Origin of the sequence: Halobacteriovorax sp. RT-2-6 (assembly GCF_047085025.1) — a bacterium.
Lineage (GTDB): Bacteria > Bdellovibrionota > Bacteriovoracia > Bacteriovoracales > Bacteriovoracaceae > Halobacteriovorax_A.
The window spans coordinates 170062-400747 of the sequence record NZ_JBKIYH010000002.1 but is presented as its reverse complement, the minus strand read 5'-3'; the positions used below and the strand labels follow the sequence as shown (position 1 = coordinate 400747).

Genomic DNA, 230686 nt, shown 5'->3' with positions numbered 1-230686 from the left:
TGGCAAGCCTTCTCTTACTTATTGATTCGAAATAAGTTTTTACGTTCTTCTCATTTTGTACAAAGCTTTTTGCTGAAGAAGATATTGAAGAGCAACCAAGGCCAATAATTATTGGTGAACTTTTATGAGTATGACCCATAAAGTTTCTTCTTAGTTTTCCTTCCTGCTTTGCTTGATAAAGCTGTGAATTTGATTTTGCAAAGTGATCTAGCCCAATCTCTTTGTAAGAATGATTTTCAAGTAGACCTTTGCCATGTTCATAAAGAGCTCGCTTAAGTGCTCCTTCTGGAAGAGCCTCCTCTGGGATTAACTTTTGATTTTTAATCTTAGATGGAAGGTGGGCATAGCTATAGAATGCAATTTGTAACGGCTTAAGTGAAATGACCTTCTCGATTGTTGCTTCAACTGTATCGAGTGTCTGATAAGGAAGGCCGTAGATTAAATCAAAGTTTATGTCATCAATTCCAATTTCACGACAATAGTCCACAAGCTCTTTTACTTTTTCAAAAGGTTGGATACGCCCAATTGCCTCTTGAACAACTGGATCAAAATCTTGTATTCCCATTGATAATCGACTAAATCCAAGCTTCTTATAAAGGTCTAGTTGCGATTTTGAACAAGTACGTGGGTCTATCTCAATTGAGCCTTTAAACTCTTTAGCATCAATCGACTCCTTTAATTTATCTAATAAAGTAGAAAATGCTTCTTCATTTAAGAAATTAGGTGTTCCGCCACCAAGGTGAATTGACGAGATATTAATATCACCCATTTGTTCGAGATAGAGTTCCCATTCTCTTAAGAGAAAATCAACATATTCAATACCGCGATTTTTATTCTTAGAAATAACTCGATGGCAACCGCAGTAGTAACAAAGTTTTTCACAAAATGGGACATGGATATAGAGTTCTACTCCTTGAGACTTATCGTAACCTTCTTTGATGTGTTCAAACCACATCTCCTGAGATGGTGCTCCCGTCCAATAGGGCACGGCTGGAAAGCTTGTATAGCGTGGAACTGGTACATTATATTTTTGAACAAGACTGTCTTTAATCATATTTTTTACTCCTAAGGGCAATATTAGAAGAATATGAGCAAAAAAAAGATGACGTAGCTTAGGTTTTTGCTTGTAGTGCAAGTTGAATCTGTTTTCAATTCTTTCAAGCTTCAAAGATTATGGCCTTGTTTAGTTGTTAAACAAAAATAAGGAATTCTTTAAGGCAACTGCTTCCCAAAAGACTTTAAGATAGCAAGATAACGAGAACATTGGAGTATATATGAGTATTTACAGTACCAACACCCACGGTGAGAGAAATGATGGAAGAATGAAGATTTCTTCTAAAGGTAAACAGAATTTGGAAGCGACAGCTCCTCCTGAATTTAAAGGACCAGAAGGAGAGTGGTCTCCTGAAGATTTATTTTCAGCAAGTATTTCAAGTTGCTACCTCTTAAGCTTTAAGGCCCTGGCCCAGGCGCGAAAAATGGATTGGGATAGCCTCGATGTAAAAGCAGATGCCAAGCTCGAAAGAAAAGATGGGAAGCTTACATTCACAACAGTTGAAATTCAACCACACCTTGTTGTTCGCGGTAAGGAAAATGTAGATGATTACTTAAAGTTATTGGAAGAAACTCAGCACAAATGCTTGGTAACTAATTCAATGAATTGTAAATTTACTTTAAATCCAAAAATCAAAGTAGCTTAACCTCGCAGTATCGATAAGTGGGGAATATTCCCCACTTATAGGATGTCTAAATCTTGAACGGCCATGTAAATAAAGCCATTTAGCCTAAGTAGGTTATTGAAATATGGTTAAATGCAAAAAAATTAACAAGGCCAAAATATGAATAAATTATTTAATAAGTTCCTAGCAGTCACCTTGCTGGCAAGCGGAGTGTTTGCCTCCAATCTCGAATTAACTCTTTCAAATGAAATTAAAGTTTTAAATGCGGAATATGGAAATGTTAAAAACTATCCAATCGTTATTTTTGATAAGAGTGAAGTCGTACCAATTCTTAAGGGTCATTCTGAGGAGCAACAAATTAAGCTTCTTAGCGAATATATGATTCAAAAGTTTGGTATTGAACTGGAAAGAAATGAGGCCATCAATCTCATCCCATATTTTGGCGTATTAAATGGCTCTGCTTCAGCTCTACCTTTTATGAAAGGAGGATGGAGTAGGGAATTTAAATTTTGTGCAGTTCTTCCAAATGGAATAATTAATGATTTGCCAAGTGAAGTGAGAAGATCTCTTGGGCATGATGACAGAGTTGATGTTTATAAAGACTTTGACTTCTCAAAAATTGAGCGACTATTCTCCCTTGAAGAACTATATTATTTTTCTCTCTATCATGAGCTTTCACATTGCTTAGATGATATTTATCTTCCAATAAATTATCAATCGCCTCCAAGTGGACATGGTGTCCATGAGTCTGAGTCCTTTGCTGAGGTTAATGCATTATTTCTTTTGGCCCAAAAGAAAGGATTAAAGCGAATTGGAATGAATAGAGCACTTTTGAGAAAAACATATAGTCAGTATATGGGGCCTTACTTGGCAAGTGATAAGGTGAGTCCTTTTGCTGGTGAAATAGTAAAACAGGGAGGTGGAGTTTATCTGCTTTCACCTGCGTTAATAGCTGCGCAAAGAGAGATTGAAAATTATAATAAAAATGTTTTGAAATATGATCTTAATGAGACTCTGAAGTTATCGGCAACGATTGTAGGACATCACTCAATTAATTCACGTAGCTTTCGTGCTCTCGTAAAGTACTTTGAGGATGGAAAAGAAGACACATTTAAATATTATAAAGGTCTTGCAGATCGTGATCCTGACTTATTCTTAGCTACTTATTATGATTTAATCTATCTCACATCAATTCTTGAAAACTAATACAAATAATTAAGATAAGTACAGCTTTATGATAAAGCTGTACTTTTGAATTTAATAAATGAAATGGGTAGCTATTTTGTTGTTTGGTATCGCTCTTTAATTTCTTCAATTAAGGCGGTATTACTTTGCATCGGTGAAATTTTGTAGGCGGACTTACGAATTCGCTCATCCATTTGTGACTCAATAGATTCTAGAACTATTTCTAGCAAATCTTTCTTTAGTTGTTCTTCATTTTCTTTCTTGAAAATATTTGGAAGTATTTTTTCACCAATATACTGGCGAACTAGTGCTAATTCACCGTGTTCTTCGTATAGTCCGCGGTTATCATACTTTGTATTTTGGTCTTCAAAAGATCTCAGTTTCGTTAGCTGGTAGGCATCGTCTGTCATTTCATCATAATAAAGCGCATTGAAAATTGCATTGCGATTATTTGTTACAAGCACGGCCACTAAATCAGCAAATAACTCATTATAAGAAGAAGAAAGGTGGTATTTTTCAAGTTCACTATGATTTTTAATTCTCTCTTCAATGACTTCAATTTGCTTTGTATAGTATTGGACAACATTTCGAGGATTCCCCTCAGCATATGCCTTATGGCGATTCACTTTGAAGCGAGATAGTCTTTCTGCTAGTGCCTTTAGTTTAGGATAAAACTTTTTTCCAATTCTTTCGCCAAAGATTGCGTGAGAATACTCGTGATATAAAATTGCATCAGTACCAATACTATAAGAATTAAAGACTTGTCCCCATTGGTTAGTAAAGGTTAGATGAAGTGGGATACGAATTGTTTCTCCTATATCAAATGAGGCTCCATTATCGCGGGAGAGAAGTTCTATATTTACGACAGGAGAGTCTTCTCTAAGTTTTGCGACTTTAGCTATAGCATTATTGGCCCACTCTACATCTGAACAGTTGATGGAGTCCGATTTTTTCACCTTAAATGCAGAAGATATATAAGTGAAGTCACTTTCGCATTTCAACTCTTCTTGTATTTGGTGAAAGTCTAGTAGCTTTGACTTAATATCAATTGCAAAGACATTAAGGGTTAATAGAGGTGCAATGATTATAGGTGTAATTTTCTTCATATTTATGAATAACACGCTAAATTCAGCTTCTTATCCCAATTGAAAGATTTCCCTGGCCGACTAAATGTCGAACAAAATAATCATTTGTTTAATGTAGTCTAAGTGTCTGTTTTTATGAGAATAACAAGCCTGTAAATTTTTACAGTACAATCTTTTTTCTCGAATCTCTTGTATAAATGTAGTAAAGACTAATTGTTTATGTATTGAAATTTAAAGGATTAACTATTGGAAACCCTAATCAATTCCTTTGGGGAATTTAAGTCTCGTGTTGAAGAGAGAAATTATCTTCAAACGTCTTGGCCCAAGGATAGAACATACACGTTATTGTCGTATTTAGTTTGCTGTATTCTGCTGTTATTTGCAGGAATTCTTGCGGACTATCAACGTATCTATACTTTTGGATCAGCAAATATTCTCACATTCTTTAGGGCCTTACTTGTTGTATACGGATTAGGGTTCTTCATCGCTTTTAGAAAGAGTGATTATAATGACAAAATTGAAGTACACTTATTCTTTATAAAATTAGCTTCTGTAGTGATTGTCGCTTTAATGACTTTTATGATTATGGGGACAAGTACCACACTTCTTGCTGGTATTATGATTATGACAACCTCTTTCTATGTTATGCTACCGGGAAGATTAAATGGTATTATTATTAATTGTGTAATTCTCTTTGCTTTATTTGTCATCGTACCTATTTTAAATGAATCAGTTGATTTAAATAAACATTTCTACAAAATCTTTATTCTTCTTTCTCTTAATATCGTTCTCTTCGCATTTCGCTCTATGTTTAATAGAGCTTGGAGATTATTTTATATTTCGAATCGTCGTCTTGAAGAACTTAATAAAACAAAAGATGATGTAATCTCAACAATTGCTCATGATTTGAAAAGTCCATTACAAGTTATTCTTTCTTCAGCATCTCTTGTTTCTAAAAGAAATGAAGAGTTATCTGTTGAGAGAATTAAGCTCTATCAAGATCGTATTATTAAGTCGGCCAAAAAGACAGACGCGCTACTTAAAGATTTACTGGCATGGGCACTCACAAGTAATGAGAGTCTGGGATATAGTCCGAAAGAGTTAAATATAAAAGATACAATTACAAGTGCTGTCGAATTTGCTTATGAATTGGCCCAGACCAAGGATCTTGTAATCGAGGTTGATTTAGAAGATTATATCTTTGATCACGATAGTAATATGATTGAAACTTGTGTGCGCAATATTATCTCAAATGCAATTAAGTTCTCTCCTGAGGGAAAGAGGATTGTTGTTAAGGGTGCAGTTAAAGATGGTTATGCTATCGAGATTTGTGACGAAGGAGAAGGGGTTCCTGATATTGTTATTGATGGAATTCAAAGTGGCCAAACATTTCATGTAAAGACTGGAACAAAAGGTGAGAAAGGTACAGGCGTAGGTTTAAAACTTGTTCATTCTTTTCTTAAAAAGCATGGCGCAGCTCTCTTTATCGAAAATATGCCAAATAGTGGCTCACGCGTGACTTTAAAATTTCCAATGATATAATAAGTACTTTATTATTTAGTTGAATTTTAAGGTGTGGCATGAGTTTTTGGCAAAAAATATCTCCAGAAAAGGCCATTAAATTATTAAATTATTGGCCTCCTTACCTTGGTGCAGGAATTAAAGTTCTATCAATCAACGATGAACGCACGAAGATCAGTGTTCAAATGAAACAAACATTTCTTAATACTAATTATGTTGGAGTTCACTTCGGCGGAAGCTTATACTCTATGTGTGATCCATTCTATATGCTCTTACTAAGTTTTCACCTTGGTAAAGATCATATTATTTGGGATAAAGCTGCTGAAATCGAATTCTTAAGTCCAGGCAAAGATATCGTCAAGGCCGAGTTCGAGATAAAGATGGAAGAAGTGAACAGGATTAAGCAAGAGGCAAGCGAAGCCAGAAAGATTCTTCCTGTTTTTGAAACTTTTATTTACGACAAAGATAATAAGAAAGTGGCCAGAGTAAAGAAAACACTCTACGTACGACGAAAGAGAAATGATTGAAAATAGTTGTTCATTATGAAAATAGCAATTGCCGGGGCCAATGGATTTATTGGTAGGAATCTCATTCAAAAGATTAAGGATAAGCATCTCGTAAGGGCCTTAGGCCGTAGTGAAGTTTATTCTGATGATAAAGTTGAATTCTCTAAGACGGATCTATTCTCTTATCATAGTACAAAAGAAGCTTTAAAAGATATCGATATCGCCATTTATCTCGTTCATTCAATGCTGCCTTCTTCAAGGTTATTTCAAGGAAGCTTTCGAGATACAGATCTGCTCTTGGCAGATAATTTTGCAAAGGCATGCCTACATAATAATGTGAAACATATTATCTATCTCGGTGGTTTAGTACCTACGGGTGAGAGTAGTGAACATCTTAAAAGTCGTCTTGAAGTTGAAGAAGTTTTCAAGTCGACAGGAATTCCCTATACGCTCTTACGAGCAGGTATGATCGTTGGCGATGGTGGCTCATCATTTGAAATTCTAAAAAATCTTGTGATTAATTTACCTGCTATGATTTTACCAAAGTGGACTAAGAGTCGCACCCAAGTGGTATTTATCGATGACTTATTAAGAGTTATCACTCAGCTTATTGGCGATGACAGATTTTATAATCGTATTATAAATATTGTTAATGGTGAAGATGTAACCTATGAACAATTAATTCGAAAAACTTCAAAGCGTTTCAGAAAATTCTGTCCAATGATTCCTGTACCGATTAATTACTTAAAATTATCTAAGTGGTGGGTTAGTGTTTTTGGTGAATCAGAAATTGAATTAGTTTCTCCATTGGTTGATAGTTTAAAATGTCATCTACCTAAAGTTGAAATTGACAGTGACATCGATAATTTAATAAAGATTCGAACATATGATCAAATGCTTGATCTAGTAAGAATTGAAAAGACAAAGAGAAAACCTCGTGTAGCACGACGTAAAGAAGAGAGGACTGTTCGTTCAATTCAACGTCTTGATAATCCTAGTCACCTTGAAATGAAAGAGTTAGCAAGTACCTATATAAAGTGGCTTCCGCGTTTTATTAGATTCATTATCTATGTTCACGAAGATAGGGGAAATATTACTTTTAATATTATTTGCATTAGGGCCCCATTGTTAACACTTAAATACATTGAGAATAAATCTAATTTAAGAAGGGCCAAGTTTCATATTATTGGGGGATTGTTAAGTGCATCTACTAATACAGGATGGCTTGAATTTAGAAGTGTGGCCAATGGTAAGTTTACGCTTGTCTCAATCAATGATTTCCGACCGTCTCTTCCTTGGTATATTTATTGTTACACACAAGCTCCTATTCATCTTATTGTTATGAAGTCCTTTAGTTCTCATTTGAAGCATTTAAAAATATCTTAAGTTTATCCGACTCCTTTACAGTGATAAAATTGGCTCATCTATAAGAGAAGATACACACGAAACTTAAAGGAGATTACCATGATTAGACGTTCGATTGTCCCACGAAAAAACTCAGTATTTAATTCTGATTTCTTCGGTAGTGCTAATTTTGACAATGAGTTTAGAGATATCATCTCTGGCCTTGAAGATATTTGGCAAGGTCGAGGAAATGGAAATTCTAATGCCTTTGGAGAGATGAAGGAAACTGAAAGTGCTTACTTACTCAGCATTGATATGCCTGGGGTAAAAAAAGAAGACCTGAATATTCAAGTCGATGATGGCCTAGTTACTATTGAAGCCGAACGTAAGACACTATTCGAAGATGGTGGTGGAGAGACTCGTCGTATTTCGCGCAGTTTAACTGTTCCTCATTTCATTAATCGAAGTGAAGTTCAGGCGCAACTTCAAGACGGAATTCTTTATCTCGCTCTACCAAAAAGTGCTGAGAAAAAGGCGCATAAAATTGAAGTTTCCGATGCGACAGAAAATTTTGTTAAGCTATTTGCTGATGAAAAAGAGAAATCATCTCATTAAAAAAAACTGAAAGTGCTAGGCATTGTTGCCTGGCACTTCTTTATCTAGTAAGTAGACAAAAATAGGGTGTTTAGATGTTATATGTACTTCACCGTAGGCTTTATTCGAAAGAGTAAGGCAACTAAGAGTTTTTACTCCTTTATCGCCATTGAGGGGATAATCACAAGCACCACTTATTGTTATTTCTTGTTCTTCAAGACTAAGAATTGAAAAAATACCTTCATGTGTAAAAGAGAAGTTACCGCTTGAGTTTGCGATAATTTTCTTTTCAAAATGACACCTTGTTTGGTGTTTTCTTTCTTTTAGAAAGTGGTGGATCGAGCCTAAAGTCACCATTTGATGATCTAGTCTTCCTCCTAAAAATCCAAAGAGCTTTATTTCGGTAATATTATCAGGGATAAGAGTTAATGCGTAAGTTAGATCTGAAAAGTCTTTGTTTTCATCCAACGTTATATCAAGATTATCGCTAGTTGTATTTGAATCATTATCACCAACTGAAAGGTAAGGATGATCGTCACTTGGCCTATGATTTAGGCCACCATCAACGTAAATGATTGGAGAATTAATAATATAGGGCAATGTTAGGGCCATTGGTCCAATAATTACTAATTTATTCGTTTTTGCTAATTCTTCATTAAACTCTGTAAGATTCATGATCACTTGTTCTTGATTATTTTTCTATAGAGATTATAACCTATCAATGATTAAAATATCCTCTAAAAAGAATGCCGATAATTCACTACGTCCACTGAGGTTTGATTTACTATAGATATTAGTGCAGTGTTGCTTAATTGTTTTCTCTGATGTGGATCTAATATCAGCAATCTCTTTTATTGTTAGGCCTTTTAACAATAAAAGTGAGATGTCTTTCTCTGATTTTGTTAATGCCCATTCATTTAATTGATCATTAATTTTTTCAGAGAGACCGCGTGAAAGATCTTGAGTTTTTCGTTTATAACTTTCTAGGTCAGATTTTAACTTTGTAACGTCTGAATTAATTCTTAAGTTTTCTTTTTTTGTAAATAGCCACTTGAACCATAGAACACCAGTTCCGATGAGACCTATGAACATTATGATGCCTTCTTCGATAACGTGCTCATATGTCGAGCCATCACTGATGTCCTCATAAATATCAAAAATAAGAAAAAGAGAGATAAAGAGGAAGAGTAATCCAGTAATTAGGCGTTCACGTTTATTAAGCATAGTTCTAGGACCTTAGTCGTATAAATATTGTATCTATCTGATAATACACATTTTATTTGGAATTAGGACTTTCGTCCAGTTACAAAATTTAAGGTTTTGAACGATTCTTTCTCTACGAAAGGAGGAACAAATGACTCGTATTGTTCACATGGAAACTTATAAACCAGATTACACTTACAAAACAGAAGAGATCATTGAAGCTGCCCAACGCCTGTGGCTGAAGAATGTTGATGAAATGACAAAACGTAAGGCCCTGAAAATATTTAAGGGCTCCAAAATAGATCAGCGTAGTGCGGTTGTCGATCTTGAGACTGTATTTTCAGACATAAGTTTTGAAGAGAAGAATAATATCTATAAAGCCAAAATGGTTGAGTACGGTAAGAGGTTATTGAAACGAACTTTTGAAAGATCTAATATTGATCCAAGTGAAGTTGACTATATCATCACAACTAGTTGCACAGGCTTCATGATTCCTTCAGTTGATGCTTATCTCGTCAATGAATTTGGTTTACGAAAAGATGTCGTTCGTTTGCCAGTAACAGAGATGGGATGCGCAGGAGGAACGTCGGCATTAATTTATGCAGATGAATTCTTAAAGGCCAATCCAGATAAAACAGCACTTGTTTTAACAATGGAAATACCAAGTATCACTTTCCAACTTAATGATCTTGATGCTGCCAATCTTGTTTCAACAGCAATTTTCTCTGACGGTTTTGCTTGTGCTGTTTTAAAAGGTGGCGAAGGTAAAGGTGCTCATATTATCGATACAGATATGTATAACTTTTCTCATGGTGAATACCTGATGGGATTTGAGCTAATTAACTCAGGACTTAAAATTGTTTTAGATAAAGATGTACCAAGTGCAATTGAAGGAAATTTTGAAAATATTTTCTTACCGTTTTTAGAGCGCAATGGCCTAAAGATTGAAGATATAGATAATTATATGTTTCACCCAGGAGGTAAGAAGATCATTCAAATGGTTGAAGACTATATTGGTGATTATGACAAAGATATTTCAGAGTCTAAGTGGGTTCTTGAGAATTGTGGGAATATGTCATCTGCGACAATTCTTCATATCTTTGACAAGGTTACAAGAGAAAGAGTTATTGAAAGTGGGCAGCGTGGTTATATGCTAGCATTCGGCCCTGGCTTTATGGCCCAAAGTATTCTTTTAGAGTGGAGGTCATAATAAAAGCGATCTTTAGGTCTCTATTTATTATCCTATTTCTAGGGGTCTTCGTTGGAATGTTGTTTTATACAAAGGATTTAAAACAAAAGAATCCGGAATCAATCTTCTTAACAGATAAGGGGATAGAACAGTTTAAGGCATTTCAGCAAGATTACCCAGAAGTAGATTCACTAGTCGTTTATACAAATGAAGTGGCGAGTCTTGAAGCGTATTCAAGTCTCGAAAACTTCGGTAAAGAGCTTGAGAAGATATGTCGTGATGAATGCTACTTTGTTTATCCTCATAATCTTGTTAAAGATCGCCATGAATTAGAAATTGAATTACAAAAGGGGACACTTGCAAAAGCAGAACTCATTTCAGCAAATCGCATGGGGCTGCTTATTTTTAATAATGGTGAAAAAAACCAACTAAAAGAAGTTATCAAAAGAGTGGAAGATGAAAATCGTTTCTTCTGTGCTGGCCATGAGTATACAAATTATCATCTAGATAAATCTTCAGCTCTTGTTCAAGAAAGACTTTTTCCGATTTTATTTATATTTTCATTCTTGCTTTTATTTGTATTTATTAAAAACTTCCTCACGACAATTGTACTTTTTATCCCATGTCTCTTTAGTGCACTTTTTGGCCTTAGTGCTATTAAGTATTTTTTTGGCACTATGAATATGGTGACATCAATTGTACCGCTGATGACATTTGTGATTATCCTTTCTCTTGGACAACACATTTATTTCTCTGCCAGAAAGGAAGGTTCTTTATCTAAGGCCCTAAAGCATAAAATTCGCCCAATAGCACTTATGCTTATTACAACTTTCATAGGCTTTCTTTCATTATATGTGAGTGAGATTTATGTTATCCGCATCTTTGGACTACTAAGTAGCATCATGATTTTATTGAGCTCTTTGCTTTCAATTATTTGGTTACTTAGTGTTGAAGGCTTATTAAAGCTCAATGAAGCTAAGGGAGTCATTCTAAAAAAATATCCACGAAAAAGTTTTTCGGCCCTCTCTTTCATGATCATTAGTTTTTTTTCAATTCTCTTAGGAGTTTGGGGTGGTAAAAATGTTGCAATCGTAACTGATGCAACTAAGTATTTCCCAAGGGAGACTAATATTGCAAAGAGTTTTAATGACATCGCTGTTTTAGCAGGAGGTGTACCTCTTTTAGAGATTGGTATGGGAGATCTATCATATGAGGAGTTAATAAAGCTTACACAAGTTGAAGATGAGTTAGGGGCAGTTCATGGTGTAAGAGTATTATCTCGAAACCTTGTTGTTAGAAAAATAAATGAAGCGTATAGTGGAAGTTATTCTCTACCGGATAATCAATTCGCCTATGCTGCGCTATGTTCAAAAGCTGCTGAAGGTATCAGGGAAGCTTACCCAATAGACTCACAATATAAAATTACATTACTTGGAACTCCTTTAAATGTTGATCAATATGAAATTTTATTAAATAAAGTAAAGGGGATTATAGGCGATAGAAGCTTTCGCCTCGATGGCCTATACTATAATTTAATGATTTCTCAAAAAGCAATGGTTCATACTCTTTCAAAGAGCTTTTTGTTAAGTTTGGTTATCATGGCCCTCATTGCTGTTATTTTTTTAAAACAGATAAAGCTTTTTGCCATTTTTATTCTAGTCAATACAATGCCACTTGGTTTGTCGCTAGGTTTTTTGAATATCATGGGGATGTCGTTAAATATTGCAACTGTTATGACTTATAGTGTGGGGCTCGGGATTGTCGTAGACAGTACTTTTCATCTACTACATTTCTTTGACCAAAAACAAGGTGACTTTAGCATTTATGTTGAAACAATCGTTAAGCCTATTCTAACGAGTTCGCTTACTCTTATTATCGCATTCTTATTATTTGGAATTTATGACTTTCTTCCTATTAGAGAGTTTGGGGTGAATTTATCTTTCATCTTGTTTTGTGGAATGATTTTCGATCTCTTTGTTCTGCCAACACTTTACTTAGGTAATGCGTCTCTAAGAGAGATTGTTGAGGAGTGGAAATGAATATTTATGATGTACTTATCATTGGTGGTGGTCCCGCAGGGGCATTACTTGGACACTTAATGGCTCAAAAGAATTCAAAAGTACTGATTCTTGAAAGAAATAAAGAGGTTGGCCGTAAAGTGTGTGGAGAATATCTTTGTCCTCAAGGAGTAAAGCTTCTTGATGAACTTAATTTACAATCAGTTTATGATGGCTTCTTACCTCTTAATGGGATGATGATACATACGCCAAAAGGCCGTCGTGTTAATAGCACATTCCCTACAAGTGAGGGAGGAAGGAGAAATTTTGGTGTCAGTGTTAATCGAAAAATTCTTGATCAGAGACTGGCCAAGCTAGCAAGTGAAAGTGGTGCAGACTTACGATTTGGTCAAAGTGTTGTGAGTTTTGAGTATTTAGGAACATATTGGAGAGTCGAAACAGCTGATAAAGAAGTTTATTATTCTCGTCTTCTTGTCGGTGCAGATGGACGAAACTCAATCGTTGCACGTCAATTGAAGCTTCAGTTACCCAATTCTAAAAAACGTATTGCTCTTCATGCTTGGCTCAATACTGACAAAGTTCCTATTCGAAAAGGACAGATGTTTATTTTTGAAAGAGGAAGCTATATTGGTGTCGATCCTATCTCGAATACTGAACTAAACCTCTCTCTTGTTTGTGGTGCCGATGAGATTAAACAATATGGAAGTGCTCGCAATACCTTCAAGTATTATCTTGAAAGAATTCAAGATGAGTTAGGGGTTACATTAGAAGAAGGTAGTAAGATACATACAAGTTTTCCAATTGAGCATAATGTAAAAGATGTCATTGGAAATAATGTTGCCCTAATTGGAGATGCCGCGGGTTTTATTGATCCAATAACAGGAGAAGGTATCTTTAATGCTTTATTAACAGCGAAGATGTTATTTGAAAGTATTAATATTTCAAAAATCTGTTTTGATTATAACTCTTCCTTACAAGTTTATAGGCACAAAAAAGAAAAATACTTTCGTGAGAAATCATTTCTTAATACTGGTTTCCAGTGGTTGATTCGCCGTTCATGGCTAATTGAAATTGTTGCTAAATTTTTAAATCACAGTAAAGAAAGAAGAGATACCTTTATTGGAATCATTGGAAATATTCACACTCCATTAAAAGGTCTTTTAAAGATTATTATTTCATGAGGTTAATATGAAACTGTATAAAGTTATTTTTATTTTTATTCTTCTACAAGTAAGTACAATTGCAGCATCAAAGCTATCACTAAAATATGATAACTTTGAGCAAGCCGCTAATGCTCAGAATCGTATTATATTTAACATGTCTTCGACAAAAGCAGGCCTTATTACTACAGATTTTCAAGGTGTCGTTAAAGGTGCAAAGATAACATATACGAAAGACGGCATGGGGAGTTACAAAGATATTTCGATTCAAATTGATGCCAAGAAATTAGATACAGATAATGAGTCTCGTAACGAAAAAATGTATGAGAAGTGTCTTGAGGTAGAAAAAAACCCACATATTAATGTTCATATCCCTGGGCCAATTAGACTGGGTGAGTTAAATAAGGGAACTATTGAGGTTCGAAATAAGAAACATTCTATCGATATTTTCATCGAAAGATTGGCCAGCGCAGACGGTCAAATGTCTTTGGTTGGCAAGGCCGTTCTATCACTGAAAAAGCTCGAAATCCCGGATCCATCGATATGGATCGCAACTGTGCATGATGATATTGAGGTTAATTTTTACTTAATTCTATAGTGTGATTTCAGCGCTTTATGAAGATTTATTGCTAAATCGATAAATTTTATCAATACATTTTAGCGATAAAATGTTAATTATAAAGTTGTGAACTGGGCCAGGGCATTAATTTTAACATTCACGTTTTTCCTATCAATCTTTCCAAGCTTAGCGATGGATAAGTACGAGATACTTATACTGCACTCTTACTCTCGAGATAGTATTTGGACAGATCTTATTGATCAGTCGATTAAGAAAAACCTTCATAGTGAAAGCAATCACTTAGATGTTTATACCGAGTATATGGACTCTAAGCGATTCTACGGGCGAGACTATGGTGAGAGGCTCTATAATCTATTCTCAATAAAGTACTCTGATCGAAATATTAAATTAATTATTACTTCAGATGACAATGCGTTTGCCTTTGCCATGAAGTATCGAGACAAACTTTTTCAAAATAGTCAGATTATTTTTACCGGTGTTAACGGCTACAGTGATGAATTTAAACAGAAATATCGACTCGAAAAAAATTACACCGGACTCGTTGAGAGTTTCAAAATTGATAAAATGCTCGAGCTTTCTCAAAGCCTGCATCCAAAAGCTAAAAAATTCTATGTAATTAATACGATTCATACACCATCAGGTAAGTATTTAAAGAAAGAATTTCAAAAATCAATTTCCAAGTTAGGACTCGCAGATAAAGTTGAATACCTAGAGGATATATCAGCAGATAGCCTTTATAAGAAAGTTGAAAATTTAGAAAAAGGATCGTTTGCTCTTTATGGCGGTTTTTCTCGTGATCGTGATGGAAATTTTTTAGACTTTGAAAAAAACCTTCGTGAGTTAGCAAGGCGCTCAAACGTGCCAATTTATGGTTTCTTGAAATACTATTTGCCTTACGGCCTGACTGGTGGATATTTTACAAGTGGTGAGCTCTACGGGAAGAAAGCAGCTTTAATTGCTAATCAGATTATTGCTGGTGAAGACATTAATTCGATTGCTATAGTTGAGGATGTCGAGGCACCAGCTATTTTTGATTACGCTAAAATTGTTAAATTTGGTCTTGATTTCCATAAGCTACCAGTTAATTCACAAATTATAAATCGTAATAATAAATTGCTGCGCTTCTATGAAGAGTATACTTTCGAGTTTTGGTTTATTCTTTTTTCTTTTGCGTGTTTATTTATTAGTTTAGTTGTTCTTGCTTATCATTTTGAGCAACAAAAGAAGCATAAGAAAGAAGTTCTTCGAATCAATGAACAATTAGAGGATAGAGTTGAAAAAAGAACAAGACAGTTAATTGAGCAGCAGTCGAAACTTATCAATTCTGCAAAGCTTGCTTCGATTGGAGAGATGGCAAGTGGGATCGCTCATGAAATTAATAACCCACTAACAATCATTGATTTAAGTGCTTATCGAATTATTCAATTGTCAGATAATGAAGTTGTCTTAAAGTCGGCAGAAAAAATCAAACTAACTGTTGATCGTATTTCAAAAATTATTAAAGGACTCAAGCAACTGGCCAAAGAGGATGCTAGTCTAACTAGTGAACTCGTGAATATTAAGGTTGCTATTGAAGATGTCATTTCAATTTGTCAGGCAAGATTTAGAGAGAACGAAATTCACTTTAAGATTGATGTCGACGAGAACCTAAAGGTTCATGGGGCACCAGTACAGATTTCACAAGTGGTTTTGAACCTTCTCAATAATTCTTTTGATGAATTAGTTCAGGGAGATAGTGAGCGCTGGATCAAGCTCGAAGGAAAAAAAGAAAAGGATATCGTTGAAATTTCAGTGACAGATTCTGGAAAAGGCATTTCTGAAGAGATATTTGAAAGAATCATGGAGCCATTCTTTACTACTAAGGTTGATCAAAGAGGTACTGGACTAGGTCTAAGTATTTGTAAGAATATAATTGAGCATCATAAAGGCCGTATCTTCGTGGATAGGTCGAGCCCTAACACCCGTTTCGTTATTCAGCTACCAACTGCCTAAATAACTGATTACAATACGAAGATTAAGTGATATTTATTTAGAATGATTTTACTTAAGGCTGTCTATCGACTAATTTTCATTTTATTTATTCTTATTTCTTCACTTACTAGTGCGGCAGGTTCTTATGATATTCTTATGCTCCACTCATATGAAAAAGGGAATATTTGGACGGAAGAAATTGATAGCTCCTTTCGTTTTCACTTACAGAGTCGTCATAAATATTCAATGAATTTTTATACAGAGTATATGGATTCTAAAAGATTTTTTGGACGCGATTATGATGAAGCCTTAGCAGAACTCTACGCGACAAAATTTAGCTCTCATAAAATTGATTTAATTGTAACAACTGATGATTATGCCTTTGATTTTGCAATCAAGTATCGAAGAGAGATTTTCAATGATGCTCCCATAATTTTTAGTGGTGTAAATGGCTATGATAAGTTTAAGCGTGATATCTACCGAACTGAAAAGAACTTTACTGGAGTTGTTGAAACATTTGATGTGATACCTACAGTTAAGGGTGCTCTGAAAATTAATCCAACTGCCACTAAGATATATGTGATAAATACGCAGTTTTCTCCCTCTGGTCGTTATCTTAAAAAACAATTTGAAAGCTCGTTTGAAAAAATGCAGCTAAAGCAAAAAGTTATCTATATTGAAAATTACAATATGGAAGAAATCTATGAAATGGCCAAGCATTTTGAAGATGATTCAATTGTTCTCTTTGGGGTTTATGCTAGAGATCGTGATGGAAAGTACTTTAAATTCGATGAAAATATTAGGACTCTTAGCAAGTACTCTAAGCAACCAATCTATGGTTTTCTAAAGTTCCTACTTAATAAAGGGATAGTTGGGGGAAATCTCTCTGATGGTAGGGCCTATGGCCGAGAAATCGCTCGTATGGCCGATGAGTACATCTATGGAGAAAAGAAAATTTCAGAAATTCCTATCATAACTCATTCTATTAATGATCTTGTTTTTGATCTGGATCAATTAAAGAGATATAAGATTAATATCAATAAATTGCCGGAAAACTCTAAGATCATTAGTTACTCGTCTAGCTTTTTCCAATTCTATCACGAGTATAAATCAGAGCTTCTCGTTGTTTTTGCTTGTTTTGTTTGTCTTTGTATTTTCTTTTTTATTTTACTTTATTTCTTCGAAAAACAGCGCAGTTATAAGGATTCGCTTATTAAAGTGAATGAGAAACTGGAAAGAAATGTCCATGACCGAACTGTACAGCTTGTTCAGCAGCAATCTCAAATTATTAACTCGGCAAGACTGGCATCGATTGGTGAGATGGCAAGTGGTATTGCTCATGAAATTAATAATCCTCTCACGATTATTGATTTAAGTGCTAATCGAATTTATCAAAGAACCGGTCTCGAAAGTATCAAGAAAAATGCTGGGCGTATTTCAAGCACGGCATTTAGGATTTCAAAGATCATCAAAGGCCTAAAGCATCTCGCAAAAGATGGAGACAAGTCACGATTTGAAGACTTCCACCTTATTGAAGCAGTTGAGGATGTAACATCACTTTGTTATGAGAAATTTAAAGAAAATGATATTGAATTCAACATTAATGTAGATGAATCGATTATTATCAATGGCTCTGTCGTGCAGGTCGCACAGGTACTTCTAAATCTCATTAATAATTCATTTGATGAACTTATTAAAGTAAATGGTGAAAGACGAATTAATCTTAAGGCAGTACCAATTAGAAATTATGATAAGGACTATGTTGAAGTTTCGATTACAGATACAGGTCGAGGTATCCCTGATGATATAAAAGCTAAAATAATGGAGCCTTTCTTTACAACAAAGAAGAAGAATAGGGGAACGGGATTAGGTCTTAGTATTTCAAAAAGTAATATCGAAAAACATGGAGGGGAGTTTTACCTTGATGAAGACTCTTTTTTAACTCGTTTTGTGTTCACTCTTCCACTTAAAAGAGCGTAGTGGCACATTAGTGCCACCGATTATTAGTTAGCTCGTCTATCAAAAATTAGTCTAACACGCTCTCCGTCGCAGACTTCAGTTTTTTCATCAAGAATATCTACGGCTATATAGCGAATACCTCTTTTTGATGCTTCATAAGCTGATGATTGAAGCTTGCTCTTTAGTAGCTCTTCATTTGCGACACATTCACTTGCATCCCCATCTGTCATTGATTTTGTATAATCAAGCTCTAATGTTCTTGTCTCTCTAGCACGATTAAAGAAGAGGCCGAAGTTACAAGTCTGACCTGATGTCGTTACCCAAGATGACTCAATTGAGAAAACATTTAGGTCACTATCTGCCGTTAAAAGATCAAAGTTAATTCCTGTATCTGAAAAAAGTTTTGGAGTCGTTGTATATTCAACTTTATAACGACTAATGAATTTTCCACAATCATAACCAGTACCTTTTACAAGGTAAGTAGTGCCTGTTGGTAGTGGCCATATTTGAGCAATGGCCGGACTCGATAGAAGTGTTACTAATAGAATTAGTTTCTTCATTACAAACTCCTAAGAAATTTAATGAGATCGTTACGATCTTTCTTTGTTAACTTTATAAAATTATTCTTTGCTTGCTTGGCCTCTCCACCATGCCAGAGTATGGCCTCTTGTAAATTACGTGCTCGTCCATCATGAAGATAGCGAGTATGACCATTGACTGTTTTTACAAGGCCAAGTCCCCAGAGTGGCGGAGTACGCCATTCTCTTGTCGTGGCCTTAGCTTCAAATTGATATGAACGAGTATCATCGGCCAATTCATCACCCATGTCGTGTAGTAGCATATCTGTATATGGGTAGATTTTTTGATTATTTAATACTTCAAATTTCGAATTTGTACCTGTTGTAAACTCAGGTCTGTGGCATGCTTGACAATTTATTTGATGAAAAACTTTTTTACCATTTAATACACTCGGACTATTGAAATCTCTTCTTACTGGGACAGAAATTAATTGCGTATAAAGTGTAACTTTATCTAAAAGTTCATTAGAGATATCTTGCTGTGTTTGTTTCTCTAGGCAGTCAATTTGGACAAGACTACACTCCTCAGTTGGAAAGAGGGAACTTGTTATACCGAGATCACCATTGAAAGCTGCAGCATTTTGTTCTAGCAGGTTTGGACGTGAAGCTTTCCAGCCAAAGCGTCCAAGAGTTTGTCTTTGTTCAACTATTGAAAAGACATAATTTGCACGGCCTGAAATACCGTCATTATCTAAGTCCTCGGGATCAGCTCCTGCAAGGATATCTTCTTCATTTATATTCTCAAGAAGTCCAAGTCCAATCATTTGTGGAGCGACTCTCGGTGAGACAATTGTGTTGTTGCCTAATTTTCCATAAGCTAGTTTTCTAAAGATGTAATTTGGTTTTTTAAGTTCATAGGCTTGGCCATCAGCAAATTTGCCCTTTATGGTTTCAAACTTAGCGAAGACTTCACCTTCGCCTTTAACACCTTCAATACTGTGAGGTTGAAATTGATCTCCATATTTTGAATGTGGAGTGGTTTCTCCATTAGCACCAATTTTTTTTAAGCGAAAGAGAAGAGAGATATCAGTTTTTCCGTCAACATCTGGAAGGCCTCGTCCACGTCCATCAAGTAGGTGGCATGCTGTACAAGATGTTGCATTAAAAATTGGACCAAGGCCATCTCTTAATGGAGTAGATGAAGGTGAGGTAACCCAAGCTCCTTTAAAAAAGCTATTACCTACTTGAAACTGACGCCTTAACATTCCACGTGTCCCACTCATAGGGTGTGAGAAAGCATTAACTGAGAGGTCCAGTGTAGTCCCGGCACCGGCCGGGAACTTATCACTGGAGTAAGTATTGAGACTAAATACGCACAAAAATGTAAGAAGGAGAGCTCTTACCATTGTACTGGCGTCTCAAGTTCTTCAGAAATTTCTACAAGCTCAATTGCAAGTTGTTCCATCTCTTCGATAGAAGCTAGGATTTCTGGTCTTGCATTCTCGTCAAGGATTGCTTGATCAAATGGTACAGGAAGACCAGCTAGCATTTTATTGATCTTTGCAACTCTGTTATCAATTGTAGTTGCAAGAACAGTGTTGTCTGTTAGTGCTAGGATTCCTGTTGCTTTAAGTACATTTGCAATACCCCAGAAATTCCACTGGATATCCATATGAGTCATATCTGAGAAACATGAGTGCTCATCTTCTTGGCCTTGAGTTTCCCAAGCTACGAACATTCTTTCACCTGAAAGCTCATCACCAGACATGAAGATCATTCCTGAAAGAATATTATTAAGAGATTCTTTTTGATCTTTTGCTACAAATTCAGCTCTATAGTTAGCTTTATTTGGTGCCCAAGCATCAACAAGTGTTTGAAGGTGATCTATTAAAAGATCTGTTGCTGTTGAAAGGTATACAGCTCGTCTTTGTGCGTTCTTTCCAAGACCGATTACATAGTCTGTATGAGGTCTGTCACCAGCACCATCAATAGATAGATCTTGTCCCCATAATAGGAATTCGATTGCGTGGTAACCAGTTGAGATATTCTTTTCACCGTTAAGCTCGTTAAGTGATGAAAGAAGTTCTTTATTAATTACTGGGTAATCAGCAATATTATTTACGATACCTGCATTAGGAGCACCTTCAACATAGTCGATATATGCTTCATCAAGTGGCCATGCATTTAGTAATCCTTCTGGTCCTTCATCGCTATCGATAGGGCCATTGTAGAATCTAAAAACTTCTGATTGGCCATATGGAGCTCTTGCTTGTCTCCAAGACTCTCTCGCCATCTCTAGAGTCATTACCCCAGGGTTAGAGATGAAGAATTCGACGTCTTCCTGAAGTACAATCGCCTTATCAAGAGACTCTGAGTAAGTTTTATAAACAAGATTTGAATAGCCTTCAATTACTGACTGCGCAGTTGTTGCAGCAGTGGCATTCATACCTAAGCCTAATGAAATCAATAAGATAGATCTTTTTAACATATTATATCCTTTGTTAGTAAGATTGGTTGCTTGTTTGAACTATGGTTTGATACATCAAACTAAAGTTAATATCAACGATTAAGTTCATTTTTTATAGGAATAGACTTTATTTACTTAGGGTGATTTAATTTTTCCTATGTATTTCACTAGATTTCTCATACTTATACTTATTTCATTTAATGTATTCTCCTTACCAATTGGTCATGAAGCAGGATTTCTTGGAAATACAACTGCACGTCCTGGTGACATAGGCGCGGCCTTGGTATTTCCATCGGCCACGGCCTACCTCAAACACGATGAGATTAAAATTTATTTTGGCCTCATGTACGCTAGACAAGATATTGATGTAGAGGGAACAGCTGGTAGCGATTTTGAGAGTCAGTTCATTCCTTATTTCACAGGTTTTGCAGGGGACTTCTTTGGCATAACATTCACGAATTTTGTTACCTATAGTGGAACAAATAATGGAACGATCAATTTTAGTACGAATGAATTTAAAGGAAGTGCAGATATTCAGGCCGAAGAAACGGTGCTTGGAATTAGCGCAGCAAAGAAGCTAAATGATAAATTCGCCGTCGGTTTTTCTGGTAGTCTTGATATTCAGTCTTCAAAAACATTTGCTACTTTCTATGGGAATATTGCTGGTAGGGAATATCTTGAAACAGTAAATGATCGAACAAAGTATATTATTATTAACACTCTTTTAAGTGCATCTTATATCGAAAGGAAGCACTTTTTGAGTGCTTCGGTTCTCTTTCCTGGGATCAAATATTCTTCATCAAGTACTCAGGAGAGCTTTTCTCGTGTTGATGCAGATCCGGCCGTATTTAATAGAGTTGTAAGTAAACCGAGTTATAAGAGTAATACGGGATTAAATATTGGCTACAGTTACTTATCATCAGATAGTTGGTCGCCTTCATTTGAAATATTCTATGATATTTCTAAAGATATTATTTCTTTTGATCCGAACCAAGAGCAAAATCGAAATAACTTTTCAGATGATATATGGCTTAAATTTGGATTGAGTACTCCTGAATATACGATGTCTAAATTTTACAAAGGAACAACTTACTCATTTTTATTTGGCCTTCAATACCGTGAGATAGAGAATCGTGTTACGGAAGACTTACCGAGCAGTATCTCTCGAACGTATGAAGCTTCGCTTGGATTTAAGCTTTCCAATCGAAAAGCTAGCCCAATTTTTGGCCTTTACTACCAGAAACAAGACAGTACTTCTGATAATAGTGTGGTAGGGCTCATGTACTCTTCTAATTACAATATTTTTGACTAATTTATGTAGACTTGGATCTATATTGTGGTGTAATAAGTCTCGTTCTATTTAGGCTTTCTCTGGAGAATTATTATGAGCACAATGGCCCAATTTTTTAGCAACAACTATCGTCACTTTAATGCCGCTTCACTTGTTGATGCATCAAAGGCATATGTTGATCATTTAAAGAGTGGGAAGAAGATGATGATCACTCTTGCTGGTGCCATGAGTACGGCCGAACTTGGGGTTTCTCTTGCTGAAATGATCCGCCAAGATAAAGTCCAAATTATCTCTTGTACTGGTGCAAACCTTGAAGAAGATATCATGAACTTAATCGCATATAACCACTACAAGCGTATTCCAAACTACAGAGACCTAAGTCCTGAAGAGGAAGAAGAGCTACTTGCTCAAGGTTTCAACCGCGTAACAGATACATGTATTCCAGAAGAGACTGCATTTAGAAAGTTACAAAAATATCTTTTTGAAGAGTGGTCAAACGCTGCTAAAGCAGGGGAGAGACTTTTTCCTCACGAGTTCCTATATCGAATTCTTCGTCGTGAAGACTTTGCGAAAGAGTTTGAAACAGATGTTGCAAATTCTTGGGTTATGGCCGCTTGTGAAAAGAACCTTCCAATTATCGTTCCAGGTTGGGAAGATTCAACGACAGCAAATATTTTTGCTTCATACTGCTTAACAGGAGAGCTTGAGCCTTCTCTTGTTAAGAATGGTATCGAATATATGATGTTCCTTGCTAAGTGGTATCCTGAAAACTGTGGAGATGGTGGTATTGGTTTCTTCCAAATTGGTGGCGGGATCGCGGGAGACTTCCCAATTTGTGTTGTTCCAATGCTTAACCAAGATATGGAAGATGATGTTCCTCTATGGTCATACTTCTGCCAGATCTCTGATTCGACTACAAGTTATGGTTCGTACTCAGGTGCTGTTCCAAATGAAAAAATCACTTGGGGGAAACTATCTTCAAAGACTCCAAGGTTCATTATCGAATCTGATGCGACAATCGTTGCACCACTTGTTTTCCATTACGTATTGGAAAACTAAGATCATTGCTCTAAGATAGATGGGCATGAGAATACAATTTTTATACAAATTTGGGGCATTCTTTTTAGGATGCCTTTTTTGTTTCCTCTTACATTCACAACTAGGCTGGTCTCCAGTCTTGGCCTCCGCTTCTGTAGGTTTGATTGCAGGTCTTATTCCAATGAGAATGACATTGCAAGCAGCGGTCTATAGTGGAAGCTTTGCAGGAATGTGCTCAAGTGAGTTAGTGACTAATTACTGGGAAATTCTTGGGATCTCTCTCATTGGTGCAATTTTATATTTTTATACTTTAAGAATCTTTCAAGGTTTTGGTGGAAAGCTTGGAACAATTGCCTTTGTTAGCGTTGCTTTATTCTTCTTTATCAAGGGGAGTATTATATGATAACCGCAATTGGAGTTTCTCTTATTGGAGCGCTTTCGACTTTTCATCTGTCTCGTCTAAAGACGTTTGGGGCCATTAGAGCTTCCGCTCTTTTAACAATAATTGCCTATGCAATTTTATATCTTACAGTTCCTAACTACGAAATGATGGCCGTGATATTCTTTGGTTCTACTTTTGTTGGAATGAGCTGTCCCACAAAAATGCATAATTATACTATTGTCATTGGTTCAGTTTTCTTTGCTCTTTTTTTTCAATACCTTGTTCCGCACCTTAAGGGTTACGGTGGAGCACTTGGAATAAGCGCATTCTTGAGCGTTTTAGTCATCCAATTGGTTTTGTATTTTGGACGTAAACTTGCCAGATTAAGTTAAGATTGCCATCATTTTTATATGAGACAACTTATTCTAATTATAGCAGCAACAATATCTACACTTTCTTATGCACTGGAGACAGTCCAAGTTACTGGCAGTATCGAAATCGATGCACCTATTGAAGAGGTGTTTGAATTTGTAGCGGATCCAATGAATGATCATCATTGGCGAAGTGAAGTTAATGATATGGCCACAAACTCAAGAACATTTGAAGTTGGTAGCACATTTAGAGAAGATGCTTGGATCGGAATTCGTAAAAACTTTATAACAACAACAGAGCTAATTAAATTGAATGCTCCTTATCAGGCATTATTTGAAACTGTTAGATCAAATCCATACTTTTTAAGAAGCAACCGCATGTTTAATGAAAGTGAAAACGGAACTCTTTTTACTTATGTGGTGGACTTTGACCGTCGTATGATTAAAGAGACCTTTGGCTTTAATGCAAAGCCAGAGGTCGTCGTTAAATTATATGGTGTTCTGATGAAGAAATATTTGAAGAAATTAAAAAAGAGACTAGAGTAGTGTTTCTCTAACTATCATAAAGATCCCCATTACAATTAAGAAGTAGCCAAAAATCTTTTTTAATTTATCTTGTGGAAGTTTATGAGTCAGTGCTGATCCAAGTTGTGATCCAACAATGGCAAGAGCTGTAAAGATTGCAATAAATTGGTAATCTAACTCAAGATTAGGAGAGTTGATAATATTTCCTACAAATCCAATGAGAGAGTTAATTGCAATAATTAGAAGAGAAGTTCCAATGGCCTTCTTCATTGGTACGTTAAAAAAGTTTACAAGTGCTGGAACAATTAAGAACCCACCTCCAACTCCAATGAGACCAGTGACAATACCGACAACACTCGCTGCCCCAAAAATTGTTAGATTTGATGATGATTTAACCTTGATATTCTTGCCATTTTTAAGCATTGAAACTGAGGCCAGTAGCATAATTCCTGCAAAGATATAAAGTTGAACTTGTCCACTAATGAAAGAAGCGAGATAGGTACCAAGATAAGTGGAAAGCATTGTCATAGCACCAAATTGAAAGGCAAGTTTAACCATAACATTACCATTCTTATGATGTCTTAGTGTCCCCATAAAGCCTGTTAGACCTACAATTGCTAAACTCATTGTAATGGCGATTTTAGGGTCAATTTTTACAATATAAACCAGGATTGGAACCACTAGAATTGAGCCCCCGCCGCCTAAAAGACCAAGAGTTGTTCCTGCAATAAGTGCTAATAGATATGCCATGTTAATTTCCTCCTGAAATCAGTATAGGGGATTAATTTTTCTTAAACCTTGATGGGGGTCAATGTATTTTCCCATAAATTTATTTACTCTATGATAGGAGGAAATTATGGATAATTTAAATATAAAAACATTCTTTGATGAGCAAACTTACACACTAACTTATGTTGTTTATGATGAAGTGACGAAGGATGCTGTGATTATCGATCCAGTTCTTGATTATGATCAGGCATCATCAACTATCACAACAGAGTCAGTTGAAAAGGTTGCTATCTTTGTTAAAGAAGCGGGACTTAAGCCTCACTATATTCTAGAAACTCACGCTCACGCGGATCACCTTACAGGAGCATTAAAGCTCAAGGATTTCTTTCCTGGTGTGAAAGTGGCAATAAACGAGAATATCAAGATTGTTCAAGAAGTATTTGGTGAACGATTTAATATTCTAAAAGAGATTAAACTTGAGGACTTCGATGCTTTCTTAAATGAAGAAGCGCCACTTGTTGCTGGAACTATTGAGATCAAAACGATTTTCACTCCTGGACATACTCCGGCATGTTCTTCATTTGTAATTGGAAATAATGTTTTTACGGGAGATGCTCTTTTTATGCCAGATTATGGTACAGGAAGATGTGACTTTCCTGGTGGGGACGCAAATGCTCTTTATGATTCAATTACAAATAAACTTTACACGCTACCAGACGAGACTAATGTCTATACAGGACACGACTATCAGCCAGGTGGAAGGGAGTTAAGGTATAAGAGCACAATCGGTGAGAATAAGAAAACGAATGTGCATCTTAAGGCCGAAACTAGTCGCGAAGAGTTTGTAAAATTTCGCACAAGTCGCGATAAGACGCTTGCTGCTCCAAAACTTCTGCTACCGAGTATACAAGTAAATATTCGTGGCGGGCATATGCCTGCACCTCAGGATAATGGTGTAAGATACCTTCAAATGCCACTAACATTTAAAGATTAAGGTTCATATGAGGGCACTATAAGTGCTCTCTTTTTTTTTCTTCTGCTAAAATCTCATCTTTTGCCTGACTCTGTAGATCTTCTACTTCATCAAATTCATCCATGATTTCAATCCCAAAGAAGGTCTCAACAATATCTTCAAGTGTGATTACCCCAAGTATTGTGCCGTAATCATCACTAACCATGGCGATATGTTCTTTTTCTCGAATGAAGCGTTTGAAGAGGTTTCGAAGAGGAGTCTGGCGATTAATAATAGCAATGGGCCTGATGATATCTAATTCATAAAGCTTTTTAGCGCTATTGTCTTCGATAATTGATTTGGCAATATCCTCTTTATGGATGTAGCCACTGATGTCGTTAACATTCTCACCATAACATGGGATACGTGTAACAGGTGCCTTTAGATCGTAAACAGATGAGATAGTGTCTTCAATATTAACCATGAAGACCTTGCGTGCGGGAGTCATAACTTCTTCAATCACTTTTCGTGAAGCGAGTAGGGACTCTTTTAAAAATTCACCTTCATCTTTGGCAAGGGCCTTCGTTTGCACACCTAGCTCAATCATTGATTCGACTTCTTCACGACTCATTTTATGCTCAGGATCAGTTTTTAACATCCTCATTAATGTCATTGAAATAAATAGAATCGGCTTAAGGATAAAGATTAGTGGCGGTAGAATCTTTAATAAAAATGGAGTTAAACTTTTCCAATAATGGTGTCCGAGAGACTTTGGAATAATTTCTGAAAGATAGAGAATGGCCAAAGTTAAGACAATAGAAACAGCGGAAAGATAATACTCTAGGTTTGCACCACTTATTCCCATATCTTTAAATATTTGAATCGACTCTGAACCTACACCTGCTGCACCAAGAGTATGGGCAAAAGTATTAAGTGTGAGGATTGCGGAGATGGCCTCATCTTTATTTGAGGCATACTTCTTTAATGCTGAGGCATAGCTACGGTTCTGACGCTGAGACGCTAAGATGAAACTAGGGGTAATTGATAGCAGAACTGCTTCCATGATCGAGCATACAAAGGAGACGCCAATCGAGATGACTATATAAACAATTAGCATTTTTATACTTTAAATTGGCTTTAATTTTGTGTCAAATTAAGTAACGGCCAAAAATGATGCATAATATATATTAATTTTTAGTACCTTATCGTTTTTCTCGGTTTTGGGCACTTGTTCATAATGATAGCTAAGGGGCCAAGTTTAAGTTAAAATAGTGAGGATTAATACAAAATTGAGGTTTATATGAAAGTAACTGAATTTATGACTAAAGATGTAACAACTTGTCGCGATACTCAAACTGTTGCAGATGCAGCAAAAGCAATGCTTGATCTAGGTGTGAGTGTTATGCCAATCTTAGATAGCGCTGACAAATTAGTTGGTATTGTAACTCAATCGGACTTCATCGGTAGAGAAGTAGAAATCCCACATGCTCTTGCTTCTATTAAGAGACTATTTGGAATGGACTATAATCTTGGTGACGTTGAAGATATTTATAAGAAAGCTAAGAATAAGCCTCTTTCAGAGATTATGACAAAGAATGTAACGACTGTTACTTCTGACTACTCTCTAACAGCTGTAGTAGAGCTTATGATGAAAAAACAACTTAAGAGAATTCCTGTTTGTGATGGGGATAAGCTAGTTGGTATTATTACTAGAAAAGATATTTTAAAAGCTTTCGAAAGCGTAAAATAATAAAAAAGGCCTCGTGTGAGGCCTTTCTATTTTATTGCATCTCTGCTGTCATTTCACATTCAACTGAATCTACATAGTACCAGTTAGCTTCTTTTGTATTGTGGTCATAACCATCAAATAGCCAAGACTCAACTGTAATTTCGTAGTGATCAAACATATTTTGATCGTATCTTTGCTTTCCTGTGAAAGTTGATACGAACTTGTAATCTACGATCCCTTGATCAACAACAACTTTTTCTTTCTTTGTTGCTACAAGAGTAAGGTCTTTCATTACGTTACACTCGTTGATGATTGCATCAACGATTTTGTCGTTGTGACGAGCTTCAAAAGTTGAGTTGATAATTGAAGCTGATGCCGAAAGTGTCATTAGTGCTACTAAAATAAATTTCATTTTTTTCTCCGTTGTTTATACGTGTATTAATAATTAAAGATTACAATTTCCTTTCACATCAGATAGTAATTGAATGGAAAGCTTCTCTTCGTAACGGCGCCAGTTACTATAATCAGCATCTTCAATTTCGATCTTGATGTCATTAAGGTTATTTCCAATATTATCTAAGTGTGTAAGCTCAATTTTGTAGTAGTAATCAGTAATACCCTGATCAACTTTATCTTTTGTAATTGCAATGTTTTTAATATTAAAGCGCTCTTGTGCTATTCCTAGAGAGCACTTCGTCAGTTCTTTTGAAAGATAATTTCTAATTTCTTTTTGAATCTCAAACTGTCCTGTTAGGATTACTTTTCCACGCTCAACACCGTTTCCAGCATAAGTTGTAAGGCAAATTAGTAGCAGAGCAATTAGCTTTCTCATTAATTATTATCTCCAAATTTTATTAATGAATGAGTTCTATAATTCCGATAATCCATTGAAAAGTATTCTATTAGGCGATAATCGCCTGTCAGGAGATTTATGGTTCACTTTGGTCAAGATTTGGTTAAGATTAGAAAGGCATACGGGCATAAGAGTGCGAAATCATTCTATGAAATGTTGGCGAAGAAGGGATTGGAGTGCAATTATCAATATTTCGTTAAGATTGAAAAGGGGAGTGCATTTCCTTCGTCTGTTATCGTTAATCAAATTGCAAAGTGTTTAAAAACAAAAGATGCAAATGCACTTATTCTGAGCTTTTGTCGTAATCAATTTTCTTCTTTTGATTATTTATTCAAGGAGAGTAATCAGGAAGAGGAGAAGCTGGAAGAAGTTATCTCAAAGGCCAATCAGGGGCAACGCTACCTTTCTGTTATGCAAATAAATGCTCTAGCACAAACAAAGTCTCATTACTTCCTATTTCTCATTTTAACTCTTTCAAGAAGTGCTCTCGATATTAGGGAGCTTAAAACATACTCCATTAAAAAGAGTGTTGTTAATGATCTTATCAAGGCCGAAATTGCCTTTGAACAAGATGGCCTAATCTATGCTAGATCAACTGAATTTCGCTTTCCAAAAGAAGAAAGTGAGACAATTAGCAAGGCATATGGGAAGTTTGATGATTGGGATATGGAGTTTGGTAAAAACTTTAAGTTTCAAAATCTAGTGAATAAAATGATGATTCGTAGAATATCACCAAGATATCTTTCTCTTATTAAGAATCAAATTGATTCGATATCAGATATTGTGCGTTTATCAGATGAATCAGATAATCGTTATAATAACGAGGTTCTCCACTTACATATCTCTCTTAATAGAGGGCAGTTACCTGGTTAGTTTAGGAAGTACTCTGCGATACCATGTAAACCATTTTGGTGGAATGGGAAAACGATACGATTTGGTTTTCCATTTGCCGCAGGCTTGTAGAGGATACGATAACCGTGACAAGCGGCCGTTCCTGGAATCGGAAGAACTGTTCGTAAATCACTAACAGTATCCCACTTAATTAGTTCGTAGTCTTCTGTACAGCCATAAATGATGCTTCCTACTTTTACAATAGAACTGAAACTTGTCGCACCGTAGTTAAACGATGAGAAAGAAGTATAGTTATTTGATAAATGTCTAAATGTTTTAGCACCACTTCTATCGTATTCCATTTCAAAAAGTATTTTTCCAGCACTACTATCCCAAGTCGATGCATTCCAGTGTTGTCTAACATTTTTTAAAACACAATTTTCCCCTGGCCCTACTGGACAAGAACCTGCTCCAGCATGGACGCCTCCACCTGTTCCTGCAATAAATTGAGACATTCCATCCGTTGTTGTATAGCGGAAGATCGAGTTATTATTTGCAGTTCCCGACCAAGAGTAGTGTCCAGTTAAAATACCGCCATTGTAGAAACCATTAACAGAAGGGGTATAGTTACCCATATCAATTGTTAAGCCATCTACTGTGGCCGTTGTGGTCCAACTTCCTCCACCGTTTAGACCCATAAAGTGTGACCACTGATTTGTAGCTCTTGAAAGGAGGCAGACATTATCCCAACGACAAGGGAAGTAGATGTCACCATTGGCCGGATTTGTTGCCATAGAGAAGTTTTGCGACCATCCTCCTGTATCAAGCATTTGTGTTCGTGGGTCAGCACTAATACTAAAAGAGCCGCGAGCAAGAACTCCATTTCCGGCCACTCGAATAACTTGGTTGATTGATTCGTTTGGTTGAACTTCTCGAATGATTCTTTCTTGTGAGTCAACAAGAATGATATTATCTCCAACACCATGGTCAATAAATTGAATATTTCCAAAGCGAGCATCCTGACCGAGTCCATTGTCTCCAAATGACTGTGTTTGTCCATAGAGTGTTTGGACCTTTCCTTGAGCATCAATTACTCTGATCGTATTGGCATCGACAAAGAAGAAGACTCCATCTTTGTTAACGAAGAAGTCTTGTAATCTAATTGGACAACTCGTTGCAAGTGTTCCATCTGGGCAAGTACCATGAATACCATTTCCTAGTTTTGTCGCTTCATAAGAGTTTGTTGTAGGGTTATAACGATTAACTCGTGTAGGGTAACCGATGTGATAACTCCATCCCCATGTACTTCCATCATTCGTAGATCTTCCATACGCATCTACACAAGTTGTATCGTGGCTTGGAATCGCTACACCAGTTGCAACAAATGTAGAAGGGTCAATCTCTTCTCGCATATAGTATGAACAACCATTTAGACCACGGTAGTATTTTGCAAAAAGTGAAGTAACTTCACTCGTATTAACGTCAAAGCCAATTTGATAAGCAGAGATGATTTCTGTATCCATTTCGGCCGTGGCAGAAGTGTTTCCACTAATTGCACTTGTTGGAGGAGAGCTTCCACCAGTACCTGAAATTCGTCTAGATTCTAAACGTGGTGAAGAAAGAGAGCCTTTGTAAATTCTAATTAAGTTATTGTTGCTTACACGATTTGTTTGATCGTTAAACCAAATATCACCATTAGGTAGTGGCTGGAACATTGAATATGAATTACCACGGTTTAAATTGAAATCTCTTGGGTCTAGAATAATATCACTACGATTTGTACCAATCGTTCCATCAGCTTTCATTCCAATAATTGTTTCAATAGTCATGGGAACGACTGTTGTATCGACACGACGAATTGAATTCTCGTCCCAAATCAGGAGGCGATCTTGAAAATCCATTGTGATTTTTTGTACATCTTTTACAGATGCTTGATCAACAGTTACACCGTCACCAACCTCATCTCCAATTGGGATTAGTTGCTCAAGAACGTTTGTGAAAGGATTGATATAAAGAATACCTCGAACCTTATCGTTAAAGAATATCTTCCCATCACTTGTAACTGCAAGGGAGTATGGTGCTTGTGTTGATTTTGGAAAAAGTTGGGCAGACTTGGCCGATGAGCCAGTTCCTGGGTCAACATTTCCTGCAAGAATTTTAAACTTCGTCGAGTTAAGTGCAACAGATGTTGCTGAGGTATCTTGATTTGCACTATCTGCAGCGGTAACACTTAGCCTAAAATACTGTCCATCAGCAAGAGGGAAAGTCCACTGGTAGCATGCTGTTGCATTGTCATCAAGTGGATTTGTTGCAGAGTTAACTTGCGGGCAATTATTTGCACTATTATTTAGATTTTGTGCCGAGACAATAGGGTGAAACTCGATGTCATCAGTTGTATAATATAATTTTGTTGTTCCATCTGGAATCGTTTTATTATCGACTGTTCTCCATGAGATATATACTGTATCACCATTATTAAATGTTAGATCAATATCTTCTACTGGACTACTTGGTGAATCAGAATTAGTAACAAAGAATTCCGAGATAACAGGAGCCTGATCTGGAGTATAGTTCATTGTTACAAAGTCTTTACCAAGAGTTGCATCAGGGTTAGATGAAATATTTCCAGCTAGATCTTTTACCCAAACAGATACTTTAAAGTTTGATGGAGCAAAACCTAGAAGGAAGCTATAGTCGCGAACAGGCATAAACGTATTTAGAGTAAGCCCTGGTGAAGGAGCATCCATAGCTTTCCAGCACTCGTCATTAGCGCTTGGCAGAGTTGTATCATTTCCTTTAAGGCAGAAATGAGTAATGACTGTATCGAGGTCTTCTGCATCGAATTCAACGCTTACATACTTAACTGCCGTAGGAGTCGGCGTCGTCGATCCATTAATTTTGAAAGTTGCTGTGTGAATGAATGGGGCACCTAAGTCCTCAACGATCCTAAATGAGTTAGAGATCGCTTCGCCTGTCATGCCATTATCATCCGTAAGAGTTACCTTAAAGCGAACATCATTATATAGTGTTCCTGAAGGGACAGTGTAATTATAGCTAAATGGTGTATCAGAGTGAGGGCCATCAGTCGCTACAGAAGTAAGCCCAAGTTGTGTCCATGTAGAACCACCATTATATGAGACTGAAAAAGTATGATTCTTTGTTGCACTGACAGTGGCCTCTGTTGTTTTCCATTTTATTGCGTAGTTTATTCCCCAAGGAAGTGTCGGAACATTATCAAAAGATAGTGATGGAGCAAGGGAGTCATAAATAAAGTCGATACTGTCGTAAGCTGAAATATTACCCACAGGATCTTTCCCGTAGATACGCAGAGTTCGGTATCCTTGAGTATTTAATACACTTGGGTCATAAGAAATAGCGCCAATGGCCGTCGAACAATTTTGCCAAGCTGAATCAGAAGCTAGTGGTGTTGTCGTTGATTCACTAATTAAAACTTGAGATATATCATCACAGCTCGCTGCAGTCAGAGTCATCGGGTTCGAACTTGTTGACGTACCGGCAGTAAAGTTTACTGGTGTAAGAGATGGTACTGTCGAAGTCTCATCATTAACAGTAATAGTTAGAGTTGTTTCTGTCGTTGACTCTAGTTGACCATCATATACAACGTACTTAATTGTAACTGTTGTATTTGTGTTTACAGGTGCAATATAGTCACATACTAGATCACTTCCATAGCTTATCTGGTCAATACAGTTCGAAAGTGTCCCAACGGCAGGAGCTTGAGTGATCTTATATTGTAGTGAGCCAGTTGCTGTCTCAACATCACTTCCTGGGTCTAAGTTTATTGTGTATAAAGTATTATCTCTAAAAATTAATGAATTATCTGCCGCTGCAACTGGTGCATCATTTAAGGCGTTAACAGTAATGTTAACAGTGGCCGTTGTTGAGTTATATTCTCCATCACTAACTTGGTAAGTAAAATCATCTGAACCATTAAAATTAGAAGAAGGAGTATAAGTACAAGATCGACTAGTACCTTCATCACAAGTTAAGAAACCATTACCGGTAGAAAGAGTGATCGTATAGTTTAGAATATCACCATCAATGTCTGCACCAGCATTAAGATCAAATGTAATAGGCGTATCTTCATCTGTCGTTATTGACTGTGTCGCTGCTAGAGTTGGGGCGTCGTTAACAGGAGTAATATTAATTGTTACTGTTGTGACAGTTGCTGAATCGGCTACTCCATCATTTGCACGGTATGTAAAAGTATCCACGCCGTTATAGTTTAAATTTGGAGAATAGTCACAGTTAAGGTCTCCATCTGCTGCCATACAATTTGTAAGTAGACCATTCGATGGGGGAGTCACAATCGTATATGTTAGAGTGTCTGGATCAACGTCTGTAGCAGCTGCTACACTAAAGTTTATCGGTGTGTCTTCTGGCGTTGTTATGCTGAAGTCAGCGGCCATGTCCGGAAGGTCATTAATAGCATTTATCGTAATCGTAACAGTTGCTGTCGATGAGTTAATTGTGCCATCATTTACATAATAAGTGAATGTGTCGACTCCGTTATAGTTTAAACTTGGAGTGTAGGTACAACTTCTATTTGTACCCCCTGTACATGAAAGAATTCCATTACTTGTCGTTGAGGAAACATGATAAGTTAGCGTATCACCATCTATATCGGAACCAATGTTTAAATCAAATGTAACAGGTATATCTTCATCTGTTGCAACAGCTTGTGTTGTCGGAATAGTTGGAGTGTCATTAATTGAGTTTACAGTAATCGTAACAGTTGTGACTCCTGAGGAATCAGCAGTTCCATCATTTGATTTATAAGTAAAACTATCTGTTCCGAAATAATTAGCACTCGGCGTATAGTCACAGTTTAGGTCATTGTTACTTGCTAGACAATTTGTTAGTGCTCCATTAGTAGGAGGTGTAACAATCGTATAAGTAATAGGATCACCATCTGTATCAGATGATGGATTAACATCAAAGTTTACCGGAGTGTCTTCGTCTGTCGTAATAGAAAGATTGCTTGCGGTAGTTGGGATAACGTTTTCTGAAGTATAGTTTAAATTTACTGACGTAATGTCAGTATCGCACGTCCAAGTCAATGTCGCAGATTTTGTACCTTTAGTTGTTGGTATTGCTTGTACTTGATATGAACAGCTCTGATTGACACTTAAGTTGTTTGACCCACAGTTGTCATTTATAATTTGGAATTCACTCGCATTTGTCCCTGAAAGCTGTGGGACAGTACAATTCTTTGTAACTCCCGTTCCTGAGTTGGTAATTGTAAATGTTTGGGCCATTGAGATTGAATTATTTGGTACTCCGTTAAAATTGTGACTTGAAGGAGTTGTTGAAAGGAGTGCTTTTTGTAATTCAAAAGTATTCGATTCAATTGTCGAAGTATTTCCTAGAGCATCAGATAAGCTAATTCTAATTTTAGCATTCGTTTGTGCTCGATCGGGTAGTGTAAAACCATGATTAAAGGAATTATTTATTAGCACTCCATCTGCAGAAGGTGTACTCGACGAAATTGTTGTCCAACTTGTTCCATTTGAGTCAAGAAACTCAACTGTATGAGGAAGAATGGCAAGGCCATGTTGCTCTGAAATATTCCAAACGAGATTAAAGTAAGTATCTGCCCTAAGGGCCGCAATACTAGGAATTGTGATTTCTGGAGGTGTCTGATCAATGACAAAATCTATTTCTTTTGGTGAGCTTATTTTTGAATTATGATCAATTGCCCATAAGTAGAGTTTTCTCGACCCATCTCCAGTAGTAATTATTTTTATGATATTTTGAAAATTCTCATCCGTACAATCTATATTAAACTCAGGAGCTGTTGGTGCAGATGAGCTCTCTGTTATTGCAAGTTTTGAAAAGGTTTCACAATTTGTCATTAGACCTGGAGATATCTCAGTTCCTGTTAAAACCTCAAGGTTTATTGCTAGATTATTCGTCGGATTATTTTGAGAGGCTGCAAGTTGTATTGACGGTGCTGTAACAGGGGAGGTATCAGTAAAGGTCGTTCCAATTGTTGCATCTGGGTATTTCCATGAAAATTCATGATATGGTATGTCTGCATTTCCTCGAATTACATTTCCAGATCCATCGCTTTTACCTATAAAGAGAGAAATAATAAATTCATCACTATGGTTTGCTGATGGTGTGTAAGACCAGCTTGCAGACTTTGACATCAATACTGGTGCCGATGGTGTTTTCAAATCTTCTAAATACCACTCATATGCTATTTCATAATTCACAGACCAATGGTCATATGCTTGGATTGTAAAGAGGTAGCTTTTCTTCTCCTCAAGTGACTGAGGAACTGTTATTTCTTTAATATCAGGTAGAGAGTTCTCAAGAATTGTATGGGCATCACTAAATGAATTATCAAATGTATCACTTATCGTTGTGTTGCTTTGTAGTTTTGAATATGTCTCACTAAGATTATCATCTGCATTTATTTGTTGCTCTAATTCACTAATCATTAAAGAAACTGTATGATTGTTAATCGTATTTACTTCATCTTTTAATTTCGTTTTAACGACCTGTGAAATAATAGTCGAAGCTTGGGTAATATTTTGAGGATCAGTGAAACTCGTTACAATTCTTTCAAAAACATAATTACAGCCAGAAGTTCTAAGAAAGTATTTTGTTGGGGCCAGCATATCAAGGCTTAGATCAAATGGATCAAATTCAAATAGTGTCTCTTCTTCTACTGCATTTCCTGAAAGAGGATTGTCTGCAAGAGGCGTCATTGTTGCTAAGTCAAAGAGTTCAACTTTTGCATCACTACAGTTTATATCAATTGGCGCCGCATATGCCTTCGAAATAAGAGAGATTGATGTGGTCTTAAAGTACTCTTTAAGAGGTGGGATTGTTCCATATATATTAGGTCTTTTTGGAATATAAGAACTGCCACTTCCTTTTTTACTTTCTGTCGTTTCTTCTTGTTGAGCTACTTGCTCTTCTTGTACTTTTAGTCCACCAGTTGAGACTATATCTTCATTTTTATCTTGCTGCTCATTTCTATTCTCTTTAGATGGTGACTCGCTAAAGTATTCCATTGATTGTTGATAGTAATCAGGTGAGGTGATTAGAGGAGTTGCATTTGCTACCTTAGAAAAGTTTCTGGCCACCTGTGCAGAAACTTTTGAGACTCGAGCATCTTGTTCGTAGTTGTCATATGAATTTGAATTATTTGGTGTTGTTGCCTCTGAAGCAATTCCTCTTCTATATCGACTTTTGAAACTTTCAGATTTTGACTTTTTTGACTTATTTGTAATGCCATTTTTTTTATAGTTTTTTAACAAGTGTTTATTTTGAATTTTATTACTAGAATATTCTTTCTTTTGATTTTCTGAAAAAATAAAAACATAACACACTATAATTGCGAGTGATAATATAAGTAGCTTTGGATTGAATATCAGCTGGCCTATTTTTTTCATATCGCTGTCTAAATTCCCCCAGATAATTTTATTTACTTAAGTGTCACTAAAATTTATCGGAATTTTTAACTTTTTATTAAGTTATCATGACTTCAATAGTCTATTTACTATCTGTATAAGTACTTAAAAATTGGTTGAAGATGCTTTTAGTAGAAATATGTAAGTGATAAAAATAGTTTGCGATGGCCACTAAATAGAAATTAATGGCCAATAGAGCAATTTATAGAAAATTTTCTAGGAATGTATCTTTTGCTTTTAAAAAGTGAGGATATTTCTCATCTTTAGCAATTGCTTTCTTTAAATATTTAAGAGTGCACTCATTTGTACTACACTTAAGTTTTGACTCTTTGATTAATGAGTTTAGGTAATCTTCGACAGGACGAATGTGACATTTACTTTCTTGTAAATACTCCTGGCCAAGAAAAATGTAATCACGAATAAATGCGTACTTCTTAGGAGAAACTTTTTTTAAGTGTGATGGATTTAAACGGTAAGCAGCGATACTTTCGGCTGCATCTTCACTTGGATTTGTTTGACCGTATAAAGAAACCATTTCGTTACGATTGTATCTCCATCCCATTGGATGGTCGATCCAACCTGACATATCCCACCAAAATGAGGAATAGTTTAGGTTGTAAAAATAAGCGAGGTTATGGCCAAGCTCATGAAAAAGGCTGTAAGCCTTTCCATCTTCATCAAGTTCTCTATCCCATGGAGCATAAAGTTCAATAGAAGCATTTGCAAAGATCATCCCATGAGTACCGTATCCTATATCTTCTTTTATATGACGAACTAATCGTTTGCTGCTCCATAATTTGGGAAGGTGAAGAGGCAGTAGGTTAACACCTTTAATAATGGCATCCATTTGTTCTAGATCAAGAAGTGCTGCATCTTTATTTGCGTAAGGAGAAGTGTTGAGTCCATATTTAAAAAGTAGAAAGATGGACTTTTCAATAAGTTCATCACTTTCAAATAGCTCTTTAAGTTTACAGCTTTTAGATTGGCACTTACTTGCTGCTAATATCTTGTCTTTAAAATCTTCTTTAGATCTTAATCCATCGTAAACATAGTTTTTAACTAGGAGAGAGTATGCCTCATCTAGTTTAGTTGTTAAGTATGGTTTTGCAAATTGAGAGATCTGCCAATTCGTTGGAATCTTTGTACTACATTTTGCACTATTTACTGTATCAAAGCTTGCGGCATATTCGCTTAAAGCTAGTGTTTGGATTGATAGGGCAATGAATAATAAATACTTAACTAGGGAATTTTGCATAGGTCTTTATGACAAAAATACCCATTCATCTCAATTGAAATAGAAGAAATCGCAAAAATTATACGCTCTAACGTCTTGTAAAGATGAAACCTAGAGCAATAAATGGAAGAATCATACAATAATAAGAGTTTGTAACGACTTCCCATGGAGATATCTTAAAAGTAACTCCAAGTAGTAGTGCCTGGGCGCCATAAGGAAGTAGCCCTTGAACCACACAGCTAAAAATATCAATTAAAGATGCGCTTCTTTTTGGGGAAATATCACCTTGTATAGCAAGCCTTCTTGCAATAGGTCCAACGATGATAATCGATACAGTGTTATTAGCAACACATATATTTGTAAGTGCAGATAAAAGCCCAATTCCAATTTGGTCTGCCGCTTTTTTATTTATATGGGCAAGTTTAGAAATTAGTTTTTGAATCTTTCCAGAAATGTAGTCAAGGCCGCCCTCTGATCTAATAAACTCACTTAGACCGCCAATTAGAAGAGAGAGAAGAAAGATCTCTTGCATACTACTGAAGCCTCGATATGTAAGTCCGATAATAGTTGAAAAATCAAAACCATTGAAAAGAGCAACGATTCCAGCAAGAATAATCCCGCCCGATAAAACGACAAATACATTTACTCCTAAGATGGCCAGGAGAAGGATGAATATATATGGAATTCCCAAATAGAGATTTGTTGGTTTATCAATCGTGACATTTGGTGCAGAGATTAGAAAGAAGTAGAGAATGATAGCTATAAGTGCCGCAAAAGAAGCAATCTTAAAGTTCTCTTGAAACTTATCTCGCATATTACAACCTTGGGTTCTTGTGGCCGCAATCGTTGTGTCTGAAATAACTGAAAGGTTATCCCCAAACATTGCACCAGACATTACTGCACCTGCTAGGATACCAAGGTTGATATCTGTTTTGGTCGCCATTGAAAGAGCTATTGGACCAATTGCACCGATTGTACCCATTGATGTACCCATGGCAGTTGAAACTAGCGCTGAAATAACGAAAACACCTGGAAGAATGAGAGTGGTAGGAATTATTGATAGGCCTAAGTTAACAATTGCATCAACTCCACCTGTCTCCGTCGCAATTGTAGAAAATGCTCCTGCAAGAAGGTAAATTAGGCACATTGTAATAATATCCGGATGCCCAATTCCTTTTACAAACTTTGAAACATTATTATTAAGCGTATCCTTAGTAATAAAAAATGCAAGAAAGATTGCTGGGAGAATGGCAATTGGTGCAGGTACTTGATAAAAAGCATGTTTAACACCTTTCATTTGAAAGTAAATACCAGTTCCTAAGTAAATAACAACAAAAAGTAGAAGTGGAAGTAGAGATATTTTTTGCTTAATATGTGACATAGAAGTACCTTCAATACAGTTTTTTTTATGTATTATACTCCATTATCATAAGCCAATAAATTGCGTCTAGAGAAATGACTTTATAATATCCTTACGTGTAACAATTCCCACAAGTTTATTATCTTTTATAACTGGAACACGTTTAATATGTTTCTCTATCATGAACTGTACATAGCCTTCTAGGTCAGTATCTTCTGTTAGTGACTTAACGTTTCTACTCATGACATCGCCAACTCTTATTTCTTTTATTTGCTCGTACGATTTTTCAAGCTGAGTAAAATTTAAATTCTGACCAAAGGCCTGTTTGAGTTTGGCCATAGCATGAGGGACTTCAACTTCTTTTCCAACAAAGTCTGATTCAGTGATAATTCCAACGACATTTCCATCGTCATTGAGAACGGGTAATGCACTTATTTTTTTATCGCACATTAGCTTTGCCGCATCCCTGATTGATTTATTCTCTGTGATAGTAATTGGTGTTTTTGTCATGATGTTTTTAATGTCCATATTTTCCTCGTTTTTGTAACAAGGGTTATAACGGACGTTTAGAGAGATGTGTTGAGTTATCATTTTGTTAAAGTAAATCAAAGAAATTTAACTTTAAAATAATTAACTAATTTGTCGATAGGTAGGTATTGGTTTTTATACGTTATTTTGTGTTGGATCCGTTACGGGCCCAATTAAAGGGGAGTTTGTTATCAATAAAGAATCGAAATCGACTAATGAAGTCGAATCAACTATCAACAAGAATGTTTTCTTTTCTTCTGCCTTCTTTATTCTCTTAATCACTGCAATCGGCTCAATTTGGCCTGGTCACTTAAGTCAGTTTTTTAAAGGAATTCAAGCTTGGCTAATTGCTAAGACAAGTTGGGTTTATGTTTTATCAATGGGAATCATTTTATTTACTTCACTTTGGCTTATGGTCAGCCGCCTTGGTGACATTAAGTTAGGACCTGATCATTCTGAGCCTGGTTATACAAACCTTTCTTGGTTTGCCATGCTCTTTTCTGCAGGAATGGGAATTGGATTGCTCTTTTTTGGAGTGGCCGAACCTATTATGCACTTCTCTTCACCTCCTGTAGGGGAAGCTCAAACAATTGAGAGTGCACGTGAAGCAATGAAGATTACCTTCTTTCACTGGGGCCTTCATGCTTGGGGTGTTTATGCTCTTTTAGCAGTTTGTCTTGCTTACTTTTGTTATCGAAAGAATCTCCCTCTTCTTCCTCGCTCTGCTTTTTATCCAATACTAGGCGACAAAGTACATGGTGTTGCAGGTGATGTCGTGGATACATTTGCCGTTATTGGAACGATGTTTGGTGTTGCGACTTCCTTGGGTTTTGGTGTTGCTCAAGTCAATGCAGGTCTTCACTATTTAATTGGCATTCCTCAATCGGAAACAATCCAAGTCATTCTCATCGCGATTATTACAGGGATGGCGACAATTTCAGTTGTTCTTGGATTAGACGGAGGAATTAAGAAATTATCTAATATCAATCTTGTTGTCGCAGTCATCTTACTTGTTGCGGTCATGGCATTAGGTGATACAGTACACTTATTTCAGCAGTATGTTCAAAATACAGGATCATATCTTTCAGATATTATCTATAAAACTTTTAATCTTTATGCTTATGAAAAGAAAGAAAAGTGGATTGGTGGTTGGACACTTCTATATTGGGGATGGTGGATTTCATGGTCACCATTTGTAGGAATGTTTATTGCACGTATCTCAAGAGGACGCACGATTCGAGAATTTATGATTGGAGTTCTCTTTGTACCGGCCGGTTTTACATTTCTTTGGATGACGGTTTTTGGAAACTCTGCAATTAGTATTGCCTTAAAAGATACGAGTGGAAAATTTGTCGAAGCGGTTAATGGTAATGTTCCAGTCGCACTATTTCGCTTCTTTGAATATTTTCCTTTTTCTGCGGCACTCTCTGTCTTAGGAGTTCTTCTCGTTGTGACTTTCTTTGTGAGCTCTTCTGACTCTGGTTCTTTAGTTATTGATACACTTGCTTCTGGTGGTCAAGAAGAGCCACCGGTTTGGCAAAGAATTTTTTGGGCGGTTACAGAAGGTGTTGTTGCAGCAATTCTTCTTCACTCTGGTGGTTTGGATGCGCTACAGACGATGACTATTGCTTCCGCCTTTCCGATGATCATTCTCTTAATGATAGCAATTTATTGTTTGGTGAAATCGTTACGTGCTGATTTACTCTTGATGAAACAAGTTCAAAATCACACCACGACTATTCAATATGAGCAGTCCAATACAACATGGCAGGAAAGACTCGATTCTCTACTTAGCCATCCAAAGTTTAAAGAAGCTGATAAGTTTTTAAATGAAGTAGTTGAACCTGGCTTAGTTGAGCTTCAGGAAGAATTTAAAAAGAGAGGACTTGATGCTAGATTAAATACTAACAAAAAGGATTCTATCTCTTTAGTTATTCACAATGAAGAAGTGGAAGACTTTAAGTATGAGGTATTTCTTCGCTCATTTGAAGTTCCTGAGTATGCACCCGATGAAGAGCATGAAAAGTACTATCGTGCTGAGGTCTTTCTACTAAGTGGTGGGCAGGAATATGATGTTTTTGGTTACACGAAGAATCAAATTGTTGCCGATGCGGTAACTCAATACGAGAAGCATTTTCACTTTCTTCACCTTTCAAACTCAGAGCTCGTTTAATGAAGATAGGTCATGCTGACTCTAAAATTTGGCAAATAATATTAGCTATTTACTAATTTATACGCCTTTTCCTACTAAATTATTGTTCTTTTTAAAGATGTATTAAAATTAACCGATAAGAAAAGTAGGGGAAGGTGTAACTTTGAGTTCAGAATTTCGTTCGCTATTAAGAAATATTTTTGGTGCAGGTGTAATCGCTGCAGTTGTTTCTTATTTTAGCTTCCTGGCCCCCGAATCAGGAACTTCTCCTGAAGATAAAATGCTATCTAAGTCTAGTGATGCTCAGGAGAATATAGCAGAGTTTGAAAGAGACGAAGCTGGCCGCTCTAAGCGTCGACCTTCTTCTTACGAAGAAGAGATCAGTCGCCAATTTCCAACAAGAAAAAGAAAGGAAGAATCATCACGAGTTTCAGTAGGTGGCAAGGTTGTAAGAGATCCTGCTTACGAGGCCCAGCAACTTGAAGGCTCTGGCCACGAAGAAAATTATGGTGGCCCAAGTGGGAGTGGAAGTATTTCTGCAGGAGGAGGCTCAGCTTATATTGGTTCTTCTGATAGTGGTGGAGATGCTGGAAGCCTAGTAGGAGAGGGTTCTTCTTCAAATAATTTCTCATCAGATAGTGGTAGTAGCGCAAGTGATGGCCCTAGTACTTCAAGCTCAATTGCCTCAATCACTAATAATGATTTAGGTGTTAAGACAGGCGCTTCAAGCTCAACGAATGATGATAATGATAACACTAGTAGCTCATCTTCTTCTAGTTCAAGTGGAAGTAGTAGTTCAAATGATCCAGTTATCACTCCTGTAACTTGTTCTGTGGATCGTGCAGAAGGTATGTATTCAACAACAATCAATGTCACTATTACTTGTAGTGAGTTTTCTAAAATTTCATATTGTTTACAAACTGGTGGGGGATTTTGTGACCCTGTCTCATCTCCAACAATTTACTCTGGGCCGATTGCTGTTGGTTCAGTAGATGGAGAATATGGCCTATCGTTCTTTGCAGAGTCGATGAGCACGACAAGCTCAACAGAGGTGGCCGAGTTTACATATACTATTGATTCAACTCCGCCAGACTTATTGGTAACTTTCCCAAAAGTTTATGCTCAAACAACTGCTAATGCCCTCCCTAATTATACTCAGTCGGGTGATTTTGGTAAGGCCAATTACTACTATCATCAAATCAATTTTAAAGGGACAAACCCAGGAGCAGGGGGACTAAATTGGACCTGTGATCAAATTTATCATGACTACGGTACTTCTGGCTTTTCATCAATCGCGACAAATGTCGATGTCTCATCTCTTAATCCTGCTACTGAGCAGATTGATCAATTGATCGGCATTGGTGATTTTGCTACTGGTGATAATTATATTGCAACAGTTTTGGAAGATCGAAATTTAGGGATTATCTCATGTCAGGTGCAAAATGTTGTGATTCGTGATTTCAATATTGCTGCATTCACGGCAACTGGAGCAACTCCTGTTATTTCTGGTATTCGCACAACTTATGGAAGCTTTGTCGGTTATGGCCATTTCCAAGCTACTCCAAATACTTCTAATTCAGGTCAGTTAAGTAATGACCAAGGAATCACCTCAAATAAACAAGGTCTCTATACTGTAACTCATCAGTAGATTAATTAATAAGTTACTCATTTTATTGGCGGCTTTCTTAAGGCTGTGAAGATTCTTCCTCTCTAAGTCATTAAATTTCTTTCATTTAATCAATTGATCTAAAATGTCGATATGCCACTGTATTAACAGAGGAAGTTAGTTGTACGTTAGTAGAAATTTAACATTCTTTTTATTTCTTTTCTTAAGTCTATTCTTAAGTCATAGCGTAATTGCATCCACAACTAAGCTCGGCTACTCAGGCCGACTAGTTCTAGCAAACGGAACACCAGTAACAGGAACTCCTAATTTAAAATTTGATCTCTATTACTCTGGCTCTACTGGAGTAAGTAGGGGAACTGAGACAATCAACGCCGTTGCTCTTTCCAATGGTATTTACACTGTCGAGTTAGACTTTGCTGGCATTGCTGGGGTGATTGATGGTATCCCTTCAGGAGAATCTTTAGTCATACAAGTAACAGACATAACTGATGTTGGTAATCCTGTTGTTTATGATTTTCAAAATGTACTAGCAACTCCAATTTCGGTATATGCTAATCATGCTGCTCTTTCGAATAATTTAGTTATCGCAGCTACTTGCTCTCCTGGTCAGGTGGTTTCAGTAAACGCATCAAATGAACTTGAGTGCGTGGACCAAACGGCCGCTGTCGCTGTTGATTCAACGCTTGTTAACAATGCGGGAGTGATAGGATTACCAAGCCTTGTGACTGATAATACAACTTACTATTCTGTTGTTGTGGATGCGCAGGGACGTGTGAAGAGTGGTAATACAACACCGCCTTCAACAACGGCAAATGATATTCAGGACAATTTAATTGTTGATGCTGATATCAATACAAACGCTGGAATTTCTTGGACAAAGATCGATAAGACTGGAGCAACTCCTGGTGATGTAGGCTTAACTATTAATAGTGCAGGACCTCTAGGGACAACTACTGCTGTTGCAACAGAGAATGTTGTTAAGAGTTATGTTGATGCAACGGCCACAGCTATTGCAGATGCGAAAGTTATTAATGATATGAGTGGTGTGCAGACAACAATTGCACCTTCAGTTGATTCAGTAAAAAATTATGTAACGGCCCAAACTAGTGCTATTACATCATCTCAATGGACGGATTCAGGACTCGATATTTACTTTAATACTGGACATGTTGGTATTGGAACAAATTCTCCAACAGGACCGCTGCATGTTGTTGGAACAGCAAATGATGTTAATACAATGCGCTTTGGTGCCACCGACGCAGATGTGGCCGCTATTACAGATTATGCTAATATGGCAGGTCTTCTCATAGCCTCTGAGGGAATTTCAAATAGCTATCACAGCTTTAGAATTGTAAGTGATATTGATGGAGCAGATATTGAAAGTCTTGCAGTAACAAATGCTGGGCGAGTTGGTGTCGGTGTTCTTAATCCAACAGAGAAGTTAGAAGTTGCAGGTAATGTGAAGGGGACAGGGCTTTGTATTGGAGCTGACTGTCGAACTTCTTGGCCAACAGGAAATGCTGGAACTGTGACGTCAGTAACTGGAGGAGCTGGTCTTACTGGTGGAACAATCACTTCTTCTGGAACTCTTGCGGTTGATGTTGGGACAACGAATGGCAAGATTGCTCAGGTTGGAGTAGGTGATAAGTTAGCTGATTCAATTATCAATTATAACCCGGCCCTTGATGTTGCCTTAAATGGTTTTTCAACTGGAGCCGCTTCTACCGTTCTTGCAACTGATACAATTCTGCAGGCTTTTGGAAAAGTCCAGGCCCAACTAAATGCTCACGCAACATCAATTACTGCAAACTCTACATTAGTTGTAAATTCAACAGCTGGTAGTGAAACTGATAAAGCGCCTTCTGTTAATTCTATTAAAACCTATGTTGACGCTCGTGCAACTCAGTGGGGAACAAATGGCAGTAAAATATATTATAACGGTGGTTCAGTCGGTATTGGAACTAACGATCCATCGACAACTTTAGAAGTTACAAGTGGAGGTTTTCCACGTTTTACTATTTCATCAGAAGATGCAGAAAGAGATGATAATGTTGCAATTAATCTCATGACACTTGGAACAACTCCAAATACATTGGGAAATAAGAATTGGCATATCTTTGCTGGTGGAGACGGTAGAGTTGATAACCAACAAAACTCAATCTTCTATAATTTCTATGACTCGGATGGAAGCTCGACAACTGGGCTAGTTTTAAAACCAAACGGTTTTATTGGTGTTCAAAATGGAAATCCTTCAACTAATATTGATTCTATAGGGCCAATTCGCGCAAATTCTTTAAATGGTCAAACTTGTGACAGCACAAATGTTGGGATGATCTGGTATGACAGTAGTGTCGACAATTATAAGATCTGTGCTAACAATAGTGGAACACCTGTCGCTAAGAACTTAAATGAAGCTGGTTCTCATGAATTCGAAGCTTATGGAGTCTCTAGTTTGAGCATTCCTTATGCTTCTGCGACTACTGTAAAGTATACGACTGAACTTTACGATGCAAGTAATAGTTATGATCCATCAACAGGTCTATTTACAGCGCCTGAAGCTGGGATCTATGCATTTTCAGCTAATGTCTACCCAACTGGTGGTGCAGCAGGAAGTAGTAATGAATATGTTGGTATTTATGTAAATGGTTCTCCTGTTCACTTTGACCAAAGACATGGTAGTGCGGATTCTGGACGTCAATCTACATCACGTATCATAAAACTTAATGCTGGTGATGTCGTTGATATCAGGGCCTATCATACAGTTAGTACAACGCAGACTCTAACAAGTTCAAGTCGACAAGACTGGAATTTTTCAGGGGTAAAGATTAGTGGTGGAACTTCTGGTGCAGGGGGAGGAAGTGATAATTTAGGTAATCACATTCTGACACAAAACTTACTTCTTGGTTCTAATTACCTCTCAGGTGATGGAGATGCAGAAGGGATTACAATTGATGCCTCTGGTAATGTTACAGTTTCAAGCGATATTTGTATTGATGGAGGTAATTGTCTCTCAACAGCAGGAACTGGAGCTGGTACAGTAACATCAGTTGCCGCCGGAGCTGGTCTTACTGGTGGAACAATAACAACATCTGGAACATTGGCCGTGGATGTGGGAACAAGTGCAAGTCAAATTCCACAACTTGATGGAAGTGGGCGACTTCCAACTTCTGTCGAAACTGATCCTAGTGTTTCGGCTTTTGCTAAAACAACTCTTCCAACATGTGGAGTAGGAGAAGTTTTAAAATCTGATGGAACAAGCCTATCATGTGTTACTGATATTGATACAGATACTGATACGAATACAACTTATACTGCAGGCGCAGGTCTTGATTTAACGGGAACAACATTTTCTATTCCTGCTGAAGCCATCACTGATACGCAACTTGCTGGTCTTGCTTCAAGTTGTGCAAATGGAGAAGTATTAAGAACTAATGGTCTTGGGAGCTTCTACTGTTTTGACCCTCTTGATCTTGGAGATAACTTCTTTACTTCGTTTGGTATTGGGACAACTCCTGATGCATCAGCTGCACTTGATGTATCTTCTACTACAAAAGGTTTCTTACCACCACGTATGACATCTGTTCAAAGAAATGCCATTGCATCACCGGCCGAAGGTCTTGTCGTTTACGATACTGATATTCAAAGCCTTTATATTTATCAAGGCTCAACTTGGAATAGTCTTGGAGTGAATTTAAGTGGTGCTGGAGATGCAGAAAGCTTTGTTCATGTATCTTTCTCTGGTGGTACACATAGTGGTAGTGGAGTTTTAAACTATACGACTAAACATGTTGATATAAATGGTGAATTCGATTTAACAACAGACCGCTTTGTTCCTAAGCAGGCGGGGAATTATCTTGTTGTCATTCAAAGTATTGCAAATGGAATGACGACTGGTGGACATCACTACGCTTTAGCTACGAAGAATGGCTCTAATATCATTGCATCTTGGACGAGATCTACAAATTCTGGAAATGCCGATAAGACAGCTTCTGGAATTGTTTCAATGAATGGATCAACTGACTATATTGAAGGACGATTCAGTTTAAGTGATGGTTCTGTTACAGATGGATCACTAAGAGTTATAAAACTTGGTGGCTCTGATAATATGGGAAGCCATGTAGCTTCTAAAAATATTGATCTGACAACTTATAAATTAGTTGGAAGTGGCGGGGGAACAGGTCTTGCTATTGCAAACGATGGAGCGATCACTGTTGATAACGATATCTGTATTGACGGAGGGAAATGTCTATCGAGTGTATTTGCAAATGAAAATGAAATCACAACTTCAAATGGTGCAAACGAGCTTGTTCGTCTTGATGGCACAGGACGAATACCTGCAATGGATGGTTCACAGCTTACAGGCATGACGACTACGCAAGTAAGTGAAGGTACTAATTTATTTTTCACTGACTCTCGTGCTCAAACTGCGGCCGTTGTTAACTCAACTGCAGGTAGTGAAACAACTCAAGCCGCTTCAGTAAGTGCCATGAAGAATTATGTTGATGCGAGAGCTACTCAATGGTCGACTTCGGGAAGTGATATTTATTATAACACTGGGCGAGTAGGTATCGGGACGAATACTCCTCAAGGTCAAATTCATACATTCGGAACAGAGCCTATCTTCTTTGACCGCGTTTCAGGTAATCCTTCTCACTTACTCCTACGTGGAGCTAAGGGGACTATTGGTGCAGAGACAGCTCCATTAGAGAATCATGAAGTGGGACGAATATCTTTTACTGGATTTGATGGCACAAATTGGGCGACAACTGCGCTGGCCGGAATTTCAGGGCGAGCATCAGAGGACTGGAGCCCGACGACTAGAGGAACTGATCTCGATTTTAAAACTGTAACGAACGGTTCTCTATCAGAGCAAACAAGAATGATCATCGCAAATGATGGTAAGGTTGGTATCGGTTCATCTGAGCCTATTTCAAAACTTACGGTACGTGGAGCTGATGATGTCACTAATGGGCCAACACTAACTCTTGCTGGAGATGTAAGTAATCAATTTGAAGGCGGTCGTATTCGTTTTGCTGAGCCTAATAATACATTCCAAGGTGGATATATTCACTATGATGGAACGGGGCCAGACTATCTTCATATTGGTGTTCATGATACGGCCGACCTATTAACATCAAGTGATGTAAATGCTATCAGCATTAGTCGCCAAACGGCGAATGTTGGGATTGGGACAAGTACTCCATCATCGCGCCTACACGTTTATGAAAATGGTAAACACTATCATGTTAATCGTAAGATTGATGGTTACTCACAAACTGAAAACTCGACTGGTGTAAATTATATTCTTCTTCACCGTGCCTATGATGGAGCTCTCTTAGACGAGCACTATGTAAATGGTGAAATTAATTTAAGGCGAGGTGGAACGGCTGCATGGAATCGAAAAGTTTCAGCACAAGTTAATACGGCCTGTGCTTATGATAGCTGTCGAGGAAATATTATCAACTATGGTGAATACACTTATCTTGCTTATGTTACTTATAGTGGCGTGAAGTATGTTGCTCTTGCTATTCCAGATAACTCGACGATGTATAACGCAACTTTTACTGGTTATGCATATAATGCTACAGGAGTAGAGCAATTAAGACTTGTCTATGATACAGATGTCACAAACGTTACAACATTTTCACAAAACGCTATACATACTAATGCAATAAATGTTGCTGCCGGAAATATATCAACGGCTTCTGATTATGCTCTTGGATATAATCTAACTTCAACAACTGATAAGTATGCGATCTATCCACATCTCTTGGGACAAAAATCAAAAACTGGACTAGGGCCATCTCTTCCATATGATAATGCCATGAGTATTGAGTCTGATGCTCAGATAACTTTTGTTGAAACAGACTCAGACAAAGTTTCTGGATTTATGGATTTAAATACCAATACATTTGTGTGGGATGGAAATGTTGGGATTGGAACTATCGCACCAACTCATGCTCTTGAGGTCGCAGGAACATTTTCAGCGATGTCGACAACTGGAACTAAATTGTACTCAACTCGAGCTGACTCAGACTTTGATATAGCTCAAGGAAGTACATCGACTAAAAGGGCCTTTACAATACATGCAGGAGAAAATGGAACTGAAGTATTTGGCGCATATGCGAAAAGTGGAGCGAGTTACGTACCAGGAATTCATCTTAAAAATGTGTCGGGGAATGTTGGTATTGGTACAACCACACCATCTTATAAATTGCATGTTGCTGGGACAGTTGCAGGTAATGCAGCCTATGTGAATACATCTGATAAGCGCTATAAGAAGAATATCTCAGTCATTGAAGATCCAATTGAGAAAATATTGGCACTTGATGGTGTATACTTTGATTGGCGTAATGACGAATTTCCAGATATGAATTTTGTTGAAGTTAGAGATGTTGGTGTTATCGCTCAAAATGTAGAAGAAATATTTCCTGAAGCAGTAGTGGAAGATGAAGCTGGATATAAGTCTGTTGCTTACTCAAAATTAGTCGCACCTTTGATTGAAGCAACCAAAGCACAACAGATTTTAATTGAGAAAAATAGTCGAGAAATCGCAAACCTTAAAGAAGAGAATACTGAGTTTAAGGCCGAAAATAAGATGCTTAAAGACTATCTATGTTCAAAAGATCCTGAAGCTCCTTTCTGTGGACAATAATTCTTATTCTTTTGGCCCAAAATCAAGGCGAATTTAGGCTACTTAGAATCATCACCGGCAGATAAGTCCTCTAAATGACATTTAATTATTGATCTTAACGAAACCGATCTATACTGACGATAAGCCACTGTATTAACAGGGGAACTTGGTTGCACGTTAGTCGAAAATTAACATTTATTTTAGCAATTTGTTTAGGGGTATTCTTAAACCTAAGTGCTATTGCATCGACGACTAAGCTTGGTTACTCTGGCCGCCTTGTTTTAACAAATGGCACACCGGTTACAGGAACTCCTGATCTTAAATTTGATCTCTATTACTCTGGCTCTCCTGGTAGTAATAGGGGAACTCAGACAATCAATGCAGTTGCTCTTTCAAATGGTATTTATACTGTTGAGTTAGACTTCGCAGGTATTGCTACTGTGATCGATGGTATTCCAACAAATGAAACTTTAGTGATTCAGGTAACAGACATAACGGATACGATGAATCCAGTTGTCTATGATTCTCAAAATATCTTAGCGACACCAATTGCGGTCTATGCCAATCATGCTGCTCTTGCCGAAACTATTGCAAATGATGCTATCACACCTGATAGTGTTGATTTCAAAAGTACTTGTTCAGACGGACAAGTTGTCTCAATTAATAATTTAAATGAATTTGTGTGTGTGGATCAAACTGCAACAGTAAGTGTTGATTCAACTCTTGTGAATAATGCGGGAGTGATCGGTCTTCCAACTGTTGTGACAGGGGATACATATTATTCTGTAACTGTTGACGACTATGGACGAGTAACAGGAGGAACAACGACTCCTCCTTCAACAACGGCAAGTGATATTCAAGATAACCTAATTGTGGATGCTGATATCAATACGAATGCAGCGATTTCTTGGTCAAAGATTAACAAGACTGGCGCAACTCCAGGTGATGTTGGTTTGACTGTTAATAGTGCAGGCCCTCTTGGAACGACTTCTGCTGTTGCGACAGAGAATGTTGTTAAGACTTATGTTGATACAACGGCCGGGGCAATTGCAGATGCAAAAGTAACTGATGATATGAGTGGGGTGCAAACGACAATTGCTCCTTCTGTAAATGCTGTTAAAACTTATGTGACTTCACAGACTGGAGGGATCACTTCTTCGCAATGGACAGATTCGGGATTGGATATTTATTTTAACACTGGCTATGTTGGTGTTGGAACAAATACTCCGATGGGGCCACTACACGTCGTTGGGACGGCCAATGACTTAAATATCATGCGCTTTGGTGCAACTGATGCTGATATCTCAAGTCTTACAAATCTTTCTAATATGTCGGGTCTTCTTATTGCAAACGAAGGCGTCAATAATGCTTATCATTCACTAAGAATTGTAAGTGATGTGGATGCAACTCAAATTGAAAGTTTAGCAGTTACAAATGCAGGGCGAGTAGGTATTGGTGTTTTAGTGCCAACACAAAAATTAGATGTTGCAGGAAATATAAAAGCAACAGGAGTTTGTATTGGGGCCGACTGTCGCACAGCTTGGCCAACAGGAAATGCAGGAACTGTAACTTCTGTAACTGGTGGCACGGGACTTACAGGTGGAACGATCACTTCTTCAGGAACTCTTGCAGTTGATGTGGGAACAACAAATGGCAAGATTGCTCAAGTTGGAGCAGGGGATAAGCTAGCGGATTCAATTATTAATTATAATCCTGCACTTGATGTTGCCTTGACTGGATATGTAACAGGAGCTGCTTCAAGTATTGTAGCTACAGATACAATCTTACAGGCATTTGCTAAAGTACAGGGACAACTTGATGCCCATGCATCTTCCATAGCCTCAAATTCAACACTCGTTATTAACTCGACAGCGGGAAGTGAGACTGGGCAAGCTGCTTCTGTGGCCGCCATGAAAAATTATGTCACAACTGAGATTGCAGGTGTTAATCAATCTCAATGGACTAATTCGGCAAGTGATATCTACTTTGATAGCGGACGAGTTGGTATTGGAACGAACTCGCCATTAACAGCACTTGAAGTTGATGGACAAATTACAGGTGGTTTTGGTGCAAGAACAACTTCTGGAGTTCTTGATTGGAATGATATTAGTAACGCAAGGCCTGGAAGTGGTAACACTCTTTTAATGGGGGATGCAGCAAATGGGCCAGGACCTTCATATTATTTCCATACATTCTCATACGAATATATTACAAAAAATGGTAGTGGTAATCTGACTCAATATGCGATTCCTTACAATGGTACAGATATGTACTTACGTTATCGCTATAATGGTACTTGGTCTGGATGGAGTAAAGTTCTAACGACAAATTCTAATGGGCGTGTTGGTATTGGGACAATCAATCCATCTGAGATGCTTGAAGTTATTGGTAGAGTAAAAGGGACAGAACTTTGTATCGGTGGTGATTGTCGAACATCGTGGCCTACTGGAAGTGGCGGAACTGTAACTTCTGTTGTTGGTGGAACAGGTCTAACTGGTGGAACCATTACTTCAACTGGAACTCTTGCGGTTGATGTGGGGACAACAAACGGCAAGATTGCTCAAGTTGGAGCAGGAGATAAGCTTGCTGATTCAATCATTAATTATAACCCTGCTCTTGATGTTGCACTTACTGGATATGCAATAGGAGTCGCTTCAAGTGTTGTGGCAACAGATACAATCTTAGAAGCATTTGGAAAAGTTCAAGGGCAATTAAGTGCTCATGCTACTTCCATTGCAGCAAACTCTAATCTTGTGATTAACTCAATGGCCGGAACAGAAACTGGTCAAGCACCTTCTGTTAGTTCGATTAAAACTTATGTTGATGATCGCGCAACTCAGTGGGCGACTAGTGGAAGTGATATTTCATACACTGGTGGTAATGTAGGTATTGGGACGGCAAGTCCTACAAGAAAACTTCATGTTGTTGCTGATGATGCAGTCGACGGAAATGATTTTATCGCTTTATTTCAAGAGCCTGGGATTACTCCTGAAGCTTCTGCAACAGTTGGTATTGCGGCCGATCGAATGGTTATGGTTCAAGGAAGTGGTGGAGCATTCTATGGTGGTCGAGATGTAGCAAATGATATTGAATTTGCAATGGGAACAAGTATCGCAGGAGAAGCCTTCTCTGGTGCCATGACTAATCATAAGTACGGACTAAGAACAAATAATATTACGAGAATGACAATTGATGAAACAGGAAATGTAGGAATTGGTATAACGGCACCAACTGCAAAATTATCAGTTAATGGTGATGCTGAGTTTTCTGGTTTTTATACAAGTGAGCAGGTCACTTACGCTAATTACGATTATACTAATCTTTCTTACTTCTTACTTGCTAAGTCATCTAGTGAAGACAAGGTCTATGGACGCATCTACGGACATCGTGGAAGTGCCACGGCTATCCCTCGTCCTTACTTTGTTGATGTTGTGATTGATACATCATCTGTTTATACAGATGTAGGAGAGATCACAAACGCTTATCGCGTTGATGCAAAAATTGCTCTAGCTGAAATTACTTATAAAGGTGAGACATGGTGGGCACTACGCTACGATGCGGATAGTACATTTCATGCTAATAATATTGGTTTTCAAGGCTTTCGATCACAAGCAGATGCTGATGCCTTTAAGTTTATCAATGAAGACGATGTTGACTTAACAGCCGTTTTAAATGTTAAAGAGTACTCTCGAATTCGTGGAAGTCTTTATTATACAAAAGCAGGTAATCTCGGTCTTGGAACAACGACTCCAAGTGAAAAACTGGAAGTTAGCGGTAATGTAAAAGCAACAGCTTTTATAGGGGATGGTTCAAGTCTAACTGGGGTTAACTCGTCATCATCTTCTAATATTGCAGATAATACAATCTCTGCTGATACTGATGTCAATGGAACAGGAGTGATCAATTTTCAAACTGGTGGCACAACTAAGATGACAGTTGATAACTCAGGTAATGTAGGTATCGGAACAGCTACTCCGAGTGAAAAACTTCATGTCAATGGTAAGAGTATCTTAGGTCCTGCAAACACTGGTGGTACAGCAACTCCTTCTGTACAAGTTGGGGCACCTCGTACAAATAGTGGAACACAGAATCTTATGCACCTAGGTGCATTTGAAGCCGATTCATTCTATAAACTTGAATCAACCTCAACTCCTGTTCACTCTCTACAAATGCGTTATGGAACTAATGATGATACTGTTGATAACCATATTATGACATTTGAAAGAAGTGGGAAAGTAGGGATTGGAACTTCATCACCAATAACTGCCCTTGATGTCGTGGGAACAATTAAGGGAACTAGTGTTCAATCAATTGATCCAATGTTTCTTGTTGCTGCAAGTGAGTGGAGTGATACTGCTTACGATTTTTCCGCTGGTGCAACGGCCACAGGAATCAATATTACATTTGACTTTGACAGTACTGGTTCAGATCCATTTCAATTTGGTTTAGATAGTAATAACTATTACCGTGTTTCACATGAAGGTGATAATGAGCAGACGATTAGAAAGACAATTGCTGGTGTTTCAACTGTCCTTGGAAATGTTAGTCACACTTATGTCTCTGGACAGAAGGGCTTAAAAGGCCATGTGAATATTACTAATAATATCATCACTTGGAAAATTACTAAGCCTAATGGCGCTTTCACTAAGGCCAGTGGTGCAGTTGATACAGGAGGCCTTCCACTTTCTAATTTTAAAATTAGAGCAAATTCAAACCTTAGAAATGTGCAAATTTTTACGGGGCAAAAAGAAGATCTCGCGGGTAGTAAGAGTCTTGTTGTGGATCATGCATCAGGAAAGATTGGAATGGGAACGACTGCTCCTTCTGCACGTCTTTCAATTCAGCAAAGTGGAGTCGCTGATAATTATGAAGGTATTCGACTAATTGCTGATAAGAATAGTGATGGGACAAATGATGAATATCTTGATGTTTATATCGATTCTGCCGGAAAGAAGATTATCCAAACTCAATCTTCAGGGGCAGCAGTTCACGACCTTCTTTTAAATCCTGTAATTGGTAATGTTGGGATTGGAAAAACGATACCACGTACAACTCTAGATGTTGGAACTAACGGTAATGTTGCACTTTTTGGAGATGGTAGCTTAAATGATAAATTTATTTCTGTAAGAGATAATAATCAAGGTTTATATATGGGACTTGATGTAAGTCTTAATGGTGGAAATGGTGCAGGACTTATTCAATCAGGTCAAAGTAAAGGACTGGGACTTAAGGCCAATACTGCAACTTTTGGCGATGCTGATCCAGATTTTTATATAAGTGAATCTGCAAACGTTGGAGTCGGAACAGTGACACCAAGTTCAAAATTTGAAGTAAGACGAGTTTCTGATAATGGAAGTTCAATGGCGCTTTTTGAAGATGCTACTGCTGCCAATAATACATCAGATGTTAGAATTTTTGCCTATAGGCCAGGACTTGTTCTTGAAGATAATTCGGTTAATGCAGATGACTTTAGGCTTGGACTTGATGAAGGGAAGCTATATTTCACTTTTGATACAGATGATGATGGTTCAAAAGATGCGACTTCTCAGTTTGATGATATCTATGCAATGACTCTAAGCTCGTCAAGAAAGCTAGGAGTGGGAACGACAAACCCTGCGGCCACGATGCATGCTCACGCAGGAGACAATACTGCTTCATATCCAACTAGTATTGCCCAAGGTAATATTGTTGCGAAATTTTCTAATAGTAATAACGCCGTTGAGATCGGGACTAATGGCGATTTAAACGGAAGAAGGGCGTGGATCCTCGCTAGACATACTACAACGGACACGTATGGCGGCTACTTTTCAACACTTCATCTTCAACCAGATGTTGGTGATAGCACTCACTATCGTGGGGTTGCAATTGGTACGTCTGCAAGTGTTCAATTGGCCGAAGCCGGAGAAAGACTTGTTGTTAACGGAACGGCCGCAAAACCAGGTGGTGGTTCTTGGGCCACATACTCTGATGCACGCTTAAAAGATATCACTGGTGAGTTTAGCTACGGCCTAGATGCTATTATGGGTATTGATACAATAAAGTATCGTTACAAAGAAGATAACGCTCTTGGTATTCTCAATGAAAGAGAACACTCTGGTTTCATTGCACAAGAGATTCAAAAAGTGATTCCTGAAGCAGTTAGAACGACAACTGATGATTATCTAACAGTTGATAACGATCCAATCTTCTTGGCCCTTATTAATGCGACAAAAGAGCAGCAAAGTCAGATTGAAGAAAATAAGCGTATGCTAAATCTTATGCAAGAAGGGATTTCTCGTCGAGTAGCATCGTTAGAAGAGCAAGTTGAAACTCTAAAAGAAGAGAATGAGATTCTCAAGGCCTACCTCTGTCAGAAAGATCCTGACATGCCTCTTTGCCCGAAAAACTAGTCAAAAATTATTGTTAACATGTTAACGTTAGTATTGAGATTTCAGTAGCTTAGAATCTTATCTTATTGATTTTCAAAAGAAGGTTACAATATACATTATTGATCATCTTGCTAACTTGAATGTTGTACGTTGGCCAGGAGGAAGCATGATCTTGATTAAATTCGGTATTCTCTATTTTGCACTGGCATATTCGTCAATTAGTTTCGCACAGGACTCGCAATTGGATAATTTACTTCGCTGTGGTGAAGTTGCACAAGTTCGCTGTCTTGAAGTTCAGGAGTTTGGACAAGAATTTGTCGGCCCCATACAAGAGGAAACAGTGATAGAGGTAAAGTCGAATGAAGTAGCAGGACCTAGTATTAGAGAGCTTATTTGTTGTGAAGATGATGACAAGCTTAGAAAATCAATCATTGGACATATTTTTAATCAAATGAAACCAGATGAGATGATCGTAGCATTATTGGCCCATAAAACCGTTGAAGAATTACGAGGCCCTTCAAGTGTTGATATGGTTTACAATGATGATCGTTTTGTTGGGCCCAAATTACCGAGTCAGAAATAACTATTTAGATATAAATTAATTCAGTCACTTAGGGCCCTTTTCTTAGGGCCTTTGTCATTTCTATGTCAATTAACCAATCTTTAATTGCTTTATTTTTAGGAGAGGCGTAATATTTTAATATACCCTATAGGGGTATATGGTTTTAGTTATTCTTAGAGAGGAGAGATGAAGTGAAAACAGTTAAATTTGTTGTCAGTGGAATTAAGTGTGGGGGATGTGTAGGTAAGGTTGAAAAGCAACTAAAGGAGCTTACAGGAGTGACAAATATAAATGTTGATATCGAAAACCAGGAAGTTCTTGTTAGTGGAGAGCAAGGTTTTTCAAATATGCAAATCAAGTCAATGCTTGGGGAAATTGGATTTCCTGTATCAAGCATGAAAAAACTTGAGGCTTAGGAGATTGGGTGGAAACACAAAATAGTGTAAACTTAAAAATTTCAGGTATGAGCTGTGCAAGTTGTGCAGCTTCTATTGAAAGTGAAGTTTCAAAAATTGATGGAGTTAAACTTTCAAGTGTAAATTATGCAATTGAAAGTGGTCACTTTGAATTTGAAGATAAGGCCGTCTTAGATAATATTGAAAAGAAAATTGTTGAACTTGGTTACATAATTCAAGATGAAAATGAAGATGAGACTATTAATGAAAGTATACCTGTAAAATCAATTGAAAAAGATAACTTTCATAAATTTATTATCGGAATCAGTCTTGCTGTTGCAGTCTTCATGTTCGAAATGGGACCGCTAAAAGGTTGGCCTACGAAAAAAGCTAACTGGTATGTTCAGCTAATTCTAACGACACCTATTTGGGCATGGATTGGTTTAAAATTCCAGCGCTCTTTATTACAATTTCTAAAAAGTGGCCGCTCTAATATGAATACTCTTATTGGACTGGGTACAACTGCTGCATTTCTTTACAGTGTCTTTGTTACCTTATTTACAGATCTAAGTCTTGAGCTAGGACTAACGACAAGAGTTTATTTTGAAGCGGTGGGCTTTATTATTTCATTCGTTTTTCTTGGCCAGTATTTTGAAGAAAGGGCAAAGAAGAAAACGAAAGAAGCCTTAAATGACCTTTTTAAATTATCTGCTAAGAAAGCGACTGTTCTAAGAGGTGAGTCCTTTGTAGAGGTTGCAATTAGTGAAGTTCAAGTCAGTGATACTCTAAGAGTTCGCCCAGGTGAGAAATTTGCGGTTGATGGGAAAATCATAAAAGGCTCTAGTGCAATTGATGAATCAATGATTTCAGGTGAACCTTTACCTGTTAAGAAAGGAGAAGGGGAGCAGGTTTTTGCAGGAACAATCAATGGTGACCACGTTATTGATTATAAAGCGACAAAAGTTGGAAGCGATACTTTCCTTTCTCAAATCATAAAGTTCGTTGAAGAGGCGCAGTCTTCTAAACCAAATATTCAAAAATATGCAGATAAGATTAGTGGGGTCTTCACTCCTGTCGTTATTGTTATTGCAATTGTTACCTTCCTTGCTTGGTACTTCTATGGAGGAGAGCCAAGATGGGGGAATTCAATCTCTAACTTTATTGCGGTACTTGTTATTGCTTGTCCTTGTGCACTTGGATTGGCTACACCAACTGCTGTCGTTGTCTCAACTGGTAGAGCTTCTTTAAAAGGCCTGCTTATTGGAGGCGGTGAAGTTATTGAAAAGGCCGTCGAAATTGATACTGTAATTTTTGATAAAACAGGAACAATTACTTTTGGGCGCCCAAGTGTCGTAGATGCTATTTTCAAAGATGGAAGTGATGAGATGACAACTCTTAAACACTTGGCTTCTATTGAGCAATTTTCTGAGCACCCACTTGCTAAAGCTGTTCTAAATTTCGCAAAAGAAAAAGGTATCGAATTAAGTGAGCCTGATAGCTTTGAGGTAATTAAAGGTAAGGGAATTATCGCTGAAATTGATGACATTGAATATCATATTGGAAATGAATCATTATTAGATGACTTACGTGTTAAAAGAGATATTGATTTAGAATCTAAAAAAATTGGAAGCTTCATTTTTGTTGCTAGAAACAAAGAACATGTGGCAACTCTAATTGTTGGTGATGAAATCAAGCCAAGTGCTAAAGAAGCGATTGAGCATTTCAAATCGCTTGGTATTGAAACTTGGATGATAACTGGTGATAATGAGATTGTTGCTAAGAGTGTTAGTGAAGAAGTAGGAATTGATCACTTTATCGCTAGAGCACTTCCTCTTGGTAAAGCGACTCAGATTGAGCGTTTACAGAAGGAAGGACGAAAAGTTGCTATGATTGGTGATGGGATTAATGATGCTCCAGCACTAGCAAAGGCCGACCTTTCAATGGCGATGGGAACTGGAACTGATGTCGCAATTAGTGCATCTGATGTAACTATTGTGAAAGGTGATATTGTTAAGGCCGTAGAATTCATTGAACTTGCTAAAGGAACGATGAAGATCATCAAGCAAAATCTCTTCTTATCAATGATTTATAATACTCTACTAATTCCAATTGCCGCTGGTGTGCTTGTTATCTTCGGTGGCCCGACAATGCCTCCAGTACTTGCAAGTGTTGCAATGGGACTAAGTAGTATTTCTGTTGTTTCAAATAGTTTAAGAATAAGGAAATTAATATGAGTAAGCACCCAGACCACAAATCAACATTAACTAGAGTTAATCGTATTGAAGGTCAAGTTCGTGGAATTAAGAACATGATTGAAGATGGTAAATATTGTGTTGATATTCTTACTCAGATTAAATCCATAAGAAGTGCTCTAAAGGGGTTAGAACATGTGATTCTAGAATCGCATTTAAATAGTTGTGTTATGAAGGCCATCAAATCAGGTTCTGAAAAGGATTCTGAAGAAAAAATCAGTGAGATCATGGAACTTCTAAAAAAATCAGCAAAGTCATAGGTTTTATTATGTTTAAGTCTGCTTTAATCATTTGTATTTCTACTAGCACCATGGCCTTCAGCTTTAAGCAAGCCGTTGGAGAACTAGCTAATCACAACAGTGTTGAGGCCATTAAGGGAAGTGCTAAATCTCTTGTTGAGTCTTCAAAACAAAAAAGTTCTTGGGGGGACCCAATGTTTAAGGTTGCTGCCAAGAACTTTCCGGTGGAGACTCTCGATTACAACCAAACTCCAATGACTGGCCTAGAGCTAGGTATTTCTCAGAAGATTGCTCTTTCCAACAAGTACGGCAAAACATCTGAAAGTATGAATGCTCAAGCAAGGGCCATGAATTTTTCTGCACTTGATTATGAGCAAGCTCTAGTGAAAGCGTTGTGGGGAAATGTTATTGGGAATCGAAAAATTGAAAGCGAGTTATATATTTTAAAAGAAAACCTAGCTTGGATTAATAATATTTTAAAGGTTAGTAAGAAGCTCTATTCAAATGGCCGCATTACTCAGCAGGCACTACTTGATATTCAGATTAGAAAATCAGAAATTGAAAGTGAGCTAAGTAATAAGACTTTCGAGTTAAGGCAGAACAAGGCCCAACTCAAATACTTGCTTGGAGATCGTGCTACTAGCTTTGATTACAAAAGTGTTCCTTGGAATTTATTAGATAAGTCTATGAAAGAGGATATAAAAGATAATCGTCTTAAGGCCCTCGAAGAAGGAAAGATCGCAGGAGAGTTTGCTGTTGAACAAGCTAATCTAGCTTATATTCCAGATATTACAGTCTCTTTAGGTTATACATTTCGTTCAGATGAAATTGATAAGAATGGTGACTTCGTTGGAGCACAAATAACATTTCCTATTCCGGTTTCAGATGACAAAAGTGGTGGAAAAGGTGCAGCTGTCGCAAATCGCTATGCTGCAATCAAGAAATTGGAAGATTATAAGCTTAAGAAGAATCGTGATTTAAATATTATTAAAGATGATATTGAGAAACTAAAAGCGGAGTTACAAATTATTACTAAGAAGTCTGTAAACTTCGCTAAAAACTCTCGATCAATCACTTCAAAATCTTACGGTCGTGGCAATAGCTCATATGTAGAGCTTTTGCAGAGTGAATTGCGATTGCAAACAATTTTATTAAAAAAAGTGATGTTAGAAGCACAACTTGCAACTTCTAAAGTTGATTATAAATATACTCTTGGAGAGTCTCTCTATGAATAAATTACTTACAATTATTACATTTACAACACTTCTTGGATTTGTTGCTTGCTCGCCGAAAGAGGAAACTAGTACACAAAGTGAATCTAAGGTTAAAACTTATTATACATGCTCAATGCACCCACAGATTAAGGAAGACAAGCCTGGAAAGTGTCCCATCTGTCATATGAACTTAACTAAAGTTGAAGTTGAAGATGATCATGACCATTCTGCCATGATACAAAATGAACCACAAAAGGAGATGTGGCGTTGTAAGGATTTTCCTGATGTAACAAGTGAAAAAGAAGATATCTGTCCTATGGATGGATCTCCAATGATAAAAGTAAATACACAAAAAGAGAGTGCCTCTAAAGTTGTGGCAAGTGTGAAACTTAGAAAGTCTCAACTTAAGCATTTTGCACCTTCTTACTTTCCTGTAACGACAATGAAGATGACTAAGAAAATTAGACTTCTAGGTCAAGTACTCCAATCAGAAGAAAAAGAAAGTAATATACCGGCAAGAATCGATGGCCGTGTTGAGAAAGTTTATGTGAAATCAACAGGAAGCTTTGTTAAGACAGGCGATCCAGTGGTTGATATCTACAGTCCAAAATTAATTTCTGCTGGAGAAGAGTATATTCTTGCTCGTAGGACGTACTTAACAAATAAAGGACGTGAGTTTCGTGACCTTTATATACAAAGTCAGGAAAGACTTGAGTTATGGGGAATTAAAAAAGAACAATATGAAGCATGGGCAAAGTCTGGCGCTGTTCCAAATAAAATTACAATCTATTCTCCTGCTACAGGAGTTGTACGAAAAAGAAATGCCACTGTTGGTACATATTTTAAAGAAGGGCAAAACTTCTTTGAACTTTCAAACCTAAGTGATGTATGGGTCGAACTCGATGTCTATGAACAGGATTCAGCGCTAGTACAATTAGGCCAAACTGTTGAATTAGAATTCATTGCAATACCTGGAAAGACGACAAAGGGTGAAGTGGATTTTATTAGCCCTGTACTCGATCTGCAGTCTCGAACATTAAAGGTTCGCGCTACGATTCAAAATGAGGAAGGGAAGCTAAAACCTGGTATGGTTGCAAATGCTCAAATTACTTTCGAATTAGAGGGAATGCCTCTCGTAATCCCACGATCTGCTGTTATTGATACTGGAAAGAGAAAAGTTGCATGGGTAAAGGTTAGTGATAAAGAGTTTAAGTCTGTCGTTATTAAAACGGGGCATGAGTCAGAAGGCTATGTTGAGGTTAAAGAGGGACTTAAAGATGGGGATCAAGTTGTTATCGAAGGAAACTTTCTTCTTGATGCTCAAGCACAACTTTTTGGTGGATATGAGGATATGAGTACATCTGATCCTCATCAAGGGCATACTAATGATTAAGAATATTATTGAATTATCCATTCGAAATCGTGTCACTGTAGTACTAATCTTTATCTTAGTTGCACTACTTTCTGTCTTTAGCTTATCGACAGCACGAATTGATGCAATTCCAGATATTGGAGAAAATCAGCAAATTGTTTTCACAAATTGGGCAGGAAGATCACCTAAGGATATTGAAGAACAAATTACTTATCCTTTAAGTGTTCTTCTTCAGGGAATTCCTGGAGTTAAAAATATTCGCGGAACTTCTGCATTCGGTTTCTCTACGATTTATGTCATTTTTAATGATGATGTTGATTTTTACTGGTCGAGATCTCGTGTTTTAGAAAAGCTTACAAGTGCAAAGAATGAACTACCTGAAGGCGTAAATCCTGCAATGGGACCGGATGCAACAGGTCTTGGGCAAGTTTATATGTATACACTCGAGAACGCTTCAGATAATGAAAAGCCGTTGTCATTAGAAGAGTTGAGAACATTACAAGACTTCTACGTTCGTTATCTTCTTCAAAGTGTGGAGGGAGTAAGTGAAGTCGCAAGTATTGGTGGATTTGTTAAAGAGTATCAAATCGATGTTGATCCTAATAAACTTATTGCCTATGACATTCATCTGACATCTATTATTCAAGCTATTCAAGATAGTAATATTGATGTTGGAGCAGAAGTTATTGAAGATGGTGATCGTGAATTTATTGTTCGTGGTAAAGGATTCTTCAAGTCACTTACAGATATTGAAAATGTTGTCGTTGCTGTAAAGAATAAGTCTCCTATTCGAATTAAAGACATGGCAAGTGTTGGTACAGGTCCTGCTTTTCGTCGTGGAGCACTTGATAAAGACGGAACAGAAGCTGTTGGTGGTATCGTTACAATGCGATTTGGAGAAAATCCAAAAGAAGTCATTGATAATGTAAAAGAGAAAATTGAAATTGTTAAGGCCGGACTTCCAAAAGGCGTTATTTTTAGTCCTTTCTACGACCGAACAGAGGTAATTGAAAGAACAATTGGAACAGTTTATTCTGCCTTAGCGCAAGAGATTGTGATAACTGTTATTGTTATTTTACTATTCTTACTTCACTTTAAATCTTCAATCTTAGTATCGCTAACTCTACCATTTGGTGTTGGTATAAGTTTCATTCTCATGAAATTTATTGGTATTGACTCTAATGTTATGAGTTTATCTGGGCTTGTTATTGCTATTGGTTCAATGGTGGATATGGGTATTATCATGACTGAAAATATCTATTCAAGCCTTGCAAGTGAAGATCGAGATCTTTCTAAGTCTGAGCGTGTTGAAATTGTAGTTAAGGCAGCCCGTGAGGTTGGTCCAGCTATTTTAACAGCTGTTGCCACAACAATTGTAACTTTCTTACCTGTATTTGGATTAGAAGGAAGTGAAGGGAAACTCTTTGGTCCACTTGCTTGGGCAAAGACACTGGCAATGTTTGGCTCTGTTGTGGTTGCTATTATTCTTGTTCCGGCCCTAAGTGTTTTCTTCTTAAAAGGAAAGCTTAAGCCGATAGAGAAAAACCCTGTCAGCTTAAAAATTATTAATACTTATCAGCCAGTGCTTAGTTGGCTTCTGGATAATCGAAAGTTCTTTGCAATTTTCCCAACTCTAATTTTTATCCTCGGAGGGATTGCATATTCTCAACTTGGTAAAGAGTTTATGCCTTCACTTAATGAGGGGGAAATTCTTTATATGCCTGTAACTACTGCTGATGTTGGGATGACAAAGGCACGAGAGCTTTTGGCCTATACAGACAAGGAGCTAGTTAAGCATCCTCTTGTTGCGAGTGCGATAGGAAAACTAGGGCGTGCTGAAACGGCACTCGATCCTGCTCCGGTTGCAATGTTTGAAACAGTTGTAAAACTTATCCCTCAAGATCAGTGGCCAAGTGGAACTTCGATTTACGATATTATGGCTGAGCTTGATCAACAACTACAAGTTCCTGGCCTTGTAAACGCGTGGCTATTTCCAATTGAGAATAGAATCGCCATGATTTCTACAGGAATTAAAACGCAAATTGGTGTGAAAATCTTTGGGGATAACCTCGAAAAGCTTGAAAAGATTGGACAAGAAATTGGCCATGTTCTTGAGGGCATCAAAGGTGCAAGTGGGGTCTATGCACAACAGATCACAGGTAAACCTTATATTGAATTTGATATTGATCGTGTGGCCGCAAGTCGCTATGGGATTAATACTGGAACGATAAATAAAATTCTTCAAACTGCAGTCGGCGGTATGACGATCGGGCAATTTTATGATGGCAGACAAAGATTTCCAATTCGCGTACGTTATAAGAAAGAGCTAAGAGATCGTATTGACGAGTTAAAGAAGGTACTTGTACCTAGTCCACTTGGTCAGCATATTCCATTAGAACAGCTTGCTAAGATTGAAGTTGTAACTGGTCCTGCTATGATTCAATCTGAAGATGGAATGCTGCGCTCACTTGTACTTTTAAATGTTCAAGATCGTGATCTAATTGGTTTTGTGGAAGAAGCTAAGAAGGCAGTAGAAGAAAAGGTAGAACTCCCTAAAGGATATTCTTTAGTTTGGGCCGGGCAATATGAAAATCAGGTACGATCTAATAATCGACTGATGCTTCTTGTTCCTCTAGCGCTTGTTATAAATTTAATCATTATTTATTTTGGGATTAAAAATCTACGTAATGCTGCAATTGTTTTTAGTGCCGTTCCAATCGCATTTGCAGGTGGTCTAATTCTGCTTTGGATTGGAGGCTTTAATACATCTGTTGCCGTTTGGGTTGGTTTTATTGCCTTATTTGGTATTGCTGTCGATGATGGTGTCGTTATGATGACCTATCTGCAAGAAGAGTTTAAAACAATTAAACCAAGAAATTGGAGTGAGCTTAAGGAAGTAATCGTCAATGCAGGTTCTAGACGTATTAGACCTCTTGTTATGACAACGACAACGACTGTCGTGGCCTTAGTTCCTATTATGTGGTCGACAAGTACAGGAAGCGAAGTTATGAAGCCGATGGCCATTCCTACGCTTGGAGGGATGCTTGTTGAGTTAATTACATTATTTGTTGTTCCTATTACATATTCATATTTTGAACAAAAGAACCTTAAAGGAGAAACACATGAATAAATTTATTATTGTAAGTATGATTGCTTTTAATTTATTTGCTGCTGGCCGTATTGAGATGGCACCAAACACAAAAAAAGAAGTTGTTAAAGTTCTCGAATTAAATGAAACACTTCATGCAAGCTTCTTTGAATACGATGGGGCAAAAGTTGAGGAAGCTGCAAAGAAGCTTTCAACAGCAATTGATAAGATTAGTGATGAGAAAATTAAGAAGCTTCTAACTTTTTCAAAAACAAAGCTTTCTGAAATTCAAGCTTCAAAAACAACTGCTGAAAACAATCAAAGTTACCACTTAGTTTCAATGGCACTAATTCATATCATTAATACATATGATGTAGGTGAGAAGTATAATGCTTACTCATGTCCTATGGTTAAGAAGAAGTGGGTACAAAATTCTTCTAAACAGGATAAAGTTCACAATCCATATGCATCAAATATGCCACACTGTGGACAAAAAGATACTAAGTTCTAATTACTTCAAATAATCTGTGATGGCCGCTCCAAAGATGCTTGGGAATGCAATAATTACTGTGCGTTTAAAAGCTAGAATTGGATCGGTCATTACGGGAAATTTATCAATCAAAAATAGAATGAATACAACACTGGAAGTTGTGATTAAGTAAATCGCAAAAATTCTCTTAATAAACTCTGCGACATTTCCCTTAAGCTTAAATCGGTAGAAGTTAAAGTAGACAAAGCAAGTAACAATAACAATTGAAGATGCTAGTAGATAATAGATATTATCAAACTTCAAACTTACACTAAGATTCCATACTTCTTCAGTAAAACACAATGGTGAGGCCACTAGAAACGCCCCTACAAAAATTTGTGAGACATCACGTAGTCTTAATTCAACCATTAGTGGATTGATAACATGACCAATTGGCTTACCGGTATCATCTAAGAATGTAACAACTTCTTTGAGGTAGCCATTGATTCGTTTGATTTCAGTATGTGTATTCTTTAAACCTTTAAAAACATCCATACTAAAATTATAGAGAGATTTTGGAATTTAAGCAAAAAAAAAGGCCCGGATAACCGGGCCTGTATATTAACTTTAATTTAGAATAAGTTAATTGTTGCTGAGAAACCGAAGTTTGTTTTGTCTTTGTCGAAGTCATCAGCAAGGAATTGGATATTTGGGTAAAGGTAAATATCACGAGTAACAGAGATACCTACACCAACTGATTGGTATTCGTAAGCTCTAAGAAGTTTTGCATCTTTTCCTCTTGATTTTTGATAGTTAAAGTAACCAAATACTGTTCTGAATGAGAAAGTATCATTGAATACGTATTCAAGTTGAGGGTAAAGACCAATTGCCATTTCTGTCTGGTAGTCTTTTAAGAATGGTTGTCCTGTTTTTGCTTGAAAGTCAGCTCTGTACTTAGAGTCAGCTAGACCACCAGAGAAGTAAAAGCTTGCTGAAACACTTGCACCAAGAGTCCAACCTGAGTCACCAAATTTTTTCATCATATACTGAGAAACACCTAGGATTTGATCTAGATTTTGATTCTTGTATGAATCTTTTGTACCAAAAGTTAAATCTGCTGATGTAATTGTTTGGATACCTGCGATTGTGTAAACACGAGAGTAACCAATGTATGGGTTAGAAATGTCACCTTTAGCGTGGTGAAATGGTGTTAGAACTGAGTAACCAGCACCAACTGTAATAGAATCATTCTTAGAAAGTCTATAACGACCAGAGATTGATCCACTCATCGATGTTTCAGTTTCGTTTTCTGGGTCAGCATAAATATTTGGTCTTTCTTTACCAAATGGGTCATCAAGAGATCCACCATTGTAACCAAGTGAGAGACTCATGCTCAGTGGAGATTTCGATCCAGATTCAGCTCTCATACGAGCATTTGTAATCTCTTCATCGATATCCTTTTTATCAGTAGTTGTTTTCTTTTCTTCTGCTTGCGCGTTTGAAAGTCCCAGCCCTAGCATAAAGATTGCAAGTGCAATGTTCTTTTTCATAATCACTCCATGTGTATGTTTTTATAGACTAATATTGTCTAAAGACTGATGTAAAAGATCAATGAAATTCTTAATAAAATCTTAATATACAACAAGAAAGATTTTTGCGTATGGCACCAATATAGCTTAATTCAATAAATAATAGGCAAATAACGATTAAGGGGCTTAATTAAACTTATCCCATCTTCACTTTATAGACGAGATGGCTTCTCCGTAGAATTATCTATCAGGAGAAGTTATGACTAAAATTTTTGATTGGGCACGAAGTGGTGATGTAGGTGAGTTAAGTATTTACATACTTACAAATGAAGAATGTAACTTAGAGGTCAAAAATGAAAAAGGTTATACGCCACTCTTAGAGGCCACTCATCGTGGTCACTTTGACTTTTGTCATACACTACTTAGTGCTGGTGCAAATCCAATAGCTAAAGATGGCCTTGGCAATACTGCATTGATGCTAGCTTGCTTAAAAGGTGATTTAAAAATCGTAAAATTACTTATTCAATATGGAGCAAAGCTTTGCGAAATAAATGATTCAGGAATGAGTGCATATGATTGGGCAATGGCATTTAATCGAAAAAAAATAGTCTCATTTATTAGTGAAACACACCATTTTCAAAATGATCGAATAAAGAGTTATTATGGCCTCGTTAAAAATGGACTTAAGTCCATTGCATGGTTTAATAGGTAATCTCTATGGCGTCATAAAGACTCAGTATTTTATTTTAATCCTATTTCTTGCGAAGATTAATTAACGGATAATTAATCATCAAAGGAGATGGATATGAAAGTTCATACATTATTTACGACACTAATTATTGGTGCAAGTATGGTGAGCCTTTCGGCAACAGCTGAATCCCTTTGTGAACATAAATACGATTCACAAGAGGTGAGCTCTCATCGTAACCTAGAGAATGAAGTTGTTCATTCTTCTAATTCATTTAAATCAAAGTTTAAAAAGTCTGGCGAAACTCGCGTCCTTAGTAAGATCGAAGGGCGTGATCCAATTCGCTAAATCTAACAAAAAGGCCCTGTTGATGTCTCCAAATAGGGCCTCTTTTACCAAATTTCAAGTACTTACTTCAAAAAGTGTCTTTATTAGCAATCATTTGTTTAAATGTGTAGATTATTGTTTGACACCTCAAACTCGTTCAGATATTTATTCTTCATAAACTTAAAGGAGAATAAACATGATGAAAAAATCACTTATAGCTTTATTATCACTACTATCAGTTTCAGCTATCGCAAACACTGACCTTGTTCTTGAAGGTGAGAGATGGCTTGCACAGCATAAAGGTTATGTATGTGCAGCATTTACTGACTACACAAATGCACCGGCTTCTCACAACAACATGAATGTTAAATTTGAAAAGCTTTCAACTGATTACACACTAGATAATATTCTAATCAAGGCAACTTTTGAGAATGTAGATGGTATTGAGTGTTCATACTCTTCAATCCTATTTGCAGACAACGCAGCTTCTACAATTGACCTAGTCGATTCAAGAGCTTTCTCTAAGGTTGATGCTTCAGCAGATTGTTCAGAAGGTAAGGTAGTTCTTGATGCTCAGCTTGCAAACAATGATTACCTATACTGGGGACACCCTCACCACGCAACAATTATGGTTCCTGCAACTGGTGCAGCTGAAGTTTGCGGCGAAGGTGCAACACATATTGGTATCGATTTTATGGTTTATAAAAGACTATAAAAAATCCTTGATATTAAGCAGGGCCTTTCTTTCGTAAGAAAGTATAAGGTTCCTGCTTTTTTAATTTTTATGAGCTCATTAGTAAGAAAATTTTTAAAAATTCATCGTATTCTAGGCTTAGTCCTAGCGATTAACTTTCTCCTGTTAGGCTTAACAGGAGTTGTTCTCGTTTGGCGTCACGAATTATCTCCTGTTCATTCGGTAGAACAGCAGAGCGCTTTTGTTTCAGATCAATCCTCTCTTTCAAAAATTGAAAATTACATACATGAAAATGAAATTTACAAAGATAAAAAAGTACTTTCAATTTTTAAAGGTGATGATGGTGATATTCAAGCACGAATAACAGAGCCAGGTGTTGAAAAGTTTAAAGGTGCAACAAGATTAAAATTTGATCTTGCTGGTAATGTGCTGACATCAAATCAAGTCAAGCCTACGGTCTTTATTGATTTCGTCTTAAAGCTACATCGTGAGTTACTCTTAGGTGGAAAAGGTAAAATTTTAATAGGGCTTATGGGAGTGTTCTTTCTCGTTGCTCTTCTAAGTGGTGCTTTTATTGCAAATAAGTTCTACCGTAACGTAAGAACAATGAACTCTCGAATTATGCTTGGGCGTCTTCATAAAATAATCGGCGTTAAAACACTTGCATGGCTTTTTATTGTTACTTTTACTGGAGCGATCTTAGCATTCAATAGTACATTAATTGGTCTCTTTTTAAGAGGAAATGTAAAGGCCCAGCAAGAGAATGCAATTGTCATCGAAAATGCAAAGTATGTATCGGTCACAACAATTTTAAAAGAACTAGAATCAAAACTTGCTCATTTAGAATATGACTTTATTTCTTTTCCTGATAATGAATTCTCAGTACCAAATCAATTTGTTGTATTGATGGAAAATGAAAGTCATCATCACGAGATCGCTTATATTGATGGAATAACAGGAAAGTTAAACCGCACAGTAACGTTACCATGGTACTTAGAACTTCTCATTCTTTCAGAACCTCTGCACTTTGGCGATTATGGTGGAGTCATTCTTAAGATTATTTGGAGTCTTTTCGGTCTTATTTCTTCTTTTATTCCAATTAGTGGAATCTATATTTTCTTATTTAGAAAAAAATACTTAGTAGCAAGGAGTGAGCAGTATAATGGTAATTTAATAAGTGATGTAAATATTTCGTTTACTGAGATTCTACTTCCTAGCTTATTTGTTTTTGTCATTTTCTTTGTTACTTCTGATTTTAAATGGATTTTAAGTGCACTATTTTTAGTCTACTTAGTTTTCTCTTGGCGTGATTTGATAGTTTTTATTTCTTCTCTAAGAAAAAAGAAGAGAATTCAGAAGGAGAGTATCTCTTGAGTTCTCAACTTCAAATAAGTGACAATTTTACTAAGGCCATCTCATGCCTTTGTTTTGTTTTTGGTGCGGCCCAAACTATACTTCTTGGTCTTATACCGAAAATTGCTATGGTAACGAATCTTGATATTACATCAATCATAATTATCTATGGGTTTTCGATCTTCTTCTTTCTTTTTATGACAAAGGAGTGGGCCGCACTTTTTTCTAAACTTAAGGCCAAGACTATCTATCGAATTGCTCAGTTTGGATTGCTCATGTCGAATCTGGCCCTTTTAGCAACATTTACTTCTGGTAATGTTAGGCTGTCTCTCATTTTCTTTGTTATATCTCGAATTATTTATGCATTGAGTGCAAGCTCTATTATTCCTTTTTCTCAAATTGTTAAGATTGGCCGATACAAAGATACTCATAGTGGTATTCTTGAAACAACTATTTTTCTAAATGCTGGAAGGCTTGTTGGATTGGTACTAGGTGGACTTCTCGCATTTAATCTCAATTTGAGCTTAGTGGTTTTGATCGTTATGCTTCTTTTAACAATTCCATTTGATTTTAAGAGCGGAATCAACGAAATTCAAACTATCGCTGGAAAGAAAGATTCTGATACTAAGCAATTGATAATGCCACTTCTTTTTATTCCATTGATTTATACATTTATGACTTCATTTTTTCACACTAGTATCACGAGTGTGGTTGGAGACATATTAATTGGTCAAATTAAGCAATCAGCTACTATCTATTGGCTACTAACTCTTGCATCTCTTGTCATAATTCTTACACAGTTAATTTTAAAGAAGTTAAAACTTATTAACTCTAAAATATTCTCTACTTTGGCAATTGTTTCTCTTTTATTTAGTTTCTACTCATTCTCTAGAGTAGATAGCTTAGAAACACTTTACGGATTCATCCTTCTATTCTCATTTGGAGCTGCAATTATTCCAATTTTATATATGGGACATATTTATAACTTGAACCCTAGTTCTCCAAAGCAGATTGTTGCCAGTGAGATCAGTTTTTATCAAACCCTAGGCAACGCTCTTGGAGCGATAATGTCAGGTGTAATTATTAAGTACAACTTTACAAATTATATTCTTTTTCTATTTGTGGCCTTAGTAGTAGGGGCGATCTCAATAAGTTTCAAATACAGTACTTCAGATACGAGCGAAGAACTAAGCGGAGCGACTAATGGTTAATATAAATTATAGGCAGCTTGCTGATAAATATAGTATTCGTGCATTAGTTAACTCAATGATAAGAGATTATTCAGAAGATAATCTTGTTAAAGTTGATGTTGAAAATAGTGATGTATTGATTGGTGATCTTGTTTTTGAACTTGAGTCATATTCTCCTCTCGGTGGGCATCGTTATACTGGTGATATTTACTTCAATAAAACAAAGCTTACTTTTGATGAGATGCTTGTTCACTTAGTGCCTAATTTTTCTAATGTTGATTCTACTTTTATCGAAAATATAATTAACTCTCGCGATAATATCGAGTTGATTCTTAAATATAATCCACAAGTGAATATTGATAGCTACCTTACTAGTGAACAAAAGATGCTTCTTGGACATCCATTTCACCCTTATCCTAAATGTAAAAAGGGAATGAGTGAAGAGGATCTCAAACTTTATTCACCTGAATTCTCTAATGGATTTAAGTTGATCTGGATAAAGTGTAGAGAAGAATCAATCCATACTAATGCAGAATTATTTGCAGTTTCTACTGCTATGAATAAGCTTGCTCAATTCGATTTAGAAGAGATCGATGACTCTTTCGTCTATATTCCAATGCATCCTTGGCAGTGGCGTCGTTTAAAAGAGAAAGAATTAGTTAATGGCATAGTGGAAGTTGCAAGTGGTGTTAATGATTGGTATGCACTTTCTTCCCTTAGATCTCTATATTCATATGGAGCACCTTTCTTAGTTAAGTATTCAATGGATGTAAAGCTAACAAACTCGATAAGGCATCTTCAACCAGAAGAAGCTATTCGTGGAATGCAGATGGAAACTGTATTCAAAAATGAAGGGGTCGCAAACTTTAGTGATAAATTTCATATTCTTTATGAACCATTCTATGTTGCTCTTAAGGGACAAGATGGTAATGCTATTATTGAATCGACAATTCAGTTACGTGAAAATTTTGAGACAGATAATTGTTTTCTACTAGGTAGCCTTGCTGAAGAGAATCCTTATACAGGAAAGTCACATCTTTTAAGCTTAGTAGAGGGAAATGCAAAGAAGGCTTGCGGGAATATCTTTTTAGCAAGAAAGTACTGGTTTGAAGCCTTTCTTGAAAATGTCATAGGGGAGTTTATTACTCTTTCTGAAGAGCACGGAATTCTTCTAGGTGCTCATATGCAAAATATAATCCTAAAAATGAAAGATGGGTTACCTGTTGGGACAATATACCGTGATTGTCAGGGGACTGGATTTACAACAAAGAGTGTGGAAAAATTTGGTTCTAAGTATGAATTTATTAGTGGCACAAAGGGAAATATTCTTTCACCTGATGATGTTAACAAAGTATATACATACTACTTAATTATCAACTCAGTATTTAATACCATTATCTCGCTTGCAAATGGTGATGCTAAGGCCGAGCTATTTCATTTAGGACAATTTAGAAATTTTATTTTTAAAGCGCATCATAAATCAACATTTCTAAATTATTTGATTAACAGTGACTTTCTCTATCAAAAAGGAAATTTCAGATGTTGTGTAAGCAATATTAACGAAAATACAATTGAAAACCCTTGGGATATATATAATAAAATACCTAATCCTATTAGTACTCTTCTAAGAAAACCTCGTGTCTATGAAGGCGAGCTTTATCGTGCAAAATCTAAGCATAATCACGAGATAACTCTTCGTGCATTTGATTTGAATGAAGATCTTGAAAAGTTTCATGAATGGCATAATAAGAAGTATGTTTATGAATTTTGGGAAATGAATAAGTCGATAGAGGAACTAAGAGCTTATGTACAGGGCCTGAAGGATTCTCCATACCAACTTCCAATGATTGTGGATATCGATGGGGAACAAGCTGGATACTTCGAAGTTTATTGGGGCTTTGATGATAGGATTGCTCCTTATTGTGATGCTTCACTATATGATAGAGGAATCCACATTTTAATTGGAGAAGAGAAGTTCTTAGGTACTCGTGCCGTTTTTGATTCAATTTTTCATTTAACTAAATTCTTATTTGAAGATGATGAAAGAACTCAAAAGGTGTGGGGGGAGCCCCGTGTTGATAATAAGAAGGTCTTAACTTTAGCAAGGCTTCTTCCGGGATGGGAACATAGAGGAGTTTTTGATTTTCCACATAAAACATCAAATCTCTTAGAAGCTGATCGTACAAGGTTTTTGCGCGAGGTTCAATCATGATCAATACTCAGCTATTCTATGAATTACATAAAAACCTAATCATTAAGGCCATTGAAGAACTTCAGTTTGAAGAACTATTTAATGTTGAGTTTATTGAAGATCGTTTTAATTTTAGGATAAATGATAGCATCTATTATAGCTTTCATGGCCGTATTGGTGCATGGGGAAACCTTCAAATTGATAAAGGTACTTTTCACAAAGTAAGTGGTGAAAAGGTTATCGTGGAATTTACTCTGGCAGATTTCTTCTACGAGACTCAATACCTTACAAAGATGAGTGATGAAACATTGGCACAATTTATCGAAGAAGGTAATCAGACTATTTATGGAGATATCCTTCATTATCACTCTCTAGAGAATCTTTCTCTTAATGAGATTGCACAGTTTAATTTTAATAAAATTGATCAAATTCTTTCAGGGCACCCAAAAATTATTATGAATAAGGGACGCCTCGGATGGGGAAGTGATGAACTCTTAAAGTATGCACCAGAAACACGAAACAGCTACAAGCTACATTGGTGTGCAATAAAAAAGGAGTATCTTGAATTAGGCCTTGATCAAGAACAATTAAAACTAAATGATCTTTATAAAGACTCCCTGTCGATTAGCGAAGTTGAATTTGCTAAAGGGCTAGTTCATGAAACTGGCGCAAATAGTGATGATTTTGTTTTCATCCCTGTACATCCTTGGCAGTGGAGTAAATATATAAGTGTTCAATTTGCACACTTAATTTATCAAAATGCCCTTATACCACTTGGAATCATGGGAAGAGAATATACTCCACAGGTTTCTATTAGAACCTTATCTTCTAATTCTCGTGAGAGTAAATTTGACTTAAAAGTCGCAATTTCAATTTTAAATACATCTAGTGTAAGAGGAATTCCTCAAAAATATGTCTCAAAAGGACATCTTTTATCACAGAAGGTTGAGAGCATCATTAAGTCAGATAGCTTTCTTGTTGATAAGGTCGATATATTAAAAGAAGTTGCAGCAATGAGCTGTCCGCTACCTGAGTTTAACCGTATCGACGGTGGCTCATATCGCTATAAGGAATTACTTGGGTGTGTATGGCGAGAAAGTGTAGAGAATAAGATTGCTGATGATGAGCTCGCAATTCCTACAGCGGCACTATTATTCACTAAAGATGACCAATCTCTTGTTAGTGAATATATTAAATTATCGGGCCTAGGTACTAAAGAATGGTTAAAAGAATACTTTGAAGTTGTTGTCATTCCTCTTTATCACTTACAAGTAGAACATGGATTGGGCCTTGTTGCTCACGGACAAAATACGATACTGACTCTTAAAGGTGCAAGACCTAATAAACTTATTATCAAAGACTTTCATGGTGACTTTAGAATGGCATCTGATTCAAAGCATAGCGAAGCTGATTTTGGTGTTGAGCTTGATAAGTTACCACCAGAGTATTTGATTCACGATCTTATCACAGGACACTTTATCACAGTCTTACGCTACTTCTCGAGAGTTGTTGAAGAATGTCTAGGTTTTAAAGAAAAGGACTTTTATCACTTACTTGGTGAAGTTATAGCAAACTATCAAGTCGATTGTTCTCCTGTTGGTAAGGTTAATTTATTAAGAAATGAATTTGAAAAGGTATTGGTTAATACTGTTCGCTTTGTAGCTGGTTACAGCGAAACAGGGGAAAGGCTTAAACCAATGCTTGGAAGTAATATTAAAAATCCTCTTGTTAAAAATAGTTAGGGTTGAGTTGAGGTAGTTAAATGCAGAATATATATGACATTGTTGGAATCGGTTTAGGACCGTTTAATTTGAGTTTAGCAGCTCTTTTAAATCCTTTAAGTGAAATTAATAGTAAATTCTTAGATAACAAACCAGAATTTAGTTGGCATCCTGAGTTGATGTTTGGTGATGCGATGATGCAAACTTCTTTCTTAAAGGATCTTGTCACTCCTGTTGATCCTAAAAGTATCTTTAGTTTTCTAAATTACTTAGTTGAAAATGGACAATTTTATCACTTCTTAAATACGGATCGTAAGGCGATTAACCGCTATGAGTTTCAAGACTATTGCAAGTGGGTTTCAAAACAACTTTGTGATGATATTGATTTTGACTCTAAGGTAATTGATATAAAGCACGATGGTGAAAAATTTGAGGTGATTAAGGAAGGTGGGAGTTACTTTACAAAAAATATTTGTGTCGCTTCTGGCCCAACTAAAAATATACCAGAATGTGCAAGGCCATTCCTGTCTGAGACTCTTTTTCACGCTAAGTCTAAGCAAATGAAGAAACTTGATCTTAAAGGTAAGAAAGTTGTTGTTATCGGTGGGGGACAGACGGGAGTCGAAACATTTAGAAATGCTCTTAATGGAATGTGGGGAAAAGTAGAAAAGGTTACCTTGTTAAGCGGAAGACATAATTTACAACCACTTGATGAAGCTCCATTTACAAATGAAATATTTACACCTGAATTTGTACTTAATTTTCACTCTCTATCTCAAGAGCAAAAAGATTCATATACTCAAAGCCAGTTATTAGCTAGTGATGGTAACACTCCTCAATACTTACAAGAAATGTATAATGAACTATATCTTGACCGATTCTATTTAAAGAAACTTCCTGATTATACAATTTCTCCAATGCGCTGGCTTAAGGCGATTGAGAAGCAAGGAGAATCATATAAATTAGTTGTTGATAATTTACTTAATCAAAACGAAGAATTTATCGATGCCGATATTGTTATCTTGGCGACAGGTTTTAAAAGTGTTCTACCTAGTTTTCTGGATGGAATTGCAGATAAGATTACAAAGGATTCTAAGGGGCGCATAATTGTAGGACAGGATTATAGCATCCAGACTACGATTGAAAACGGGAAGATCTATTCAATGAATTTTAGTCGCCATGGCCATGGTGTAGCAGATCCACAAACAAGTTTAATGTCTTGGCGCTCGGCCATGATTGCTAATGACCTCGTTGGCGAAACTAAATACAAAACTACAAATAATAGCGAAAGCTTTTTAAGCTTTTTTAACTAACGGAGAGACAATGAAGCTAGTAACGTTACTATTTTTCTCAATACTTTCAATTACTATATCTGCTGCCCCGGCAAATGAGTCAAAGGCAGAAGTAAAAAAAGCCGAATCTTTTAATACAAAGGAAGAGGTAATCGAAAACCCAACTTTAAAGACTTTGTCGGGCTCTCTTAAGCGTTGGTCATTTTACTCAACTTTTGCTTACAAAGGTGGTGCAATTAATGACTTAACAAGTGCAGAAAGACCTAATATTAAGAATGCAGAAGGTAATCCTTCTTTGACAAATATATCTGGTGTCTTTGGTGCTAAATATCGCCTCACGAAATCAGATAATATTTCTCTTCAAGCTGGAATGTATATGGCAACTCCATTTCATTCAAACCACACGGCATCGACAGCTTCTATTCAAAAAGAATTTGATGACAACTCACAAGAGCTTGATATTGATAATCCTGTTCTTTCATACTTTAAAACATACACAATTGGTGAATTACAAAATGTTTCATTTCTAAAGTATCAGTATGTAACTCGTGGAACAGAAAAAGATTATGGTTATCATTCTGCTGCCGCTTTTTCACAAGCAATGGCGTACCGTATTTCTAAATTCGCTTATATTGCGGCAACTGCCACTTTGACTCAGTACTTCTTTGATAAGTCGACGACAAAGTATATGGGTTTTGATATCTCGCTTCTTCCATATCAAAGAGAAAGAGAGTATCAGGTAAGTTTATCAACTGAAATGTACTTGAAGCGCAATATTTCTTTAAGACTTATTTCAGATATCTTCTCTCGCTATACACTAAGACGTGAGAGTAAACTTGAAAAGCGCGTTCTTCAACAAACTATTGCAGCTACATACTTCTTTAATCGCGATATCTCAATTGCACCTAATATTCGCTTCATTGCAGAAGATATTCGTGCCGATCGCACAAATGTTGGACTAACACTTAATGTGAATTTATAAAAAAAGGGGGATTGAATCCCCCTTGGTTTTTTTTATTTCTCTGAAATTTCAAAATCATCGTGGCCAGGAATTTCTTCCGGTAATGCTTCTTTTAGGTCTACTCCAAGGTGCACAATACGTTGTCCTGCCTCGCAGTTAGGTCTAACATTCTTTCCAATAACAACTCCAGAACGGTCAGCACAAATGACTTCTTTAACTTGTCCAAAGACATCGTAAACTTTTGCGATGACTTCGCCTTTTTGCACTCGATGAGTAAGTTTTGGAAGGACATCAACAATTCCACCTTTTGTTGAATAAATCCAGTAAGAATGGTCACAAATTGTTGCATCAGTAATCATATCTTTCACATCGCCTTCAATCATAGAGAAGTAGCGAAGTGTGTTCTTAATTCCATCGAGAGTCTCATCAATTAGAGCATGTTGGAAAGCATTTGGATTACCGATTTCAACAGTAATAGCATGAATACCTTGTTCATTTGCCCATGCTCTTAGTGTTCCTTCTTCATCATATTTTTGAACAATAATTTGTGGGTTTTGCAAGAAGGCCAGGGTTCTTGTTTCTTCTTTTTCAAGATCGGCCCTTAAGTAAAGACTGTTCACACGGCCATGACTTGCTGTATGAAGATCGAGTAGGTAGTCAAACTTCGAAACAATTTTTTGAGTGAAGTAGTAAGCATATACATTACTAGGGTTCCCAGTAAGTTTACCTGGCATAATACGATTTAAGTCAACATTATCAATAAAGCGACGCTGATTTGTAAGGTAACCAGGTACGTTACTAATAGGAACCATGATGAGAGTTCCTTTCAAGTTCTTCGGATCAATCTCTTCAATAACTTTAAAAATTGTTGAGATACCATTTAGTTCATTTCCGTGAACAGCTGCTGTAATCCCAACAACTGGCCCATCCTCAATTCCTTTCATAATAATGATCGGCACGCGCCAAGGTACTCCTAGTGCGTTATCTGAAAGGTGTATTTGTAAACGGTGTACTTCACCTTTTGCAAAAGAGTTTAAATCAATTTCTTCAGTGGTCTTAATGACTTGTATTCCACCCATTGTACTTCCTATGCTATGAGATCATGATCTCGTTAAAGAGAGAGTTATCATTATCTAAACTTCTAAAAAGTTTTGTTCTGAAAGTCCCTTTCTTACTTATAAGTTGTTCTGCCATCTTATCAATGGCCACAATTGTTAGAATTGTTTGTATGTAGGCCTCAATTAGATCGTCAGTACCAATTCCTAGTGAATTAAAATCTTTTTGATCCATTAGCATTAGTCTTGATGTGTCAGAGTCCCATAGGTTTTCACCTTTCTTTACTGATAAGTTTGTTCCTAGAACTTCCCAACTATTTTTTGGGTATGTTGCTTCAAGAGGTTTACTCGCTCGACGAGCATAAACTGCACATGGCATAAAGCCTTTAGGTGAAGAGTAGACCATAAGTCTTAGATCGGCGATATAAATATTTCCTTTCTTATTTGGAACCGTCCCAATATGGAAGAATTTCCCATACTCACTTGTTGAACTCCACTCATAGTGACCAATTAAACTTTGAACGATAAATTGGTCATATGGATAATCCATTTGCATGAAGGCATCTAGCTCATCTTGGTTTGTGATTGTAAATACACCTTGGCCAGCATTTGAATAAGGAATTTTAATAACTGCTTTTCCACCAAACTTTTGAACCCATAAAGGAATTTCTAATTTATTAACATCCTTAATTGTTTCAGGCATATTGATTTTTAAACCTGATTCTGCAATTTGTGAGTTATAGAGTTCGTAGGCTTTATTTGCGAGAAGCTTATTGCGTCCACCTGAAAGACAAACAAGAGTCGAGTTAAAGATGAAGGTCTTCGTTGTCGTTGGAATTCTATTCCATGGCTTTTGAGTTACATATCTAAAAGCCGCACGAATAGGAATTCTTTCTCCTGTTTCAAGAGTGATGTGAAGAACTCCGTTTTCAAAATCGGCCATTTGTTCTTCACCATTGAAGTGAGGAACGAGATAAACTTCTTCTCCTGTCAGGTCTGCAATAGTTGAAGCATATCCCGATGTTTCCATGTAGTTCTTATCATAGATAACAGCCAGTGCTCCGGGTGGGAGTTTCTTCTTTCTTTTCTTTAGTGCTGGTATGAATGAGTTTTCGATTAGAAATTTATAACCTCTGTGCTCATCTGCATCTGTTCTTGGTGGCATCGACTTCTGTCCTGAAGGGCAAGAGTTTGTTTCAAGAACTACCATGCGGCGATTACCTGCTTGCGTTGTTACATAAAATAAGTCAGAGCCACCCCAGAAGAAGTGCTTACTTTCATAAGATAGAATATCTCTCAACGTGTCAGTACAAATTTGTGGATTTAAATGACTATATCTTTTGATAATTCTTTCGTGATCTAAATTAAAAAAGTGACTCACTAGAGGGTGTAGTTGTGAGTTCAAGGCCTTCGGATAAAAGTGATTCTCTTGTTCAAAATTATCAGGCTTAATAACTTCAATTCTTCTTTTCAAGTTCTCTCCAAATTGTATTTTCTAAAGCATAAGTTAATGGAAATATTATAATCTCAATCCCTAATTCTGTAGGGAATATTTTGTAATTTTTATTAAATTTTTAAGAGCTCTAAACAATATACTAGTATATGTTGACTACTCTAGTCAGAGACTTGCTCGTTCGGTTATCCCTAATCTTGAAATGTCTCACTTTTGGTTTATTGGAATTTATGTCATGTTGTTTTTAAACAAGATAAGGGGAAGGAATGAGACTTCGTAAAGAACTACAGGGTGTGAAGCGCCTTGTTGTAAAAGTTGGAAGTAACGTTATTACAAAAGACAGCGGAAAATTAGATACAAGGAAGGTTAGAAAAATAGTAGAGGATATATGTGAGCTAATTGATGAAGGGATCGAAATCGTCCTAGTAAGTTCTGGTGCAGTTAGTGTGGGGAAGTCTTTTCTTAAGGAGCACTTACCAAGAAGAGGTCAAATTGATCTTCAGCACTCTGCAAGTGCCGTGGGGCAACCAAAGCTTATCAATACATACTCAAGACTATTTGAAGAGAATCAAAAAATATGTTCACAAATTCTTCTAACCCATGATGACTTTAGAAATAGAAAGCGCAACCTACATGCAAAGCAAAGTATAAATGTACTTTTGAAAAATAATATTACGCCTATTCTTAACGAAAATGACACGATCTCTTTTACCGAAATTGCCTTAGGAGACAATGATCACCTTGCTGCGCAAACTGCTCAGATGATTAATGCCGATGCATTGCTTATGATCACTTCAACAAATGGCCTATATGATAAAGATCCTGCTTTTAGTGATGCAAAGAGAATCGCTATTGTTCCATTTGGAAGTGATGTTCTTGAGGACGTGGATTATCAAGGAAAGACTGCTGTAGGAAAAGGTGGAATGGAATCAAAAGTTCACGCCATCACAAAAATTACTCCTATAGGTATAAAGGCGATTATTAGTTCAATGGAAAATGAGCGCCTAATTTTAGATCCACTCACTAAAGACATAGGAACCTACTTTGCACCTAAAAATGCCTATGACCCAGAAGAGCGCAAAGCATGGCTGCTCTCAATGAAAAAACCAAATTGTTATATTGAAGTTGATCGAGGTGCATTCGAAGCTCTTAATGAAAATAAGTCACTCTTACCAAAAGGGATTATTGATGTTTTTGGCCAATTTTATAAAGGGGACTGTGTTGATATTCTTTGTGATGGAGAAGTTTTTGCTTCCGGGGTTTGTGAGTATGGCCACTGTGAAGTTGAACAAATTATGGGACGCCATAGTGATGAAATCGAAGAAGTTATTGGTTTTCGAACATCAATCGAGGTTGTCCATACAATAAACTTAATTTTAGAAAAGGAAATAATTGATGAAAAAATTAGCTAGTACAGTAAAGAAGGCTTCAAGAGAATTGCTACAATTGAGTAGTGAAACAAAAGAAATGATTTTTGATGATCTTATTAGGGCCCTTGATAAAAATCGTGAGTTAATTCTACAAAAGAATCAACTTGATTTAGATGCTGCTTTTAAAAATGATCTTTCTAAAGCAATGGTTGATCGCCTAAAGCTCTCTAATGAAAGAATTGATGACATTATCTCTGGAGTTAAAACGATTAAGGAACAACCTGAAATCGTTGGTACTTTTTATAACGAATTTACTAATGATCTCGGTTTAAAGATAAAGCGTCAGAGGGTTCCACTAGGGGTGATCCTAATGATTTTTGAAAGTCGACCAAATGTTGTTGTTGATTGCGCTGCCTTGGCGCTTAAATCTTCAAATGCCATCATCTTAAAAGGTGGAAAAGAGGCCAAGCATTCAAATGAGGTTCTAGGACAGATCATTCAGGAGGCGATATCGAAATATGTTGATAAGAGTGTCGTTGAAGTTTTAGCATCAGATAATCGCGAAGTTTTAAATGATTTACTAAGTCTTAAAGAAGAGATTGATGTTGTTATACCACGTGGTGGACATGGCCTAATTAATCATGTTTTTGAAAATGCCAAAATGCCAGTCATTGCTCATTATCAGGGCCTTTGTCATATGTATATTGATAGCGAAGCTGATATTGAGAAGGCCGTGACATTAGTAGAGAATGCAAAAACACAAAGAACCGGTGTATGTAATGCAATTGAAACACTACTAATTCATAAAGACATTCTTCCTAAAGTAAATGAAAAAATTGCGAAAAGACTTTTGGCAAAAGGATGTGAATTAAGAGTTGATGAAGAATTTGCAAAACAGACAAAAGGTTCATTCATTAAAGCAACTTCTGAAGACTGGGCGACAGAATATTTAGATAATATTTTATCAATCAAAACAGTTTCTTCTCTTGATGATGCTATTGAGCATATTGGAGAGTATGGAAGTAATCACTCAGAATGTATTATTTCAACTAATGAAGACAATTGTCTTAAGTTCTTAAAAAGCGTTGATGCAAGTTGTGTCATGGTTAATGCCTCAACTCGTTTTAACGACGGTGCTCAACTAGGCCTTGGTGCTGAACTTGGAATCTCAACAACGAAACTACATGCTTATGGGCCAATGGGTGTCGAACAAATGACGACTTCTCGCTATGTTGTCGTCGGTGATGGACAGGTCAGATCATAATTTAATAGAGCAAGGAGAGTAGTGATGAAGAAAATTGCAGTAATCGGTTGCGGAAATATGGCCAGCGCAGTTGTTCGTGCAATGTATAGAGGCCAAAAAGTAAAAAATGAATTTCTCACTTATACGCCAAGTCACACTCGAGCAGTTGAACTAGCTAAAGAAGTAGAGGGAAAGGCAATTGTTGATTTAAAAGAAGCTTGTGATGCTGACTATTTCTTGATTGGCTGTAAACCTCAACAATTTGAAGATTTAGCAAAGTCTCTAAAGAGCATGGATCTTTCAAAGAAAGTTATCATTTCTATCATGGCCGGAATCGATCAAGAAAAGATTTGTAGGCTCTTAAATACGACAAAGGTAATCAGATTGATGCCAAGTTTACCTATGGAATACTCTGAAGGAATCTGTCTTCTTAGCTCTTCGAAAAATGTGGCAGTAGATGAACTCGATTTTATTAAAATGCTTCTCTCTGATAGCTCTTTAATTTTAAAAATGAGTACCGAGGAACTCTTTGATCAGGTAACCATTGTTTCGGCATCTGGCCCGGCCTTTGTTTATTATTTTATGAATACTCTAGAAGACTCTTTGAAGGATTGGGGATTAGGATCAGTTGAATCCAGAGCAATCGTTAGCCAATTATTTCGAGGAAGTGCAAAGAGTGCATTGATTAATTGCGAGAGTGAACTAGATGATTTAATCGGGAAAGTAACGTCTAAAAGGGGCGTTACGATAGAGGCGATTAAAAGTTTTAAGGATAATGGTGTCGATGCATTTGTGAGGATGGGAATTGATAAAGCGATCCTTCGCTCGGCCCAACTACGTGAGTCTTAGGGATAACCTAATTAGTAAATTAATCAATTCTTAATGAATCTAGACAATGTTAAGGTAATTAAATGAACAATAAGAAATCTGAAAAATTAGTACAATTAGTAAGTTATAGTATCGTTGATAAGAAACAGTCCCGCAAAACTAAAGTACAAAAGAAGACTTCTATTTGTGAAGAGGGGCATGGTAAGGCGCTAAGAGAGACATCTTTCCTTCGTCGAAGCCTAATTGAAGATGAAGAGAATTGCCTCTCGATACTCTAATGAATAAGTTTTTAATTTAGTATTTTATTAATAAGCAAGAGCTCATCTTGTTCGCTAGCGCTTTGTATTCTTTAAGTGAACGGATAGCTGTGCCAAAAAAAGGATTGTTAAATGATTGTTTACAGTTTCCTCTTTTTTTTACTCCTCTTTGTTTTGATTGGAGTTTCTTCAAGTTTAAAAAGTAAGAAAAATAATTCTGACTATTTATTAGCAGGACATTCCACACCACCATGGCTTGCAGCTTTATCTGCTGTGGCAACAAATAATAGTGGATATATGTTTATTGGCCTTATTGGCTATACCTATACGAGTGGACTTCAATCTTCTTGGGTAATGATTGGTTGGATTGTTGGTGATATGGTCATGAGTTTCTTTGTTCACAAGAAGCTAAGAGATGTTACTGAAAAAGAAAACCTATTAAGCTTTGGGGGTGTTCTTTCTCGTTGGCAACGTGGAACAAGTTTTAAGAAACTTAGATTGTTAGTCGGTATCATTACTATCTTATTTTTAGGTGTTTATGCTGCTGCTCAATTCAAGGCAGGGTCTAAGGCCTTACACGTTCTCTTTGGATGGGATTATAGTACTGGTGCTATTATTGGTGCAGTCATTGTTTTTGCTTACTGTCTATCAGGTGGGATTCGCGCATCAATTTGGACAGATGCAGCTCAATCATTTGTCATGATTATTGCAATGGGGCTACTTTTCTTTGTTGGAATCAATGAAGTTGGTGGATTTAATTCATATGTGACAAAACTAGATGCTGTATCTCCTGGGTTTTTAAGTTTCACTCCAACTGGACTTAATGTACCAGGTGGAACGGGAATCGGTTTATTTATATTAGGTTGGGTATTTGCTGGTTTTGGTGTTATTGGACAACCACATATCATGATTAGATTTATGACAATTGATGATACTAAGAATATGGCAAAGACTAAATTGTATTACTATGCATGGTTTATTGCTTTTACAATTTTAACAATTGGTGTTGGTCTAACTGCAAGACTTCTCTTACCAAGCTCAGCAAATTTTGATGCTGAACTCGCACTACCTTTAATGAGTCAAAAACTTCTACCTGAGTTACTGATTGGTGTTGTCCTTGCAGGTATTTTTGCTGCCACAATGTCGACGGCCGACTCTCAGGTACTTAGTTGTTCTGCAGCTTTTACGAGAGATATTTTACCTAAAAAATCAGATAATATTTATCTAACAAAGCTAGCAACAGCAGGTACGACAATTATTGCTCTTTGTGTTGCCCTTTTTGGAAGCAAGAATGTGTTTGAGTTGGTTCTTCTTTCTTGGTCAATACTAGCTGCTTGCTTTGGCCCACTCCTTTTTATCTATGCAATTGGTAAGAAGGTATCTGAAATAACTGCTATTTCTATGGTTATTGTTGGTGGAGTCGTGACAATCGTTTGGATGAATCTTGGTTACGGTGCGACTATCTATGAAGTTGCCCCAGGTATCATGGCAGGACTAATCACATACTTTGTTCTTTCAAACACACCATTAAATGAAATCGTTTCTAGTAATAAGGTTGTTGATAATCGAATGAAAAATTCAAAGCTTGTAAATGAAGCCAATAGCTAACTCCTTGGTCGATTATTTATACCCAATTACGGTTACCCTCCTATTTTTAGGAGGGTACTTTCTTTCTCTTTTTAATATTAAAAGAGTGCAAAAAAGAAAGCTCAAAAATATTCGTAAAAGAGATATTTCTGATGCAGTTGAAACAGATTCACCTGTTGACGATCAAGAAAAAGAATTAAAGTCTCATGGTGCTGAGGGCATAGAAGGTCGCTTCTCATTTATGATGAAAGCACTGCCAGTTTTATTTTTTATTTTATGGTCTCTATTTGTTTCAATTCCGTACTTAGGTGAAATTCCAACAGTCTACGTTTCAATTATCGCTGCCATTGTATCTGTGATTGCTGGTTTTTCTTTAAGGCCTTTTCTAGAAAATCTCTTTGCAGGTGTCATTATCTCTTTTTTTAAATCAATCAAGATAGGAGATACCGTTACGATCGATGGACATTATGGGCTAATTGAAGAGATTGGATTGACTTATTCAGTAATAAAAAAATGGAATTGGATTAGATTAGTAATTCCGAATTCAAAGTTACTCCAGAAAGAAATCCAGAATTTTACAATGAATGATCATTATGTTTGGACACACGTTGAATTTTTCGTTGCGCCAAATGTCGATTTGAAGTTGGTAAAGGAAATAGCTCACAAGGTTGCAAAAAGATCGGAATATTTCAGCGATGTTGAAGAGCCAACGATGTGGGTCATGAAATTAGATAAGGATGCTATTGAGTGTTGGTTAGCTGCTTGGGCCGATAATCCAAGTGATGCTTGGGAGTTAAGAAATGATATGCGCACACAGCTCTATATTGAGCTTCAAAGTGCAGGGATTGAGTTTCATAAACTCAATATTAAGAGTTAATAATTTAGAGGTTGATATGATTTTAAATATAATAAGTAACTTAATTGAACAGGTTTTAAAGATGATCATTTTCATTTTAGACCAATTTTTCCCCCTTTCTTCCGACTCCTAGGTACTTAGCGCGACTAGGTAGTTCGGTTTTTGCTAATTGATGATCGTCTTGTTAAGGTAAGGAGCAAAGCTAAATGAATCGAGGAATAAACTTGGAAAAACTAAAAGATATTAATTGGAATCATCTCTATTGTTTTTATGAAGTCGCCAAAGTTCAATCTTTAAAAAAAGGTGCCGAAATCATAGGTACTTCATCACCAACACTTAGTGAACAATTAAAGCGTCTTGAAAATAAATTCAATATGAAGCTATTTAATCGCAGCTCAAAGGGGCTATCTCTAACACCTGAAGGCCTACAATTATTCGAAAGAACAAAAGGCATTTTTGAAGAGGGGAGTAAGTTACTTGAACACTTCTCAGAAGATGTTGTTGGTGGTTATCCTGTTTCAATTGGTATTGAAGAGACTATTTCATATGATCTTGCTACTGAGTTTGCATCTCAATACTGGGATCTTTATACGAAATATGGAACAGTTAATACAATACGCCAGGCCGACCATGAAGTTCTTGTGGATAATATTTTACGAGGAAATATCGATTGGGGAATCTCTCTTCGAAAACCTAAGAGAAAAAGTCTAAATGTTGCTGAAATAGGTTCATTCGAAATTGTCTTCTGTTGCTCAACAGAACTTTATGACAAGTTTAAGGATGAAAAGGATCTACTTGTAAATATTCCATTTGCAGAGAGTAATTGGGATAAGAATCTAAATCGTGTTATTTACCAACACTTAAGAAAGAATGGTGTCATACCTAAAGAGAAGGTCTATAGCGATCATATCGACTTTGTTCATAAGTTGTGCTTGAGAGGACGTTGTGTGATGTTCTTGCCTAAGAATCCGCTTGAAGAATACCTCGGACTCAAAACATTTAATCTTGGAGAGCCTCTTAAAATGTCTCTCTATGCTATTTGGAAGAAATCAGATGAAGGCCTTATTTCTATTCGTAAGCTACAAGAACTCTTTCAGTCAAAATTATCGAATGTTCCTGAGCGTTATGAAGATGTGGATTTACAGATTGAAGTGTCTGATGTTTCAGATGATTTATTGAATTAGGATAAAACTAATTTGTGTTTGATCATATTTTATTTCGTGAAAATTCCCTTAGAATTTTTATATGAAAAAAAATACTCTTTTAAATTCAATTAAGTTCTTCTCTATTTTTACACTCTTATTCACTTTGTTCTCATGTGTTTCTTCAGAGAAGGAGAATATTACACCTGCTGTTGCTGGAAGCAATACGATCTCTTATCAAGATGAAGATACAATTAAGCATGAGATGGAGCTCTATCAAAATGAACGTGTCCAAAAATGGATAAATTATTTTGCAGTAAAAGATCGTGCTCGTTTTGAACAATTTATTAAAAAGGGAATGTATTACAAAGAAGTTATTCAAACAGTACTTGAAGAAGAAGAGCTTCCATATCAATTATATTACCTACCTCTAATTGAAAGTGGCTATAACAAAACTGCACTGTCTCATGCTGGGGCCGTTGGGCCATGGCAATTTATTAAGGCCACGGGAAAGAGATATGGACTAGCTGTTAACCGCGTTGTTGATGAAAGAAGAGACCCTGTTCATAGTACAGAGGCCGCAACGAAGTATCTAAAAGATCTATATACCGTTTTTAATTCTTGGGAGCTTGCAATTGCAGCTTATAATTGTGGGGAGCTTCGAGTTTTACGTGCCATTATGAAGGGGAGAACACGTAATTTTTGGGAACTTGCAGATCGAAAACTACTTCCAAGAGAAACGAGAAATTATGTCCCTAAGTTTTTGGCAGCAGCCTACGTTGGTGAAAATCTTGCTCAATTTGGCTTTGACGAAGAGACGATTGCACAATCTCCGACTTACCCTGATTTAAAATTAGTGGAGGTTCCTGGGGGCGTGCACATTAAAGATGTTGCAAAACATTTTAATATTGATCGCAGTGAAATTGAAAAAATTAATCCCGCCCTTAAACATAAGCGTACACCTAATTGGATTAAGCAATATGCGATTTGGATGCCTCGTAAGGATTATGAGAATATAGAAGAAATTCAACAGAAATTGGCAAGTAACCGTCAATGGGGAAAACTTAATTCCTTTCCAACTCACTATCGAGTTAAAAGAGGGGACTCATTAACAAAGATCTCTCGTCGTTACAAAATTTCACTTAACAGGCTTAAGCGAATTAATAATTTAAGAAGCAGCCGAATTTATCCAGGTCAAAAACTTGCCCTAAGAGCAAATGAGTATAAGAGTGTTGTTGGGAAGAGATTCTACTTTGTGAAAAAGAATGATTATCTAGGAAAGATTGCAAGTCGCTCGGGCCTAAGCGTATCTTACTTAAGACGCTTAAATGGAATTCATGGCAATAGTATCTACGTAGGGCAAAAGTTAGATATCACTAGAGGTGTAAGAGTATTTCGCTATCGTGTTAAAAAGGGGGATAACTTAACACGTATTGCCAAACTCTATAATACGACTACATACGAAATAAGAAAGAGAAACTCTCTTCGATCGAGTAATCTCTTTATTGGACAGATGTTAAGTATCTAAATAGATTGTCTTGTTAAAAAAAAACGAGACAATTTAAATTTAGTATTGCTAGTATTGAGCTAATGCAGAAATTTTTTAGATTCATATTTGCGGCAACCTTTCTTGTAAGCTTTCTTACTGCAAGCATCCATTTCCATGAAAATGAGCATGAGACTAGTAAGTTAGATCAAGCTTGCCATTTCTGTATTAAAGTTTCTCAATTCAAAGATGATGCTAGTAATTCTGATTTCTCTGAAGAACTTGAAGCAAGTTTTCTTTTTCTCGTTACAGATCGTTATCAGACCCTAGTCGGTCACACATTACAATCTCTATTTATTCAAACAGCTCCTCGTGGGCCACCAACTCATTGTTAATTTAATTACATTCACTTTTTATTTTTTAAATTTAATTAATTAATTTTCAATGAGGTTTATTTTGAAAAACTTATTTTATATTTCTATTTTATTACTAGGCTCAAACACTTTTGCGCAATCTCTTTCTGACAATTCAAGAGGCAATGGGTTTAATCCTGCCATCGGTTTAAATGCTTTAACTATCTATAAAAACTCGTCTCGTGATAATGATCACGATGGATTTTCTCTACAAGAAGCAGAGCTTCAGTTTAGTGCAGATGTTGATGCATACTTTAGAGCTGAGGCGACTTTTGCTGTTCACAAGGAACATCATGAAGAGGGTGGCGAGGAAGAGCATGGTTATGCATTTGAGCCTGAAGAAGTATTTGCTGAAACAATTTCAATTCCTGATTTTACAGTAAAGTTAGGGAAGTTCTATGCCCAATTTGGTAAGTACAATATGGTACATACTCACGCTCAGCCATTCATTTACCGTGGTCTTGTTCAAGAGTATATGTTTGGAGAAGAAGGACTAAATGAAGTTGGTGTAAGTGTATCATATCTAGCGCCACTGCCATGGTATAGTGATTTAACTGTTCAGTTTCTTCAGCCAACAAATGAAGAATTATTTGTTGAAGATCCACACTCGATCACTACAGTCGCTAACCTAAAAAACCTTTGGGATTTATCTGAGTCACTAACTCTAGAGTGGGGTCTTTCAGGACTTTATTTTGAAGAACAAGCTGAGAAATCAACTGTCCTAGGAACAGACTTAACATTAAAATGGCGTCCAGTTAAAAAAGGTAAGTATTCGTCATTTGTTTGGTCAACTGAGTTTATCCACAAAGATGTTCAGGGAACAAACGAAGTTAAAAATGGTGGTTATTCGACATTCTTACGTTATCAATTTGCACCACGCTGGTTTGCTCAAGCACAATATGAATTCCTAGGTGTTGCTAAGGATGAGTCAATTGCAGATCAAAATGCATATACTGCACTTTTAGCATTTGTTCCTACTGAATTCTCAGCTGTAAGAATGCAATACGATGAAATTCATGATGGTGAAGATCGTCCTGAAAAAAGAGTAAGTCTTCAGTTAAGCTTTAGTATCGGTGCCCACCCGGCACACCAGTACTAGGTCGCTAAAATGAAGTCAATTCTTATAGGGTTGTTACTTGTTCTAGGTATGAGCTCTTACGCTCAATTGAGAATTGTAACAACGACGACAAATTTAGCAGATATTGCAAAAAAAATTGGTGGAGAGAGTGTGAGTGTACACTCTCTTGCTAAAGGTACTCAAGATCCTCACTTCCTAGAAGCAAAACCTAGCTATACTTTTAAAGTTGCTAAGGCCGATCTGTTAATTAGTATCGGTGCGGGCCTTGAAGTCGGTTGGCTCCCGCTTGTTGTTAGAGGAAGTCGCAATCCAAAAGTTCGTATCGGACAAGAAGGAAGACTTGAAGCATACGCTCTTGTGAAACTAACAGATGAGGTTAAGGGGAAGCTAACGCGTGCTCATGGTGATGTTCATCCGGAAGGAAATCCTCACTTTATGCTTTCACCGAGTAAGGCCCTTGAAGTTGCGAAGGGAGTTCGTGATCGATTCATTAAGTTAGATGAAAGTAATAGGCAGGCTTACGAAAATAATTACATAGCATATGAAAAACGCACTAAAGAATTGATAAAAGATCTTAGCGCCAAGATTAAGAAAGGAACTAAGATTATAACGTTTCACCGTACGCTAACTTATTTTTTAGATGAATTTGGGATTCAAGTTCAAAATGTTCTTGAACCTAAGCCAGGAATTCCTCCAACTGCTTCACACATTATCAGTGTTATTGAACAGATGAAAAAAGAAGGAATTCGTCATATCTTAGTTGAAAATTACTTCGATGATAGTGTCGCTAAAAGAATTAGTAAGAGTATCAAAAATGTAAAAATCAATAATGTCGCAGTTGCTGTTGACGGTAGCTCACAAGTGAAAGATATTTTCTCTCTTTATGAGAGCCTCGCTCTAGCACTGGAGGATTAATGGAAGTTATTTCTTTTTTAGCTGCACCATTTGTCATGTGTTTAATTCTTGTAGGGATACACTGCTATCTAGGATTACATGTCTTAAGAAGAGGAGTTATCTTCGTTGATCTCTCCTTAGCACAAGTGGCAAGCCTAGGCTCAACAGTAGCTTTACTCCTTCATCTCGATCACCATAGTGGCCTTAATTACTTTGTTTCTTTAGGTTTCACTTTTGTAGCCGCAGCTTACTTTGCTTGGGCCAAGAAGTTTGAAAAGTATATCTCGCAAGAAGTGTTAATCGCTCTTGTTTATGCTTTCGCTTCTTCCGCTGTTATTCTCGTTGTTAACATGATGGCCCATGGTGCAGAACATATTAAAGAAATACTCATTGGTAAGATCCTCTGGGTAACTTGGGCAGATGTTATAAAGACAGGTGCTATTTATAGTATTGTTGCTACAATTCACTATATTTTTAGAAAACAAATTCTTAGGTCAACTTTAGATAAAGATAATAGTTCTGCATTTTGGGATTTTATTTTCTTTTCGTTGTTTGGTGTTGTAATTACCTCATCTGTTGGAATAGCTGGTATTCTACTTGTTTTCTCATTTCTTGTTGTCCCTGCATTGATCAGTACATTACTCTCTCAACGTATTCGATCACAGTTGTTTATCGGTTGGGGGATTGGCTTAATTTTGAGCTTACTTGGAATGGCCCTCAGTTACTTCTTTGATCTTCCTGCTGGAGCAATTATCGTGGTGGTCTTTACTATTGTTCCAATAGTGTTCCTACCATTTTTGATAAAATTTAAAATGAGTCGCACTTAATTAGTGCGACTTTTTTATTTTCTCTCATTTATTTCCATTAAAAACGACTATCACGATTGTTTATGCAATATGTCCAAGTAATCTTTTGATTTGAAAAACTTAACCTATTTTAAATTCTCAAATCTCAATGTTTTGGCGATAACTTTTCTATTGTTAATTTAGTTCCCGGCAACTGATTGTCGGTCTTGGAAAAAATAGGGAAGAATATGAATACAGAGCAAACAGGTAAAGTTAAGTTTTTTAATGAAACAAAGGGTTTTGGGTTTATTAAACCAGATAGTGGGGAAGGGGACTTATTTGTTCATATCTCTGCTGTAGAAACTGGCAATAAGTTAAACAATAATGATAAAGTTACTTATATGCTTGGGGAAGGTAAACGTGGACCTTGTGCAACTCAAGTTAAAAAAGTTTAATTTTTGAAGAGGGACATTTATTGTCCCTCTACTGCCTTACATGACCAATCAAATGAATGAATATCATATTCTGGAATACGGACAAAGGCCCAAATATTTCCATCGATACCACCTACGACATGATCAAGTCTTATTCTGAAACTTCCAGTTGTGAAAGACTCAACTTTGGCATCATATTTTGGAATATAGTTAACTTTTTTACGGTATGAGAATTCCTTGTTTTGATTAGTATCTTCAACATAAACTTCAATTTCATGAAAGATTGGCCCTCTTCCGTATTGTGATTCATATATCATCGCATCAGTAACTTTTGATTGCTCATCATAATTCACACAATGATAGAGAGGTTGAGATTTTGATCCAAATTTTGCCAATGTCACACTAGAAATTAGTATTAAGAAAATTAGCTTAAGACTATTCATAACAACTCCTTTTGTTATCTTTCTATTTTACTGCAAAGCTAAATTTAAGGGAATTTAACTTAGCTTAAATTAAACACAAGCCGAAATGAGCTGATAGAAGGAGTCTGTATGGAATTTTTAGAAATGGTACTGTTAATAATTGCCGGTTTTCTAGTATGGAAGAAGCCTCAAAATCAAAGGCAAGCAGAAAAGTTTCTTTATAGTGCTACATTCTTAATGTTCTTAATTTGGTTTGTTGCAACAAAATCGATGATTCTTCCGCCTGGTAACTACTAGAGGTGTCCATGACAAATAAATCAGAACGTTTCTATAATATCGTGGCCCTGGCATCAATGGCCCTGATTATTCTACCTGTTGGAATCGCATGTCTCATTCTAGGGTTTGGTTTAGGTGATAATCCTTGTATTCTCTGCTGGCAGGAAAGAGCAATCCTTATTTTTGTTACATTAACAACTCTCTTTATTATGCGCTATGGCCTTAGACCAAAGTATCTCGGTTTATTAATTCTGTATTGTACGATTGGAATCTTCATGACCTTAAGGCATACAGGAGGTCATTTCTTAAGAGATCTTGGTCAGGGATTTTCTTTAGAAATATTTGGACTCCACACATATACGTGGGGTGTTGTTATATGCTGGTCAATTTTATTAATTCTCTCAATTATACTTATATTCTTTGGTAATAATTTAGTTGATAATGAAGACGGAGAAGTTCGCTATCTTAGTAAGTTTCAATCATTGGCATTTATCTCTTATTTCATTATTTTATTTTTTAATTCGGTACAAGCATTTACCCAAGTTGGTCCTCCACCATTTATTGGACATAGTGATCCCGTGAGATTTTCTTGGGTTCCTAAAAACTGGAATTGGTCGACTAAGAATTGGAGTGGCCTATTAAAACCATTTAGCTTAAGGGGAAACTACTCAATTGATAAACCTTACTTTAAGCATGATGAAAGACGAAAGATTGCAATGTTTCAAAGTGGTGATGAATTAATGAAGGTTAAGGAGGTTAGTCTTCCTAGTGAGATTAGGGGTGGGATTAGAGATATCGATTATAATAGTGAGTCAAAGCTTTTTGCCATCGTTACAGATCAATATTTTATTTATATCTTAGATGATAATTTAAAAAGTATTCTCTACTACGTACGAATAGATCCTCTTTATAGTATCGATATAAAAACTCTTGTTGGTATAAGCTTCATTGGCCCACGTCGTCTTATGGTTACAGGATATAATAAGTCATATGTCGTCATCCGTATTGATGAGGGAGCGAAAATTGTTGACCACTATGCAGGTTTTTTAGAGGGAACAAATGGAATTTCTGAGAAATATCGAGGACGTCTTTCAAGTGTTCGCTCGAAATACTCTTATATTCGCTGTTTAGCATATGATAAGAAAACTCAAGAACTCGTTATTGTTTCAATACCCAATGAAAAGAATAATAAAGTTATTGCAACTAGATTTTCTAGTGCAGATTTTCTTTTGAATAGTGAAAAAGAAATCTTCATTGATGATAATGATCTAGGCCCAGTTATCTCAAGCCTTAAGGTTATTGACTCAATTTTATATGGCCTAGATCCAAATAGTAGTGAAATACTTATTCTCGATAATGAGCTAGATGCATTCTCTGGCTCTATAAAATTACCTAAAGGTAATTATCATGGCCTTGCTGTTTTTGAGGGCAAACAATTTGTTCTCATTGAGCAAAAGCGTGCAACATTTTATACAAAGTAAGCTTTATTCTAGCGCTGCTAAAATATCATCATTCTTTGTACGATCTTTATATTCTTTGTGTATATCTTGATAAGTGATTTTACCATTTCTTATGACAAAAACTGCAGGGTGAGCAACCATGTGATGTGTCTGCCCTGAGTCTCCTTCAATATCAATCTTATAAGACTGCTTATATTTTTGAACAAGTTTGTCGTCGAGTTTGTTAACAATATTAAAGGCCAAGAGAAGACTAGCTTTAGGATCTGAGACAATGTCAAAAGTGTATTGATATTTCTTTTTCATTTTATGAGCAATCATCTTCTTATCCACACTAATGGCCACTAGCTTAGAGCTTTTATCAAGTTTTGGCATAACTTCTGTTTGAATACTTTGAAGTTGTTTCATGCAATATGGACACCAAGAACCGCGATAAAAAACAAGTACCGTTTTCTTGTCGCTATCATCTAGAATTATTTCCGTACCTTCAATATTTTTAATCTCTATATTAGGGGACTTGGTTCCGACACCTAGGCCAAGTTCTTGGGAAAAAGTAAGAATTGAAAATAAGCTGATTAATAAAACTTTCATAATTGACCCCTTTTGATTCTTTAGCATGGACTATATGTGTTAATTCTTATAATGTGACTTGGTGAAGCAGTCATTTTATCAACTTACATTCAATGAGTTACAGCAGTTACTAGAGCAAAATGGGCTCAATGTATCGGCCGCTAATCTACTTTATAATTGGTATTATAAAAGAAAAAATCATTACAGCAATTCAATCACTGATATTGCTAAGAGTACGTTGTCTTTTATTGATGCTAATTTTAACTTTATTTTACCTCGTCCTGTAAAAGTTCAGCAGGCAGACGATAAAACGGTAAAATTTCTTTTTGAATTATCAGATGGTTCTAAAGTAGAAAGTGTTTTAATTCCTTTTAATAAGAAGTATTCAATTTGCCTCTCTTCTCAAGTTGGTTGTGCCATGAAGTGTTCTTTTTGTTTCACTGGTACGCAAGGGCTAAAAAGAAATCTTTCAGCTAGTGAGATTATTGGTCAATTTCTAGCTGCCTGGCATTGGCTAAGAGATCATCGCCCAGGTGAAGAGAGAATTCTTAATATCGTTTTTATGGGACAAGGCGAGCCATTACATAATTTTGATGAAGTAAAGAAGGCCTGTGATATTTTTACTTCTCAATATGGAACTTCGATTGGCCATCAAAAGATAACGATCTCGACAAGTGGCTATATCCCAGGACTAAAAAGATGGAAAGATGAGATACCTGGAGTTAATTTAGCACTTTCCCTACATTCACCATTTGATGAAATACGTGACGAGCTAATTCCAATTAATAGAAAGTATCCTCTTAAAGAAGTACTTGATTACATTGATGGTATACCTCTTCGTTATAAGCAATTTGTTACATATGAGTATTTGATAATTAAAGATTTAAACGATGGAAATGAAGATGCGAAGGCCTTAGGTGAGCTTCTTAGAGATCGACGTGCTTTAATAAATCTCATTCCTTTCAATGAATTCCCTGGCACAAAATATAAGAGGCCAGAGCTTCAAAGTGTTCAGGATTTCAAATTAATCCTGGAAGAATTCAAAATCCCGACGATGGTTCGTACCACTAAAGGTGATGATGTCCTTGCGGCCTGTGGCCAGCTAAATACTAAATGATCTAAAGTTAGAACAAGCTGATCTGGTAAATGATCTTTTAATCGATCCATTTGTTCGTTATTCTATACCCGTTAATAATCAAACAAAGGTTTAGTAATGGGACGTTTAGTCGATGGAAAATGGGTCAAGTCTTCGGTCATCACAAGTGACGAAAGTGGGGCATATGATCGCGTACCACGCTCGTTTAGAGACACAATAAGTAGCAATCACTCAAAGTATCAACCTGAAAGTGGGCGCTATCACTTATATGTTAGCTATGCTTGTCCTTGGGCCCATCGTACTCTTATCTATCGCAAGTTAAAATCACTTGAGTCTCATATTAGTGTAAGTGTCGTTTCTCCTGATATGTTAGAGATGGGATGGACTTTTGATAAGTCAATCGCTGGTGCAACAGGGGATGATCTATACGGCTTAAACTATCTTCAAGAAATTTACTTAAAAGCGGATCCTAAGGTAAGCACAACTGTGACAGTACCAATTCTATGGGACAAGAAAACACAAACGATTGTTAATAATGAGTCATCAGAAATTATTAGAATTTTTAATTCTGAGTTTAATGAACTTACTGGTAATCATGAAGATTTTTATCCTGAAGATTTAGCAGATAAAATTGATGAGTTAAATGAATTTATATATAGCAATATCAACAATGGTGTCTACCGTAGTGGCTTTGCAAAAACTCAAGAAGCTTATGAATCAGCTGTGACGAAGTTATTTACATCTCTTGATCGAGTCGAAGAAATACTTGAAGGCCAAAAATACTTACTAGGTGACAGGTTAACAGAAGCTGACCTTAGGTTAGTGCCAACTCTTTTGCGCTTTGATTGTGTTTACGTAACTCATTTCAAGTGCAACCTAAAGAGAATCAAAGATTATAAGAATCTTTCTCGCTATGTGAGAGACCTTTATTCAATCGAAGGTATTAAAGAGACTACTAATATTGAACATATCAAAAGACACTACTTCTATAGCCACGATGATTTAAATCCATATCGTATTGTCGCTTTAGGGCCAAGTGAAATTTTTTAAGGATAAGTAAATGAAACAAAAAGCTATTAAATATATTTTAAATCCTCCGCAAAAACATTGGGTAGGAAATGGATTTCATGTTCACACAATGTTCCACCCAGGTTTTGATATTTACTATTACACAACTCCATTTTTAATGATGGACTTTGCTGCTCCTAAAAAGTTTTCACCAACGCAAACAAAAAGAGGAGTGGGTGAGCACCCGCACCGCGGTTTTGAAACTGTAACTTTTGCCTTTGAAGGTGAAATTGAACATCGCGACTCTGCTGGTGGCGGCGGTATCATTGGCAGTGGAGATGTCCAGTGGATGACTGCTGCAAGTGGTGTTGTACATGAAGAATTTCATTCACAAAAATTTGCAAGGGAAGGTGGATTATTTGAGATGGTTCAAATGTGGGTAAATCTTCCTAAGAAAGATAAGATGACAGCTCCACGCTATCAGGGGGTAAAGGGGGAGAAGTTCCCTGTAATCAATCCTAGTGAAGGTGTTGAGTTAAAATTAGTTTCAGGAAAATATGCGGATAAAGTAGGGCCTTGTCAGACCTTTACACCAATAAATCTTATTCAAACGAAAATGCAAAAAGATTCTAACTTCCTACTTTCATTAGATGATAAAACAAACTTACTTGTTCTTATTCGAAAAGGAAGTGTTGCAATAAATGGTAATCAAGTTAACGAACACCAATTAGTGATCTTTGAAAGAGATGGCCAAGAGGTTGAGTTATCAAGTAATGTAGGCGCAGAGCTATTGATCTTAAATGGTGAGCCTATTGATGAGCCTGTCTTTTCACATGGCCCTTTTGTCATGAATACAAGAGAAGAGATCATTCAAGCTTTTGAAGATTATCAATCAGGAAAAATGGGACATTTAAGCTAGTGGATTTATCAGTAGAAGAAGTTGGAAAAAAAATTGGTCGTCGTGAATTTATAACTCTGATGGCAGCACTTATGTCATTTGCAGCATTATCAATTGATGCGATGTTGCCGGCGCTTAATCTTATTGGTCAGAGTTTAGGAGTTCAAAACCCTAATGATAACCAGATGATTATTTCCTTCATTTTCTTGGGCATGGGTGTTGGTCAACTCTTTTTTGGTCCAATCTCTGATGCCATTGGAAGAAAGCCTGCAATGTATATTGGTATAGCGATCTTCTTTGTTGGTGGACTTATTTCTTTAAATGCTCATACTTTTACAATGATGTTAGTCGGACGCTTTACTCAGGGCTTAGGAGCGGCATCAGCTAAAATTATTTCAACAGCAATGGTTAGAGATCGCTTTAGCGGAAAGCTAATGGCCAAGACGATGTCGTTAATTATGATTATCTTTGTTCTTGTTCCGGCCCTTGCTCCAACTATTGGACAAGTTATTTTAAGTTTTGGTGGATGGCGTGATATCTTCCTTATTATGCTTGTTCTTGCAGTTCTGTGTCTAGCTTGGTTTACTGTGAGACAAGAAGAAACTTTACACGAAGAGTATCGACGCCCTCTTTCTTATAAGAAGATTAAAGATGCTGCCATTGAAACTTTAAGCCATCCTATAACAATTAGTTATACTCTTGCTTCTGGTCTAGTTTTTGGTGCTTTTATTGGTTATCTAAATACTTCTCAGCAGATTCTACAAATTAAATATGGACTAGGTGAGGACTTCCCATTGGCCTTTGGTGTACTGGCTTCATTTATCGGTCTTTCTTCATTTTTAAATTCTAGACTTGTGGAAGAGTTTGGAATGAAAAAATTATGTCGCCTAGCTCTAACGACAATTTCTTTTATCGCAATTACGTTTAATATTATTTTATTCTTTACTGGAGGACTTCCTCCATTTTTCCTTTTTTATGGCTTTTTACTATTAAGCCTTTTCAGCTTTGGTCTTCTTTTTGGAAATTTCATTGCTTTAGCATTGGAGCCAATGGGACATATTGCGGGAACTGCAAATTCGGTTGTTAGCTCCGTGCAGATTATTATTTCTGCGACAATAGGTGGGGTAATTGGTCAGATGTATAGCGGTGATGTAACGCCAATTGCATTAGGGTTTTTAATCTGCAGTACTCTTTCTTTATTTATCGTTCTAAAAGTAAAATAAATAGACGAATTAGCTGTTTTTTGTTTTCATTAATAGATGTTAAAAGCATTTATTCTTTGTATATTCATTAGCTTCAGCACAAGTGCTTTCGTTGCACCATCCGAGCATATTAGAAAATCTAAGTGGGATATTTCTCCTATTCAAATTCGCTTTATGTCGGCCTTCTTTGCTTTAGAGCTCATTACTTACTCAATCATCTCTCCGTCTTTTGTAAAAACAGAATTTGAGGGAGGAGACTTTGATTATAATGAAGATGATCTATCTGTCCCAAAGTGGTTGTATGAGTTAGGTAATCATGGACCTGAGTTATTAACGGTTGGTATGTATGGTTACTACTTACTTGGTAGCGATGAGTATGCTCTAGAGAAAGCATTTGTTTTTACGGAGTCGTTGCTTATTTCTCAAGGAATAACTTTTGGTATCAAGTATACGGCCAATAAAGAAAGACCTGATAGTTCAAACTATCTTTCTTTTCCTAGTGGCCATACCACTCATGCTTTTGCTGTTGGAATGTGGATGAGTAGGGATATCTTTAATAGTGAAAGATTTTATCGAAATTATCTGGTTGCTTCACTTCCTCTTGTCTATGCTTCATATATTGGTTGGAGTCGTATTGATGCAAAGAAACACAGTTTTAAAGATGTCTCTATGGGGGCATTCATTGGCGGGCTTACAAGTTATTTAATGTATGACTTCCACTTTGATAATCGTGGCAAATATCGCTTTAATGAAAAGAGTAAGATTGTCGTAGCGCCAGCAATTGATATAATCAATGAACGCTATGCTCTAAGCTTTGGGATGATGTTATGAGATATTTCTTAATCTTTTTCCTGACAATTTCTACATTCGCTGAAAATAGATTGGATTACCTTTATCGTTTTCCTCAAAAGGGAGAGAGTGTTTTAACTTATTCACTCTATTGGTCTATTGACGAGATGGAGTTTGATAATCGTAGTGCAGGAGTTGAAGAGTTTTTTGAAGTTGACCGCTCTGTTCTTGTTGCCGGACTTGAGTATCGTTATGCTTTTTCAGATAACTTCTTGGCTGCTTTTAGTACTCATGCTGAAATTGCTGATTTTGAAACGCATCTTGAAAATGAGTTGGATGAAGAAACTCCTGAGCAGAGCCCTTTTGGAATTTATGATCCTGCCATAGAGCTTAGATATCGCTTTATCGACTTAAATGAGGTTTTCTTCGACTTGAGTACTAAAGTCGTATGGGGAGCAACAAACTCCGGGAAAACACCACTTAGTAAAACTGTAAGCCCCTTTGATGGACAAGATTATTATCAAGTAAGTGCCATTGCAGGAATTGATTTTAATACTTTCTATCTACTTAGTTATGTCGGGGCCATTTTTTACAATGGTGGATTAAATCAATTTGAATTTGGAAATGAGAGCTTAAAGGCCGAAGATAGTTATCAAGTTGCAATAGGATTTCAAGCACAAATTGATCTTTCAAAGCACTTGAAAGCAAGTCTTGGAATTTCATTTTTATCTGCTGATACTTTTTCGCTTTCAGGTCAGACTCAAAACGTTAATGTTGAGAAATCAACTCAACAAAACTATTTTCTTAAGTTTGATTATCTAAAATATGAGAATAGAATTGGAATATTAACTTTTAAAGTTAATCAGAGAATCGATCGCTATGATCTTCAAGTTGATAATAGTGACCTTTACGTTGCTGATAATTCTTATTTAGATTTTATCTTTCAAGTTGAGAAGTGGTTTTAAATGAAGTTATTTATTATCTTCCTATTTATATTGAGCTGTTCTGAATTTGTTGTCAGAAGGAAACCTAATACTTGTTTAACAAGTAAGGAGTATCCAGAAATTTACCAAGTTATGCGACAATGGGGATGGGATGTTTGGCTGAAGCAAGTCGATATTGAAAATGCTCCGACATTTCGTTATACAAATGATTCTAAATGGAAGGAAGTTGAGTGTCCAAAATAGTTGTTAAGTTTCTCTCATTATTACTTATTCTCTCCCTTGCTAGTTGTAGTTATCGTGAAGTTATTTTAAAAAAGGCTCCTGATTTCTTAAGCGAGAAGATTGATGACTATCTTTCTTTAGATGATGAACAAGAAAAAGAATTAAGAGTTAAAGTGACTAATGCCTTCTTTGAACATCATAAAGAAGTTCTCGAGTTAAAGGCAATTATTAAAGACTATGAAATTCAAAATGACTCATTAAAAGCAGCTATTGTGAAAGGTTATCCTCCGTATTCTCTTATCATGAAGAAAGTAAATATAATATCTGTGGAAGTGTTGTCAGGACTTAGTTTTGAACAAAGACAGAAGCTTGTAAAAAAGAGAGTCGAAGACCGTAAGGACTATGAGGAGAGTTATGAGCAAAGGGGTGTGAAACGCCTTGAGAATGTATTTGGAAAGCTCTCAGAAAATCAAATTAAACTCGTCAATGAATTTGCTATTGAATATCAAAAAGATCGTGTTGAGAACCGAAGCTGGCATAATGAATTTATTTCGGCGCTTAATTTACAAGATCAAAAAGCATATCAGGATTACCTTAAAAAGAATTTTCAAGATATTGTTCCATTAAAAGAAGTTTTAAAACAAAATAAGTCTTTCTTTAAGTTCTTTGATAAATTTTCAAAAACACTAAGCCAGGACCAAATTGCACTTTTTAATAAAAAGAGAAAAGATTTATTAAATTGGATTGAGCTTTACTTAAAAATCTACCAGGCCCCTATAATTCGTAGCGCATCCTAGCAATTAGTGAATTATTTCCAAAATTGAGCTCTCCACCAACCTCTGCATCAAAGACATCGGAGCTTTCTGACATATCAACTTTTAACTTGAAAGCTTCAAAACCAAGTCCAATAGAGAATGATTTATAGAATTGATAGTCAACAAAGAGGCTTGTTGCAATTACACTTCCGGTATAATCTCCGATTTGTATGTAGAAGATATTAAATTCATTTGAAAGGGTCCATTTAGGGGTAATCTTAACTTCTGATTTGAGCTGAAGAGTAGGTAGTGGTGCTATAAAGTCACTTTCAGTCTTGGTTGTGCCTGTTTCACCAATGCCAAATTCAAGGGGCATAATATAGAAACCTATTCCGGTAGAAATATTAATGCGATCATCTAGGAAAAAGGCGTAAGAATAGGCGAGTCGAACGATGTCAAAATTTAAGATTGTTTCTACTGAAGTTCCTGCGCTAATGACTACTTCGTTATTATTCTTATCGAAGTATTTTATATCTTGATCAAGAATTCTTCTTCCACTCCTATGCTGACTATACCAGCCTGTCGTTAATGAGTGCCTCTTGTTCTGACTAAATCGCCATTCATAATTTAAGCGTATCGAAGATTGGGTGTCATCAAGTCCTAGTGTGTCTTCGGTACTCAATATGAGTGCACCTAAGGATTTCTTTCCAACCTGTATTGTCGTGTCATGATATGTGTATCCTAGACCTAGAGAGAAACGATGAGTACTCCACTCTGCGTATGATAAAAATGGGGCCAGTAGTAGAATGAGTATTAAGGGCTTAGTCATGAAAACTCCTAAACCCTATCTTCTCAGGATAGGAGTTTAGGAGAAAGTTAATTTTAATCTATTCTGTATAGTAGTTCGTTAATTTGTTTTTGATCCTCTTCTTTAGTCGGAGCATTTGCTAGAATTGACTTGGCCTCTTCTAATTGCTGTGCGGTCGCATTTGGATCTTTTAATGTCTTACGAGCATTCTCTTCTTTTTCAAGTCTAAGAAGTCTCTCTTCTTTGAAATCGATAATTTTCTTTCCTTCTGATAGAACTTCATCATAAGAGATCCCACCAGTCGGTCTTTGTGAAGGTGTTTGTGGTAAGAAAATATAATCTGTTCTTTTAAGCTTTAGTCTTTTACTTTGATAAACCATTGCCTTAGCAAACGATTCAAATGCTTTTCTTGGTACATAATGCTCAGTATCTCTCTTTAAGATATAACGTAGCTGAGATAGAGTTGATGCATTTGTTCCATCTTTTGGTGCTTTCGAGCTCATTGGTAAATATGTTTGGTAATCAAGGATATTACTAATTGCAAATTCATGTGCTCCCTTAATCCCAATTGTTCTCATTGTATCATTTGATGTTGTTGTACAATTATAGAAAGGAGTAATTTCAAGTCCTACTTCTGTACGCACTCGGTGTAGTTGCTCTTCAAATATATCTCTAACCTTAAGCATATCTTCTTTTGAGCGTGCGTATCCAATAAGAGTATAAGTTGGCCTATAGTTAACTTGACCTTGAATTAAGTGGCCATAGTAACTTACTAGATCAGTATTACTTGCTAGAACTTCTTTTTCACCTTTAAAGTAAAAGTTAAATGTTTCACCTTTTATCGATAGGTCATTTTGAACTTCTCCCATACCAATAGCAAAATGTCCTGCTGCCGCACCTGGTTCATCTCCTTGGCGTCCGCTTAGAGTTACGATAAAGACATGATCACCTGGAGTTGCTTCGTAATTATCACGATATCTGATTGTGCCTCTAAAAGGCACCTTAGATTGTGAGTTCTTATTCTTTGGCATCTCATTCAAAATATACTTTAGAGGATTCTTATTAAATTTTTCACTTGCTGGATATGGGTTCTCTCCAACAGTAAAAAGATCCGCTGGAATAATTGCATTGATAATGAAGGTATCATCTTGCATATGTCCTTGAGTGTGAACTTTCTTATTTTCAAAGTAGTGGCGTGAGATATAATCAAACTCACTTCCGTAAATCTTTTTTGAACGTCCAAACTCAACACGTTGATCATCGATATAATAGTTGCCATCTTTTGCTCTTGTAAGAACACCGATACGATCTTCAAGATCAGCGACAACTCTTGGCATTTTATCAATTACTAACTTGTCTCCTGAAATTTCACCGTCAAATTCAAAGACATAATCTGGAGAGTTCTTAAGAACTTTATCCATATACCTGTCATAGCGCTTATCGAGCTCTAGTGAGAGGTCTTGGTTTTGGCCGTCTACTTTTACAATTGCTCTGGCCTTGCCATCTTTATCATAAATCTTCCCACGTAGATTTTGCGCATACGTGTTTGTATTTAAGAATAGAATGGTAAGAAGTCCCAAGCAGTAGACGTTTTTCATTTCTCTCTCCTAATTTAGTTAGTCTTTATATTTAATGCAATGATAGTGCCAATTAGGTTATGTGATTTGAGGAGTTTAGGGGAGGATAGTGTTTAGAACTTAAACAATAGGCCCTAGAAGAGGGCCTATTATTTAAACACTTATTAAAGTTGATTATTGATGTAGTTACGGATTTCTGACATCGACATCATATCATCAACGTCCATACAGAATTCACCACGAGCATCAGCTACGCGGATTTCGTCAGCAACTTGCTCAGCAGTAACTTTATCATTTGAAGATCTTCTATCATTTAGATCTTCTGTAAACTCAGCTAGAGTTGATCCTGTCACTTTTGGTGAAAGTTGTGCATCTTGGATTAATTCAATTTGTCCTCTAAAGTTTCTCTTACTGTCATCAATAACACCAGTTGCAGCTAGTGTACTAGATGATCCGTGGTAAACAGCATGAGTTGAAGATGAAAGTCCATCCTCAATAATATCAAGAGCGATTAGATCGATAATGATATTTCCTGAATCTTCTAGAAGCGCAGTTCCTGCAGCGATTGTTGTTGAAGCGAGCTCAACACCACCATAGATCACGGCCACACCAGTTGTACTTAGGGCCGCACCAGTTGCAAGGGCCTTGTCTGTTGGAGCATTATTTCTTTCTTTGTATAGCTCAAGACAAGATGCTTGCGTTGAAGCTGCTACTGAACATAGTAGTCCAAGGGCAATTAACGATTTTTTCATTGTTTTCTCCTTTATAGTTGTTCACCAATATATTTTTGTATTTGATCTACTGTCATAAGATTTTCACTATCGAGACAGAATTCCATTCTTTCATTTGCTAGTTGAATTTCATTTGCAACTTCATTAACTGAAACTCTCTTATCTAGAGGACGTGTATCATTGATCATTCCTGTCATTTCGATAATGTCGCCACTAATAAGCTTTGGAGCAAGCTCAGAAGCTTGGATAAGCTTAATTTGCTTTCTATAATCTCTGTCTTTAATGATTCCCATGGCCGCAGATGTACTTGAGGCACCATAAAAAAGTGTATCAACAGTTGAAGAAGCTGCGCCTTTGATTGACTTTGAAATTGTAAGGTCACTAAGAGCACTATCGGGATGAAGAATACCCACTGCACTTGTCGTTGATAGACCTAGAGCAATCTCTCCACCAGCTACTGTGACACCTGAAATCGTAGAAGAAATCCCAACGACGGCCCCTAATTGTTGATAGTCAGGCGCACGATGATTTTCTTGATAAATTTCAAGGCATGATGCTCGTGTACTAAATCCCATTAAAATAGAAATTAGACATGTTAAAAGCATAATCTTTCTCATTGAATTCTCCTATTTCTACCACCTCGAATCGAGTAGGTAGAATCTCTTTTGATGATCTAATATTTTCTTATTAACTAATAAACCTTTGTAAGGGCGAGTGATGACCCTCTCTCTTCTTTTTGTGTCGTGATCTCGCTTCCATCTTGTGATGGACTTTAGAGACTTCTCTTTATTAATCTCTTTGATCTTAGAAAAGCTACCTGTCCCGTAAAACTCTTCTAGTCCTTTAATCACATCTTGTTCACATTTAGAGTTATTGCATATTTCATAAAGTGCATCTGGTGCTTTAGTAATGCCATGAAGCTCGTCAAACGAAATGGCCTTCGTTTCTTGAATTTGAGATGCATAATACTTGAAAGCTTCTAAATCAAGTGTTGCGATTTCATTAAGTTTTCTAAACTCATTAAGGCTAAGTTTTTTCTGTAGTTTCTTTACTTGAGCTGTGTCGATATCGTATTGCAGATATGTCTCATCTTTTAATTCAAGAATATTAGCGACTTTATCTTTAAGCTCTCTTAGAGAGTGAATCTTAATAATAGGGTATGGGTTAATTAAGGCCCTTTGCAAATAATCTGGAAGAGCGAGAGGAATACGTCCTTTAAAGCCCATCTTCTTATGATATGGATAACCAACTTGCTTTAGAAAATTAACAAGTGCTCCAGCGCAATTATTAGAGAAGAAAGTGTAGTCTCCTAATTCACTACTTTCAGGTAGTTCATATTTAACAGGAAAAACTTCTTCGACAGTTGTCTTAAATGTTGAAGTCAGATTATTTGGAACGGGTGTTAGGGCAAATACCGAACCTGTACCTGAGCGTAGCGGAAGGATTCCATAATTACCTTGGCCATACTTTTCAGTTGAAAACTTATTCAATTCATCAAGGGTATTTTGAAGTACCGACTTTTGAGTTTCTACTCTGTGCTTAGTAACTTGTTCCCACTGAGTTTTAAGTTCTCTAATGATATTACTTCTAATTTCTTCATTAGAAATTATGATGTAGCGATCAAGGTCACGTCTTTGCTTGTTATTGTATTCATCCATAAACATACGAAGACTTTTCACTTGAGGAAAGACAGGATAGCCACCAAAAATTCCCTTAAAGTAATTAAGCTTTAAAGTGTCGACGTTTGCAACGAAGCTTAGAACAACGTCATCTGCCTCTGTTCCTACATTGTCGACAAAACGTAGCATTGTGTGGCCAAAGCCACTTTCAATATTAGACCAAGAGCTTGAGGCAATAACGAGCTCAAGTCCTACGATATTTCCATTTTCATAGCGATCAAATAGTCTTTTGAAGAAGCGAGAATTCTCGTTTAGAAGGTCTTGGTAATTTGCTCCCCAATTGATTTGATTGGCCCTCTTTTCGAGTTCTTTCTGCTTACGACGCTCCTCCATACGTTCACGCTGCCTTCTTTCAAAAGGCGATTCGTCTCGTCTGGCCTGAGTTGTCAGTGAGCTAAGAAGTGCCATGAGCACTACTGAAAGTAGAGTAATCTTCTTCATATTTTCTCCATTTAATCTGCTTCAATATAAATTGATTACAGAGGTTTCACAGAGAAATTGAAAAAAAGACGAGCGTGTAAAAACAGTGAACAGTGTCTATATAACTGAATTTACTGTATCGAGATCGAGACCTTGCTCTTTAAATTGTTCTTTGAGATAGAGCTTCTTGGCCTGTAATCCACCTTTTTCAATAAGGCCAAAAATCTCACCCTTAAGCTCAACAAAAGCAAAATCACACGAATTTGATTCTGTTATTGTTAATTTCTTAGGCTTGCTACCGCCAAAAGCTGCACCCATTAAAGAAGAGGCAACAGATAGAGATTCTTGTTGGTTGGCATCGACGATGGCCTGGGCCTTCGTTATGTCATTTACTGAAATTTCTTGGCTTTGAATACCGTGTTTATTTAAGGTAAAGCCGTAAGGGCAGTGAAGACATGAAGTCTTACAGCAAGAGCCGCGATTTTTTAAGAACTGAGAGGTTTTCACCTCTCGTCCTTGTTCATTTGTATATGTTAGTTTTGCTTTATCCATTATAAACTTTCGAAACGCTCATCAAATTCAATATTGTGGTAAACCTTTAGAACGTCTTCATCACTTTCAAGGCCATCCACCATCTTCATTATAGTTAAATACGTTTCATCATCAACTTCTTTGAATGTTTGTGGAATTTGTTCAAGAGTCGCTTCTTCTGGAGTAATTCCCATCTCTTCTAATTTCTTAGAGATAGAGCCGAATACTTCCATTGGCCCAGTGATTGAAAAGTAGCCATCTTCCACTTCAATATCTTCCGCTCCAGCATCTATCATCTCAAGAGTGAATTCATCTTCATCAAGGTCTGCAACTGGAACTTCAAAAAGCGCCTTTCTAGAAAATACATATTGTAGAGTACCTGTTGTTCCAATTGAGCCGCCGGCCTTCTTGAAGTGAACTCTTACGTTAGCAATTGTACGAGTAGGGTTATTTGTTGAAGCTTCTACAAATACCGCAACACCATTTGGCCCATAACCCTCATAGTTGATTTCTTCATATCCATCATCTTCACCGCCAAGACCTTTCTTGATGGCACGATCAATATTATCTTTTGGAACGTTATTTGCCTTACACTTATCAAGAGCAATTTTAAGGATAAAGTTTGAGCCTGGGTCGTCGCCACCTGATTTTACTGCTTTTGTTACTTCAAATAATAGCTTTGTGTAAATCTGACTTTTTGCCTTATCAAGAGCGCCTTTCTTCTTGACGATATTGGCCCATTTTCTTCCCATAGAATCCTCGTTTAATAATAAAGTATTGTTAATAGTAGCTAGTGAGGAACTATTTGTCGAGAATTCTACTTCTTAGCAAGGTATTGCTCTGCGCGCCAAATACCAATAAAGCTTAATCCTGAACTCATGGAACTAACGTGTGGGCCTTCAAGTAGAATTGTTGTCGGTGTTGATTTTACATCAAGAGTTTTTACTGCGTAAGGTGAAGAGATAAAGCGAAACTCGTATGGAGATTGACCGATAAATCTTCTGATTGTTGATTCATTTTCAAATGAGTTGATGGCATAGATCTGATCTGGCGAGAGCTTGCCCTCCAAAACAGATTGATGAAGTCGTTTCATTTCCACTTTACAAGGAGCGCACCATGTCGCCCAAAAGATAGCAAGGCTTCTATCTCTTAAATCCTTACTAGGGAAATCGACTTTTTGATTTGTGCGAAGGTCAACATACTCTTGTGGAGTAAGAGTGCTTCCTTCTTTTTTAAAGTTATTGAGTACAGCAGGTGCCTGCTTGTAAATAATAAACCCAATAAGAAGGATGGAGATGAAATTTGTGGCAATATTCCACTTCTTTTTCATGGCAGTAATTGTACCATGTAAAGGAAGGGGAGTTATTAATAAAATCCTAATATTTTTGACGTCTGTAAGCGCCCAAAACTACAGTATTCATCGACTAAGAAATGGACGCTACTTGAGTAATGTAGTATTTTATAGACATGAATAATGAAGAACTTGAAAAGAAAATAATCGCATTAGAAGAAAAGTTTTGTCACCAAGATCATTTACTTGGCCAACTAAACGAAGTTGTCACGAAACAAGAATTTATCATTGATGAACTTGTCACACATATTAGGAACCTCCTTGCTAATCAAGGAGAGGATTCTGCAGAGCAATTGACACTTGATAATCTTAGGGATTTCAAGCCACCACATTATTAGGTAACTATGATTAAGTTAGAAACTGCATATAAAGGACTACGTGAGTTTAAAAATCTCACAGGTCGTCCACAACAAACTCCTGGTGCACACTTTAGTCGTGTCACACCAGAAAAATCTCCAGCTCCTAAAGAGCTTTGCTGGTCTGGCGATCTTGCTAGGGCCATGGGAATAACTGAAGAACATAAGTCATCTTGGCTTTCTCTGCTAAGTGGCAACCAAGAATCATATAATCCAGCTCCAATTGCAACTCGCTATGGTGGTCATCAATTTGGTCACTGGGCCGGCCAGCTAGGTGATGGCCGTGCCATGACTTTAGGTCTTTATGAAGGACTTGAAGTACAATTAAAAGGAGCAGGTCTGACTCCTTATTCAAGAGGTGCCGATGGTAAGGCAGTTCTTCGCTCATCTTTAAGAGAGTATATTTGTTCGGAGGCCATGTATAATTTGGGTGTTCCAACAACCAGAGCACTATGTCTTGTTGAAACAGGTGAACAAGTCTTACGTGATATGTTCTATGATGGAAATGCTGCTTATGAAAAAGGTGCTATTTGCACAAGAGTTGCTCCTAGCTTTCTTCGCTTTGGGCACTATCAGATCCATGCGGCCAATCACGAATTAGAAGAGTTGACTGAGCTCGTAAACTTTACGATTGATAATTACTTTCCAGGCATGAGCATTGCCCAAATGTTTAAAGAAGTTGTGCGCAGAAGTGCATTTCTTATGAGTGAGTGGATGCGTGTGGGCTTCGTCCACGGTGTCATGAATACTGATAACCTTTCAATGTTAGGACTAACAATTGATTACGGGCCGTATGGTTGGCTTGATCGCTTCGATCCAAATTGGACGCCAAATACGACGGACTTTAGAGAAAGACGCTACCGTTTTATTAATCAAGTAAGTATTGCATATTGGAATCTTGCTCAGCTTAAAGAGGCCCTGCAAGCAGTTTGCCTTGAAAGTTTAGATGAAGCTCTAGATCAATACCCTGAGTATTTTCACAGCTTCTATCAGGAGAGTGTGGCAAAGAAACTAGGACTTAAAACTTGTTCTCGAGAATTTATCGATGAGCTCTTTGATTTAAAATATGAGCTACAGGCCGATATGACTCTTTTCTACCGTACTCTTATGAGTGTGATGGAAGGCAAGGATATTTCTTGGCAAGATGCTTTCTATAAAAGCTTAAGTGATGCAGATCTTACACGAATTAATACTTGGGTCACTAAATGGCAAAGAGAGCAGAAACTTCAAAGAATTGATCCTATGATTGCATTTGGAATTATGAATGAAGTGAATCCTGCTTTTATTCCGCGTAACTATATTGTGCAGATGGTTTTAGATGATTTAGAAAAAGGGGATGAGACATCTCTTAGAAATCTTGAAAAGGCCATTGCTAATCCATATGAGTTAAATGAATTCACAAGACCTTTTCTTGTTAAGGCACCTGATTGGTCCACATCAAGGCCAGGTTGCTCGACATTAAGTTGTTCGAGCTAGTGGGGAACCTTCTTAGTTACAAAACTGAGAAGGTGCACGCATCCAAGTTGGTTCACACTGAGTTAGCCATTCTCCACTATCGTAGTGAGCATAACCAAACCACCACATCACATGATCACCATTTCCTAGTGGAACTTCATCTGGATATACTTCTGGGCTTTGGCCATTAACAGAATAGCACCAACCGTGAGCATTCATTTGTGTATCACTTAAGACTTCCATGGCATCAAGTCCTGTTGGCGTATCAAAGATCGAGTTCATTGCTCTTTGAGTTCCTTTATAAGCAATACCAAAATTATTGAGAAGATCAATCGTAGCACTTCCTACAGTTGAACCTTTTTTAAGCTGCATCTCAGTCTTAAAAAGAGCTCCTCTTTTACAAGGGCCAACAAATTCAAAAGTTGCGGCAAAGCTAAAAGTTGAAATAAGTGCTAAAAGTGCAAATTTGTACATAATCTCTCCTAAGTATAAGGCTTTCTAACACCCTAGGTTTTCATTGCCATGGCACTGTGCGCAAGCATATGATTTTTTACATGACTGATTATGTATGGGGTAGTGAAGAAACCCAATATTTCTTCCAATTGAATCCAGAGGCCATTCTAGACGCTATTGATGCTGTCGGTTTTAAGACAACAGGGCGCTGCCTACCACTAAATAGTATTGAAAACCGCGTTTATGAGATTGAGGTGGATCGCCCAGAAGCAGAGATTAAGTCTCCAAGTGATAATTTCATTGTGGCCAAGTTCTACCGTCCTGGACGCTGGACGAAAGATCAGATCATTGATGAGCATGACTTCATAAAGGATCTAGATGATGCGGAGATTCCTGTAATTGCTCCACTTAAAATTGACGGCACAACTATCTTTGAAATGCCGAACCACAAAATTTTCTATTGTCTCTATGAAAAGAGAGGGGGACGAAACCCTGAAGAGATGAATATCGAGCAGCTTGAAATTATGGGCCGCTCACTTGCTCGTATTCACAGTGTTGGTGCCTTAAAAAGTGCTGACCACAGAATTAAGCTTACTCCTGAGACGTATGGAGTCGCTAACTTAAAGTTCTTAGCTTCGACAAATTATATTCCAACTGATATTCGCGAGCACTTCATTACAATTTGCGAACAAATCATTGCTGAATCAAAACCACTTTTTGAAAATGTAAGTTATCAAAGAGTTCACGGAGACTTTCATAAGGGTAATATCATCTTAAGAGGTGATGACTCATTCTTTGTTGATTTTGACGATATGGTAATGGGCCCAGTGGTTCAAGATGTTTGGCCTATTTGCCCTGGGGATGACCAACAGTCTGTCATTGATCGTAATATCTTTCTAGAAGCCTACGATAGCATTCGCTCATTTCCATACGAGCAACTAAAGCTCATTCCTTCTCTTCGTGCATTAAGGCTAATTCACTTTAGTGCCTGGATAGCAAAGCGCTGGGATGACCCTTCATTTAAGTATACTTTTGGCTATTTTGAATCGCCAAATTACTGGTATGGGCAGATGAATGATTTAAGGGCCTTACTATCTAAGATAATAGAAGTTAAGAATCCTTACCAGTACTAGACGTATCTTAAAAGTTGCGAGAAAATTTACCTCTGACATAAAAAATTAATAAGTAATTTAGCGAGGTAATGAATATGGATATTCGTTTAAAGACTTTCGAAGAATATGAAGCTGCCTATGAGCAGGCCAAAAATAATCCAACAGAATACTGGGGATCTATTGCAGAAAATTTTAAATTTTCTAAGAAGTGGGATGAAGTAACTCTAGGTAATTTTAAAGACGGAGATATCCGTTGGTTCCATGGAGCAAAATTAAATATCACAGAAAATTGTCTTGATCGCCATCTTGCAACGAAGGGTGATAAGAAAGCGATGGTCTTTGTGGCCAACGATCCAAATGAGGCCAATCAAGAATTTACATATAAAGAACTTCACGCTCAAGTTTGTAAAACTGCAAATATGCTAGAAGGGCTTGGCGTAAAAAAAGGGGATCGCGTTTGTATTTATATGTCGATGGTTCCAGAGCTTATGTTTACTGTTCTTGCCTGTGCAAGAATTGGTGCCATCCACTCAGTTGTCTTCGGTGGATTTTCTGCACAAGCACTTGCTGGAAGAGTTGAAGATGCTCAGTGTAGTGTTCTTGTCACTAACGATGGGGGACTTCGCGGAACGAAAGTGACAGAGCTTAAGCCTATTGTTGATGAGGCCCTAGAAGATAGTGCATGTAAGAGTGTAAAAACTGTCATCGTTCATAAGCGCGCTGGAAATGAAGTGGCCATGAAAGAGGGACGCGATATTTGGTGGCATGATGTTTTTGATAAAGCATCAGACAAACACGAGGCACCTCAGCATGATGCCGAAGATCCATTATTCATTCTTTATACTTCTGGTTCAACAGGAACACCTAAGGGAGTTCTTCATACTCAAGCTGGGTATATGGTTTGGGCAGCATATACTTTTGCAAACGTTTTTCAGGTAGAAGAAAATGATATGTACTGGTGTACTGCCGATATTGGTTGGATCACTGGTCACACTTATATTACTTATGGGCCACTTCTAAACGGCGCCACAACAATGATGTTTGAAGGTGTTCCAACATATCCAGATGCGGGACGTTTTTGGGACATTGTTGAAAAGAATAAGGTAACACATTTCTATACAGCACCAACTGCGGTTCGTGCCCTTATGGCCGCGGGAGATGATGTACCTGCTAAGTATGATCTTTCAACTCTTAAGGTTCTAGGTTCAGTTGGTGAGCCAATTAATGCGGAAGCTTGGCATTGGTATAATGAATTTATTGGAAAGAAGAAATGCCCAATTGTTGATACTTGGTGGCAGACTGAAACTGGTGGGATTTTAATCTCTCCACTTGCAGGGCTTACGAAAACAAAACCATGTAAGGCAACTCTTCCTCTTCCAGGAATCGTTCCAGTGTTAGTTGATGATAATGGGCATGAAATTGGTGAAACAATGGCCGAAGGAAAGCTTTGTATTAAGTATCCGTGGCCAGGAATGTTACGTACGGTTTACAAGAATCATGAGCGTTTTATGAATGCTTATCTCAGAACGTACAAAGGCTATTACTTTTCAGGTGATGGCGCAAAACGTGATGTTGAAGGATATTTTAGAATCACTGGACGTGTTGACGATGTTATCAATGTTTCAGGACACCGCTTTGGAACGGCCGAAATTGAAAATGCTATTGGTAAGAATCATGCCATCGCTGAAAGTGCTGTTGTCGGTTTTCCACATGACGTTAAAGGTGAGGGGATCTACGCATACGTTGTAACTAATCTTACTGACGAGGCCGAGGTAACAAAGCTTATTAACGCAACTGTTGTAAAAGAAATCGGTGCTGTTGCTCGCCCAGATAAAATTCAAATTGTTCCAGGACTTCCAAAAACTCGCTCTGGAAAAATTATGCGTCGAATACTTAGAAAGATTGCGGCCCATGACTTCAATAACTTTGGCGATACTTCAACACTTCTTGATCCATCAGTGGTTGAAGAAATTAAAAATGGTGTGAAGTAGCACTTAATTTAAGTTAAGTTTTCAATTCTTATATTATGTATGTCTCTCTTATGTGCTAGAAAAGTATAATGAGAGAGACAACTATCAAAAGAGATGACATTCATTTAATGAAGGAGATCTTAAAGAACCATCATGCCTTAAAAAAAGGTAGGATTTGGTTTGACCTTCTTTCTAATGCTCTAATTGGATGGAGTGCTTTCTTTTATACTTGTTTTCACTTTAATATCTTCACATTCATTCTTGCTATCTTCTTTATCTATCGTGGAACGATCTTAGTCCATGAAGTAAGTCATATTGCAAAGAAGGTAAAAGGCTATCGTACAGCCTTTAATATCCTGTTTGGATGGCCTAATGCTTATCCTGTCTATCTTGGAGATGCCCATCTTTTTCACCATGGTAAGAAAACATATGGCACTGAAAGAGACCCTGAATATAAGTATATTTCTGAGTTTCGATTCCTAACCTTAACAAGGCCGTTCTTAGCTTCAGTTGCTTTACCAATCATTCAAGTCATCCGTTTTGGAATTCTCCCTCTGACATATATCTTTTTAAATACAGAACAAAAGAAATGGGTCTATCAGAATATTTCAACACTTGCATTTTCGATGGACTATAAAAGGCCAATAAGAAATGAAAAAAAAGATATTGCTCGCATGGTAAGAAATGATCTTATGTGTGTACTTTATAAAGTTGCAATTGGACTATTGATTTTCCTGGAAGTTCTTCCTTTGCAGACGATATGGATTTGGTTTTCAATCGTTGTGATTTCTTCGACGCTGAATATGTATCGAGCACTCTTTAATCATCTCTATACGAACGAGAGTCTTGTTCCGATGACATGGGAGGAGCATTTACTTGATACAGTGACAATTGAGTCTGGATTAAGTTCATTTTTCATCTTTGTTAATGGACTTAATTATCATGCTATTCACCACCTCTTTCCAGAGCTGCCGTATACGAATTTAGCAGCTGCCCATAAAGAGTTAATGGAGAAACTTCCTGCGGATCATATTTATAAAAGTAATACTTATTCTAGTATTTTCCATGTTTTAGTGACTTCTCTCTCAATACAAAGATTTGACAAAGAAATGATTAGGCCATAATTAGGCCAGCGTGTATACTGTTAGAATGAAACGATTTGTAATTCTACTAATTTTAATTTCTTCACTCGTAAGCTGCTCTAAGCCTACTCCTGAACAAACAGTTGAAACTGTTATTAGAGAAACTTTTTCAGCGAATTTTGAAGAAACTTTTAATTACTACGACCCTGGTTTTGGTAGTCAGCAGCAGATTGCAGACTATCGCGGTTTCGTAAATGATGTCGTTGCTTGGGAAAAGAATATCAAGAAGACAAAGAAAGAGGTTCTTTCTGCTATTCAAGGTTTACTGTCTTTCAAAGTGGTTGATGTCAAAGTTGAAGGAAATCGAGCGACAGTAAGAACTGTCATTATTGTTCCAGAGTTTGATAATAAATTTGATATGCAAATTGCCTTATTGAAATTAACTAGGCCACCACTTGTTTCCAATCGTGCGGAAACAAATGCAATTATTTTGAAAAATATCAATGAAGGCCAATATGAGCTTAAGCCAGTTGAAGTTATTTTCAGCTTAATGAAGAAAGATAAGTGGCGCGTAAATGGCGTAACAAATGTTAGAGGACTATGGCGCTTTGAAAATTAAGCAAATACTTCTATTTAGCTGGATCTTCTTTCTTGGAAGTATCGCAAGTGCATCTTCAACTAAAATTGATGTTGAGGATAGTGCAAAAATATTCTTAGACTTTAATCATGAGACTAGCTCTTCTATCGAAAATCGAACAAGGGCGCCAGAGCTCAAGTCTTTGGAAGACTTTCCTGATGATTATTCTCATTTAAAAAATGATGAAAGTGATTTAGTTATTTCTGTCTTTGGTCACTTTTCATTACCTTATATCAATCTCGATTCAAAATTCTATCAAGGAATTCATTCTGGACTCAGTCCACCATTGTCTTAGATCAATTTATAACTTTTTATTTTTTATTTTTTTGATTTAAATCCAATGGAGGATGTATGGAAAACACATCAGTAGATACTTCTGTCGAAGTAAAGAAATACGATTATGAAGGTAAGGTTAAACAACACTATAATAATGATGAAGAGCAGGGAAGTGTCTGGGGATTCTATTTCTGTGTGGGCCTTTTTCTAGCAATCTTTTTTGCGGTAATCATTGTTCAAATGTATTCCCTATAATTACAGTTACTTAAGGGGGCGTTGCCCCCTTGTTTAAAATCTAATCACCATAATATTTCTTACTCACTTCATATGATTTGAATTTGATTTCTGTTAGATTCAAAAAAAAATTATGAGGTTCACAATGAAAATTACTTTAGTAACATTACTTGCGCTAGTTTCACTTAATTCTTTTGCCGCAAAATTAGAAGGCAATTATGAGAGCTCTAGTGGCTGTGCCGTTAGTATTGAATGTGAAGATGGATACTGTCGTGCGACTGTTGAAAAAGGAGATAAGTCTCTTGTGCTTGAAGGCGAGCTAGAAACAGATAAGTCAGATGAGTTTAGACTCTATCGTCAGTATACAGGGATTGAGACTCGTTGGTTTCATGATGACGAATTCACAGGCTTTAATGATCTTGTTTTAGAGAAACAAAAGAATGGTAAATTCATGGTTGATTCTCTTGATTCAAAATATAATCTCTTTCCCCATTTCCCAAAGAAAGAGAGAAATATCATCGTTTGTAAAAATCTTGTAAGAGTTCAATAAAAAAGGGCCAGAATCTGGCCCTTCTTTTTTCTAAAATATTACTTCAGTCTCAACTGGATCTGTAATTACAATATCCCCATCATGATCACCGTCATGATTGTCACCATCTGTATGATCATTAGGCTCAGTTGGTTCTACTGTCGGTTCAGTTGGCTCAGCAGGCTCAACAACTTCATATACTGGAGTTCTCTTAATATACTCCGGTCTAAAACCTTGATTTACAGCAATTTGTACTAATTCTTCATATTTTGACTCAGCAATTTCTCTGTCACGAGTCAAAATGAAGAGCGTATTTCTATTTCTATCAGCTACGATAGCTTCAGTATATTCTTCATCGAGGTGGATGATTTGGTAGTCGCCAGCGCCAACACCAAAGTATCCAAGTAGAGGAACAAAGCTAACCTTAAGTTTTGCATTTGAAATCTTATCCACTACTTTTGCATAAGCTTTATCAACTTTTTCTTCACCATTAACTAGCTGACATGAGTTTTTAACTCTAATGCGGTTGTGCTTAAGCTTATACTCTGCTTTTGTTCCCTGACATCTTAGGTTAAAGAAGGCGTCATATGCACCTTGTTGGTACCAAGTACCAAGGTAGCGAGATAGGTCAACATACTCAACTGTTTGGAAGTTGTTTGCAGGAAGCTCTTCAGAAGGAAGTAATACTTCATTGATTTCATGAACAATGATATTTCTATCGTGTTTCTTTAATGTTCCAAGACGTAGTGTACTTGAGTTTAGGATAAACTCTTCGCTGTCTTGATCCACAAGAATAACTCTTCCGTGGAATGTCTTAACTTCTTTCTTTTGTCTAAGATCGCTTTTTTCATGGCGGCCATATCCAATGTGATAAAGTAAAAGCTTTCTTAGCTCAAGTGGATTTGCTAGAAGGTACTCAACTGTTTCAGGTGGTAACTTAGCAAATGCTGCATCATTCGGTGCAAAGATAGTGATCGGGTGATCGATTGTTACGATATCATCAAGGCCTGCAATTTTGGCCGCGCTTAAGAAATTTCTAAAACGTTTTGTGTGCTTCATTGCACCGACTGTCTCTGTTGTTGATAATTTTACTTCTTCTCCGCTTTTTCTTTCTGCAAGAGCAGTATTAAAGAAAAATGGTAGTGTTGCCAAAAAGATTAATACTTTTTTCATGAATCCTCCCATAAGTTATGGATGGAAATGTAGCTTTTTATTAACAATTTAGAAGTTTAAGTTTGGTTAAGAAAGGTTATGAGAGAGTTAAGAAAAAAGGGCCAATGACTTGGCCCCTATGAAACTTATACGTTTGCTTTGATAAGTTGTACTTTGAAAATAAGAGTTGAGTGTGGAGGAATCTTTGCTCCTGCACCGTGCTCACCGTAAGCAAGCTCAGATGGGATTGTTAGTTCCCAAGAGTCTCCCTCTTTCATCAGTTGAAGAGCTTCTGTCCAACCCTTAATTACACCACCAACAGGGAATTGAATTGTTTGTCCTCTTTGGTATGAAGAATCAAAAACAGTTCCATCAATTAGTTTACCTTCGTAGTGAACTTCTACAGTAGACTCTGCAGTTGGAGTTGCTCCTGAACCTGCTTCTAGAACTTTATATTGTAGACCTGAAGCTGTTGTTGATACACCTTCGGCTGCTTTATTAGTTTCAAGGTATGCACGACCTTCTTCAGCTAGCTTGTTCGCTGCTTCAGCAAGTTGTCTTGCCATGTGCTCTTGGAACTCAGTCATTGTTTTTTGAGTTTCTTCTGGTGATAGTTGGCTTGCTTCACCTTTCATTGCAGATGCTACAGCATTTGCGAAAATTTCAGCATTGATTTCCATTCCTTGTGCAACAAAATCAGATCCAATTTGGCGACCGATAATGTAGCTTACTTTTTCCATATGAGTTTCCATTAAATACCCTTTGTTTGGTTAAATTCTACTAATAGTGGGCACCTTAGCATTTAATAGAGAACATGTCGAAAAATAGGAGGTATTTAGCGCAATGTTCCGTTTTTCTCGCCACCTGGGTACCAACATTCTGGACGCTCTAGGTCTAAGATTCCGTTAATCATCGTATCAAAACGACATTGGGCACTAGGATAAAATGACGGGGCAGTATTTAGCTCAGTCGCTACATTTGAAGAGTATGTCGCAAAACTTACTTCATCACCATTGCTTTTAAAGAAAGCCTGATCTGCTTCCATAGCAGTTAGAAGTCTTAGACAAGTAAAGTACTCATGCTTATCTTGTTTTGAGCATAGATCTTTGTAGATTGATTTCTCTTTTACTTCACGTAATTCTGGAAGGTATTTAAAGACGATCGCCAAGCAGTCTTTTGTTGCAAAGTAATCAGATTGACCTTCCATTGAAGAGTGATAGCCCATATTCATTGGATCATCTTTCTTTGGAGCTCCACCGATACCGTGTCCGATCTCGTGACATGCCGTTAGGGCCAGCCCGTCAGGAGTCATTCCAGCAAGTCGACCAAAGCCACCCATTAAGTAAATACGGTGTTCAATTTGATCTTCTTGATTTGTGGCCTGAACATATGAGGCATGGATCATATCAATATCCCACCAATACGAATCAGGTAAACCTGCAATTGGTAAGTTAATTTGTAAAACTTCATTTTGTGACGGGGCAAGTTCACTATAAGCTTGGTAAAGAGCAGTTTTTACTTGCTCATACTCATCCTTGCTAACGGCCGCAAAGACTGATTTTGTTAATGTAAATAAACACGCTAGAAGGATTAATTGTTTCATGACAAGGTTCTACCTAGATTTCAAATTTTGAACAAGATATCGGGTAATTTTTCATTAAGTAGGAGAGTTTATGTATCACGAAGTACTTGATTTTTGGTTTGATGAGCTTACTGAAGAGCAAAAGTGGATGAAAGATGCTCGAATTGATCGCGAGATTGAAGAGCGCTTTGGCAGACTTCATACAAAGGCAGCAAAAGGAGAGTTATTTGAATGGAGGGAGGAGCATCTGGGTCGTTTGGCCGAAATTATTATCCTCGATCAATTTTCTCGTAATATCTATCGTGGTGATGCACGCTCCTTTGCAAGTGATGATATGGCCTTGGTCTTGGCCCAAGAGGCAATCCTCCAAAAAGCCGATGAAGGTTTTACGACTAGAAAGAAACACTTTCTCTACATGCCCTATATGCACAGTGAATCTCTTACCATTCAAAAAGAGGGATTGAAACTATTTGAAAAATTAGATAACGACATGGCCCTTCAATATATGCATCAGCATATGGCCATCATTGAGCGCTTTGGCCGCTATCCACATCGCAATGGAGTTCTTGGTCGAGAGTCAACACCAGAAGAGATTGAATTTTTGAAAATGCCAAATTCTAGTTTCTAAGTTATGATTAAAGAATGAAAGATGCAAAACTAGTATGGTCTGATGAGGCCGGTGATTTAAGAAAAAAAAATAGTAAAAATAATTCTAATGAAGAAGTTAACGAGTCTGAACTTGTTCTTAAAATTAGAAGGCTTACTTCTGGAAAAGGAAGAGCAATCGTTGAAATAAGTGATCTTCCAGCAAATAAGAAGTGGTGTCAGAAACTTGCGAAAGATTTAAAGAAGTCTCTAGGGGTTGGTGGCGCTTTTAAGAACGACTATATTGAAGTTCACGGTGAAAAGCTTGATCAAGTTAAGGCGCACTTCGATAAAAATAATTTAAAGTGGAAACAGATTGGAGGCTAGACTCCAATATCTGAGCATGTTAGTATTTTACTCATGATGCGAATTCTACTTTCACTATTCACAGTCTTTATGATTTTTGTGAGCTTCACTCATGAGGCCCATGAAATTAAATTGTCTGTAAATAATATGGAGAGTACCAAAGTCGAAAAATCTAAATTGGACCATCCAGATCATTGCGACGATCACGACAGCGGTTCTGACCACTGTCATATTCATTGTACAGGTCTTCACTTCTTGGCCAATCTCGAACATACTGTCGAAATTAAATTACCTCTAATTGAAATTAATATCACACAAACACCAAGATTGGATTTCTTCAAATCCCCATACCTCGACCCGGCAAAGAAGCCACCTTCTTTATCGTAACATTACAAATTTAAAGTTTTAACATTCTTATTTTTAAAGGATTAATGCGATGAATACTAGTCGAAGTAGCATCGTGATTCTCGCTTTGTGCATGGGCATAAATACCTATGGACAGAGTTGTCGTATCACAGATGCCAATGAATTTTTGAAGCAAATTAAATCGAATCATCAAGTGAATCTCTTGGCAAAGGCCAATGAGGAGATGCTTGATGGTGAAATCAATTCGGCCAATCAGGTTTATAACCCTGAGGTTGAAACAGAAATTGTCACGCCTGGAAAAAATGAGATTTCCTCGATGATTAAAGTCACTCAAACTTTTGAGTTAGGGGGCAAGAGGGGATCGCGTAAGACGTGGGCCCAGAGAATGAAAGAGCTTGGAAGTCTTGAGTCCAAAGGTGAAAAGGAAAAGGTTGTTTTAGAAAATATTCTAAATATGTATCGCCTTAGACAAGTTCAAGAACTTATACCTGTCTATCAAGAGTCATACGATTCTCTAAAGAAAGTTCTTGATAAAAAGAGCAAGATTAGGAAAGCGCTTTCGCCAAGCCAAGAGGTTGAGTATGAAACACTTTCTTTTGCCATGGATGATTACTATATCAGGCTATCTGAATTACATGCTGAAAAGTCTAAACTCCAAGTTCATCTGAAATTGAATGCGGGAAAGAATTGTGTCGTCACAAAAAGTGCTCTTCCTGAGTTGTTCCAATTTAAGAAGATAAACCTTAAGTCATTAGAGTTAAAAGATAGCACTGACTATAAGAAAGGACTCGCACAACTTGCTGTTGCAAAAGCTGAGTACGATGTCGCCAAGTCTAATGCTTATAGTGATCTCAGAATTGGCCCGATGTATGAATACTCCAAAGTTGATGATGAGAAAGAGCATGCCTTTGGTCTAAGCCTTACTTTTGACTTACCAGTATTTAATACAAATGATGGAGCAAAGGCCAAGGGGATGGCCGCAGTTAAAAAGGGTGAGTACCAAATTCGCTACGATGAGCTTGATCTTCAAATCGATCTTAGGAATTGGATTCAAAAATATCAACGTTACAAATCAGTTTACAAGAAAATGATTTCTCAGGCGGTCTTAGAAAAGAAGCATAAGAGAATAGAAAAGCTCTTTGATCGCGGTGTGATTTCAACATCGCTAATTATTGAGGCCCACAGGCAAATGGTGGACTTTTCCATTAGGCGAAACGACTACGAAATGGGAGCAGTCGAAGCTTTATGGAATATCTATTTACTAAGAGGAACAATCCTAGAGGAACAAATATGAAAAAAATATTCTTAATAATATTACTGATCGGTTTAGTTGGTTGTGAATCTCATCATGACGAACACAAGCATGACGAACACAAGCATGAGGAACATTCTGACCACGACGATCATCATGGACACGGGGAAGAGAAAACTGGTGAAGGCAAGGCCATCACGAAAGTTGATGAAAGGCACGGTTTTCAGTTGTCTAATGAAGCGCAGAAGAGACTTGCTATTAAAACAACTACGTACACAAAGGGATTTGTAAATATCCCAGATAGTGCCTACGTTGTGGTTGGAAAAGAGCGTGCGCTTTATCGTAAAAGAGCTGGCTTCTTTAAGTTAATAGACGAGCATGAGCTGACTGGAGCATTCACTAAAGGGGATGAAATTGTTGTTAGCGGAATTGGTCTTCTTCGCGTTTCAGATATCTTCTCAACAGATGAGTCTGAATATGGCCACGCACATTAAGGACGGGAGCAAGAATCATGATGAATAAAATAATTGAATTCAGTGTTCATAACCGTCTCTTTGTTTTTATTGCCACAGCAATTCTCATCATTGGCGGTATTTACTCTTTTGATAAATTATCAATTGATGCTGTTCCAGATATCACAAATACCCAGGTGCAGGTTAATACTCCTGTTGAAGGGCTAACTCCTGAAGAAATTGAAAGAATGGTAACGTTTCCAATTGAGTCAGCTTTAACGGGAATGCCTGGTGTTGAGCAAACCCGCTCAGTTTCTAAATACGGAATCTCTCAGGTTACTGTCATCTTTAGTGATGATGTGGATATCTATCGCGCCAGACAACTTACTTCTGAAAAACTTGTTAATATCGATCTTCCTATAGGAATGATGCCAGAGATGGGGCCAATCAGTACGGGCCTTGGAGAGATCTTTCACTACTCCTTAAGTTTTAAGGGAGAAGTAAAAACTGAAGAAGAGGAGATGCTGAAGCTTATGGAGCTTCGCTCAATCCAAGATTGGTTGATCAAGCCAAGACTTCTAACTGTTAAAGGTGTGACAGAAGTTAATACAATTGGTGGTTATGAGAAGCAATATTTCATCCAACCAGATATTAATAAAATGGCCCGTTTTGGAATTCACTTTGATGATATTGAAAACGCCATTGAGAGTACGAACCAGAATGTTGGGGGAGGCTATATTCCTCAAACTGGTGAGCAACTTCTTGTTCGCGGTGTTGGTCTTTTAAAGAATATCTCTGATATCGAAAATATTGTTATCAAACGCCTTGGTTCTCTTGATATCATCCGTGTAAAGGATGTGGCCGTTGTTAAGTTTGATAAAGAGATTCGCACAGGAGCTGCAACTCATAATGGAAAAGAAGTTGTCATAGGCACGGCCTTCATGCTTCTTGGGGAAAACTCGCGTGCAGTCTCAACTAGGCTTGAAGAGCGTATCAACGAGATTAAAAAGGATCTTCCTTCATGGGTAAATCTCGAAATCGTTTATAATCGTTCGAATATGGTTAATGCTACCTTAAGTACAGTTGAGCATAACCTAATTGTAGGGGCCGGACTTGTGATGGCCTTTCTCATGCTACTTGTGGGGAATATTAGGGCCGCAATTATTGTTGCTGCTACCATTCCAATATCTCTTTTAATTACTTTCATTCTAATGCGCTGGCAGAATGTTTCAGGAAACTTAATGAGCCTTGGTGCTCTGGACTTTGGGATCATTGTTGACGGTGCCGTTATTGTTATTGAAAATTGTGTCCACCGCTTACAAAAGAGAACAAAGGAAATTGGGCGCGCCTTAACACGCGCTGAAATCAAAGATCTTGTTGTAGAAAGTGCAATAGAAATTCGTTCTGCCGCAGGCTTCGGTGAGATCATTGTCATTACTGTTTTCATCCCTCTATTTGCCCTAACTGGAGTTGAAGGGAAGATGTTTGGTCCAATGGCGACAACTTTCATTATGGCCCTTGGTTCGGCCCTCGTTCTATCTTTTACTTTAGTACCAGCATTGGCCGCAACATTCTTAAATTCAAATACTAAAGATCGTGAACCTAAGATCATGCTTCTTGCCAAGCAAGCTTTTGCTCCAATTTTAGAATTGGCCCTTAAGTTTAAAAAGACTGTCCTTGGCTTTGGCGTATCTGCTATTGCTCTGGGGGGAGTTCTTTTTATGGGCCTAGGATCTGAGTTTATTCCTCAATTAGATGAGGGGGACTTTGCGGTTCAGTTTATTCGCCCTGCAAATATCAACATTGAAAATTCCATCCATCTTCAAAGATTAAGTGAAGATGTCATCAAAGAATTTCCACAAGTCGAAACAGTTTTTGGGAGAACTGGAGCAGGTGAGATTAGTACTGACCCTATGGGGGTTAATATTTCGGATTCATATGTCATGCTTAAGCCAGTTGATGAATGGCCAAAAAGTGATCTTATTCAAAATAAGAATGATCTAATGGAGGAAGTGAAGAAGGCCCTCGCCTTAAATATTCCAGCTCAAGTGGCAATGTTCTCTCAACCAGTAGAACTACGTTTTAACGAGTTACTTGAAGGAACAAGGGCATCTGTTTCAGCGAAAGTTTACGGGGAAGATTTAAAAGTCATAGAAGAGATTGCCAATAAGGTTTCTGAAGCCATTGCAAAAACACCTGGAGCAGGTGAGGTTGAAGTTGAATCAAAGGGGCTTTCTCCAATGATTCAATACACGCCAAAGCTCGAGGAGCTTGCAAAGTTAGGTGTTAGTAGCAAACCTGTTCTTGATGTTATCTCAACGGCCATTGGTGGTAGCAAGGTTGGTGATATTTATGATGGTGTTAAGAAGTATCCAATCATGACTCGCTTATCTGCTAATGAGAGATCTGATGTGGAAACAATTTCAAATCTTCCGGTGGGGATTTCTGAAGGGTACACTGTTAAAATAAAAGATGTCGCAGATATTGAACTTTCTGAGACATACTCATCGATTAATCGTGAGAATTCAACTCGAAGACTTGCCATTCTTATTAATCCACAAACTCGAGATATCGAAAATTTTGTTAAAGTTGCAAAAGAGATTGTTGAAAAAGAAGTTAGTCTTCCAGAAGGTTACTATATTGAATGGGGTGGAAGTTTTAAAAATCTTATTTCTGCTAAAGAAAGACTAAGTATTCTGGTTCCATTGGCCCTGCTTCTCATTTTAGTGATGCTCTATGCGGCCTTTAAAAACTACGCCCAAGTCTTATTGATTTTTCTATGCGCACCAATGGCACTCATCGGTGGAGTTCTATCACTAAAGATTTTAGGATTACCATTTAGTATTTCTGCTGGTGTTGGATTTATCGCTCTGTGTGGGATTAGTATTCTAAATGGTGTTGTTCTTGTGACTTACTTTAATCGACTCTTAGCAGATGGAAAATCACCAGATGACGTTGTGAGGGAGGGGACAATGGTTAGACTTCGTCCAGTTCTTATGACGGCCTTAACGGATATCTTTGGTTTCCTACCGATGATTTTTTCAACTGGGCTAGGGGCAGAGGTTCAAAAACCGCTAGCGACAGTAGTCGTTGGAGGGATTATTTCAGCAACTCTTCTGACTCTTGTCGTTCTCCCTTCATTGTATCGATTATTTATTGAGCAAATGAAGACAGAATAAGCTCTAAGGTCTTGAAATTTAAGAATATTCTTAAGTTTCAAGACCATTTCTTCTTGTTTAAAATAGGCGTCTAAATCTAAGACATCCATTGGTAAATTTTCAAATTACTCGATAGATTTGCTGGATGTGCTATTTTATTGCCAATCTTTTAAGAAGGTAGCAGGGAGCCTGAATTGAATAAATTTATTATTGCCACAGCAATCACTTTATTAAGCACTCAAGCATTTGCATCATTATCTGTTAATGATGGATTATCAAGTTGTCGCTTTTCAAATAATGAGGCGGCAATAAATTATGCCCGTGCCTTAGACGGCTCTACTAAGGCGGCAGCTCTTTTAAAGAGAGGAGATCTTGGTCAGGTTGAATCATGTTCGACGGCCATGACAGAAGCTCTTGCAAAGGGTGTAAGCTATAATGAATTAGCTAAGACTGTTAACACAAATTTCAATCACCTTGAAAATGGAATGGAAATTACGATCGAGCTTCGTGGTAAGGACTTCTATGAAGTTAAGGGAGATGCTCTTACTGGAACAAAGTCGACAATTGAAGGTGACTTCGACATGGTTATTAGTGTTGAAGGCTCACGTAATGAAATCTCGCAAGGAGTTCCTACTAAGCAAATACTTAATAAAATGAAATTAAACGTTGTCTCTAAAAAAGCAGTTCAAATTATCTTTGAAGAGCATGAAATTGATATTGTGGTACCAGCAGTGGTTAAGAAGACTTTATTTGGTAAGCTAAAACAAATCTCAATTAGTGCAGAGAACTTAGAAAGAGCAATCGCTCCAGCTCTTACGGCCCAAGGCCTTGATTTAGCAGAGGGCTTCAAATTGAATACGGAAAAAGGGTCTTTCACAATGGACTACTCTGTTTCAGCAATGGATTGTGGAGTCAATCAGCTCGATGAATTCGAGTGTGGCTCATCTTTTATCTTTCAATTATCAGCACAATTTTAATTGGCATAACTAGGGCGAGGCCATGTCGATGGCCTTGCTATCTTATTGATATCTTTAGATCTCTGACATAAATATTTAATAATTGATATAATCACTCCGTTAAGCGTATGGGAGATAATTATGAGGAATTCAGTTATTAAGTTCTTGGTACTTGTTGGCCTTTTGGCGACAGTGTCCCAATCTCATGCAAAAATGATTGTTGAAAAAGAAGAATATTCTGGAGAAGCAATCGTTGAAGACTTCGCTTTAAAGAATTTTTACCGAAGGTTTGTGAATATCACAGATAGTTACAATCAGAGGCGAAAGGATCCAGAGTCTTATGCGCAATCCTTTAAAAATATCAAAGAACAGCATAAGTATTTTCGCTGGTTAAAGAAGAACAAAATTGGTGAACTTCCACCAGCAACTATTAGTAACGGTATTGCTACCATTAGGGTTGGAAATTATAAATTACAATATTCGATTCAAACCCTAGTTAAAAACCAGTTCCTCTTAAATGAGCGTCCTATCGATCTTCAGAAGCTCGACTTTAATAAGGCGTTTAATGAGTTAACGGATAAAGTTAAGGCCACTCGTAGGTTTACTGTCCTTGATTTATTAATTCCGACGGCCCATGCTGATGCCATGAGTGGACTTGAAAATACTCTCTTAGCAACCATGCTCTATGTGAATTCTGACTTCGCAGAAAGAGAGTGGTGTATTTCTTGTGATGATGAAAATGCAGAGGTGACTAAAAAGAATCTAGAGAGACTTTTAACAAGAGTCGATCAAATGCTTAACTCGTGTGAAAATGAAACAGCTAAGATTGAAGATATTTATTCAAACCTTTCATTCTTTGCAGGGGACGATGATCAAGGTGGTTTCCGTTCTCAATCAGCATCAACTTTAAAGAATCACTTTCCTGCTATTGAAGGTGAGCTTAAGGATGTTTCTTGCGAGAAGCTCGTTTACAATGTGTACAAAGATGAAATTAATCCAGCGGACAGAAATCTCTTTGTTGAATACTACCGCTTAACACCAGAAAGACAGGCCCGTAATCAAAAAGCGGTGGCCAATTATAAAAGAATTGTTAAATCAAAATGCGATCGTATCGCAGCTCTTAATGTCTGTATGATCAGTAATTATTATGGAGCTGAGGATATTTACAATGATTCACGCTCTCCAGGACAAAAGGAATACGATCGCCGTCGTAAGCCTTCGAAAGAGTATCAGATTCGCGGTATTACTCAATAGGCAGCTTAGGAATTATGTGATAAAAAGACGACTATGGAACAATTACAAGAAACATTAGAAGAAATATTAGAAAGAGTAGAATTTAAGAAAATGGATCAATTTGAAGAACTTCTTCATAAATGTATCCACGTCTCTAATGACTCATCAAAAAGTACATATGCAATCTATGAAAATATGGTTTTCAAATTAGATGCATTCTTTAAAGGCTTTGTTAATTTTCAAAACGAATTCGGTAAGGATAAGAAATACATTGCTGCAGTTCATGCACTAAGTGCCATCTGCTATGGCCTAGGAATTGAGCTTGAAGACGAAGAGCTTTTCATCATTTACCATCTAAAAGACCAAGGTAAATTCAGAAAAAGAGAAAAAGATCTTCACGCTGAGCTTAAAAATCTTTGGGCCGGCTATCCTTACAAAGAATTTGCCATGGCCGATGTGGACTTCTCTCACTCATTAAAAAACTTAATGCGTGCAAAATTCATCGACTACCGTCGCGGAAACCTTCATATCAATCAATCTTTGATTATACGTTTTAAAGATCGCTATTAAGCACCCGCAAAATTGGCCGCCCTAAGGCGGGCTATTGTTTGCGGTGCTAGGCCCCCAACTCTTTAGCTAGAGATTAGCGTCGAGAGCGAGGGTTCAAGCCCGAGCGGTTCGTCTCAAGGCCACCCGCAAAATAGGCCCCCTCGTCAGCTTCGGCTCCTACCTCTCGCTGACATACCGGTCATCCTGACCATAAAGCCAGTCTATTGTTTGCGGTGCTAGGCCCCCAACTCTTTAGCTAGAGATTGGCGTCGAGAGCGAGGGGCCAAGCCCGAGCGGTTCGTCTCAAGGCCAATGGGAAAGTTTACGCATAAAAAGAACGACATTTTCACGAAGTGAAAATCAGCTAATAACTCTCAAAAATTATCATAAATTTAAATATATAGAAGATAATTCTATTTTAATCCTAAAGCGATTAAATCTATTGAATTTATACCTGTATAATGTCGATAAGCATTCATGATTTATTTAAGATTGAGTAACGCCGAGTCAATGAGTAAGCACCAGGAAACGAATGTAAAATTTACTCTCAATAGGGAGATTTGAATGAATAAATTAATAATAGTCAGTTTAGTTGCTTGTTTATGTTCTAGCGTCTATGGACGTGATCTTTTATATGGAACTTTTGAGCAGCGATTCTCTGGTGATCTCAAAAAAAGAGTTGATAAAAATATATCCGAATTTAAGACAGAAGCCGATAAGATAGAGAAGAAATATGAGATATATATTTCTAGCTGCGTGAGTAGTCTGAAAAAAAATCAAAACCTTAAAGAGTATACAGACTGCGAAAGGAGGCAGCGTTATTTATTTAAGAAAAAGTTTGGAGAGAGTCCTGGTTACATCATTTCTAAAATTGATTTGAATATTGAGAATATCTATGTCGCTGATATATTTAAGAGCGCTAAAGGAAAAGAGTCTATTGGGAAACTAGGAATTAAGTTTGAGAAAGAACCTGGTGCAAGAGATGGAGTTCAAGTTAAGATTTATGTAAAGCTAAAGAACGAACATTACTCTGATTTTGTGTTTACGTATGGAGTAGTGGAGAAGTTTGAAAATGGACGTGTAAAACTTTTATCAAATCAAGATATGTGGATAAATGTTGATGATGTGAAAGAAGTATTTAAATTTAAAGACGATGTTTTTAAACTTACAAGAGAAGAGTTGAAAAAGAAGTACACGTTTGCTGGAAAAAGTTTAGGTTGCGAAGGTAAGAAGTTTGCATGCGTTGATAGTTGCGGCGTTAGCAAGGTGAAGGACGATCATGTGATCATGTATCTTGAGAGTGATGATGACCTATTAGATGAGGACAAGGTACTGATTAATGAGTTGTTAAATTCAAATGGTGAGTTTGCTTGTTATGTAAATTTACTTCTTTAAGTAAAATGGCGGAAACTCCGTTTACTGCCTTTAAACTTTGTGATTTTTTTATGCAAGGAAAGCGCAAAATTACTTCAATACAAATTCTTATCGGTAATGATCAGAATTATAAATCGTTATTAAGGGCCTCAAGGAAAATCTTCCCAAAGCGCTGAAGCTTCTTAGGCCCAACCCCATAGATGCTTTCGAGATCATCGAGAGTTTGTGGGCGTTGGGCGGCCATCTCCATAAGAGTCTTGTCTGGAAAAATCTTAAAGGCCTGTGTGCGTTTTTGTTTGGCAAGTTTAGAGCGTAGAACTTTTAAATTCTCATAAATATAGGCGTTCCAGGTGCTTTTTCTTTGTGCGTAGCATATTCTAATTATTTAGACATTCTAAAGTAACTTTCTTCTTCGTGATGCTCAATTGAATATAAATTTTCAATACTTAATTTATAGTGTTGATTCTTAGAACTTGCACATTTTACTTAGAGGAATGTATGGGAAGAAGAAAAACATTAAGAACTAATAAGTATCCGTATCATGTTGTCGCTAGATCACATAATAAGCTTTGGTTTCCACTACCAATAAGTGAGATGTGGCCAATATACCTTAAAGTAATCGATAAAGTTGTAAAAGATTATAAAGTAAGGGTTTACGCTTTTACTTTAATGAATAATCATTTTCACTTAATGATTGATACACCTATGTCGAATATAGACGAAGTAATGTATTGGATTATGAAATTATCAACATTAGAAGTACAGCAACAATCAGGTGTTATTAATTCAATTTATGGCGGCCGTTATAAATCATCATTACTTACTCAGGCGAATTATAGAGCAAATGCATATAAGTACATTCTTCAAAATCCTGTGAAAGCAAATATGGTTATTAAAGTTGAAGCTTATCCATATTCTTTAAGTTCATATTTTAGTAGTGATTCACCATTTTCGATTTTTGAATTAGTAGACTTGTTTTCTTTTGATCTTTTAAAAAAAGATGATGTTCTAGATTGGTTAAATAATAAATTCTCTCCTGATGAAGATAAGAGTATTTCGCAAGGACTATTACGGCCAGAGTTTAGGTATGGAAAAGACTCTAGGAATAAAACTGTTGAACCGGAGGTTATTCATCCACGTTACACTAAGTACGATCAAATGTGGAAAACGCTAATTCCAAGCGAAGAAAAAGACAGTAACCAAATATCTTTATTTTAAATAAGGTATCCAAATATCTTATATTAAAATTAACCATATAGAACTCAATTCTAGTTTAATTCTTAAGCTAGTGATTCTATTAAATTTAAGCATATAAATATCGATAAGTACTTATGAGTGAATTTAATTTGAGCAACGCAGAGTCAATGAAAAAGCACCTGGAACCGAACGTTGCTATTTCGTTAAATAACTCTGATTACAGAAGATATCTCGATAAAGTTGTGCGAAACTTACAACTTATCTTTAAAAATCAAGAGGATCATAATTTTATTAGAATGCTTATCCAAGAAAATAAGGATGTATATAGCTGTATTCAAAAATTAGAGGATCCAAATATCTATAAGAGTATGATCGATAAGCATTTGCATACATTGAACTATAATTCAAAGAAAAGACTAGAGTTCTACTATACAATTAAATACATCTATCAAGAAGATTATGAAAATGGGAGTTTTGATTGTGAAGGAGTATAAAATTGAAATTTAAAGAAGTTGTTAAAGCTATGTTGGCGTGGTTTTCGCTACCATTTATCTTAGCGCACATTAAGTATTTTATCCCATTGATTACCGCTATACCGTTTCTTTTTGGAATGGCATTAATATGGTTTACTAATGAGTATCGACGTACATATGACATAGATTATGAAGACAAAAGTGAGACGCTTGCTGGAATAGATGCAAATGGCAATGGGATGAGGGATGACCTAGAGCGCTTTGGAGAAGAAGCATACAAAGATTGGGATCCTCTCGTTCTTAAAGCATATTATAATTGGCTCAAAAACTTATATGTTGTGATGGAGAATAAAGCGCATATCGATAATGATAAAAAAATTGATTATATAAATACACAGTCCTGTTGGTATTTACTACACAAAAATAAAAGAATAACAAATAGTTTTGTAGATACTTCAATAAAAAAGATCCACGCACAGGTGTTTAAGCTAAGTTTTAATACAGCTCAGAGAAAAGGCATTTTGGATGAAAATTGGTTTTTTTATCAATTCTCTATATCTACTCAAGATATCATTAATTTAAAATACGCTTGTGTTGAACTTGGTCTTAGTAAAAATGAAATGTTTCTATTGCAAAAAAGAAGTTTGACTGATGTTAATGGTGAAATTCGAATTGAGAAAAATTTATCTACAAAGTTCTTTAATGAAAAGCCTAGGCTTTATGAAGATAATATAGATTTTGATTACTATAAAGATAAGATACTATCAAGAGGAGAGGTTTATGAAGACTTTTACAATAATCTTAATAATACTGTTAAGTAGTGTAAGGGCTGAGTTTGAATATACCTGTTATCCAAAGAATGATATTCATGTTTACTATGTTAACGGGATAAATACTACGATTGAATCATACAAAAAAAATTGGATTGCATTAAAGGTTGTTAATGATAAGTATAAAAACACAAAGCCTCCATATGACAATTTTATATTTTACAGTGGTGAAAGTGGATATTTCAATCAGACAGAGGGAATTGAAAAAGATTTATTGGAGGCTTTGCTGCAAAAGATAGATCTCTTTTTTGATTTGCCATTTGAAGGAAGTATTGAAGATGAAAGGAAAATGGCAGAAGATAAAGCATACAGCTATATGGCTGTCGCTGCTCAAGAGTTTGGTAACTCAGTAAACTTTGAAGCATCTATGTCTCAAGTTTCAGGCTCATTTAGATTCGAATTAGGAAAGTTTAAAGACGATTTAAGGAAGAAATATGAAGAAGAGTTACAGAAAGACCCTAGTAAATCTGACTTGTTAAAACTCTACGATGCCGTTAGACCTCATATCGAGATGAAAGAAAGAGTATTCATCTATTCTCATTCTCAGGGGAATTTGTTTGTTGATCAGTTAAGGTCTGAGTTAGATAAGAATGGTTTTGATGATTATTCAAACTATATTGGTAATATGAGGTTTGGTTCACCTGCTGATAATCTTGGTGCAGGAAACGCCATAGATATCAAATTTTATAACGATGTAGCTACAGGTTTACTTGGAATAGAGCAAACTCATTATGCTAAAACAAGTAATAAAAAACTATCAAGCTATTATGGTGCTTTATTATCAAAAAGTCCTTTTCTACTTGCAAAGATATCATTACTTGCATTTAATGAGGATGACCCTTTAGGACATGGAGTAATCGACTGGTATACTTCGAAAGAAAGGATGGTAAGTCCAACTTTGATTGGGCCTTACAATGAAACAGCTTTTGATCTTACTGTTGATGCAGTTGAGGGAATATTTAAAAAGTATCCAGATGTATGTGAAAGAAGAATTTTTATTGGAAAGAGCTACATGAACAATGAGGTTGAAGAATATGATTTAAGAAATTATATAAAAGTCGTGAATCTAGGTGATAGTTTTAAAGTTTCGCTAATGCCTAGTACTCCGCTCACTACTGATTTTCATGCATCTAAAACTATAAGTTTATCAAGTGATGGAGTCGTATATGATTTTGAGATAAAAATTTATGAGTCAAATGGAACTTTAGTCAAGACATATAGTACATCATCTAATTTGAAAACAGTGACAATCCCAAAGGATTTAATTTACAATAATGAGGTGAAGTTTACTTTATCAATGTCCTATAAGTTTTTAAATGAATATGATTATATAGGTAATTATAAAGAAAATATAACTCTTTGTACTGGTGAATCATGTTGTCGTGAAAGTGACCAAGTCTTTTGTGGCGGGAAATGTCTTCCTAAACCAATAGAGGGGAAAGAGTATACAGATACTTGTGAGGGGCCATTTTATACCTCTGCGCCTGTGTGCGATGTTGAATGTACTGTTTATAATGAAGGAAGATCGTGTCAATTACAATATACAAAGGTAGAATATATAGAGCAGTTAAATCCTTCTTATGGCAAATTATTTAATGGGAGTGATGAAGTTACTCTTCAAGGATATTGCAGTAATAAAGCTCCTGATGGAACTATAAGAAGCAAAACAAATACATGTTCTTGCAGTCGGTAATGATAAAATTAGGTTGTGATTAAGCATCCCCATTCAACGCCTCAAGGAAAATCTTCCCAAAGCGCTGAAGTTTCTTAGGTCCAACCCCATAGATACTTTCGAGATCATCGAGAGTTTGTGGGCGTTGGGCGGCCATCTCCATAAGAGTCTTGTCTGGAAAAATCTTAAAGGCCTGTGTGCGTTTTTGTTTGGCAAGTTTAGAGCGTAGAACTTTTAAATTCTCATACATTGTTTTATCAGTTCCATCATTTGGCCTATATGTGGCGACAGCTTTCTTTCTTGTGGTGGCCTTCTTGCGAACTGCTTTCTTCTTTGTTGCTTTTGTTTTTGTCGCAGCCGACTTCGAAGCTGGTGCACCTTTTTTAAAGTCTGCACGAATCATGACTTCTTTGCGATCTTCGATAACATCGATGGCCGATTGAGTAAGTTTAATTTCTGAGCTTCCATCCATAATCATCTTAAGATGGCCTTGAGCAATTAGTTGGCGACAAAGAGAATAAAGGAAGCCTTCGTCTTCTTTACTTGCATAACCAAAGCTTGTGATATGGTGGTGGCCATTTTTTTGAATGACGCCAGAAATATTTCCTTTGAGAACATCGATGATATAGTGGACGTTGTAGCGCTGGTCAGTTTCATAAACACAAGTGAGAACGGCCTTGGCAATTTCAGTTGCATTAATAAGCTTCTGTTTAGTCTGTTCACTTAAGCAGATATCACAATTACCACATGGCCCTTGATAGGGGTCATTAAAGTAATTAAGAAGAACTTCGCGGCGACAAGTTGTGGCCTCGCAAAAACCAAGAATGGCATCAAGCTTTTCTTCATTCACTCGGCGACGAGCTGCTGCGCCAACGCCTTTATTAGCAATTCTTTTTAAAAGAACAAGATCTCTTAGTCCATAGAACATTAGAACCTGAGAAGGGAGTCCATCTCGTCCTGCTCGTCCCGTTTCTTGATAGTAGGACTCAAGACACTTTGGCATATCCATATGGGCAACAAAGCGTACGTCGGCCTTATCAATTCCCATTCCAAATGCAATGGTTGCCACAACGATGACATTCTTTTGAGTGATAAATTTCTCTTGAACTTTTTCGCGGTAATTGGCACTCATTCCCGCATGGTAGGCATAGGCCTTAAAGCCCGCTTTAACTAATTTGTCGGCACATTCTTCAACACCCTTGCGTGAAAGGCAGTAGACGATTCCTGATTGGCCATCAAGATTATCTTGAACAAATTGCGTGAGACGATAGAAGTCTTTTTCTTTCGTTGTCTTCTTTTGAACTTCGTATGTAATATTTGGTCGATCAAAAGAGCTGATAAAGAGATTTGAGCCATGGAGGTTTAGACAGCGAATGATCTCACCACGTGTTGCTTCACCGGCCGTAGCGGTAAGAGCAATGCGAGGGATGTCGGGAAATTTCTTTGTGATCATGCCAAGCTGCATATACTCAGGTCTAAAATCATGGCCCCATTGAGAAACACAGTGTGCCTCATCAATGGCAAAGAGAGAAATCTCAATGCGCTCCAAAATTCTCTGAAAGTATTCATTCATCATACGCTCTGGCGAGACGTAGAGGATCTTAATATTCCCATTGAGAAGATTTCCTACAATATCATCCTGTTCACTATGAGAAATTGAAGAATTTAAGTAAGCCGCTTCGACGCCTTTTTCTATTAGGGCGTCAACTTGGTCTTTCATAAGAGCGATGAGGGGAGAGATAACAATGGCCGTCCCAAAGCGGGCAAGTGCTGGAATTTGATAGCACAAGGACTTCCCACCACCTGTTGGCATGAGGACCAGTGCGTTATTTCCTGCAATGACACTTTCCACAATCTTTTTTTGATTGCCGCGAAAGGCATTATAACCAAATATTTTTTGAAGTATCTCGATTCCTTGACTCACTTATCTAGTTTAACTGATGAAAGAGGGCCAGCAAAGCATTAATAAAGGCTTTGTTAAATCTTTGTAAAAAAGCGAAATGAACTTCGCTATTTTTGCTGTGATGCCCTAAAATAAGATGATTGGAGTTGTTATGAATAAATTTTTACTAGTTCTATTAATTAGTCTCTCAACATTTGCTGCGCCAAAAGTTCTCTTCCTCGGAGACTCTCTTACTGCCGGTTATGGAATTGATCCAGAGAAGGCCTATCCAAATCTTGTGAAAGATATCTTAAAAAAAGAAGGCATTGAAATTGAAGTCATGAATGCAAGTATTAGCGGTTCTACTTCAGCTTCTGCTGTTTCTCGCCTTAAGTGGTCTTTAAGAGGAAAACCTGATGTTATGCTACTTGCTCTTGGGGCAAATGATGGACTTCGTGGAATTAAACTTGTGAGTACAAAAGAGAATTTAAAAAATGCTATCAAGCTTGCAAAGAGTAAGGGTGTAAAAGTTATTTTGGCAGGAATGCAGATTCCACCAAATTATGGGCCTGAGTATACGAAAGAATTTCAAAAAATGTTTCCTGATTTAAAGAAAGAAGAGGGAGTTACACTACTTCCATTCTTACTTAAGGATGTAGCAGGACAGCGTCAGTATAATATTGACGATGGCATCCACCCAAATGAGGAAGGACACAAGATTATTGCAAAGACGGTAGCACCGTTTATAAGGAAAGCTTTATAATGACTGAATTAGTATTATCACTCAAAGAAGTTAGAAAGGATTTTTCTCAAGGAGAAGAAATCCTCAATGTTTTAAAAGGTGTTGAGCTTGGAGTTAGCGAAGGGGAGACCATCGCAATCCTAGGTAAATCTGGTAGTGGAAAATCAACTCTCTTATCACTCTTATGTGGAATTGATGATGCCACCAGTGGTGATATTTCATATCGCAATAATTCACTCAAAGATCTAAATAGCGAAGAGATCACAGATCTTAGAGCAAAGCATATTGGTGTGGTCTTTCAACAATTTCATTTATTAGAACATCTAAATGCATATGAGAATGTTCTCTTGCCACTCGAGGTAAATGGCAATGGCCATCAGAAAGATCGTGTGGATTACTTTCTTGAAAAAGTAGGGATGAGTCACCGAAAGACGCATTTCCCAAATCAATTAAGTGGTGGAGAGAAGCAGCGAATTGCCATTGCTCGCGCTCTCGTTACTCACCCAGGTGTTCTTCTGGCAGATGAGCCAAGTGGAAGTCTTGATGAGAATACTGGTGATGAAGTCATGAATCTAATCTTTGATATTGTTCGAGATGAAAAGATGAGCCTTGTCCTTGTGACGCACGATAAGGATTTAGCAAAGAGGTGTGAGAAGATTTATCACTTAGAAAATGGAGTGCTAAGTCTTGAAGCTTAAAATGGTTATGCGAGAGCTTAGAAGCTCTCCAATGTTCTTTATTATTTTTATTCTAAATCTCTCAATTGGAATGGTTGGACTTTCAACTATTGAAGTTTTTAAGTCTTCATTTGATAGTGCTCTAACAGCGAAATCAAAATCACTTCTAGGCTCTGATATATCGGTTAGTTCACGAATTGCCATTACTAAGGATACTTTAGAGATTGCAAAGTCTAATCTCGATTATAGTGAAATGACTCGCAATCGCTCTTTATATTCGATGCTCTTTAACGGTGAAAAGAGTCGACTGGTCAATATAAGAGGACTTGGTCAAGGGTTTCCTTTCTATGGTGATATCCGATCAAAGAGTGGCAAGAGCTTTCGCGATTTAAAAGAGAATGAAGTCTTTATTTATCCTGAACTTGTTGGTCAACTTGGACTTGATGTAGGCAAGGAGATAAAGATTGGATCACAAACGTTTAAAGTAGCAGGAATCGTCGAAGAAGATGGCTCTGCAGGCTTTTCTATGGGACAACTAGCACCAAGACTTTATTTGAAAAATGAAGTTCTCGATTCAACTGATCTTATCAAGCCTGGAAGTACAATTTGGACAGGTCTTCATTTTAAGATGGCCAAAGAACTAAGTGACAAAGAACTTGTTAAAGCGGAAAAGGATTTAAAAGCTAAAATTATCGATTCATCAATTCGCATCCGATCTCCTCAGTCTAATTCTGAAAGAGTGGGGCGCTCAATGGATTATCTAAGTGATTTCTTAGGTCTTGTTTCATTATGTGGACTATTTCTTGCGGGGCTTGGCCTTATCTATCTTTTTAGAGGATTTCTTTTAAAGCGAAGAAAGGATCTTGCAATTCTTGGCTTCATTGGGATGAAGAAGAAGGATATCTTTAAGATCTATACGCTTAAACTTTTCTTTTTGGGTTTATTTGGATCACTTCTTGGAATTGCTATTGGTTCGGCCTTCAGTCCAGTTATTCAAACCATGGTCAGTAAGAATTTAGGAATTGATATTGAGTTACAATTTAGTCTAGCGACTTTCTTTGTCACGATGGCCGTTGGGGTTGCTTCAACTATTGTATTAGCTCCGGCCTTAATTATTCCTTATTTAAGAGTTGATCAAAAAGCACTCTTTGATCACGATACAAGCTTATCTAATAATATTTCCGATTACCTGCTATTTATCCCAATTGTACTTTTCTATTGGGTGATGGCCATTTACTTGTCAGAGAGCTTAATTATTGGAAGTGCTTTTATTGTAGTCTTCTTAATTATTATAGGAGTTTTCTTTCCTGTAGGAAGTCTTGTGCTTTCATGGCTTGGAAAACTTAATCCTAAACTAAGTCTATCTTCTAATATGGCCTTTAAGTATGTGACTCGTCATAAGATTTCAACTTTGTTTATCTTCTTATGTCTGTTCATTTCAACGAGTCTTATGACTCTTATCCCTTCAGTTAAGAATATCATTGGAGCGGAACTTTCGATGCCTGCAGAGGAGCGCCCTGTTTATTTCCTCTTTGATATTCAGCCTGAACAAGTTGAAGAGTTAAAGAGTTTTGTCTCTGATAAGAAATTAGAACTCCTAAATATCAGTCCGATGGTTCGTGGACGTCTCGTAAAGATTAACGGTGAAGGTTATGATCCTGAAAAACTTGGGGATTTAACACGAGAGGAGCAAAGGGAGCAGCGAAGTCGTAACCGAAGTGCAAACTTAAGCTACCGCGATCATCTTGTAAGGGGTGAGGAGATTGTCGAAGGACGTATGCCTAAGCGTTTTGATTTTGAAACAGATGAGGTTGCAGAAGTATCTCTTGAGCAGCGCTATGCGAGTCGACTAGGTATTAATCTTGGAGATGAGCTAGAGTATAATATACTAGGAATGCCGATTCTTGCTAAAGTTGTAGGCTTTCGCTCGATTCGCTGGACGAGCTTCTTACCAAATTTCTTTATTTCATTTGGCCCAGGTATTCTAGAAGATGCACCAAAGACTTTTATTGCGGCCATTGGCAAAGGTGAGGGGGATGTTAATGATCAGCTTCAATCTGACTTTGCGGCCAAGTTTCAAAACGTGTCTTTAATTGATATTCAAAGCTCTCTTAAAAGAGTGACAACAATTATGGAGAGTATCACAAAGATTCTTGTTACGATGAGCTTCATCGTCTTTCTTGTGGGGCTGCTTGTGATTTATTCTCTGATAGCTCATCAGTTAGAGTCTCGAAGAGATGATATCTCTCTTATTAATATTATTGGGATTCGTTTTAGCGAGATTAGAAAATCAATTATGAAGGAGATGGCGCTTATGTCAGTAAGTGCTGTTGTGGTAGGAATTACGTTAGGTCAACTTGTTACTTTTGCTGTTGCTAAATTTCAATTTGATTTAAATTATATTTTCAGTTCTACTGAAATTATTGGCTTTGCCATTTTAATTATTGTTCTTTCAATTCTTATTTCTTTTTCTTCATTTAATCGATTCATTCGAAAATAAAAAAGGGCCACCTAATGTGGCCCCTATATAAGTATTGAATCTACCAGTTATATCTTTCGGCACAGAAATAACGGTAATTGTATTCGTAGTCGTTGAGCTCATCTCGTAGATCAGCACAAAGGTCATATCCAGTTGAACAAGAATATGTGTAGAAAGTTCTTTCGACAGTATCACTCCAGCTATCAACAAGTTCATAGTTACAAGTATCGTATGCACTATAACGGTGACGGTAACCATTGTAGATAAAGTATGGATAATCGTAATCCCAATAGTAACCATCAACATATGAAACACTCACTCTTAACCAGCGGTTATTATAAACGTAAATAGGTCTAATCGTTCTGTGGTAGTCTCGTGCAGTTGTCCAACGACGGTCGTGTCTTACATAGTCACGGTTTGGAGTGTGACGGTAGCGGCGGTAAGCACGTGTCGGATCAGGTCTTGTTGTGCGACGGTCGTCGTATCTTCTGTCGTCATAACGTCTGTCATCATAACGTCTGTCATCATAACGTCTGTCATTGCGACGATCATCATATCTTCTGTCACGCTGTCTATTTTGACGTGAGTCTCTATCATATCTAGCATCACGTGAGCGACGATTTCTTAATTCGTCATCGTTGTTATTTCTTCTTCCTCTACCTGGGGCCGCAAAAGTCGTTGCTGTCAGGGCCGTAAGCACTAATAGTAGAACCAATTTTTTCATAAATCTCCCTCTGAGTTTTAATTGAATTTGGCCAGTTCTAACGTGGGGGATGACTTTTTTGAAATTAAAATTTTGTTTAGCTAAAGAAATTTACTTTCTTACATCATTTTTTACGGGATTTAGTAGACTTAGAGAACTTTCTTACAGGAATTCACCTTGTAATAAGGTAAAAGTGACAAAAAGGCCTCAAGAAGAGGCCTTTAGTATTTATAGCAATTATGATTTTGATGCTAAGTAATCATCGTAACTAACGTACTTATCTTCAATAACTTTTCCAGTTGTGTGGTCAAGGTCGATAATACGGTTTGCTACTGTTTGAATGAACTCGTGGTCATGTGAAGTAAAGATTAGGTTACCTTTAAATCTTTCGAAACCTTCGTTCACTGATGTAATACTTTCTAGGTCTAGGTGGTCTGTTGGACCGTCAACTAGAAGTACGTTTGCACCTGAAAGCATAAGCTTTGACATCATACAACGAACTTTCTCTCCCCCTGAAAGAACATTTGTCTTCTTAAGAGCTTCCTCTCCTGAGAAAAGCATCTTACCAAGGAAGCCACGAATAAATGTTTCGTCTTTGTTTTCAGAGTATTGTCTTAGCCAGTTTACAAGATCGTTCTTACCATCCATGAAATAGCTTGAGTTATCTTTTGGAAAGTATGAATTCGTGATTGTTACACCCCATTCTACAGTTCCAGCATCTGGCTCCATTTCTCCCATAAGGATTTTCATAAGAGTTGATTTTGCAACGTCATTTTCACCAAGAAGAACGATCTTATCGTCTTTGTTAAGCATGAAAGTAACATTATCAAGTAGCTTAACACCATCAATCGTTTTAGAGATTCCTTCTACTCGTAGAATTTCTTTTCCTGCTTCACGCTTAGGATCGAATTGTACGAATGGGTATTTTCTCGTCGATTGTGGAAGGTCTGTCAGCTCAAGCTTTTCAAGTTGCTTTTGTCTTGAAGTTGCCTGAGAAGACTTTGAAGCGTTGGCAGAGAATCTTTGGATGAAGGCCTTAAGTTCTTTGGCCTTATCTTCAGCTTTCTTATTTTGGTCTGCACGAAGTCTCTGAGCAAGTTCTGAAGATTTTCTCCAGAAGTCGTAGTTACCAGCGTAAGTAGTGATCTTACCAAAGTCGATATCTGCAATATGTGTACAAACCTTGTTTAGGAAGTGACGGTCGTGGGAAACAACAATTACAGTCTTTTCATAGTTAAGAAGAAAGTTTTCTAGCCACTGAATCGCTTTGATATCAAGGTTGTTTGTCGGCTCATCCAGAAGAAGAATATCTGGAGATCCAAAAAGTGCTTGAGCAAGAAGAACCTTAACTTTCTCGGGCCCTGTAAGCTCTTTCATATATTTGTAGTGGTATTCAGTTCCAATTCCAAGACCAGAAAGAAGAATACCTGCTTCAGACTCGGCTTCGTAACCATTCATTTCAGCGAACTCACTTTCAAGCTCAGCTGCTTTCATTCCATCTTCATCACTGAAATCTTCTTTCATATAGATTGCGTCTTTCTCTTTCATGATTGAGAAAAGTTTTTCGTTACCCATAAGAACTGCTTGAAGAACTTGTTCTTCTTCGTACGCAAAGTGATCCTGCTTTAGAATTGAAAGGCGCTCACCTGGAGTGATATTGATTGAACCAGTATTTGGCTCAACTTCACCAGAAAGAACCTTGATGAATGTAGACTTACCAGCACCGTTGGCACCAATTAAACCGTAGCAGTTACCCGGAGTAAATTTGATATTAACGTCTTCAAATAGCTTCTTGCCACCAAAGCTTAAGCTGACATTGGATGTGGAAATCATAAATCGTCCTTATTTAAATTTTAGATGTATTAACGGCCCATAGCTTAATCTATTTAATGCGATTAGTCCACGGATTTACGGGAGTGTTAAAGGAATATTATTTTCGCTTTAGCCCTTCTATTTTTACTAGAAGTGGCCATGGCGGAACAGTATGATACTGATATTACAAGGAGCTAGTGATGAAATTCTGGGCCACGCTCGTGGTGATAATCTTCTTTTTATTTAAGGCCACTCTTGTTTATGCTGGCCACCCTCATTTTCGAACAACTTATAAATTAAATGTGTCACAACAAGGGCATCCTGCGGCACTATTAGAGTTGCCTCGGCGCTATTATCAAAAAGAGAAATGGCCACTCATCGTAAATGTTCATGGCTACACAAGCTCAATTTTTATGCAGTATATGTTTACTCGTCTTTCATTCTACAAGGACGTTCTTGGCTTCATGATTCTCACTCCAGAAGGGCGTAAGGATATTGAAGGTGAGCATTATTGGAACGGTGGAAATTTTTGTTGTGACTTTTATAAATCCGGTGTCGATGACACTCTCTATATAAAAAACCTTATCGACTATATAGCAAACGATCCTCGATTCAATCGAGTTGATATGAGTCGAATCTATTTCTTTGGACATTCTAATGGTGGATTCTTTTCTTACAAGATGGCCTGTACTTATCCTAATTATGTGACAGCAGTTGGAGTTTTGGGTGCAACCCTTGATCTTAGAGATGAAAATGGTGAGGTCATCATTGAACAGGATCCATGCCCTAATGTAAAGGCCGTGCCAATATTTCATATCCACGGCACAAAAGATAAAACCATTCCTTTTGCGGGTAAGGACTATTACCCTGAACATCCTTTTGGGCATATCGGGGCCCAGGAGGCCGTTGATAAGTGGATCTATCACAATCGATGTAATAACCAATCTGATGAAAGTCGCACTAATGCAACATGGTTTGTTCGTGGTAAGGAGACGACAATTAAAACATACGGTGACTGTGAAGATGATGCAGTAATTAAGTTTGCTGTGGTGAAGAAGGGACAGCATAAGGAGTTTTTAAGACTCTATTTTTATCGAAAAATGCTTAAGTTTTTTCTGAAATTTAGCAATGTAGATGTGCAATGAAATGATTCATTATTAAGCTGCAATTTAAGTATTCTTGTCTTCATTTGCCTTTTGAAACATCTATAATAAAAGCAAATGTGCAGCAAGGTGGTCTCTATGAGCAAAGAATATCAAATCATTTATATCAGCGAAAAAACAGGCGATTTTAAGCCTGAGCAGGACTTGGATAAGATTGTCTCTTCGTCATTTCGAAATAATAATGCAAGAGATGTGACAGGTGTACTGATGTATAATAGTGGCTTCTTTTTTCAGGTTATTGAAGGAAAGAAAGATGATGTGATTTATACATATAATAAAATTATTTTGGATCCACGCCATCAAAATGTGAATTTATTGACTGATCGTGAGATCGAAAATAGAAGCTTTGAAAATTGGCCATTGGCCCTTGTTAAACTGAATGACATGGACTTAGATGTTATTGATCATGTGATTGCTTGGAATGATTTAATCAATGATTCCCGTCGAAATGAGCCAATATCTCAGGAGAAAGTGGATCGCTTGATCGAAGCATTGCGCTACAAAATTGATATGGATACAATCTCGTCAAAAGCTGCTTAGACTTTTCTCCAACTTGCTTGCGTGATAGTATTCTATCATGTCAAATCAAGTTGTCGTTGCCATTGTTGGAGGAGGCCCCGCAGGCCTCTTCTGTGCTTATGAATTATTGAATTCTAAAATTGAGGGAATTGAGGTTCACCTGTATGAACAGACTGGTGGTGTCGGGAAGAAATTCTTAGTCGCTGGAAATAGTGGTCTCAATCTCACTCATAGTGAGAAGCAAGAAGAGTTTGCTAAAAAATACTTTAAGGATGAAGCACGCTTTCGTTCTTTATTAAAAGACTTCAATGCTAATGATTTAATCGAATGGGCAAATACTCTTGGTACTGAGACATTTATTGGTACTAGTGGCAGAGTATTTCCAAAGAAAATGAAGGCCGCAGATATCTTACATCAATGGATGAATTCACTAAAGTCTCATGAAAATTTTCATCTTCATTTAAAACATAGTCTTACTAATATAACAGCTGATGGTGATTTAATCTTTAAGCACGATCATAGCAATAAGACGCAAAAAGCTGATTACTATATTTTGGCCATGGGTGGAGGAAGCTGGACTAAGACAGGTAGTGACGGTGCTTGGATGGAGTATATTGAAGCTCTCGGTGTGAAGACTGCACCACTAAAGGCCATGAATTGTGGTTTTGAAATCAATTGGTCTAAACACTTTCAAGATAAAGTTGATCGTGGCTTCGTTAAAAATATAGTTGTTTCTAATGAATCCCAGAACGCCAGAGGTGAGATCATGTTGACTCCTTACGGTGTTGAGGGGGGAGCTGTCTACGCTATTTCCAACGGACTTAGAGATGAATTAGAGAAATCAGTATCGACTAAACTCCACATCGACTTCAAACCAGACTTAAAGAGGCAAGATGTTATTGAGAAATTGTCTCGTAGAAATAAGGACTCATTAACTAATCGTCTAAGAAAGAACTTAAATTTCGATAAGATTGCAACTTCATTACTTTATGAAGTTCTTGATCGCTCAAAAGCACAGGAAGATGTTAATTACTTGGCAGCGATGGTTAAGGATTGTGAGATAGAAGTATTAAGGGCCAGACCAATGGATGAGGCCATTTCTACTTCTGGTGGTGTTTGTTTTGAATCATTGAATGATGACTTGTCAGCAATTAAAAATAATCAATATTACTTTGTAGGAGAGATGCTAGACTTTGAAGCACCAACTGGTGGCTATCTCTTACAGGGATGTTTTTCTACTGCATATCGAGTTGTGAAATCGATAAAGGAAAAAGAAGGTATCAATGTTTAAACTACATGAAGTTTTAAAAAAAGATTTAATAGAAATTACTGATATGAAACTTTCAAAGCTTATGCTTTTACCTGATCAAGAAAATCCTTGGGCAGTCTTAGTTCCAAAAAGAGAAGAGATTCGTGAAATTCATGAACTCTCGTGGGATGATCAGGTGACGCTTCTTGAGGAAATCAATGAAGTAAGTCGCTTTCTAAGCGATAACTATCACCCAAAAAAGTTAAATATTGGGGCCCTTGGAAATATGGTCTCTCAGCTTCACGTCCATATAATCTGTCGTTATGAAAATGATCGTTCTTGGCCTGGAGCAATATGGGGAACGAAGGCAACTAAAGAAACCCATAATATCAGTGACTTAGAAAGTACATTTCGAACACATTTTGAAGCGTCGCGTCTGTCAAAGTGACAAGGATCAGCAAAATAAATTTTTTTTCCTTTTTTCTTAGGAATTATGCAAACAGTAGGGTAAAATCGTATCTAACGAATAATTTTATTACGAGGTTAATTAAATGAGTACAGGTAAAGTTAAATTCTACAATTCAGCGAAAGGTTTTGGATTTATCACAAAAGATGACGGTGGAGATCTTTTCTTCCACATTTCATCAGTTCAAGGTGGAGAGCCAAATGACGGTGATAGCGTAGAATACGAATTAGGTGAAGGTCCTAAAGGTCCATGTGCCGTAAATGTAAAAGTAGTTCAAGGTTAATTTTTAATTATATAAATTGAGTACTTAAAAAAGAAGGCCCACATTTTGTGGGCCTTTCTTATTGTTATTGATTTAATTTTATTCCGTTATCTGAGATTGTAATTTTCTTGTCTTTATAGAGCATTCCAATTGTTTTCTTAAACGTCTTCTTACTCATATTTAGAAAGTTCTTAATGTCTTCCGGAGAACTTTTATCATTTAAGAAGCTAGAGCCACCATTTCTTTCTAGAAAGTCGATAATAATGTCTTTTGAGTCGACAAGGTTTTTAATCCCTTGCTCTTGTAGAGCAACATCGACAAGCCCATCTTCACGTAGCTTTTTAACGAATGCTTTAAAGTATTTTCCGCAAGAGACACGTTGAAATATTTCATTTTTATAGATCATTCCAATGAATTTCTTATTTACGATAACTCTGAAACCTAAATCACTTTCTTGAGCGATAAAAATATCTACTTCATCTCCAACATTAATATCGAAGTCTGAAGACTCAATATACTTTCCAAGTTTTGTCGTCCCAAAGATTCGACCAGTACCTTCTTCTTTACAAATTCGAACAATATGAGACTCGTATTTTCTAACTTTTATTTTTTGCTCATTACCTGGAACAAGTAGGTCTTTAGAAGTTCCCAAGTCAAAGAATGCACCAAATTCTTGGATTTCAATTGCATCTAATAGGGCATACTCACCAACAACTGCAAGAGGAAGCTCTGTTGTTGCAACAAGTTCTCCTTGAGTATCTGGGTAAATAAAGGCCTTAACTTTTGAGCCCACTTCAATTTTTAGAGGCGCAAAGTTTTCTGGAAGAAATACCTGCTGGATATTTTCTTCGTCTACTAGCGTATATCCATTATGAAGTTTTTTTAGAACTTTTAGTGTATTGTTTTTTCCTATATGGAGCATCAGATTTTGCCTTTTTCTTGATTGGTGCTTTTGCTACTGGTTTGGCCTGTGACTTATAAGCTTGTGCCTTGGCCTCTCTTTCTTCACGTGTTCCGCGATTCTTAATGATTAGGCCATTAAGAAATTTTCTAAGAAGTTGATCACCACATTCTTTATAATTTGGATGGTCATCTTTTCTAAAAATTGCAGATAATTCAGATTTTGTAAGTTCAAAATCAACTAGCTTTAAGATTTCGATAATTTCAAAATCCTTAAGAGATAATGCGATTCTAAGCTTTTTTAAAATATCATTATTCGTCATTATTTCTTACCTAGGTGATCGAATAATTCATTTAGGCCACGACGGCGACGAGCTTTCTTTTTTTCAATAATTAGCTCTTGTGCCTCTTCTTTTTCAACCTTTGCTTTAGTCTCTTTCTTGTACTTCTTCTGCTCTTCAAAATTATCTTTAGCAATCGATACCTTAACAGTTCTTCCGTCTAGAGTTGTCCCATCAAGGCCCTTGATCGCATCTTGTGCGCTTTGCTCTTTTTGCATCTTGATAAATGCAATACCTTTGCTCTTTTGAGTTCCCGGAATTGTTAGTAGGTTCACGTCTTGAACACGGCCAAAGCGTGAAAAGATACCTTTTAATTGCTCAGCAGTGATCTTGTAGTTGAGATTACCGATATAAACAGTTTTCATTTCTTACCTTAATTTTATAGTGTTAATGGGGGCAACTTAGCACTAAATGCTTAAGAAATGGGAAAAAATGCTAGAATCAGGTAATTTATTTGCGCTATTTTAGAAGGAATCCCAGATATATTGGGCCACTTCTCCTAAATGGTGCTCTTTTTTGTGTCCTAAGCAAAAGGTGACTGGGACTTTACTCTCAAGATGCTTCAAGTGTACTAGTCGCCCGGCCTTTAGATCTTTCTCAATTAGTGGATAGGGAAGTCTTCCCCAACCAAAGCCATTTAGAATAATCTCTTTTTTCGACGGCGTATCTGTAACCCTCCACTTTAGAGAGTCCTCAATCACGCCAATATTTGTTGTGTCATCTGGAATTGTACTTCGTTGAATTATTTGTGGAAATTGTGCCAGGCCTTTAAAGTTTTGTTGGTTTTTAGGTAGATCAAGAAAAGGATGATCCTTTGCAACCACAAGATACATATCCACTTTACCAATAATTTTATAGTCAAAATTCTTGATACTTGAGAGGTCTTCAAAAATTGCTAAATCGACTCTATCGTTCAATAGCATTTTTTCTCCACTTAGGATTTCACGCTCAAGAATAATTTCTGTGGATGGGTAACGGGCCATGGCCTTCTTGATAATTGGATATAGTTTTTCAAGGCCATAAATTCCAGACACTGAAATGGATAATCTGGTTTCAACATTTGATGAAATTTGCTGAGTCTTGTGAATCAATTCATCATATTGCTTTGTAAGCTTTGAGGCCTCGATTAGAAATTCCTGACCTTTTGTTGTTATCTGTGGCCTATAAGATGAGCGATCGACGAGTTCGAAGCCTACTTGTTCCTCAAGATTGTTAATTGAGTAAATTACCGCAGACTTTGCCTTAGCTAGCTCTGAGGCTGCTTTAGTAAAGCTTCCGGCCTTTTCTAACGCCTGTAGGCATTTAATTTGTTCAATTGTTATCCAAATCATGGACTAATTATAGCACAAGATGTCCTTAATAATGATCTTTATTTTCTTCTATACTTTGTTAAGATATTTTAAAAATTATATCATAATTCAAATGGAGGAATATTATGAATAAACTTATGGTTATGGCCCTTGCGGTATTTACTGTATTTGCAACTTATGCTGAAAAAATTGATACTTCAAAATCTACTGTTTTCTGGCAAGGTACTAAAGTAACTGGTCGTCACTTCGGTACAGTTAAAATTAAATCAGGTGATGTTAAGCTTGAAAAAGGTCAACTAGTATCAGGAAAAGTTGTTGTAGATATGAACTCTTTTACTGCGACAGACCTTCAAGGTGAGTGGTTAGATAAGTTAAATGGTCACCTTAAAAATGAAGACTTCTTTCATGTTTCAAAGTACCCAACAGCTACTCTAGATATTAAAAAAGTTGAAGGTTTTACAGTAACTGCTGACCTTACAATTTTAGGAAAGACAAAAGAAGTTAAGTTTCTAGCGGCACAAAATGGTAAGAATTTTGTTGGTTCACTAGAGTTTAATCGTACAGACTTTGGTCTTAAGTATGGTTCTGCTTCTTTCTTCAAAAGCCTTGGTGACAAAGCGATTGATGATAAAGTTAGTTTAGCATTTGATGTTGTTGTAAAATAATTAAACTTTCTTAGACTCCAATAAAAAAGGCCGCTTAAAGCGGCCTTTTGTTTTTTTATGTTAATTTCTTATCTAAGTATCTTTGTGTAACAACTGCTCCAATAATATCACCCTCGACATTTACGGCCGTCCTAAAAGTATCAAGTGGTCTCTCGATTACTAAAAGAATACCAATTGCTTCAAGTGGAATTCCCGCGGCCAGAAGAACCATCTGCATCCCTGACATCGAGCCTGAAGGCATACCTGGTGCTCCTACTGAAGAGAGCATTGCCATAAAGAAGATAGAGAACATGGCAACACCTGAAAGCTCGATTCCATAAAGGTTAGCCAAAAAGATAGCTGCAATCCCTTCAAATAGTGCCGTCCCATCCATATTCATTGTGGCACCTAGGGGAAAGACAAAACCACTAACACCTTTAGAAACGCCTAGTTCTTCTTCACAAGTTTGCATTGTTACAGGAAGTGTTGCTGAACTTGAGGCAGTCGAAAGGGCAAGTAGTAGAGGCCTTGCCGTTTTCTTAAATAGTTTGATTGGGTTTAGTCCTCCAAAGAACCATGCAATTGATGGAAGAACGAGAAGCCCGTGTACCATTGTTGCCCCAAATACTAAGAGGGCAAAAGAGAGAAGCTCGGAGAAAATATCTCCCGATACCTTAACCTTAAAATCAAAAACGATAGCAAAAATACCAATTGGACTCAGATTAATAATCCAGTGGAGTACCCGATTAATGACTATATTGAGATCCTTAACGATTTGATAAAGGGGACTCGAGGTGTGATGAACTATTAGTAACGATAGGCCTAGAAGAAGAGCTGCCGTAACAATTCCAAGAATATTATTATTTGCAAGGGCATGGAATGGATTTACAAGTGCAGTTGTAAAAACGTTCTTAATGACAAGTGGTATTGAGTTAGAACCCTCTGCAATGAACTTAGCAGGCTTTTGCTGTTGGATTGAATCCTTAGTCTTAATTGTTACTCCAGAGTCTTTCCATGGATGAATGAAGAAGACTGCTGTTAGACCAATAAAGATTGCGATGATTGTTGTTGAGATATAGTAAGTGATCGTCACCATTCCCATGGACTTAAGTTTTGTGATTTCTCCTATGCTGATTATCCCACCAATTAGTGAGAAGAAAATCATCGGAGCAATCATCATCTTAAGTGAACTGATGAAGACATCCTTAATCATAACGATTATTTGATAAATATCTGGAGGGTTTTTTGACGTTGCCCAAAGTGGATCACCAAAAATTGATCCTAAAATATATCCAAGTACACCTGCGACGAGTACCCAGAAGCTTAAGTTTTTGACTACTTTACTCATTTATTATCCTTTCTGAAAGTACATGAAGGTTTATTTTAATCCTTATTTATAATTTAAAAAAGGTTTATAATGATCGTTATGAAAGAAAGATGCCCGTGGTTAAAATTATCAAATAAACAATATGTCGATTATCATGATAAAGAGTGGGGAAGACCTGTTCACGATGATCGAACTCTCTTCGAATTCCTTATTCTAGAAGGTGCACAGGCGGGCCTTAGTTGGGAAACTGTATTAACTAAAAGAGAGCATTATCGTAAGGTTTTCCATAATTTTGATGTGAAGAAAGTTTCAAAAATCACACCGGCAAAGATTGAAAAACTCTTACTCGATCCGGGGATTATTAGAAATCGCCTAAAAGTTGAGTCAACAGTTTCAAATGCTAAGTACTTTATCGAAGTTCAAAAGGAGTTTGGAAGCTTTGATAAGTATATTTGGTCTTTTACAAATGGAAAGACTATCTATAATAGCTTTTCTGGCCTTAAAGATTATCCCTCAAAAACAGAGTTAAGTGACGCCATATCAAAAGATTTAAAAAAGAGGGGATTTCGCTTTGTTGGAAGCACTATCATATATGCTTTCTTACAGGCATGTGGAATTGTCCAAGACCATAGTCAAAATTGTTACTTGCACGGAAAGAAACTTAAAAAACTTGTTAAATGAGACTAGTAGAGATTTCCTCTAATATATCCCTGTCCCATGAGATCATTAAGTCCAATGATATTGACCATAGCTCTTTGAAGCTTTGGCCCTAGCTTAGAATTTCGAAGACTTTCAACTAAGAGAGCTGCCTTTTCCTTAGTAAGACCGTTAACACGCATTTTATGTAAAATATTATAAATCTTCTTTGCAAGCTTTAAGTTTTCAAGCTGCTTTAGCTTTCTTTTCTCACTTTGTGAGAGGCGATTCTGTTGCCCACTATGGGAGTCGTTGTATACATAATTCTCTCTTTCAAATTGACGTCTTTTAGCTTCATCAATCCAAATAAGAGAATTTGTATAATCAAAAGCTAAGGCGATTGATTCCCATAAATCAAAATCATCAACATTCATAATCTCTGAAATTGCCTTTGTTGAAAACATAAGAGAAGAGTGAATTTGTACCTTGCCATACTTCTTCTTTTTATCGAAATCAATTCTCATTCCATTATCAAGGTATCGTTCAAAGAGAAATTGCGCCTCATTATTTAGTTCACGGCCTGTGGCAATTTCATCAGAATATGAGTAACTAAGCTCCAAACTAAAGCTAGAGATAGCATCTTCATTTGTAGGAACGATCGCTTTTACTTCAAAGCTTCTATTTTCTTTTCCTGAAAATCCTTTATGATCAGTAATTTTCTTATGTTCGATAATGTCGTAATGGTAAGCATCGCCATTATTAAATGTCGTTGTATACTTGCCATCTTCTTTTATATAGCGAGCACCTGATTTCCAAAGAAGAAGATTTAAACCCCAATTGAACTCGCTATTTTTGATATCGCCTTCTTTTTGAATATAGAGATCAACGCTTTGATTTCTTTTTTCTTCAAGGTCTTGTAGCTTAGAAAAATCTTGAGCTAGAAAGCTTAGGTAAGCATCAAGTCCTTCTTTTGTACTAAGATCCACCTTGTAAACAAGTTCGTTGATCTTACTTTCTTTATTCTTGTAGTTAAAAACGATAGGAGAGTAACCTGCTGATCCATTGATACCGATAGATATAGGGAGATCAATTACTTCATCTAAGAAAACACTTAGTCCCAAACCTAGGCCTTTTGATCTCTCATTTAAGTTTTTAATTGTGATGAGCGCTATATCCTGCGCAGCTTTTTCGATGGTAATATCTAAGGCCTTCATTACTTTAAACTTAGCTTTTGGGCCGAAGCGATCAAGAACAGGAATGACTACATCAAGGAATTCTAACCAGATTAAATTCATGCGTGAAGCAAAGCCAGTCATGAGTATAGTATTAACTTGTTCTCCATCTTTGAGTTGATTAAGTTTCGCTCTTGTCATTGGAAGTTCGTTAACCTTCATATGATTAAGAGTTATTGCTTGTTCGTATGAATCAACCGTCGTCACTTTTGAAAACTTACGCTCTTCAATTGGAGCGCCCTGTAAAACGGGAACAAGCGTTTTAAATAGAAAGTTCGCACCGATATATGCCATCTGCTCCAGAACTGGAGCATTAAGTGTGACAGAGTCCACAACTAGGAATTGACCATTAATTGCAGGATAGATATTTCTTTGAACCTTGGGCCCATGCCATCCTTTTTGATAGATTGTTCCAAAATATTGAAGTTTTAGTTGTCCTTCAAGCCACTCTTCATTCTCTTGAAGCTCCTTAAGATTCTTCCAATTCTTATTAACTAGCTTCTCAATATCTTTTAAAACAGCATGGTTTTCATCTAACACAAAATCAAATGCCCAGGTACTAGAGCTAGTACCTAGAGCAATGATTATTGATAATATCAGAGTAAAAACAATCTTCAATTTACTTCCTAGTTCTCGTTATCAGTAGGTGAGAATACTAATTTGTAGTAGTCAATTGGCCAGGCCCTAAGATCTTTTTGACCTTCTACCTTGTATGTTACAGCACCACCGTTTAGGTCACCAGTTACTGGAGTAAATGTTACTGGGCCGTCTTGTTTTTTATCAAATAATTTGTACATTAACTTACCGGAAATCCATCCAATAAGCGCCCCTAGAGTAACATCTGAGAACCAATGAGCATTCTTATACACGCGAGCAAAACTTGTTAGTGCTGCTAATGAATAAGCTGCTATTGGAACGATTTTAGTGTCTTTAAATTCTGTGGCGAAAACTGTCATAACTGACCAAGCACCTGCAGAGTGACCTGAAGAGAAAGACGTATTATTTCGACCAAAGTTCACTCCATCAAAGTGATATGGGCCTTTCCCCTCACGAGGTCTTGCACGTGAACTCAATGACTTAAGTAGTTGAGTGGCCAATTGCCCAATTAACACTGCGCCAACACTTCTTACTGCTGCACGTTTAAATTGATCGTTTTTAAAAACAAGACCAATGGCCATTGATGCTCCAACTAGTGGCACAAGTCCGGCCGCTTCACCATAATTATTTGTGAAGTCAGTAATTGTCGTCAGAGTGTCGTTCTTATTATCCTGTACGAAATCCATTAGCGGGCGATCAAATGCCATCATAACACCTACAACACCAAGTGTTTTAAGCATAAGTGACTTCTCTGAAACAGAGAACTCGATTGGCATAAAGATTGAGCGATCACGCCCTTTTTTATTTTTTAGAAGCTCTTTTAAATCTGCATCGCTAAGAAGTGATTTTTTTATCTCACTACTATCTTGTATCGCTTGATTAAGCTCGCTTTCGCTTACCGCTGCTACTGCAATTCCTGCTTTCTTTAGGTCCTTTAGAACATTTCTAACTTCACGATCTTTAACATTACTACTTTCACTAAGAAGAAAAGCAACTTGTGCCATTCTCTCTTTCGCATCAATTAGCTTAGTTTGATGACTATTGTATAATTCAAATAGCTCTAGAAGGGCCTGTGCCTTTATACGACTGTCTTCATTTGAAGAAAGCTCTTGCATGAGTAGAGCTGCTTGATATTCATAGATATCTTTATCTTTTGTTTTCTTATTAAGCCAAATTTCATATTTAAAGTCTGATAGAGTTTTCTCTAAGCGCTTTGTTTTTGAATTACTAAGTTTACTTTGGATATCTGTTAGCATCATTGAATTTGGAAAGCTTCTCAAAAAGTCTTCTTGAACCATAATGGCTTCATTAACGATATCATTTGCACTTCCATCTTCTTTAACAAAATTACCAACAGGCATATTTTTAATATCAGTAGGTAGGTTCTGATTATAGAGGTCAGCAAGTTGGTAATGAATTGTCTCAGAGCTAGGATGATTTTTAACTAGCTTCTTTAATGAAAGAGAAAAGTTCGCATAGTCATTTAAATAATTCCCTTCATATAGCTCGTTTAATAACTTGATATCAACTCCTTGATCTAAGGCCAGCTTTTGATCTTTTACGAGTGCCAGTTGATAACTTCTGGCCGCTTTACAGTGTTTTGCAGAGTCAGATAAATCTTGAGCGTCATTTAAAGCTGTTTGAAAATCTACTTCCTCGATCTTGATGTCTTTTTGAAGACGATCACAAACTTCGAGATTCTTTGCTTTTACACCCACAGTACCTAGTAAGGCCAAGGCAGTAATAAGTTGAGGTAATCGATTAAAATTCATATTTAATCTCCTTATAAGTTATAAGCAGGGTCATATTCCCCGATAATAAAGTAGAATGGTTTTGTTATATCTCCATCTTTACTTAGAAGTGGTATCGTTAGTCCTGCTTCAAATGTTTCTGAAACAAAGCCAGCATCCATTTTTGCCCTTAGGCCTAGTCCACCAACAAGTCTAAAGTCATCCATTGCTAATGAGCTATCTCCTGGAGTGAATGCATCAAGAAATAGAACTCCACTAAAGACATCTTTATAAATAGGCATACTATATGTAAGGTTGGCCGAGATCATTGAATTAGATCCTAGCTGCCCATCCTTACTTATTGACCCGTATTCAAATCCACGTATTGTTCCATTTCCTCCACCTTGAAGACGCTCGTAAAATGGAGTTTGTTCGGAGGCATAACCAAGAGTGATTCTTCCCGAAATACGGTGAGCTCCTCCATCTTGATTGCGGTAGAGTTCACGGGATGTCTGAGCATTTACAATACTTTTAAAAAACAAATCTTGCTTATTAAATGAAGGCAGTAGGTGAATAGAAATAGTACCGTTTGTTTTTAATCCCTTATCATTTGCATCTTCAAATCGATATGCAAATGAGCCGATAAGACCACTAACAACGTCTTTAGTATCAGATAGATCAATTTCAGAAGCATATTGTTGTGACAAACTATTAACAGAAATATACTCAAGCCTAGTACCTAGGCCAACTTTAATATTCTTTGTTAACTGTTTCTCAAAGAGAATGCGAATAGCTGATTTATTTTCGTTATAATGAAAGCTTCTTTCAGTGTCGTGATTGGCCGCAATATTTAAACTAATATTTGAACCGAAAAGATGTTGGTCATTATAAACCAGCCCAATACGATTGATCTCTTTTGAAATCATTGTCGTTAGGGCCAATGAACTTCCCGTCCCAAATAGGTTTCCATCACTTAATGAAACACCAAAGCCTGCACCTCCATAAACGGATCCAAGAGAGAATTGGATAGTTTGAGTACTCTCTTCCTGTACCTGAATTATGATCTTACCCGCACTCTTAGTCATCGGGGTATAGTCAATTTTAACATCTCTAAAGAAACCACTTTTATATAGAGCGAGTATTGATTCATTGATTTTGTTCGTATTGACGATTTCTCCATTATAAATTGAGATCAGCTCGTAAATCGTTTCTGGCGTTGTTTTTGTATTACCGATAATTTCCATCTTTATAATTTTTTGGACAACACCTTCTTCTATATTTAAGGATGCGCTTCTTTTATTTTGATCATAATTCATTGTGATATGAGCAAATACATATCCTTTTTCACCATAGACTTCTCTTAGCTTTTGAATAGCTTCTCTCTGTTTTTTTATAGAAAAAACTGATGGTAATTTAATATTTAAAGTTTTTAAAATTTCTTCGTTAGAAAATACTTCATTACCACTAATCGATAATTGATCTAATTTTAGTTGATCATTTTCTTTAATAGTAAAAAGTAGATTTGCCTTTGTTTTTTCGATTTTAAATGATGGTGTAACTTCAATATTGATGAAGCCTTGCTCCATGTAATGTCTTTTGACTCTTTCGACGTCTTCAAGAAATGTGCTTTCAATGAATAGGTTTTTAGAAAAGAGGTGAGACTCTTTCGAAGAAATCAACTCTCTTAATTGTCTTGAGGTAAAAGTATTATTACCGTCGAAGTTGATATCGTTAATTTTAATTTGTTCTGAGTTAAGATAAATATCGAAGAAGATACTAATTTCATCTTCCTTATCAAGCTTTAACTTCTTAGCAACTTTAGTAAGTGCATGGCCTTTTGACTTATAGAACTCACTAATTGTATTTAAATCTTCAAGCATTTGTTTTGACTTGAAGAAAGCTCCACGACGAAGTGAAAGCTTTGATCTAAGATCACTTTCAATATCATTTTCTAGGTTTTGATTATCAAATACTCTAATAATAACTCTTTTTATGAGTCTCTTTTTTTGCATTTCAAATTTTATCGAAACGCTAGCTTCGTTAAGAGGAAGAACTTCTAGCTCTACATTTTCATAGAGATCATCATTTTCTTCTTTTAGTTTTTCCAAATCATTGGTGATTTTTTCGATATCAAGATTTTCGCCTTCACGAGACTCAATATCATTTATACCAAAGATTAGTTTCTCTGCGACATCTTCACCTAGATCATTGTGAATTAATAACTGTTCAATTTTGAGTTGAAGTTCAGTCGTCGTATCCTGGCCAAAGCTCGTAGGAGTACATAAAAGGTAAGTACCTAGCATCAGGATAAGAAATTTCTTCAAAATATTGAATTTGCTCATATGAAGAAATTATCATTATTTAGTCACTGGAATTAGTGTTTTGAAAAAACGTAAAGGGCCGTAAATAAAATGGACAAGATTTTTTATTGAATGGATACCTGATATTAACGGCCATAAGGACATAATATCAGGTACTTAATAATCTATTTCTCGCTTAGAAAGGCTTCTTCTTCTGGTATATCTTGAGTCACTAAAAACCTCGATAAATATGAGAAGATCGCCGGTGTTAGAAATAATGTAATGACTGTCGAGATAGCTAGACCCCAGCCCATTGTAAGCATCATCTCTGATAACATTGAATCGTATCCCGCAAAACCGTAGGCCGTAGGAAGTACCCCAATAACAGTTGTTAGTGTTGTCAGGATAATTGCTCTAAGTCTTGTTGAAGAGATCTCACCAATCTGCTTGTAAAGATCCTTCTTATCTGTCGTAAACTTAGTATCATTGATTAACTTATCAATGAGGACAATTGAATCATTGACTACAACCCCAACCATTCCTAGTGCACCGATGACCGCAAAGAATCCAAAAATTTCCATACTGTGTGCCATAAGAATATAAATAACTCCGGATACCCCAATTGGAATAATCGTCATAATTATTAGTGGGGCCGAGAGTGATTTAAACTGTATCGTTAAGATCATATAAATTAAAGCAATGACAAGAAAACCTGCCATCATAAAGTCTCCTGTAGACTCCCTCGTTTCCTCAATTTCACCAACAAAGTTAATAATTGAAGATGGATACTTTTTAAGAATTTCTGGAAAAACTTCATTCTCATAGTAATCGGCTACTTCTAAAGGAGTAACACCAGAGCTTTCTTCAATATCAGAGTAGACCATTGTCGTTCTTTTAAAGTCGACACGCTCAATATTAGAAGGTTTTACAACTTCTTCAATTGTTATAAAACGTGAGATAGGAACATAGCCACCCGTACCGTTATCAATTCTTAGTTGCTTTAATCTTTCGATATCAACTTTGTAATTCTTAGCGACAGTAAGTCTTACTTCAACCTCTTCATCAGTACTTTTAAGAGTATAAAGAACTGTTCCTTGGACAAATGTACGTAGGGAAGTGGTAACGTCACTTGGAGTAAGGCCAAATCTTAAAATTTCATTTTGATTAATTTTAAAGTTATACTCTTTAGTATTAATAGGTCTTTCAATCTCAACGTTTTTAAGAGTTTTATTGGCCTTTTGATTTTCTGCAAGTATATTTGCAATCTCAGCTCTAATCTTGTCATCATTTTCTTGAATTTGAATTTCAATCGTTGAACCAGAACCACTTCCCCAGCGAGATTTAAAGAAGCGCACTTCTTCAATATTTGGAGTGTCTTTCATTCTTTCTTTTAAAATATCAATGATTTGATTTGCAGAAAGTTCTCTTTCATCTGCAGGTAAAATTTCAACATTGATATTTGCACGATTGTAATTAACTGCACCACCACGTCTTGATTGACCTACATTTGAACGGAAACCAACAATACTTAATTCCTTAGTCGAGGCAAGTAGAATATCTTCAATTGGTTTAAGATACTCATTCATTTCATCTTTTGAAGTTCCTTTTTTAGTGTAAACACTTAAACTCAATTCCTTACTTTCTTCTCTTGGAAACATCACAAATTTAAGTTTTGTTTTGAAAAGATATCCCGAAAGGGCAGTGGATGCGATGAAGATCACAACAATTAGGGCGCGATAATTTAAGGCCTTCTCTAAGGTATTTGCATAAATTGCTTCATATTTTCTAAACCAACTTACTTCATGTTTCTTCTTAGGTTTTCTCTGGAAAACGTGTGCTGGAAGTACTGTGAAGGATTCAAGTAATGAGGCAACGAGCATCATCGTAATAATAAAGGGAAGAACGTAGACGAATTTTCCAAACCATCCACCAAAGAATAAGAGAGGCAGAAAGGCCACACAAGTTGTCGCAATTGCACTTGTGATAGGCATTAGAAGACTCGCAGCATTTGCTGTTACCTTATCCATTAACTCTTTTAAAGTCCCTTTGTGATCTTCTGTAATTCGGCCTATATTCTCAGCTACAATAATGGCATCATCTACGACAATTCCCATTACAATGATGATTGCAGCAAGAGTCATATTATTGATTGTGTAATCAAAAATGAGCATACAAATAAGGGTGAAGCATAGTGTGAATGGGATCCCCATACTGACCCATATTCCTGATTTAAAATCGAGGAATAAAAAGAGAACGAGAACAATAAGAGCAAAACCAAGTAGTCCGTTACTGGCGACAATGGCAAGTCTATTTTTTACATCGTATGACTCATCATCAAGTGTTACGATTTTCAAATCATCGAGTTGTCCTTTCTTGTATTTTTCAATGAAGGCAACGGTCGCTTTATTTGCTTCAAGAATATCAACATTGTGACTCTTCTTTAAGTTGAGCATGATTCCTTCATGGCCATTAATTTTATAGATGCTATTAGTTTTTTCAAAAGATTTTCTAAAAGTTGCTATTTGATCAAGAGTAACACCTTCACCATCGTAGTTACCTGTAACAAGAAGGTCTTTAAAATCACTTTCATCAATAAGTTCATTAATTGAAGTTACTTTAGATTGCTGTGTATCTTCTAAAACTCCGATAGGAGCACGAATGTGACTTTCTCTTAAGCTTGAAACAACTTTGTGGATTGATATTTTATTTTCCTTTATCTTAGTAGGACTAAGTAGGATATGATTTTCTGGATCAAGATAACCACTGCGATCAACTCCTGATACTGAAGGTAGTGTCTTTACTTGAGTTTCAAAATTTCTAACTAATTGTTGAAGGCGATCACGGTCTTTAACTGATAGGTCTCTTTTACCCTCAAGATAGAATCCAATATCAATATATGCTTTTTCAGAAGATTTAAATTGATGAAAAGTTGGGAGTTCGGCTTCATTAGGAAGATCTGCACGAAGTGCCGCATCTTGTATGTCGAGGTAAACTTCTCTCGGGTTCGGGTAGTTCTCAAGCATCACAACTGTAACAGAACTTGAACCTGTTGAAGAAACTGAGCGCACTTCTTCGATACCTGCAACGTTCTTTAACTCTTCTTCAATGGGCTTTGTAATAAAAAATTCCACATCCTCTGCACTTGCCCCTGGAAAAACAGTCATGATTCGAACATAAGGTGATTCAAAGTCTGGCATTTCTTCCTTTGGAATTTTAGTCCACGCAAAGATTGCGATGACAAAGACACTGAAGAATAAAACGTTAGAGATTAGAAGATTATCGATAAAGTATTGTATAAATTTTTTCATATTCTAATTTTAAGTAGCCAAAATCACGAGGTCAAACTCTTTCAGTCGGCCATAGTTCCTTGTGTTAAGATTAGGATGTAACAATTTAGTTTTGCGCTACGAATACTTATACGAAGGAAGTAGAAGAAAGTTTCACGGAGGTAAAATGAAGTTTGTTCTCTTAACTATATTGATTGCGTTAAGTACCTGTATTCATGCAGCTAAAGAAACTGCGGTATTTGGCGGAGGCTGCTTCTGGTGTATGGAAGCTCCATTTGAAAAACTTAAAGGTGTAAGCTCTGTTGTCTCTGGCTATATGGGAGGAACAAAAGAGAGTCCAAGTTATCAGGAAGTTTCAAGTGGTAGTAGTGGACATGTTGAGGTTGTACAAGTGACATACGACAACTCACTTGTCAGTTATGAAGATCTCCTTGAAATTTATTGGCAAAATATTGATCCGACTGATAGTGGAGGTCAATTCGCTGACCGTGGTAGTCAGTACCGCACTGTGATTTTTGTCACCAATGAGAAACAAAAGCAAATAGCTCTAAATTCGAAAAATAATCTTGAAGCCTGTAAGAAGTATGACAAACCAATTGTGACTGCTATTGAGATGGCACATAAATTTTTTCCAGCAGAAGATTATCATCAAGATTATTATAAAAAGAATCCGATACGCTATAATACCTATAAAGAATTATCTGGACGTGGTGGCTATATTCGCGATGTCGCTTCAAGACCTTTAAAGTGTGAAAAGAAAGAAATAAAACAAGCAAAAGAAAATAAGGATAAAGTTATGTACAAGAAACCTGATCTCAAAGAATTAAAAGAAAAACTAACGCCTCTTGAATTTGAAGTGACTCAAAATGATGCTACAGAGAGACCTTTTGCTAATAAGTACTGGGACAATAAAGAAGAGGGGATTTACGTTGATGTTGCAACAGGTGAGCCCCTTTTTAGCTCTCTTGATAAGTATGACTCTGGTTCGGGATGGCCTGCATTCACAAAGCCTATTGATCAAAAAGTGGTAAGTATGAAAGAAGATACTAAGCTATTTATGACAAGAACTGAGGTGCGCTCATCAAGTGGAGACTCTCATCTTGGTCACGTCTTTGATGATGGCCCAGGCCCAGATGGAAAGCGCTATTGCATAAATTCTGCGGCCATGCGCTTTATCCCAAAGGCCGATCTAGAAAAAGAAGGCTATGGCCAGTACCTTTCATTATTTAAGTAATTGAAATTACATCCTAATTTAAGCTGATTTCTTTAAAGATTAGGCCCAAGTCACCGATAAGACGACGAGGGCCTATGAGAAGATTATTTACCTATTTAATTGTATTCAATATCACGTTTAATTCATTTGCATCATGTGGTGGTGTTCTTAAGTCATTTCTTGGAATGAGAAAGAGTTCTTTCTACGATACTCCTGAGTATGCACTTAAACAGAAGATCAATAAGCTTGAGATCTTAAATAATCGTTTAAGAAACTCAAGTGAACATCAAGAGCCTGCTACAACTTTGGCCATTTGGAAAAAGATTGAAAGGCTTGATAATAATATTTTTACAAAACATTACTCTGTTAACGTAAGAGACTGGGAAGTCTTTTTTCGCGACTTTGAGATGAATTTCATTTCATTTCAAAGGCTTTCAGATATTAATAAAAAGTTTGAGTCGACAGAGATTACAAAAGCAAAGTTAAAAAGCTACATCGGCTCAAAGGGTTATGCGAGTGAGTTTCAAGATTTTATTCTTTCTAAGTTTGAAAATTCACCTAATGCTGAAATATTCAAAATTCAATTAGATAAAGAGATTCAAAGTAATCTGCTTCATATTGGTAATCACTACTACGAGTATAGACTTGTGAGAGAACACCTAAGGGATTTAAACGGGAGTGATCTTTGTAATAGTGAATGTGAGGCCCAGCTAAAAACACTTCTTGCTAATCTAGGGGTAGAGAGTGAAAAGGAACAGCGAAGTTTACCTGTATTCTTTAAAGGGGTGGAAAGACCAGACTTAGAGGAATTAAATAAGGTTGTTCACGAAAACCCTGTTGCCTTATTAACAAAGCTTAAGAAGGAGAGAAACGCTGAGGTTGTAAACTGGCTTATCTCTTTAATGCTGCAACCAGAAATCATTGATTCGATTATGGGGCTGGTTTATAAATCAAAAAGAATAGGAAAGTATCGTGCTGTTCGTATCTTTCAAGCTTTCTATAATGCACAAGCAAGAACGATTCATTTTCCAAAAATCAATAGTATTGTTAAGAGTTTTAAGAATGATGTGGAAAAGAGTTATTCTCATTTAAAGAATGTAAATACATCTGTTCCAAAAGATGAAATTCTTGTTACTTTTGCAAGAATGGTTGATGCACTTGCTGTTAAGAAGTGGAAGATATTAAAAGAACATGCCAAAACAGCAGACCCAAAATTTTATGAGCGTATGATGGCCGCGGAAGAGAAGGCAATTGCTCGTGGTGATATCAGTATTACCCATAAAAGAAGCCTAATTGGTCAACTTATTCAATTTGTTCCAGCTTCAACTCCTATTTATCTCTATCAGAGGTCAAAATTAGAAGAGAGAGCAACTGTTACTGAAGTTGATGAGAACGGTGAAGAAATAGATTCAAAGTCTGAAGAATCTAGTCCAGAAGTTACAATTGAGCACGGTGATGAGATGGACCTTGCACTTGAGGAAGTTGCTGAAGTTATGGCCGAAGTACAAGAGACGCAACGAAATCCTTCTTCAATTGAAGGTAGTTGGATTGAAAGATTCTTTAGTCGCATTGAATCCTTCTTTAGAGCAGAAGGTTAGTCATGAAATTGTTAATACTCATACTCTTGCCATTTATCTCCTTGGCAGTAGAAAAAGATTTTCAAATCATGAAAATTTATAAGAAAGGTCAGTTTAGAGAAGTCAAAATCTATAAGGGGAAGAACAACTCTCTCATGAATAAAGAGTGCCAAACTTCTAAAGTTTGTCAAAATGCTAAAACTACACCAAAGAAGGGCACAGGTCTCACTGGCCATCCAGGTTCTAAGGCCTGCAAAGAATTTAGAAATAGTCAGTATAAAATTTTAAAAGATAAGGATAATAATCAGTACGGCTTTTGCCTTTTTTCTGATGGAAGCTTAAAGAGTGCATGGAGCTTAATCCATGATTAGAAAATTTATTATTCTACTTCTTACTCTTCCTGTTCTTGCTTTTGAAATTACTGAAGACATGCGCTGGAAAGAGTATGAGCATGCAGCTTATCAATATCTTCCACCAATGGGGAGTGAGAAAGTTGTTAAACAAATTGATGTGAAGACGAATCCAATCGTTCGTGATCAGGATGGATTTGGAACATGTTATTTATTTGCCATGACTTCTCTAATGGATCAATCATGCCTGAAAAGTGGCAATTGTACTAAAGACGATCAAATTTCTGTTTTAGATGTTCTAGGTAAGACACAGTTAAAATCAGGAACTCAAAGTGAGTTTCTAGGGCTTAATGGTGGTAATCTAACACAGGTTATTGATGCTTTAACAAAAGGTGAGAAGGTTAGCTTAAAATTTGCCAAAGAAGAATGTGCTCCTTATCAACAAATTGAAAATTACAACAACCCAGATAATGACTTTCGTATTGTGGACTATCCTCAGCTTCTCGCTATTAATGAGATCTACCATCAGGTCAAAGATAACTCTTTAAAGGATGGTGTTTGTAATAAATGTACTGAAGACTTTTTTAAAGACTTCTTTCCTTTTAGTTCTGAGATGTTAGATAGCCTCTCTCGTGCGGCAACAAAGATTACTTCAATTAATGCCTTCGAGGAATTTTTAAATGAAGTTTTAATCCCTCAAAAATGCAAAGAGGATAAGACTCAGATTAAGCTTCCTCCTATGGGATTTAAGCAAGAGCGAATCACAGAAGTTGATAAGTTTAGAGAAAAAATGATCGATCTTTTTGAAAAGGATAAATCCGCTGCAATTTCTAGCTGTACTTGGACTCGTTATTGTGATGACCCTTCAGTTAAGTATATGGAGATGTGTCCAAAAGAGCAGAGGCAGCGCTACTGTGGAGGACATGCTTACTTATTAAGTGGTTTTCGCCAGATTTGTGACAATGGTAAGAATTGTCGAAATCAGTACCGTGTCCACAATAGCTGGGGAAAGAACTTTGATGTCTTCAATGATAGCGGATGGGTAAATGAAGACTCCCTATTTAAGGCCTATAAAGACTTAGGTAATCAACTTGTTACTTATACTGAAGATTAATTAGTAGCATCTAGTCTTACTTTACATGTCGAACTCTTTGTTTGAACGTCATTAATTTTAAGATTTGGGTACTTTCTTAATTTCTTTAAAGCTCTTCTTTCCATATTATAAAATGAGCTCTCTATGACTAATTCGTCACAGCCCTGTGTCCATTTTTTTGTTACTTTAAAAAACTTATTTGCTTCTTGAACAATACGCGTATCGACAATATAGTCTTCAGTTTTGGTCACGCCACAGTCATAGCACTCATCCATCATCGTTTTGTAGTTGAGTTTTGCAACAATATCCGGAAACATATAAGAAAGTGTGTCTTTTGCATGCTCTCTAATATTATCAATATTGTCGCTCAGGGAGCTTCCATTACAAGTGTATGTTAGGTAATCTTTAAACGTATCCTTCATTGAAGTAATTGTTGATTCTGCTAACTGGACACAATCTTCATATTCTCTACAATCTTCTGTCATGTACTCATCAAAGTGTGCTACTTCTTCATCAATATGCTGGCAGACAATGTCTTGCCTTTTATCAAATGCAAGTAGGTCATAGAGGCCCGTCATTTTTGTATTGTCGTAGTAAGTGAGGTCTTGGATAAGATCACCAAGATTTATCTTCTTCTGTCTATCTAGTTCATTAAGAAGTTCTTTCTCTGCACTTGAGATACCATTGTCTGATTTATTTTTGGCAGCAACGAGTTGCCCTAATTCGTTAATAAGGGGGTAGTTCTCTTTAACTTTGTCTGGATTATTCTTTATGTACTCGATAGCGGCCGTAAGCTTTTGTTCGTCGCTAACATTCTTTATGCTGATATTCATTTCTGTAGCGTGTCGCTTATTAAGGATCCAAAAATTATCATATGATGAGTCTTTGTATAGTTTATCAAAATTTTCGATACTTTCATTTTCAAGGTATTTTGTCAGGGTCTCTCTTATTAGAAAGTCTTTGTAACGAGAACCTTCTACGATTTGAAGAACACGAGATGGCGTTTCTTGGGCAAGCTTATCCATACATTCATTTTGACATTCACCCAGCTCGTATTGAGTGCCATCTGGTGCATAGTAGAGCTTTGCCTGTGTAGAAAGTGTACAAAGTGTAAATAAAAAGAACAGATGCTTTTTCATAAGTGCCCATAATTGTTTAGTTCAAATTATATCTACCTATTTAAAAGCAATTGGAATGCCAAAAAGGGCCCCGCTAGGAGAGGCCCTGTTTTTTCTATCTAAGGATATGGTTTTGAATAATTGTTTTGATTTTTTGAGTTGATTCTTTTGAGTCGTAAGCAGGTCTTGTGCTCATTTGATCATCTAGTTCAAATAGTCTTGCCCATAGAGGAGCACCTGTTTTCTTAAAATCAATTTTCACTGAATCTTCAGAGTAAAGCTCTTTGTTCCATACATTAACGACGTCACGCCAGAAATACTTATGAGTCTTCCACCATTCAATCGCCGGTTGACAACGGCTATCATCAACTTTCTGGTAAGTATTGTAGCTCTTCTCCATTGCAAGTTTAAGCTCCATTCCATTTTCAAGCATATTAACTTTGATATTATCTTGGTCGTGAACGTGGCCATATGAAGTCTGTTCATGGCGATTTGTTCTTCTTAAAACGTTATAGTCAGATCTGATTGAGAACTCACGTCTTGGTAGAGGAGCATTAGCTGTACATTCCCAATATGAGTTTGTATCTGTGTGAATCCATGGTGCAGAACATTCATATCTTGGAGAGTCATCTACTTGATAGACTCTTTGTACCCAATTTCCTTGTGGGTTTTTTACGGCCTTGTTATTCCAATTACTAAAGCCTCGGTAATCGAGAGCATTAGCTGCTTCCCAGTCCCATTGCTGTCTCCAGTGCTTAACGATGGCATGTGGAGTAACTAGAATATGTTGAATATTAACCATGTCTTCATTTTCTGAATCGACAAAGATCCACTCAAGGGCCCCTGAGGCATAGCGATCGTAGAAGTCATAATCATTGCTATAGGCGAAAGTTTCAGACGATTGAAACTTAATGGCATAGCATCCTGTCATTTTTTTAATTTCTTGGATGTCTTTATTCTTATCAATTGTTAGTCCTGCAAGTGCTGGAAGTGCAAGAGCAAGAAGCACTAGAAATTTCATATTTTCTCCCTCGTAATTGGTTACATGTGGTACCAAGGTTGATTATTGAAACTTGTGTATGAGTTGTCAAACTTATTTGAGCTAAATAATAAGGATTACTTTTCCGTGATGCGCAGCCAATGGACGAAGTAGTTGGTTTTATTATAGGATAAGACGTTTTATTATCAGTTCATAACAAATAACACGGGATGTAAAATGTCTAATGGATCAAAAATCATTTACACAATTACTGACGAAGCGCCAGCGCTAGCGACTCAGTCACTTCTTCCAATCGTAAAAGCTTTTACGAAGCATGCAGGTATCAATGTTGAAACTCGCGATATCTCTCTTGCAGGAAGAATTCTTGCTCACTTTCCAGAATTTCTTTCTGAAGAGCAAAAGCAATCAGATGATCTAGCTTACCTAGGTGAGTTAGCAAAACAAGCAGAAGCTAATATCATTAAGCTTCCAAATATTTCTGCATCAATTCCTCAGCTTTCAGCTGCAATTAAAGAACTTCAAGACCACGGTTTTAAAATTCCTAATTACCCAGATGCACCATCGACTGATGAAGAAAAAGACATTGCTTCTCGTTATGCGAAAGTTCTTGGTTCAGCAGTAAACCCAGTTCTTCGTGAGGGGAACTCTGACCGTCGTGTTGCTGGGCCAGTTAAAGAATATGCAAAAGCTAATCCACACAGAATGGGAGCTTGGTCAAAAGACTCTAAGTCACACGTTGCACACATGGATGCAAATGACTTTTATGGTTCTGAAAAATCAGCAATCATGCCTAAAGCAACTGATGTAAAAATCACTCTTAAGCAAAATGATGGATCTGAAGTAGTTCTAAAAGAAAAAGTATCTCTTCTTCAAGACGAAATCATCGATGCAGGTGTAATGAGTGCAAAAGCACTTAGAGAATTCTTCGCTAAGAATATTCAAGATGCGAAAGAAAAAGATATTCTTTTTTCTGTTCACCTAAAAGCAACAATGATGAAGGTAAGTGATCCTATTATGTTTGGTCACTGTGTTGAAGTTTACTTCAAAGACGTATTTGAAAAATATGCAGCTGAGTTCAAAGAGCTTGGTGTAAATTCTGCTAACGGACTTGGTTCTGTTTACTCTAAGCTTTCTGGCCTTCCTGCTGAAAAGAAAGCTGAGATCGAAGGTGCACTTGATCTAGCAATCGAGAATGGGCCACGTCTAGCAATGGTTGATTCTGATAAAGGAATCACAAACCTACACGTTCCATCTGATGTTATTATCGATGCTTCAATGCCTGCGGCAATTAGAACTTCTGGACAAATGTGGAATAAAGATAATAAGCAAGAAGATACTAAATTCTGTATTCCAGATAGAAGCTACGCTCAAATGTACCAAGAAGTAATTTCGTTCTGTAAAGAGAACGGAGCATTTGATCCTAAGACAATGGGAACAGTACCAAACGTTGGTCTTATGGCAAAGAAAGCTGAAGAATATGGTTCACACGATAAGACATTTAAAATCCCTGCGGCCGGTGTTGTAGAGGTTACTGATTCAGAAGGTAACACAGTATTTACTCACTCTGTTGAAGAGGGTGATATCTGGAGAATGTGTCAAACTAAAGACGTTGCAGTACGTGACTGGGTTAAGCTTGGTGTAACTCGTGCTCGTCTTACTAATACTCCGGCAGTATTCTGGCTTGATGAAAACCGTGGCCACGACGCTAACCTAATCAAGAAAGTAAATGAGTACTTAAAAGATCACGATACAGCAGGACTTGAAATTAAAATCCTAGATCCTGTTAAAGCAATCCGTTACTCAATGGAGAGAATCATTAAAGGTGAAGATACTATTTCTGTGACAGGTAACGTTCTTCGTGACTACCTAACAGATCTTTTCCCAATTCTTGAACTTGGAACTTCTGCAAAGATGCTTTCAATTGTACCTCTTCTTGCAGGTGGTGGATTATTTGAAACTGGTGCCGGTGGATCAGCTCCTAAGCACGTACAACAATTTACTGGTGAAAATCACTTAAGATGGGATTCTCTAGGAGAGTTCTTAGCACTAGGTGTTTCTCTTGAAGATCTTGCAATCAAAACAGGTAATGCAAAGGCAACTGTTCTTGCAAAAACTCTAGATGAAGCAAATACTGCATTTCTAAAGAATGATAAGTCTCCATCAAGAAAAGTAGGTGAGCTTGATAATAGAGGTTCTCACTACTTCTTAGCTCAGTACTGGGCAAAAGCACTTGCTGATCAAAATGAAGATGCTGAGCTTAAAGAAATCTTTACTCCTGTTGCTTCAAACCTTGTTGAAAACGAAGCAAAGATTGTTGAAGAGTTAAATAGCGCACAAGGTGGAGCCGTTGATATGGGTGGTTACTATCATCCAAATTTAGAGCTTGTTGCAAAGGCAATGAGACCATCTGCTACTTTCAATTCAGTAATTGATTCACTTTAATTCATACAGTGACAAATAAAAAGGCCCTCTAAAAAGAGGGCCTTCTTTCATACGGCACGCATTGTATCTTTCGATTCAATATTTCTCAGCCAATTCCTTGCGTCGTTAATCGCACCGTACTCAAAGACTGCTACATCAACACTTTCTAAATGATCACTTACAACTGAGGCAGAGTTTCTAATCAACTCATTACTTGTGCAAATTCCAACCTTCTCAATGTGCTGTCGATTATCTTTAAGAAACTCAAAGTGTCTTAGGAGAGATCTTAAGTCATCCCAACCTGGAAATTGTTCTGAGTTTAGAATAATTCCTGAAATTACTTTTGTTTCTTTATAAACTTGATTAAGTAAGTTTTGAATCTTTTCAAAATCATTGACTCGCAATGGATGGTAAGAAGTTAGCGTAAGAATGTTGTCATTCTTATCGAAGTGAAATTCGATATCGGACTCTACTTCACGCATAAGCCAGTCTTTGGCCTCATCGAGTTCATTGATTTTATATGACTTAAAATCAATTGGAATGATTGGAGCAAATAATTTTACGGCCCCTGTTATTAGTGCACTATCTGTAACTACTGCACACCTTTTCATAACATTAAAATATTTTAGGCCCATGGCCGTATCTTCAAATACTGCCCCTGGAGTGTATCCTTCGTATGTTTCATTTAAGTAGAAGAGTACACCAACTTTTTCTTCTTTTTTTAGGGCCTCATCTAAAATCGGTTCAAGCACATTAATATAGTCGTCTTTTGTAATACGTCCTGATCCCTCGATACCGACGATACCCTTTTGTAATCCTTTCATTACTTTCAACATATATTCTCCTTTCCGGTGAAGTGTTTACTTAGATAGTGACTACTTCATCGGAAAGGGGATTGATGTTTTGACTTAAGATTTTATTTATTTTGCAAGAATTTGATCGGCCAAATCTTTAGTTAAATAGCCGTCTGGAATGATATCTTCTGATACTTGAAATCTTTGGATTGCTGCTGTCGTTTGTTTTCCTGGAATCCCATCAACTGGCCCAGCATCGTGACCTAACTCGTTTAATTTTGCTTGAATTTTCTTTGCCATTTCAAATGACATAAATGACTCTTCATCTAAATTAAACTTACTAAAATAATCACCACGTTTTGCAATAAGATCAGAAAGAATTCCAATCCCTAGAGCGTACTTTTCTGAATTATTCCATTTAAAGATAGTAAAGAAGTTAGGGTAAACAATAAATGCTGGCCCATTTGCTCCTTGTGGAAGGTAGATTGCAGTTTTCCCACTTGTGTAAGGCAGTTGAGTTCCACCTCTTAATGTGATTCCGCGATCTATCCAATACTGCAGATCTTCTTTATATTTTAATCCACTATGAAAGTAGTCAAAGTCGCTTGGTAGATCAATTTCATGTCCCCAGCTTTCATCACCATTCCAGCCAACTTTTGATAGGAAGTTTGCTGATGAACCTAAGAAGTCACGTTGGTTTTCCCACATATTTATTTGGCCATCTTTATCGTAGTCAATGGCATAAGCTAGCATTGTTGAAGGCATGAATTGAGTCGAGCCCATCGCTCCTGCCCATGATCCCTGCATACGTTCACTAGGGTATGAGTAAATTCCCTTTTGCAGCATTGTAAGAGCATTAACTAATTCTCTCTTGAAAAATGCTGAGCGGCGGCCATCATATGAAAGAGTCGCAAGAGAGCGGATAATATCGAGCTTGCCTGTAATCGAAGAAAAGTTTGTTTCAAGGGCCCAGAATGATAAGAGGAAGCGATCTTGAAAATTAAAATCGTTTTCAATATCGATAAAAATATCTTCAAGTTCGGCCTGATATCTTTGGCCTTTCTCGATTCTTGTCTCACTAATAACGATATCTAAGTATCGGCCAACACTCATGACAAACTCAGGTTGTCTGCGATCATATTTGATAACATCTTCATTAAAAGTAACACCATCAAAGGCATCATCTAGTAAGGCATATGAAAAGCCGTGCTCTTGATTAAGTTCAATCTTAAGCTCATTAAGCCAATCATTGAACTCTGTTGTAGGAGTAGTGGAAGTGGCAAAAATATTAATTGCCATAAGCGTTATTGTGATTAGTTTCTTCATTGGATGAAGGTACACGTTGGGGTTCTCTATTTGAAGACGCAGGTAGTCTATTGTCAGTTTTTTTATGAATTAGCATTCTAAGTATCTAAAATCTTATTCTAGTTAAGTGTCTAAACTTTAGAACTCATAGAAACATTTTCAATTTAATCTAGAGTAAAGCTCATAAGTGCTACCTTATTTGTAATTCAATCGGACAAAAACACAGACACCCTAGGGAGACGAAAGATGAAAAAACTTATGTTGGCCACTGCACTTATCTGCTCATTTTCTTCATTTGCAAATGAACTTGACCTTAACCTAGAGGCACAAGCGATTCAAAATGTAGAAGAAAGATATGATGAGTCGGGACTATATTACGACGTAAGATTAAGTGTTCCTATTATACCAAGTGATATTACTGGGGCGGTAGGGTATCGCACTGAGAATGAGTTAATTGAAGTTGAAGCCTATGCTGGTGTACGTGCTATCCGTTATATCTCTGCTCATGATAAATCGTTACATATTCCTTATGGGGCAAGAGTTCGCGTTGCTTTAGATAATTCTCGAAGTCTTTACTTAGAGTATCAAAGAGAGGAAGTCGCTGACTTTGGTAATGATGATGGCCTTCTTGAAAAAGAAAATATGTTTTCACTTATTAAGTATAATTCTGATAAGACAATGTACTTTGGTTGTGGTGTTGCAAAAAGTGTTCACCATGCTTGGAGTAATGAGAGTCATAGTCCAGAAGACTCGACTTATGTTGAGTGTAATTTTGGTCGAAAGTTTTAAGCGAAGTACGCGTAACCGAAAGCCGCAAACTCGCTACGCTCGTTTTAGCTTCCTTGAGTCACATTCATCTGTGCTTCAAAACTGCCCTTTGGGGCACTTTTGCCGCACGATGTGGCGCGGCCGGGAGGACTCGAACCCCCGACATTCAGATCCGAAGTCTGACGTTCTATCCAACTGAACTACGGCCGCATTCGCTCTATTGTATTCGCTATCTTTAGGCCAGTAAAGCTTAAGCTTTGTTATAGGCCATCTCTGTTAGAAATTGCATTGGAATCACGGCCAGGGTTTCTTCATGGCACGCTTCAAGTATAATTGGACAGGCCTTTCCTGCTTTGTATGCGCTAAGCCATCTTCCTGCACATAAGCACCAGCGATCACCTGGTTTTAGACCTGCAAATTGAAATTGTGGCATAGGAGTTGATAGATCATTTCCATCGGCTTTTGAGAACTCAAGAAACTCTTCTGTAACGATACAGCAAACAGTGTGCATTCCTCGATCATCAATATCTGTACGACAAAAACCGTCACGCCAAAATCCAGTCATTGGTGTACACCCACACATCTGTAGGGGAGTACCTAATACATTTAAATGGCCGTTGCTTTCACTTGTCACAGATATTCCTTGGTTTTTTAATAATCACTATATTCGCCGTCAACATCAATGTAATTATATGAGATGGCACTTAGTTCATCAATACTTTCTAAAACCTGGTCATCATTTGTAAAGTTACTTTCAATATAGGCCAAGTAATCTTTCACATTGCTGGCCGAGGAGCTCGGTTGCTCAAGGCTTAGGGTGACAACTACAGCAAGACAGATCGTAATGCTTGCTAGAGCTGCACATAACCACTGGGCCCTCTTCTTTTGCTTAGCTTTCAAATGAGATGTAAATTTTGTCTTGAACGCAGCATTCATCTCCTTTGGCGGATTAATTGCAGCTTTTGTTCTTAAATTTGTTTTCATATTCATTTCTTTATTTGAATCTTTCATAAAGACTCCAATTGTGTTTCAAGTATCTCTTTAAGTTTTAGTTTTGCTCTGTTTATTAAATTCTTAACGGCCTGTCTCGACTTTCCTAAAATCTCTGCAATCTCATCTCCAGTGTACTCATCCATCCACAGGGTAATGGCCTCTCTTTGTGTTGGAGGTAAGTTTGAAATTGCTTCAATTATTATTTCTGAATTGGCCTCTTCAATAAGCTTTTCAAGAGTCGATACTTGCTCATCTTCTATACCAATAATCACATTATCATCGGCAACATTTAATTCTTTTATTTTCTTTAAATAGTCATAACTCTTATTTCTTGCAATCGTCCAAAGCCATGTCGATACTTGATATTCTTTTCGATACATCTTTCTCTTGTCATATAAAGTGAAGAAAGCATCGTGAACAATCTCTTGGGCCTTTTGCTCATCGAGTAGGATATAATAAACATATTGGTAAAGTTTTGTGCTTAGTCTTTGGTAGAGGACCTCAAAAGCTTGGTGGTCATCATTTTTTGCAACAACTTCCATTAGGTCAGATGAGCCTAGTTTTGATTGCGAATTTGACCAGATAAAGTTCTTCATTATACGCATACCTATTATACGAATATTGCTTACAAAGGTTTCGCACTTTCAATAAAGTGCTATAATATTCACTAGTTACAGGATAGTGAAACCTTTTCCATTACCACCAGTATAACAGTTAACTGGATAAAAAGGAGAAAATGATGAAAACTCTTACTATATTAGCTTTAACTTTTTTATTAGCTTTTTCTACACTCGCAGATGGTGAAAAGAAAAGAGATCGAAAGCATAAGAAAGATAGAAGTGCACGTTATGAAAAGATGACTGAAATGGATGGTGATTTTTCTAAACTTTCTAAAGGGGATCTTAAGAAATTAGAAAGTGAATTTGCTAAGTTTCAAGATGAACAACATAAGAAGAAAGTGGCATTTGAGAAAAAAGTATTTTCAAAAAGAGAGAAGTTTTTAAAAGATAATGAAGCATTAATGCTAAAGCACTTAGATGAGATCTATGCTCTAAAGAAGAAGTTACAATTTGGTAAAAAAGAAGAAAATAAAAATATTAGAAAACAAATTAAAGAAAAGAGTAAAGAATTTAGAAAGTCGATGAAGCAACTACGACACAAAGACCAGCGCGATAGTATTAGAAGTATGAAAAAAGAATTCTTTGAAGAAATGAAGGTCGAAAGAAAAAAGTTTAAAGAGAAAATTAAATCTTATAGTAAGAAATCGTAATAAAGAAAGGGCCAATTGATGGCCCTTTTTTAATTCTTATATATTTCTTTTACGAGTTGATTAATAAAGCGCATACGATATTCTTCGTAGCTAGTATTAAGACCATCAGATGAGATATTTACAAGGGTATTATAAATATCACCAGGAAGGCCACAAGGGAATGTCATCATTAAGGCCTTATTCATCTTCTCTGATGGATAAATATTTAAGGCCATCCCGTGCATTGAAACAAAACGCTTAAGTTGGATGCCCATTGAAGCTACTTTCTTCTCACCATGCCAAAGTCCTAGGAGAGGGCGATCAAAGTCGAGATCATGAATCGTGTTATCACTCGTATTTATAGCGTTTACCGTACTTTTAAAGAGCTTGTTAATAAGCTCAATTGTTCTAAGCTTTTGTTGACCAATATGAACAATAGGGTAGACAATCACTTGTCCCGGATGATGGAAAGTTAGTCCTCCACCGCGCTTAATTTCCACAACAGGAACATCGATCTTTCCGACAAGGGCCTGATCAAAATCAACAAGTCCATGCTCTTCAATTTGATCTCTTTGAAGTCCTCTTCCCATTGTAAAGACTTCCGGGTGAGAGGTAATGATATAAACCATTTGTTCTGGATTATTGTAGATATATTCATTGGCCTTTTCTTGGAAAGCTAGCGCTTCTAGATAGTCCCAATTATCTTTGTGAAAAATATATATTTGGTTCTTCGACTCAAGTGAGTAATCTTTGATACCAAGATCATTAATTAAATTGTTAAACGTCATGACCTTTTGCCCTTAGGTGATCAAGGTAATCCGCTGCCTTGTAACTACTTCGAACCATCGGTCCTGAAGCAACAAATTCAAAGCCCATTTCATAGGCAATCTCTTTGTAGCGATCAAACTCCTGTGGCCTATAGTATCGATCAACGCTTAAGTGTCTCATCGTTGGGCGCATGTACTGACCAAACGTTACGATATCACAACCAACTTCTCTAAGGTCTTTGAGTGTCTCAAGAATTTCTTCATGAGTTTCACCAAGTCCTAGCATTAAGGAAGTCTTTGTCGAGATATGTGGATAATTTTCCTTATAGAACTTTAAGCAGTTTAAAGTCTTTTCATAGCCGGCGCGACGATCGCGCACATCGTGAGTTAGCCTTCTAACAGTTTCAACGTTTTGTGCGATAACAAAAGGGTTACTCTTAGCAAGAGTGTGCATATGTTCTTCGACTGCATTGAAGTCTGGAATTAGAACTTCAACAAGTGTCTCTGGATAGTCTTTATTGATTCTTTTAACGACGTTTGCAAAGTGGCCAGCTCCAAAGTCTGGAAGATCGTCACGATCAACACTTGTCACAACAAGGTACTTTAGTGACATCGTTTCAACCATCTTTGCAGCATTTTCGATTTCATTGAAGTCGACAATACCTTTTGGATTTCCTGTATCAACATGACAGAACTTACAGGCACGAGTACAAGTACCACCTAGAATCATCATTGTTGCAGTCTTTGCAGACCAACACTCAGACATATTTGGGCAACTTGCTTCTTCACAAACTGTGAAGAGTTGCTTTTCTCTTAATTCTTTTCTGACTTCTTTGAAGTTGTCACCAGTTGGGATCTTATTTCTCAACCACTCTGGCTTTCTTTCAAGGTTACGCGCTTCTTGTTTCTTTCCAACATTAAGACGTGCTTTCTTTTCTTGAATTTTCTTACGAGATTCTTCGTAATCCATTTGATTTACTTGGTTATCAGTCATTTATATAATCCTCAAAATATGTCCATGCTTATAGCAATTTTAAGCTCGTAAGTTAAGACATATGATGAGGACCTACGTATTTTCTATACCTTAGCAGTATCAGTCTCAACTTTTGAGCTCTTTAAACTAAGTAATGCAGCAGGTAAGATCACTAAGTCGGCCAATAGGGCAAGTGTTAGGATCACTGAGCAGTACACACCAAACTTTTGGTTAGGAACAAAGTCTCCTAGGTAAAAGAGACCAAAAGCAATGGTTAGCATTGTCGTCGTAAGGGCCAGGGCCTTTCCTGTTTGATGCATTGTCGATGCAAGTGCATCGTGGCCATTCATACCTTGAAGCATTTTCAACTTATAATTCGAAATAAAGTGTATTGTATCGTCAACTGCAATACCTAAGCAGACGGCAAAGACGATAACGTTACCAATATTTAATTCATCACCTGCAAAGTACATAATTCCCGCGGCCACTGACAGTGGGAAAATATTTGGTATGAGAGAAAGCATTGCTAATTTAAAGTCTTTAAACACAAATAAGATAATTAGAAAAATTATCGGAAGTGAAATACTCATAGATGTTAAAAGAGTATTTACAACAAGGTCATTAACTCGATTGTAGATAGGAGATTGACCGGCTTCATAGATTGTAATGCCAATTTCATCCGCTTTCTTTAAGATCTTATCTGTTTTTGCAATAGCGGCCGTTGAATCATTTACATCCCACATAACGAGGACACGAAAGCGGCGATTATCAAGAGATAATTGATTTTTTAGATCGAGCCCTTGTGGTAAACCAAGAGTGTAGAGAAATAATTGATCTGCAACTGCACGTCTCGTATCTGGGATAGCATAGAATTCTTCATTATCACCATGGAGAGTTTTATTCATCTGTTTTACAATATCGAGGATTGAGCTTACACGAATAATTTTTTCGTCTTTAAGCATCCATTGAACTAGTTCTTCAGACTTCTTTAAAAACGCAGGGTCTTTAACACCTTCTGCCTTCTCTGAATCAAAAACAAGTTCAATCATTCTTGATCCACCAAATTCTTTACGAACCATGTTAAAGGCCTGCTTAACTGGCGTATGCTCATCAAAGTATTCGATAGGGTCAGCATTAATATAGTTTTGCATCCCAAAGTAAATTGAAGCAATTGTTATAATTGGAGTGAGAATATTGATAATTACTTTATGCTTTTCTGCAAACATAAAGATTCCATCAAAGGCATGGAATTTATCGTCACGATCTCCAACTTTAAAATGAACCTTAGTTAATAACGCTCCAAGGAAGAAGTAAGTGTAGAACCACGCAATACAAGTTCCAATTCCTGATAGGATACCAAGATTGTAAATTGGTTTAATATCTGTTGATGTCAGTGAAAAGAATCCAATTGCTGTCGTTAGAGTTGTGAGCAGTGTTGGAATAAAGTTCTTCTTTAAAGCTGCAACGGCAGCATCATGTTCATTCATTCTATCAAAAATATAGAAGTGTCTGTAGGTAATTAAGATGTGAATCGAATCAGCTAATCCAATTGCAATAAGAATTGCCGGCAAGGCCGCAATGATACTTGATAACTCAATTCCTAAATGTCCCTCAATTCCAAATGTCGTGATAATGGCAAGACCAACTAATGAGAATGGGAGAACTATTCCTAAGAGGTTTCTAAAGAATAAGAAAAGGATTAGAGAGAGAACTCCAACTACTATTGGAAAGACTACCATCATATCTCGATCAGATGCTCTTTGGAGTGACTCGTTGATAAAAGAGATTCCACCGAGATAGAATTTTACCCCGTCAGTTTTATTATACTTTTCAAGCAAAGCTTCCGTATCAACAACGACCTGATCATAAGGAGGAGTACCTTCAAATGTATCAAGAAAGGCCCTAATATACGTAAAGCGTCCCGATTTAGAAATAATTGAGTTTACAAGCATGCGATCATTCGTGGCATGCTCTTTTTTTAAATTTAAATTTTCTGGAGTTAGCTCAACTTCTTCATCTAAAAATGGTGTAATAAAAATATCATCATCTTCTGATTCTATTGAGTTGTGATTTGTTAAACTTTCAACACGAACAATATGCTTAATTTGCCAAAGATCACTCGTGATGTCTTGAATCGTCTTAATTGTATTTTCATCAAAAAGACCATCTTCCTTATAGACCATGATATCGATTGTATCCGAACTACCAAAAATCCCTTCATGCTCCTTAAGATCAATTAGACGTTGATCGTGATCCATTAGCCAACCCTTTACTGAGTAGTTAGCATGAATTTTCGGAAGTCCCGAACTAATGGCGATAAAGAAGATAAATGAAATTAGAAGACAAGTTTTAGTATGGTCGACGATATACTTTGAGACTCTTTCTGCAAGTGAGTGAACACGTTTCATATAATCAATTTCCTTTGAAGTTTGCTTAATTACTATATTAAGTTTTATGAAGAAAAGCTAAGAATTTTGGGGGGAGATTATAAGAAATACTTGATTGATGTAGACGCTCTAGCAAAATACTGTCGATACTCTCTACGTGTTCGAGAGTGAACATTGTGTGCTAGAGCGTTAGCGTAAAACTAGTTTTTAGTGGATTCCGATGAAATCCATTCCTAGCTTTTCAATGGCATTCTCTTTCAAGAATGGCATCTTCGTATTGATATTAAATTTAGCACCTTTAAGGTTGCAGTTAATGAAGATCGTTCCCGTTAAATCAACATTAGAAAAGTCACAATCTTTAAGGCTACAATTTTTAAAAGTAACTCCTCGTAGATTTGCCCATCTCATGCTTGTTGCCGCAAGATCACATTCTTCAAATGTACTATCTTCTAAATTTGTACATTCCAAGCTTACATCTTTTAAGTTAATTCTCTTAAAACGATTCTTTGCAAGGTTTGACCATGTGAAGTCAACACCCTCGTAATTTGAATTATTGTGCTTGGCGTATTTGATATTACATTTTCTTAGATCACTTTCGTTAAGATCCGAGTGACGGATGCTAATCTTATCTAGCATCGAGTTATCAAACGAACTCTTCTCAAGCTTAGAGGCACTGATTAATCGTAAGTTATCAACATTCCTAAGATTGATACGATTTTCATTTTGTTTTTTGATTGCTGTAAACATCGTGTTTTGCGTCGTCATTTCCATCCTCTTTGTAAAACTAGGAAGATAGTAGCGATTTTATTTAGCTATATTAAGTCAATTGTTTGTAAATTCGGAATTTCCGAACTATTGTATTTGCATGAACTGGAATCATCTCTATTGTTTTTATGAAGCTGCAAAGCATAAATCCGTAAAGAAAGCCGCTTTGAAAATGGGCCTTGCTTCGTCGACTGTGAGTGAGCAGATTAAAAAGCTTGAGCAAAACTATGGCGTCCAACTATTCGAAAGAAAAGTTAGAGAGATTGTTTTAACTAAAAAAGGTGAGGAAGTTTTCTCACACGCCAAAGGTGTTTTTTCAAATGGGATGCGTCTTGTTGATAACTTAACGCCACATGATGATGGTGGTTATGATGTGACTTTTTCCATTGAATCTCATTTGGAGTCTCCAAATATTGCAACGGTTTTAGCGGATTATTATTCAGCATATAGTGATTTTGGCCATACAATTACTAAACGTTCTAAGAACTTCTCACAAACTATGTACTACCTTGAAAATGATACTGTTGATGTGGCCATTAGTGATAAGAAGTTATCAAATGAATTATACGAGAATTTCCTCGTTGCTCAAAACTACCTTAAATTCTATGCAAATGAGACGGTAGCCAAGAAATATGACCATCTTCCATTTGAAAAGTTAGTAAAAAAACTACCAATAGGTTTTCTTTCTTCAGATGAGAAAATGATTGTTAGTGCTAAACAAATTCTTAAGGATCAAAAAGTTTATCTAAAAGAAGCCTTCTTTAGTGAGCACCTCCATTATCTTTTAACACTTGCCCAACGAGGGGAAATCATCCTTGCTGCAATTGGCAATGAATCAATATACCAAGAACTCTATTGTCTTGGACCAGAGCATGACATTCATCTTCCAACATTTGCCATTATTAAAAAGCAGAATGAAAATTTACTATTCGCAAGAAAATTAAAAGATTTATTAATGGTTGAGGCCGATGCCGCTCACTTAAATCTGCATTAATTTCTATTTGCCGAGCTGTTTAAAACTCGTTAGCATCTATCGATGAATAAAATTTCGCTTATTAAATCCATTGCAATGACAATATTGATCGCCCTTTCTCTACAATCAAGGGCCGAGGATATTGGTTTTCTTAAAGATGGAAAAATCAAAGATATTATCGTTAGGGAAATTGCTAACCTAAACTTATCAACAACAGTAAAGCTTCTTGATTGGAAGAAGATAAAGGGTGTAGGTGTCGGCCTTAAGTATGGCTATGAAATGACGCCATCGTACTTAAAAGGAAAGTTTGCTCGTGTTGATGAATGGAGTTTCAATCGTCATGTAAATCCTGGCTCATATATTGATGCTGTTACGCCAATTAATTTAACATTTTCAAAGAATGATCGTGTAACTTTCATTCGCCATTTCGAAGACCAAAAGAAAGCGATTTTAGCAGTTCCTTATTCTATCAATAAACTACCATATAACGCAGAAAGTACTCTAAAACGATTGGCCATTGGTGACTTTGTTAGTATTCCTGCTCAGATGACATTAAACTTCGGCATGAGTGCATCATATGGTTATGGTGATATTGTGGATGCTAGTGCATTTGCCAATGTTATTACTAGTGGTAATTACAATATCAATATTTACCGCATGGATGAGAGTAAGGTTCGCCTCAAAATCGTAACGAGAACTTCGACTGAAGCCAAAACAGGTGCTCAAGTAAAGAGTGATTTCTTTGTCGCGCTAGTTGAAAAAGTAAATGCTCCTGACTTTGTTTCTAAAAATTTCCAACTGAAATTAGTCGAATACAATTTAGGGCGTGGAATAGGTGAACAGTACGTTTTAGACTACATTTTTGATTTAAGCCTGCCACATGCTAGAGAAGCATTTGATCGTATTATCAAACCTAAGTATAAGCTTGATACAGATAAGATGATTGGACAGTATACTGGACGAAAGTATATTGAGGAAAAGTTAATCTCTGACTTTAGCCTAGCAAATGAAATTGCAACATTTGGTACAGGTGTAAAATTACTTTTTCAAGGATTCAATGAGTATAAGTTCAAGCGTCGTGGTTTTAAGCTTGGTATCTTTATTAGTGAAGTTGATTATGACTGGACTTATTATAAGAATAATATTTCTATTATAAATGGCCCTGATGCAGGAGAGTATTTCTTTCCAAACAAAGTCTACAAGTACAGTGAAGAGTTTAATATCCTTATTCATAAAAGAAAGGATAGGATCGAGGAGTCTTACTTCTCTTTCATTCCAAAAGATAGGGCGACTGAAACTTCTGTTGATTTCGGAACTAACTACATTAGAAAGGATCGATATTTCACAAGTGGAGAGTGGCGATCAACGAAGAAAAAGATCAAGGCCTTGGTTCCTAAATTTATCTTTTTAAAAATGGACTTCAAGGAATTAGATTCAATCAAGACTAATATTACAACCGAAGTTAAGTATCGTCTTGTACTTAGAAAAGAGATTTTTGACTATATTAAAGATGTACCTCTTGATCGAATAATTGATGAAGTTAACAAGATCAAAAAAGATCGTGGCTACCGAGTTGTTTCAAGAAATGGAAAAGGTGACCATATCATAAGTAAGATATTCTTTTGGCAAAGGGCGCATACTCGTCACGTTGCTAGGAGAATTCAAAAAATTCTTAACTCAGATGTCGAAAATATCTATATTAAATTGGAAAAGGTGATCGATAACATCGACAAGAATAATTTTCGTAAGTATTTTTATCGTGTTGTGCAAAGTCTTGTTCCTGTTGATGATCTGCCAAACTTAATGTTTTTTAAGTTGGATATCTTAGGTAACCGTACTCAGCCTGTACATTTTAAGTATGGAGAGCATGAGTTTCCTAAAATATATTATGAGATTTTAGATATTAACCGCGACTTTCACGACTCAAAAAGAGACTTTCAAATTATTACGGAGTAGGTTGTGAGTGATTACAAAAAATTTATAGGTGAGTACAAAGATTCTCCAGTTGAGATTTTTGAGAAATGGTTTAAAGAAGCTGTTGCTACAGAAGAGAATGGACCTGCATTTACACTTTCAACTGTCGATAGTGAGGGGCTTCCAAATGCTAGAACTCTCTTATTAAAAGAAGTCTTAGATTTTAAACCATTATTTTTCACAAATTATGACTCTGTTAAGGCCAGCGAGATAGAGAATAATCCAAAAGTCGCTATGACTTTCTATTGGCATCGTCTTGGAAAACAAGTCAGAATTAGAGGTTCAATCTCTAAGTGTGATTCGCAAATTTCGAAGAAGTATTTTCATTCCCGTGCTCTCGAGAGCCAAGTGGCCAGCTTCATTTCTAAACAGTCTTCTTCAATTGAAGACAGAAGTAAATTAGAGCAAGAATATAATGCTGGTCTAGATCGCTATAAGGATGAAGTTCCTTATCCTGAAAACTGGGGTGGGTACTTAGTTGATATCCAGGAAATTACTTTCTTTATTTACGGAGAGTTCCGTTTAAATGATCGTTTTCAATTTATTAAAAAAGGTAATGAGTGGCATTCTCTAAGACTTTATCCATAATTATATTAACAATCTTCTTGTTGGTCTCTAATGGGAATGCATCAGAGCTATATGCTGGAGGTGGAGCATCCTTAAGTGGTGTTATCTCTGAATCTGATTACTATAACGGCGCTACCGCAATTTTTCCATCTGCCAATGTTGGAGTGAAATTTGGTGCTTTGGCCATTGAAGGTTTTTTTAGAAAGGGGACACTTTCTAATGATCATCAAGGCTTTAAGATCGATTTGGACACAAACCAATTTGGTTTTATGTTACGTCTATCTCCTGAAGAATGGCTTGATATGAACTTGGGAGGACATTGGACAATGGTGGAGGGAAGCTCTTCTGTTTATAATGGGCAAGTACTGACAGGTTTAGTTAATCGTACGTATAGCTCAGTTATTTTAGGAATGGGATTTAATATACCGCTTTCAAATCAATTGCGTGTACGTACTGATATGAACTTCTATTCTGGAAAAGAAATTTTCTCTCTTTTTCAATTTGATATTTCTGTTGTTTATAGCTTTCTTACTTTTTAGATTGGCTGCTTGCTGGCAATCTTCCACTTTCTCTAGTGATAAACTTTGCAAGTTCTGGTGTTACAAGCCCACCCTTATCTAAGGCCGTTGCGAGTTTGTCATTACCAGTTTTAAGTGAACCAATATATTGTTTGGCTTGTTGATTTGCAGCAACTAGGGTTTGCATATTATCAAGTGCTGCTTGATATTCTGTTTTGATTTCTTGAATCGTTTCTTTATGGCGAGCGACCTCTTGCTTTAGATTCGCAATCTCTACCGCCTGACTAATGTGAGCATTTAGATTTTTTTCAAATTGAATTGCATCTTGATCTTTAAATTCACGACCAGCTTTGATTGTGAAAGCGATTAGAACAAGTAAGTTAGCAAAAATAATTTTTTTCATAAATATCTCCATTATTCCATGTACCTATCGACATAATAAAAAAAATCATTAATATTTTTCGAAAACATCCGAAATAATAAGTACTTATACTTTGGGGAAAGAGAATGTTTTTGATTGATGTAAATTTATTTGAAGATGAGTTCTACCTTCTGCCTGTTGAACAGAGGAAAGGTGACCAATATAAAATTGAGTGCCACTCAATTGAGTCGGCAAAATTACTACAAGAAACTCTAGGCCAGATTAAGCATCTGCATCCAACTAAGGATAAATCTCGCTTCAGACTTTTGAGGAGAGAAAATCAATTTGGCTTTGAAGTGAAAGTTTTAAGTTATATTGAAGAAGAAAAAAAGGCCTCATAAGAGGCCTTTCATTTAATTAAATAATTAAAGATTTGAGTTTACGAAATCCCAATTAACAAGGTTCCAGAATGCGTTGATGTAATCTGGACGAGCATTTCTGTAATCAACATAGTAAGCATGTTCCCATACGTCGATTGTCATTAGTGCTGTGTGACCATCTGTCATTGGAGTTTCAGCATCGTCAGTATTAACGATTTCTAGTTCTCCACCCTTGTTCTTTACTAGCCAAGTCCAACCTGAAGCAAAGTTAGTTGCAGCTGCATTTGAGAATTCTTCTTTGAATTTATCAAATGAACCCCATTTTGCGTTGATAGCGTCAGCTACTGCACCAGTTGCCGCACCACCCGCGTTTGGAGCAAGACAGTTCCAGTAAAAAGTGTGGTTCCATACTTGAGCAGCATTGTTAAATAATCCACCACTTGATTTCATGATGATCTCTTCTAGAGTCATGTTTTCAAATTCAGTTCCTGGAATAGCTGCGTTAAGCTTAGTTACGTAAGCATTGTGGTGCTTTCCGTAGTGGTACTCAATTGTTTCAGCTGAGATATGAGGTGCTAGAGCGTCTTTTGCCCATGGTAGTTCTGGAAGTTTATGTTCCATTCTTTTCTCCTTAATTCTAGATTCTTAAAATGTTTTTTGAACAGCTCCATTCTAATGCGTTTGTTCTTTAAGTGCAAAACGCAATAAGTTATAGAAATTATTTTTGCCCTTTGGAAATTCTCCTCAAATTTTACTCAAGAATTTAACTTAGATGTCGATTTTAAGGTAATGCATTTGCCTGGCCGTCTACCTACATTATTTTTTTCAATCTTAACGAGTTTTCTTGTTTGTTCTAGCGTTGCGGCAAGTAGTTGGGCAGAACGTGGTGGAGTAATTCGCTCGGCTACTAATAAGTATAGTGGAAATTGGAGAAAGCTTTCTTCCACTCAAGAAGGCAGTATCGAGCAGCTTATCGAAATTGTCTCAACTTCAAAGCTAGGAATTCAGCTTATTGACAAGGCCCGTTTAAGAGCTGCCAAGGATCGTAAGCGCCTAGAAGAGGTAATTGATAGTGGAGATGTATCGGTAACCGACACAACCCTTGTTCGAAAATTTAATCCAAGCTCTCCTGAGAGCGTGCGTTTTGAAACAAGATCAACTGTTTATATTGATAAGTCACATTCAACTAAAAATGCCGTTTTAGACCTTATCCATGAGCTCACTCACTATATTTATAAAAAACCTTTCAACCCTTATTTAAGTGAATTCTCAGTTTCTTCCTTTCTTAGCGATACTATTCAAGGCAAAGGCGGGGAAGTGGATGCTTTTATGGTCGAGTGCCGTGTTGGACGTGAAATCTATGGCCTTAAGGCAATTTCTCCACAGTGCCTAAATATTTTAGATGGAGAGGAGTTTTCAAGGGATCTTGCCATAAAGGAATTTTATAAATTAGGCGTTCATTATGATCAATTTAAGCATGAGGCAAGTAAACTAGGCATCTCTGATGAGATTATCCAGTTTAGTTCTCGTGAGGATTCAAGCCTAATATCTTCGGCTTGGTCAAAGCCATACCCAGTAGCAGTTATTGAGGAGTATGGGACCATTATGACTAAGGTCTGTCAAAATGATCTCAAGCGTATGACCTACCTTAGGGAGAGCCAAACCCGTTCAATAGCGAGTGCTAATAAGAAAGTTGGCCAAGTAGAGTCGAAATTTAATGCTCGTTGTCGTTCATATTTAGACTAAATTTTATTGACGACTGAACTCAATAATGTCTCTATGCACCAATGATCACTTACAAAAAACTCTCTTTTTTCCTCGGCTTTAATTGACTACAAAGCTAAGCATTGGTAATTTATAACCTAAGAATTTCATAATTTTATACATCTATAAAAAGGATTGCTGGCAATGCAAGATAGTGTTGTTTTATTAAAACTTGATGACTTCCTTAACTGGGGAAGAAAGAACTCTCTATGGCCAATGACGTTTGGTCTTGCTTGTTGTGCTATTGAAATGATGGCAACTGGTGGATCTAAGTATGACTTAGAAAGATTTGGTTGTGGTGCTTTCATGGCGACACCAAGACGTGCGGACTTAATGATTGTTGCAGGTACTGTAACACTTAAAATGGCCCCAAGAATTAAGACTCTTTACGAACAAATGGCCGAGCCGAAATATGTTATTTCGATGGGCTCATGTGCTAACAAAGGTGGGCCTTACTGGCAACACGGTTATCACGTTCTTAAAGGTGTTGATGAGATCGTTCCTGTTGACGTTTACGTTCCAGGTTGTCCTCCAAGACCTGAAGCCTTAATTGAAGGTTTAATGACACTTCAAAAGAAAGTTGCCAACGAAAGACTTCTTAAAGATAAGTGGGTGAAGCATGCTTAATGAATTAGTAACTTTTATTAATGATAAAGTGAGTGGTGCAAATGCTTCTTTAATTGAAAATGAAGCAGGTGATAAGCCAATCTTAATTGATGCTTCAAAGATTAAAGATGTTTGTTATGCACTAAGAGATAGCTCAGATTATCAATTCAACGTTCTTCAAGTTGTATCTGGTGTTGATTACGAAAATGAAATCGAAGTAAACTATATGCTAGCTTCGTTCATCACGAACTCTGATGATGTAATACTTAAAGTAAAACTTCCAAAAGCAAACAAAGATGATGTTCCAAAGATTGATTCTGTTTGTGATGTTTGGAAGTCAGCTAACTTCTTAGAGAGAGAAGTGTACGATATGAATGGTGTTGAATTTGTTGGACACCCAGATCATAGAAGAATTCTTTGTCCTGAAGACTGGGAAGGTTTCCCACTTCGTAAAGACTACGAAGTTCAAAAAGCTTGGCAAGGTTTCGAAGTAAATCCTGAACATAAAATGAATATTGCAGATCATGAGTTCTTTGCTAAGGCAAGAATTGATGCTGCTGAACCAAAGAAAATCTCTGGTTCATGGGATGGAAAGATTTCTACTGATTTAGAGGCAGCTCTAAATAAGAAGATGGAAGAAGCTAAATAATTAATTTTAAGGATATTTTTAATGGAAGATAATACATTAAAACAAGAACAAGAAGCCTTACATACTGATCTACTGACAGTAAATATGGGGCCTCAGCACCCTGCCACTCACGGGGTTTTACGTGTTGAGATTAAAACAGATTCTGAAATCGTTGTTGAAGCGACTCCATACCTAGGTTACCTACACCGTTGTATGGAAAAGCACAGCGAGAACTTAGACTATCGTGGGATTATTCCTTTCACTGACCGTATGGACTATCTTGGTGCTATGGGAATGGAATGGGGTTATGTTCACGGTGTAGAAAAAATGCTTGGAACTGAAGTTCCTGAAAGAGCAGAGTATATCAGAATCATCGTTGCGGAACTTCAAAGAATCGCATCTCACTTAATGTACTTTGGTACTTACGCAATCGACCTTGGGGCCTTCACTCCATTCTTATACGCTTTCCAAGATAGAGAGCAAATCCTAAGAATCTTTGAAGAGCTTTCAGGTGCCAGACTACTATACAATTACATTTGGATTGGTGGTGTTTGGAATGATATTAATGACGATCAACTTCGTCGTATCGATCAATTCTGTACAACGATGGAAGAAAGCATGAAGAAGTACCACGATCTAGTTGGTATGAACGCAATCTTCCGTAACAGAACTGCTAATGTTGGTATTGTAACTCCTGAGATGGCTTATGAGTACGGTGCAACTGGTGCTGTTCTTCGTGGTTCAGGTGTTGAGTGGGATCTTCGTAAGAAGAAGCCATATGGTTACTACGATAAGTTTGATTTTGATGTTGTTACTGGTAAAGGTGAAATGGGAACTGTTGGTGACTGTTGGGATCGTTACTATGTACGTGTATTCGAAATCTTTGAATCAATCAAAATCCTTCGTCAAGCTCTTGATGGAATTGAAGCTGGACCTGTTATGGGTAAAGTTCCAAAAATCATTAAGCTTCCAAAAGGTGAGATTTATACAAAAACTGAGTGTCCACGTGGAGAACTTGGTTACCACATCGTTTCAGATGGTGGAAAAACTCCTTACAGAGTTAAAGTTAAGTCTTCATGTTTTACTCACACTTCAATGCTACCTGAACTTGGTAAAGGTCAGATGATTGCAGACTTCGTTGCTACAATCGGAAGTATTGATATTGTTCTAGGAGAGGTTGACCGATGAGCACTGATACAACTTACCACGCAGGTGAGCAACTAACGTTAGGAAAATGGTTTAAGAATATCTGGACTGGTATTACTACTGTAACGAAAGGTCTTGGTATTACTTTTAAATATGTGTACGGTGTAAAGCCTGTAACAATTGAATACCCAGAAGTAAGAGAAGAGCTTCCAGCAAACTCTCGTTCACGTCTATTCAACGACGTTGAAAACTGTATTTCTTGTTACCAGTGTGCAACTGCTTGTCCAGTTGACTGTATTTACATTACAGCAGTTCGACGTGAAAAAGATGCTCCAGTACTTAAGACAAGTGGTGGAACACCAATTAAGTTAGATCTTCTTCAATATACAATCGATACAGCTCTTTGCTGTTACTGTGGTCTTTGTACTACTGTTTGTCCTACTGAGTGTCTAACTCACACGACAGACTATGAATTCTCTCAATATACTCTTGATGAGATGAAGTACGACTATCTAGCACCAGATATCAAAAAATGGCGTGAACGCATTGTAAAATAGAAATAAAAAAGGCTCCTAATGGAGCCTTTTTTTATTTCTATGCGCAGACGCTTGAAGTGATTATTCTCAATAAATTCAAATAGCTTCAGCTATTTGATGTTTCCTCAGCGCAAAAATCTTCTTCATATAACCGAAAGACGCATGTCCAGGACGGACGGTATGTCGTCACTTCAATAGACACTGTTTAAGATATTTACAATCTAACTACTTAATATTCCGTTAAATTCTTGGCACACAAAGTGCAACTATATATGTATCTGGAGGGAATAATGAAAATGATTCTTAAAGTTACAATTGCACTATTTATCACTTTAAATGCTTTTTCATACCAGCAAATTTTTGCAACTTCAGGTGATCTAAAGATTAGAAGTCAGTACTATGGTGATCAAGATATTAGATCGATTAGAGTCTATGGTGATACAGTAAGTGCTTATTCTAAAGATCCAAACGGAAATGATTATAATGATGTTCTTTTCAAAGTTACGAAGGAATATGCACCGTACAAGGAATTCTTTTTTGATATTCTAGAAAAAGGTGACTTTGTTATTCTTCCAAATGAAACAGGTAAAATCGAAGATCTAAAATTAATCTACAAGGGTAAAAAGTATAGCTTTATTGAAGCGGCACTTTTTCTTAATAAGAAAGATATGTGTGGGTTAGGAATGGAGTGTCCAACAAGTAATGCGGCCATAAATGATGGAAGAAGAACTACTGCTCCAGGAACACAAGGTCCACTTAGAAGAGCTGATGCTAGAAAAGTTGATTACATGACAAGAGTAAATATCTTCTAATAAAAGACTTTATTAGGAAACTTCTTTAGATAATTTATTGATATGGGCAAGCATCATTTCACGAGTCTTGTCCATGAGCTCTCCAATATCATCCATTGTTAAACCCTGTGTCGAAATAGGCTCAAGTGCTTCAATGATAACCTTTCCAGGTTTGAGTTTTCTAAGATCAAATGACTTATCATATTCAGAAAATACAACAGGGTAAATTGGAAGTTGGCCTTGGATAGCAACAACGAATGGGCCTTTTTTAAATGGCAGTAATCCTCGTCCTTTTGAGCGAGTTCCTTCTGGCATAATCCAGACATTACAATTGTCTTCTTTAATTGTTCGAGCAACTTCGGCCATGGCCTTCCAGGCCTTAGTTCTATTTGTTCGATTAATCAGAATATTTCCAGCAAGGTAGTACATTTGACCAAAAATAGGGATCCAGACAAGAGACTGCTTCCCAAGAGAGACTGTTCTTTTTGGCAGGGCCGGCCCTACAAAGAAAATATCGAGATTTGATTGGTGATTAGAAATGATAACAGAATTTCTAATATCCTTGTGACTCTTCTTAACTCTTGCTTCAATTTTTATATTTAAAAAAAGGTGAGTTAGCCACGAGTAGTACTTAGCAATCATGTATGTGTTGCCACGATTTGCAGGACGAAACATGCATATTGGAATCCAAATTAGTGTTCCAATAACTAAGAATAATCCAGCAATGAATAGACGAAAATACATTAAAAGCATTTTTACTTTATAGCATAGGATTTATAGGTGTCAGACTATAAAATTAAAGTGTTTTTAACGCTATTTAAGAGTAACTGTTAAAATAGTGTAATTAAAATTACTGAGCCAATTGCCATTAAGATTCCAAGACCTTTTGGCACAGTAAGAGAGATATTCTCTACGAATACATCCCATAGAACACTTGTCACCATCTGTGCAGCGATTAGTCCGACAGTTGTTTTTACGGCACCAACTTCATAAATACCAAGCGGAAGACCCACAACAAATAAGAAGCCGAAGAACCCAGGAATGACATACCACCACTTAAATTGGAAGTCCTTTAAGCGAACGAATTCAGGAAAGAACTCTGGGTTATATTTAACAAAGAAGAAGAAACCAATACAAACAACTAGAGTAACAAAGTTACCAAGAAGGGCCATCCATGTAAGACCGATATCATTTGTCATTAATCGGTTTATGGCACCTTGAAGGATTCCGATACAACCAATAAATAGGGGAACAATTATGGCCAGGTTATTTGTCATTTATTTTTTCCTTTATTTCTTTAAAAGAGTTAGTCCTTTAAGGTAGTCGCCTTCAATAAAGCCTTTAAGTGACGGACAGTCACCAGTAAGTTTTAGTGATCCAGTGATACTAATCTTGCGGGTACCAATGTACTCTTTAATTTTATTTTCAAATTTCTTGCGTGTAATTGAATGTGTATTTAAAAAGATATGCGCTTTTCCACCTTTATTTAGAATCATATCAAATAGAGGAATCATATCTTTATATGCATCAATAGCTTTCGAAACTTTCTTTCCATCACTTGATGCACTTGGTGGATCGCAAATAATTAAATCAAACTTACGACCTTCTGCCTTAAACTTTTCTAGTGCCTTGATTGTTGGCATACAAAGTGATTCATGATTTTCACTCATTTCATTAAGAACAAGGTTCTCTTGTAGCCAATCAAGATACTTTTGAGAAAGATCCACACTTGTTACATCTGTTGCCCCCTGTTTCAGTCCAAACAGAGAATAAGCTCCAGTGTAGCTATATAGATTTAAAACACTCTTTCCTTCAAAGTCTTCTTTCACGCGGTCCCTAATTGCCGCCATATCTGTGTAGATTCCAATATCATAGAATTGGTTAAGCTTAATTTGATACTTAACTCCATATTCTTCAACGATAAAGTTATCTTCTTTTAGTTGCTTATTTGTCGCGCAATAAAATTCTTTCTTACGCTTTAGATTTCTTTTTTGAACCCAAAGAGTATCTTTAGGAAAAAAGTCTTTTACTATTTTTAGAACGTCATTTTCAAAGTGGTTCCAGAAGTTTGCATAAAATTGAATAAGAATTCTATCTTTTAAGCGAATAATAAAAAGACCTGGTAGATAATCAGACTCGCCAAAAGCAAGGTAGTAGTTTTCACGAGTATCAATATTCCCACGTGCTTCAAAACTTGCTTGCATGCGCTCTCTAAGTTCAAAGTAGAACTCTTTTGGGCCAATGTGAGATGAACCTTCACCAATACGCCAGATTCGTGCTAGCACACTATCGTGAGTCGGATCATTTAGCATAACAACAAACTTCGCATCGTCGTTCTTAACTTCATCAAGCTTTGCCGTAATAAAAGGAGAGCCCTTAGGAAACTTAAGAGAGTACTTATCTTTAGTAATCCAAGGATGACCTTTGAAGAGATATTTGATACTGGCAGGGTGTAGTTCTACCCTAGGTGTACGAATGCGTGGACGACCTGCGGTTTTCTTGTTCATTGTTACTTTTCTTTTTCTAACTTAATACGATATTGAAGGTTGTTCTCTAGTAAGAGAAGAAGTTTATTTGTTATCTCAAAAGGGTTTGAGAGTTCGAGAACACCAAATTCTTGTAAACGAAACTTTGTTTCAAGGTCCATGTCACGATATGGATCAAAATTTTGGCAAAAGAGTTTTAACTCTTCTAATAGTTCATCATTGAGATAGAAATCAGGGTGATTAATATCCTCTGATTGCTTATCAAAAGCGTGGTTTTCATTTCGAATGTGAAATAACTCTTCTTTATTTTCCATGGAGTATTGTTATTTCAGATACATAGCGTTACGTCAAGATAGGAGGTCTATTTTGGCAATAATATCTTTTTTATCAATCACTCTCTTAGCATTACTTATTCCTGCTGAAACCTTAATTGAAAGGTTTAACTCATTGAAATTTCGAATTCGATCTGAATATCAAAGAGGCAAGGACTTGTTAATAGAAGTATCCCAGCTCAATTTGATGGGGGACTTAACGCAACTTTCAAATTACAAGTTTTACGACTCATTAATTTGTGAGATTGCTCAGATTGCAAAAGAATTTGGCGCTGCAACAAGTCGAACTCTTGCAAAAATGCGCCACGCTCTCTCCAATGATCTTCAAATTGAGAAGAAGGCCGCAGGCACAATTAATGAAACACTCTTTCAATTTCTTATGGCAATGGGACTTACATTTGCCCTAAATATCTTTGCAACAAATATCCTTGGCCTCGCAACCGACTATACCTTCCTCGTTTTGGCCCTAATCTATAATCTTGTAGGTATTCTTAGTTTCATCATGCTTATTAAGAAACTAAAGCGAAAATTTCTGGCCCCTATTAGTAAGATTCTAAATTCATATCTCATATTTAAGCTAATGTACGATGTTGGAACTCCCATCAATCAACTCATTCATCGTTCATCAATCAACTCAATTGTAGATTTAGATCAGGCCCTGGCCAAGGATCTCTTTCGAAGGCTCGCTGCACTAATTGAAGTAAAGAAACACCAAGGTGTGGATATTTGTGAAGACCTTGAATCCATTGAGATTAATCTTTGGGATGATTACCGAAGTGAAAATGAAGTTTTTTTACAACGATTAAAAATCTTCAAATTTATATGGCTTGTGGTCTTCTTCTTTGTGCCTTATGTCGCAAACTTTTTTCGTCTAATAAGTCACCTAAATCTTTAAGCTTGCAGGCACTCTGTAATTGATATTCTATCGTTTTATAGGTACTTTATTTGAGTAATTTTAAAACAAATGGAGTCAATCGATGGCCTATCAAAATGATAAGCAAATTATTTATTCAATGAACCGTGTTGGAAAAGTTTATAAGCAAAAGCACGTTTTAAAAGACATCTCTCTTTCATATTTTTATGGAGCAAAGATTGGTGTTCTTGGTCTTAACGGTGCTGGTAAGTCGACACTTCTTAAGATTATGGCAGGTCTTGATCAAGACCATCTAGGTGAAACACACTTAGCTAAAAATTATTCGGTTGGTTACCTTGAACAGGAACCAAAACTTGATCCTGAATTAACAGTTAGAGAAGTTGTTCAGCAAGGTTGCCAAGAGACAGTTGATCTTCTTGCTCAATTTGATGAAATCTCTGCAAAATTTGCAGAGCCAATGTCTGATGACGAAATGAATAATCTTCTTGATAAACAAGCTAAGCTTCAAGATAAACTTGATGCTGCAGATGCTTGGACTCTTGATAGTCAACTAGACCTTGCAATGGAAGCACTAAATTGTCCTCCATCTGAAGCAAAGTGTGGAAACCTATCTGGTGGGGAAAAGAGAAGGGTTGCACTATGCCGTCTTCTACTTCAAAAACCTGATATTCTTCTTCTAGATGAGCCGACAAACCACCTTGATGCTGAAACAGTATGGTGGCTTGAAAGACACCTACAACAATATAAAGGAACAGTAATTGCAGTAACACACGATCGTTACTTCCTAGACAATGTTGCTGGTTGGATTCTAGAGCTTGACCGTGGACAAGGGATTCCATTCGAAGGAAACTACACTGGTTGGCTAGAGACAAAAGCAAAGCGTCTAGCTCAAGAAGAAAAGACTGAGTCGAAAAGACAAAAAGCAATGAAAGAAGAGCTTGAGTGGATTCGCTCAAACCCTAAAGCACGTCAGGCGAAGTCAAAAGCTCGTATTAAGGATTACGAAGAAAGAGCAAAAATCTCTAGTGAAAAGAGAAATGAAACAAATGACCTTTTCATTCCTGCAGGTCCTCGTCTAGGAAATAAAGTTATCGAAGCTCACGGCGTTTCAAAAGCATTCGACGACAGACTTCTATATGAAAATCTTGAGTTCTCACTTCCTCCTGGTGGAATCGTTGGGATTATCGGTCCAAACGGTGCTGGTAAAACAACTCTATTCAAAATGATTACTGGTCAAGAGAAGCCAACTTCTGGAACTTTCGATGTAGGTGATACTGTTAAGCTTGCTTACGTTGACCAGGGACGTGATTTAGATCCTGAAAAAACAATCTATGATGTTGTTGCTGATGGAACTGAGTTTATCAATGTTGGTGGCCAAGAAGTTAACTCTCGTGCCTATATTGCAAAATTCAACTTCTCTGGAGAAGACCAGAAGAAGAAAGTTTCTGAGCTTTCAGGTGGTGAGAGAAATCGCGTACACCTTGCAAAAGTTTTAAAAGAAGGTGGAAATGTTCTTCTACTGGATGAGCCAACAAACGATCTTGATGTAAATACTCTACAAGCTCTTGAAAAAGCACTTGTTGATTATGCTGGTTGTGCTGTTATCATTTCCCACGACCGTTTCTTCTTAGACCGTTTAGCAACACATATCCTTGCATTCGAAGGCGAGGGGAAAGTTGTATGGTTTGAAGGAAACTTTAACGAGTACGAAGAAGATAAGAGAAGACGTCTAGGAGATGCAGCAATGAATCCTAAGCGCTACACTTATAAGAAACTTACTAGAGATTAGAAAAGAGATTATAAGCTTGAGAAGTGTATATAAATTTGGTGGCAGTTCGATAAAAAGCGCTGCTGCCATTAAGCAGATTGCAGATTTAATTTTAGCGTGTCCAAATGATGCTCTTGTTGTTTTATCTGCGACGTATAATTCAACTAATGAGCTGGAGTCAATTTACTTTAGTGAAGACTCTAATTTATTAGTTGAAGACTTTTTCACAAAGCATAGAGTGATCATTGAAGAGTTAAACCTTCAAGTTGATCTCTCCAATTTTAAAGAAGAGTTGCTAAGCTATCTTACACTTCCCAAGTCTAGTTCGACTCTCGATTCTATCTACAGTATTGGAGAGCGTATCTCTACATCAATCCTTGCTAGTTATATTCAACAACAAGGAAGAGAACTTTATCACGCAGATGCCCGTGACTATATTCTCACGAATCGCAATTTTAATGAGGCCAAGGTTCTCTTTAAGAATACAAAGGCAAATTGCAAAGATTTAAATAAGCACTCGCTAATTATTACACAAGGCTTTATCGCACGAACAACCGATGGCCAAACTTCAACTCTAGGCCGAGAGGGCTCAGATTATTCTGCTGCTATCTTTGCTTGGGCATTAGATGATGTACAAGAGCTTGTGATTTGGAAGGACGTTAAAGGTGTTTACGGCCATGATCCAAAGGTTCTTACAAATGCACCTTTAATTCACAACCTAAGCTACCGACAGACAAAACTTTTGACTAATAAAGGTGCTAAAATTCTTTTTCATCGAACGATGAACCCTTTAATCGAAGCAAATCTACCCCTTATTGTTAAAAGTGTATTCTACCCGAATGAAGCTGGAAGCTGTATTAGTGATGCTAAGGAAGATCATTTCTGTGCTATTTCAACAGAAAGAGATGAAGCCTCACGCAATTTTATTACGGTATTTGGCCTTCCTCTTGAAAATGCAAAGTTGTTGGAAAGGTCATTTGAAGTCGATGAAAATAACGATGATTACTTCACGCTAGAAGTTGATGGCCAAGATCTTCGTGAGTGGATAGACCTCTTTGGTGATCAGTTATTTTCTTAGCCTTTGAATAAAGTGTTGAGTAAATCGGACGATCTGCTTCACTACCGTGAACCTCTATAATTTCTTTTACTTCTTTATTTTCAACAAAGATCACGTTATCAACACTTTGACAGATCAGTCGTAAGATTTGATCGAAATCAATTCCGTTTTTACTCTCTGAGAAGATTGAAAATAATGTAGTAAGTCTGAGTAGTGTATCCTTGGCACTGTTAGCATGAATTGTACTCATCATACCTTTGTGCCCAGTATTCATTGCTAATAAAAATGGGATAACCTCACTTGATCTAATCTCTCCAAGAAGAATTCTCTTTGGAGACATCCTTAAAGCATAACTACAATAGTCTTTTAGACTCTTTCCCTCACTAGGATGTGATAAGAGGTGAGTTGAATTGGAAATATCTCCGTCGATCTCTGCAACATCTTCAATAATAACGTGATGTTCATTTTCAAAGCATAGCGCCTTACAAACTCTTAAAAAGCTAGTCTTTCCACTTGCCGTAGAGCCCGCAATAACAATATTCTTATAATCACTAACCAACTTTTCCACGATCTCATGTGTTTCTTTGTCTTTTGAAAAATCGGATATTTTGAAATTCTCTTTTGCATGAACTCTCAAAAATGCTTTTGCTTGTGCTTTAGGGGAAAGACATGGATGTGTGATACTCACTCGCAAGTCAATCTCATTTCCGTCAACTAATCGAGTATTCTTAAATGATGCAAATGGATTATTGAAGTTCCAATCAATTCCTAGTTTTTGAGTTAGAAAAACTAAGCTTAAGACAAAGTCTTCATTACTTAGAAATTCAACCTTTAAATTAAGATGATCCTTCTTTTGTACTTCGATATCACTAGGAGAGTGAATGATAAACTCATTGGCATCATACATTTTTAGAAGATCATCAATGTAACTTTGATGATAGACCTTGTTAAACCAGTCTTTGATTTCGTTTAGATTATCTAAGTCACTTTCTTGAAGATTATTTCTTTCGAGTGTTTCTAGAATAATTTCTTTAAAGTTCAGATGAATTGTTTTCTTTGCTTTCTCACTAAGTAGCATTTTAAATTCATTGAAAAAATACTGATTGATTTGTGACATTTTATTTCCTATTTAAGTTTCGCAATTGCAATGATTCTTTTATATGTTTTAAACTTTGTTGAAGATGAAAAGAGCTTTCCTAGAATAGGTACTTGGCCAAGGATAGGAAGTCTTCTTCCTGCGTTATCATCAGTTGTTAAGTCAATTTCAAACATTTGAATTGGAATTCCCTTTTCAATGAGAAAACTTGATTCTTGTGCACTCCCATTGATATACGTATCCCCATTCATTTGTCCCATTGGCCTAGTAAGTTTTGTAGCGTATTTCACTTTATAGCGATTATTTATTTTCTCTAAAAGTATCTCAATCTTAAGCCCTGCAAATCTCCACTGTGTATTATTTCCGTTGTTATTAGTCGTTGTCGTAAAGGGGATATCAGAGCCCATTTGCACTGTTGTTTTATTACTTGTACGAAGTAGAATTTTTTGTGTCGCAAGTGTTGAGACATTATAATCTGTATCTCTAAGTACAATACTTTGACTCTTTGCAAGTGCTGAAGCTCCTTCGTCAAGAAGGTCTGCAAGGCCTACGTCAACTTGATCTAGTCCGAAATTTATTTCTTTTCCGTCCATTCTTTCAATTTGGATGATTCTCATTTCTAGTTTATGGTTCAAAATATTCTCAAATCTTTGAGATAGAAAAAACTTAACCATAAGTTTATTTTGAAGTGGTTTAAGAAATTTTATATCTTTCAATATCTCTTCGTTGGTGAAACAGTGAATATCGATCTTGTTCTTTTGGCAGCGTATATCGTCATAGTAGTTTTGAAAAAAGTGGTGATGAATCTCTGCGATGATTTTCTTTGCTACTTGATCTTTTAGTTCACCTTTGAAGATAATACTCTTATTTTTACTTAACAGCGGTCGTAGGACTAGGTACTGATCAAGTGTTGTAATATCTTGGGTAATAATTAATTTATCTCCCTTGATTTCACCATTGATGTCGAAATGACGTAGATTATTTAGAGCTTCGAGCACCTTAAATTGACCAGACTTTGAAAGTACATAGAATTCGAAGGTCTTCTTGTTGCCAGAGTTTAACCATAGTGTGACAATTGAGTGACCTTGCATTTTACCTTTAATAATGAGTTTTGATTGGGCCTGTAGCGACTTGCTCGATAAAACTTCTTTATTAGATATACTGTAGTTTAAAACATTGTTTAATGAGATTTCAGTTACTTGGCCTATGCCTAGGGTAATTTGCTTCAGGCCTGTAGCGTAAATATTGAAATTTACGACTGATACTAGGCCAATGACTTTGACAAAAGGCAAGAAACTTAGTAAAAACCTATACTCGAAAACTGTTTTTAATTTAGATTTAAATATATTGAGGAGATTTATCATGGTATCAAGAACTCGTATTACAAGAAACAAGCGTAATGCTAAAAAAACAAAAATGGGTGCTAAAAGAAAAGCGCATAACAGAAACAAGGGAACTACTCCTAAGTTTAAAATTCATCTAGATTAATATTTAATTATTTTTCAGATATAGAAAGAGGGCCAAGACGTTGGCCCTTTTTTATTGTCCAAAGGTATTCTGAAGAACTCTTTTGTCTTGTCTAACAATAAATGGTTCAGCTTCCTCGCCTTTAAAACATACGTGAAGTAGGGCACTCTTATAGATGTCTTCACATGGATTCTTCTTTTTAATAAATCGGAAGTCTTCTTTTTTCACTCCATTTTTTGCCATTAACTCGTTTAAAACTTCAAACATGTGGTTCTTTTCAGAGTCATATGTATAAACAATTACTTCACGTGCTTGAATACTTGTAACTAGTAGGATTGTAATAAGGCTAAATTTCAATTTCATAAGCTCCTCCTTTGGATTTAGGTAGATCAGTAACTGGATAGGAATCTAGCTCTAAAGTCTTGTATGGAGCAATTCTATTCAAATCTGAAATAGAAATTTTTACGAGATAGATAGGTATCTCCTCATCGTTGAGTTTTTTTACGATCTTTGCCTTATTGGTGATGTGTGTTGCGCCTGCATATAGGGACACGTATTCTTCACTACCTACAAGATTAGTCATTTCATTGATTTTAAGTTTTAGAAGTCTTTCATCTTTAGCTACTGAAATATGCTTTTCTGGAACTTCCTGTACCGATGGCATTGAAAGAATGTATGTAAATATATTAGTTAGAACTAGCGCAACCCAGAATCTTAGATAAAGCGCCTTTTTCATCTTCTCTTCTTTTTCTTTGTTAAAAAGCAGAGGTGAGGAAGTTGGCTCATTATTTGATTGAGTTCCAGGTTTTGATGAAGTTTTGGATTTCTCGTTGTTTAGAATTTTCAATTTTTATCTCCAAGTTAATCATAAGAATTAATGTACTTACAAAAATTGAAGTCCATAATAGTCCTTCAATTGTTGAATACCCTTTGGTGCCATGTGCTTTGACGAGAGAGTGAAATCGTCTAAAAGTCTTCCCTCTTCTAGTTTGAATTTTAGGGTAATCACGAAAGAATGATTTTCTGATAGGTTGCTCCCAGTATAGTGAAAGGGCATAAAAGCCTTCCATTTCTTTTCAAAGACTGCAGATGTATCGAGTCTTCTCCTGATCTTCCAGAGCTTGCTTCCTAGCGGATCTGTTCTTAGAAGAGCTAAAATATTTGTTGCCTCACATTCATCTATCGTTAAGAGTTTGAAGCGTAGAAAGTATCGAAGAGCGCTTTGCATATACTGTAAGCCTTTTGCTCCATATTTCATGAATGGCTTAAGCCATGCGGCTAAAGGGAAGAACTGTGCATAAAAGATACTCTTAAGCCCTACGTTTATATAAGAAATTCTTTTATAAAATGACTTATATTCAACAATGACTTTTTTTGAGCAGATATATGACTTATTGTAATATTTTATAATTTGTAGCTCTTCATAAGAACGGGCCATATTAGAGAATATGATGGCAATAAAGGCCATAAAAAATAATATAGCGACTAAGGAAGTACTTCCTCTTTCATTTAAGTCCATTTGAAAATCCTAAGCTATGCTTCTCTCTTCGATACTTCAGGTATTTTCCATTTTTATTTTTTACAAACTTAATCCGTGTTTTTGAATCAAGCCACCTCTCAAGAGAGAGGAGACTTTTACAAGAGAATGTTTTTACTGATTTTTTATCATCATGTGATTTTATTAATGAATGTACATACGCTTGAAAAACAATACTATTTTTGCAACGATACTTTTCACTAACTGCACTGCTCACAAGAAAGACAAAAACAATTAGAGTAACGCTAAGAGCGTAAGATAGTATTTTCATGATTGTTTATTAATTTACTTTGATACTCTTTGTGATTTTATCGGATGCGTCTTCAAGTCTTTTTTGAACTCTAGTTCCGAGTGTTTTAACAGCAGTAATACAAATAATTCCAACTAGGCTTGTGATGATCATATATTCCATTACGCCTTGGCCTTTATTATTCTTTAAAATCTTCTTCATAATTTTTCTCCCTGTTAAACCTAGTTCATAAGATTTTTGGGTTTATAATATAGAAAAAGTGCAGAGTCTTTAAGTTGAGTTAGAATGTCGGGATATATTTCACATATGAAATAAAGGATTATTTTTCCTAGTATTTTCAGCAAGTTGCTAATAATTGTGGAGAGATTAAAATATCCTTATGAACGATAAAAGTAACTTCTACGTATTTGAGAAAAAAGAAATCTTATTGGTTGTCATCTTTGTCATCCTGGTTGCCATTACTTCATTCTTCTTTGGCCTAAAGATTGGATCTAATTATGCTTTTGAAAAAGCTGGCCTTAGCAATAAGGAAGAGAAGGCGATTGTTGAGCCATTGGATGAAAAACAGAAGATTGAGCTAACATCTCCAGAAGAGGAGAAGGTTAAAGAAATAGTTCAAGATAAAGAGACCAAGAAAGTTTCTAAAGAAGAATTAAATAAGAGAATTGAAGAATCTTTAAAGCAGAAGATGGTTAATGAGTTTTCAAGTGAAAATAAAGATTTCAATGATGTTGGTGTTCAAGATACACAAGTACAAGAGGTTGTAGAAGAGAAGGTTGTAGAGCCTGTTCAGCAACCAGCTGTTGAAAGTGAGACTGTTCAAGAGTCAGCTTCTAAGACAGATGAATATACTGGAAAATACACAATTGTAGTTGGTTCATTTGAGTCAATTGATGACGCAAAGGAATTTGCAGAAGGTTTTCGAGTTCTTGGTTTTAGCCCAATTGTTAATGAAAAAGAAGTACCTGGTAAGGGAAATCGTTTTCGCGTAAGCCTTGGGGCATTTGAGAGAAGTATTGAAGCGAAGCAATATGTTAAGAAGCATCCTTCTCTTTTTGCAGGGCGTGATTATTTCTTTACAAAATTCGACTAACTCATCATTTAGAACATTTACATTTTTTATGATACGATGCCCTTATACAAATTAAGGGCATTTTTTTATGAATATTTACACACTAATTATGGCCGGTGGGAAGGGAACACGCCTTTGGCCTGAATCAACAGAATCAAAACCAAAACAGTATCTTTCACTGGTTGGAAATGAAACTTTACTTGCACAGACGCTTGAGCGTTTTGAGGAAAGTGTAGATTTGAAAAATCGCTTTATTATCACAACGCGTGATCAAGCTGAGCTAGCTATCTCTTGCTCAAAAAATCAAATTTTAGAAGAACATATAATCTATGAACCTGCGGGGCGAAATACTGCCCCTTGTATTCTCTTATCTCTTGCGGCCATTGAGGCAGCTGGGGCAAAAGATGAAGACATTATTGCAGTTATGCCTTCTGATCATGTGATCTTAAATAAGAGTGGCTTTAAATCCAGCTTTGATAAGGCCGTTAAACTATCAAGTGATACGCAAACAATTACAACAATCGGAATACCACCACATTTTCCTCACACTGGTTATGGCTATATTAAAACAAGTGGAGCTGTAGGTGATGGCTTTAAGGTTGATGAATTTGTTGAAAAACCAAATTTTGAAAAGGCTAAAGAGTATTTATCGACTGGAAAGTATGTTTGGAATGCGGGAATGTTTATGGCACCACTTGGTGTTTTTAAAGAAGAGTTCGCGGCCCACTCTGCTGAAATGTTTTCTTTCTATGAAGAATTAAAGGCATCTCTTGACGAGGAGGCCAAGCTTGAAGAAGTATATAATAAGATTCCAAAAGATTCGATTGACTATGCCATTATGGAAAAATCAAGCCGAATCAGTTTAGTAAAAGCTGAGTTTGATTGGAATGACCTTGGATCATGGGAAGCACTTGAACAAGTAGTTGACCGTGTCGAAGGAAACACTATAATTGATAGTAACGGAACTTTCTTAAAGGATGCGACAGGAAATATTATTTATGCTCCTAATAAGCATGTTTCTTTAATTAATGTTCAAGACTTAGTTGTGGTTTCAAATGATAGGGCCGTAATGATTGTGCCAAAAGATGATTCACAACGAGTAAAAGAAATTGTTCAACACTTAAAAGATAACAAACGCAAAGAATTATTATAGGAGAATTCATGGAAGTTGTTAAAAAAGTAGGCGAGTACACAATTGTAAAAAAAAGATCGGGACGTTTTGCTGTTAAAGCTGCAAATGGAAAGTTCGTAAACAAAGAAGAAAAAGTTAAAATTCTTCTAGATGCTGGTCTTATTACAGCTCCAGCTGTTAAGGTTGAAGAGCCTGCTGTAGAAGAAACTCAAGAAGAAGCAGTACAAGAATAGTATAAATAAAAAAGGCTCCTTATCGGAGCCTTTTTTTATAAGTAATTTGGTCTTTGATCATACTCAATCGGATCTTCAATTCCTGCCTTCTGAAAGCCTCTAAGCCTTAGAGCGCATGAATCACAAACTCCGCAAGCTTTATCTCCTCGAGCATAACAAGAATAAGAAAACTTAAGTGGTGCACCTAGGTCGACCGCTTTTTGAACAATCTCATTCTTTGCCATATCAATTACAGGAGTGATGATCTCAATATCACCATCTTTAGTTCCTTGCTTGATTAGCTCGTTATATGCAGCGTAGTAGCTTGGGCGACAGTCTGGGTATCCAGATGAGTCTTCGTTAACTGCACCAATATAAATATTCTTTGCACCAACAACTTCTGACCAAGAAACGGCCATTGCAATGATGTGAGTATTTCTAAAAGGTACATAGCTATCAGGGATTTCTTCTGAATCACCTTTATATTGTTTTACATCAATTCCATCATCAGTTAGCGAGCTTCCACCAATCTGCTTTAGAAATGAGACATCAATTACTTTACGTAGAGATTTATCGACTCCGTAAAAGTCAGCGATTTTTTGGAAACAATCCAATTCACGTTCTTCTGTTTTTTGTCCGTAGTTAAGGTGAAGAAACGCAAGGTTTTCATGTTTCTCATTTGCAATTGCAGCACAAACTAACGAATCCATACCACCACTAACTAATACAACTGCAAGTTTATCACTTTTCAAAATATAACTCCTAATCTACTGACTTATAGTCCTTCGGCCGTTTCGTTAATAAATGCCAGGATTTCGTCAGTAACTTTTTTTGCCTTTGCTTTTTTCTCAGCTAGACTTCCTTCTTTTTCTTGAATCATAATATAGAACTTAATTTTCGGCTCAGTTCCTGAAGGACGAAGGTAGAGGCGGTTTCCATTTTTGAAGTGGTAACCAATTACGTTACTTACTGGATAATCCAGTTTCGACTCTTCATTAGACTCAAGGTTTTTCACAATACCTGTTTGATAATCTTCTATAGCTTGAATCTCTTGTCCGCACAAGCTTGTAGGAGCTAAGTCTCTAAAATGACTCATGATTCGTGTAATTTTTTCGGCCCCTTCTTTACCCTGATAAACAAGATTTAGGAGAGTTTCCTCACTAAAGCCAAATTCTTCGTAAATTTTATCGAGGGCCTGAATAAGGTTTAGCCCCTGTTTTTTGAAGTATAGAGTTACTTCAGACATAAAAGTAATTGAAGCAACACCATCTTTGTCGCGAACAAAATTATGCGGAAGATATCCAAAAGACTCTTCTGTTCCAAATAGGAAGTTTGCCGATGGATCTTCTTTTTCTATTTTATTCATTAGTCCACAAATCCACTTAAATCCTGTTAGTGTCGAGTAAGATTTTACTCCGTACTTATCAGCGATTAATTCTTGGAGTGGAGTTGTTACAACTGTTTTCACAAAATATGGGTTTGCTGGCATTGTGCCATTTTCTTTAAGATTGTGAAGCATGTAGTACAGCATTAGGATTCCGATTTGGTTTCCGTTGATATACTGAATCTCTCCTTCATGCTCAAATGCAACTCCAAGTCTATCTGTGTCTGGATCAGAGCCAAATGCTATATCTGCACCAGTTTCTTTCATAAGATCGACTGCCATCTTCATTGCCGAAGCATTTTCTGGGTTAGGTGAGCTTACTGTTGGAAAAGCTGAGTCTGGTTGTGCTTGCTCTTTAACAACTTCAACATTAGTAAAGCCAAGCTGTGCCAGAGCTGTCGTACAAGGAATTAATCCTGTTCCGTGAATAGGCGTGTAAACGATCTTTAAATCGTTACCGAATTCTTTACACATTTCAGGGTTAACTGTTTTTGAGAGGATGTCGTTATAGAAGCTTTGTTCAACGTCTTCTCCAACCCATGTGATAAATCCTTCTGATTCAGCTTGAGAAAATTCCATGAATTTCACAGCATCGTATGAAGTAATATCATAGTAGCGATTGATAATATTTTTATCGTTTGGAGGAGTAACTTGCGCTCCATCATTCCAGTAAACTTTGTAACCATTGTATTCTGGAGGGTTGTGAGAAGCTGTTACCATAACTCCTGCTTGACACTTATGGTACCTAACAGAGTATGAAAGCATTGGAACAGGATTTAGTCTTTTATAGATATAAGACTTAATTCCATTGGCCGCCATAACGCTACAAACTTCTTTGGCAAATTCAAAAGAGAATTTACGTGAGTCATAGCTTACAGCAATTGATGGATTTGTGATCCCAGTTTTAGAGCTGTGATCTAGTACTTCTCCAGCAAGGGCCTGCGTTGCACGGCGAACTGTATATTTATTAATACGATTATTTCCGGCACCAAGAATTGAGCGAAGCCCACCTGTTCCGAATTCGATATCTTTATAAAATCTTTCTTCGATCTCTTTCATATCATCAGCGTCAATTAGCTTTTGAATCTCTTGACGTGATTCCTCATCAAAGTATGAGTTATTTGCCCATTGAGCTGCTTTTTCAAGGCTCGTTGTCATTTCAGTATTCTCCTGTGAAATTTATATTTGAGTATCTTGTGCTATATTCTCAAATCTAGTAGACTTAGGCAAAATATAATCAATGAAATATTGTGTTGTGTGTTAATAAAATCAAGGAGTTAACATGGCAAATAAAGAAATGAAACATAAAGAAAATGTTGCTGGAAAGTGGTATTGCACAGATCCAGATGATGATAATGGCGAAGGATGCATTGCATGTAACGTATGTTACACAGGTGCTCCAGACTTTTTTGCTGAAGATGAAGATGGAAATGCATACGTTGTTAAGCAACCATCAACACCTGAAGAAGAAGAGCTATGCCAAGAGCAAATGGATGCTTGTCCAGTTGCTTCAATTGGTAATGATGGCTAATTAATTTAATTAGAATTTCATATCAAAAGAAATATAGGCAGAGGTGCGGTTGTAATCGATACCTCTGTCTTGCGTTGAGTGATTTAACTCCATAGTCACAGTAGCATTCTCAAATACCCCAAATGACCTTTTTGCACTGAAGTCAACTTCACCTTGAGCATTGATAACAGTTCCAGTTTTAATTATCGTTTTTCCTTGGAATCTGAAATCATTTGCAATCGTTGCCGTCTGATTAGTGTCGTAACTCATATCAGTTTCAATATCAAAATTTCTAAACTCTGGAGAAGCAACAGTTACTCCTGCTAGAAAGTAGCCGTCAGCTTTGGCCAAGGCCCTTGCTGTCGACTTCCCTTGATGTTTTAAGTCTAGGTTGATTTGTTGGCTATCTGATGAGATATCGGCATTGCCATCAATTGTAATATCATCACTGTAGCGATTAGAAAGATTAAGGTTTAATTGCTGCTTGTTTGGCTTGATATTAATTTCACCGTTTAGTGTTGTGTCTTCAGTTAGCTTACTGTTGAGGTTAACGTTTATTCTTTGCTTTTGGTCATTAATCTCGACCTTGCTTGTAAGTTTAGTTTCTTCTCCAAGCTTACTCTCTGTCTCCATCTCAATTAATGTTAATGAAGTAGGAACATAATAACTCTGCTCGAGGAGCAGTGCTTTATTAATCTTAACTTTTCCAATGAAAGTATCATATTCTTGATCCTTAACTAGGCTCATTTCAGAGTCATAATTTGTCTCAAGAGTTACACCTTCAGGAATATTTCTTTCAACATCTGTAGGCTTTGTTGGATCAACAAAAGTGTCATGTGGGTAGTAGATTTGAAAGTATGGTTCTTGATCTCTTATAAAGACCACTTTGATAAAAATATCTTCACCAGCTTCGTCTTGAGATCGAAACCAAGTTATTCTAGTTAGTGTTCCTGAACGAGGAGCAATTGATAGGGAAGAGAATTCACTAAGAGCAATATCTGAAGTAAAAACTAGTTCGAAGTCATCAAAATCTCTTGTGTTATAGCGCTCTTTTCCGCTATCAAAATCACTTTTAAGACAGCTAATTTCTCCAACCTTATCAACAGTTTCGATATAAGTTGCGATGGCCTTAAGTTTTAGTGCTTTTTGTTTGACCTTAATACTCGGTTCTGGAGAATTTTCATTGGCCTTGGCCACGATATCTGAAATATTAGAAGCGAGCTCGGCGATATCTCTACACTCGATACACAACTCTGAGGCCCCACTGTTATGCCTCGGAATATCGTCAGAAACAGCATCTTCATGCCTAACTGGAATATATTTAGGTGACTTTGATTTTGAAATTCTTACGATATCTTTGACAAGATCCTTGGCCTTGATTTGCTTGCCATTAACTTCTATCTCTTCCTTAAAAAAACTAGGCTCTATGGCCAAAGCATTGACTACGACAGAGAAAGTGAGAATAGAGATAGCAAATCTATATAAAAACACAAATTCTTATCGGTGGCAGTTTAGAAAAAGTTTACGAAAATGGTAAATTATTTTAAGTGTCTTAAAATTTCAGTACTTGCGCACCTTTGCCGACAGGAATAAAATAAGGTAGATCACATTTACAAAGGAAGTTTCATGAATCCAACAAATCTACAGCTCGTAGGGACGATTCTATTTGCATGTGCAATTTTGCACACATTCTTAGTTTCTAAAATTCAACATTTAGCTCACAAGTATCCAGAAGGATCAATGATGGAGAACCTTCTTCACTTCTTAGGTGAAGTAGAAGCGGTATTCGGAATGTGGGCAGCTGCATTTATTGTGTACTATAGTGCTACACAAGGATTTGCAGTTTATGATAGCGCACACCAAGTTGTTGGTGGAGCACTTAAATATCTTGAAAAAGATGTTAACTACACAGAGGCCGCATTCGTATTCGTTATTATGTGTATGGCGGGGACGAGACCAATTATTATGCTTGCAGAAAAAATCATCGGGATGATTGCAAAACTTATCCCAATGCCTGGTAAAATGGCATTCTACGTTTCAGCTCTTATTATCGGGCCGATTCTAGGATCTTTCATTACTGAACCTGCTGCAATGACAGTTACAGCTCTTATCCTTTTAGACTACTTCTTCTCAGACGAGAAAATGAGTTTAAAATTTAAGTATGCAACGATTGGTCTACTTTTTGTAAACGTTTCAATTGGTGGAACACTTTCTCACTTTGCTGCACCTCCTGTTCTAATGGTTGCTTCAAAATGGCACTGGGGATTTGTTCACATGATTACAAACTTTGGTTACAAAGCAACAATTTCGATCATTATTGGAACTCTTATAATTGCTTTCATGTTTAAAGATGAACTACAAGGCAAACTTGAAATTAAACAAAAGCATGAGAATTGGATGGCACCAACTTGGTGGATGACTTTAATTCATATCATCTTCATGGGATTAGTTGTTTTCTCTGCTCACCATATGGTTTTCTTCCTAGGTTTATTCCTATTCTTCCTAGGTTTCACAACTGTTACAAAAGAGTACCAAGACGAAATCAAGTTAAAAGAATCACTTCTTGTAGGTTTCTTCTTAGCTGGTCTTGTTACACTTGGTGGACAACAAGGTTGGTGGCTACAACCAATTCTATCTAAACTTGGTGACTTTGTTCTTTTCGTAGGTGCAACTTCACTTACTGCTATTACTGATAACGCTGCTCTTACATATCTAGGAACACTTGTTGATCTAACTGATTCTGCAAAGTATAACCTAGTTGCAGGTGCTGTTGCCGGTGGTGGTTTAACTGTTATTGCTAACGCTCCAAACCCAGCTGGTTTTGGTATCCTTAAAGGTACTTTTGGAAAAGATGGGATTAACCCAGGTAAGCTTCTTCTTGGAGCACTTTTCCCAACAATCCTTGCAATGGTTATGTTTCAAATTCTTCCAAATTTAGCGAAGTAGAAATACAAAGGGCCTCAGATGAGGCCCTTTTTTATAGATCAACTACCCAGTTAAATGGGTCTTCAATTGTTTTTTCTTGGATACCTAGAAGTGTTTCACGAAGCTCTTTTGACACTGGTCCAAACTCTTCTTGAATATTATAAAATTCACCAGACTCTTCATGTAAAGAGCAGATTGGGGTGATGATTGCGGCCGTTCCGCAAGAGAAGCACTCAGTACATTTCTTAGACTTAATATCTTCAATTAATTCATCAATGCTAATCTTTCTCTCGACAACTTTGTAACCCTTGTGACGTGCAATATCGATGAGTGAACGACGAGTAATTCCATCTAGGATTGTCTCAGTCAATTCTGGAGTGTGAATTTCACCATCAATTACAGCAAAGAAATTCATTCCACTTAATTCTTCAATCGATTTACGATCAGTTGCTGATAACCATAGTGTTTGGTGTAGTCCAAGTTTTAAAGTTCTTACACCTGCGTTAAGAGCACCGGCGTAGTTACCACCAGTCTTTGCCGTTCCCATTCCTCCCTGGCACGCACGAATCATATTTCTTTCAATTAAAAGCTTATAGCTTCCTCCTGAAAAGTAAGACTCAACAGGTGAGGCGATTACCATGAAAAGAAATTCTTCACTTGGCTTAATTCCTAGATTGTTTTCTGTGGCAATCATGAATGGCCTAATATAAAGAGATTCACCACCACGTTTCGGAATATAGTTTTCACCCATCTTTGTGACTGTATTTACAGCTGCAGTAAAGATATCTTTTGGTACTTCTGGCATGGCCATACGTCTTGCTGAGTGATTAAAGCGTTTGAAGTTTTCTAGTGGCCTAAAAAGGTTTGGGCCATTGCCTTTAAAGTTATAGGCCTTCATTCCTTCAAAAATTTCTTGTCCATAGTGAAGAACTTTACAAGTTGGATCGAGTTCTAATTTACCATAAGGCTTGATCTCAAGCTCTCCCCATTCTCCACGTTTGTACTCACAAGTCGCCATAATCGGTAGTAGGACCTTTCCAAATCCCACGTGATCAGGCATTGAAAAATTCTCAATTGCTTTCTTTGCGCTATCTAAAATAATCATTCGAATTCCTTACTCTTATTTGCAGTGGTAACCAAGTCCGTAAACTTTCCAAGTGTTTCCTTCGTTTACAGATTCTTTGATCCAGATAGTGTCTCCACCCTCATCAGCAACTAAGTTGACGGCATGGTTAACAGCAAGATCCTTGATACCATTTTCATTTTCGCCAACAACATTTGTAAAAGGCTTACAGCTTTTATGACGTGGCTTTTGATATGTTACTTTTACTTTCTCTCCAGCTGGAGTTAGTTTTGTTTTTGAAACAGCACAACTAGATAGAATTAATATCATAATAATATTTTTCATTATTCCTCCATGATTTTTAGTTATACTAGCAAAATTGCAACGATGTTGCTTAGGTTTGTGCGTCAATTTTATCTTTTGACGAGTTTGGTGAATTAGAATATTATTTTTCTACTTTAAGACACTTGTAGGACTATAGCTCAGTTGGTTAGAGCGCTACCTTGACATGGTAGAGGTCTGCAGTTCGAATCTGCATAGTCCTACCATCTTTGATACTTTCAATTACATTGCTTGATGATTTAGTTTGCTGATACCGATATCAACTCAGCGCCAAAACATGCCTTTGGGCATCTTTTGATCGCAGGTTGTAAAGTTCGAATCTGCATAGTCCTACCATCTTTGATTTTTCTAGTAGAATTCGCTTTTTTCTCAATCTATTTATTGATTCGCTTCTCTTAAAGGCCTTCTCTTTGGTTTAGACTCTGTTTTTTCAACTGTATCCTGATTGCTCTTTGATGCGTTAACGAATGTCATTGTAAATGTTGATCCAATACCATCAATATTATTAAAGGCCTTAATATTTCCTCCGTAGAATTTCATATATTTTTTTACAACTGGAAGGCCAAAACCTGATCCTTCTTCGCCATGAGTTCCTTCGCGGTGAGTTTCATTAGTGAATGAGAAGAGGCTTTTTATCATTGACTCTGGGATTCCTATTCCTTGATCTGTTATATCCACACGGATCACTGAGTTTTGATGAGTTACCCTGACAACAACTTCAGATCCTTCTGGTGAAAACTTTGATGCATTAGTTAGAAGGTTACTAAAGACGCTGTGGCATAGTGACGAAGGCTCTGCCATGGCCTGGATACTGTGGTCATCAAATTCAACACGGATATGTTGACTCTTTTTTTCTAATCTTTTTCGGATAAGCTGAATTGAATTTTCAATAGATTCTTTTAATGGAACAGGCTCTAACTTTATATTTGATTTGCCTGACTCAATGGATTGTATTTTTCGAATATGTTGAATCAGTTCTGCCATATTTTCGATAACTCCGCTGACACGTCCTAGGTTTTGCAAGATTCCGTCTTTGTCTTTCATGGCAAGTAGGGAAGAGTCGCTTAGTAGTGAAAGGAGAGTTGTTGAGTTCGATAGATCGTGAAATAAAACGGAGAGTAAATGTTGTTTTTCTTCGAGCCTTCGCGAAAGGTCGCGACCTTCAACTTCAAGCTGTTTAATCTTAATGGCCTGATGAGTAATAACCATAATAGAACAGAGAATTAATATCATCAGCAGACTTACGAGATAGATCACTTTCTTTCCTTAAAAAACGTTTTTCTTAAAACTTCGTATTTTATGAAACCAATTAATTTTGTAGGATTTTAGCTAGCTTTATTCTCATAACCAAGTTTGAGAAGGTAAATTTAACTTAAATTAAGAATGTTTTTTCACATTTCACTAGGCCTTCCTTTAAACAGAAACGTGACTGATGATTGGAATTCAAGTAGACTTGCTGGAATGAAAGACTATCTTAATAAAAAGTTAACATCGCTGGTAATGACGCAGTTTGTTCACTACTGGTACTACTATATTGGGGCATTCATTTGTCTCTATCTAACTCACAAGATTCAAAGTGAACTTCCTTTTATTGCAAAAGATTTAGCGGAGAAAATTTCAAAAGGAATTTCTATTCCAGTGGGACATCTCTTCTTATTGGCCTTAGGAATTATTGTTTTTAGAACATCTTCACGACTTCTCTTTTTCTATCCGGCCCGTGTCTTACAAAAGATCTTACGCTTTGATCTCATGAAGAAATTAGAAAAAGTGAGTCCTTCTCGTTATAAAGAATACCCGAAAGGTCAAATCTTTCAAATTATTGGTGGAGATCTTGAGCACGTAAGAGCATTAATTGGTTTCGCTCTTTTACAAATTGCTAATATCATCATTGCTCTTTCGATCCTTGTTCCAAAGCTATTAAGTTTCAATAAAGAGCTGTTTATTGCGCTACTACCGATGCTTGTGGCGTTTGTTCTCTTCAGTGCAATTGTTTCAACGAACCGTAAATTCTATCGCCAAACACAAGACCTTCAGGGTGATGTTCAAAATATCATTATTGAAACTTACGCAGGTAAAAAGACAATTAAAAACTTCCATGCGGAAAAAGCATTTATTGATCTCTTTGCTAAGAAGTCAATGGAAGAGCTTGAGAATTTTTATGAGGCAGGCAAGCGTGTTGGCATCTCTATCCCACTTATGCCAACTGGAGTTGGTCTTTCATTAATTTGGGGTGCCTATATCATTTTTACGCAACAGCTTGGTGCATCTTCACTGATTTTATTCTCAGGTTTTGTTTATCTATTTTTAGAACCAATTATGTTCCTCGCTTGGATTGGAGTTGTCTTCACTCGCTCTGCTGGAGCGTGGGCAAGAGTAAGAGAGCTTGTTGCTGTACTTGATAAAGAGAGTGAACTTGAGACAATGCTTAAAAGAGAATTTTCTTTTAAAGAAAAAGAAGAGTCTTTTGAATTACAGCTTCCATTTTGGGACAACGATATCAATTTAAAAATTTGGAAAAATACAAAGAATGCAATTGTCGGAAAAACTGGATGTGGAAAGTCTGAGTTACTCGTTAAAATTTCTGAGGTTTTAAAGATCCAAGAAAGAAGTACGAGTTATGTCGCTCAAGATCCGTATCTTTATAATGGAACAATTCTAGAAAACTTATCCCTGGGTAGAGACTTCAATGAAGAACAACTAGCGAAAGCTTATGATCTACTGAAGATCTTTGGACTCGATTACTTAGCTTCAGATCGCAAGAGTTTGTTTAACCTTGTTGTTGGAGAAAACGGAAAGAGATTATCAGGTGGACAAATCAAGCGAGTCTCTTTGATTAAGTCATTACTTTTTGAAAGTGAGTTTATTATTTGGGACGACCCTTTCTCATCAGTTGATGTCGTGCTTGAAAGAGAAATTTTGAATCAGCTCAATGCTATGAATATTTTTGAAGGTCGCACGCTCATTATGTCGACACACAGGTACACGACAGCGGTTCAATGTGATCACTTAAGTTTAATCTGTGAAAGTGAAGGCTTAAGAGAAGAGTCAAGTGTTATCGATTTTACACAAAAACAAGAAGGAGGAATTTATGAGCACTTTAGAAAACAACTCATCTAAATTCCTAGTATATAAAGGAAGTGGTAAGTATTTATTAAGCATGGTTGTATGTCTTATTATCTCAAGTGCTCTTGGTGCAGCACTACCACAATTAATCGCAAAACTTACTGCAAATTATGAAGTCGAAGAGGTTTATCGTCAGACTCTTGGAATTATGACATTTATCTTTTTGGCAACGGCCTTAAACCGTGCTGTTTATAACCTGATTATTAATCGTTATGTTGTAGGCCTTGTTCAATTCGTCCGCACTCATTGTTACGGTAAGTGGCTCTCAAGTGTTGAGCTTCAAACATCGAAAGAAAACCGCAATGATCGCTACCCTCAAGGAGAGGTCTTAGCGCGTATTATGAGCGATACGGAAAGCCTAAGGGAGCTTGTTACTTCTGGAACTTTTGGAATTGTCATTGATATCTTCTTCGTTGTTGCTTCTCTGATCAGTTTTGTAAGCTTAAATGCAATTGCCGGAGTGTATCTTGCAGTAATCCAATTTGGAGCCTGCTTTATTTTAATTTGGTGCTCTAAGTATATGCGTGCAGTTTTCTTAAGCGTGAGAAATTCACGTGCAAAACTTTACCGCGTTGTTGCGGATCTTATTGGCGGTGTTCGTGAGAATTACTACAACCCTGCAGATCAGTATACATCGAAGAAGTCCTTATTTGTCTTTGATGAATTTCTTAAGAAGATCCTATCTTCAAACGTTTGGGACGCATCGTACTACTCATTTGCCGAGTCTCTTTTTCCAGTCTTCTTAGCTTGTGCAATCTTTATCATCCCAAATAGTGGTATTACTCAAGTCGCATTGATCTTTGCTCTAATTGATTTAATTCAGCGCTCGATTAATCCTATTAAAGATGTCTCTTCGAAAGTTGCAAATATTCAAAGAGCAGCAACAGGAGTAGGGCGTATTAATGAATTTCTTGTTGATTTAGACAAGGAAAAGTCTTCAGATATCAATACAAAAAGACGCCAGTATGATGTTGAAAAGATGCATATTGAAATCCAAAAATTTACGTATCCTGCTAAAGGTGAGAATTCAACACCCTTTACTTTAGAAGATATCTCTTTTGATTGTCGCCAAGGTGATCTTATTGGGATTGTCGGATTATCTGGAAGTGGAAAATCGACTCTCTTAAATATCATGGCCGCTAATATTATTCCTGATGAAGGGAAGGTATTTGTTGAAAATCATAGCGGAGTTAAGAAAGAGTATAATTTTGATTATATTGATGACTTCAACGAGTATCGTGAATTGATTGGGATTGTTTCGCAAGATTCGCATATCTTTTCAGAAACAGTTGAATTTAATATTACGATGGGGCAAGCAGGTTTTGGAAGTTTTGATGCTTTCTGGAGTGAAGTTTGTGAACAGATTTCTTATCTATCGAGATGGGGAATAAAGCCTGATACAGTCCTTGATCAAAATGAAATCTCACTTGGTCAAAAGCAACTTATATCGGCGATTCGCTCTTGTTACTTAAAGAAGCCTATTGTTCTATTCGACGAAATTTCTTCTTCATTAGATAGTGATCTTGAAGAAGCTCTACGTAAAATGATTCTCTTTGTTCAAAAGCAGGCCGTTACAATTATCGTGGCCCATCGAGTTGAAACAATACTTGATGCCCAACAGATTCTTGTTATGGAAGGTGGAAAAATTATTGCAAAAGGTGTGCATGAAGAATTGAAAAATAGTTCGCCGCAATATGATCTCTTTGTGAAGCAATTATCGAATTGACAAAAAAATGACGTGAACACTAATGCATTATTTCTCTTTTTTACATATAATTAGTTTAAATTGATGTAAGGAGATCATTATGTTTAAAAAATCCAAGCTAGCACTTGGCCTAGTTGCTATTTCAGCAATTGGACTAGTTGCATGTACGAGCGAAGTAAATTCAAAACCAAATTTCTTATTTAAAAAGGCACCAAATGCCACTGCAGTGATTAAGTTCAATGGCAAAGAAGTTAGTCATGATGAGCTTTTTAAAGGCTCAGAAGCAGAGTTATATGAAGCCCAATTAAAAGTATATGAACTAAAACTAGGTAAAGTTAAGGCCTATCTTTTAGAGAATTTTAAAAATGAAGACCCTGCAAGAAGTTCAATGACAATGGAGCAATTCATTGATGTTGTTATTGCTAAGGACGTAAAAGTATCTGATAAAGAAATTAACGAGTTTGCAAAAGAAAGAAATATTCCTGATGTAAATCCTCAGTTAAAAGCTAGAATTGTTGACTTCTTAAGAAACTCGAAAAAGCGTGAAGCTATCGAAGCATACTTAACTAAGAAAACGAAGAATAGCCCAGTTGAAATTTACTTAGAAAGACCTAAAAGACCACGTTTTGAAATTCCTGTGACAGGAAAAGAGCCAATGTTTGGTGGAAAGGATGCGGCCGTAGTTATTACTGAATATTCGGATTTCCAGTGTCCTTACTGTGCTAAGGGTGTTGAGATCATGAATCAGATCAAGAAGACTTACGGTAATAAGGTTAAAATTGTATTCAAGAACTTCCCATTAAGCTTTCATAAAGATGCGGCCAAAGCTGCTGAAGCGGCACTATGTGCAAATGAGCAAGCTGGTGATAAATTTTGGAAACTACACGATTCAATGTTTGCAGATCAGTCAGGACTTTCTGTTGATGGACTTAAGTCTAAAGCAAAGACAGTTGGTTTAGATCAAAAGAAATTTGATGAGTGTCTTGATTCTGGACGTATGAAAGCAGAAGTTGATGCTACAGTTAAAGAAGGGATTGACGTTGGTGTACAATCAACTCCAACTTTTTATGTGAACGGTATGCTAATTAATGGTGCACAACCATTTGAAGTATTTAAAGAGCTTATTGATTCAGAATTAGGTAAATAATTCGCATAATACATTATAAAAATAGTCGGAAAGACAGATAATTAAGAGGCCGGGGCATTTATTCCCGGCCTTTTTATATTGTGCATAATTGATAGAATAGAGGGGGTATATAATATCTTATTGCATCTAAATCGGAAAAAATATGGACGTTAGAGATTATTCAAAGAGACTTTCACAACACCGCGAGAACTTTCAGCAGACAATTGATGAGCAGAGAAAGAATTATAAACGTGAAGTAGGTGAGTTAAAAGACACTCAAGAATATCGCTTAAATAAGCAGCGTCAAGCCTATGATAACTCACTTAATAAAGTTGAAGAAAGGCAAGATCGATTCAGAGAAACGGCCACGGAAGATACAAAAAGAAAAATTGAAGAACAACAAAAAAATTATCTAAGTAAGTTAGATGGAAATAAGCGTGAGTTCGAACGCGATCGTAAGGATATTAAGGATCAATTCGATACACGTTTTAAAAATATTCGCGAAGCCTATGAGTCAAAAACATTGGCCGAAAATTCGAATATGGATCATCGTCTCTCATCACAACAAAGAAGATTCGATTCAACTATGGGCAAGATGAATGACCACTTCAATGAGACAATTGATAAGGTTTACCGTGACGCTCGTGATACGGCACACGATCATGAGTTAGAAACAAAACAAGATCGCCGTCAGTTGATATCAAATTATGAAAATGAAATCAGGGATCAATTAAAAGAAAGTGGTGAGAAACGCGCACGTCTTTATGAAAGATTTAATGATGATGTTGATAGCTTAAGAAAGAATCATAAGGGTCGAGAAGAGTCTCTTAAAGACTATCAAGAGCAGCGCATTTCAGATATGACTGCTCAAAAAGATAAGCAACTTGCTGAAAACCAAAAAAGTTTCAAGAGTTCTATTGAAGAAATCAATGATCGAAACTCAAGAAAAAGACAGGTGGAGCAAAGAGATTCTTCACAAAATGCAAAGGATCTTGAGAATCGTCATGCGAAGGAATTATATCGAGCAAGACGAGAGATGAATCAGAAGTTATCTGGTGGAAGTCGTGAAGATGTCTTCAACGATAAGTTAGAGCAAACGGAAAGGGGATATGAGACACGTATTAAAAATATTCGTGATCAAATTGATACGGATCGCTTTAATGCTGATATCCAAGAAAGACGTCGCTCACAATCAACAAAAGAAGCACTTCGTTCTCAAAAACAAAAATCATCTGAGTATATTGCTGATCTTGAAAAAGATATGGCCAAGTTTAAGAGTGATACTCTAAGTGATATTAATATTGAGCTTAATAAAGATGTTGAAGAGCTACAAGGTAACTTCAAGCGCCAAGTAAAAGAAAAAGAGCTAGAAGCTTATAATGATAAAAAGCAATCAAAGAAAATTCTTGAAAGACAAAGAGCACAGTTTGGCGAGACAGTTCAAAAAATGAGTGATCGAAATACGGAAGCTGTTTCTCAGATGCAGGCAGACTTTGCGGATGAATCAAAGAAATTTATTCAAGATACTCATATGAAGCATTCTCAAGAGATGCAAGAAGCAAAAGAACACTTTATTGAAAGTAAGGATAAGCTTGCTAAGTCACTAACACAGAAGATCGAACAATTAGAAGAAACAAACGATAAGTTAATCTCTTCTTATGAATCAAAGTTAAACAGACTTAAGAAAGCAAATGCAAAAGAGATTGAAAGAATTCGATTAACTCAAAGTCTAGAGTCTAATCAACTAAAAGAAGAAACGAGAAATGCAATAGCATTGAAAGATCGTGAAAATCACAGTAACCTAGCTAACTTGAGAGGTGAGTTCGATAAGAGGCTATCTCAGGTTAAACAAAGAGCAGACATTCAAGTTAAAAGAATGGTAGAGTATTATGAAGATATGATTGCTCGAGAAAGAGATGAGTCGCAGAGAAAGTATGTTTCCAAAGTTACTGAACTTGAGAATCAATACAATACTCTTTATGAGAACTCAAAACTTGAAAGATCAAATCTAATTAATCAGTATGAAAACCGTATGGAAGAAATTCGTGCGGCAAATGCTGAAGCTTTAGAAGAGAGATCGAGTGAAATTCGTGGCGGTATGTTTACGGATCAACAAGAGTCTCGTAAAGCTTAATTATTAAAAAAAGAAAAAGCTTATAAAAATTCAGGGAGAGATAATGGGAATGGGCAAAGTCCGTCGTGCTAAAATTGTTGCGACATTAGGGCCGTCATCAAATACTGTAGAAATGATTGAGAAATTAATCATTGCAGGAGTAAATGTAACAAGAGTAAATATGAGTCACGGTACTCATGAAGCTCATGCCCAGCTTATTTCAAATATTCGTCAGGCTTCAAAAAATATTGGAAGAGAAGTAGCTGTTCTTATCGACCTTCAAGGTCCAAAGATTCGTACAGATAAACTACCTAATGGATTACAACTTAAAAACGGTGAAACATGGGTTATTGGACCATCTTCTAAACAAGCGGACTACCCTGAATATAAAGACTGCTATATCCCTACTATCTATGAAAAACTTGTTGATGATTGTCACGATGGTGCAAGAATTCTATTTGATGATGGAAAGCTAATTGCGAAAGCGATAACACGAGATCGTGATGTTTATAAAATTGAAGTTATCGTTGGGGGAGAGCTAAAGTCTAATAAAGGGATTAATCTTCCTGATTGTGAAGTATCTGCTCCTGCATTTACTGACAAAGATGAAGCAGACTTAATGTTTGCTCTAAAACATAATATTGATTATATCGCTCTATCTTTTGTACGTAAGAAAGAAGATATTATGACGGTAAAGGCTTTACTTCATAAATTAAAAGTTAGAGTGCCAATTATTTCTAAGATCGAAAAACCTCAAGCATTAGATAATATTGAAGAAATCCTAGATGTTACTGATGTTATTATGGTAGCTCGTGGAGATATGGGTGTTGAAGTTGGAAACCATTTAGTTCCTTCAATCCAAAAAGAGCTCATTCAAAAATGTAATGACCGCATGATTCCAGTTATTACTGCAACACAGATGCTTGAGAGTATGACTGATGCTCCAACTCCGACAAGAGCAGAGGCAAGTGATGTTGCAAACGCTATCTGGGATGGAACTGATGCTGTAATGCTATCTGGAGAATCTGCATCGGGGATGTATCCTGTTGAAGCCGTGCAGATGATGAATGATATTATTTTTGAAGCGGAGAAGACTCCTAAAGAGCGTCCGCTGTTAAGAAATATTGACTTGTCTTCAGTGAACTCATCTGTAATGGTTGCCGCTTCAATGATTGCAGAAAAAGTTGAAGCTAAGAGAATTCTGGCCGTAACAGAAGGTGGAAATTCTTGTCGTAAGGTTTCGATGTTTAGGCCGCAAACTCCTGTTGCTGGTGTAACTCATAACCTTCGTACAGCAAGACGCATTTGCTTATACTGGGGAGTTTACCCATATCTTGTTGATGAAGAGGTACAAGATACTGGCTCATACGTTAAGTATGTTGTTAACCAGGCAAAGGAGAGAATGGGTCTTTATAATGGTGACAAAGTTGTTGTGACGCTAGGTGATGGGAAGATCTTCTCGAAAGGATATTCTAACTCTGTTAAGGTTGAGATTATCAAAGAAGCTCCTCACGAAGATGCTAATAAAGATACTTTTGAAGTTGCAGAAGATAAAAAAAAAAGAATCCTGCTAGATCATAATATCTGCTCTACTTGTCAGAATTGTGTTTCAATTTGCCCTCATGAGATTTGGGTTGCAGATAAGAAGACAAAACTGACAAAGCTTAATAAGGATCAAATTGGACATTGTACGCTTGATTACGAATGTATTCGAGTCTGTCCAACTGGTGCAATTGAGATTATCGACAAGTCATGATCAAAAAAGACGACATTCAAAATATTTTAAGAACTCTAGATCTTGAAGTTTGGGGTGTCGTCACTGAATCTAAACCTAAATCATTAGAACGTTTCAAAGCTTGGATTAAAGATGGACTTCATGGCGCTCTTGGCTACCTCGCCGATGAACGCGCTATCAAAAGAGAAGATCTCAAAAATTATTATCCTGATATTAAGTCAACACTAGTTATCGCTTTTGATTATTCTCACATAGCTCGTAGTGCAAAGAAGTTTTATGAGAGTGGTGAGAGCAATGGGCTTAAAATAGCTAATTATGTAGTGGGCTTCAAGGGGCGCGATTATCACTATGAAGTGAGAGATAAGCTTCAAGCAATTGGAGAAGAGCTGCAGAAGCTAGATCCTGAGCTAGATTTTAAGTTCTCTCTTGATACCCAACCAATTCTAGAGCGCGACTTTGCCTATCAGTCAGGGCTAGGTTGGTATGGAAAGAATTCTATGCTAATCAATCGCCACATTGGAAGCTACTTTATCATTGGCTCACTTCTTTTAAATAAGGAAGTAGAAGCACCTAGTGAGAAGTTTGAAACAGATCACTGTGGCCAGTGCACGCGTTGTGGTGATGCATGCCCAACGGGTGCAATTGATATCGATAAAAGAACGATTATTGCTGATAAGTGTATTTCAACTTTCACTATTGAACATTTTAAAGAAGTCTTTCCTCCAAGTGGGATCGAAAATGCAAATGGTGAAATCTTCGGTTGTGATATTTGTCAGGATGTATGTCCATGGAATAGGCGACTGGAAAGAAAGCTTGAGGCCGACTCAACTGCCTTCAAAGAAAATGGGAAACAATTCATCGACTTCTTTTTAATGAGACCCCTAGAAGATATCTTCTGCGATCTGGAAGAAATGAGTAATCGTGAATACCGTCGTATCTTCAAAGGTACTCCACTTGAACGTACTGGAAGAGTGGGAATGCTTAAGAACCTAAGGCTTTACTTGAGTTTAAAGTAGGTACAAATCGTGACATTCCTATAAGTTTAGCTCTTGTAATTTTAGTGAGATAGAGCTTATGAATACCTTTTAAACACTGAAAATCTTATATGCTTCATGGCTTTGAAGCACAAATGCTTCATCCGTATGGTAATTTATTTCATCAATTGTTATTTATCCTGCAACAGAAATTGTGTCTAACAGGAGATTATTATGTCTAAGAAATTACTACTGAGTTTCTCGGCCCTTATGGCCTTGAATACATATGCGAACTATGAAGCTAAGTCACCGAATGTTGCTGATTTAAAGAATAAGCTACAGATCCAGATAAAAGAGATTAAAGAGCTTAAGAAGCTAACGACTGGAATCGGTATCGACTTTCGTGGCGATGTTGAAGGAAATGGCGGAGATGTTTTAGTTTGTAATGATGGAAAGTATGTAGAACTTCTAGATATTTATGAAGGTCGATATAACTTTAGTATCTACTCACGTCCTGTTGATGGAAGTTGGAAAATTGATTTAGGATCAGATGAGCTTTCTGTTGAAGAAAAAGTGTTCTATGCATTAAATAAGATTAAAGACTCAGATATTAAACGCTTCCAAATTTATTCAAAATGGGCGACTGAATTTTTTGATAATATCATTTATGTGAATGATGAAGCAGACCCATTCACTGTAGAACTTCCTGATATTTCTGATTCTGGAAATGTCATCTTACCAAAGAATTGTGAATTAAAACAAATTGCCATACAGAGAGATGATAGACTTGGAAATGGAATAAGTTATTATATTGATTCAAGGTATTGGAAGGCTTTAGATAATAATCATAAAGCTGCATTGGTTTTACATGAAGTTATCTACCGTGACTTTAGAACACAGCCAGAAGAGAAAGATACCAATTCGATGGCAGCAAGATATTATAATTCATTACTAGTTTCAGATCGAATTGATCATTACTCTAGTGACTCTAGATTATATAATGAACTTTTAAACACTTTAGGTGCATATCAAAAAGTAGATAAAGATGGAAAACCGAGAAATCAAGATGAGTCTTGTGTTGTTACACGTGATACATATTTTAATGGAAAGAATCTAGTATGTGGTGTTAACGAAGAGATATATTACTTAGATGCAAATGAAGAGTTACCAATTCAACTTGATTCAAAAATCAAGCTAAAAGCAGATAAAACCGGCTTTTATAACATTACAGGTGATGATTCAAAGATTAGAATTAAAAGTAAACTTTCTACTTATGGTGAGTTCAATAATATTAAGTTAAATGCCACAACATACACTTATGGTTCATGGACCACTAGTTCTGAAAATGGCCCTAATGGTTTAAAATTCTCTGGAATGAATGGGTATGATAATTTCTATAATTATTCATATGACTCAAAAAAAATTGAAGATTGTACAACTTTACGCAAAAGACATTTTCCTAATCAATGTAACCTATATGATCTTAAAAATGGTAAAAGAATTGAAACTTACTTTTATTCAGAGCTGAATATGCCATTTGATATGGGGCAAGTGGAAATCGAAAGCTTAAATGAGAAAGTTACTTATAACGTGGTTAATGATCTTTATAAGATCTCAAATTTAGAAGATACAAGAATTACAAAATTTCCTAAGTTAATTAATTGTATGTATGTTTCAGCTGATCCAAAAAACTCTACGTACTTTATGGAAAATGGTCTTCCTCGCTATGTTGTTTTAGAAGAGGACTATTTAAACAATTACAGTAAAGAGCTCATTCTAAAAAAAGGTGAGATTGTTGAAGTGACAAAAGATGGAAATTTCCTAATTAACGATAAAGTTTATAATAATGGTCCCTATACTTGTATTGGTAAGATGTAGGTCAGTATGAATCAAGCACAAATCTTTCTAAATAAGAAATTTGATTCAATAAAAGCTAAGAACCCTCATTTTTCAATGAGGGCCTTTGCAGATAAGGCCGGTGTTAACTCTGGTGCAATGAGTGGTATCCTTAAGGGAAAGCGAATTGTTGGAAAAAACCTTGCTTTAAAAATAGCGAAAAACCTTAATCTTAATGATAGTGAATTTAGAGACTTCACAAACGAGTACTTTGTCGAGTCCAAACAAGAAAGAGATATGAAGACATCTTATGAGCACGCTCGTATTGAGATGGATTCTTATCGAATTATTAGTCAATGGCAGCACCTTGCGATTATGAATCTTATAAACTGTATCGATTTTGTTAATGACTCAAGTTGGATAGCAAAGCGACTTGGTCTTAGTGAAAATGTTGTGAAGGAATCGCTTCAAAGACTTCTTGAATTAGGGATGTTGATTGAAAATGAAGAAGGCAAGCTAGAGAGAAGCCAAAAACGCTTAAAGACGAGTGATAATGTTCGAAATGAGTGCTTACAGCAAGCACATCGTGATAGCTTCCGTCTTGCTCAAGAAGCAATGGAGAAAGTAGATGTTGATAGACGTGATATTACTGCTGTAACGATGGCAATTGACCCAGAGCTTATGCCACATGCAAAGAAGCGTATTCGTGAGTTCTTAGTTGAACTCTCTGAAGAATTAGAGTCGGGAGAGCTAACAGAGGTATATAAAATGGGTATACAGCTCTATCCACTTACAAAGTTAGAGAAGAGTTCTAACCAATAATCTAATTACAAAATATCTACTACTAAAGGGCCATCTTGTAATGGCCCTTTTTTATTGTAACTATTATATGTTTCATCAGTTTGAAGCACTTGTGCTTCAGGTCTATGGCGTTTTTCCTTTTGGATTGTTAATTATTTCTTCAATACAAATTTATGGGAGAAATCGATGATAAAAAAAATACTAATATATATAACTTTTTCTTTTACTGGTCTCATTGCAAATGCAACGATTAATCATTTAACTAGTGAGCATGGATTAAGCTTAAATGGAAATGTATTAGGTAATGGCGCAGATGTTGTTATCTGTGAAGACCAGTCGTCAGTTACATTACTGGATGTTTATGAAGGTCAAAATCATTATAACATTTTTTCTCGCCCAATTGATGGACCTTGGATTTTTGAGTTAGGTGATGAATCAATAGGTTTTGAAGAGAAAGTTTACTTTGCTCTTAACAAGATAAAAAAGATCGATACAAAAAGGTTTCAACGATATATTCAATGGGCGAAAGATTTAATTAGTAGTAGTACTTTTATAAATGATGGAAGAGAAGTTTCTATTATTGATCTTGTTGATATTTCAGACTCTGGAAACTTATTTCTCTCGCAAGACTGTAAAGTAAAGCAAATTGCTGTTTATAATTCTGACTATGTCTATTCTATTGATAAAAGATATTGGCAAAAACTTGATGAAAATAACAAAGCAGCTTTGATTTTACATGGAATAATTTATCGTGACTTTAAAAGTCATCCTGAAATGAGACATCAAAATTCAATCGCTGCTAGATACTACAATTCTTTATTAATAACTGATCGTATAAACTTTTATACTCAAGATGATAGAAGATATCATCAGCTACTTAAAGGAATGAATTACTTCTTAAAGTAGCCCAATCCTCTTTGCATGCTTCTTGATAAAACTTCCGGCCATATCTGGAAGATGGTGGCCAAGCTTACCTGGCTTCTCCATTGTTACAGTATTGCCAAGGTTCTCTAAAATCTTTGCAAAGTTTTCCATTCCTTCTTTTCCAACAACCACATCATCTTCCCCTGAGATCAGATGCACTTTGTGTCCTGTTAGAGTTAGGTGAAACTTTTGATCTTTGATCCAAGGAAACATAATTTCTGGTGCTAAGTGTTTTGAGACAAGTTCCGCTCGTGCTTTAACTGTCGCTTGGTAAAATGGCGTATCAAAAACGTGGGTAACACCTTCTGGTGGAACGCCAAAGCCAACACCGCAGTGGTATACATCAAGGCCTTCAAAATAGTTATTTTGAACCGCTAGAATTGAAGTAAGGGCACCGAGAGAGTGTCCTCCAACGAGAAGTTTATTTTGTTGATTTGGATAAGCTTCTTTTAATTTATTTAGTGCATGGATAAAAATCATTGGTGCGTCATTTTTAAAGTCTTCAAACGAAGCAACATCATGAAAAGAGCCTGTGAAATGACCTGGTTGGTCAAAAATCACCGCAGGGATTCCATCATCGCAAAGTTTCTGGGCCCATGAGAAAATACTGATCTTGTGAGACGTGTAACCATGAGTAAAGATCGCATAACCGGTATCTTTTAGCTTCTCACTAGGAGGTCTAAAGAGGAGGGCGTTAACCGTTGTTGATCCTTGAGTTAAAATAATTTTATCGATACTTAAAAACTTTTCATTCATAGAAGACATCATAATTAAAGATATCTCAAATTAAAATTAAAAAACTTTTTAATTTTCTATTGACGAAAGAAACATAAACCATTAATTTAATGGAACCAAATCATTTATGCCCTGATAGCTCAGTTGGTAGAGCAAAGGACTGAAAATCCTTGTGTCCGTGGTTCGAATCCGCGTCGGGGCACCATAAAAAAGCTACTTCTTTGAAGTAGCTTTTTTTTTGCCTATTTTTCACCTTATCGTACTAAAATAAGTTCATGCAAAAAGTTTTTACCGTTTTTGAAGAGCACGGCCTGGGCCTGGAAAGGGATAACAAAGTTCGTCTTGTAGATCATAATAATAAATGGCGTGATGTCTTCAAGTTTGAATCTAATCGAATCGTTGAATCATTAAATATTAATTCGTTAAAATTGCACCACTGCGGAAGCACTGCAATTCCAAATATTGTCGCAAAACCAATACTTGATATCGTTGGTGAGATTTCTTGTTTAGAAGAGTTAGATAAAAAGAAAGATTTACTTGAGAAGCTCGGTTACGAATATAAAGGTGAATATGGGATCGAAGGTAGGAGATACTCTGTTCTCTATAACTTCGAAAAGACAAAAGGGTTTTGTCATCTTCACATCTTTGAATCAGGTAGTAAGGAACTTAAAGACCATATTATTTTCAAAGATTATCTTATTTCCAATCCAAGTGCAGCATTGAGATATGAAGAGCTTAAAAAATCTTTGGATATACCAAGAAGTGAATACTCAAATGCAAAAACAGAAATTATCTCAGAGCTATTAAAAGAGGCATATAAAGAAAGGAGTTCTCTTTATGAAGACAAAAGAATTATATAACCCATTGGTGGGGTTTCTTATTGGCGAGTGGGATAATGTTAGCTTTGAAATTTCAAATGGAAAAGAAGTCAAAAGAGAAGTTTATCCTGAAACGATGGTTGGTAAGAGTGAGCATGTCATTACAATCACGGCGCATGGGTTTAGAGACGGAAAAGATTTAACTAAGGATATGTGCCTAGAAGTTAAAGGTGAAAAAGTTATCATGTCACAAGGACCTTTCAGAGCAGAGGGGATTGTTAAGGGGAATGTATATTATCTAGAGGGGAAACATGAGGAGATGATTTTTAAGTTTAGGCTTTATACTATGGGAGATAAGTATGTTTTTCATAGGGAAACATGGATAAATGGAAATATTCAAAAAATGGATATGTCTTATCTTGTAAGAAAGAAGTAGTATGAAATTTTATGAAGCACAAGACTATCAAGATAAAGTGAATGAAATTTTTAAGGACTTAGAGTCTGAGCTATCTCAACATCTTGTTAATGTTCGAATCATTCATATTGGAGCATCATCAATCCCTGGTGCTGTCTCAAAAGGAGACTTAGATGTTTTTGTTGGCGTGGATAAGAAAGACTTCGAATCAAGTTTAGTAACAATTAAGAACCTTGGCTACGTTGAGAAAGAGGGCTCTTTAAGAACTCCTCAGCTTTGCATGCTGATTACAGAAAAATATAATCATGATGTAGCAATCCAGTTAGTGGAGAATGGAAGTGAATTTGAAGACTTTTTGAAATTTAAAAAAATATTGTCTACCAAACCTTCTCTCGTTGAAGAGTATAATGAGCTCAAACGAAGTTCTTCTCATCTTAATGAAGATGAATATAGAAGCAAAAAATCGAAATGGGTTGAAAGTCTATTGAAAAGCCTCATGATGGAATAAAAAGAATCAAAGGCCCTATTTATAGAATATGCATTCCAGGTGCTCTTCCTTTACGTACGGCAAGTGAAAAGTACCTGGAACAAAAGATTAGGCCAATGTTATTTTAATCTTCTTCATTCGGCCTTCACCAATTGAGACTGTTTTAACTTCTTTATGCTTATCAAGGTGTTGATGAACAAGTCTGCGATCTGATGCGTTTAATGCTTTTAGTGTTACTGGCTCGCGAGAGTCTAGAACTTTAGCTGTCTCACGCTCAACCATCTTAATAAGACTGTCTTCCTGACTCTTTACACCCTTACACTTGAAATTTAGTCTAACTTCTCTAGGAACTTCAACACTGTTGTAAAGGTGAAGTCTTGTCAGGTGCTCAAGAGCTTGGAGTAGTTCATTATTATCTCTTGTTAACATTTTCTCATCTGCTCCAGAAAAGAAGATCTTAATATCCTTTCCATTAAATGAGAACTTTGCAAATAGCTTCAAGTTTGCCTTTTTAATAAGATTAATTAGAAATGGCATCACGATTTTTTTATACGTTGGCCTAAGGCTATAAGTGAACTTTGTAAGCCTCTTTCCAAATAAGAAGAACTTCTTGCGTCCCTGTGTCGATTCATCAAGGCTTAGTTGTGAATCATACTTTATCTTAAAGAATGCAAGAGCGGCTGCCTTCGCACTTTCTTGAGAGTCTGCTTGAATCGTAAACGTTGGTGTATTTGGTTTCTTTTCTATTTTCTTAATCGGTTTTGTAACTGGCCTAACAGCTACTTCAGTTGTCTTCTTATCTCTTTCTGAAGTTTTCTTCTTTACATTATTTTGGGCTTTTTTGCGTAGAGGTTTCTTGCGCTGATCTTTTTGCTCTTGTGTTAATGGTTTGCCAGTTGTTCTATCGACAACTTTAAAAGTTTTGCGGTCAATGAATGGCTTTTTTGAAAGATTTTTCGATATATCTTCTGGGCCAACGTCTAACTTTGGAATTTTATCACCAATAAAATCTTGAATAGGATCTAGGTATTCACAGTCATCAAATGAACAAAAGCTTATTGCTTCTCCTTCGCAGCCTGCACGACCTGTTCGACCAATTCGGTGAACATAATTTGCGGCATCTTGTGGAAGATCGTAATTGATAACAAGATTAACATCTTTTATGTCGAGACCTCTTGCTGCAACATCTGTACAAACAAGGATTGTCGTCTCTTTCGATTTAAAGTCTTTGATAAGCTTTGTTCTCTTAACTTGAGAAAGGCCACCTGAAATTGCCTTTGCTTTGAAATCCATTGCGATCAGCCATTCAGCAACTAAGTGTGTTTGAAATTTAGTATTACAGAAGACTAGGGCGTATGCATCTTCGTGATTTCGTATGAGGTTGACAAGAAGTCCCATCTTCTCATTTTCATTAATCATCGCTAGCTTATGATCGATGTGATCAACAACCATATTGTCTTCATTTAGCTTGATCTCAATTGGAGTTGAGTTGAACTTGTAGGCCGTATTTAGAACTGCCATATTAGTCGTGGCCGATACCATGATTAATTGTCTATCATCTGGCATTTGGCCAAGTGTGTATTCAATATCTCTTTGGAAGCCCATGTCAAATAATCGATCAGCTTCATCAAATACGATTCCGTAAGTGCGATCAATGAGGACGGCCTTTTGCTTAAGTAGGTCTACTAAACGTCCTGGGGTTGCAATAATGATATGAGCACCTTTGTTTATTTGCTCTTTTTGCTTTTCGAGGCTTTCACCACCAATAACGCAAACTGTTTTAATTCCAGAGTCACTACCTAGATCTTTAAAGACCTTTGCTGTTTGTTGCGCTAGCTCTCTTGTCGGAGAAAGGACAACGTAATGAACCTCATCAACTTCCACGAGGTCATCATGAATGATATGTTCGATGATCGGGATTGCAAATGACGCAGTCTTTCCAGAGCCTGTTTCAGCAAGAGCAAGTATGTCTTTACCTTCTAAAATTGGATCTATTGTTAGTTCTTGGATGGCGCTTGCTGTTGTGAATCCACATTTTTTGATGGATTCAAGGAGGCCTGCGCTTAAATTAAAGTCTTCAAATGGTATATTATTTGTCATAGCAATCAATATACGTTAAACGACGCACTAATCTAAGTAATTTCTTAAATTTAATTGTATTTACTGCGTTTAAGTGCTTGTTTTTGTCTTTTTTAGTTCACTTAGTACAATTGAATGCCATTGCTTAAACAGGACTTCTTGTTTTACAGGGTACTTCTTATCACTAAGATACATGCTTTCAATTCTGTTGGTTTCAAAATATGAGAATTTATTTTCTTTGGGATTCCAGGCCACAAGAGTTCTACTTTTCGAGAAGTATCCTATGCTAATAGGCCATACAGTAAAGGTTTTTATTTTATTCTGTTTTTTTAGAGAGTAATTAATTCTAATAATTTCTCCATTTTTTATTGCTTCTCTAAACTCAGAGAGATCTTCGTTCATAAGCTCTTTTGAAGGTGGTGGCCCGACTCTAAGATAGTTATAATTGGATTCTTTTGTCATTGATTTAGGAAGAACTTCAGAGACCTTGGAGAGAACTGTTTTGCATGGAGAAACTAGTGATATGTCACCAAAAGTTTTTACCCAGTGA

At 36.7% G+C, this 230686-nt stretch carries 213 protein-coding genes, 3 tRNA genes and 2 pseudogenes (2 of these 218 running past the window's edge); 138 read left to right on the top strand and 80 right to left on the bottom strand.

Going from position 1 to position 230686, the window contains the following annotated elements:
* Window positions 1-1054: the 5' portion of an oxygen-independent coproporphyrinogen III oxidase gene (hemN, locus tag ACMAYS_RS10380; RefSeq protein ID WP_412463229.1), read on the bottom strand. It extends 281 nt beyond the left edge of the window; the window shows 1054 of its 1335 coding nt (coding positions 1-1054); its start codon is at window positions 1052-1054; the stop codon falls past the left edge of the window.
* Between the two features lie 220 nt (window positions 1055-1274).
* On the opposite strand from hemN, the gene ACMAYS_RS10375 reads away from it, so the two are divergent.
* Together ACMAYS_RS10375 and ACMAYS_RS10370 are read left to right on the top strand one after the other, a co-directional pair.
* The gene (locus ACMAYS_RS10375) at window positions 1275-1700 is read left to right on the top strand and encodes an OsmC family protein (RefSeq protein WP_412463228.1); all 426 of its coding nucleotides are present in this window, start codon (window positions 1275-1277) and stop codon (window positions 1698-1700) included.
* Window positions 1701-1838: 138 nt separating this feature from the next.
* Entirely contained in the window at window positions 1839-2885 is a 1047-nt protein-coding gene (locus ACMAYS_RS10370; protein ID WP_412463227.1) for a hypothetical protein, read from the top strand.
* Window positions 2886-2956: 71 nt separating this feature from the next.
* Here ACMAYS_RS10370 and ACMAYS_RS10365 read toward each other — a convergent pair whose 3' ends face one another.
* Window positions 2957-3970, bottom strand: a complete 1014-nt coding sequence (locus tag ACMAYS_RS10365; RefSeq protein WP_412463226.1) for a hypothetical protein — start codon at window positions 3968-3970, stop codon at window positions 2957-2959.
* A gap of 225 nt (window positions 3971-4195) precedes the next feature.
* On the opposite strand from ACMAYS_RS10365, the gene ACMAYS_RS10360 reads away from it, so the two are divergent.
* The 4 genes from ACMAYS_RS10360 to ACMAYS_RS10345 all read left to right on the top strand — a co-directional run bounded on the left by ACMAYS_RS10360 (window position 4196) and on the right by ACMAYS_RS10345 (window position 7935).
* A complete protein-coding gene (locus tag ACMAYS_RS10360; protein ID WP_412463225.1) occupies window positions 4196-5491 on the top strand; it encodes a sensor histidine kinase in 1296 nt (431 codons plus the stop codon).
* Between the two features lie 38 nt (window positions 5492-5529).
* Window positions 5530-5997, top strand: a complete 468-nt coding sequence (locus ACMAYS_RS10355) for a DUF4442 domain-containing protein (RefSeq protein ID WP_412463224.1) — start codon at window positions 5530-5532, stop codon at window positions 5995-5997.
* A gap of 15 nt (window positions 5998-6012) precedes the next feature.
* On the top strand, window positions 6013-7362 hold the full coding sequence (locus ACMAYS_RS10350) for an NAD(P)H-binding protein (RefSeq protein WP_392992674.1): 1350 nt from the start codon (window positions 6013-6015) through the stop codon (window positions 7360-7362).
* Between the two features lie 78 nt (window positions 7363-7440).
* Window positions 7441-7935 (top strand): Hsp20/alpha crystallin family protein, encoded by a 495-nt coding sequence (locus ACMAYS_RS10345; RefSeq protein WP_103218189.1) that lies wholly within the window; start codon window positions 7441-7443, stop codon window positions 7933-7935.
* 15 nt (window positions 7936-7950) lie between these two features.
* Here ACMAYS_RS10345 and ACMAYS_RS10340 read toward each other — a convergent pair whose 3' ends face one another.
* Both ACMAYS_RS10340 and ACMAYS_RS10335 read right to left on the bottom strand, forming a co-directional pair.
* Complete coding sequence (locus tag ACMAYS_RS10340; RefSeq protein WP_392992671.1) at window positions 7951-8589, bottom strand: hypothetical protein; 639 nt, start codon at window positions 8587-8589, stop codon at window positions 7951-7953.
* A 33-nt stretch (window positions 8590-8622) separates the two neighbouring features.
* The gene (locus ACMAYS_RS10335; RefSeq protein WP_412463223.1) at window positions 8623-9138 is read right to left on the bottom strand and encodes a helix-turn-helix transcriptional regulator; all 516 of its coding nucleotides are present in this window, start codon (window positions 9136-9138) and stop codon (window positions 8623-8625) included.
* A gap of 130 nt (window positions 9139-9268) precedes the next feature.
* Here ACMAYS_RS10335 and ACMAYS_RS10330 point away from each other — a divergent pair, with 130 nt between their 5' ends.
* From ACMAYS_RS10330 to ACMAYS_RS10305, 6 genes are all read left to right on the top strand, one after another.
* A complete protein-coding gene (locus tag ACMAYS_RS10330; protein WP_412463222.1) occupies window positions 9269-10327 on the top strand; it encodes a type III polyketide synthase in 1059 nt (352 codons plus the stop codon).
* 56 nt (window positions 10328-10383) lie between these two features.
* Window positions 10384-12345 carry a hypothetical protein gene (locus ACMAYS_RS10325; RefSeq protein WP_412463221.1) on the top strand — a complete coding sequence of 654 codons (1962 nt, stop codon included), beginning with the start codon at window positions 10384-10386 and terminating at the stop codon, window positions 12343-12345.
* Window positions 12342-13505 (top strand): NAD(P)/FAD-dependent oxidoreductase, encoded by a 1164-nt coding sequence (locus tag ACMAYS_RS10320; protein WP_412463220.1) that lies wholly within the window; start codon window positions 12342-12344, stop codon window positions 13503-13505. The genes ACMAYS_RS10325 and ACMAYS_RS10320 overlap by 4 nt, the downstream gene beginning before the upstream one ends.
* A gap of 7 nt (window positions 13506-13512) precedes the next feature.
* Window positions 13513-14082 (top strand): YceI family protein, encoded by a 570-nt coding sequence (locus ACMAYS_RS10315; RefSeq protein WP_412463219.1) that lies wholly within the window; start codon window positions 13513-13515, stop codon window positions 14080-14082.
* A 153-nt stretch (window positions 14083-14235) separates the two neighbouring features.
* Window positions 14236-16056 carry an ATP-binding protein gene (locus ACMAYS_RS10310; protein ID WP_412463218.1) on the top strand — a complete coding sequence of 607 codons (1821 nt, stop codon included), beginning with the start codon at window positions 14236-14238 and terminating at the stop codon, window positions 16054-16056.
* Window positions 16057-16098: 42 nt separating this feature from the next.
* Window positions 16099-18015, top strand: a complete 1917-nt coding sequence (locus ACMAYS_RS10305; RefSeq protein WP_412463217.1) for an ATP-binding protein — start codon at window positions 16099-16101, stop codon at window positions 18013-18015.
* Window positions 18016-18038: 23 nt separating this feature from the next.
* Here the strand turns inward: ACMAYS_RS10305 and ACMAYS_RS10300 are convergent, their stop codons facing one another.
* Genes ACMAYS_RS10300 through ACMAYS_RS10290 form a run of 3 tightly spaced genes read right to left on the bottom strand, consistent with a single transcriptional unit; the run spans window position 18039 to window position 21000 of the window.
* Entirely contained in the window at window positions 18039-18554 is a 516-nt protein-coding gene (locus tag ACMAYS_RS10300; protein WP_412463216.1) for a hypothetical protein, read from the bottom strand.
* Window positions 18554-19918 (bottom strand): di-heme oxidoredictase family protein, encoded by a 1365-nt coding sequence (locus ACMAYS_RS10295; protein ID WP_103218179.1) that lies wholly within the window; start codon window positions 19916-19918, stop codon window positions 18554-18556. Before ACMAYS_RS10295 ends, ACMAYS_RS10300 begins: the two co-directional genes overlap by 1 nt.
* Complete coding sequence (locus tag ACMAYS_RS10290; protein WP_412463215.1) at window positions 19912-21000, bottom strand: imelysin family protein; 1089 nt, start codon at window positions 20998-21000, stop codon at window positions 19912-19914. The genes ACMAYS_RS10295 and ACMAYS_RS10290 overlap by 7 nt, the downstream gene beginning before the upstream one ends.
* Before the next feature lie 136 nt (window positions 21001-21136).
* Between ACMAYS_RS10290 and ACMAYS_RS10285 the strand changes: the two genes are divergently transcribed.
* The 5 genes from ACMAYS_RS10285 to ACMAYS_RS10265 all read left to right on the top strand — a co-directional run bounded on the left by ACMAYS_RS10285 (window position 21137) and on the right by ACMAYS_RS10265 (window position 24607).
* The gene (locus tag ACMAYS_RS10285; protein WP_412463214.1) at window positions 21137-22291 is read left to right on the top strand and encodes a hypothetical protein; all 1155 of its coding nucleotides are present in this window, start codon (window positions 21137-21139) and stop codon (window positions 22289-22291) included.
* Between the two features lie 72 nt (window positions 22292-22363).
* Window positions 22364-23329: a deoxyhypusine synthase family protein gene (locus tag ACMAYS_RS10280; protein ID WP_103218176.1), complete on the top strand. Its 966-nt coding sequence runs from the start codon at window positions 22364-22366 to the stop codon at window positions 23327-23329.
* A 160-nt stretch (window positions 23330-23489) separates the two neighbouring features.
* Complete coding sequence (locus ACMAYS_RS10275) at window positions 23490-23711, top strand: hypothetical protein (protein WP_199177547.1); 222 nt, start codon at window positions 23490-23492, stop codon at window positions 23709-23711.
* Window positions 23708-24082: a hypothetical protein gene (locus ACMAYS_RS10270; RefSeq protein ID WP_412463213.1), complete on the top strand. Its 375-nt coding sequence runs from the start codon at window positions 23708-23710 to the stop codon at window positions 24080-24082. The genes ACMAYS_RS10275 and ACMAYS_RS10270 overlap by 4 nt, the downstream gene beginning before the upstream one ends.
* Window positions 24083-24100: 18 nt before the next feature.
* Window positions 24101-24607 (top strand): SRPBCC family protein, encoded by a 507-nt coding sequence (locus tag ACMAYS_RS10265; RefSeq protein ID WP_103218173.1) that lies wholly within the window; start codon window positions 24101-24103, stop codon window positions 24605-24607.
* Here the strand turns inward: ACMAYS_RS10265 and ACMAYS_RS10260 are convergent.
* The gene (locus ACMAYS_RS10260; RefSeq protein WP_103218172.1) at window positions 24599-25336 is read right to left on the bottom strand and encodes a sulfite exporter TauE/SafE family protein; all 738 of its coding nucleotides are present in this window, start codon (window positions 25334-25336) and stop codon (window positions 24599-24601) included. The genes ACMAYS_RS10265 and ACMAYS_RS10260 overlap by 9 nt on opposite strands.
* A 106-nt stretch (window positions 25337-25442) precedes the next feature.
* Between ACMAYS_RS10260 and ACMAYS_RS10255 the strand changes: the two genes are divergently transcribed.
* Window positions 25443-26309, top strand: coding sequence for an MBL fold metallo-hydrolase (locus ACMAYS_RS10255; RefSeq protein ID WP_103218171.1), 867 nt, complete (start codon window positions 25443-25445; stop codon window positions 26307-26309).
* A 16-nt stretch (window positions 26310-26325) separates the two neighbouring features.
* On the opposite strand, the gene ACMAYS_RS10250 is transcribed toward ACMAYS_RS10255, so the two are convergent.
* The gene (locus ACMAYS_RS10250) at window positions 26326-27384 is read right to left on the bottom strand and encodes a CNNM domain-containing protein (protein ID WP_103218170.1); all 1059 of its coding nucleotides are present in this window, start codon (window positions 27382-27384) and stop codon (window positions 26326-26328) included.
* 183 nt (window positions 27385-27567) lie between these two features.
* On the opposite strand from ACMAYS_RS10250, the gene ACMAYS_RS10245 reads away from it, so the two are divergent.
* A complete protein-coding gene (locus tag ACMAYS_RS10245; RefSeq protein ID WP_103218169.1) occupies window positions 27568-28017 on the top strand; it encodes a CBS domain-containing protein in 450 nt (149 codons plus the stop codon).
* A gap of 31 nt (window positions 28018-28048) precedes the next feature.
* Here ACMAYS_RS10245 and ACMAYS_RS10240 read toward each other — a convergent pair whose 3' ends face one another.
* Window positions 28049-28408: a hypothetical protein gene (locus ACMAYS_RS10240; RefSeq protein ID WP_103218168.1), complete on the bottom strand. Its 360-nt coding sequence runs from the start codon at window positions 28406-28408 to the stop codon at window positions 28049-28051.
* Window positions 28409-28441: 33 nt separating this feature from the next.
* Window positions 28442-28828, bottom strand: coding sequence for a hypothetical protein (locus ACMAYS_RS10235; RefSeq protein ID WP_392992642.1), 387 nt, complete (start codon window positions 28826-28828; stop codon window positions 28442-28444).
* Between the two features lie 99 nt (window positions 28829-28927).
* Between ACMAYS_RS10235 and ACMAYS_RS10230 the strand changes: the two genes are divergently transcribed.
* Entirely contained in the window at window positions 28928-29722 is a 795-nt protein-coding gene (locus ACMAYS_RS10230) for a hypothetical protein (protein WP_103218166.1), read from the top strand.
* On the opposite strand, the gene ACMAYS_RS10225 is transcribed toward ACMAYS_RS10230, so the two are convergent.
* From ACMAYS_RS10225 to ACMAYS_RS10205, 5 genes and pseudogenes are all read right to left on the bottom strand, one after another.
* Window positions 29719-36972 carry a tandem-95 repeat protein gene (locus tag ACMAYS_RS10225; RefSeq protein ID WP_412463212.1) on the bottom strand — a complete coding sequence of 2418 codons (7254 nt, stop codon included), beginning with the start codon at window positions 36970-36972 and terminating at the stop codon, window positions 29719-29721. The genes ACMAYS_RS10230 and ACMAYS_RS10225 overlap by 4 nt on opposite strands.
* Before the next feature lie 355 nt (window positions 36973-37327).
* Window positions 37328-38380: a hypothetical protein gene (locus ACMAYS_RS10220; protein WP_412463211.1), complete on the bottom strand. Its 1053-nt coding sequence runs from the start codon at window positions 38378-38380 to the stop codon at window positions 37328-37330.
* 67 nt (window positions 38381-38447) lie between these two features.
* Window positions 38448-39740 carry a Na+/H+ antiporter NhaC family protein gene (locus tag ACMAYS_RS10215; protein WP_412463210.1) on the bottom strand — a complete coding sequence of 431 codons (1293 nt, stop codon included), beginning with the start codon at window positions 39738-39740 and terminating at the stop codon, window positions 38448-38450.
* A 66-nt stretch (window positions 39741-39806) separates the two neighbouring features.
* Entirely contained in the window at window positions 39807-40106 is a 300-nt protein-coding gene (locus tag ACMAYS_RS10210) for a CBS domain-containing protein (RefSeq protein WP_370446913.1), read from the bottom strand.
* Window positions 40107-40145: 39 nt separating this feature from the next.
* Window positions 40146-40229 (bottom strand): annotated as a pseudogene (locus tag ACMAYS_RS10205) (phosphoribulokinase); the annotation flags it as partial.
* 208 nt (window positions 40230-40437) lie between these two features.
* Between ACMAYS_RS10205 and ACMAYS_RS10200 the strand changes: the two are divergent.
* The 12 genes from ACMAYS_RS10200 (at window position 40438) to ACMAYS_RS10145 (ending at window position 66661) form a co-directional block, all read left to right on the top strand.
* A complete protein-coding gene (locus tag ACMAYS_RS10200; RefSeq protein WP_392993651.1) occupies window positions 40438-42420 on the top strand; it encodes a BCCT family transporter in 1983 nt (660 codons plus the stop codon).
* Between the two features lie 142 nt (window positions 42421-42562).
* Window positions 42563-44047, top strand: coding sequence for a hypothetical protein (locus ACMAYS_RS10195; RefSeq protein ID WP_412463209.1), 1485 nt, complete (start codon window positions 42563-42565; stop codon window positions 44045-44047).
* 139 nt (window positions 44048-44186) lie between these two features.
* Window positions 44187-50681: a tail fiber domain-containing protein gene (locus ACMAYS_RS10190; protein ID WP_412463208.1), complete on the top strand. Its 6495-nt coding sequence runs from the start codon at window positions 44187-44189 to the stop codon at window positions 50679-50681.
* Window positions 50682-50830: 149 nt separating this feature from the next.
* Entirely contained in the window at window positions 50831-57049 is a 6219-nt protein-coding gene (locus ACMAYS_RS10185) for a tail fiber domain-containing protein (RefSeq protein WP_412463207.1), read from the top strand.
* A gap of 145 nt (window positions 57050-57194) precedes the next feature.
* A complete protein-coding gene (locus ACMAYS_RS10180) occupies window positions 57195-57611 on the top strand; it encodes a hypothetical protein (RefSeq protein ID WP_103218157.1) in 417 nt (138 codons plus the stop codon).
* A 170-nt stretch (window positions 57612-57781) separates the two neighbouring features.
* Window positions 57782-58006, top strand: a complete 225-nt coding sequence (locus ACMAYS_RS10175; RefSeq protein ID WP_392992621.1) for a heavy-metal-associated domain-containing protein — start codon at window positions 57782-57784, stop codon at window positions 58004-58006.
* Between the two features lie 8 nt (window positions 58007-58014).
* On the top strand, window positions 58015-60219 hold the full coding sequence (locus ACMAYS_RS10170; protein ID WP_392992619.1) for a heavy metal translocating P-type ATPase: 2205 nt from the start codon (window positions 58015-58017) through the stop codon (window positions 60217-60219).
* A complete protein-coding gene (locus ACMAYS_RS10165) occupies window positions 60216-60497 on the top strand; it encodes a metal-sensitive transcriptional regulator (protein WP_103218154.1) in 282 nt (93 codons plus the stop codon). The genes ACMAYS_RS10170 and ACMAYS_RS10165 overlap by 4 nt, the downstream gene beginning before the upstream one ends.
* Before the next feature lie 8 nt (window positions 60498-60505).
* Complete coding sequence (locus ACMAYS_RS10160; protein ID WP_392992617.1) at window positions 60506-61711, top strand: TolC family protein; 1206 nt, start codon at window positions 60506-60508, stop codon at window positions 61709-61711.
* On the top strand, window positions 61704-63083 hold the full coding sequence (locus ACMAYS_RS10155; protein ID WP_392992616.1) for an efflux RND transporter periplasmic adaptor subunit: 1380 nt from the start codon (window positions 61704-61706) through the stop codon (window positions 63081-63083). Before ACMAYS_RS10160 ends, ACMAYS_RS10155 begins: the two co-directional genes overlap by 8 nt.
* Window positions 63076-66192 carry an efflux RND transporter permease subunit gene (locus ACMAYS_RS10150; protein WP_103218151.1) on the top strand — a complete coding sequence of 1039 codons (3117 nt, stop codon included), beginning with the start codon at window positions 63076-63078 and terminating at the stop codon, window positions 66190-66192. Before ACMAYS_RS10155 ends, ACMAYS_RS10150 begins: the two co-directional genes overlap by 8 nt.
* A complete protein-coding gene (locus ACMAYS_RS10145; protein ID WP_392992611.1) occupies window positions 66185-66661 on the top strand; it encodes a hypothetical protein in 477 nt (158 codons plus the stop codon). The genes ACMAYS_RS10150 and ACMAYS_RS10145 overlap by 8 nt, the downstream gene beginning before the upstream one ends.
* On the opposite strand, the gene ACMAYS_RS10140 is transcribed toward ACMAYS_RS10145, so the two are convergent.
* Both ACMAYS_RS10140 and ACMAYS_RS10135 read right to left on the bottom strand, forming a co-directional pair.
* Complete coding sequence (locus tag ACMAYS_RS10140; RefSeq protein WP_103218149.1) at window positions 66662-67174, bottom strand: DUF2391 family protein; 513 nt, start codon at window positions 67172-67174, stop codon at window positions 66662-66664.
* 77 nt (window positions 67175-67251) lie between these two features.
* Window positions 67252-68169: a hypothetical protein gene (locus tag ACMAYS_RS10135; protein ID WP_392992608.1), complete on the bottom strand. Its 918-nt coding sequence runs from the start codon at window positions 68167-68169 to the stop codon at window positions 67252-67254.
* A gap of 238 nt (window positions 68170-68407) precedes the next feature.
* On the opposite strand from ACMAYS_RS10135, the gene ACMAYS_RS10130 reads away from it, so the two are divergent.
* The 9 genes from ACMAYS_RS10130 to ACMAYS_RS10090 all read left to right on the top strand — a co-directional run bounded on the left by ACMAYS_RS10130 (window position 68408) and on the right by ACMAYS_RS10090 (window position 78586).
* On the top strand, window positions 68408-68860 hold the full coding sequence (locus ACMAYS_RS10130) for an ankyrin repeat domain-containing protein (RefSeq protein WP_392992606.1): 453 nt from the start codon (window positions 68408-68410) through the stop codon (window positions 68858-68860).
* Window positions 68861-68953: 93 nt separating this feature from the next.
* Window positions 68954-69184: a hypothetical protein gene (locus ACMAYS_RS10125; RefSeq protein WP_412463206.1), complete on the top strand. Its 231-nt coding sequence runs from the start codon at window positions 68954-68956 to the stop codon at window positions 69182-69184.
* Window positions 69185-69359: 175 nt separating this feature from the next.
* Window positions 69360-69878, top strand: coding sequence for a hypothetical protein (locus ACMAYS_RS10120; protein WP_412463205.1), 519 nt, complete (start codon window positions 69360-69362; stop codon window positions 69876-69878).
* Window positions 69879-69947: 69 nt separating this feature from the next.
* Window positions 69948-71231 carry a PepSY-associated TM helix domain-containing protein gene (locus ACMAYS_RS10115; RefSeq protein ID WP_103218144.1) on the top strand — a complete coding sequence of 428 codons (1284 nt, stop codon included), beginning with the start codon at window positions 69948-69950 and terminating at the stop codon, window positions 71229-71231.
* Window positions 71228-72421: a hypothetical protein gene (locus tag ACMAYS_RS10110; protein WP_412463204.1), complete on the top strand. Its 1194-nt coding sequence runs from the start codon at window positions 71228-71230 to the stop codon at window positions 72419-72421. The genes ACMAYS_RS10115 and ACMAYS_RS10110 overlap by 4 nt, the downstream gene beginning before the upstream one ends.
* Window positions 72414-74612 (top strand): GNAT family N-acetyltransferase, encoded by a 2199-nt coding sequence (locus tag ACMAYS_RS10105; RefSeq protein WP_412463203.1) that lies wholly within the window; start codon window positions 72414-72416, stop codon window positions 74610-74612. The genes ACMAYS_RS10110 and ACMAYS_RS10105 overlap by 8 nt, the downstream gene beginning before the upstream one ends.
* Entirely contained in the window at window positions 74609-76333 is a 1725-nt protein-coding gene (locus tag ACMAYS_RS10100) for an IucA/IucC family protein (RefSeq protein WP_412463202.1), read from the top strand. Before ACMAYS_RS10105 ends, ACMAYS_RS10100 begins: the two co-directional genes overlap by 4 nt.
* A 20-nt stretch (window positions 76334-76353) precedes the next feature.
* Window positions 76354-77625: a lysine N(6)-hydroxylase/L-ornithine N(5)-oxygenase family protein gene (locus tag ACMAYS_RS10095; protein WP_412463201.1), complete on the top strand. Its 1272-nt coding sequence runs from the start codon at window positions 76354-76356 to the stop codon at window positions 77623-77625.
* Window positions 77626-77635: 10 nt separating this feature from the next.
* Window positions 77636-78586 (top strand): hypothetical protein, encoded by a 951-nt coding sequence (locus tag ACMAYS_RS10090; protein ID WP_103218139.1) that lies wholly within the window; start codon window positions 77636-77638, stop codon window positions 78584-78586.
* A 32-nt stretch (window positions 78587-78618) separates the two neighbouring features.
* Here ACMAYS_RS10090 and ACMAYS_RS10085 read toward each other — a convergent pair whose 3' ends face one another.
* Window positions 78619-79644, bottom strand: a complete 1026-nt coding sequence (locus ACMAYS_RS10085; RefSeq protein WP_103218138.1) for a succinylglutamate desuccinylase/aspartoacylase family protein — start codon at window positions 79642-79644, stop codon at window positions 78619-78621.
* 13 nt (window positions 79645-79657) lie between these two features.
* Window positions 79658-81094 (bottom strand): hypothetical protein, encoded by a 1437-nt coding sequence (locus tag ACMAYS_RS10080; protein ID WP_412463200.1) that lies wholly within the window; start codon window positions 81092-81094, stop codon window positions 79658-79660.
* A gap of 245 nt (window positions 81095-81339) precedes the next feature.
* Here ACMAYS_RS10080 and proB point away from each other — a divergent pair, with 245 nt between their 5' ends.
* From proB to ACMAYS_RS10015, 13 genes are all read left to right on the top strand, one after another.
* Window positions 81340-82485, top strand: coding sequence for a glutamate 5-kinase (gene proB / locus ACMAYS_RS10075; RefSeq protein WP_103218136.1), 1146 nt, complete (start codon window positions 81340-81342; stop codon window positions 82483-82485).
* Window positions 82469-83707 carry a glutamate-5-semialdehyde dehydrogenase gene (locus ACMAYS_RS10070; protein WP_103218135.1) on the top strand — a complete coding sequence of 413 codons (1239 nt, stop codon included), beginning with the start codon at window positions 82469-82471 and terminating at the stop codon, window positions 83705-83707. The genes proB and ACMAYS_RS10070 overlap by 17 nt, the downstream gene beginning before the upstream one ends.
* A 24-nt stretch (window positions 83708-83731) precedes the next feature.
* Window positions 83732-84535, top strand: coding sequence for a pyrroline-5-carboxylate reductase family protein (locus tag ACMAYS_RS10065; protein WP_412463199.1), 804 nt, complete (start codon window positions 83732-83734; stop codon window positions 84533-84535).
* Between the two features lie 62 nt (window positions 84536-84597).
* Complete coding sequence (locus tag ACMAYS_RS10060; RefSeq protein ID WP_103218133.1) at window positions 84598-84792, top strand: hypothetical protein; 195 nt, start codon at window positions 84598-84600, stop codon at window positions 84790-84792.
* Window positions 84793-84903: 111 nt separating this feature from the next.
* Entirely contained in the window at window positions 84904-86379 is a 1476-nt protein-coding gene (locus ACMAYS_RS10055; protein WP_103218132.1) for a sodium/proline symporter, read from the top strand.
* 85 nt (window positions 86380-86464) lie between these two features.
* Window positions 86465-87235: a mechanosensitive ion channel family protein gene (locus ACMAYS_RS10050; protein ID WP_158246879.1), complete on the top strand. Its 771-nt coding sequence runs from the start codon at window positions 86465-86467 to the stop codon at window positions 87233-87235.
* A 185-nt stretch (window positions 87236-87420) separates the two neighbouring features.
* Window positions 87421-88398: a LysR family transcriptional regulator gene (locus ACMAYS_RS10045; RefSeq protein ID WP_412463198.1), complete on the top strand. Its 978-nt coding sequence runs from the start codon at window positions 87421-87423 to the stop codon at window positions 88396-88398.
* Window positions 88399-88459: 61 nt separating this feature from the next.
* Window positions 88460-89884, top strand: a complete 1425-nt coding sequence (locus tag ACMAYS_RS10040) for a LysM peptidoglycan-binding domain-containing protein (protein ID WP_103218129.1) — start codon at window positions 88460-88462, stop codon at window positions 89882-89884.
* A gap of 62 nt (window positions 89885-89946) precedes the next feature.
* On the top strand, window positions 89947-90237 hold the full coding sequence (locus tag ACMAYS_RS10035) for a hypothetical protein (protein WP_412463197.1): 291 nt from the start codon (window positions 89947-89949) through the stop codon (window positions 90235-90237).
* Between the two features lie 61 nt (window positions 90238-90298).
* Window positions 90299-91354 carry a hypothetical protein gene (locus tag ACMAYS_RS10030; RefSeq protein ID WP_103218127.1) on the top strand — a complete coding sequence of 352 codons (1056 nt, stop codon included), beginning with the start codon at window positions 90299-90301 and terminating at the stop codon, window positions 91352-91354.
* A gap of 9 nt (window positions 91355-91363) precedes the next feature.
* Window positions 91364-92248 (top strand): metal ABC transporter substrate-binding protein, encoded by an 885-nt coding sequence (locus ACMAYS_RS10025; protein WP_103218126.1) that lies wholly within the window; start codon window positions 91364-91366, stop codon window positions 92246-92248.
* Window positions 92248-93054 (top strand): metal ABC transporter permease, encoded by an 807-nt coding sequence (locus tag ACMAYS_RS10020; RefSeq protein ID WP_103218125.1) that lies wholly within the window; start codon window positions 92248-92250, stop codon window positions 93052-93054. The genes ACMAYS_RS10025 and ACMAYS_RS10020 overlap by 1 nt, the downstream gene beginning before the upstream one ends.
* A gap of 206 nt (window positions 93055-93260) precedes the next feature.
* Entirely contained in the window at window positions 93261-93467 is a 207-nt protein-coding gene (locus ACMAYS_RS10015; RefSeq protein ID WP_103218124.1) for a cold-shock protein, read from the top strand.
* Window positions 93468-93484: 17 nt separating this feature from the next.
* Here ACMAYS_RS10015 and ACMAYS_RS10010 read toward each other — a convergent pair whose 3' ends face one another.
* Window positions 93485-93889 carry a hypothetical protein gene (locus ACMAYS_RS10010; protein WP_103218123.1) on the bottom strand — a complete coding sequence of 135 codons (405 nt, stop codon included), beginning with the start codon at window positions 93887-93889 and terminating at the stop codon, window positions 93485-93487.
* Between the two features lie 108 nt (window positions 93890-93997).
* Between ACMAYS_RS10010 and ACMAYS_RS10005 the strand changes: the two genes are divergently transcribed.
* Window positions 93998-94165 (top strand): hypothetical protein, encoded by a 168-nt coding sequence (locus ACMAYS_RS10005; RefSeq protein ID WP_158246878.1) that lies wholly within the window; start codon window positions 93998-94000, stop codon window positions 94163-94165.
* Window positions 94166-94173: 8 nt separating this feature from the next.
* Window positions 94174-95625 carry a disulfide bond formation protein B gene (locus ACMAYS_RS10000; RefSeq protein ID WP_412463196.1) on the top strand — a complete coding sequence of 484 codons (1452 nt, stop codon included), beginning with the start codon at window positions 94174-94176 and terminating at the stop codon, window positions 95623-95625.
* Window positions 95626-95628: 3 nt separating this feature from the next.
* Here ACMAYS_RS10000 and ACMAYS_RS09995 read toward each other — a convergent pair whose 3' ends face one another.
* Window positions 95629-96192, bottom strand: coding sequence for a redoxin domain-containing protein (locus tag ACMAYS_RS09995; RefSeq protein WP_158246877.1), 564 nt, complete (start codon window positions 96190-96192; stop codon window positions 95629-95631).
* Between the two features lie 61 nt (window positions 96193-96253).
* Here ACMAYS_RS09995 and rlmN point away from each other — a divergent pair, with 61 nt between their 5' ends.
* From rlmN to ACMAYS_RS09955, 8 genes are all read left to right on the top strand, one after another.
* On the top strand, window positions 96254-97288 hold the full coding sequence (rlmN, locus tag ACMAYS_RS09990) for a 23S rRNA (adenine(2503)-C(2))-methyltransferase RlmN (RefSeq protein WP_392992574.1): 1035 nt from the start codon (window positions 96254-96256) through the stop codon (window positions 97286-97288).
* A 96-nt stretch (window positions 97289-97384) separates the two neighbouring features.
* Complete coding sequence (locus tag ACMAYS_RS09985; RefSeq protein WP_392992572.1) at window positions 97385-98317, top strand: glutathione S-transferase family protein; 933 nt, start codon at window positions 97385-97387, stop codon at window positions 98315-98317.
* A 10-nt stretch (window positions 98318-98327) separates the two neighbouring features.
* Window positions 98328-99194, top strand: a complete 867-nt coding sequence (locus tag ACMAYS_RS09980) for a pirin family protein (protein ID WP_103218118.1) — start codon at window positions 98328-98330, stop codon at window positions 99192-99194.
* Window positions 99194-100396, top strand: a complete 1203-nt coding sequence (locus ACMAYS_RS09975) for a multidrug effflux MFS transporter (RefSeq protein WP_199177545.1) — start codon at window positions 99194-99196, stop codon at window positions 100394-100396. Before ACMAYS_RS09980 ends, ACMAYS_RS09975 begins: the two co-directional genes overlap by 1 nt.
* A 36-nt stretch (window positions 100397-100432) precedes the next feature.
* Window positions 100433-101206, top strand: coding sequence for a phosphatase PAP2 family protein (locus ACMAYS_RS09970; RefSeq protein WP_412463195.1), 774 nt, complete (start codon window positions 100433-100435; stop codon window positions 101204-101206).
* A complete protein-coding gene (locus ACMAYS_RS09965) occupies window positions 101203-102129 on the top strand; it encodes a hypothetical protein (RefSeq protein ID WP_392992569.1) in 927 nt (308 codons plus the stop codon). Before ACMAYS_RS09970 ends, ACMAYS_RS09965 begins: the two co-directional genes overlap by 4 nt.
* Window positions 102130-102351 carry a hypothetical protein gene (locus ACMAYS_RS09960; RefSeq protein WP_103218115.1) on the top strand — a complete coding sequence of 74 codons (222 nt, stop codon included), beginning with the start codon at window positions 102130-102132 and terminating at the stop codon, window positions 102349-102351.
* A complete protein-coding gene (locus tag ACMAYS_RS09955) occupies window positions 102339-103127 on the top strand; it encodes a hypothetical protein (protein ID WP_412463194.1) in 789 nt (262 codons plus the stop codon). The genes ACMAYS_RS09960 and ACMAYS_RS09955 overlap by 13 nt, the downstream gene beginning before the upstream one ends.
* On the opposite strand, the gene ACMAYS_RS09950 is transcribed toward ACMAYS_RS09955, so the two are convergent.
* The 8 genes from ACMAYS_RS09950 to ACMAYS_RS09915 form a co-directional block, all read right to left on the bottom strand.
* Window positions 103105-103914: a hypothetical protein gene (locus ACMAYS_RS09950; RefSeq protein ID WP_392992565.1), complete on the bottom strand. Its 810-nt coding sequence runs from the start codon at window positions 103912-103914 to the stop codon at window positions 103105-103107. The genes ACMAYS_RS09955 and ACMAYS_RS09950 overlap by 23 nt on opposite strands.
* 53 nt (window positions 103915-103967) lie before the next feature.
* Window positions 103968-105491 carry a hypothetical protein gene (locus ACMAYS_RS09945; RefSeq protein ID WP_392992564.1) on the bottom strand — a complete coding sequence of 508 codons (1524 nt, stop codon included), beginning with the start codon at window positions 105489-105491 and terminating at the stop codon, window positions 103968-103970.
* A gap of 143 nt (window positions 105492-105634) precedes the next feature.
* Window positions 105635-106222: a hypothetical protein gene (locus ACMAYS_RS09940; protein WP_103218111.1), complete on the bottom strand. Its 588-nt coding sequence runs from the start codon at window positions 106220-106222 to the stop codon at window positions 105635-105637.
* 11 nt (window positions 106223-106233) lie between these two features.
* Window positions 106234-106818 (bottom strand): hypothetical protein, encoded by a 585-nt coding sequence (locus ACMAYS_RS09935; RefSeq protein ID WP_103218110.1) that lies wholly within the window; start codon window positions 106816-106818, stop codon window positions 106234-106236.
* A gap of 15 nt (window positions 106819-106833) precedes the next feature.
* Entirely contained in the window at window positions 106834-108321 is a 1488-nt protein-coding gene (locus tag ACMAYS_RS09930; RefSeq protein ID WP_392992561.1) for a DUF4105 domain-containing protein, read from the bottom strand.
* Between the two features lie 96 nt (window positions 108322-108417).
* Window positions 108418-108852 (bottom strand): DUF5522 domain-containing protein, encoded by a 435-nt coding sequence (locus ACMAYS_RS09925; RefSeq protein ID WP_103218108.1) that lies wholly within the window; start codon window positions 108850-108852, stop codon window positions 108418-108420.
* Window positions 108852-109583, bottom strand: coding sequence for a YebC/PmpR family DNA-binding transcriptional regulator (locus ACMAYS_RS09920; protein ID WP_103218107.1), 732 nt, complete (start codon window positions 109581-109583; stop codon window positions 108852-108854). The genes ACMAYS_RS09925 and ACMAYS_RS09920 overlap by 1 nt, the downstream gene beginning before the upstream one ends.
* Window positions 109584-109648: 65 nt before the next feature.
* Window positions 109649-110161, bottom strand: coding sequence for a TlpA family protein disulfide reductase (locus ACMAYS_RS09915; protein WP_103218106.1), 513 nt, complete (start codon window positions 110159-110161; stop codon window positions 109649-109651).
* Between the two features lie 137 nt (window positions 110162-110298).
* Here ACMAYS_RS09915 and ACMAYS_RS09910 point away from each other — a divergent pair, with 137 nt between their 5' ends.
* Both ACMAYS_RS09910 and ACMAYS_RS09905 read left to right on the top strand, forming a co-directional pair.
* Window positions 110299-110520: a SlyX family protein gene (locus ACMAYS_RS09910; protein WP_103218105.1), complete on the top strand. Its 222-nt coding sequence runs from the start codon at window positions 110299-110301 to the stop codon at window positions 110518-110520.
* Window positions 110521-110526: 6 nt separating this feature from the next.
* Entirely contained in the window at window positions 110527-112014 is a 1488-nt protein-coding gene (locus tag ACMAYS_RS09905; protein ID WP_392992558.1) for a protein adenylyltransferase SelO, read from the top strand.
* A gap of 12 nt (window positions 112015-112026) precedes the next feature.
* Here the strand turns inward: ACMAYS_RS09905 and ACMAYS_RS09900 are convergent, their stop codons facing one another.
* Window positions 112027-112467, bottom strand: a complete 441-nt coding sequence (locus tag ACMAYS_RS09900) for a DUF4430 domain-containing protein (RefSeq protein ID WP_392992556.1) — start codon at window positions 112465-112467, stop codon at window positions 112027-112029.
* Between the two features lie 80 nt (window positions 112468-112547).
* Here ACMAYS_RS09900 and ACMAYS_RS09895 point away from each other — a divergent pair, with 80 nt between their 5' ends.
* From ACMAYS_RS09895 to ACMAYS_RS09865, 7 genes are all read left to right on the top strand, one after another.
* Window positions 112548-113579: a serine/threonine protein kinase gene (locus ACMAYS_RS09895; RefSeq protein WP_158246876.1), complete on the top strand. Its 1032-nt coding sequence runs from the start codon at window positions 112548-112550 to the stop codon at window positions 113577-113579.
* Window positions 113580-113653: 74 nt separating this feature from the next.
* Window positions 113654-115549, top strand: a complete 1896-nt coding sequence (acs, locus tag ACMAYS_RS09890; RefSeq protein ID WP_392992552.1) for an acetate--CoA ligase — start codon at window positions 113654-113656, stop codon at window positions 115547-115549.
* 68 nt (window positions 115550-115617) lie between these two features.
* Window positions 115618-116652: a fatty acid desaturase family protein gene (locus ACMAYS_RS09885; protein ID WP_412463193.1), complete on the top strand. Its 1035-nt coding sequence runs from the start codon at window positions 115618-115620 to the stop codon at window positions 116650-116652.
* Between the two features lie 25 nt (window positions 116653-116677).
* Window positions 116678-117229, top strand: a complete 552-nt coding sequence (locus ACMAYS_RS09880; RefSeq protein WP_392992550.1) for a hypothetical protein — start codon at window positions 116678-116680, stop codon at window positions 117227-117229.
* A complete protein-coding gene (locus tag ACMAYS_RS09875; RefSeq protein WP_412463192.1) occupies window positions 117219-117542 on the top strand; it encodes a hypothetical protein in 324 nt (107 codons plus the stop codon). The genes ACMAYS_RS09880 and ACMAYS_RS09875 overlap by 11 nt, the downstream gene beginning before the upstream one ends.
* A gap of 56 nt (window positions 117543-117598) precedes the next feature.
* Window positions 117599-117778 carry a hypothetical protein gene (locus ACMAYS_RS09870; RefSeq protein ID WP_103218097.1) on the top strand — a complete coding sequence of 60 codons (180 nt, stop codon included), beginning with the start codon at window positions 117599-117601 and terminating at the stop codon, window positions 117776-117778.
* A 124-nt stretch (window positions 117779-117902) separates the two neighbouring features.
* Window positions 117903-118307: a hypothetical protein gene (locus tag ACMAYS_RS09865; protein WP_412463191.1), complete on the top strand. Its 405-nt coding sequence runs from the start codon at window positions 117903-117905 to the stop codon at window positions 118305-118307.
* Window positions 118308-118337: 30 nt separating this feature from the next.
* Here the strand turns inward: ACMAYS_RS09865 and ACMAYS_RS09860 are convergent, their stop codons facing one another.
* From ACMAYS_RS09860 to ACMAYS_RS09850, 3 genes are all read right to left on the bottom strand, one after another.
* Entirely contained in the window at window positions 118338-119459 is a 1122-nt protein-coding gene (locus ACMAYS_RS09860; RefSeq protein WP_158246875.1) for a lipocalin family protein, read from the bottom strand.
* A 125-nt stretch (window positions 119460-119584) separates the two neighbouring features.
* On the bottom strand, window positions 119585-120190 hold the full coding sequence (locus tag ACMAYS_RS09855) for an FKBP-type peptidyl-prolyl cis-trans isomerase (RefSeq protein ID WP_412463190.1): 606 nt from the start codon (window positions 120188-120190) through the stop codon (window positions 119585-119587).
* An 83-nt stretch (window positions 120191-120273) separates the two neighbouring features.
* Complete coding sequence (locus ACMAYS_RS09850) at window positions 120274-121041, bottom strand: hypothetical protein (protein WP_412463189.1); 768 nt, start codon at window positions 121039-121041, stop codon at window positions 120274-120276.
* Between the two features lie 70 nt (window positions 121042-121111).
* Here ACMAYS_RS09850 and ACMAYS_RS09845 point away from each other — a divergent pair, with 70 nt between their 5' ends.
* The 10 genes from ACMAYS_RS09845 (at window position 121112) to ACMAYS_RS09800 (ending at window position 131332) form a co-directional block, all read left to right on the top strand.
* Entirely contained in the window at window positions 121112-121648 is a 537-nt protein-coding gene (locus tag ACMAYS_RS09845; RefSeq protein WP_412463188.1) for a DUF924 family protein, read from the top strand.
* Between the two features lie 14 nt (window positions 121649-121662).
* The gene (locus ACMAYS_RS09840) at window positions 121663-121992 is read left to right on the top strand and encodes a hypothetical protein (RefSeq protein WP_103218091.1); all 330 of its coding nucleotides are present in this window, start codon (window positions 121663-121665) and stop codon (window positions 121990-121992) included.
* A gap of 33 nt (window positions 121993-122025) precedes the next feature.
* Window positions 122026-122358, top strand: a complete 333-nt coding sequence (locus tag ACMAYS_RS09835; protein WP_146037857.1) for a hypothetical protein — start codon at window positions 122026-122028, stop codon at window positions 122356-122358.
* A 49-nt stretch (window positions 122359-122407) separates the two neighbouring features.
* A complete protein-coding gene (locus ACMAYS_RS09830) occupies window positions 122408-123631 on the top strand; it encodes a TolC family protein (RefSeq protein ID WP_412463187.1) in 1224 nt (407 codons plus the stop codon).
* On the top strand, window positions 123628-124083 hold the full coding sequence (locus tag ACMAYS_RS09825; RefSeq protein WP_412463186.1) for a hypothetical protein: 456 nt from the start codon (window positions 123628-123630) through the stop codon (window positions 124081-124083). Before ACMAYS_RS09830 ends, ACMAYS_RS09825 begins: the two co-directional genes overlap by 4 nt.
* Window positions 124084-124100: 17 nt before the next feature.
* On the top strand, window positions 124101-127220 hold the full coding sequence (locus ACMAYS_RS09820; RefSeq protein ID WP_412463185.1) for an efflux RND transporter permease subunit: 3120 nt from the start codon (window positions 124101-124103) through the stop codon (window positions 127218-127220).
* Window positions 127221-127393: 173 nt separating this feature from the next.
* Window positions 127394-128176 (top strand): hypothetical protein, encoded by a 783-nt coding sequence (locus ACMAYS_RS09815; RefSeq protein WP_392992538.1) that lies wholly within the window; start codon window positions 127394-127396, stop codon window positions 128174-128176.
* 120 nt (window positions 128177-128296) lie between these two features.
* The gene (locus ACMAYS_RS09810; RefSeq protein WP_392992536.1) at window positions 128297-129409 is read left to right on the top strand and encodes a hypothetical protein; all 1113 of its coding nucleotides are present in this window, start codon (window positions 128297-128299) and stop codon (window positions 129407-129409) included.
* Between the two features lie 33 nt (window positions 129410-129442).
* The gene (locus tag ACMAYS_RS09805) at window positions 129443-129958 is read left to right on the top strand and encodes a hypothetical protein (protein WP_412463184.1); all 516 of its coding nucleotides are present in this window, start codon (window positions 129443-129445) and stop codon (window positions 129956-129958) included.
* Window positions 129959-130501: 543 nt separating this feature from the next.
* A complete protein-coding gene (locus ACMAYS_RS09800) occupies window positions 130502-131332 on the top strand; it encodes a hypothetical protein (RefSeq protein ID WP_412463183.1) in 831 nt (276 codons plus the stop codon).
* Window positions 131333-131438: 106 nt separating this feature from the next.
* Here ACMAYS_RS09800 and ACMAYS_RS09795 read toward each other — a convergent pair whose 3' ends face one another.
* The gene (locus ACMAYS_RS09795) at window positions 131439-131648 is read right to left on the bottom strand and encodes an HRDC domain-containing protein (protein WP_412463469.1); all 210 of its coding nucleotides are present in this window, start codon (window positions 131646-131648) and stop codon (window positions 131439-131441) included.
* 161 nt (window positions 131649-131809) lie between these two features.
* On the opposite strand from ACMAYS_RS09795, the gene ACMAYS_RS09790 reads away from it, so the two are divergent.
* The 4 genes from ACMAYS_RS09790 to ACMAYS_RS09775 all read left to right on the top strand — a co-directional run bounded on the left by ACMAYS_RS09790 (window position 131810) and on the right by ACMAYS_RS09775 (window position 135504).
* A complete protein-coding gene (locus tag ACMAYS_RS09790) occupies window positions 131810-132529 on the top strand; it encodes a transposase (protein ID WP_412463182.1) in 720 nt (239 codons plus the stop codon).
* Window positions 132530-132675: 146 nt separating this feature from the next.
* Entirely contained in the window at window positions 132676-133002 is a 327-nt protein-coding gene (locus tag ACMAYS_RS09785) for a hypothetical protein (RefSeq protein WP_412463181.1), read from the top strand.
* 2 nt (window positions 133003-133004) lie between these two features.
* On the top strand, window positions 133005-133802 hold the full coding sequence (locus tag ACMAYS_RS09780; RefSeq protein ID WP_412463180.1) for a hypothetical protein: 798 nt from the start codon (window positions 133005-133007) through the stop codon (window positions 133800-133802).
* A complete protein-coding gene (locus ACMAYS_RS09775; protein ID WP_412463179.1) occupies window positions 133762-135504 on the top strand; it encodes a hypothetical protein in 1743 nt (580 codons plus the stop codon). The genes ACMAYS_RS09780 and ACMAYS_RS09775 overlap by 41 nt, the downstream gene beginning before the upstream one ends.
* A gap of 19 nt (window positions 135505-135523) precedes the next feature.
* Here ACMAYS_RS09775 and recQ read toward each other — a convergent pair whose 3' ends face one another.
* The gene (recQ, locus tag ACMAYS_RS09770) at window positions 135524-137407 is read right to left on the bottom strand and encodes a DNA helicase RecQ (RefSeq protein WP_412463178.1); all 1884 of its coding nucleotides are present in this window, start codon (window positions 137405-137407) and stop codon (window positions 135524-135526) included.
* A 130-nt stretch (window positions 137408-137537) separates the two neighbouring features.
* Here recQ and ACMAYS_RS09765 point away from each other — a divergent pair, with 130 nt between their 5' ends.
* Genes ACMAYS_RS09765 through ACMAYS_RS09755 form a run of 3 tightly spaced genes read left to right on the top strand, consistent with a single transcriptional unit; the run spans window position 137538 to window position 141284 of the window.
* Window positions 137538-138128, top strand: coding sequence for an arylesterase (locus tag ACMAYS_RS09765; RefSeq protein ID WP_103218077.1), 591 nt, complete (start codon window positions 137538-137540; stop codon window positions 138126-138128).
* Entirely contained in the window at window positions 138128-138805 is a 678-nt protein-coding gene (locus ACMAYS_RS09760) for an ABC transporter ATP-binding protein (protein ID WP_103218076.1), read from the top strand. The genes ACMAYS_RS09765 and ACMAYS_RS09760 overlap by 1 nt, the downstream gene beginning before the upstream one ends.
* On the top strand, window positions 138795-141284 hold the full coding sequence (locus ACMAYS_RS09755; protein WP_412463177.1) for an ABC transporter permease: 2490 nt from the start codon (window positions 138795-138797) through the stop codon (window positions 141282-141284). The genes ACMAYS_RS09760 and ACMAYS_RS09755 overlap by 11 nt, the downstream gene beginning before the upstream one ends.
* Before the next feature lie 40 nt (window positions 141285-141324).
* On the opposite strand, the gene ACMAYS_RS09750 is transcribed toward ACMAYS_RS09755, so the two are convergent.
* Both ACMAYS_RS09750 and ACMAYS_RS09745 read right to left on the bottom strand, forming a co-directional pair.
* Window positions 141325-141987 carry a hypothetical protein gene (locus ACMAYS_RS09750; RefSeq protein ID WP_412463176.1) on the bottom strand — a complete coding sequence of 221 codons (663 nt, stop codon included), beginning with the start codon at window positions 141985-141987 and terminating at the stop codon, window positions 141325-141327.
* A 216-nt stretch (window positions 141988-142203) separates the two neighbouring features.
* Window positions 142204-143799 (bottom strand): ABC-F family ATP-binding cassette domain-containing protein, encoded by a 1596-nt coding sequence (locus tag ACMAYS_RS09745; protein ID WP_103218072.1) that lies wholly within the window; start codon window positions 143797-143799, stop codon window positions 142204-142206.
* A 179-nt stretch (window positions 143800-143978) separates the two neighbouring features.
* On the opposite strand from ACMAYS_RS09745, the gene ACMAYS_RS09740 reads away from it, so the two are divergent.
* The 5 genes from ACMAYS_RS09740 (at window position 143979) to ACMAYS_RS09720 (ending at window position 147458) form a co-directional block, all read left to right on the top strand.
* Complete coding sequence (locus tag ACMAYS_RS09740; RefSeq protein ID WP_412463175.1) at window positions 143979-144923, top strand: alpha/beta hydrolase family esterase; 945 nt, start codon at window positions 143979-143981, stop codon at window positions 144921-144923.
* A gap of 96 nt (window positions 144924-145019) precedes the next feature.
* Complete coding sequence (locus tag ACMAYS_RS09735) at window positions 145020-145481, top strand: BLUF domain-containing protein (protein ID WP_158246872.1); 462 nt, start codon at window positions 145020-145022, stop codon at window positions 145479-145481.
* Between the two features lie 37 nt (window positions 145482-145518).
* A complete protein-coding gene (locus tag ACMAYS_RS09730) occupies window positions 145519-146751 on the top strand; it encodes a TIGR03862 family flavoprotein (RefSeq protein ID WP_412463174.1) in 1233 nt (410 codons plus the stop codon).
* Window positions 146744-147157: an HIT domain-containing protein gene (locus tag ACMAYS_RS09725; protein WP_412463173.1), complete on the top strand. Its 414-nt coding sequence runs from the start codon at window positions 146744-146746 to the stop codon at window positions 147155-147157. The genes ACMAYS_RS09730 and ACMAYS_RS09725 overlap by 8 nt, the downstream gene beginning before the upstream one ends.
* 103 nt (window positions 147158-147260) lie before the next feature.
* Entirely contained in the window at window positions 147261-147458 is a 198-nt protein-coding gene (locus ACMAYS_RS09720) for a cold-shock protein (protein ID WP_021267754.1), read from the top strand.
* Window positions 147459-147522: 64 nt separating this feature from the next.
* Here ACMAYS_RS09720 and ACMAYS_RS09715 read toward each other — a convergent pair whose 3' ends face one another.
* From ACMAYS_RS09715 to ACMAYS_RS09700, 4 genes are all read right to left on the bottom strand, one after another.
* A complete protein-coding gene (locus tag ACMAYS_RS09715) occupies window positions 147523-148359 on the bottom strand; it encodes a S1 RNA-binding domain-containing protein (protein ID WP_103218067.1) in 837 nt (278 codons plus the stop codon).
* The gene (locus ACMAYS_RS09710) at window positions 148307-148660 is read right to left on the bottom strand and encodes a DUF1456 family protein (RefSeq protein WP_103218066.1); all 354 of its coding nucleotides are present in this window, start codon (window positions 148658-148660) and stop codon (window positions 148307-148309) included. The genes ACMAYS_RS09715 and ACMAYS_RS09710 overlap by 53 nt, the downstream gene beginning before the upstream one ends.
* Window positions 148660-149043, bottom strand: a complete 384-nt coding sequence (locus ACMAYS_RS09705) for an RNA recognition motif domain-containing protein (protein ID WP_103218065.1) — start codon at window positions 149041-149043, stop codon at window positions 148660-148662. Before ACMAYS_RS09705 ends, ACMAYS_RS09710 begins: the two co-directional genes overlap by 1 nt.
* A gap of 99 nt (window positions 149044-149142) precedes the next feature.
* Entirely contained in the window at window positions 149143-150009 is an 867-nt protein-coding gene (locus ACMAYS_RS09700; RefSeq protein ID WP_103218064.1) for a LysR family transcriptional regulator, read from the bottom strand.
* A 104-nt stretch (window positions 150010-150113) separates the two neighbouring features.
* On the opposite strand from ACMAYS_RS09700, the gene ACMAYS_RS09695 reads away from it, so the two are divergent.
* The gene (locus ACMAYS_RS09695) at window positions 150114-150653 is read left to right on the top strand and encodes a YceI family protein (RefSeq protein ID WP_103218063.1); all 540 of its coding nucleotides are present in this window, start codon (window positions 150114-150116) and stop codon (window positions 150651-150653) included.
* Between the two features lie 55 nt (window positions 150654-150708).
* On the opposite strand, the gene ACMAYS_RS09690 is transcribed toward ACMAYS_RS09695, so the two are convergent.
* The gene (locus ACMAYS_RS09690) at window positions 150709-151980 is read right to left on the bottom strand and encodes a dicarboxylate/amino acid:cation symporter (RefSeq protein ID WP_103218062.1); all 1272 of its coding nucleotides are present in this window, start codon (window positions 151978-151980) and stop codon (window positions 150709-150711) included.
* 78 nt (window positions 151981-152058) lie between these two features.
* On the opposite strand from ACMAYS_RS09690, the gene ACMAYS_RS09685 reads away from it, so the two are divergent.
* The gene (locus tag ACMAYS_RS09685) at window positions 152059-152640 is read left to right on the top strand and encodes a DNA-3-methyladenine glycosylase I (protein ID WP_103218080.1); all 582 of its coding nucleotides are present in this window, start codon (window positions 152059-152061) and stop codon (window positions 152638-152640) included.
* Between the two features lie 2 nt (window positions 152641-152642).
* On the opposite strand, the gene ACMAYS_RS09680 is transcribed toward ACMAYS_RS09685, so the two are convergent.
* The 4 genes from ACMAYS_RS09680 to ACMAYS_RS09665 form a co-directional block, all read right to left on the bottom strand.
* Window positions 152643-154445, bottom strand: coding sequence for a hypothetical protein (locus ACMAYS_RS09680; RefSeq protein ID WP_392992516.1), 1803 nt, complete (start codon window positions 154443-154445; stop codon window positions 152643-152645).
* An 8-nt stretch (window positions 154446-154453) separates the two neighbouring features.
* Window positions 154454-156196, bottom strand: coding sequence for a phosphatase PAP2 family protein (locus ACMAYS_RS09675; RefSeq protein WP_412463172.1), 1743 nt, complete (start codon window positions 156194-156196; stop codon window positions 154454-154456).
* Between the two features lie 11 nt (window positions 156197-156207).
* Window positions 156208-158496, bottom strand: a complete 2289-nt coding sequence (locus tag ACMAYS_RS09670) for an outer membrane protein assembly factor (RefSeq protein WP_412463171.1) — start codon at window positions 158494-158496, stop codon at window positions 156208-156210.
* A 143-nt stretch (window positions 158497-158639) separates the two neighbouring features.
* Entirely contained in the window at window positions 158640-161762 is a 3123-nt protein-coding gene (locus ACMAYS_RS09665) for an efflux RND transporter permease subunit (RefSeq protein ID WP_103218058.1), read from the bottom strand.
* Window positions 161763-161907: 145 nt separating this feature from the next.
* Here ACMAYS_RS09665 and msrA point away from each other — a divergent pair, with 145 nt between their 5' ends.
* The 4 genes from msrA (at window position 161908) to ACMAYS_RS09645 (ending at window position 165995) form a co-directional block, all read left to right on the top strand.
* Window positions 161908-162975: a peptide-methionine (S)-S-oxide reductase MsrA gene (msrA, locus tag ACMAYS_RS09660; protein WP_412463170.1), complete on the top strand. Its 1068-nt coding sequence runs from the start codon at window positions 161908-161910 to the stop codon at window positions 162973-162975.
* A 74-nt stretch (window positions 162976-163049) separates the two neighbouring features.
* Window positions 163050-164552 carry a hypothetical protein gene (locus ACMAYS_RS09655; protein WP_412463169.1) on the top strand — a complete coding sequence of 501 codons (1503 nt, stop codon included), beginning with the start codon at window positions 163050-163052 and terminating at the stop codon, window positions 164550-164552.
* Between the two features lie 2 nt (window positions 164553-164554).
* Window positions 164555-164902: a hypothetical protein gene (locus ACMAYS_RS09650; protein WP_412463168.1), complete on the top strand. Its 348-nt coding sequence runs from the start codon at window positions 164555-164557 to the stop codon at window positions 164900-164902.
* Window positions 164895-165995: a hypothetical protein gene (locus tag ACMAYS_RS09645; RefSeq protein ID WP_392992506.1), complete on the top strand. Its 1101-nt coding sequence runs from the start codon at window positions 164895-164897 to the stop codon at window positions 165993-165995. Before ACMAYS_RS09650 ends, ACMAYS_RS09645 begins: the two co-directional genes overlap by 8 nt.
* Here ACMAYS_RS09645 and ACMAYS_RS09640 read toward each other — a convergent pair.
* Together ACMAYS_RS09640 and ACMAYS_RS09635 are read right to left on the bottom strand one after the other, a co-directional pair.
* Entirely contained in the window at window positions 165992-167113 is a 1122-nt protein-coding gene (locus ACMAYS_RS09640; RefSeq protein ID WP_412463167.1) for a hypothetical protein, read from the bottom strand. The two genes, ACMAYS_RS09645 and ACMAYS_RS09640, sit on opposite strands and share 4 nt — an antisense overlap.
* A 94-nt stretch (window positions 167114-167207) precedes the next feature.
* Entirely contained in the window at window positions 167208-168113 is a 906-nt protein-coding gene (locus ACMAYS_RS09635; protein WP_103218052.1) for a DUF6607 family protein, read from the bottom strand.
* A gap of 195 nt (window positions 168114-168308) precedes the next feature.
* Between ACMAYS_RS09635 and ACMAYS_RS09630 the strand changes: the two genes are divergently transcribed.
* The gene (locus tag ACMAYS_RS09630) at window positions 168309-170534 is read left to right on the top strand and encodes an NADP-dependent isocitrate dehydrogenase (RefSeq protein ID WP_412463166.1); all 2226 of its coding nucleotides are present in this window, start codon (window positions 168309-168311) and stop codon (window positions 170532-170534) included.
* A 47-nt stretch (window positions 170535-170581) separates the two neighbouring features.
* Here the strand turns inward: ACMAYS_RS09630 and ACMAYS_RS09625 are convergent, their stop codons facing one another.
* Together ACMAYS_RS09625 and ACMAYS_RS09620 are read right to left on the bottom strand one after the other, a co-directional pair.
* Window positions 170582-171349 (bottom strand): STAS/SEC14 domain-containing protein, encoded by a 768-nt coding sequence (locus ACMAYS_RS09625; RefSeq protein ID WP_103218050.1) that lies wholly within the window; start codon window positions 171347-171349, stop codon window positions 170582-170584.
* 84 nt (window positions 171350-171433) lie between these two features.
* Window positions 171434-172633, bottom strand: coding sequence for a lytic murein transglycosylase (locus ACMAYS_RS09620; protein WP_412463165.1), 1200 nt, complete (start codon window positions 172631-172633; stop codon window positions 171434-171436).
* Between the two features lie 225 nt (window positions 172634-172858).
* On the opposite strand from ACMAYS_RS09620, the gene ACMAYS_RS09615 reads away from it, so the two are divergent.
* Entirely contained in the window at window positions 172859-173401 is a 543-nt protein-coding gene (locus ACMAYS_RS09615) for a hypothetical protein (protein ID WP_392992500.1), read from the top strand.
* 112 nt (window positions 173402-173513) lie between these two features.
* Here the strand turns inward: ACMAYS_RS09615 and ACMAYS_RS09610 are convergent.
* From ACMAYS_RS09610 to ACMAYS_RS09595, 4 genes are all read right to left on the bottom strand, one after another.
* A tRNA-Arg gene (locus ACMAYS_RS09610) sits at window positions 173514-173590 on the bottom strand.
* A gap of 40 nt (window positions 173591-173630) precedes the next feature.
* On the bottom strand, window positions 173631-174014 hold the full coding sequence (locus ACMAYS_RS09605; RefSeq protein WP_233189715.1) for a DUF2237 family protein: 384 nt from the start codon (window positions 174012-174014) through the stop codon (window positions 173631-173633).
* Between the two features lie 17 nt (window positions 174015-174031).
* The gene (locus ACMAYS_RS09600; protein ID WP_103218047.1) at window positions 174032-174391 is read right to left on the bottom strand and encodes a hypothetical protein; all 360 of its coding nucleotides are present in this window, start codon (window positions 174389-174391) and stop codon (window positions 174032-174034) included.
* Complete coding sequence (locus ACMAYS_RS09595; RefSeq protein ID WP_158246871.1) at window positions 174388-174969, bottom strand: RNA polymerase sigma factor; 582 nt, start codon at window positions 174967-174969, stop codon at window positions 174388-174390. The genes ACMAYS_RS09600 and ACMAYS_RS09595 overlap by 4 nt, the downstream gene beginning before the upstream one ends.
* A 143-nt stretch (window positions 174970-175112) precedes the next feature.
* On the opposite strand from ACMAYS_RS09595, the gene ACMAYS_RS09590 reads away from it, so the two are divergent.
* The gene (locus ACMAYS_RS09590; protein ID WP_103218045.1) at window positions 175113-175643 is read left to right on the top strand and encodes a hypothetical protein; all 531 of its coding nucleotides are present in this window, start codon (window positions 175113-175115) and stop codon (window positions 175641-175643) included.
* Window positions 175644-175672: 29 nt separating this feature from the next.
* Here the strand turns inward: ACMAYS_RS09590 and ACMAYS_RS09585 are convergent, their stop codons facing one another.
* From ACMAYS_RS09585 to ACMAYS_RS09570, 4 genes are all read right to left on the bottom strand, one after another.
* Entirely contained in the window at window positions 175673-176410 is a 738-nt protein-coding gene (locus ACMAYS_RS09585; RefSeq protein WP_103218044.1) for a lipoyl protein ligase domain-containing protein, read from the bottom strand.
* Window positions 176400-177383 carry a lipoyl synthase gene (gene lipA / locus ACMAYS_RS09580; protein ID WP_103218043.1) on the bottom strand — a complete coding sequence of 328 codons (984 nt, stop codon included), beginning with the start codon at window positions 177381-177383 and terminating at the stop codon, window positions 176400-176402. Before lipA ends, ACMAYS_RS09585 begins: the two co-directional genes overlap by 11 nt.
* 83 nt (window positions 177384-177466) lie before the next feature.
* A complete protein-coding gene (locus ACMAYS_RS09575; protein ID WP_412463164.1) occupies window positions 177467-179770 on the bottom strand; it encodes an efflux RND transporter permease subunit in 2304 nt (767 codons plus the stop codon).
* A gap of 186 nt (window positions 179771-179956) precedes the next feature.
* Entirely contained in the window at window positions 179957-180514 is a 558-nt protein-coding gene (locus ACMAYS_RS09570) for a pentapeptide repeat-containing protein (RefSeq protein WP_158246870.1), read from the bottom strand.
* 100 nt (window positions 180515-180614) lie between these two features.
* Here ACMAYS_RS09570 and ACMAYS_RS09565 point away from each other — a divergent pair, with 100 nt between their 5' ends.
* From ACMAYS_RS09565 to ACMAYS_RS09550, 4 genes are read left to right on the top strand one after another with little or no spacing between them, the layout of a single operon-like run.
* Complete coding sequence (locus ACMAYS_RS09565; protein WP_392992495.1) at window positions 180615-181508, top strand: LysR family transcriptional regulator; 894 nt, start codon at window positions 180615-180617, stop codon at window positions 181506-181508.
* A 42-nt stretch (window positions 181509-181550) separates the two neighbouring features.
* A complete protein-coding gene (locus ACMAYS_RS09560; protein ID WP_392992493.1) occupies window positions 181551-183443 on the top strand; it encodes a hypothetical protein in 1893 nt (630 codons plus the stop codon).
* Window positions 183444-183446: 3 nt separating this feature from the next.
* Window positions 183447-184049, top strand: coding sequence for a pyridoxamine 5'-phosphate oxidase (gene pdxH, locus ACMAYS_RS09555; protein WP_412463163.1), 603 nt, complete (start codon window positions 183447-183449; stop codon window positions 184047-184049).
* 17 nt (window positions 184050-184066) lie between these two features.
* Window positions 184067-184567, top strand: coding sequence for a hypothetical protein (locus ACMAYS_RS09550; RefSeq protein ID WP_146037854.1), 501 nt, complete (start codon window positions 184067-184069; stop codon window positions 184565-184567).
* Here the strand turns inward: ACMAYS_RS09550 and ACMAYS_RS09545 are convergent.
* A complete protein-coding gene (locus ACMAYS_RS09545) occupies window positions 184557-184949 on the bottom strand; it encodes a hypothetical protein (RefSeq protein WP_103218036.1) in 393 nt (130 codons plus the stop codon). The genes ACMAYS_RS09550 and ACMAYS_RS09545 overlap by 11 nt on opposite strands.
* A 104-nt stretch (window positions 184950-185053) precedes the next feature.
* Between ACMAYS_RS09545 and ACMAYS_RS09540 the strand changes: the two genes are divergently transcribed.
* Window positions 185054-185308 carry a hypothetical protein gene (locus ACMAYS_RS09540; RefSeq protein WP_103218035.1) on the top strand — a complete coding sequence of 85 codons (255 nt, stop codon included), beginning with the start codon at window positions 185054-185056 and terminating at the stop codon, window positions 185306-185308.
* A gap of 24 nt (window positions 185309-185332) precedes the next feature.
* Here the strand turns inward: ACMAYS_RS09540 and ACMAYS_RS09535 are convergent, their stop codons facing one another.
* Window positions 185333-185908 carry a superoxide dismutase gene (locus ACMAYS_RS09535; protein WP_103218034.1) on the bottom strand — a complete coding sequence of 192 codons (576 nt, stop codon included), beginning with the start codon at window positions 185906-185908 and terminating at the stop codon, window positions 185333-185335.
* Between the two features lie 168 nt (window positions 185909-186076).
* Between ACMAYS_RS09535 and ACMAYS_RS09530 the strand changes: the two genes are divergently transcribed.
* The 6 genes from ACMAYS_RS09530 (at window position 186077) to ACMAYS_RS09505 (ending at window position 190779) form a co-directional block, all read left to right on the top strand.
* Complete coding sequence (locus ACMAYS_RS09530) at window positions 186077-187033, top strand: hypothetical protein (protein WP_146037853.1); 957 nt, start codon at window positions 186077-186079, stop codon at window positions 187031-187033.
* A gap of 162 nt (window positions 187034-187195) precedes the next feature.
* Window positions 187196-187678 carry an NADH-quinone oxidoreductase subunit B gene (locus ACMAYS_RS09525; protein ID WP_103218032.1) on the top strand — a complete coding sequence of 161 codons (483 nt, stop codon included), beginning with the start codon at window positions 187196-187198 and terminating at the stop codon, window positions 187676-187678.
* Window positions 187671-188306 carry an NADH-quinone oxidoreductase subunit C gene (locus tag ACMAYS_RS09520; RefSeq protein ID WP_412463162.1) on the top strand — a complete coding sequence of 212 codons (636 nt, stop codon included), beginning with the start codon at window positions 187671-187673 and terminating at the stop codon, window positions 188304-188306. Before ACMAYS_RS09525 ends, ACMAYS_RS09520 begins: the two co-directional genes overlap by 8 nt.
* Window positions 188307-188327: 21 nt before the next feature.
* Window positions 188328-189473, top strand: coding sequence for an NADH-quinone oxidoreductase subunit D (locus ACMAYS_RS09515; RefSeq protein WP_103218030.1), 1146 nt, complete (start codon window positions 188328-188330; stop codon window positions 189471-189473).
* Window positions 189470-189988: a 4Fe-4S binding protein gene (locus ACMAYS_RS09510; protein ID WP_103218029.1), complete on the top strand. Its 519-nt coding sequence runs from the start codon at window positions 189470-189472 to the stop codon at window positions 189986-189988. Before ACMAYS_RS09515 ends, ACMAYS_RS09510 begins: the two co-directional genes overlap by 4 nt.
* 269 nt (window positions 189989-190257) lie before the next feature.
* Window positions 190258-190779 (top strand): hypothetical protein, encoded by a 522-nt coding sequence (locus ACMAYS_RS09505; protein ID WP_103218028.1) that lies wholly within the window; start codon window positions 190258-190260, stop codon window positions 190777-190779.
* Between the two features lie 12 nt (window positions 190780-190791).
* Here the strand turns inward: ACMAYS_RS09505 and ACMAYS_RS09500 are convergent, their stop codons facing one another.
* The 4 genes from ACMAYS_RS09500 to ACMAYS_RS09485 form a co-directional block, all read right to left on the bottom strand.
* Complete coding sequence (locus tag ACMAYS_RS09500) at window positions 190792-191511, bottom strand: 1-acylglycerol-3-phosphate O-acyltransferase (protein WP_103218027.1); 720 nt, start codon at window positions 191509-191511, stop codon at window positions 190792-190794.
* Window positions 191512-191588: 77 nt separating this feature from the next.
* The gene (locus ACMAYS_RS09495) at window positions 191589-192035 is read right to left on the bottom strand and encodes a DMT family transporter (RefSeq protein WP_103218026.1); all 447 of its coding nucleotides are present in this window, start codon (window positions 192033-192035) and stop codon (window positions 191589-191591) included.
* A gap of 12 nt (window positions 192036-192047) precedes the next feature.
* Window positions 192048-193265, bottom strand: a complete 1218-nt coding sequence (locus ACMAYS_RS09490) for a class I SAM-dependent rRNA methyltransferase (protein ID WP_103218025.1) — start codon at window positions 193263-193265, stop codon at window positions 192048-192050.
* Between the two features lie 2 nt (window positions 193266-193267).
* A complete protein-coding gene (locus ACMAYS_RS09485) occupies window positions 193268-193558 on the bottom strand; it encodes a hypothetical protein (RefSeq protein WP_103218024.1) in 291 nt (96 codons plus the stop codon).
* A gap of 52 nt (window positions 193559-193610) precedes the next feature.
* Between ACMAYS_RS09485 and ACMAYS_RS09480 the strand changes: the two genes are divergently transcribed.
* The 3 genes from ACMAYS_RS09480 (at window position 193611) to ACMAYS_RS09470 (ending at window position 197296) form a co-directional block, all read left to right on the top strand.
* Complete coding sequence (locus ACMAYS_RS09480) at window positions 193611-194471, top strand: hypothetical protein (protein WP_412463161.1); 861 nt, start codon at window positions 193611-193613, stop codon at window positions 194469-194471.
* Window positions 194472-194553: 82 nt separating this feature from the next.
* Entirely contained in the window at window positions 194554-196239 is a 1686-nt protein-coding gene (gene ettA, locus ACMAYS_RS09475) for an energy-dependent translational throttle protein EttA (protein WP_103218022.1), read from the top strand.
* A 16-nt stretch (window positions 196240-196255) separates the two neighbouring features.
* On the top strand, window positions 196256-197296 hold the full coding sequence (locus tag ACMAYS_RS09470; RefSeq protein ID WP_412463160.1) for an aspartate kinase: 1041 nt from the start codon (window positions 196256-196258) through the stop codon (window positions 197294-197296).
* On the opposite strand, the gene ACMAYS_RS09465 is transcribed toward ACMAYS_RS09470, so the two are convergent.
* The 6 genes from ACMAYS_RS09465 to ACMAYS_RS09440 all read right to left on the bottom strand — a co-directional run bounded on the left by ACMAYS_RS09465 (window position 197226) and on the right by ACMAYS_RS09440 (window position 201826).
* Window positions 197226-198392 carry an ATPase, T2SS/T4P/T4SS family gene (locus ACMAYS_RS09465; RefSeq protein WP_412463159.1) on the bottom strand — a complete coding sequence of 389 codons (1167 nt, stop codon included), beginning with the start codon at window positions 198390-198392 and terminating at the stop codon, window positions 197226-197228. The two genes, ACMAYS_RS09470 and ACMAYS_RS09465, sit on opposite strands and share 71 nt — an antisense overlap.
* Before the next feature lie 8 nt (window positions 198393-198400).
* Entirely contained in the window at window positions 198401-199663 is a 1263-nt protein-coding gene (locus ACMAYS_RS09460; RefSeq protein WP_158246868.1) for a hypothetical protein, read from the bottom strand.
* Between the two features lie 247 nt (window positions 199664-199910).
* Window positions 199911-200201 carry a hypothetical protein gene (locus ACMAYS_RS09455; protein ID WP_103218018.1) on the bottom strand — a complete coding sequence of 97 codons (291 nt, stop codon included), beginning with the start codon at window positions 200199-200201 and terminating at the stop codon, window positions 199911-199913.
* Window positions 200185-200685, bottom strand: coding sequence for a hypothetical protein (locus ACMAYS_RS09450; protein ID WP_103218017.1), 501 nt, complete (start codon window positions 200683-200685; stop codon window positions 200185-200187). Before ACMAYS_RS09450 ends, ACMAYS_RS09455 begins: the two co-directional genes overlap by 17 nt.
* Window positions 200686-200721: 36 nt before the next feature.
* Complete coding sequence (locus ACMAYS_RS09445) at window positions 200722-201357, bottom strand: hypothetical protein (RefSeq protein ID WP_103218016.1); 636 nt, start codon at window positions 201355-201357, stop codon at window positions 200722-200724.
* A gap of 298 nt (window positions 201358-201655) precedes the next feature.
* Window positions 201656-201826 carry a Flp family type IVb pilin gene (locus ACMAYS_RS09440; protein ID WP_021268293.1) on the bottom strand — a complete coding sequence of 57 codons (171 nt, stop codon included), beginning with the start codon at window positions 201824-201826 and terminating at the stop codon, window positions 201656-201658.
* A gap of 178 nt (window positions 201827-202004) precedes the next feature.
* Between ACMAYS_RS09440 and ACMAYS_RS09435 the strand changes: the two genes are divergently transcribed.
* The 3 genes from ACMAYS_RS09435 (at window position 202005) to ACMAYS_RS09425 (ending at window position 204062) form a co-directional block, all read left to right on the top strand.
* On the top strand, window positions 202005-202718 hold the full coding sequence (locus ACMAYS_RS09435; protein ID WP_412463158.1) for an SPOR domain-containing protein: 714 nt from the start codon (window positions 202005-202007) through the stop codon (window positions 202716-202718).
* Between the two features lie 67 nt (window positions 202719-202785).
* Window positions 202786-203850, top strand: coding sequence for a mannose-1-phosphate guanylyltransferase (locus ACMAYS_RS09430; protein WP_412463157.1), 1065 nt, complete (start codon window positions 202786-202788; stop codon window positions 203848-203850).
* An 8-nt stretch (window positions 203851-203858) separates the two neighbouring features.
* Entirely contained in the window at window positions 203859-204062 is a 204-nt protein-coding gene (locus tag ACMAYS_RS09425) for a hypothetical protein (protein ID WP_103218012.1), read from the top strand.
* Window positions 204063-204097: 35 nt separating this feature from the next.
* On the opposite strand, the gene queC is transcribed toward ACMAYS_RS09425, so the two are convergent.
* A complete protein-coding gene (queC, locus tag ACMAYS_RS09420; protein WP_103218011.1) occupies window positions 204098-204793 on the bottom strand; it encodes a 7-cyano-7-deazaguanine synthase QueC in 696 nt (231 codons plus the stop codon).
* Between the two features lie 23 nt (window positions 204794-204816).
* Window positions 204817-206583, bottom strand: coding sequence for a phospho-sugar mutase (locus ACMAYS_RS09415; RefSeq protein WP_412463156.1), 1767 nt, complete (start codon window positions 206581-206583; stop codon window positions 204817-204819).
* Between the two features lie 124 nt (window positions 206584-206707).
* Between ACMAYS_RS09415 and ACMAYS_RS09410 the strand changes: the two genes are divergently transcribed.
* Window positions 206708-206956, top strand: coding sequence for a ferredoxin (locus ACMAYS_RS09410; RefSeq protein ID WP_103218009.1), 249 nt, complete (start codon window positions 206708-206710; stop codon window positions 206954-206956).
* Window positions 206957-206965: 9 nt separating this feature from the next.
* On the opposite strand, the gene ACMAYS_RS09405 is transcribed toward ACMAYS_RS09410, so the two are convergent.
* Window positions 206966-208426, bottom strand: a complete 1461-nt coding sequence (locus tag ACMAYS_RS09405) for a hypothetical protein (protein ID WP_412463155.1) — start codon at window positions 208424-208426, stop codon at window positions 206966-206968.
* Window positions 208427-208561: 135 nt separating this feature from the next.
* On the opposite strand from ACMAYS_RS09405, the gene ACMAYS_RS09400 reads away from it, so the two are divergent.
* Complete coding sequence (locus ACMAYS_RS09400) at window positions 208562-209881, top strand: putative Na+/H+ antiporter (RefSeq protein ID WP_103218007.1); 1320 nt, start codon at window positions 208562-208564, stop codon at window positions 209879-209881.
* A 31-nt stretch (window positions 209882-209912) separates the two neighbouring features.
* Here ACMAYS_RS09400 and ACMAYS_RS09395 read toward each other — a convergent pair whose 3' ends face one another.
* Complete coding sequence (locus tag ACMAYS_RS09395) at window positions 209913-210965, bottom strand: branched-chain amino acid aminotransferase (protein ID WP_103218006.1); 1053 nt, start codon at window positions 210963-210965, stop codon at window positions 209913-209915.
* Window positions 210966-210980: 15 nt separating this feature from the next.
* Window positions 210981-211268, bottom strand: coding sequence for a hypothetical protein (locus ACMAYS_RS09390; protein WP_103218005.1), 288 nt, complete (start codon window positions 211266-211268; stop codon window positions 210981-210983).
* A gap of 126 nt (window positions 211269-211394) precedes the next feature.
* Between ACMAYS_RS09390 and ACMAYS_RS09385 the strand changes: the two genes are divergently transcribed.
* Window positions 211395-211471: transfer RNA gene (locus ACMAYS_RS09385), tRNA-Val, on the top strand.
* 172 nt (window positions 211472-211643) lie between these two features.
* Here the strand turns inward: ACMAYS_RS09385 and ACMAYS_RS09380 are convergent.
* Window positions 211644-212522 carry a sensor histidine kinase gene (locus tag ACMAYS_RS09380; RefSeq protein ID WP_146037850.1) on the bottom strand — a complete coding sequence of 293 codons (879 nt, stop codon included), beginning with the start codon at window positions 212520-212522 and terminating at the stop codon, window positions 211644-211646.
* Window positions 212523-212690: 168 nt separating this feature from the next.
* On the opposite strand from ACMAYS_RS09380, the gene ACMAYS_RS09375 reads away from it, so the two are divergent.
* The 10 genes and pseudogenes from ACMAYS_RS09375 (at window position 212691) to ACMAYS_RS09330 (ending at window position 225584) form a co-directional block, all read left to right on the top strand.
* Window positions 212691-214382: an ABC transporter transmembrane domain-containing protein gene (locus ACMAYS_RS09375; protein ID WP_412463154.1), complete on the top strand. Its 1692-nt coding sequence runs from the start codon at window positions 212691-212693 to the stop codon at window positions 214380-214382.
* Window positions 214354-215139 (top strand): annotated as a pseudogene (locus tag ACMAYS_RS09370) (ABC transporter transmembrane domain-containing protein); the annotation flags it as partial. The gene ACMAYS_RS09375 and the pseudogene ACMAYS_RS09370, both read left to right, overlap by 29 nt.
* A 228-nt stretch (window positions 215140-215367) precedes the next feature.
* Window positions 215368-216114, top strand: coding sequence for an ATP-binding cassette domain-containing protein (locus ACMAYS_RS09365; protein WP_370446912.1), 747 nt, complete (start codon window positions 215368-215370; stop codon window positions 216112-216114).
* 79 nt (window positions 216115-216193) lie between these two features.
* Window positions 216194-217240, top strand: a complete 1047-nt coding sequence (locus ACMAYS_RS09360) for a DsbA family protein (protein WP_103218001.1) — start codon at window positions 216194-216196, stop codon at window positions 217238-217240.
* A 142-nt stretch (window positions 217241-217382) separates the two neighbouring features.
* Window positions 217383-219353, top strand: coding sequence for a hypothetical protein (locus ACMAYS_RS09355; protein ID WP_412463153.1), 1971 nt, complete (start codon window positions 217383-217385; stop codon window positions 219351-219353).
* A 43-nt stretch (window positions 219354-219396) separates the two neighbouring features.
* The gene (gene pyk, locus ACMAYS_RS09350; RefSeq protein ID WP_103217999.1) at window positions 219397-221088 is read left to right on the top strand and encodes a pyruvate kinase; all 1692 of its coding nucleotides are present in this window, start codon (window positions 219397-219399) and stop codon (window positions 221086-221088) included.
* Entirely contained in the window at window positions 221085-222083 is a 999-nt protein-coding gene (gene queG / locus ACMAYS_RS09345; protein WP_412463152.1) for a tRNA epoxyqueuosine(34) reductase QueG, read from the top strand. Before pyk ends, queG begins: the two co-directional genes overlap by 4 nt.
* 192 nt (window positions 222084-222275) lie before the next feature.
* A complete protein-coding gene (locus ACMAYS_RS09340; RefSeq protein WP_412463151.1) occupies window positions 222276-223919 on the top strand; it encodes a hypothetical protein in 1644 nt (547 codons plus the stop codon).
* Between the two features lie 6 nt (window positions 223920-223925).
* On the top strand, window positions 223926-224699 hold the full coding sequence (locus ACMAYS_RS09335; protein ID WP_412463150.1) for a TIGR02147 family protein: 774 nt from the start codon (window positions 223926-223928) through the stop codon (window positions 224697-224699).
* Between the two features lie 165 nt (window positions 224700-224864).
* Window positions 224865-225584, top strand: coding sequence for a hypothetical protein (locus tag ACMAYS_RS09330; RefSeq protein ID WP_412463149.1), 720 nt, complete (start codon window positions 224865-224867; stop codon window positions 225582-225584).
* On the opposite strand, the gene ACMAYS_RS09325 is transcribed toward ACMAYS_RS09330, so the two are convergent.
* Complete coding sequence (locus ACMAYS_RS09325; protein ID WP_412463148.1) at window positions 225576-226358, bottom strand: alpha/beta hydrolase; 783 nt, start codon at window positions 226356-226358, stop codon at window positions 225576-225578. The genes ACMAYS_RS09330 and ACMAYS_RS09325 overlap by 9 nt on opposite strands.
* Window positions 226359-226466: 108 nt before the next feature.
* On the opposite strand from ACMAYS_RS09325, the gene ACMAYS_RS09320 reads away from it, so the two are divergent.
* From ACMAYS_RS09320 to ACMAYS_RS09305, 4 genes are all read left to right on the top strand, one after another.
* Window positions 226467-226542: transfer RNA gene (locus ACMAYS_RS09320), tRNA-Phe, on the top strand.
* Between the two features lie 70 nt (window positions 226543-226612).
* On the top strand, window positions 226613-227197 hold the full coding sequence (locus ACMAYS_RS09315; RefSeq protein WP_412463147.1) for a GrpB family protein: 585 nt from the start codon (window positions 226613-226615) through the stop codon (window positions 227195-227197).
* Window positions 227175-227591 (top strand): hypothetical protein, encoded by a 417-nt coding sequence (locus ACMAYS_RS09310; protein WP_412463146.1) that lies wholly within the window; start codon window positions 227175-227177, stop codon window positions 227589-227591. Before ACMAYS_RS09315 ends, ACMAYS_RS09310 begins: the two co-directional genes overlap by 23 nt.
* 1 nt (window position 227592) lies before the next feature.
* On the top strand, window positions 227593-228078 hold the full coding sequence (locus ACMAYS_RS09305; protein ID WP_412463145.1) for a GrpB family protein: 486 nt from the start codon (window positions 227593-227595) through the stop codon (window positions 228076-228078).
* An 87-nt stretch (window positions 228079-228165) separates the two neighbouring features.
* On the opposite strand, the gene ACMAYS_RS09300 is transcribed toward ACMAYS_RS09305, so the two are convergent.
* Both ACMAYS_RS09300 and ACMAYS_RS09295 read right to left on the bottom strand, forming a co-directional pair.
* Window positions 228166-230157, bottom strand: coding sequence for a DEAD/DEAH box helicase (locus ACMAYS_RS09300; protein ID WP_412463144.1), 1992 nt, complete (start codon window positions 230155-230157; stop codon window positions 228166-228168).
* A 69-nt stretch (window positions 230158-230226) separates the two neighbouring features.
* Window positions 230227-230686: the 3' portion of a helix-turn-helix transcriptional regulator gene (locus ACMAYS_RS09295; protein ID WP_392992455.1), read on the bottom strand. 251 nt of this gene lie beyond the right edge of the window; only the last 460 of its 711 coding nucleotides appear in the window; its start codon lies beyond the right edge, outside the window — the gene reads right to left on this strand; the stop codon is at window positions 230227-230229.

What these genes read in the sequence shown, in the direction of transcription:
- ACMAYS_RS10375 (WP_412463228.1), top strand. Translation starts at nt 1,275, where the DNA reads ATGAGTATTTACAGTACCAACACCCACGGTGAGAGAAATGATGGAAGA.
- ACMAYS_RS10370 (WP_412463227.1), top strand. Translation starts at nt 1,839, where the DNA reads ATGAATAAATTATTTAATAAGTTCCTAGCAGTCACCTTGCTGGCAAGC.
- ACMAYS_RS10365 (WP_412463226.1), bottom strand. Translation starts at nt 3,970, where the DNA reads ATGAAGAAAATTACACCTATAATCATTGCACCTCTATTAACCCTTAAT.
- ACMAYS_RS10355 (WP_412463224.1), top strand. Translation starts at nt 5,530, where the DNA reads ATGAGTTTTTGGCAAAAAATATCTCCAGAAAAGGCCATTAAATTATTA.
- ACMAYS_RS10350 (WP_392992674.1), top strand. Translation starts at nt 6,013, where the DNA reads ATGAAAATAGCAATTGCCGGGGCCAATGGATTTATTGGTAGGAATCTC.
- ACMAYS_RS10345 (WP_103218189.1), top strand. Translation starts at nt 7,441, where the DNA reads ATGATTAGACGTTCGATTGTCCCACGAAAAAACTCAGTATTTAATTCT.
- ACMAYS_RS10340 (WP_392992671.1), bottom strand. Translation starts at nt 8,589, where the DNA reads ATGAATCTTACAGAGTTTAATGAAGAATTAGCAAAAACGAATAAATTA.
- ACMAYS_RS10335 (WP_412463223.1), bottom strand. Translation starts at nt 9,138, where the DNA reads ATGCTTAATAAACGTGAACGCCTAATTACTGGATTACTCTTCCTCTTT.
- ACMAYS_RS10330 (WP_412463222.1), top strand. Translation starts at nt 9,269, where the DNA reads ATGACTCGTATTGTTCACATGGAAACTTATAAACCAGATTACACTTAC.
- ACMAYS_RS10325 (WP_412463221.1), top strand. Translation starts at nt 10,384, where the DNA reads ATGTTGTTTTATACAAAGGATTTAAAACAAAAGAATCCGGAATCAATC.
- ACMAYS_RS10320 (WP_412463220.1), top strand. Translation starts at nt 12,342, where the DNA reads ATGAATATTTATGATGTACTTATCATTGGTGGTGGTCCCGCAGGGGCA.
- ACMAYS_RS10315 (WP_412463219.1), top strand. Translation starts at nt 13,513, where the DNA reads ATGAAACTGTATAAAGTTATTTTTATTTTTATTCTTCTACAAGTAAGT.
- ACMAYS_RS10310 (WP_412463218.1), top strand. Translation starts at nt 14,236, where the DNA reads ATGGATAAGTACGAGATACTTATACTGCACTCTTACTCTCGAGATAGT.
- ACMAYS_RS10305 (WP_412463217.1), top strand. Translation starts at nt 16,099, where the DNA reads ATGATTTTACTTAAGGCTGTCTATCGACTAATTTTCATTTTATTTATT.
- ACMAYS_RS10300 (WP_412463216.1), bottom strand. Translation starts at nt 18,554, where the DNA reads ATGAAGAAACTAATTCTATTAGTAACACTTCTATCGAGTCCGGCCATT.
- ACMAYS_RS10295 (WP_103218179.1), bottom strand. Translation starts at nt 19,918, where the DNA reads ATGGTAAGAGCTCTCCTTCTTACATTTTTGTGCGTATTTAGTCTCAAT.
- ACMAYS_RS10290 (WP_412463215.1), bottom strand. Translation starts at nt 21,000, where the DNA reads ATGTTAAAAAGATCTATCTTATTGATTTCATTAGGCTTAGGTATGAAT.
- ACMAYS_RS10285 (WP_412463214.1), top strand. Translation starts at nt 21,137, where the DNA reads ATGTATTTCACTAGATTTCTCATACTTATACTTATTTCATTTAATGTA.
- ACMAYS_RS10280 (WP_103218176.1), top strand. Translation starts at nt 22,364, where the DNA reads ATGAGCACAATGGCCCAATTTTTTAGCAACAACTATCGTCACTTTAAT.
- ACMAYS_RS10275 (WP_199177547.1), top strand. Translation starts at nt 23,490, where the DNA reads ATGAGAATGACATTGCAAGCAGCGGTCTATAGTGGAAGCTTTGCAGGA.
- ACMAYS_RS10270 (WP_412463213.1), top strand. Translation starts at nt 23,708, where the DNA reads ATGATAACCGCAATTGGAGTTTCTCTTATTGGAGCGCTTTCGACTTTT.
- ACMAYS_RS10265 (WP_103218173.1), top strand. Translation starts at nt 24,101, where the DNA reads ATGAGACAACTTATTCTAATTATAGCAGCAACAATATCTACACTTTCT.
- ACMAYS_RS10260 (WP_103218172.1), bottom strand. Translation starts at nt 25,336, where the DNA reads ATGGCATATCTATTAGCACTTATTGCAGGAACAACTCTTGGTCTTTTA.
- ACMAYS_RS10255 (WP_103218171.1), top strand. Translation starts at nt 25,443, where the DNA reads ATGGATAATTTAAATATAAAAACATTCTTTGATGAGCAAACTTACACA.
- ACMAYS_RS10250 (WP_103218170.1), bottom strand. Translation starts at nt 27,384, where the DNA reads ATGCTAATTGTTTATATAGTCATCTCGATTGGCGTCTCCTTTGTATGC.
- ACMAYS_RS10245 (WP_103218169.1), top strand. Translation starts at nt 27,568, where the DNA reads ATGAAAGTAACTGAATTTATGACTAAAGATGTAACAACTTGTCGCGAT.
- ACMAYS_RS10240 (WP_103218168.1), bottom strand. Translation starts at nt 28,408, where the DNA reads ATGAAATTTATTTTAGTAGCACTAATGACACTTTCGGCATCAGCTTCA.
- ACMAYS_RS10235 (WP_392992642.1), bottom strand. Translation starts at nt 28,828, where the DNA reads ATGAGAAAGCTAATTGCTCTGCTACTAATTTGCCTTACAACTTATGCT.
- ACMAYS_RS10230 (WP_103218166.1), top strand. Translation starts at nt 28,928, where the DNA reads ATGGTTCACTTTGGTCAAGATTTGGTTAAGATTAGAAAGGCATACGGG.
- ACMAYS_RS10220 (WP_412463211.1), bottom strand. Translation starts at nt 38,380, where the DNA reads ATGCAAAATTCCCTAGTTAAGTATTTATTATTCATTGCCCTATCAATC.
- ACMAYS_RS10215 (WP_412463210.1), bottom strand. Translation starts at nt 39,740, where the DNA reads ATGTCACATATTAAGCAAAAAATATCTCTACTTCCACTTCTACTTTTT.
- ACMAYS_RS10180 (WP_103218157.1), top strand. Translation starts at nt 57,195, where the DNA reads ATGATCTTGATTAAATTCGGTATTCTCTATTTTGCACTGGCATATTCG.
- ACMAYS_RS10165 (WP_103218154.1), top strand. Translation starts at nt 60,216, where the DNA reads ATGAGTAAGCACCCAGACCACAAATCAACATTAACTAGAGTTAATCGT.
- ACMAYS_RS10160 (WP_392992617.1), top strand. Translation starts at nt 60,506, where the DNA reads ATGTTTAAGTCTGCTTTAATCATTTGTATTTCTACTAGCACCATGGCC.
- ACMAYS_RS10155 (WP_392992616.1), top strand. Translation starts at nt 61,704, where the DNA reads ATGAATAAATTACTTACAATTATTACATTTACAACACTTCTTGGATTT.
- ACMAYS_RS10150 (WP_103218151.1), top strand. Translation starts at nt 63,076, where the DNA reads ATGATTAAGAATATTATTGAATTATCCATTCGAAATCGTGTCACTGTA.
- ACMAYS_RS10145 (WP_392992611.1), top strand. Translation starts at nt 66,185, where the DNA reads ATGAATAAATTTATTATTGTAAGTATGATTGCTTTTAATTTATTTGCT.
- ACMAYS_RS10140 (WP_103218149.1), bottom strand. Translation starts at nt 67,174, where the DNA reads ATGGATGTTTTTAAAGGTTTAAAGAATACACATACTGAAATCAAACGA.
- ACMAYS_RS10135 (WP_392992608.1), bottom strand. Translation starts at nt 68,169, where the DNA reads ATGAAAAAGAACATTGCACTTGCAATCTTTATGCTAGGGCTGGGACTT.
- ACMAYS_RS10130 (WP_392992606.1), top strand. Translation starts at nt 68,408, where the DNA reads ATGACTAAAATTTTTGATTGGGCACGAAGTGGTGATGTAGGTGAGTTA.
- ACMAYS_RS10125 (WP_412463206.1), top strand. Translation starts at nt 68,954, where the DNA reads ATGAAAGTTCATACATTATTTACGACACTAATTATTGGTGCAAGTATG.
- ACMAYS_RS10120 (WP_412463205.1), top strand. Translation starts at nt 69,360, where the DNA reads ATGATGAAAAAATCACTTATAGCTTTATTATCACTACTATCAGTTTCA.
- ACMAYS_RS10115 (WP_103218144.1), top strand. Translation starts at nt 69,948, where the DNA reads ATGAGCTCATTAGTAAGAAAATTTTTAAAAATTCATCGTATTCTAGGC.
- ACMAYS_RS10105 (WP_412463203.1), top strand. Translation starts at nt 72,414, where the DNA reads ATGGTTAATATAAATTATAGGCAGCTTGCTGATAAATATAGTATTCGT.
- ACMAYS_RS10100 (WP_412463202.1), top strand. Translation starts at nt 74,609, where the DNA reads ATGATCAATACTCAGCTATTCTATGAATTACATAAAAACCTAATCATT.
- ACMAYS_RS10095 (WP_412463201.1), top strand. Translation starts at nt 76,354, where the DNA reads ATGCAGAATATATATGACATTGTTGGAATCGGTTTAGGACCGTTTAAT.
- ACMAYS_RS10090 (WP_103218139.1), top strand. Translation starts at nt 77,636, where the DNA reads ATGAAGCTAGTAACGTTACTATTTTTCTCAATACTTTCAATTACTATA.
- ACMAYS_RS10085 (WP_103218138.1), bottom strand. Translation starts at nt 79,644, where the DNA reads ATGGGTGGAATACAAGTCATTAAGACCACTGAAGAAATTGATTTAAAC.
- proB (WP_103218136.1), top strand. Translation starts at nt 81,340, where the DNA reads ATGAGACTTCGTAAAGAACTACAGGGTGTGAAGCGCCTTGTTGTAAAA.
- ACMAYS_RS10070 (WP_103218135.1), top strand. Translation starts at nt 82,469, where the DNA reads ATGAAAAAATTAGCTAGTACAGTAAAGAAGGCTTCAAGAGAATTGCTA.
- ACMAYS_RS10065 (WP_412463199.1), top strand. Translation starts at nt 83,732, where the DNA reads ATGAAGAAAATTGCAGTAATCGGTTGCGGAAATATGGCCAGCGCAGTT.
- ACMAYS_RS10060 (WP_103218133.1), top strand. Translation starts at nt 84,598, where the DNA reads ATGAACAATAAGAAATCTGAAAAATTAGTACAATTAGTAAGTTATAGT.
- ACMAYS_RS10055 (WP_103218132.1), top strand. Translation starts at nt 84,904, where the DNA reads ATGATTGTTTACAGTTTCCTCTTTTTTTTACTCCTCTTTGTTTTGATT.
- ACMAYS_RS10045 (WP_412463198.1), top strand. Translation starts at nt 87,421, where the DNA reads ATGAATCGAGGAATAAACTTGGAAAAACTAAAAGATATTAATTGGAAT.
- ACMAYS_RS10040 (WP_103218129.1), top strand. Translation starts at nt 88,460, where the DNA reads ATGAAAAAAAATACTCTTTTAAATTCAATTAAGTTCTTCTCTATTTTT.
- ACMAYS_RS10035 (WP_412463197.1), top strand. Translation starts at nt 89,947, where the DNA reads ATGCAGAAATTTTTTAGATTCATATTTGCGGCAACCTTTCTTGTAAGC.
- ACMAYS_RS10025 (WP_103218126.1), top strand. Translation starts at nt 91,364, where the DNA reads ATGAAGTCAATTCTTATAGGGTTGTTACTTGTTCTAGGTATGAGCTCT.
- ACMAYS_RS10020 (WP_103218125.1), top strand. Translation starts at nt 92,248, where the DNA reads ATGGAAGTTATTTCTTTTTTAGCTGCACCATTTGTCATGTGTTTAATT.
- ACMAYS_RS10015 (WP_103218124.1), top strand. Translation starts at nt 93,261, where the DNA reads ATGAATACAGAGCAAACAGGTAAAGTTAAGTTTTTTAATGAAACAAAG.
- ACMAYS_RS10010 (WP_103218123.1), bottom strand. Translation starts at nt 93,889, where the DNA reads ATGAATAGTCTTAAGCTAATTTTCTTAATACTAATTTCTAGTGTGACA.
- ACMAYS_RS10005 (WP_158246878.1), top strand. Translation starts at nt 93,998, where the DNA reads ATGGAATTTTTAGAAATGGTACTGTTAATAATTGCCGGTTTTCTAGTA.
- ACMAYS_RS10000 (WP_412463196.1), top strand. Translation starts at nt 94,174, where the DNA reads ATGACAAATAAATCAGAACGTTTCTATAATATCGTGGCCCTGGCATCA.
- ACMAYS_RS09995 (WP_158246877.1), bottom strand. Translation starts at nt 96,192, where the DNA reads ATGAAAGTTTTATTAATCAGCTTATTTTCAATTCTTACTTTTTCCCAA.
- ACMAYS_RS09985 (WP_392992572.1), top strand. Translation starts at nt 97,385, where the DNA reads ATGGGACGTTTAGTCGATGGAAAATGGGTCAAGTCTTCGGTCATCACA.
- ACMAYS_RS09980 (WP_103218118.1), top strand. Translation starts at nt 98,328, where the DNA reads ATGAAACAAAAAGCTATTAAATATATTTTAAATCCTCCGCAAAAACAT.
- ACMAYS_RS09970 (WP_412463195.1), top strand. Translation starts at nt 100,433, where the DNA reads ATGTTAAAAGCATTTATTCTTTGTATATTCATTAGCTTCAGCACAAGT.
- ACMAYS_RS09965 (WP_392992569.1), top strand. Translation starts at nt 101,203, where the DNA reads ATGAGATATTTCTTAATCTTTTTCCTGACAATTTCTACATTCGCTGAA.
- ACMAYS_RS09960 (WP_103218115.1), top strand. Translation starts at nt 102,130, where the DNA reads ATGAAGTTATTTATTATCTTCCTATTTATATTGAGCTGTTCTGAATTT.
- ACMAYS_RS09950 (WP_392992565.1), bottom strand. Translation starts at nt 103,914, where the DNA reads ATGACTAAGCCCTTAATACTCATTCTACTACTGGCCCCATTTTTATCA.
- ACMAYS_RS09945 (WP_392992564.1), bottom strand. Translation starts at nt 105,491, where the DNA reads ATGAAAAACGTCTACTGCTTGGGACTTCTTACCATTCTATTCTTAAAT.
- ACMAYS_RS09940 (WP_103218111.1), bottom strand. Translation starts at nt 106,222, where the DNA reads ATGAAAAAATCGTTAATTGCCCTTGGACTACTATGTTCAGTAGCAGCT.
- ACMAYS_RS09935 (WP_103218110.1), bottom strand. Translation starts at nt 106,818, where the DNA reads ATGAGAAAGATTATGCTTTTAACATGTCTAATTTCTATTTTAATGGGA.
- ACMAYS_RS09930 (WP_392992561.1), bottom strand. Translation starts at nt 108,321, where the DNA reads ATGAAGAAGATTACTCTACTTTCAGTAGTGCTCATGGCACTTCTTAGC.
- ACMAYS_RS09925 (WP_103218108.1), bottom strand. Translation starts at nt 108,852, where the DNA reads ATGGATAAAGCAAAACTAACATATACAAATGAACAAGGACGAGAGGTG.
- ACMAYS_RS09920 (WP_103218107.1), bottom strand. Translation starts at nt 109,583, where the DNA reads ATGGGAAGAAAATGGGCCAATATCGTCAAGAAGAAAGGCGCTCTTGAT.
- ACMAYS_RS09915 (WP_103218106.1), bottom strand. Translation starts at nt 110,161, where the DNA reads ATGAAAAAGAAGTGGAATATTGCCACAAATTTCATCTCCATCCTTCTT.
- ACMAYS_RS09910 (WP_103218105.1), top strand. Translation starts at nt 110,299, where the DNA reads ATGAATAATGAAGAACTTGAAAAGAAAATAATCGCATTAGAAGAAAAG.
- ACMAYS_RS09905 (WP_392992558.1), top strand. Translation starts at nt 110,527, where the DNA reads ATGATTAAGTTAGAAACTGCATATAAAGGACTACGTGAGTTTAAAAAT.
- ACMAYS_RS09900 (WP_392992556.1), bottom strand. Translation starts at nt 112,467, where the DNA reads ATGTACAAATTTGCACTTTTAGCACTTATTTCAACTTTTAGCTTTGCC.
- ACMAYS_RS09895 (WP_158246876.1), top strand. Translation starts at nt 112,548, where the DNA reads ATGACTGATTATGTATGGGGTAGTGAAGAAACCCAATATTTCTTCCAA.
- acs (WP_392992552.1), top strand. Translation starts at nt 113,654, where the DNA reads ATGGATATTCGTTTAAAGACTTTCGAAGAATATGAAGCTGCCTATGAG.
- ACMAYS_RS09885 (WP_412463193.1), top strand. Translation starts at nt 115,618, where the DNA reads ATGAGAGAGACAACTATCAAAAGAGATGACATTCATTTAATGAAGGAG.
- ACMAYS_RS09880 (WP_392992550.1), top strand. Translation starts at nt 116,678, where the DNA reads ATGAAACGATTTGTAATTCTACTAATTTTAATTTCTTCACTCGTAAGC.
- ACMAYS_RS09870 (WP_103218097.1), top strand. Translation starts at nt 117,599, where the DNA reads ATGGAAAACACATCAGTAGATACTTCTGTCGAAGTAAAGAAATACGAT.
- ACMAYS_RS09865 (WP_412463191.1), top strand. Translation starts at nt 117,903, where the DNA reads ATGAAAATTACTTTAGTAACATTACTTGCGCTAGTTTCACTTAATTCT.
- ACMAYS_RS09860 (WP_158246875.1), bottom strand. Translation starts at nt 119,459, where the DNA reads ATGAAAAAAGTATTAATCTTTTTGGCAACACTACCATTTTTCTTTAAT.
- ACMAYS_RS09855 (WP_412463190.1), bottom strand. Translation starts at nt 120,190, where the DNA reads ATGGAAACTCATATGGAAAAAGTAAGCTACATTATCGGTCGCCAAATT.
- ACMAYS_RS09850 (WP_412463189.1), bottom strand. Translation starts at nt 121,041, where the DNA reads ATGAAACAATTAATCCTTCTAGCGTGTTTATTTACATTAACAAAATCA.
- ACMAYS_RS09845 (WP_412463188.1), top strand. Translation starts at nt 121,112, where the DNA reads ATGTATCACGAAGTACTTGATTTTTGGTTTGATGAGCTTACTGAAGAG.
- ACMAYS_RS09840 (WP_103218091.1), top strand. Translation starts at nt 121,663, where the DNA reads ATGAAAGATGCAAAACTAGTATGGTCTGATGAGGCCGGTGATTTAAGA.
- ACMAYS_RS09835 (WP_146037857.1), top strand. Translation starts at nt 122,026, where the DNA reads ATGATGCGAATTCTACTTTCACTATTCACAGTCTTTATGATTTTTGTG.
- ACMAYS_RS09830 (WP_412463187.1), top strand. Translation starts at nt 122,408, where the DNA reads ATGAATACTAGTCGAAGTAGCATCGTGATTCTCGCTTTGTGCATGGGC.
- ACMAYS_RS09825 (WP_412463186.1), top strand. Translation starts at nt 123,628, where the DNA reads ATGAAAAAAATATTCTTAATAATATTACTGATCGGTTTAGTTGGTTGT.
- ACMAYS_RS09820 (WP_412463185.1), top strand. Translation starts at nt 124,101, where the DNA reads ATGATGAATAAAATAATTGAATTCAGTGTTCATAACCGTCTCTTTGTT.
- ACMAYS_RS09810 (WP_392992536.1), top strand. Translation starts at nt 128,297, where the DNA reads ATGAGGAATTCAGTTATTAAGTTCTTGGTACTTGTTGGCCTTTTGGCG.
- ACMAYS_RS09805 (WP_412463184.1), top strand. Translation starts at nt 129,443, where the DNA reads ATGGAACAATTACAAGAAACATTAGAAGAAATATTAGAAAGAGTAGAA.
- ACMAYS_RS09800 (WP_412463183.1), top strand. Translation starts at nt 130,502, where the DNA reads ATGAATAAATTAATAATAGTCAGTTTAGTTGCTTGTTTATGTTCTAGC.
- ACMAYS_RS09790 (WP_412463182.1), top strand. Translation starts at nt 131,810, where the DNA reads ATGGGAAGAAGAAAAACATTAAGAACTAATAAGTATCCGTATCATGTT.
- ACMAYS_RS09785 (WP_412463181.1), top strand. Translation starts at nt 132,676, where the DNA reads ATGAAAAAGCACCTGGAACCGAACGTTGCTATTTCGTTAAATAACTCT.
- ACMAYS_RS09775 (WP_412463179.1), top strand. Translation starts at nt 133,762, where the DNA reads ATGAAGACTTTTACAATAATCTTAATAATACTGTTAAGTAGTGTAAGG.
- ACMAYS_RS09765 (WP_103218077.1), top strand. Translation starts at nt 137,538, where the DNA reads ATGAATAAATTTTTACTAGTTCTATTAATTAGTCTCTCAACATTTGCT.
- ACMAYS_RS09760 (WP_103218076.1), top strand. Translation starts at nt 138,128, where the DNA reads ATGACTGAATTAGTATTATCACTCAAAGAAGTTAGAAAGGATTTTTCT.
- ACMAYS_RS09750 (WP_412463176.1), bottom strand. Translation starts at nt 141,987, where the DNA reads ATGAAAAAATTGGTTCTACTATTAGTGCTTACGGCCCTGACAGCAACG.
- ACMAYS_RS09745 (WP_103218072.1), bottom strand. Translation starts at nt 143,799, where the DNA reads ATGATTTCCACATCCAATGTCAGCTTAAGCTTTGGTGGCAAGAAGCTA.
- ACMAYS_RS09740 (WP_412463175.1), top strand. Translation starts at nt 143,979, where the DNA reads ATGAAATTCTGGGCCACGCTCGTGGTGATAATCTTCTTTTTATTTAAG.
- ACMAYS_RS09735 (WP_158246872.1), top strand. Translation starts at nt 145,020, where the DNA reads ATGAGCAAAGAATATCAAATCATTTATATCAGCGAAAAAACAGGCGAT.
- ACMAYS_RS09730 (WP_412463174.1), top strand. Translation starts at nt 145,519, where the DNA reads ATGTCAAATCAAGTTGTCGTTGCCATTGTTGGAGGAGGCCCCGCAGGC.
- ACMAYS_RS09725 (WP_412463173.1), top strand. Translation starts at nt 146,744, where the DNA reads ATGTTTAAACTACATGAAGTTTTAAAAAAAGATTTAATAGAAATTACT.
- ACMAYS_RS09720 (WP_021267754.1), top strand. Translation starts at nt 147,261, where the DNA reads ATGAGTACAGGTAAAGTTAAATTCTACAATTCAGCGAAAGGTTTTGGA.
- ACMAYS_RS09715 (WP_103218067.1), bottom strand. Translation starts at nt 148,359, where the DNA reads ATGCTCCATATAGGAAAAAACAATACACTAAAAGTTCTAAAAAAACTT.
- ACMAYS_RS09710 (WP_103218066.1), bottom strand. Translation starts at nt 148,660, where the DNA reads ATGACGAATAATGATATTTTAAAAAAGCTTAGAATCGCATTATCTCTT.
- ACMAYS_RS09705 (WP_103218065.1), bottom strand. Translation starts at nt 149,043, where the DNA reads ATGAAAACTGTTTATATCGGTAATCTCAACTACAAGATCACTGCTGAG.
- ACMAYS_RS09700 (WP_103218064.1), bottom strand. Translation starts at nt 150,009, where the DNA reads ATGATTTGGATAACAATTGAACAAATTAAATGCCTACAGGCGTTAGAA.
- ACMAYS_RS09695 (WP_103218063.1), top strand. Translation starts at nt 150,114, where the DNA reads ATGAATAAACTTATGGTTATGGCCCTTGCGGTATTTACTGTATTTGCA.
- ACMAYS_RS09690 (WP_103218062.1), bottom strand. Translation starts at nt 151,980, where the DNA reads ATGAGTAAAGTAGTCAAAAACTTAAGCTTCTGGGTACTCGTCGCAGGT.
- ACMAYS_RS09685 (WP_103218080.1), top strand. Translation starts at nt 152,059, where the DNA reads ATGAAAGAAAGATGCCCGTGGTTAAAATTATCAAATAAACAATATGTC.
- ACMAYS_RS09675 (WP_412463172.1), bottom strand. Translation starts at nt 156,196, where the DNA reads ATGAATTTTAATCGATTACCTCAACTTATTACTGCCTTGGCCTTACTA.
- ACMAYS_RS09670 (WP_412463171.1), bottom strand. Translation starts at nt 158,496, where the DNA reads ATGAGCAAATTCAATATTTTGAAGAAATTTCTTATCCTGATGCTAGGT.
- ACMAYS_RS09665 (WP_103218058.1), bottom strand. Translation starts at nt 161,762, where the DNA reads ATGAAAAAATTTATACAATACTTTATCGATAATCTTCTAATCTCTAAC.
- msrA (WP_412463170.1), top strand. Translation starts at nt 161,908, where the DNA reads ATGAAGTTTGTTCTCTTAACTATATTGATTGCGTTAAGTACCTGTATT.
- ACMAYS_RS09655 (WP_412463169.1), top strand. Translation starts at nt 163,050, where the DNA reads ATGAGAAGATTATTTACCTATTTAATTGTATTCAATATCACGTTTAAT.
- ACMAYS_RS09650 (WP_412463168.1), top strand. Translation starts at nt 164,555, where the DNA reads ATGAAATTGTTAATACTCATACTCTTGCCATTTATCTCCTTGGCAGTA.
- ACMAYS_RS09645 (WP_392992506.1), top strand. Translation starts at nt 164,895, where the DNA reads ATGATTAGAAAATTTATTATTCTACTTCTTACTCTTCCTGTTCTTGCT.
- ACMAYS_RS09640 (WP_412463167.1), bottom strand. Translation starts at nt 167,113, where the DNA reads ATGAAAAAGCATCTGTTCTTTTTATTTACACTTTGTACACTTTCTACA.
- ACMAYS_RS09635 (WP_103218052.1), bottom strand. Translation starts at nt 168,113, where the DNA reads ATGAAATTTCTAGTGCTTCTTGCTCTTGCACTTCCAGCACTTGCAGGA.
- ACMAYS_RS09630 (WP_412463166.1), top strand. Translation starts at nt 168,309, where the DNA reads ATGTCTAATGGATCAAAAATCATTTACACAATTACTGACGAAGCGCCA.
- ACMAYS_RS09625 (WP_103218050.1), bottom strand. Translation starts at nt 171,349, where the DNA reads ATGTTGAAAGTAATGAAAGGATTACAAAAGGGTATCGTCGGTATCGAG.
- ACMAYS_RS09620 (WP_412463165.1), bottom strand. Translation starts at nt 172,633, where the DNA reads ATGAAGAAACTAATCACAATAACGCTTATGGCAATTAATATTTTTGCC.
- ACMAYS_RS09615 (WP_392992500.1), top strand. Translation starts at nt 172,859, where the DNA reads ATGAAAAAACTTATGTTGGCCACTGCACTTATCTGCTCATTTTCTTCA.
- ACMAYS_RS09600 (WP_103218047.1), bottom strand. Translation starts at nt 174,391, where the DNA reads ATGAAAGATTCAAATAAAGAAATGAATATGAAAACAAATTTAAGAACA.
- ACMAYS_RS09595 (WP_158246871.1), bottom strand. Translation starts at nt 174,969, where the DNA reads ATGAAGAACTTTATCTGGTCAAATTCGCAATCAAAACTAGGCTCATCT.
- ACMAYS_RS09590 (WP_103218045.1), top strand. Translation starts at nt 175,113, where the DNA reads ATGAAAACTCTTACTATATTAGCTTTAACTTTTTTATTAGCTTTTTCT.
- ACMAYS_RS09585 (WP_103218044.1), bottom strand. Translation starts at nt 176,410, where the DNA reads ATGACGTTTAACAATTTAATTAATGATCTTGGTATCAAAGATTACTCA.
- lipA (WP_103218043.1), bottom strand. Translation starts at nt 177,383, where the DNA reads ATGACTGATAACCAAGTAAATCAAATGGATTACGAAGAATCTCGTAAG.
- ACMAYS_RS09575 (WP_412463164.1), bottom strand. Translation starts at nt 179,770, where the DNA reads ATGAAACGTGTTCACTCACTTGCAGAAAGAGTCTCAAAGTATATCGTC.
- ACMAYS_RS09570 (WP_158246870.1), bottom strand. Translation starts at nt 180,514, where the DNA reads ATGACGACGCAAAACACGATGTTTACAGCAATCAAAAAACAAAATGAA.
- ACMAYS_RS09565 (WP_392992495.1), top strand. Translation starts at nt 180,615, where the DNA reads ATGAACTGGAATCATCTCTATTGTTTTTATGAAGCTGCAAAGCATAAA.
- ACMAYS_RS09560 (WP_392992493.1), top strand. Translation starts at nt 181,551, where the DNA reads ATGAATAAAATTTCGCTTATTAAATCCATTGCAATGACAATATTGATC.
- ACMAYS_RS09545 (WP_103218036.1), bottom strand. Translation starts at nt 184,949, where the DNA reads ATGAAAAAAATTATTTTTGCTAACTTACTTGTTCTAATCGCTTTCACA.
- ACMAYS_RS09540 (WP_103218035.1), top strand. Translation starts at nt 185,054, where the DNA reads ATGTTTTTGATTGATGTAAATTTATTTGAAGATGAGTTCTACCTTCTG.
- ACMAYS_RS09535 (WP_103218034.1), bottom strand. Translation starts at nt 185,908, where the DNA reads ATGGAACATAAACTTCCAGAACTACCATGGGCAAAAGACGCTCTAGCA.
- ACMAYS_RS09530 (WP_146037853.1), top strand. Translation starts at nt 186,077, where the DNA reads ATGCATTTGCCTGGCCGTCTACCTACATTATTTTTTTCAATCTTAACG.
- ACMAYS_RS09525 (WP_103218032.1), top strand. Translation starts at nt 187,196, where the DNA reads ATGCAAGATAGTGTTGTTTTATTAAAACTTGATGACTTCCTTAACTGG.
- ACMAYS_RS09520 (WP_412463162.1), top strand. Translation starts at nt 187,671, where the DNA reads ATGCTTAATGAATTAGTAACTTTTATTAATGATAAAGTGAGTGGTGCA.
- ACMAYS_RS09515 (WP_103218030.1), top strand. Translation starts at nt 188,328, where the DNA reads ATGGAAGATAATACATTAAAACAAGAACAAGAAGCCTTACATACTGAT.
- ACMAYS_RS09510 (WP_103218029.1), top strand. Translation starts at nt 189,470, where the DNA reads ATGAGCACTGATACAACTTACCACGCAGGTGAGCAACTAACGTTAGGA.
- ACMAYS_RS09505 (WP_103218028.1), top strand. Translation starts at nt 190,258, where the DNA reads ATGAAAATGATTCTTAAAGTTACAATTGCACTATTTATCACTTTAAAT.
- ACMAYS_RS09500 (WP_103218027.1), bottom strand. Translation starts at nt 191,511, where the DNA reads ATGCTTTTAATGTATTTTCGTCTATTCATTGCTGGATTATTCTTAGTT.
- ACMAYS_RS09495 (WP_103218026.1), bottom strand. Translation starts at nt 192,035, where the DNA reads ATGACAAATAACCTGGCCATAATTGTTCCCCTATTTATTGGTTGTATC.
- ACMAYS_RS09490 (WP_103218025.1), bottom strand. Translation starts at nt 193,265, where the DNA reads ATGAACAAGAAAACCGCAGGTCGTCCACGCATTCGTACACCTAGGGTA.
- ACMAYS_RS09485 (WP_103218024.1), bottom strand. Translation starts at nt 193,558, where the DNA reads ATGGAAAATAAAGAAGAGTTATTTCACATTCGAAATGAAAACCACGCT.
- ettA (WP_103218022.1), top strand. Translation starts at nt 194,554, where the DNA reads ATGGCCTATCAAAATGATAAGCAAATTATTTATTCAATGAACCGTGTT.
- ACMAYS_RS09465 (WP_412463159.1), bottom strand. Translation starts at nt 198,392, where the DNA reads ATGTCACAAATCAATCAGTATTTTTTCAATGAATTTAAAATGCTACTT.
- ACMAYS_RS09455 (WP_103218018.1), bottom strand. Translation starts at nt 200,201, where the DNA reads ATGAAATTGAAATTTAGCCTTATTACAATCCTACTAGTTACAAGTATT.
- ACMAYS_RS09445 (WP_103218016.1), bottom strand. Translation starts at nt 201,357, where the DNA reads ATGGACTTAAATGAAAGAGGAAGTACTTCCTTAGTCGCTATATTATTT.
- ACMAYS_RS09440 (WP_021268293.1), bottom strand. Translation starts at nt 201,826, where the DNA reads ATGAAGAAGATTTTAAAGAATAATAAAGGCCAAGGCGTAATGGAATAT.
- ACMAYS_RS09435 (WP_412463158.1), top strand. Translation starts at nt 202,005, where the DNA reads ATGAACGATAAAAGTAACTTCTACGTATTTGAGAAAAAAGAAATCTTA.
- ACMAYS_RS09430 (WP_412463157.1), top strand. Translation starts at nt 202,786, where the DNA reads ATGAATATTTACACACTAATTATGGCCGGTGGGAAGGGAACACGCCTT.
- ACMAYS_RS09425 (WP_103218012.1), top strand. Translation starts at nt 203,859, where the DNA reads ATGGAAGTTGTTAAAAAAGTAGGCGAGTACACAATTGTAAAAAAAAGA.
- ACMAYS_RS09415 (WP_412463156.1), bottom strand. Translation starts at nt 206,583, where the DNA reads ATGACAACGAGCCTTGAAAAAGCAGCTCAATGGGCAAATAACTCATAC.
- ACMAYS_RS09410 (WP_103218009.1), top strand. Translation starts at nt 206,708, where the DNA reads ATGGCAAATAAAGAAATGAAACATAAAGAAAATGTTGCTGGAAAGTGG.
- ACMAYS_RS09400 (WP_103218007.1), top strand. Translation starts at nt 208,562, where the DNA reads ATGAATCCAACAAATCTACAGCTCGTAGGGACGATTCTATTTGCATGT.
- ACMAYS_RS09395 (WP_103218006.1), bottom strand. Translation starts at nt 210,965, where the DNA reads ATGATTATTTTAGATAGCGCAAAGAAAGCAATTGAGAATTTTTCAATG.
- ACMAYS_RS09390 (WP_103218005.1), bottom strand. Translation starts at nt 211,268, where the DNA reads ATGAAAAATATTATTATGATATTAATTCTATCTAGTTGTGCTGTTTCA.
- ACMAYS_RS09365 (WP_370446912.1), top strand. Translation starts at nt 215,368, where the DNA reads ATGCATATTGAAATCCAAAAATTTACGTATCCTGCTAAAGGTGAGAAT.
- ACMAYS_RS09360 (WP_103218001.1), top strand. Translation starts at nt 216,194, where the DNA reads ATGTTTAAAAAATCCAAGCTAGCACTTGGCCTAGTTGCTATTTCAGCA.
- ACMAYS_RS09355 (WP_412463153.1), top strand. Translation starts at nt 217,383, where the DNA reads ATGGACGTTAGAGATTATTCAAAGAGACTTTCACAACACCGCGAGAAC.
- pyk (WP_103217999.1), top strand. Translation starts at nt 219,397, where the DNA reads ATGGGAATGGGCAAAGTCCGTCGTGCTAAAATTGTTGCGACATTAGGG.
- queG (WP_412463152.1), top strand. Translation starts at nt 221,085, where the DNA reads ATGATCAAAAAAGACGACATTCAAAATATTTTAAGAACTCTAGATCTT.
- ACMAYS_RS09340 (WP_412463151.1), top strand. Translation starts at nt 222,276, where the DNA reads ATGTCTAAGAAATTACTACTGAGTTTCTCGGCCCTTATGGCCTTGAAT.
- ACMAYS_RS09335 (WP_412463150.1), top strand. Translation starts at nt 223,926, where the DNA reads ATGAATCAAGCACAAATCTTTCTAAATAAGAAATTTGATTCAATAAAA.
- ACMAYS_RS09330 (WP_412463149.1), top strand. Translation starts at nt 224,865, where the DNA reads ATGATAAAAAAAATACTAATATATATAACTTTTTCTTTTACTGGTCTC.
- ACMAYS_RS09325 (WP_412463148.1), bottom strand. Translation starts at nt 226,358, where the DNA reads ATGAATGAAAAGTTTTTAAGTATCGATAAAATTATTTTAACTCAAGGA.
- ACMAYS_RS09315 (WP_412463147.1), top strand. Translation starts at nt 226,613, where the DNA reads ATGCAAAAAGTTTTTACCGTTTTTGAAGAGCACGGCCTGGGCCTGGAA.
- ACMAYS_RS09310 (WP_412463146.1), top strand. Translation starts at nt 227,175, where the DNA reads ATGAAGACAAAAGAATTATATAACCCATTGGTGGGGTTTCTTATTGGC.
- ACMAYS_RS09305 (WP_412463145.1), top strand. Translation starts at nt 227,593, where the DNA reads ATGAAATTTTATGAAGCACAAGACTATCAAGATAAAGTGAATGAAATT.
- ACMAYS_RS09300 (WP_412463144.1), bottom strand. Translation starts at nt 230,157, where the DNA reads ATGACAAATAATATACCATTTGAAGACTTTAATTTAAGCGCAGGCCTC.